The organism is Altererythrobacter sp. KTW20L (assembly GCF_023501975.1).
GTDB lineage: Bacteria > Pseudomonadota > Alphaproteobacteria > Sphingomonadales > Sphingomonadaceae > Alteraurantiacibacter.
Map to the genome: position 1 here is coordinate 1 of NZ_JAMFLH010000008.1, position 189,695 is coordinate 189,695.

The 189,695-nt window shown below is 63.6% G+C and carries 176 protein-coding genes and 4 tRNA genes; 114 read left to right on the forward strand and 66 right to left on the reverse strand.

The features are described from left to right. Positions 1 to 363: 363 nt before the first annotated feature. The 10 genes from M3P36_RS09205 to M3P36_RS09250 all read left to right on the forward strand — a co-directional run bounded on the left by M3P36_RS09205 (position 364) and on the right by M3P36_RS09250 (position 8,745). On the forward strand, positions 364 to 852 hold the full coding sequence (locus M3P36_RS09205) for a hypothetical protein (protein ID WP_249702965.1): 489 nt from the start codon (positions 364 to 366) through the stop codon (positions 850 to 852). Next, a complete protein-coding gene (locus M3P36_RS09210; protein ID WP_249702966.1) occupies positions 849 to 1,454 on the forward strand; it encodes a FapB/FapC family functional amyloid domain-containing protein in 606 nt (201 codons plus the stop codon). The genes M3P36_RS09205 and M3P36_RS09210 overlap by 4 nt, the downstream gene beginning before the upstream one ends. A 21-nt stretch (positions 1,455 to 1,475) precedes the next feature. Then, complete coding sequence (locus tag M3P36_RS09215) at positions 1,476 to 2,501, forward strand: FapB/FapC family functional amyloid domain-containing protein (protein WP_249702967.1); 1,026 nt, start codon at positions 1,476 to 1,478, stop codon at positions 2,499 to 2,501. A 192-nt stretch (positions 2,502 to 2,693) separates the two neighbouring features. Then, positions 2,694 to 3,395, forward strand: coding sequence for a C39 family peptidase (locus M3P36_RS09220; RefSeq protein WP_249702968.1), 702 nt, complete (start codon positions 2,694 to 2,696; stop codon positions 3,393 to 3,395). Between the two features lie 11 nt (positions 3,396 to 3,406). Further along, positions 3,407 to 4,252: a hypothetical protein gene (locus M3P36_RS09225; protein ID WP_249702969.1), complete on the forward strand. Its 846-nt coding sequence runs from the start codon at positions 3,407 to 3,409 to the stop codon at positions 4,250 to 4,252. Positions 4,253 to 4,287: 35 nt separating this feature from the next. Then, a complete protein-coding gene (locus tag M3P36_RS09230) occupies positions 4,288 to 4,878 on the forward strand; it encodes a peptidoglycan-binding domain-containing protein (RefSeq protein WP_249702970.1) in 591 nt (196 codons plus the stop codon). An 11-nt stretch (positions 4,879 to 4,889) separates the two neighbouring features. Next, a complete protein-coding gene (locus tag M3P36_RS09235; RefSeq protein WP_249702971.1) occupies positions 4,890 to 6,284 on the forward strand; it encodes a transporter family protein in 1,395 nt (464 codons plus the stop codon). Between the two features lie 127 nt (positions 6,285 to 6,411). After that, positions 6,412 to 6,951, forward strand: a complete 540-nt coding sequence (locus M3P36_RS09240; protein WP_249702972.1) for a GNAT family N-acetyltransferase — start codon at positions 6,412 to 6,414, stop codon at positions 6,949 to 6,951. A gap of 268 nt (positions 6,952 to 7,219) precedes the next feature. Further along, complete coding sequence (locus tag M3P36_RS09245; protein WP_249702973.1) at positions 7,220 to 7,702, forward strand: Hsp20/alpha crystallin family protein; 483 nt, start codon at positions 7,220 to 7,222, stop codon at positions 7,700 to 7,702. 248 nt (positions 7,703 to 7,950) lie between these two features. Further along, positions 7,951 to 8,745, forward strand: a complete 795-nt coding sequence (locus M3P36_RS09250) for a universal stress protein (protein WP_249702974.1) — start codon at positions 7,951 to 7,953, stop codon at positions 8,743 to 8,745. Positions 8,746 to 8,823: 78 nt separating this feature from the next. Here M3P36_RS09250 and M3P36_RS09255 read toward each other — a convergent pair whose 3' ends face one another. From M3P36_RS09255 to M3P36_RS09265, 3 genes are all read right to left on the reverse strand, one after another. After that, on the reverse strand, positions 8,824 to 9,474 hold the full coding sequence (locus M3P36_RS09255; RefSeq protein WP_249702975.1) for a BON domain-containing protein: 651 nt from the start codon (positions 9,472 to 9,474) through the stop codon (positions 8,824 to 8,826). A gap of 127 nt (positions 9,475 to 9,601) precedes the next feature. Continuing rightward, positions 9,602 to 10,270 (reverse strand): response regulator transcription factor, encoded by a 669-nt coding sequence (locus tag M3P36_RS09260; RefSeq protein ID WP_249702976.1) that lies wholly within the window; start codon positions 10,268 to 10,270, stop codon positions 9,602 to 9,604. Beyond that, a complete protein-coding gene (locus tag M3P36_RS09265) occupies positions 10,260 to 12,161 on the reverse strand; it encodes a PAS domain-containing sensor histidine kinase (protein WP_249702977.1) in 1,902 nt (633 codons plus the stop codon). Before M3P36_RS09265 ends, M3P36_RS09260 begins: the two co-directional genes overlap by 11 nt. A gap of 194 nt (positions 12,162 to 12,355) precedes the next feature. Between M3P36_RS09265 and M3P36_RS09270 the strand changes: the two genes are divergently transcribed. Continuing rightward, the gene (locus M3P36_RS09270) at positions 12,356 to 12,937 is read left to right on the forward strand and encodes a CC0125/CC1285 family lipoprotein (RefSeq protein ID WP_502798374.1); all 582 of its coding nucleotides are present in this window, start codon (positions 12,356 to 12,358) and stop codon (positions 12,935 to 12,937) included. A gap of 45 nt (positions 12,938 to 12,982) precedes the next feature. Here M3P36_RS09270 and M3P36_RS09275 read toward each other — a convergent pair whose 3' ends face one another. The 3 genes from M3P36_RS09275 to M3P36_RS09280 all read right to left on the reverse strand — a co-directional run bounded on the left by M3P36_RS09275 (position 12,983) and on the right by M3P36_RS09280 (position 14,401). After that, complete coding sequence (locus M3P36_RS09275; protein WP_249702979.1) at positions 12,983 to 13,654, reverse strand: phosphoribosyltransferase; 672 nt, start codon at positions 13,652 to 13,654, stop codon at positions 12,983 to 12,985. Beyond that, complete coding sequence (locus M3P36_RS15330) at positions 13,651 to 13,980, reverse strand: erythromycin esterase family protein (protein WP_502798375.1); 330 nt, start codon at positions 13,978 to 13,980, stop codon at positions 13,651 to 13,653. Before M3P36_RS15330 ends, M3P36_RS09275 begins: the two co-directional genes overlap by 4 nt. 274 nt (positions 13,981 to 14,254) lie before the next feature. After that, positions 14,255 to 14,401 carry a hypothetical protein gene (locus tag M3P36_RS09280; RefSeq protein ID WP_249702980.1) on the reverse strand — a complete coding sequence of 49 codons (147 nt, stop codon included), beginning with the start codon at positions 14,399 to 14,401 and terminating at the stop codon, positions 14,255 to 14,257. Positions 14,402 to 14,605: 204 nt separating this feature from the next. Between M3P36_RS09280 and M3P36_RS15260 the strand changes: the two genes are divergently transcribed. The 3 genes from M3P36_RS15260 to M3P36_RS09295 all read left to right on the forward strand — a co-directional run bounded on the left by M3P36_RS15260 (position 14,606) and on the right by M3P36_RS09295 (position 16,617). Continuing rightward, positions 14,606 to 15,391 (forward strand): Crp/Fnr family transcriptional regulator, encoded by a 786-nt coding sequence (locus M3P36_RS15260; RefSeq protein ID WP_249702981.1) that lies wholly within the window; start codon positions 14,606 to 14,608, stop codon positions 15,389 to 15,391. Continuing rightward, entirely contained in the window at positions 15,375 to 15,932 is a 558-nt protein-coding gene (locus M3P36_RS09290; RefSeq protein ID WP_249702982.1) for a hypothetical protein, read from the forward strand. The genes M3P36_RS15260 and M3P36_RS09290 overlap by 17 nt, the downstream gene beginning before the upstream one ends. 307 nt (positions 15,933 to 16,239) lie before the next feature. Next, the gene (locus M3P36_RS09295) at positions 16,240 to 16,617 is read left to right on the forward strand and encodes a response regulator (RefSeq protein WP_249702983.1); all 378 of its coding nucleotides are present in this window, start codon (positions 16,240 to 16,242) and stop codon (positions 16,615 to 16,617) included. Between the two features lie 150 nt (positions 16,618 to 16,767). On the opposite strand, the gene M3P36_RS09300 is transcribed toward M3P36_RS09295, so the two are convergent. The 4 genes from M3P36_RS09300 to M3P36_RS09315 form a co-directional block, all read right to left on the reverse strand. Continuing rightward, entirely contained in the window at positions 16,768 to 17,205 is a 438-nt protein-coding gene (locus tag M3P36_RS09300) for a baeRF12 domain-containing protein (protein ID WP_249702984.1), read from the reverse strand. A gap of 76 nt (positions 17,206 to 17,281) precedes the next feature. Next, positions 17,282 to 17,743, reverse strand: a complete 462-nt coding sequence (locus tag M3P36_RS09305; RefSeq protein WP_249702985.1) for a CBS domain-containing protein — start codon at positions 17,741 to 17,743, stop codon at positions 17,282 to 17,284. 40 nt (positions 17,744 to 17,783) lie between these two features. Beyond that, on the reverse strand, positions 17,784 to 25,994 hold the full coding sequence (locus tag M3P36_RS09310; RefSeq protein WP_249703122.1) for a GH36-type glycosyl hydrolase domain-containing protein: 8,211 nt from the start codon (positions 25,992 to 25,994) through the stop codon (positions 17,784 to 17,786). Further along, positions 25,994 to 27,001: a universal stress protein gene (locus M3P36_RS09315; protein ID WP_249702986.1), complete on the reverse strand. Its 1,008-nt coding sequence runs from the start codon at positions 26,999 to 27,001 to the stop codon at positions 25,994 to 25,996. Before M3P36_RS09315 ends, M3P36_RS09310 begins: the two co-directional genes overlap by 1 nt. A gap of 262 nt (positions 27,002 to 27,263) precedes the next feature. Here M3P36_RS09315 and M3P36_RS09320 point away from each other — a divergent pair, with 262 nt between their 5' ends. Further along, complete coding sequence (locus tag M3P36_RS09320; RefSeq protein ID WP_249702987.1) at positions 27,264 to 28,796, forward strand: bifunctional aminoglycoside phosphotransferase/ATP-binding protein; 1,533 nt, start codon at positions 27,264 to 27,266, stop codon at positions 28,794 to 28,796. Here the strand turns inward: M3P36_RS09320 and M3P36_RS09325 are convergent. Further along, a complete protein-coding gene (locus M3P36_RS09325) occupies positions 28,788 to 29,213 on the reverse strand; it encodes a BLUF domain-containing protein (RefSeq protein WP_249702988.1) in 426 nt (141 codons plus the stop codon). The two genes, M3P36_RS09320 and M3P36_RS09325, sit on opposite strands and share 9 nt — an antisense overlap. A gap of 157 nt (positions 29,214 to 29,370) precedes the next feature. Further along, positions 29,371 to 29,919, reverse strand: coding sequence for a hypothetical protein (locus M3P36_RS09330; RefSeq protein WP_249702989.1), 549 nt, complete (start codon positions 29,917 to 29,919; stop codon positions 29,371 to 29,373). 1,454 nt (positions 29,920 to 31,373) lie between these two features. On the opposite strand from M3P36_RS09330, the gene M3P36_RS09340 reads away from it, so the two are divergent. Both M3P36_RS09340 and M3P36_RS09345 read left to right on the forward strand, forming a co-directional pair. After that, positions 31,374 to 32,123, forward strand: coding sequence for a phosphatidylserine decarboxylase (locus M3P36_RS09340; protein WP_249703123.1), 750 nt, complete (start codon positions 31,374 to 31,376; stop codon positions 32,121 to 32,123). A gap of 35 nt (positions 32,124 to 32,158) precedes the next feature. Further along, positions 32,159 to 33,013, forward strand: a complete 855-nt coding sequence (locus tag M3P36_RS09345) for a CDP-alcohol phosphatidyltransferase family protein (protein WP_249703124.1) — start codon at positions 32,159 to 32,161, stop codon at positions 33,011 to 33,013. On the opposite strand, the gene M3P36_RS09350 is transcribed toward M3P36_RS09345, so the two are convergent. Then, positions 32,955 to 33,209, reverse strand: coding sequence for a hypothetical protein (locus tag M3P36_RS09350; protein ID WP_249702990.1), 255 nt, complete (start codon positions 33,207 to 33,209; stop codon positions 32,955 to 32,957). The two genes, M3P36_RS09345 and M3P36_RS09350, sit on opposite strands and share 59 nt — an antisense overlap. A 339-nt stretch (positions 33,210 to 33,548) precedes the next feature. On the opposite strand from M3P36_RS09350, the gene rpsB reads away from it, so the two are divergent. From rpsB to rpmE, 12 genes are all read left to right on the forward strand, one after another. Beyond that, the gene (gene rpsB, locus M3P36_RS09355) at positions 33,549 to 34,388 is read left to right on the forward strand and encodes a 30S ribosomal protein S2 (RefSeq protein ID WP_249702991.1); all 840 of its coding nucleotides are present in this window, start codon (positions 33,549 to 33,551) and stop codon (positions 34,386 to 34,388) included. 82 nt (positions 34,389 to 34,470) lie between these two features. After that, complete coding sequence (gene tsf / locus M3P36_RS09360; RefSeq protein ID WP_249702992.1) at positions 34,471 to 35,397, forward strand: translation elongation factor Ts; 927 nt, start codon at positions 34,471 to 34,473, stop codon at positions 35,395 to 35,397. 339 nt (positions 35,398 to 35,736) lie between these two features. Further along, entirely contained in the window at positions 35,737 to 36,450 is a 714-nt protein-coding gene (pyrH, locus tag M3P36_RS09365; protein WP_249702993.1) for a UMP kinase, read from the forward strand. A gap of 11 nt (positions 36,451 to 36,461) precedes the next feature. After that, positions 36,462 to 37,019: a ribosome recycling factor gene (frr, locus tag M3P36_RS09370; RefSeq protein ID WP_249702994.1), complete on the forward strand. Its 558-nt coding sequence runs from the start codon at positions 36,462 to 36,464 to the stop codon at positions 37,017 to 37,019. A 124-nt stretch (positions 37,020 to 37,143) separates the two neighbouring features. Next, positions 37,144 to 37,827 (forward strand): polyprenyl diphosphate synthase, encoded by a 684-nt coding sequence (gene uppS, locus M3P36_RS09375; protein WP_349630562.1) that lies wholly within the window; start codon positions 37,144 to 37,146, stop codon positions 37,825 to 37,827. A gap of 132 nt (positions 37,828 to 37,959) precedes the next feature. Next, positions 37,960 to 38,733 carry a phosphatidate cytidylyltransferase gene (locus tag M3P36_RS09380; protein ID WP_249702995.1) on the forward strand — a complete coding sequence of 258 codons (774 nt, stop codon included), beginning with the start codon at positions 37,960 to 37,962 and terminating at the stop codon, positions 38,731 to 38,733. Next, complete coding sequence (dxr, locus tag M3P36_RS09385; protein WP_249702996.1) at positions 38,730 to 39,884, forward strand: 1-deoxy-D-xylulose-5-phosphate reductoisomerase; 1,155 nt, start codon at positions 38,730 to 38,732, stop codon at positions 39,882 to 39,884. The genes M3P36_RS09380 and dxr overlap by 4 nt, the downstream gene beginning before the upstream one ends. A gap of 1 nt (position 39,885) precedes the next feature. After that, complete coding sequence (gene rseP, locus M3P36_RS09390; protein ID WP_349630563.1) at positions 39,886 to 41,016, forward strand: RIP metalloprotease RseP; 1,131 nt, start codon at positions 39,886 to 39,888, stop codon at positions 41,014 to 41,016. Positions 41,017 to 41,246: 230 nt separating this feature from the next. Continuing rightward, the gene (gene bamA, locus M3P36_RS09395; RefSeq protein ID WP_502798376.1) at positions 41,247 to 43,937 is read left to right on the forward strand and encodes an outer membrane protein assembly factor BamA; all 2,691 of its coding nucleotides are present in this window, start codon (positions 41,247 to 41,249) and stop codon (positions 43,935 to 43,937) included. Then, entirely contained in the window at positions 43,937 to 44,617 is a 681-nt protein-coding gene (locus M3P36_RS09400; RefSeq protein ID WP_249702997.1) for an OmpH family outer membrane protein, read from the forward strand. The genes bamA and M3P36_RS09400 overlap by 1 nt, the downstream gene beginning before the upstream one ends. Next, entirely contained in the window at positions 44,617 to 45,081 is a 465-nt protein-coding gene (gene fabZ / locus M3P36_RS09405) for a 3-hydroxyacyl-ACP dehydratase FabZ (protein ID WP_249702998.1), read from the forward strand. Before M3P36_RS09400 ends, fabZ begins: the two co-directional genes overlap by 1 nt. Positions 45,082 to 45,336: 255 nt before the next feature. Beyond that, positions 45,337 to 45,564, forward strand: a complete 228-nt coding sequence (gene rpmE, locus M3P36_RS09410) for a 50S ribosomal protein L31 (RefSeq protein WP_249702999.1) — start codon at positions 45,337 to 45,339, stop codon at positions 45,562 to 45,564. A gap of 63 nt (positions 45,565 to 45,627) precedes the next feature. On the opposite strand, the gene M3P36_RS09415 is transcribed toward rpmE, so the two are convergent. Then, the gene (locus M3P36_RS09415) at positions 45,628 to 46,068 is read right to left on the reverse strand and encodes a GFA family protein (protein WP_249703000.1); all 441 of its coding nucleotides are present in this window, start codon (positions 46,066 to 46,068) and stop codon (positions 45,628 to 45,630) included. Beyond that, entirely contained in the window at positions 46,065 to 46,697 is a 633-nt protein-coding gene (locus M3P36_RS09420) for a prolyl hydroxylase family protein (protein WP_249703001.1), read from the reverse strand. The genes M3P36_RS09415 and M3P36_RS09420 overlap by 4 nt, the downstream gene beginning before the upstream one ends. A gap of 191 nt (positions 46,698 to 46,888) precedes the next feature. Between M3P36_RS09420 and M3P36_RS09425 the strand changes: the two genes are divergently transcribed. The 10 genes from M3P36_RS09425 to M3P36_RS09470 all read left to right on the forward strand — a co-directional run bounded on the left by M3P36_RS09425 (position 46,889) and on the right by M3P36_RS09470 (position 55,133). Next, positions 46,889 to 46,965 (forward strand) — tRNA-His (locus M3P36_RS09425). Positions 46,966 to 47,030: 65 nt separating this feature from the next. Further along, positions 47,031 to 48,095, forward strand: a complete 1,065-nt coding sequence (locus tag M3P36_RS09430) for a Glu/Leu/Phe/Val family dehydrogenase (RefSeq protein ID WP_249703002.1) — start codon at positions 47,031 to 47,033, stop codon at positions 48,093 to 48,095. A gap of 95 nt (positions 48,096 to 48,190) precedes the next feature. Further along, entirely contained in the window at positions 48,191 to 48,922 is a 732-nt protein-coding gene (gene ccmC, locus M3P36_RS09435; RefSeq protein WP_249703003.1) for a heme ABC transporter permease CcmC, read from the forward strand. 4 nt (positions 48,923 to 48,926) lie between these two features. Next, positions 48,927 to 49,067 (forward strand): hypothetical protein, encoded by a 141-nt coding sequence (locus tag M3P36_RS09440; RefSeq protein ID WP_249703004.1) that lies wholly within the window; start codon positions 48,927 to 48,929, stop codon positions 49,065 to 49,067. Then, positions 49,064 to 49,525, forward strand: a complete 462-nt coding sequence (gene ccmE / locus M3P36_RS09445; RefSeq protein WP_249703005.1) for a cytochrome c maturation protein CcmE — start codon at positions 49,064 to 49,066, stop codon at positions 49,523 to 49,525. The genes M3P36_RS09440 and ccmE overlap by 4 nt, the downstream gene beginning before the upstream one ends. Further along, complete coding sequence (locus tag M3P36_RS09450; protein ID WP_249703006.1) at positions 49,522 to 51,486, forward strand: heme lyase CcmF/NrfE family subunit; 1,965 nt, start codon at positions 49,522 to 49,524, stop codon at positions 51,484 to 51,486. The genes ccmE and M3P36_RS09450 overlap by 4 nt, the downstream gene beginning before the upstream one ends. After that, a complete protein-coding gene (locus M3P36_RS09455) occupies positions 51,483 to 52,019 on the forward strand; it encodes a DsbE family thiol:disulfide interchange protein (protein WP_249703007.1) in 537 nt (178 codons plus the stop codon). The genes M3P36_RS09450 and M3P36_RS09455 overlap by 4 nt, the downstream gene beginning before the upstream one ends. Next, positions 52,016 to 52,438, forward strand: a complete 423-nt coding sequence (locus M3P36_RS09460; RefSeq protein ID WP_249703008.1) for a cytochrome c-type biogenesis protein — start codon at positions 52,016 to 52,018, stop codon at positions 52,436 to 52,438. The genes M3P36_RS09455 and M3P36_RS09460 overlap by 4 nt, the downstream gene beginning before the upstream one ends. Beyond that, on the forward strand, positions 52,435 to 53,130 hold the full coding sequence (locus M3P36_RS09465; protein ID WP_249703009.1) for a tetratricopeptide repeat protein: 696 nt from the start codon (positions 52,435 to 52,437) through the stop codon (positions 53,128 to 53,130). Before M3P36_RS09460 ends, M3P36_RS09465 begins: the two co-directional genes overlap by 4 nt. A gap of 104 nt (positions 53,131 to 53,234) precedes the next feature. Then, positions 53,235 to 55,133: a potassium transporter Kup gene (locus M3P36_RS09470; protein ID WP_249703010.1), complete on the forward strand. Its 1,899-nt coding sequence runs from the start codon at positions 53,235 to 53,237 to the stop codon at positions 55,131 to 55,133. Positions 55,134 to 55,199: 66 nt separating this feature from the next. Here M3P36_RS09470 and M3P36_RS09475 read toward each other — a convergent pair whose 3' ends face one another. The 6 genes from M3P36_RS09475 to M3P36_RS09500 form a co-directional block, all read right to left on the reverse strand. Continuing rightward, positions 55,200 to 55,784 (reverse strand): urate hydroxylase PuuD, encoded by a 585-nt coding sequence (locus tag M3P36_RS09475; RefSeq protein ID WP_249703011.1) that lies wholly within the window; start codon positions 55,782 to 55,784, stop codon positions 55,200 to 55,202. 84 nt (positions 55,785 to 55,868) lie between these two features. Continuing rightward, a complete protein-coding gene (gene ispZ / locus M3P36_RS09480) occupies positions 55,869 to 56,525 on the reverse strand; it encodes a septation protein IspZ (protein WP_249703012.1) in 657 nt (218 codons plus the stop codon). Further along, positions 56,525 to 57,448 (reverse strand): signal recognition particle-docking protein FtsY, encoded by a 924-nt coding sequence (gene ftsY, locus M3P36_RS09485; protein WP_249703013.1) that lies wholly within the window; start codon positions 57,446 to 57,448, stop codon positions 56,525 to 56,527. The genes ispZ and ftsY overlap by 1 nt, the downstream gene beginning before the upstream one ends. Further along, positions 57,445 to 58,617 carry a MiaB/RimO family radical SAM methylthiotransferase gene (locus M3P36_RS09490; protein WP_249703014.1) on the reverse strand — a complete coding sequence of 391 codons (1,173 nt, stop codon included), beginning with the start codon at positions 58,615 to 58,617 and terminating at the stop codon, positions 57,445 to 57,447. The genes ftsY and M3P36_RS09490 overlap by 4 nt, the downstream gene beginning before the upstream one ends. Beyond that, positions 58,614 to 59,438: a diaminopimelate epimerase gene (gene dapF, locus M3P36_RS09495; RefSeq protein WP_249703015.1), complete on the reverse strand. Its 825-nt coding sequence runs from the start codon at positions 59,436 to 59,438 to the stop codon at positions 58,614 to 58,616. The genes M3P36_RS09490 and dapF overlap by 4 nt, the downstream gene beginning before the upstream one ends. A 72-nt stretch (positions 59,439 to 59,510) precedes the next feature. Next, positions 59,511 to 61,187, reverse strand: a complete 1,677-nt coding sequence (locus tag M3P36_RS09500) for a putative bifunctional diguanylate cyclase/phosphodiesterase (protein WP_249703016.1) — start codon at positions 61,185 to 61,187, stop codon at positions 59,511 to 59,513. Positions 61,188 to 61,296: 109 nt separating this feature from the next. Here M3P36_RS09500 and M3P36_RS09505 point away from each other — a divergent pair, with 109 nt between their 5' ends. Continuing rightward, positions 61,297 to 61,707, forward strand: coding sequence for an EVE domain-containing protein (locus M3P36_RS09505; RefSeq protein WP_249703017.1), 411 nt, complete (start codon positions 61,297 to 61,299; stop codon positions 61,705 to 61,707). Between the two features lie 89 nt (positions 61,708 to 61,796). Then, positions 61,797 to 61,967 (forward strand): CsbD family protein, encoded by a 171-nt coding sequence (locus M3P36_RS09510; protein ID WP_249703018.1) that lies wholly within the window; start codon positions 61,797 to 61,799, stop codon positions 61,965 to 61,967. A 63-nt stretch (positions 61,968 to 62,030) separates the two neighbouring features. Here M3P36_RS09510 and M3P36_RS09515 read toward each other — a convergent pair whose 3' ends face one another. After that, on the reverse strand, positions 62,031 to 63,683 hold the full coding sequence (locus tag M3P36_RS09515) for a thiamine pyrophosphate-binding protein (RefSeq protein ID WP_249703019.1): 1,653 nt from the start codon (positions 63,681 to 63,683) through the stop codon (positions 62,031 to 62,033). A gap of 126 nt (positions 63,684 to 63,809) precedes the next feature. Here M3P36_RS09515 and M3P36_RS09520 point away from each other — a divergent pair, with 126 nt between their 5' ends. After that, positions 63,810 to 64,010: a hypothetical protein gene (locus tag M3P36_RS09520; RefSeq protein WP_249703020.1), complete on the forward strand. Its 201-nt coding sequence runs from the start codon at positions 63,810 to 63,812 to the stop codon at positions 64,008 to 64,010. Here M3P36_RS09520 and M3P36_RS09525 read toward each other — a convergent pair. After that, positions 64,000 to 65,325 (reverse strand): MFS transporter, encoded by a 1,326-nt coding sequence (locus M3P36_RS09525; RefSeq protein ID WP_249703021.1) that lies wholly within the window; start codon positions 65,323 to 65,325, stop codon positions 64,000 to 64,002. The two genes, M3P36_RS09520 and M3P36_RS09525, sit on opposite strands and share 11 nt — an antisense overlap. A gap of 119 nt (positions 65,326 to 65,444) precedes the next feature. On the opposite strand from M3P36_RS09525, the gene pgsA reads away from it, so the two are divergent. Beyond that, the gene (gene pgsA, locus M3P36_RS09530; protein WP_249703022.1) at positions 65,445 to 66,038 is read left to right on the forward strand and encodes a CDP-diacylglycerol--glycerol-3-phosphate 3-phosphatidyltransferase; all 594 of its coding nucleotides are present in this window, start codon (positions 65,445 to 65,447) and stop codon (positions 66,036 to 66,038) included. Between the two features lie 53 nt (positions 66,039 to 66,091). Here the strand turns inward: pgsA and M3P36_RS09535 are convergent, their stop codons facing one another. From M3P36_RS09535 to M3P36_RS09545, 3 genes are all read right to left on the reverse strand, one after another. Continuing rightward, a complete protein-coding gene (locus M3P36_RS09535; protein WP_249703128.1) occupies positions 66,092 to 66,685 on the reverse strand; it encodes a DUF2306 domain-containing protein in 594 nt (197 codons plus the stop codon). Between the two features lie 67 nt (positions 66,686 to 66,752). Beyond that, positions 66,753 to 67,199, reverse strand: a complete 447-nt coding sequence (locus tag M3P36_RS09540) for a MipA/OmpV family protein (protein WP_249703129.1) — start codon at positions 67,197 to 67,199, stop codon at positions 66,753 to 66,755. Continuing rightward, complete coding sequence (locus M3P36_RS09545) at positions 67,099 to 67,557, reverse strand: hypothetical protein (protein WP_249703138.1); 459 nt, start codon at positions 67,555 to 67,557, stop codon at positions 67,099 to 67,101. Before M3P36_RS09545 ends, M3P36_RS09540 begins: the two co-directional genes overlap by 101 nt. 264 nt (positions 67,558 to 67,821) lie before the next feature. Here M3P36_RS09545 and M3P36_RS09550 point away from each other — a divergent pair, with 264 nt between their 5' ends. Next, positions 67,822 to 68,622 (forward strand): LytTR family DNA-binding domain-containing protein, encoded by an 801-nt coding sequence (locus M3P36_RS09550; RefSeq protein ID WP_249703023.1) that lies wholly within the window; start codon positions 67,822 to 67,824, stop codon positions 68,620 to 68,622. On the opposite strand, the gene M3P36_RS09555 is transcribed toward M3P36_RS09550, so the two are convergent. Together M3P36_RS09555 and rnd are read right to left on the reverse strand one after the other, a co-directional pair. Further along, positions 68,619 to 69,515, reverse strand: coding sequence for a hydrogen peroxide-inducible genes activator (locus M3P36_RS09555; RefSeq protein WP_249703024.1), 897 nt, complete (start codon positions 69,513 to 69,515; stop codon positions 68,619 to 68,621). The two genes, M3P36_RS09550 and M3P36_RS09555, sit on opposite strands and share 4 nt — an antisense overlap. Beyond that, entirely contained in the window at positions 69,512 to 70,810 is a 1,299-nt protein-coding gene (gene rnd / locus M3P36_RS09560; RefSeq protein ID WP_249703025.1) for a ribonuclease D, read from the reverse strand. The genes M3P36_RS09555 and rnd overlap by 4 nt, the downstream gene beginning before the upstream one ends. Before the next feature lie 272 nt (positions 70,811 to 71,082). Between rnd and aspS the strand changes: the two genes are divergently transcribed. The 8 genes from aspS (at position 71,083) to M3P36_RS09600 (ending at position 77,462) form a co-directional block, all read left to right on the forward strand. Beyond that, positions 71,083 to 72,885, forward strand: a complete 1,803-nt coding sequence (gene aspS, locus M3P36_RS09565; protein ID WP_249703130.1) for an aspartate--tRNA ligase — start codon at positions 71,083 to 71,085, stop codon at positions 72,883 to 72,885. A 96-nt stretch (positions 72,886 to 72,981) separates the two neighbouring features. Next, the gene (locus M3P36_RS09570) at positions 72,982 to 73,218 is read left to right on the forward strand and encodes an acyl carrier protein (protein ID WP_249703026.1); all 237 of its coding nucleotides are present in this window, start codon (positions 72,982 to 72,984) and stop codon (positions 73,216 to 73,218) included. 117 nt (positions 73,219 to 73,335) lie between these two features. Continuing rightward, positions 73,336 to 74,595 (forward strand): beta-ketoacyl-ACP synthase II, encoded by a 1,260-nt coding sequence (gene fabF / locus M3P36_RS09575; RefSeq protein WP_249703027.1) that lies wholly within the window; start codon positions 73,336 to 73,338, stop codon positions 74,593 to 74,595. 2 nt (positions 74,596 to 74,597) lie between these two features. After that, positions 74,598 to 75,569 carry an endolytic transglycosylase MltG gene (gene mltG / locus M3P36_RS09580; RefSeq protein WP_249703131.1) on the forward strand — a complete coding sequence of 324 codons (972 nt, stop codon included), beginning with the start codon at positions 74,598 to 74,600 and terminating at the stop codon, positions 75,567 to 75,569. After that, entirely contained in the window at positions 75,566 to 76,084 is a 519-nt protein-coding gene (locus M3P36_RS09585; protein WP_349630564.1) for a 2'-5' RNA ligase family protein, read from the forward strand. Before mltG ends, M3P36_RS09585 begins: the two co-directional genes overlap by 4 nt. A gap of 31 nt (positions 76,085 to 76,115) precedes the next feature. Next, on the forward strand, positions 76,116 to 76,901 hold the full coding sequence (locus M3P36_RS09590) for a Crp/Fnr family transcriptional regulator (protein WP_249703028.1): 786 nt from the start codon (positions 76,116 to 76,118) through the stop codon (positions 76,899 to 76,901). A 66-nt stretch (positions 76,902 to 76,967) separates the two neighbouring features. Beyond that, positions 76,968 to 77,044, forward strand: a tRNA-Met gene (locus M3P36_RS09595). Positions 77,045 to 77,285: 241 nt separating this feature from the next. Further along, positions 77,286 to 77,462 carry a hypothetical protein gene (locus M3P36_RS09600; protein ID WP_249703029.1) on the forward strand — a complete coding sequence of 59 codons (177 nt, stop codon included), beginning with the start codon at positions 77,286 to 77,288 and terminating at the stop codon, positions 77,460 to 77,462. Between the two features lie 113 nt (positions 77,463 to 77,575). Here the strand turns inward: M3P36_RS09600 and M3P36_RS09605 are convergent, their stop codons facing one another. Beyond that, entirely contained in the window at positions 77,576 to 78,127 is a 552-nt protein-coding gene (locus M3P36_RS09605) for a hypothetical protein (RefSeq protein ID WP_249703030.1), read from the reverse strand. A gap of 3 nt (positions 78,128 to 78,130) precedes the next feature. On the opposite strand from M3P36_RS09605, the gene M3P36_RS09610 reads away from it, so the two are divergent. The 3 genes from M3P36_RS09610 to M3P36_RS09620 all read left to right on the forward strand — a co-directional run bounded on the left by M3P36_RS09610 (position 78,131) and on the right by M3P36_RS09620 (position 82,112). Next, positions 78,131 to 80,050 carry a terminase large subunit domain-containing protein gene (locus M3P36_RS09610; protein WP_249703031.1) on the forward strand — a complete coding sequence of 640 codons (1,920 nt, stop codon included), beginning with the start codon at positions 78,131 to 78,133 and terminating at the stop codon, positions 80,048 to 80,050. Between the two features lie 28 nt (positions 80,051 to 80,078). Beyond that, complete coding sequence (locus M3P36_RS09615; protein WP_249703032.1) at positions 80,079 to 81,152, forward strand: phage portal protein; 1,074 nt, start codon at positions 80,079 to 80,081, stop codon at positions 81,150 to 81,152. A gap of 144 nt (positions 81,153 to 81,296) precedes the next feature. Further along, positions 81,297 to 82,112 (forward strand): DNA adenine methylase, encoded by an 816-nt coding sequence (locus tag M3P36_RS09620; protein ID WP_249703033.1) that lies wholly within the window; start codon positions 81,297 to 81,299, stop codon positions 82,110 to 82,112. Between the two features lie 1,055 nt (positions 82,113 to 83,167). On the opposite strand, the gene M3P36_RS09625 is transcribed toward M3P36_RS09620, so the two are convergent. The 3 genes from M3P36_RS09625 to M3P36_RS09635 form a co-directional block, all read right to left on the reverse strand. Then, positions 83,168 to 83,779, reverse strand: a complete 612-nt coding sequence (locus M3P36_RS09625; RefSeq protein WP_249703034.1) for a hypothetical protein — start codon at positions 83,777 to 83,779, stop codon at positions 83,168 to 83,170. 186 nt (positions 83,780 to 83,965) lie between these two features. Next, positions 83,966 to 84,448: a GNAT family N-acetyltransferase gene (locus M3P36_RS09630; RefSeq protein ID WP_249703035.1), complete on the reverse strand. Its 483-nt coding sequence runs from the start codon at positions 84,446 to 84,448 to the stop codon at positions 83,966 to 83,968. 287 nt (positions 84,449 to 84,735) lie between these two features. Beyond that, the gene (locus M3P36_RS09635; RefSeq protein WP_249703036.1) at positions 84,736 to 85,668 is read right to left on the reverse strand and encodes a LysR family transcriptional regulator; all 933 of its coding nucleotides are present in this window, start codon (positions 85,666 to 85,668) and stop codon (positions 84,736 to 84,738) included. A 127-nt stretch (positions 85,669 to 85,795) separates the two neighbouring features. On the opposite strand from M3P36_RS09635, the gene M3P36_RS09640 reads away from it, so the two are divergent. The 3 genes from M3P36_RS09640 to M3P36_RS09650 all read left to right on the forward strand — a co-directional run bounded on the left by M3P36_RS09640 (position 85,796) and on the right by M3P36_RS09650 (position 91,271). Further along, positions 85,796 to 88,912, forward strand: coding sequence for a TonB-dependent receptor plug domain-containing protein (locus tag M3P36_RS09640; RefSeq protein ID WP_249703037.1), 3,117 nt, complete (start codon positions 85,796 to 85,798; stop codon positions 88,910 to 88,912). Between the two features lie 101 nt (positions 88,913 to 89,013). After that, a complete protein-coding gene (locus M3P36_RS09645; protein ID WP_249703038.1) occupies positions 89,014 to 90,444 on the forward strand; it encodes a sulfatase family protein in 1,431 nt (476 codons plus the stop codon). A gap of 128 nt (positions 90,445 to 90,572) precedes the next feature. Beyond that, the gene (locus M3P36_RS09650) at positions 90,573 to 91,271 is read left to right on the forward strand and encodes a Crp/Fnr family transcriptional regulator (RefSeq protein WP_249703039.1); all 699 of its coding nucleotides are present in this window, start codon (positions 90,573 to 90,575) and stop codon (positions 91,269 to 91,271) included. Positions 91,272 to 91,334: 63 nt separating this feature from the next. Here M3P36_RS09650 and M3P36_RS09655 read toward each other — a convergent pair whose 3' ends face one another. Further along, entirely contained in the window at positions 91,335 to 92,030 is a 696-nt protein-coding gene (locus M3P36_RS09655) for an OmpW/AlkL family protein (RefSeq protein WP_249703040.1), read from the reverse strand. Positions 92,031 to 92,269: 239 nt separating this feature from the next. On the opposite strand from M3P36_RS09655, the gene ccoN reads away from it, so the two are divergent. From ccoN to M3P36_RS09705, 10 genes are read left to right on the forward strand one after another with little or no spacing between them, the layout of a single operon-like run. Then, positions 92,270 to 93,934 (forward strand): cytochrome-c oxidase, cbb3-type subunit I, encoded by a 1,665-nt coding sequence (ccoN, locus tag M3P36_RS09660; RefSeq protein ID WP_249703041.1) that lies wholly within the window; start codon positions 92,270 to 92,272, stop codon positions 93,932 to 93,934. Between the two features lie 13 nt (positions 93,935 to 93,947). After that, positions 93,948 to 94,709, forward strand: a complete 762-nt coding sequence (ccoO, locus tag M3P36_RS09665; protein WP_249703042.1) for a cytochrome-c oxidase, cbb3-type subunit II — start codon at positions 93,948 to 93,950, stop codon at positions 94,707 to 94,709. Continuing rightward, a complete protein-coding gene (locus tag M3P36_RS09670) occupies positions 94,706 to 94,879 on the forward strand; it encodes a cbb3-type cytochrome c oxidase subunit 3 (protein ID WP_249703043.1) in 174 nt (57 codons plus the stop codon). Before ccoO ends, M3P36_RS09670 begins: the two co-directional genes overlap by 4 nt. Then, on the forward strand, positions 94,869 to 95,831 hold the full coding sequence (gene ccoP, locus M3P36_RS09675; protein WP_249703044.1) for a cytochrome-c oxidase, cbb3-type subunit III: 963 nt from the start codon (positions 94,869 to 94,871) through the stop codon (positions 95,829 to 95,831). The genes M3P36_RS09670 and ccoP overlap by 11 nt, the downstream gene beginning before the upstream one ends. Continuing rightward, positions 95,818 to 97,275 (forward strand): cytochrome c oxidase accessory protein CcoG, encoded by a 1,458-nt coding sequence (gene ccoG, locus M3P36_RS09680; RefSeq protein ID WP_249703045.1) that lies wholly within the window; start codon positions 95,818 to 95,820, stop codon positions 97,273 to 97,275. The genes ccoP and ccoG overlap by 14 nt, the downstream gene beginning before the upstream one ends. Then, positions 97,272 to 97,721, forward strand: a complete 450-nt coding sequence (locus M3P36_RS09685) for a FixH family protein (protein WP_249703046.1) — start codon at positions 97,272 to 97,274, stop codon at positions 97,719 to 97,721. The genes ccoG and M3P36_RS09685 overlap by 4 nt, the downstream gene beginning before the upstream one ends. Continuing rightward, positions 97,718 to 99,835, forward strand: a complete 2,118-nt coding sequence (locus M3P36_RS09690; protein WP_349630565.1) for a heavy metal translocating P-type ATPase — start codon at positions 97,718 to 97,720, stop codon at positions 99,833 to 99,835. The genes M3P36_RS09685 and M3P36_RS09690 overlap by 4 nt, the downstream gene beginning before the upstream one ends. Then, positions 99,832 to 99,984 carry a cbb3-type cytochrome oxidase assembly protein CcoS gene (gene ccoS / locus M3P36_RS09695; RefSeq protein WP_249703047.1) on the forward strand — a complete coding sequence of 51 codons (153 nt, stop codon included), beginning with the start codon at positions 99,832 to 99,834 and terminating at the stop codon, positions 99,982 to 99,984. Before M3P36_RS09690 ends, ccoS begins: the two co-directional genes overlap by 4 nt. Further along, positions 99,981 to 100,211 (forward strand): hypothetical protein, encoded by a 231-nt coding sequence (locus M3P36_RS09700; protein ID WP_249703048.1) that lies wholly within the window; start codon positions 99,981 to 99,983, stop codon positions 100,209 to 100,211. The genes ccoS and M3P36_RS09700 overlap by 4 nt, the downstream gene beginning before the upstream one ends. A 45-nt stretch (positions 100,212 to 100,256) precedes the next feature. After that, a complete protein-coding gene (locus M3P36_RS09705) occupies positions 100,257 to 101,573 on the forward strand; it encodes a radical SAM protein (RefSeq protein ID WP_249703049.1) in 1,317 nt (438 codons plus the stop codon). A 183-nt stretch (positions 101,574 to 101,756) separates the two neighbouring features. Here the strand turns inward: M3P36_RS09705 and M3P36_RS09710 are convergent, their stop codons facing one another. The 6 genes from M3P36_RS09710 to M3P36_RS09735 all read right to left on the reverse strand — a co-directional run bounded on the left by M3P36_RS09710 (position 101,757) and on the right by M3P36_RS09735 (position 106,675). Beyond that, positions 101,757 to 103,217: a lignostilbene-alpha,beta-dioxygenase gene (locus tag M3P36_RS09710; protein ID WP_249703050.1), complete on the reverse strand. Its 1,461-nt coding sequence runs from the start codon at positions 103,215 to 103,217 to the stop codon at positions 101,757 to 101,759. Between the two features lie 142 nt (positions 103,218 to 103,359). Beyond that, on the reverse strand, positions 103,360 to 104,214 hold the full coding sequence (locus M3P36_RS09715; RefSeq protein WP_249703051.1) for a class III extradiol dioxygenase family protein: 855 nt from the start codon (positions 104,212 to 104,214) through the stop codon (positions 103,360 to 103,362). Further along, on the reverse strand, positions 104,211 to 104,618 hold the full coding sequence (locus M3P36_RS09720; RefSeq protein ID WP_249703052.1) for a protocatechuate 4,5-dioxygenase subunit alpha: 408 nt from the start codon (positions 104,616 to 104,618) through the stop codon (positions 104,211 to 104,213). Before M3P36_RS09720 ends, M3P36_RS09715 begins: the two co-directional genes overlap by 4 nt. A gap of 74 nt (positions 104,619 to 104,692) precedes the next feature. Next, positions 104,693 to 105,151 carry a response regulator gene (locus M3P36_RS09725; protein WP_249703053.1) on the reverse strand — a complete coding sequence of 153 codons (459 nt, stop codon included), beginning with the start codon at positions 105,149 to 105,151 and terminating at the stop codon, positions 104,693 to 104,695. Positions 105,152 to 105,230: 79 nt separating this feature from the next. Next, positions 105,231 to 105,656 (reverse strand): MAPEG family protein, encoded by a 426-nt coding sequence (locus M3P36_RS09730; RefSeq protein WP_249703054.1) that lies wholly within the window; start codon positions 105,654 to 105,656, stop codon positions 105,231 to 105,233. A 71-nt stretch (positions 105,657 to 105,727) separates the two neighbouring features. Further along, on the reverse strand, positions 105,728 to 106,675 hold the full coding sequence (locus tag M3P36_RS09735; RefSeq protein ID WP_249703055.1) for a threonine ammonia-lyase: 948 nt from the start codon (positions 106,673 to 106,675) through the stop codon (positions 105,728 to 105,730). A 129-nt stretch (positions 106,676 to 106,804) separates the two neighbouring features. On the opposite strand from M3P36_RS09735, the gene M3P36_RS09740 reads away from it, so the two are divergent. Continuing rightward, the gene (locus tag M3P36_RS09740) at positions 106,805 to 107,857 is read left to right on the forward strand and encodes a 1,9-bis(guanidino)-5-aza-nonane synthase (RefSeq protein WP_249703056.1); all 1,053 of its coding nucleotides are present in this window, start codon (positions 106,805 to 106,807) and stop codon (positions 107,855 to 107,857) included. A 147-nt stretch (positions 107,858 to 108,004) separates the two neighbouring features. Here the strand turns inward: M3P36_RS09740 and M3P36_RS09745 are convergent, their stop codons facing one another. From M3P36_RS09745 to M3P36_RS09755, 3 genes are all read right to left on the reverse strand, one after another. Then, positions 108,005 to 109,114 carry a helix-turn-helix transcriptional regulator gene (locus M3P36_RS09745; protein ID WP_249703057.1) on the reverse strand — a complete coding sequence of 370 codons (1,110 nt, stop codon included), beginning with the start codon at positions 109,112 to 109,114 and terminating at the stop codon, positions 108,005 to 108,007. A gap of 194 nt (positions 109,115 to 109,308) precedes the next feature. Then, complete coding sequence (locus tag M3P36_RS09750) at positions 109,309 to 109,695, reverse strand: response regulator (protein WP_249703058.1); 387 nt, start codon at positions 109,693 to 109,695, stop codon at positions 109,309 to 109,311. A gap of 133 nt (positions 109,696 to 109,828) precedes the next feature. Beyond that, on the reverse strand, positions 109,829 to 110,851 hold the full coding sequence (locus M3P36_RS09755) for a sensor histidine kinase (RefSeq protein WP_249703059.1): 1,023 nt from the start codon (positions 110,849 to 110,851) through the stop codon (positions 109,829 to 109,831). 405 nt (positions 110,852 to 111,256) lie between these two features. Between M3P36_RS09755 and M3P36_RS09760 the strand changes: the two genes are divergently transcribed. After that, a complete protein-coding gene (locus M3P36_RS09760; protein WP_249703060.1) occupies positions 111,257 to 112,183 on the forward strand; it encodes an OmpA family protein in 927 nt (308 codons plus the stop codon). 71 nt (positions 112,184 to 112,254) lie between these two features. Here the strand turns inward: M3P36_RS09760 and M3P36_RS09765 are convergent, their stop codons facing one another. After that, positions 112,255 to 113,196 carry a DUF3137 domain-containing protein gene (locus tag M3P36_RS09765; protein WP_249703061.1) on the reverse strand — a complete coding sequence of 314 codons (942 nt, stop codon included), beginning with the start codon at positions 113,194 to 113,196 and terminating at the stop codon, positions 112,255 to 112,257. Between the two features lie 77 nt (positions 113,197 to 113,273). Between M3P36_RS09765 and M3P36_RS09770 the strand changes: the two genes are divergently transcribed. Continuing rightward, positions 113,274 to 113,825, forward strand: a complete 552-nt coding sequence (locus M3P36_RS09770) for a LemA family protein (RefSeq protein WP_249703062.1) — start codon at positions 113,274 to 113,276, stop codon at positions 113,823 to 113,825. 171 nt (positions 113,826 to 113,996) lie between these two features. Then, positions 113,997 to 115,199, forward strand: coding sequence for a type III PLP-dependent enzyme (locus M3P36_RS09775; protein WP_249703063.1), 1,203 nt, complete (start codon positions 113,997 to 113,999; stop codon positions 115,197 to 115,199). 76 nt (positions 115,200 to 115,275) lie between these two features. Here M3P36_RS09775 and M3P36_RS09780 read toward each other — a convergent pair whose 3' ends face one another. From M3P36_RS09780 to murI, 5 genes are all read right to left on the reverse strand, one after another. Beyond that, positions 115,276 to 115,806, reverse strand: coding sequence for a hypothetical protein (locus M3P36_RS09780; protein WP_249703064.1), 531 nt, complete (start codon positions 115,804 to 115,806; stop codon positions 115,276 to 115,278). Positions 115,807 to 115,961: 155 nt separating this feature from the next. Continuing rightward, positions 115,962 to 116,570 (reverse strand): NAD(P)-dependent oxidoreductase, encoded by a 609-nt coding sequence (locus tag M3P36_RS09785; protein ID WP_249703065.1) that lies wholly within the window; start codon positions 116,568 to 116,570, stop codon positions 115,962 to 115,964. A 105-nt stretch (positions 116,571 to 116,675) separates the two neighbouring features. Beyond that, the gene (locus M3P36_RS09790) at positions 116,676 to 117,785 is read right to left on the reverse strand and encodes a hypothetical protein (RefSeq protein WP_249703066.1); all 1,110 of its coding nucleotides are present in this window, start codon (positions 117,783 to 117,785) and stop codon (positions 116,676 to 116,678) included. Positions 117,786 to 117,915: 130 nt separating this feature from the next. Continuing rightward, on the reverse strand, positions 117,916 to 119,136 hold the full coding sequence (hemA, locus tag M3P36_RS09795) for a 5-aminolevulinate synthase (protein ID WP_249703134.1): 1,221 nt from the start codon (positions 119,134 to 119,136) through the stop codon (positions 117,916 to 117,918). A 106-nt stretch (positions 119,137 to 119,242) separates the two neighbouring features. After that, the gene (gene murI, locus M3P36_RS09800; protein ID WP_249703135.1) at positions 119,243 to 120,052 is read right to left on the reverse strand and encodes a glutamate racemase; all 810 of its coding nucleotides are present in this window, start codon (positions 120,050 to 120,052) and stop codon (positions 119,243 to 119,245) included. Positions 120,053 to 120,141: 89 nt separating this feature from the next. Between murI and plsY the strand changes: the two genes are divergently transcribed. From plsY to M3P36_RS09825, 5 genes are all read left to right on the forward strand, one after another. Continuing rightward, positions 120,142 to 120,741, forward strand: coding sequence for a glycerol-3-phosphate 1-O-acyltransferase PlsY (gene plsY, locus M3P36_RS09805; RefSeq protein WP_249703067.1), 600 nt, complete (start codon positions 120,142 to 120,144; stop codon positions 120,739 to 120,741). Beyond that, positions 120,738 to 121,874 carry a DNA-processing protein DprA gene (gene dprA / locus M3P36_RS09810; protein WP_249703068.1) on the forward strand — a complete coding sequence of 379 codons (1,137 nt, stop codon included), beginning with the start codon at positions 120,738 to 120,740 and terminating at the stop codon, positions 121,872 to 121,874. Before plsY ends, dprA begins: the two co-directional genes overlap by 4 nt. Before the next feature lie 65 nt (positions 121,875 to 121,939). Beyond that, positions 121,940 to 124,519 carry a type I DNA topoisomerase gene (topA, locus tag M3P36_RS09815; RefSeq protein ID WP_249703069.1) on the forward strand — a complete coding sequence of 860 codons (2,580 nt, stop codon included), beginning with the start codon at positions 121,940 to 121,942 and terminating at the stop codon, positions 124,517 to 124,519. Continuing rightward, positions 124,519 to 124,701: a hypothetical protein gene (locus tag M3P36_RS09820; RefSeq protein WP_249703070.1), complete on the forward strand. Its 183-nt coding sequence runs from the start codon at positions 124,519 to 124,521 to the stop codon at positions 124,699 to 124,701. Before topA ends, M3P36_RS09820 begins: the two co-directional genes overlap by 1 nt. Positions 124,702 to 124,749: 48 nt before the next feature. Further along, the gene (locus tag M3P36_RS09825; RefSeq protein ID WP_249703071.1) at positions 124,750 to 126,147 is read left to right on the forward strand and encodes an MFS transporter; all 1,398 of its coding nucleotides are present in this window, start codon (positions 124,750 to 124,752) and stop codon (positions 126,145 to 126,147) included. Here M3P36_RS09825 and M3P36_RS09830 read toward each other — a convergent pair. Genes M3P36_RS09830 through lepB form a run of 4 tightly spaced genes read right to left on the reverse strand, consistent with a single transcriptional unit; the run spans position 126,144 to position 129,461 of the window. Continuing rightward, positions 126,144 to 126,992, reverse strand: coding sequence for an SGNH/GDSL hydrolase family protein (locus M3P36_RS09830; RefSeq protein WP_249703072.1), 849 nt, complete (start codon positions 126,990 to 126,992; stop codon positions 126,144 to 126,146). The two genes, M3P36_RS09825 and M3P36_RS09830, sit on opposite strands and share 4 nt — an antisense overlap. Then, positions 126,989 to 127,906 carry a GTPase Era gene (era, locus tag M3P36_RS09835; protein WP_249703073.1) on the reverse strand — a complete coding sequence of 306 codons (918 nt, stop codon included), beginning with the start codon at positions 127,904 to 127,906 and terminating at the stop codon, positions 126,989 to 126,991. The genes M3P36_RS09830 and era overlap by 4 nt, the downstream gene beginning before the upstream one ends. Next, positions 127,903 to 128,574, reverse strand: a complete 672-nt coding sequence (rnc, locus tag M3P36_RS09840) for a ribonuclease III (RefSeq protein ID WP_249703136.1) — start codon at positions 128,572 to 128,574, stop codon at positions 127,903 to 127,905. Before rnc ends, era begins: the two co-directional genes overlap by 4 nt. 11 nt (positions 128,575 to 128,585) lie before the next feature. Further along, positions 128,586 to 129,461, reverse strand: coding sequence for a signal peptidase I (gene lepB, locus M3P36_RS09845; protein ID WP_249703074.1), 876 nt, complete (start codon positions 129,459 to 129,461; stop codon positions 128,586 to 128,588). 118 nt (positions 129,462 to 129,579) lie between these two features. Between lepB and pgi the strand changes: the two genes are divergently transcribed. From pgi to M3P36_RS09875, 6 genes are all read left to right on the forward strand, one after another. Further along, positions 129,580 to 131,112, forward strand: a complete 1,533-nt coding sequence (pgi, locus tag M3P36_RS09850; RefSeq protein ID WP_249703075.1) for a glucose-6-phosphate isomerase — start codon at positions 129,580 to 129,582, stop codon at positions 131,110 to 131,112. Positions 131,113 to 131,759: 647 nt separating this feature from the next. Beyond that, positions 131,760 to 132,788: a hypothetical protein gene (locus M3P36_RS09855; RefSeq protein WP_249703076.1), complete on the forward strand. Its 1,029-nt coding sequence runs from the start codon at positions 131,760 to 131,762 to the stop codon at positions 132,786 to 132,788. Between the two features lie 73 nt (positions 132,789 to 132,861). Continuing rightward, a complete protein-coding gene (gorA, locus tag M3P36_RS09860; RefSeq protein WP_249703077.1) occupies positions 132,862 to 134,208 on the forward strand; it encodes a glutathione-disulfide reductase in 1,347 nt (448 codons plus the stop codon). Positions 134,209 to 134,344: 136 nt separating this feature from the next. Further along, positions 134,345 to 135,877, forward strand: coding sequence for an acyl-CoA carboxylase subunit beta (locus M3P36_RS09865; RefSeq protein WP_249703078.1), 1,533 nt, complete (start codon positions 134,345 to 134,347; stop codon positions 135,875 to 135,877). A 148-nt stretch (positions 135,878 to 136,025) separates the two neighbouring features. Next, positions 136,026 to 136,475 carry a DUF488 domain-containing protein gene (locus tag M3P36_RS09870; protein WP_249703079.1) on the forward strand — a complete coding sequence of 150 codons (450 nt, stop codon included), beginning with the start codon at positions 136,026 to 136,028 and terminating at the stop codon, positions 136,473 to 136,475. Between the two features lie 33 nt (positions 136,476 to 136,508). Further along, complete coding sequence (locus M3P36_RS09875; RefSeq protein ID WP_249703080.1) at positions 136,509 to 137,027, forward strand: DUF421 domain-containing protein; 519 nt, start codon at positions 136,509 to 136,511, stop codon at positions 137,025 to 137,027. Positions 137,028 to 137,040: 13 nt separating this feature from the next. On the opposite strand, the gene aroB is transcribed toward M3P36_RS09875, so the two are convergent. Beyond that, complete coding sequence (gene aroB, locus M3P36_RS09880) at positions 137,041 to 138,147, reverse strand: 3-dehydroquinate synthase (protein WP_249703081.1); 1,107 nt, start codon at positions 138,145 to 138,147, stop codon at positions 137,041 to 137,043. Beyond that, entirely contained in the window at positions 138,138 to 138,743 is a 606-nt protein-coding gene (locus tag M3P36_RS09885) for a shikimate kinase (RefSeq protein WP_249703082.1), read from the reverse strand. Before M3P36_RS09885 ends, aroB begins: the two co-directional genes overlap by 10 nt. Positions 138,744 to 138,840: 97 nt before the next feature. On the opposite strand from M3P36_RS09885, the gene M3P36_RS15175 reads away from it, so the two are divergent. The 5 genes from M3P36_RS15175 (at position 138,841) to M3P36_RS09905 (ending at position 144,422) form a co-directional block, all read left to right on the forward strand. Continuing rightward, on the forward strand, positions 138,841 to 138,966 hold the full coding sequence (locus M3P36_RS15175) for a hypothetical protein (protein ID WP_283773415.1): 126 nt from the start codon (positions 138,841 to 138,843) through the stop codon (positions 138,964 to 138,966). A gap of 8 nt (positions 138,967 to 138,974) precedes the next feature. After that, complete coding sequence (locus M3P36_RS09890) at positions 138,975 to 140,828, forward strand: hypothetical protein (RefSeq protein ID WP_249703083.1); 1,854 nt, start codon at positions 138,975 to 138,977, stop codon at positions 140,826 to 140,828. Between the two features lie 125 nt (positions 140,829 to 140,953). Then, positions 140,954 to 141,844, forward strand: coding sequence for a tyrosine recombinase (locus M3P36_RS09895; protein ID WP_349630566.1), 891 nt, complete (start codon positions 140,954 to 140,956; stop codon positions 141,842 to 141,844). A 10-nt stretch (positions 141,845 to 141,854) separates the two neighbouring features. Then, the gene (locus tag M3P36_RS09900) at positions 141,855 to 142,814 is read left to right on the forward strand and encodes an acetyl-CoA carboxylase carboxyltransferase subunit alpha (RefSeq protein WP_249703084.1); all 960 of its coding nucleotides are present in this window, start codon (positions 141,855 to 141,857) and stop codon (positions 142,812 to 142,814) included. 105 nt (positions 142,815 to 142,919) lie between these two features. Next, on the forward strand, positions 142,920 to 144,422 hold the full coding sequence (locus M3P36_RS09905; protein WP_249703085.1) for a M48 family metalloprotease: 1,503 nt from the start codon (positions 142,920 to 142,922) through the stop codon (positions 144,420 to 144,422). A gap of 100 nt (positions 144,423 to 144,522) precedes the next feature. Here the strand turns inward: M3P36_RS09905 and M3P36_RS09910 are convergent, their stop codons facing one another. Continuing rightward, on the reverse strand, positions 144,523 to 144,699 hold the full coding sequence (locus tag M3P36_RS09910) for a Flp family type IVb pilin (protein ID WP_249703086.1): 177 nt from the start codon (positions 144,697 to 144,699) through the stop codon (positions 144,523 to 144,525). Positions 144,700 to 144,792: 93 nt separating this feature from the next. After that, complete coding sequence (locus tag M3P36_RS09915; RefSeq protein ID WP_249703087.1) at positions 144,793 to 144,978, reverse strand: Flp family type IVb pilin; 186 nt, start codon at positions 144,976 to 144,978, stop codon at positions 144,793 to 144,795. 100 nt (positions 144,979 to 145,078) lie between these two features. Here M3P36_RS09915 and M3P36_RS09920 point away from each other — a divergent pair, with 100 nt between their 5' ends. The 6 genes from M3P36_RS09920 (at position 145,079) to M3P36_RS09945 (ending at position 149,802) form a co-directional block, all read left to right on the forward strand. Next, positions 145,079 to 145,468: a (deoxy)nucleoside triphosphate pyrophosphohydrolase gene (locus tag M3P36_RS09920; protein WP_249703088.1), complete on the forward strand. Its 390-nt coding sequence runs from the start codon at positions 145,079 to 145,081 to the stop codon at positions 145,466 to 145,468. Between the two features lie 47 nt (positions 145,469 to 145,515). After that, positions 145,516 to 145,592: transfer RNA gene (locus M3P36_RS09925), tRNA-Arg, on the forward strand. Between the two features lie 215 nt (positions 145,593 to 145,807). After that, entirely contained in the window at positions 145,808 to 146,296 is a 489-nt protein-coding gene (locus M3P36_RS09930) for a hemerythrin domain-containing protein (protein ID WP_249703089.1), read from the forward strand. Positions 146,297 to 146,320: 24 nt separating this feature from the next. After that, complete coding sequence (locus M3P36_RS09935; protein WP_249703090.1) at positions 146,321 to 147,859, forward strand: phospholipase D-like domain-containing protein; 1,539 nt, start codon at positions 146,321 to 146,323, stop codon at positions 147,857 to 147,859. Then, complete coding sequence (gene folE, locus M3P36_RS09940; protein ID WP_249703091.1) at positions 147,856 to 148,464, forward strand: GTP cyclohydrolase I FolE; 609 nt, start codon at positions 147,856 to 147,858, stop codon at positions 148,462 to 148,464. Before M3P36_RS09935 ends, folE begins: the two co-directional genes overlap by 4 nt. Positions 148,465 to 148,509: 45 nt before the next feature. Further along, a complete protein-coding gene (locus tag M3P36_RS09945; protein ID WP_249703092.1) occupies positions 148,510 to 149,802 on the forward strand; it encodes a UDP-N-acetylglucosamine 1-carboxyvinyltransferase in 1,293 nt (430 codons plus the stop codon). 63 nt (positions 149,803 to 149,865) lie between these two features. Here the strand turns inward: M3P36_RS09945 and M3P36_RS09950 are convergent, their stop codons facing one another. Beyond that, on the reverse strand, positions 149,866 to 150,348 hold the full coding sequence (locus M3P36_RS09950) for a peroxiredoxin (RefSeq protein WP_249703093.1): 483 nt from the start codon (positions 150,346 to 150,348) through the stop codon (positions 149,866 to 149,868). Positions 150,349 to 150,617: 269 nt separating this feature from the next. Here M3P36_RS09950 and ahcY point away from each other — a divergent pair, with 269 nt between their 5' ends. The 8 genes from ahcY to trxA all read left to right on the forward strand — a co-directional run bounded on the left by ahcY (position 150,618) and on the right by trxA (position 163,475). Then, positions 150,618 to 152,024: an adenosylhomocysteinase gene (ahcY, locus tag M3P36_RS09955; RefSeq protein ID WP_249703094.1), complete on the forward strand. Its 1,407-nt coding sequence runs from the start codon at positions 150,618 to 150,620 to the stop codon at positions 152,022 to 152,024. Between the two features lie 109 nt (positions 152,025 to 152,133). Beyond that, on the forward strand, positions 152,134 to 154,476 hold the full coding sequence (locus tag M3P36_RS09960; RefSeq protein ID WP_249703095.1) for a sensor histidine kinase: 2,343 nt from the start codon (positions 152,134 to 152,136) through the stop codon (positions 154,474 to 154,476). After that, on the forward strand, positions 154,473 to 154,916 hold the full coding sequence (gene tsaE, locus M3P36_RS09965; RefSeq protein ID WP_249703096.1) for a tRNA (adenosine(37)-N6)-threonylcarbamoyltransferase complex ATPase subunit type 1 TsaE: 444 nt from the start codon (positions 154,473 to 154,475) through the stop codon (positions 154,914 to 154,916). Before M3P36_RS09960 ends, tsaE begins: the two co-directional genes overlap by 4 nt. Then, complete coding sequence (locus tag M3P36_RS09970) at positions 154,913 to 155,905, forward strand: aminoglycoside phosphotransferase family protein (RefSeq protein ID WP_249703097.1); 993 nt, start codon at positions 154,913 to 154,915, stop codon at positions 155,903 to 155,905. The genes tsaE and M3P36_RS09970 overlap by 4 nt, the downstream gene beginning before the upstream one ends. After that, positions 155,902 to 156,621 carry a nucleotidyltransferase family protein gene (locus tag M3P36_RS09975; protein ID WP_249703098.1) on the forward strand — a complete coding sequence of 240 codons (720 nt, stop codon included), beginning with the start codon at positions 155,902 to 155,904 and terminating at the stop codon, positions 156,619 to 156,621. The genes M3P36_RS09970 and M3P36_RS09975 overlap by 4 nt, the downstream gene beginning before the upstream one ends. Before the next feature lie 15 nt (positions 156,622 to 156,636). Beyond that, positions 156,637 to 159,615 carry a PD-(D/E)XK nuclease family protein gene (locus M3P36_RS09980; protein ID WP_249703099.1) on the forward strand — a complete coding sequence of 993 codons (2,979 nt, stop codon included), beginning with the start codon at positions 156,637 to 156,639 and terminating at the stop codon, positions 159,613 to 159,615. Beyond that, positions 159,612 to 163,079, forward strand: a complete 3,468-nt coding sequence (gene addA, locus M3P36_RS09985) for a double-strand break repair helicase AddA (protein ID WP_249703100.1) — start codon at positions 159,612 to 159,614, stop codon at positions 163,077 to 163,079. Before M3P36_RS09980 ends, addA begins: the two co-directional genes overlap by 4 nt. A gap of 75 nt (positions 163,080 to 163,154) precedes the next feature. Then, complete coding sequence (gene trxA, locus M3P36_RS09990; protein ID WP_249703101.1) at positions 163,155 to 163,475, forward strand: thioredoxin; 321 nt, start codon at positions 163,155 to 163,157, stop codon at positions 163,473 to 163,475. A 112-nt stretch (positions 163,476 to 163,587) separates the two neighbouring features. On the opposite strand, the gene M3P36_RS09995 is transcribed toward trxA, so the two are convergent. Together M3P36_RS09995 and argJ are read right to left on the reverse strand one after the other, a co-directional pair. Further along, complete coding sequence (locus M3P36_RS09995) at positions 163,588 to 164,382, reverse strand: inositol monophosphatase family protein (RefSeq protein ID WP_249703102.1); 795 nt, start codon at positions 164,380 to 164,382, stop codon at positions 163,588 to 163,590. A gap of 2 nt (positions 164,383 to 164,384) precedes the next feature. Continuing rightward, positions 164,385 to 165,611 (reverse strand): bifunctional glutamate N-acetyltransferase/amino-acid acetyltransferase ArgJ, encoded by a 1,227-nt coding sequence (argJ, locus tag M3P36_RS10000; RefSeq protein ID WP_249703103.1) that lies wholly within the window; start codon positions 165,609 to 165,611, stop codon positions 164,385 to 164,387. Between the two features lie 108 nt (positions 165,612 to 165,719). On the opposite strand from argJ, the gene M3P36_RS10005 reads away from it, so the two are divergent. The 5 genes from M3P36_RS10005 (at position 165,720) to M3P36_RS10025 (ending at position 171,766) form a co-directional block, all read left to right on the forward strand. Then, positions 165,720 to 165,986 (forward strand): hypothetical protein, encoded by a 267-nt coding sequence (locus tag M3P36_RS10005; protein WP_249703104.1) that lies wholly within the window; start codon positions 165,720 to 165,722, stop codon positions 165,984 to 165,986. Between the two features lie 88 nt (positions 165,987 to 166,074). Further along, positions 166,075 to 168,822: a preprotein translocase subunit SecA gene (secA, locus tag M3P36_RS10010; protein WP_249703105.1), complete on the forward strand. Its 2,748-nt coding sequence runs from the start codon at positions 166,075 to 166,077 to the stop codon at positions 168,820 to 168,822. Positions 168,823 to 168,904: 82 nt separating this feature from the next. Beyond that, positions 168,905 to 169,768, forward strand: coding sequence for an SMP-30/gluconolactonase/LRE family protein (locus M3P36_RS10015; RefSeq protein WP_249703106.1), 864 nt, complete (start codon positions 168,905 to 168,907; stop codon positions 169,766 to 169,768). Further along, positions 169,761 to 170,972 (forward strand): MFS transporter, encoded by a 1,212-nt coding sequence (locus M3P36_RS10020; RefSeq protein WP_249703107.1) that lies wholly within the window; start codon positions 169,761 to 169,763, stop codon positions 170,970 to 170,972. The genes M3P36_RS10015 and M3P36_RS10020 overlap by 8 nt, the downstream gene beginning before the upstream one ends. A 56-nt stretch (positions 170,973 to 171,028) precedes the next feature. Continuing rightward, positions 171,029 to 171,766: a class I SAM-dependent methyltransferase gene (locus M3P36_RS10025; protein ID WP_249703108.1), complete on the forward strand. Its 738-nt coding sequence runs from the start codon at positions 171,029 to 171,031 to the stop codon at positions 171,764 to 171,766. A 2-nt stretch (positions 171,767 to 171,768) separates the two neighbouring features. On the opposite strand, the gene M3P36_RS10030 is transcribed toward M3P36_RS10025, so the two are convergent. The 3 genes from M3P36_RS10030 to M3P36_RS10040 form a co-directional block, all read right to left on the reverse strand. Then, positions 171,769 to 172,305, reverse strand: a complete 537-nt coding sequence (locus tag M3P36_RS10030; RefSeq protein ID WP_349630567.1) for a YkgJ family cysteine cluster protein — start codon at positions 172,303 to 172,305, stop codon at positions 171,769 to 171,771. Positions 172,306 to 172,309: 4 nt separating this feature from the next. After that, positions 172,310 to 172,384: transfer RNA gene (locus M3P36_RS10035), tRNA-Asn, on the reverse strand. A 64-nt stretch (positions 172,385 to 172,448) separates the two neighbouring features. Beyond that, the gene (locus tag M3P36_RS10040; RefSeq protein WP_249703110.1) at positions 172,449 to 173,246 is read right to left on the reverse strand and encodes an NAD kinase; all 798 of its coding nucleotides are present in this window, start codon (positions 173,244 to 173,246) and stop codon (positions 172,449 to 172,451) included. Positions 173,247 to 173,336: 90 nt separating this feature from the next. On the opposite strand from M3P36_RS10040, the gene M3P36_RS10045 reads away from it, so the two are divergent. Beyond that, positions 173,337 to 174,158: an EAL domain-containing protein gene (locus tag M3P36_RS10045; protein ID WP_249703111.1), complete on the forward strand. Its 822-nt coding sequence runs from the start codon at positions 173,337 to 173,339 to the stop codon at positions 174,156 to 174,158. Here the strand turns inward: M3P36_RS10045 and mfd are convergent. Both mfd and M3P36_RS10055 read right to left on the reverse strand, forming a co-directional pair. Beyond that, complete coding sequence (gene mfd, locus M3P36_RS10050) at positions 174,155 to 177,661, reverse strand: transcription-repair coupling factor (protein WP_249703112.1); 3,507 nt, start codon at positions 177,659 to 177,661, stop codon at positions 174,155 to 174,157. The two genes, M3P36_RS10045 and mfd, sit on opposite strands and share 4 nt — an antisense overlap. 118 nt (positions 177,662 to 177,779) lie before the next feature. Then, positions 177,780 to 178,013, reverse strand: coding sequence for an FAD assembly factor SdhE (locus M3P36_RS10055; protein ID WP_249703113.1), 234 nt, complete (start codon positions 178,011 to 178,013; stop codon positions 177,780 to 177,782). Between the two features lie 102 nt (positions 178,014 to 178,115). Between M3P36_RS10055 and recG the strand changes: the two genes are divergently transcribed. From recG to M3P36_RS10080, 5 genes are all read left to right on the forward strand, one after another. After that, the gene (gene recG, locus M3P36_RS10060; RefSeq protein WP_249703114.1) at positions 178,116 to 180,176 is read left to right on the forward strand and encodes an ATP-dependent DNA helicase RecG; all 2,061 of its coding nucleotides are present in this window, start codon (positions 178,116 to 178,118) and stop codon (positions 180,174 to 180,176) included. Positions 180,177 to 180,285: 109 nt separating this feature from the next. Then, complete coding sequence (locus M3P36_RS10065; RefSeq protein ID WP_249703115.1) at positions 180,286 to 181,872, forward strand: amino acid permease; 1,587 nt, start codon at positions 180,286 to 180,288, stop codon at positions 181,870 to 181,872. Between the two features lie 86 nt (positions 181,873 to 181,958). After that, positions 181,959 to 183,305, forward strand: coding sequence for an aldehyde dehydrogenase family protein (locus M3P36_RS10070; RefSeq protein ID WP_249703116.1), 1,347 nt, complete (start codon positions 181,959 to 181,961; stop codon positions 183,303 to 183,305). An 11-nt stretch (positions 183,306 to 183,316) separates the two neighbouring features. Continuing rightward, entirely contained in the window at positions 183,317 to 184,558 is a 1,242-nt protein-coding gene (locus tag M3P36_RS10075; RefSeq protein ID WP_249703117.1) for a lipoprotein-releasing ABC transporter permease subunit, read from the forward strand. Further along, positions 184,551 to 185,234: an ABC transporter ATP-binding protein gene (locus M3P36_RS10080; protein ID WP_249703118.1), complete on the forward strand. Its 684-nt coding sequence runs from the start codon at positions 184,551 to 184,553 to the stop codon at positions 185,232 to 185,234. The genes M3P36_RS10075 and M3P36_RS10080 overlap by 8 nt, the downstream gene beginning before the upstream one ends. A 13-nt stretch (positions 185,235 to 185,247) precedes the next feature. Here M3P36_RS10080 and M3P36_RS10085 read toward each other — a convergent pair whose 3' ends face one another. Both M3P36_RS10085 and M3P36_RS10090 read right to left on the reverse strand, forming a co-directional pair. Then, a complete protein-coding gene (locus M3P36_RS10085; RefSeq protein ID WP_249703119.1) occupies positions 185,248 to 185,727 on the reverse strand; it encodes a YIP1 family protein in 480 nt (159 codons plus the stop codon). Continuing rightward, on the reverse strand, positions 185,724 to 186,002 hold the full coding sequence (locus tag M3P36_RS10090; protein WP_249703120.1) for a hypothetical protein: 279 nt from the start codon (positions 186,000 to 186,002) through the stop codon (positions 185,724 to 185,726). Before M3P36_RS10090 ends, M3P36_RS10085 begins: the two co-directional genes overlap by 4 nt. A gap of 135 nt (positions 186,003 to 186,137) precedes the next feature. On the opposite strand from M3P36_RS10090, the gene dnaE reads away from it, so the two are divergent. Beyond that, positions 186,138 to 189,605 carry a DNA polymerase III subunit alpha gene (dnaE, locus tag M3P36_RS10095; RefSeq protein ID WP_249703121.1) on the forward strand — a complete coding sequence of 1,156 codons (3,468 nt, stop codon included), beginning with the start codon at positions 186,138 to 186,140 and terminating at the stop codon, positions 189,603 to 189,605. Positions 189,606 to 189,695: the final 90 nt, after the last annotated feature.

Consider the following 189,695-nt stretch of genomic DNA (forward strand, 5'->3'; position numbering starts at 1 on the left):
ACGGTTCTCTTCGGGCGGTCGCCCACGCCCTCGGTTTGCCGCATCGATCGGCAACAAACCCTTCAAAACTCGCCATTCCGCTTCGCTCAGATCACCCCGGCTCAAGCCCGCCTCCAAAAGGAAGCCTTGATTCAATCGCCGAGTCTCGCGTCAACAAATTTGTCCACGCCGCCTAGTCAGAAATGACTAGTGATAACAAACTACTGATAGCAGTTATCGACAGAGTTATCTACGGACATTCCACAATAGTTAAAAATTCGTGAACACGCGAATTTCCTGACTGCAGCTGAGATCGAATGCAACTGTAAGCGACTGTCGCGGCCGTTTCGCTTTCGTCATCCCAGCCCGTCAGGGAGATTTGCCATGCAATTGCGGAAATCAGCGTCATTCCAGGCCTATCTGCTGCTTACCTGCCTGGTCCTGGCGGCGATTGTGCCGACAGTCGCACTCGCCAACGGCGATCCTTCGGCCAGCGATGCTCTGCCCGAGGACGGGGTGATCATCTACTCGCGCGATGTTCGCCACTATATAGGGGATCGCTATTTCCTCAGAGACAGCCAGTCGGCGGTTACTGCCCCGGTCCATCTTATCGTCAACACAATCGCCCTTGGGCTTGAACCGCTGACAGATTCCGAAAGTTCGGCCATCCTGGCGCCCCTCTCCGCGCAAAGCATGATTGATCCTTCGTTTGCGGTGGCTTCCGAAATGCCTGACGCGAGTGGCGGTTCGGCCAACCTGATTGCGACTACCAGCTCGGTTTCCTCTACGGCCATCTCCACGATAAGCGGCGCGATGCAGTCGCTTTCGGGCGCGCTGGAAAGCCTGTCGGTCCTGTCGGGAGGCGGACAATGAACCGGCGGATATCCTTCGTTGCAGCAGCGACGGTGCTTGTTGCCGGAGGCGTGATCGCCCAGGCGCAGGACACGTCAGAAGCGGACGACCTTGTGACGGTCGGATCGGGAGACGGATCAGGCAATGTCGGCAGGCTTGCCATCAACCTCGCAGCAGGGGACCAGAATCAGCAGCTGTCGAGTGCCACCCTGGCGATCGGGGATGTTGCGGCAGTCGGCGAAGGAGCCATCCAGCGCGCTTCGTCGGATCGCGGTGACCGTGCGGCCCACATTCACATCGCCGACGATGCCTTTTCCGACAACTCGGGAATTATCAGCCTTAACATTACTGCCGGTCGGCAGAACCAGTCAGCCAACCTGGCTGCATTCGCAATCGGACAATCGGGCGCTTTGACGGACCAGTTCCTGGAGCAATCGCGCGCGCCCGTCGAACCGCCAGGGGGCATGGAGACAAATGCCGCTGCACCGAATGACACCGTTGAAATCAGTGACGATGCCTTCGGCCAGAGCAGCGGCCTGTTCCAGGCCAACCTGATCGGTGGCGAGAGGAATTCCTCTGCCAACACCTTCTCGCTGACGGTTTCAGCGGGTGGACAACCCTGAGTGAAAACAAGGAGAATTGAGATGAAAAAGCTTCTGCTTTCGACCGCTGCTGCTTCGGCGTTGCTGACCAACCCGGCTTTCGCCCAAGGAAACGGTCCCGTCGATGTCGATGTCGACCTCGAATACAACAACACGATCGATACGAGCATCGAGACTGATGTCACGTACTGGAAGCAGGTCGGTCTCTTCGGTGGCGCCTTTTTGAGGGGTGTCATTGACGTGGACAGTTCGGCGGTGGCCATCACCGATGCCAAGCAACTCCAGCAGGGTGTCTCGGTTACCTATCGTGAGGAAAACGAACTGAATGGCGAGAACGGCTATGTCGATGCGGTGTTCGGCCCCGGCTGGAGTGAGGCAGGCAACGATCCGAACGACGACCTGATCGACGGCACGCTCGAAGGTCAGATTCGTGTCGGCTACTTCGCTCCGATCGTGAACACCGTGGACACCTTCGATCTCGATTCTTCGGGCAACACCGGAATCAACCTGGCCGCCGGCTATTTCAATATGCAGATGAATTCGGCAGCGCTGGCGACCTCCAGCAACGCCGACGACGAAGCACTGGGTGGCTGGGCTGAAGCATCGACCACTTCGTTCCAGTCGCTTCTGGGTGTGTCGCAACTCGGCGCTCCGGGAGACGTGCTCGACCAGGATGAACCAGGCCAGGGTGGTGGATCGAACAACTTCCGCGACCGCAACTCGGTTCTCGGCGGAACGGTCAGCGGATCGGGCAACATTGGTGTCAATGCGGCGGCGGGCAGCCTGAACCAGCAGTCCAACCTGATGACGCTGGCCGTGGCCAACGACTCTACGCTGGCCGAGGCCAATGCCGGGCTGATCCAGGCATCGACGCTCAGCTTCGTGGAACAGCAGGACAGCCAGAATCTGGTGACCGGGCTTGTGATCGACGGCGCCTCGGGCAACGTCGGCGTCAACTTCGCCGCAGGTACTGGCAATCAGCAGCTCAACTCCCTGACGATCGCTTCGTCTGCCGGAACCGCTCCCAGCAATGGCGGCGGCAATGGCGGAGGCGGCGACCCGAGCTGATCGGTATCGGTCCGTCAGCTTCCGCCGCCACGACCCGGCGGCCGGAACCCGGCGGCAGATCGGCGTCCCAACCGACGGTCGGCCAACCGGGAGGAGGGAGAGCAAACCAGCTCTCCCTCCGACCGGCAGGTGCCACCGCAAAATCACGAGAGACGAATGATCACACGGTTCCCCTGTCCAGCGAAAAACGCAATGGCGCTGAAGGCTGCCATGGTGGCAGCTATGCTGGTGACGGGATGCACCACGAGCCCGGCGGGGCAGCCTGTTCCCTTGTGGCTCGGCGCGGTTTCTACCAACGGGCCGATCGTGCCGGTAGCGGTGACCAGCTGGAAGGACCGCAAGTTCGAGAATCTGGTGCGACAGCAGACCGATTTCAGCTGCGGTGCCGCGGTCATGGCCACCATCTTCAATTTCGCTTTCGGTCGGGACACGACCGAGCAGCAAGTGCTGGTCAACATGCTGCGGATCGCGGATCCCGATATCGTGCGGCAGAGGGGCTTCTCCCTGCTCGACATGAAGACCTATGCCCAGTCCGTCGGCTACCAGGCAGATGGCTACCGGGTCGATTATGCCACGCTCGAAGCGCTGGAAGTGCCATCAATCGCGCTGCTCGACATCCGTGGATACAAGCACTTCGTCATCGTCCGGCGCGCCTGGGCCGGTCACATCGCCATCGGTGATCCCGCTTTGGGCAACCGCACCATGAGCCGCAGCGAATTCGAAGCGGCCTGGAACCAGATCATCTTCGTCGTAGCAGGCGAGGGCTACGCGCCCGACAACGTTCTGCTGCAACCACCGGAGCCGCTTTCCGCCGGTCGCCTGCTCGACCTGCACGCATCGATGCCAGGAGCGGAAGTCGTCGAATTCGGCTTCGGGCCCCGCTTCTCGTTTTGAAGGAGATTGTCATGAACAATAGTCACCTCTCGACCGCCTCGGCTCGGCGCGGTGCGTTGACCGGCAAGACGATGGCTGTTGTCCTGTTGGCCGGTTCTGCCATCCCTGCATCCGCGCACATGCCCGACCTTTCTGCCCTTTCGGGCGCGGCCCGGGTAGCCGACGATGAACTGTCCGAAATGCACGGCAAGTTCATCACGCCCAAGTCGGTCTCCTATTTCGGGATCACCATGCTTTCCAGTTGGCAGGATGCAAGCGGCGTAACCACGTTGGCCAACCTGGTTTTCAGTGTCGATTTCCTGCCCGGCGGCAACGGCAATCCGGTTCCGCAATTGATGATCGCGTGGTCTCGCGAAGGCGATCCGGCGATGGACGTGACTGACACCCACGAAGGCTATTTCCCCTATATTCCGGCGCAGGACGTTCTCGGGGTGGGAGCTCTGGAGACCTTTGCCGGTGCCGCACAGGCGAACGTCATTGCAGGTGCCGACAATCGCACCCTCAATGGCATGCAGGTGATGATCGTCCCATCCTCGGTCGTGCCTGCCATGACGCAGCGGGGCATGACCTCCGCTACCGGTCCGGTTGACCTGGTGTTTGCCGACGGAGATGAGCTGCACTTCCGGATGGCCGACAACCAGATCGGTATCGTGATGATCGGTAATGGCGGGCTCGACAGCAGCAGCCAGCTTGCGGGCGGAGACATCGGCCAGTTGCTGCAGCAGTCGATCCTGAACAGCGACAACAATGCCATCGAGAACCGCGCCTCGGTGATCTTCGGCGTGGATGCGCTGCAGAACGTGCAGATCGTCCGGGCCCAGGAAGCGCTCAGCGCGATGAAGGGGCACGGCTTCTGAATTGCGGCAAATTTCCTGGTTGGGAGGAAAGTCGAATGAACAAGTTATTGCCCGTTTTCGCCTGCTTTGCCGTGTTCGGCATGTCGCCAGCTATCGCGCAGGAAGAGACGCAGCAGTTTGCAGTTGAAGGGGCTGGCATGCTGACTTGCGAGCGCTTCATCGCTGCCCGCAGCGATAGCGCCTCGCTCGATTATCAACGGATGATCGGTTTTGTCGAAGGCTATCTCACCGCAGCGAACCTGTATGAGCCGAACACCTTTGATCTGACGCCGTGGCACAATGCCGTGGCATTCGACATGATCCTTGAACATCATTGCGTGCAGCATCCGGCAGACCGGCTGGTCAGCGTGACCCAGCGTCTGGTGGTAGGCTTCAGGCCGCTGCGCGTGGCGCAATTTTCGCCATTGCTCGAGGTGGGCGACGGGCAGAACCGCGCCTTTGTGTACGAGACGATCCTGCGCCGGGCGCAGGCTGCGCTCCAAATCCGCGGGCTCTATTCCGGGCCCGAGGATGGCCAGTTCACCGCAGCGCTCCGCCAGGCATTTGTGGCCTTCCAGAGCGAAAAGGGCCTGTCCCAGACCGGCGTGCCCGATCCCGCGACTTTGTGGAATCTGCTCAACCCCTGACAACAAGGATCATGGCCATGCGTCACATTTTTCATTCCAATTGCGCCCTTGTTGCCGTTACGGCGACTGCCCTGTTTCTTTCTGGCGAAGCCGTTGCAAAGGATGGCATCCAAGAATTCTCCGCTGAAGATGAGCAGGTTGAACTCGACCATCTGCGGCAGGAAGTGGGTACCCTACATCAACGCGAGATGGTGTATTTGCTTCGGCTGGAACAGCTCGAAGAGCGCCTGGCAGCCCTGGAGCAGGGAATCTCTGCGCAGATAGCTCCGATCAATCCCGACGAGGCTGGAGGTTTGCGGGGCGCCTATATCGCTCCGCAGACGCTGGCGGTTCCGGACGATCTTTCGCTGGCCCTCTTCCGACGGGAGGATATTGCCCAGGAATTCGGTCGATTGGCCCAAAGTGATCCCCTTGCGACCACGGATCCAGGCGAGGGCGAGCGCCGGACGCCTGCCCCGACCGAAGCCGTTGTCGCAGTTTCCGAGGAGCAGCAGGGGCGGTTTGGAAGCCGTTTCGGTCTCGATCTAGGCCTGGGCTATTCGCACTTCGACAATGCCCGGATTTCGCTCAACGGCTTCCTGGCGCTCGACGCGATCTTCCTGGGAACGATCAGCATCGATCAGATCAGGTCCGATATCTTCACTTTCGACCCGACCCTGCGCTTTGGCTTCTCCGACCGCCTGTTTATCGACGCGAACCTGCCTCTCCTCTACCGTTCGTCGAATTTCCTGTCGGGCGGGGCGGGTGGCTCTGCCTCGGCGCTGGTCGAACAGACGGTCCGCGATCAAGGTATAGGGGACCTCAGTTTGGGGGCGAGTTACCGCCTAGCAGCGGAAACGTCGAGTTGGCCGGATACGGTGATCAATGCTCGCGTGAAATTCCCTACGGGGAGGCATCCCTTCGGCGTGGAATTTGTCGAAGTGGCCAACAGCGAAGGCAACCTGCAGGTGCCGGAAAGCCTGGCCACAGGCAGCGGGGTCTACGGTGCATCGCTCGGCGTATCCATGCTCAAGACCCTCGATCCGATGGTCGTGTTTGGCAACGTCACCTATTTCCACAATTTCGCGGACCACTTTGACGACATCGACGAGAACCAGGGCGATATCCCTGGCCGGGTTGAGATCGGCAATGCATGGCAATTCGGCGCCGGGCTGGCCTTTGCGCTCAACGACAGGTCGAGCATCTCGATGTCCTACAGTCAGCGCATCGTCGAGCGCACACGTCTTACGCCGGACGGACAGGACGAGCGCCCGGTTGTGGGCAGCCAGGCCAATGTCGGTATCGTAAATCTCGGCGCGACCTTCTCGCTGGGTGAACGGCTGGCGCTGGTGACAAATGTCGGCATCGGCCTGACGGACGATAGCCCTGATATGTCTGTCGGGTTCCGTATCCCGTACCGGTTCTAATTGAACCTCTCTCCAGGTGGGCGGTCAGTTCCTAGAACTTGCTGCCATCAGGTTATCTACGGATGGCCCGCCGCTGGGGCGCGGGCCAGTCTTGCCAAAATTGCTTCGGGCAGGATGGGGCAGGCGCATGCAATTGGTGATTGATCGGACTATGGCAGAACCCAATCCACCACAACTGCAAACGCGGAATGGTCTGGTCCTGCGACTTCGCGCCGTGACGATGCCCGATCGGCCATTTGTCGACGAGTTTTACGCCCAGCTCACTATCAGGGATTTCCGCTTCCGCCTTGTCGCCGGATTGAAGGCGGTCAATCCACATCAGATTATTGGCAGGATCGAAATGGATCACCGTCACGCGGAACATCTGCTGGCTTTCGATCCGGCCGTTGGCAAACTCGTCGGGAGCGTCATCATCCTGGCGGACCACGGGCTTGCAAATGCCGAGGCAGCTGTCGTGGTAGTTCCACAATTCAGGGGGGAGGGCATTGGCTGGAGCCTGCTTCGCCATGCCGCAGACCTGGCGCGCGAACGCGGGCTGAGCAGCCTGCGTTCGATTGAAACTCTGGAGGATCACGAACCGTTGGAAATTGCTCGCACTTCGGGTTTCCAGGCGATGCCCTATGACGCCGACCCGACACTCATGATGTTAGAGGCAACGCTCGCCTGAATGGCGGCGACGGCCCTTCGTTTCTGTCCTGGCAAGGATATCAAGGGTGCAGGCGATCCCGGGGGGTCTGGGTGGGGGGACTAAGTCCGTTCGAGATCGCCTGCAGTTCAACAATGGCGGCACGGCGGCATCGAAATAACCCGTAAATCTCCGGATCAATCGCTTCCGTAACTTTCCCAATCCCGGACCTCCGGGATGCGGCCTACTTCGATTGACACGCCGGGCTGCCGCAGGTTTCGGCGTGTCCAGATTTGAGGAGAACATTGCGATGAACGAGCAAGCAACACTGCCGGTACAAAGCGCGCGTGAGCATGGCTTGCCGGCCGTATTCGGACGGCTGCGCGAGGAGATCGACCAGCTGTTCGACGATTTCAGCTTTTCCCGCCCCGTCCGGAATATTTTCCAGATGTCTGGCGCCCTGGATTTCAGCCCTGTGGCAGAGATGAAGGACCGCAAGGACCACTATGAACTCGCGGTCGAACTTCCGGGGATGGAAGAAAAGGATATCGATATCGAATTCGGCGACGGTGTCCTGGCGATTTCCGGGGAGAAGCGGGCTGAGAGCGAAGAGAAGTCCGGCGACTACCTCGTCAGCGAGCGCAGCTATGGCGCTTTCCGGCGCAGGTTAACCTTGCCGGCGGATGCCGATCCGGATGCAATCGAAGCCAAGTATCGGCACGGGGTGTTGCAGATCAGGGTCAAGAAGGACCAGCAGGCGGTCAACCGGGTGCGCAAGATCGCGGTCGGCTGAGCCACGATCCGGCGGATTTCCGGCATGGCCAGCGTCCCTCCTTCCGAACCGGACCGGATCGAACCCCAGGAGCCCCCGGGAGTCGATCCGGTGCCGGTCGAACCGCAGCCGGAATCCCCGCCGGAAGAATTGCCGCCACGGCCCGAAGAGCCTTATCGGGCGCCGGATGAATATCCCCAGCCTGAAGAAAATCTATTGGCATTCCCGCAGGCGGAATTGTCACGCGACGAACCAAACAGGAGCGCCTTATGAAGAACATTTTGTTGCTCATCCATGACGACCGAGGCCAAGAGTCCCGTTTGCAGGTCGCTCTGGACGTGACCCGTGCGCTTGGCGGACATCTCGAGTGCCTCGACGTCTTGACCTTGCCACTGATTGTTTCCGGATATTATTCCGCAGGATCTGAGGCAGTGATGATCGCGGCAGAGCGTGAACGGGAGTCCGCCATTCGCGCAAGCCTGGAAAACCGTCTCGCGAAAGAGGATGTCACCTGGTCGATGGGAGAGACTTACGGCACCTTTGTAGAGGCCCTCACCCGCGCGTCGGACTTTGCAGACTTGATCGTCGTCTCTGCCCGTACTGAGGCACGAGAGGAAGACCGGCCGCGCCTTGAAAGCTTGCCTCTCAGAGCCGTTCGACCGATCCTCGCGGTCCCGCCGGGATGCCTCGGACTAGATATCGATGGTTGCGCACTCGTTGCTTGGGATGGGTCTCGGCCGTGCAGTGAAGCCGTGCGGGCTGCGGTTCCCTTGCTTCAACGCGCCAGGCAGGTGGTTCTGCTGGAAGTCAACCAACCGCGAGGTGCATTGGCGATGGCCGAAGTTGCTACATACCTTTCGCGCCACGGCATTTCCACGGAACTGGTCGAACGGACCACTACCGGAATGGTTGCCGACACCATCCTCGATCAGGCGAGACATTGCAGCGCCGAATTCATCGTGATGGGTGCGTATGGCAAGCCGCGTGCTGCCGAAGCGGTGTTTGGCGGTGTTACCCGCACGATGTTGCTCGAAGCGCAAGTGCCCCTGCTGCTGGCGCACTGACACTTTTGGAAGCCAACCGGATGAAAAGGGGCCCGCCGGAAAGACCAGTCCGGCGGGGCTTTTGTGTCTTCCTGCCAGTCAGCTGACGAGGATGCGGTCTTCCACTTGGGTCACGCCAGGCGCAGACCAGGCAGCATCTTCGGCCAGCTTACGCTCGTGCCAGGCCTTTACCTTGCCACCCAGCGTCACCTTATTGCCGCTGGTGGTGATGGTCACAGTGGCCGCGTCGAGCCCGGCTTGCCGTTCGAACGCATCCTTGATGCGCTTGCGAATGTCGATGGCACTGGCCCGGTTCCGGATGGTCAAGTTGTTCGACACGCCGACCACGCCCGAAACCTTGCCGGCAGCCTTGGTTGCCTCATCGCTCTGGAAATTCCACTCGACGTCGCCGGTAAGGCTGACCCAGCCCTTTTCCACCTTCACCACGATGTGCTCTTCGGGAATGAGGATATTGTATTTGAACAGGTCGAGGATGCGCTTGGCGATTTCGTGGTCGGCAGTCTTCGCGTCGGACGCGTAGCGGACGTTGAGTTCTTCGGCGATCGCCTTGACACCCGCTACCCGCTTCGCCGCACGTTCGGCGGCAATTTTCTCGGCGTAGCTTTTCACATAGCCGTTGAGCGCCACCACGCCATCGACCACCGATACGCCGATGTCAGCGTGGTCGACGCTGGGATCCCATTCGAGTTCATCGAGCACATCGCGCTGCAGTTCACTGTCGGTTTTCATTGCCTGTCTCCGATGCAAGAGTAAACGGCAGGCATCTCGTCCGAATGCGGTCGAATCCACCTGCGCAAGTCTTTTTGCGCGCCGCCGTGCCTGGGCGGGATGCGGTATTGTCCGGAGTTGTAGGGGACTATGTCCTGATCTGGGGGCGCAGGAGGGTATGCTCTTCCAGCCATCGCTGTTCTGAACCAAGTCCGGCCGCAAAAGCAATCCGCAATGCGTCGGCAAAATTACTGACCTGGAGTTTTTCCATCGCGTTGGCGCGATAGACTTCCACAGTCCGAGCGCTGATGCCAAGGTCATAGGCAATCGTTTTGTTTGGATAGCCGCAAGCCAGCCCGTCCAGCACCTCGCGCTCGCGTTCTGTGAGGTGGGCGATTTGCCCCTTCGCCCATTGCTCGCGACTGCGCCGTCCCTCACAGTCGGCAAGACTGTCGAAAGCGGCTTGTACCGCATCGAGGACATTTTGGCGGTCGGCCGGCTTTTCCAGAAAGTCGATCGCGCCCCCCTGAATCGCTTTCACCGCCATGGAAATATCGCCGTGACCCGAAAGCACGATGACCGGGAAGTTGTATCCCAGCCGATGCATTTCGCGCTGGAGTTCAAGCCCGTCCATTCCTGGCATGCGAACGTCGATCAGGGCGCAGGAAGGTTCTAACCTGTCCGCCCCTTTGAGGAATGCGGTCGCATCTTCCCAGCGGCTGACCTTGTAGCCCGCAGTTGACAGCATAAAGTCGAGCGATCGCCGGATCGCCTCTTCGTCGTCGACCACATGCACAAGCTTGGGCTCAGTCTCCATCGTCGAACTCCTCGCCAGGTTCGGGCAGGATGAAATGGAAGGTGGCACCCCCGGCAGAGCCATTTTCGTGCCAAAGCTTGCCGCCATGTGCCTCGACAATGTTGCGGCATATAGCGAGACCCAGGCCCATTCCATCGGACTTGGTCGTCGAGAACGGATCGAACAGGCGGGCAATCCTGGTTTCAGGGACTCCTGGTCCGTTGTCGATGATTGAAAAGCGCACCGACTTCTCTTGCTGAATAACCGCTACTTCGACCGCGCCGCCGCTACCAATCGCATCAATCGCGTTGCGCACGAGGTTCACGATGACTTGCTGGATCTGGATCCTGTCGACCAGGATGTTCTCCAACGCCTCGGCTTGACTCACAAAGCACATGACGTTGCGGTATTTGGCTCCGGTTGCCGCCAGTGCGACGGCTTCGCGCGCCAGGTCCCCGGGGTGCTCGAAAGTCCTGTCCAGTTCTCCGCGGGACACAAAGATGCGCAGTCGCTTGACGATTGCACCGGCCCTCAGCGCTTCCCGCCCAGCTTCCTCCAGCGCCAGGCTGGCACGTTCAAGCGCTTCCCTGCTGCCCTCTTTGATCAACTCGGCAGAAGTCTGGACGATATTGCCCACCGCCATCAGGGGCTGGTTCAGTTCATGAGCAATCGCAGTGGCCAGTGTTCCCATTTCGTTGATGCGGGCGAAATGTGCCAACTCCCGCTGGAGATCCTCTAAGTGCGCCTCTGCCTTTTCCGTTTCGGACAGGTCGTGAAGGAATCCGGTGAACATACGTCGGCCGCCGCCATAGGCCTCGCCTATGCGCAAAGTGTGAGGAAAAACTGTCCCGTCCTTACGTAATCCCAAGACGCGCCGGTTGCCGCCCATTATCCTGGCCACGCCCGACTGCAGATACCTGGCAAGATAGGCATTGTGCTGCTCGCGATCGGGGGAGGGCATCAGCATAGACACGTTGCGGCCAATAACCTCGTTGCGGGAATAGCCGAACATTGCCTCGGCAGTGCTGCTAAACGACAGGATAATGCCGCATTCGTCGATGACGATCATGGCATCCGGAACGGTTTCCAGGATGGACCGCAGCAGGACTGTGCTGGCTTCGAGCGAGCGGGTCTGGGTATCTTCTTTTGTCATATCGCGGACGATCTTACCGAAGCCGCCAGGAAGCTGGCCATCGCGGACAAGACGGGTGATTGTTACGTCGGCGAAAAAGCGGCTTCCATCCTTGCGTGCTTTCCAGCTCCGGCCTCGATAGAAACCGTTCCTGCGGGCGATTTCCAGCTGCATCGCGGGTAAACCGTGCACACGTTCGGCGTTGTCGATCATGAAGTCGAACGGCTGGCCAAGCACTTCGGCGTCGCTCCAGCCGAAAAGCCGCTCCGCTCCGCTATTCCAGATCGTCACCTTGCCATCGTCATCCAGCATGCACAGTGCGAAATTCTCGGCAATGTCGATGAAGAGGGATAACTCCTCCTCAATTATGAGAGAGGTCATCCTGCGTTCGAGATCGGAGGTGAGAACCTCGGTTACGAATAGCAGACCTTGCACTTCGCCCGCCTTGTCGTGCCAGGGGACCATGCTCCAGCGCACCCAGTCGACCGAGCCGTCGATGCGTTCGAGCCTGTCGAGGTCCTTGGAAAGGGATTCCCCCTCCAAAGCCCGGCGGTGAAGTGCCTTTGCCTCTTCGTCCAGTTCGGGAAATATGTCGTAGTGCGAACGGCCAACGAGATTGTCTTCGCCGAGCCTGTAGTCCGACATCCACCGGCGGCTACAGGCTATGTAGTGCATTTCGCGATCGAACAGAGCGATTGCTGCCGGAACCTGGTCGAGCAGGGACCAGAGCAGTTCGTTGTCCGGTAAACCGGCCAACAAGGTCTGTCCGCGATTGGTCATGGCAACGCTTGGATGTCCCCCTCCGCAGCAGTTAAATCACGGGATTAAAAGAGATCTGGTATTCGTAGATTCACGGAGACATTGCAAAAGGTCGCGCCCGCCATGCCTTTGACCTGGGAGATTTACCGATATCCCCCCGCAATCCTCGATTGCACTAGATCGATTAAGTTCGGTAATGCATTGGGCTGGGTCAAATGTCACACATTCAATCAAAATTCCTTGCCGCCGTCCTCGTGTTGGCAGTCGTCGGCTGCGCGCATCCCACGCCCTATCAGCCGCTGGGATCCAGATCGGAGGGCAGCGGTGGTTATTCCGATGAGCGGGTGGCGCAGGGACACTACCGCGTGGCATTCCGGGGAAATTCGCTAACCTCACGCGAAACGGTCGAAGCTTACCTGCTCTACCGGGCGGCCGAACTGATGGTCAGCGAAGGTTATGACTGGTTCGTCGTAATCGATCGCGAGGTTGAACACACGGTCACGCGGGAAGTACGACGCGATCCGCTTTACCGCCCGTGGTTCGGACCTGCATACAGCACGTGGCAGCCTTACTGGCGGTATTACCTGCGAGGGCAAGGATGGGTCGTATGGGACCCCTACCACGCCGATCCGTTCTGGGCGGACCGCGTCGACGAACGTCGGGTCGAGCAATTTGAGTCCAGCGCGGAGATCAGGGCAGGCCGCGGAGTGGCGCCAGCCGGCAACGGTCAGGTCTTCGTCGCTCGTGACGTTCTGGAGGAAATCGGACCACGAGTCGTCCGGCCCTCGCATGGCTGAAGAATTGGCATGAGGTCGCCAAACCGGCGTGTAAAACGCGGATTCTCAGTCGTTGGCTGCTTCGCGCTTTTCCGCCGCCGCAAGCAGGTCGATGACTTCCCGGTCGTTCACCTGGCGGAAATCACGGTAATGATGCCCCACGGTGTAGAATGGCTGGGGTATGGCCAACACGACTAAGTCGTCACACAGGGGGCGAAGTTTTTCGAGAGTGTCAGGAGGCGCGACAGGGACGGCGAGGATGAGCCGCCCGGGGTCGTGCCGCCGTATTGCGCGCAAAGCGGCCGTTACCGTGGACCCGGTTGCAACCCCGTCGTCGACCAAAATGACCGTCCGTTCGCCAAGCTGCGGAATCCTCTTTTCGCCGATATAGGCATGTCGGCGGCGCTCCAGTTCGATCAGCTGCCGGCCGGCCTCTTCTTTGACGTAATCCGGAGCGGGGGCGACAATCCGCATGGCGTCTTCGTTGAACACAACCTGCGGATCGTCTCCGTCGATCACGGCGCCGATGGCGAATTTCGGATGGCCGGGCGCGCCCAGCTTGCGCACCATTACCAATCCCAGTTCGGCATCAAGTGCCCGGGCGATCTCGTAGCCGACCGGGACGCCGCCACGGGGTAGGGCAAGCACTATCGGGTCGCTGTCTCGCAGATGGCCAAGGCGCGTGGCCAGCTGGCATCCGGCGCTTCTGCGATCGGCAAGGGGTGACAAGGTATTCATACGACCGTTTCCTGTTTCGCGGGCAGATGGGCTCCGAACCATCTTGTGGCATGCCAGATGACCTGCATCATCGCGCCAGGCGCCTCAAACAGATGTCGGCACCCGGAACGATGACGATTTCGTGCGGACCGTGCAGCTGGCTTGCGAACGCTCGATTGAATTCGATCACACGCAGATCGTTTGCTCCTTCGATCAACTGGGTGGGAGACGCGATTGTCTTCCGCCAGCCCTTCGTTGTGATGACGGAGCCAGTCGACGAATTCTAGTACTTCGCTGTTCCACCACATCCCGGTCGAAGCATGCCCAAGCTCTGCAGTGCGCGACATTGGGCGAACTCCTTGTCCCTCAGACTACGTCCGGGGTGGAGCAACGCATTCGGTAATCTTACGGATGAAGGTCCGATACTCGCCAACGGGCGCCGGTCTGCAACCATCCGGGATGTGCGGGTTAAGGAAGCCCTGCGCAGCCTTCATGGACGCATGGTGAAGCGCATTGCATCAGGAATGCAAAACGCAAAATCCCCCCCCACGATAAATGACGAGCTCGCGGAAGTTCGCGCCATATAAAGCTCTAAGAAAAATCAACATATGGACATTAATTCTATCTTTCCTGAAACAGAGATACAATGCTTTTGTGCAAAATATCGGCAGCATCTAAAGATATTTTTCCATCGTCAACAAATAAATTCAACAAATTATCAAGCTTATCTAAAAATAATTCCATATCTATTTCATGTATCTTCGTCATGCTGATTCTTCTTTTGAAAACAAAATCGAGGTGCGCTCCATCTTTGATCAAGCAGTGATCTTCTCTGCTCCTAATTTTTCCCAAGGGCGACGGACTCTATCGTCATGCTAGATGATCGGAGGATAATGTCTGTTCGCGGGCGCACAGTGTTCTAGGCAAGGGAACAAGGTGCGTGCTATCAGGCTGTCTAGACCGCGCCATGAAGTGAACAGCGTATTGCCAGATCACGAGCCTGGATTACCGACCTGCGGCAACGCACTTCTCGACATAGTTGGTAGGAATCACCCATTCTCGCGCGATTTCGAAAAAAACAAAGTAAGAATGCGCAAGCATGAGCAGATCATTTTTGGTCCTGGCCGGGACAAAAACGTTTATTTCCCGATCGATTGCCTGTTTTCACTGAGGTGTACGATCAAGAGCGGGTATACGGCGGAGTTCAGCCAAATCGGCAAGGAAGGTATTGTCGGGATCAATTCGCTATTCGGCGATTGTTCGGCCGCAAGTGAGGCGATCGCTTTGACGTCCGGGAATGCCTACCGGATTGGTTCTTCGTTTGTCGAAGCGGCGTTCGAGGGTTCGACAGACTTTCGGCGCGCCATACTTACCTATATGGAAGGACAGATGCGCGAATCTGCGCAACGCATCATCTGCAACAAGCAACACTCGATTACCGAGCAGGTCTGCCGAACCTTGCTAATGGCATCAGATCGTTTGGGCAATCAGACACTGGATCTAACGCACGACCAGCTTGCGATTGCGATCGGTTGCCGAAGGGAGGCCGTGAGCATTTCTGCGGGCAAGCTGCAAAGTGACGGTGTGATCCGGTACGGGTATGGCAAGATCACGATTACCGATCGGGCCGCGCTCGAATATCGCAGTTGCGAGTGTTATCCGGTTATCCGCGAAGTATTCGCAAAATTCTTGGCGGCCGAGGAATCTGACAGGTTTCCTGAGATGAATGCGGGATTTGGATATGGCCGAAAAGCTTGACGAGATACTGAAGCAAATGGCTGGGATGGCGGTCGACATCGATCTGCTGAAGAAGAGCCATGTCGATCTCAATGCCACCTACATTAACACCCTCAAAGCTCTCACCGAGATGACCGCCCATTCCTCCGACGCGGCTCAGAAGGCGGCCAGGTCGGCGGAAAACGCGGCGATGGCGGCAAAAGGATGCGCCGATGCTGCACGAGAAGCGGCTAGCATCCCTTTAACAAGATCAGCGGAAGCCGCGGCAGAAGCTGCAAATGCCTCGGCCCGTGCGGCCATCGAAGCAGCCGCCGCCGCCGCTGCCGCCGCCGCCGCTGCCGCGCTGGCCGTGGCCACCCATGCCGAAGATGCTTCAATGCAAGCGGCAAGCGTGGCGTCCAATGCAACCCGTTTAGCTACGCAGGCGGCTGCAGAAGCCGTCGCGATGTCCAACCTTGCTGCAAAGTTTGCCCACAATGCGCGCCAGGATGATTCCAAATTATCAAAGAAGGACTTGCCGGCGCGGAAACCGGAAAAACCTGCGGGACCCTCTGGCCCGTGATCCTTCAGGGATCATGTTTTGGGGGTCACCGCAGGCCTCTGCCAATCTGTCATCGCGCAATCTCGGGCCGAGACCATGCCTTGTGAACAGGTCTAAAACGACAATGCCGCTCCTGACTGGCAACAAAAAATTACGCTCCGCAGCCCAACCAGAAAACCCGTAGATCTCCGGAGCTGTACCGCGCCGGGTAATCGTCGGTCGACGGTTTCCTGGATGTAGCCAACATTTCTCATCAGGACATTTGCGGAGCGCTCCGCATGCTGGTGCGCGTCATTCTGTGCATGCAAATGACACGGGGTAATGATTCATGCCGCATGCGCTCATCATCGACGACAACATTGCCATCAGCCGAGCGATCCGGAGTTATCTGGAGCCGCTGGGATTTGAGACCTGTGATCAAACCCGAAACAAGCAGCAGGCGCTTGATGCTGCCGCACGGCGCAAGCCTGACATAATTGTCATCGGCGATGACATTGAAACCGGCTCGGCAATCGATGCCGCACGCCGCATATCCTGTGGCGAGGCTATTCCGGTCCTTATGGTCAGCGGCGATCCGACCCGAGCATCGAAGGTCCTCCAGCAAGCCAGCAGTTATGATGGTCCGTTTCATCTCAATCAGATCGAGGAGGCGGTCGAAGTGGCCCTGTCGCACCGCTCAATCCTCCATCGACCACCTGTCGCCTGAGATAAATCTTTGCGCCGCGCCTTTCAGGATGTGCGGTTGCACGATGGATAGGACAAATCAGCCTCCACCAAGTCTGGACAGGTTTGCAGTGGCCCACCGCGAATTCCGGTGCAGGTCGCCAGACGACAAATCCTCGCGGATCTCCGAAATTCAGAGCATCATCAGGCGCTGCGCAATTTGCGGTACAGGCAGGTGGGTGAAGTCCTTGTCTACCTCGGCTATCACCTTGGCTCGGACCCGGTCCGAATATTCGCTGCGCAGGATACCCAGTGCCCGGGGCGCAGCGGCGATGATGATGTCACCCGCTTCGGCTTGGGTGAGGCTATCGAGGGCTTTGGCGACCGAGGCAACGAACCGTATCTCTTCGCTGACATGGGGATCGCCTTCATCATAACTGCTGCGTGCAGGCGAGCCGCTCGAGAACGTGGTTCCAGGTGCGTCCGAAGACAGTTCCCGGCTAGGCAGGCTTTCGTTTTGCCTGTGTTCGATGACCTGGAGGTCGGGGAGGACCGCGTCGGCAACGTTTCGCAGCAGAAGCATGCGTGCTCCATCCACGACCAGAATGATTGTATCATGGGGCAATTTCATGCTCGATCCCCTTTGGTGCTAATGAAAAGAGGGGCAATCGTTTGGTCGACATCGCATTGTAGCGCACACATGACCCTCAGGAATGATGCGCCGAAACCGCACGCAGGGTTTCTGCTGCGAGGGACGCAGGAGCCTTTGCGGCCACATCGCCGAGTGACAGCATCCCGACCATCCGCCGGTGTTCGTCCATGACAGGCAAGCGGCGGATTTGCTTGCGTTCCATCAGGCGCACGGCGTCATCCAGTTCTTCGTTCGTGGTACAGTAGGTGACAGGCTGGCTCATCACGTCGCGCGCAGTCAGGTGCAGCGGGTCGCTAAGGCAGCCGAAGCCGCGCACCACAATGTCGCGATCGGTGACCATGCCGATAATCCTGTCGTCTTCGCCTACAGGCAAGGCGCCGATATTTTCCCTGTCCATCCTCGCAGCGACATCGAAAAGCGGTGCGTCGGGATCAATCCAGATTGCTCCAACGTGCATGACTTCGCTAACTTTCACGACTGGTCTCCTGCTGATCAAGAATATGGGCGTTCCTGTCATTACAGTATGAAGCGACGCATGAGACTGATCGCTCCGTAATTCACACATCGGAAGCCTCTATCTCGATCTCAGGCGTGGTGACTGCTCCGCCACGTGGCTGGCCTGCGATTGTCAATTCGACTCTCGTTACCTTACCGGCTCCCGGAAAGGTAATGGAAGATGCTATGGATGGTTTGCCGTCGACCAGACATTGGGCCGCGTTGCCGCGGTTGACCTCGATCTCGATTGCCCCGTCACGTCTCAGCGTGGCCGAGAAGCCCGGCCAATCTGGTGGCAGGCATGGGGCAATGGCGACCCTGTCTCCCTCGAGCCGGATGCCCAGTATATGTTCAGTTGCCAGCCGCCAGGTCCAGCCGGCCGCTCCGGTATACCAGCTCCAGCCGCCACGTCCGAGATGATCCCCTGCCGCAATGTCGGCCGCCAGCGCATATGGCTCGGTGCGATAGGTTTCTACGTCCTTCTGCGTCGCGGCATGGCGTACCGGATTTAGCCGGTCGAACACCGCCTTGGCGCGGGCACCATCGCCCTGCATGGCACAGGCAATGCCAAGCCAGGCCGATCCATGGCTGTATTGCCCGCCATTCTCACGAATGCCGGGCGGATATGCCTTGATGTAGCCCGGATCGCGCGCAGTCTCGTCGAACGGCGGGTCCAGTAGACGAGCGATCTTATCGTCCGGCAATACAAGGTGCTTGAAGGCGTTGTCGATGGCCTGTGCCGAACGCGCCTTGTCGGCTCCCGCGATCACGGCCCAGGATTGTACGAGGGCGTCGATGCGGCATTCGTCATTGCTGCTCGATCCCCAGGGTCGGCCTTGATCGTCGAACGCCCGGACATACCATTCACCGTCCCAGCCGTGCCGTTCGACAGAGGCAAGCAGCTGTTCGCGACGTGGTAACCAGCGTAGCGCAAAGTCATGCTGTCCGGTCGCTTCGCACATGTCGGCAAAGTCGCGGATAGTAACGGCCAGGAACCAGGCGAGCCACACGCTTTCCCCGAGGCCGCCAGAGCCGACGCGGTTCATCCCGTCGTTCCAGTCGCCATCGCCGATCAAGGGAAGTCCCCGCTGACCAAGACGGAACGATCGGTCGAATGCGCGCAGGCAATGTTCGAACAGGCTGGCATCCGTTCCGCGCGGGAACTCGCTGAAGCGGTCATGCTCGCTTGCTGCGAGCTCCGGTGCGTGGAGAAACGGCACTCGTTCATCCAGGACTCCGGTATCCCCCGTCGCCGCGACATAGCGGGCTACTGCAAAGGGGAGCCAGGCAAGATCGTCGGAGCAACGTGTTCGGACGCCCTTGCTCGACGGTGGATGCCACCAGTGGAGGACGTCGCCCTCCTCGAACTGGTGCGCCGCCGCCCGCAGGATGTGTTCCCGCGCCAGATCGGGGCTGGACAGCAGTAGCGCGAGGACATCCTGCAATTGGTCGCGAAAGCCGTAGGCACCCGAAGCCTGATAGTAGCCGGCGCGTGCGAACAGCCGTGATGACATCGTCTGGTAGACAAGCCAGCGGTTGACCATCACGTCGAACGCGGGATCAGGGGTCTTTACTTCGATTGCGCCGCACCGCCGCTTCCATTCCATGGCAAGCTTGTGTCGTTCGGTCTCCGTTGTGCCGGGGGCGCGCCAATGCCTCAAAATCGTCGGGAGTCCCTCTTCGCTTTCGACCTCACCGATTAGGAAGGCGATCTCGCTTGTTTCTTCCGGCGCTATATCGAGATGAACTTGCAAGGCGGCTGTCGCGTCGGCTCCATGGTTCTCCATGCGCTCGCCAAGTCCCCAGGCATCGAGACCGGGAGGTCTGAGCCAGTCAGGTGCGTGGCCGAGGAAGTCGGCGCGTGAGCTCGTGAAGCTGTGCACAGCCCCTGTGCTGGCCAGGAAGGCAAGCTTGTGGCGGTATTCCCGCTGCCATGGATTCCGCCCAAGTATTGCAGCCAGGTCCGGCCGGTAGAAGCTTGAACGAAAAGGTGCTGGTTCTCCGGGAGTCGTGCCCAGCAGCCAATCGGCGTAGAAGGTCGCGGTTAGGCGCCGGGTGCTTTGCGAGCGGTTGCGCAAGCGCAGGGTAACCACCTTGATCGGGTCGCCGTTGGCCACGAAGCATTGCATTTGCTGCTCGAGCCCCTTCGACTGGCACGACCATTCGGTCTCGCCGAAGCCGTGTACGACTCGCCGCGCAGTGTCGTCGCCAGCGGGCAGGGAGGTTACCGACCAGACCTCTCCCGTTTCCTCGTCCCGCAGGTAAAGGGCTTCGGCAGGCGGATCGGAAACTGCGTCGTTGTGCCACGGGGTGAGACGGTTCTCCCCGCTGTTTTCGGCAAATGAGAAGCCGAGCCCTGCTTCGGTTACGATGCTGCCGAATGTATGGTTTGCCAACACATTCGCCCATGGGGCAGGTGTGCATGCCTTTGCGGGAATATCGATGCAATATCGGCCATCCGGAGTGAACCCGCCGAGGCCATTGTGCAGGGTCAAGTGTTCCGCTGGACTATCCGCCTGACTCGCCTCTGGAGATGTGCTCAGAGGAGCAGTCGCAACGAAGAGGGGTACCGGCATCCGTTCCGTTTCGGCTTCGCGCAACTGCTCTTCGATCGATCCGCGGCCATCCACGATCATGGCCGTGGCCGCGCAACGCAGCGCACGAATGGCTCGTGCGTCGTTTTGCTCGCGTCCTACCAGCATTATTCCGCCGCGCTCGCCGAGATGCTCGTCGGCGTTGCTGTCCCTCAGGAGATCGAGAACCCGTTCGCGCAAGGGTTCGACATAACCGGGCAGTCCCGGATGGAGGAGCACCAGGTCGATTTGAGAGCCGCGCCAGCGCCACGATCGGTGCGCGGCGAGTACGAAGCGGAGTTCTGCCGAGTCAAACTGCTCATCCAGCTCGACGAGCAGGATGGGCAGGTCTCCAGATATGCCAAGCGCCCACAGGTCTTCCCGGACCACTTTGTCACCTGGCGGCGCGGAAAGAGGCGTGGCCGGTCCCGAAGGACGGATGAGAGCCGACAGCAGCAGTTCGGCCTCGCGCAGCCGGGCCGCCGGAAGATCGATTGCGCGAAGGTTGTTCCTGGCCGCTTCGGCTGCATCCTGCTCTGCCCAATCCAGTGCCGCAAGCGAGGTATACCTGCCGGCTAGCTCCAAGGCTTCGCTTTCTCGGGGAGCAACGACCGTCACGATGGCGAATTCTGCTTCACCATGCGGAGGCAGTGCGAGCTCCCCCCCGAAAGCCGACACGGGATCGAGCGGATACTGCTCCGGCTGCTTGCACGTCTGGTCAAAATGCGGAAATCGCGTGCGGGTGCCCAAGCGTCCGCGCGATCGCACGCGGGATACTTCCACATCTTTCAGGCGAGCCAGTCCGGTTGTGCCAACAAAGCGCTGGGCCATGGCAAGCCCCGGCGTATCCGGATTCCGGCCCCGCCGGGTGAACGCCAGCACATCGATTTCGGGATAGCTTCGGCTGGCGACAAACAGTCGTGCGAAGGCTGGATGGCGCGACCACTCGCCTGCTTCGGCCAGCGCACAGTCGGCATGGCTGGCGAACTCCACAAGCGTGTGATCGGGGGAATCATTGACCAGTCTGATCCGCCTGACCTCCACATCCTGGGCGGCAGATATGAAGACTTCGAGAGAGGTCGATACGGTACCTGCACGACAGCGGAATTCGAGCTTGTGCGGATGGACGACCAAGTGCCGGTCGTCGGCCCCGTCGATCGGCGCGGATGTCGGAGACCAAGTGCAGCCGCTCGCGCGGTCTCGCAGGTAGATGAACTGGCCCTTGTCCCGGTTGATACCGGTGGGACAGGTAAGGGCATTGCCATTCCATAACAGGTCGCCGCATCCGTCTGACCCGATGCGGAGCGACATCCGCCCATTGCCCAGCAGGAATGTCATCGGACGCAGTCCCGGACTTGCTTCCCACGATTGAGGCCGGGGGAGTGCAGGCGCTTCGGCACTATCGGTGCGGATGTGGTCCACGCGCTTGAGTTCGGGCGGCAATTCCCAAGGAATGCGCTCGTTGAGCAGGAGATCGACAGATTCCATGCGTTCGTCGGCGTGGAACCAGCGAACCAGGACATCCTCGCACAGTACATTTGCGATAGCGGCAATACTCATTCCGTGATGGTGCGCCATATAGGATCGCACGAGCGCGGGATTGCCATCATCCGTTGCTCTCTCGGGTGTGAAGTCCAGAGCCTCATGGAATCCCAACCGGCCCATGGCACCGCGCGCGGCCAATCGCCGCATGTTTGCCACTGCCTCGCGAGGTGCTGCTGCCAAAGCAAGCGCGGTGGCATAGGGTGTGATCACCAGATCGTCCGCCAGCCCCCGGCGCAAGCCCAGTTCGGGAACTCCGAAAGCCCGGTAACGCCAAATGCCGTCAGTGCCGTGTGAGGCAAAGCCGGATTCGGAGATGCCCCAGGGCACTCCCTGTCGGTCCGCATAGCTCTTTTGCAGCGCGACGGCGGCGGTCTCAGTCTCACCCAGGAGGGTGGAGGGGTCGCTGCGCAGGAACAGCGACGGCATCAGGTATTCAAACATCGAGCCGTTCCACGACACGAGTGCCAACTGCCGCTTGCGCTTCACGATCGGGCGGCCAAGCTGGAACCAGTGATCGGGCGCGACGTCGCGCTTGGCTATGGCAAAGTAGCTCGCCAGTCGGGCCTCGCTCGCCAGGAGGTCATAGTAGTGCTGATCGATGCGCTGCGAGGAGACATCATAGCCGATGTGGAATAGCTTGCGGTGGCTGTCATAGAGCCCCCGAAAATCCATTCCTTCAGCCATTCTCCGTGCACGTCCGGCAATCCGGATCAGTTCCTTGATCGATCCGGGCTGCCCGGCAGCGGTTCTTTCCTGCAGTTCGTTACTGCACTCCTGCAGATGATGTTCGCTTCGCTCGAGCCAGTCGCGCAGGTCTTCCAGACTGGCCAGATCGACGGCTTCCCGCATTTCGAGCGCATCAGCTAGTTCCCCCCGAAGCAGCGTAAGCTGGTCTGTGGCGTCGCGGATCATAACCTGCCAGGCGCTTCGATCATCGGGATTGGTTGCAACGCGACCCTGGAGTTGCTTGATCCGCTCGCGAAGGTCAGCTCCCAGATCGCTTTGCTCCAGGGCTTCGCCAAGAAGATGAAGGCAATCCTTGAGCCCCTCCCACCGTTCGCTGCGAAAGTGCGCAGTTGCGATGATGTCTCGGCATCCGTTGGCAAGGACAATCAGGCTCACTGCCAGATTACCGCTGTCGACTGTGGACACGTAGCGCGGCTCGAGCGGAGCAAGGGTGCGCGTGTCATACCAGTTGAGGATATGGCCGTTCCACCGCTCCAGTTTGTCGAGAGTGTCGAGCATCGCCTGCATCCGCACGACGAATTCGGGTGTGCCGAGATGGCCAAGACGCCAGGCAGATAGTGCCGACAGCGCCAGCATTCCGATATTGGTGGGCGAAGTTCGATGGGCCGTGGCGCGGATTGGTGCTTCCTGATGGTTGTCTGGCGGAAGCCAATGGTCCTCGGGGCCGGCAAAGCACTCGAAATAGAGCCAGCTGCGCCGTGCGAGAACGCGCAGGTATTGACGGTCATCTGCAGAGAGCGGCTCGAGCTTCGGATTGCGCGGCTGAGCTGTCCATGCGGCGAACCCCGGCGCGGCAAACCACATGGCCAGCAACGCAGCTGCGGCGGCAAGTGCGTGATGATCAAGTACGAGAAACGGCACCATCGTCAGCGCCAGGATCGGCGATGTCCAGGTCGCACCCCATTGAGAGCCCAAAACTGAATTGCGCGCCAACAGGCCGCTGACATGGGCCGCACTGGTCCACTCCAGCAACATGGTCCCACGGCGCAGCCTGAAAAGTGTGATCCCGATCGCATGGATCGCGATCGCCATATCTGACAGAAGGAATACCACCTGCAGAAGCCAACGCTGAAGATGTTCTCCGGCTTGGCGCATCGTCCCGGCGATAACGCCTCTGCGGCGACCGCGAGCTAGGCCAGTGACAAGGTCGGTGAACAGCCATGCGCTGGGAACCAGGAGAGCAAGCGCTGTCCAGAACAGCGGCGAGCCGGGCAGGATAAACCATCCGCCTAGCAGAAGCAGGACCACGCTGGCCGGTACCAGGCTCCGTCGCATGTTGTCCCAGATGCGCAACCGGTCGAATAGTGTGAGTCGGTTAGGAAGGCGCGTTCCTCCAGGACCTGGCACGCGACCCAGCAACCAGGGCAGAAGCTGCCAGTCTCCCCTTATCCAGCGGTGCCAGCGGCGCACGTAAGCGGCATAGTTGTCCGGATAGCTTTCATAGACAATGATGTCGCTCGCCAGACCGGCCCGGCCATGCAGGCCTTCCCACAGATCGTGACTCAGGAGCTGGTTCTCCGGAATTCGTCCCTCAAGCGACCGGGCGAAAGCTGCTACGTCGTAAATTCCCTTGCCGACATAGTTTCCTGTGCCGGTCAGGTCCTGAAAGACATCGCTTACCGCACGCGAATAGATGTCGATCGCCGTATCGCCGCCAAACAAGCGGGCGAACAGCGTGTCGCGTCCGTGGGGCGCTATCTCAACTCGCGGCTGCAACACGGTGTAGCCGGAAACTACCCGTCCGCTCTCATTGAAGACGGGCCGGTTGAGAGGATGGGCCAAGGTGCTAGCCAGCCGCGCGACGCTGCCCGGAGGCAAGCGCGTATCGGCATCGGCTGTCACGACGAACCTTGCGCCAACCAGCTTGTCCACTTCGCCGACAAAGACGGGGAAGCTGTCGCGGTTGCCGGTTAGCAGGAAAGTGTTGAATTCATCGATCTTGCCGCGCTTGCGCTCCCAGGCCATCCAGCATCCCTGAGTCGGGTTGTGGCGCCTGGTCCGATGTAGCAGGCAGAAGCCCCCTCCGAGCTTGCGATTGAGGCGCTGTATGCCTCGTCGCAGCGTTCGCTCAATCTCCTGGTCAGCCGGGGCTAGTTCATCCTGGGCATCTGCAGGATCGCTCAACAGGACATAGCCCCTAGCGCCGGGATTGGCGAGGCGATGTGCTTCGAGGCGAGACAGGACGTCCCGCGCTTCGGCGACGTTTCCGATGATGACTGGTACAGCGACAATTGTCGGCCACTCCGGATCTATTGCTTCTGAAAAATCGAGCTTGGGCAATTGCCGTGGACCGACGGTCAAAGTCACCAGCCAGTTCACGATGGTAATGGCGAGCACCGTGACCGGAAGGGCGGAAAGCGCCAGTCCAAAAATCCATCCAGTCAGGTCCGCGCGCTGGTATGAAAGATAGGCAGCCGGCAGCAACAGCCCCACGATGCCGCACAGGAATAGGGCAGCGGCATAGGTGCTACCAGGTCGCTGCAGCAGCCGGCGGCCTGCGCGCCGGGTCCATGGTTGGACAATACCCATAGACCTCTCAAGGTCGACAATCCCGCTTCCGATCAGCCAGTGACCGACATGATTGCGGGGCTGCGCGGTGTGCTGCGCACTGAGGGAAATTGCTTGTTCCGCAACAGCGAGTTCGTCCTTGCTTCCCAGCTCGGCCAATCGCTCGACTGACTGGCGGCAGGCGTCTCGCGTGTCGAAGTCCATCTGTGGATAGGTATCTGCCGGGTCACGAGCCAGGATTTTGTCAACGTGACTGGTGGCATCGAAAATCTCCTTCCATCTGAGGCTGGAGACTACGGCAAGGTTCGCGATGGCTCGAGCGACGCAATCGGCACCGCCGCCCGATTGCATGTTCAGCGCGCAACTCCGGCTTATGGCAAAGGGGGCGCGAACCGTGCGGAATGCCTCGGCAACTCCCGCTACAAGGCGTTCGATGCAGGCGATTCTGAGCATCGCGGGAAGGGCCCACAACTCCGCGATGTCGAGCGCGTGGTGCGATTGATAGCCTTCCAGATATGCCAGGACATTCTCGCGCGAGAGCTGGAAGTGGCTGGCGGCAAGAAGGTCATGCGCCAGCAGCAAGATCCGCGGCTCACCTGCGGCCGGACCAACACTCAGTGGGCGAAGCCGCAAATAGAAGCCGCTCGGCATGTCCTCGCGCAGCAACATCATGGCGCGCTGAACCTGATAGCCGTTGTCGAGCAACCATTCCGCAGCAGAGGACGAAGCCGGTTCCGATTTCGCCGCCGCCGCCATCGCCTGAGCCAGCCACGGGGCTATTCGGTCAATCGCCCGCCACGCAGGCACCGGCTGGGGACGCTCCCTCCGCCCCCCGAAACTGAGCGACTTTCCGGTTTCCCAACCGTGGACCGCAACAGGGTCGTAAAATGGTTCGGGCATCAAGCGGTCGCGGGCGAGCTGTTAAGTGGCCCGCGGGCATTATCCAGCAAGCGATAGTGCGCAATCGAGGGCTCGACTGCAGGCCTCACCGCGTCCTTACCGGAACCCACCAAGATCGTGGGAGCAGACAACCGGTCGAGCAGATAGCTCGCCGTGCTGCCCAGCGGAAGTTGCGCGCAGGAATTGAAACCTTGGCCGCGGGTCGACATGATAACCATGTCCGGCGTTTCTTGCGCGATGAATTCTTCCAAGCGGGTGCGCGGGTCTCCTTTCAGACATTGACTGCGAGCGGCTAGTCCGAGATTCTGCAGTCGGCGAAGGGTCGCCTCGAGAAAGGTGCAGGCGGCCTTTTCGTTGTGCTCCTCGACCTGCTTCTGAAGTGCGAGATCGCTACTGCCCGGCAGGCCGAACTTCTCGACGCCTCTCGAAGACATGACATGCACGAGAAGCAACTCCGCTGGCACGGTGCGCGCGATGTCAATCGCTTGGGCCAAGGCTGCTTCAGCGAAGTCGGAACCATCGACTGGTATAGCGATGCGGAGGCGAGGGGTGCCTAGTGTACGGTAACCACGCGGCACCACCAGGATGTGTTGCGCGCCGAGTTCCAGCAGACTGCGGGTGAGGACACCGCTGTCTTGTTGCCGGGAGGCTCCGACCACGATCATCGGGGCGGGCCTGGCAAGGTTGCGCTCGAAGAGGGCAGCTTGCCAGCTGCCCCCCTCGATTTGTATTTCCGGCTGCATCGCGGGGTTGGGCAGGCACGCCTGCAGGCTCTCGAGATTTTCCCTCATTGCATTCCGCTTGAAGTGCCACTCGAGCGGATCCGGCGGCGTAGCTCTGGACCGGTCGAATTCGATGGCGTGATAGAATACCAGCGGTCGCCCGAACCACTGGGCATATCCCGCTGCGGCCTCGGCAACTTCCCGCGAGCGGGCCGTGCCATCGAGGCATGCAATGACAGCAGGGGTCGTAGCCGAATCACGGAAGGAGAACGCCGAAACAGTCATTGGTTTTTCACCTCTCTGTTTGCAGAAGCACCCCTCGCGCTGCTGCGCGTCAGGCTGACAGGCCCGGACGGAACATGCTTCGGACATCGTGCTCGATGTGCAAGAGTTCAGCCCAGGCCGCTCGTCCTCGGTATCCGCAATGTTCCCAATGGGAGAGGTGAGGGCGGATGGTTATCGAATGCGCGCAGGCGTCGGTCTGTCAGTGTCGCGAGACGGAAAGGTAGCCGGGGGAGAAATGCCAGGACCGGGCGACCAGCACGAAGTGATCGAATTCCTGTCCGATCCGGCATCCTATGGATGTGACGAACCAATCGAGCGGATCGACACCCATGCAGCGATTATATTCCTCGCTGGAGATCGAGCCTACAAACTCAAGCGTGCGATCCGTTTGCCCTATTTGGACTTTTCGACGGTCGCAAAGCGCAGGAAGGTTTGCGAAAGCGAACTGACGCTCAACAGGCGCACCGCGCCTGATCTCTATCTCGAGGTGCGCTCGATCGGTCGGGTGAGCGAGGGAAGATACGCGTTTGGCAAGGGAAGGCCGGTCGACTGGCTTGTGGTGATGAAGCGTTTCCCGCCAGAATGCTTGCTGGAAACGATGGTGCGGTCAGGTCCTCTGGATAGCGCCCTCACCCGGCAACTGGCTCGCGCCATCGCGGACTTTCATGGCTCAGCCGAAGTTGCGCGAGGAGATGGCACCCGCAAGATTCAAGACGTGATCGAGGGCAACCGCGTCAGCATGGCTGCGCTGCCCGAAGGCCTGCTGTCAAAGGAGAAGTGCAACCGGCTTTTTTATGACAGTCTCGCCATGGCGGAGCCGCTGGCAGGGCTGCTCAATGAACGGTCGGCCCGCGGGTTCATGCGGCATTGCCATGGCGATCTGCACCTCGGCAACATCTGTGTGTGGCAAGGGCGGGCAACCCTGTTCGACTGCCTGGAGTTCGATGCTCATCTGGCTACGATCGATTTGCTCTATGACCTGGCGTTCCTGCTGATGGATATGTGGCATCGGGGCCATCACAGCGAAGCTTCGCTGCTCTTCAACCGCTACTGCGATCTCCGCGGCGAGAACGACGGGCTCGCCGTTTTGCCGTTGTTTCTCTCGATGCGTGCAGCAGTGCGCGCGCATGTCGAGGGCACTGCCGCGACCCGACTGGAACCTGCCACCGCGCGTGATGCGAAAATTCAAGTTGCCCGCGGCTATCTCGATGCGGCGTTGGCCCTGCTGGAAAGGCCGACGGCGCGCCTGATCGCAATTGGCGGCCTTAGCGGAAGCGGCAAATCGACCCTCGCGGCCTCACTCGCTCCGCTGACTGGTACTCCACCGGGGGCTCGCTGGCTCCGGACAGATGTGCTACGCAAGAAGCTTGCCGGTGTCGAACCCGAAGCCCATCTGCCGGAAAGTGCCTATACTTCCGCAACGCACGAAGCCGTCTATCGGGCGCTGCTGGACGAGGTGAGAACCACGCTCGCGGCTGGCTGGCCGGTAATTGTCGACGCAGTGTTCGACTTTCCTGACACGAGGAAGCGGATCAGATCGCTTGCGGATGACCTTGGCATACCTTTCAAAGGCTTGTGGCTCGAGGCCAGCCGTCATATTCTCCACGAGAGAGTCCGTCGCCGAAAGGGAGATGCCTCCGACGCCGGCCCTGCCGTTGTCGACAAGCAATTGCAGCGCGACATCGGATCGCTTGCTGGGTGGGCGAGAGTGGATGCCGACTGCGATGCTGGTCAGACCTTGTTGCACGCGTGCGCAGCCTTGGGATTTTCTAAGTCCGCGCCAGAGTCACGCTGAAGGCTCGCAACGGGAGCGTCTGATATCGTCCAGCAGTCGGTCAAAGCGTCGCAGTGCTGCTCCGCCCCGCTTGGTGTGCAGCTCTGCCAGCAAGGGGGATAGTGAGGCGTCTGCGAAAGTCTCGTGCTCGAACCGCGCCATCCGCCACAGGGGAAATCGCCGCCTATTCGCAATGTCGCGACGCACCACGACGATCTCATGGTGCCGTGGATCAGCCAAAATGCTCTTCATTACATCGTCGACGGCATCCTCAGGGCCTTCCAGCACCTGGGCAAAATACATCGCTGTGACAATAAGCAAGCCGGTTATGCCGAGTTGAGAATTGCGGGCAATCGACACTGCGCGAATATCATCCAGCACCCTTGTCCGGCGCAAAGACGGGATTGACGGTCGACTTACGTAGGAAATAGTCAGCATTTCAGCAACATACCTCAAGTGTGCTGCTCAACATTGGCGAAGGCATCTTGCGATGCCGTTAACCTTGTGCGCATGAAAGAGATGTGGAGATCGGTTCGCCCGGAGGAGAGCCGTGTTTGTGCAACACCAGTTAGCCAGCCAATCGATTTGCTTGGCGTCAATAGCCGAAGATACTGATCCCGCGTGACTGGCGCTCGGTCGAACCGCGCAAGATGCCGTCGCTCGGAATCTCGGGTTTGAACTGCTGATGGCAGGCCAGGCAGTTCTGAATCAACCGGTCGCCGACTGACCTCCAGGCTTCCACCTCAGTTGATTTGGCCTCCGCCAACCGAACGGCATCCTCCCCGATGCCTGTCAATTCTTGTGAAAGTCGGATCCACTCTGATTCTTCCACCCATTGTTGGTCGAACGTGCCGGTGCCGGGAATCTGGATCACGGCACCGCCGAGCACTATTTCGTAAGCTGAATTGCTGACGAGATGCCAATCGTTGGCATTGCGCGGCAGGTCACCATTGCCAAGCGCGAAGATGTAATCTGCCGAATGGTCGATCATGCCGACCATTGCCGCATTGAGACTCACTGGCAGTGTCAGATCGCCGGCATTTGCTGTTGTCGTTTCCGTCGTGGGAGCATCTGCAGGTTGCTGGCAGCCTTGCAAGGCGATCAGGACTGCAATGGTGTAAAAGGCGATGCGAGTTCTCTTCATAAAAGCTCCCTCACAGGATCAGGCTGATCGCCCAACGCGCAGCCTAGCCGGAAGCAGAAGAGCGCTGGTTTCCCGACTTGGCGAAGAGCCTTAAACGGCCCAGTGTGGAGCGCGGCATTCGTAATACTCCTAGGGGTGATCTATTCTCAAACCTGTCCGGCGACAGAACGTTTGGCACAACGCAACGCTCAGCCCGGGTGGCGAGTCCTATGATCGCGATTACTGGACAAATTTATTGTCTGGCGAACGAAACGCTAGAGTTACATCTCCATATATCCACGAAAAAATAAGTTCTTTCGCATCAGCCCCCAAGCGAAGCTCGATTCGCGCTCATACGGGATCCCCGAGAGCGAAGAATTCCGCCACTAATGGCGCACTTCGTATTTCATTCTCCCCAAATCGCGTCAACTGAGAAAACCTCGCAACTCATGCGGCATCGCCTGCCAGTCGGCTAATTATGCTCCAGCAAGGGGCCGCCAGTCCCGTAGTGAGAACCCCTATTTCCTATGCAGACCGCATAATCCGTTTGAAGACCGTGCTCGACCATCGCAGGTCAAGATCAGCACTCATGGGGCAGGCTGGTCTGAGGCAGCAATCAATCGCTGGGTCGCCGATCTGGCGCACTATCGCGGAGAGGATGCCGCGGAGCCGGTGTGAGTGCGCTGGAACTTGTCGAACTGCTTTGCGTCTGGATAAATGACGCCGCCCCGTATGATCGGTATCGGACGCACGAAGCTCTATGGGTTGATCTCCACCGACGAAATTGAGGCAGAGAAGATCGGCAGGGCGACGCGCATCATCATTGCCTTACGTAAGCCGATTAGTCGGTAAAGCACACCGAACTGACCTGGCACTATCCTAACTTGTGGCTAGCCAGAAACAAAAGCGGCCCGGTCACTGCCAGGAGCTGCCGAACGGTGGCAGTGCCACTACGACAACAGTCCGCCTGGCAGCGGGAGGCCCTGAATGACCTTACGGTTTGCGGCACGGCGAAGGGGCTTTCGCCAATGCCTAATTGCGGAATTAGCGGCAAAGATGACGAGACAGCGGGCATCACAGGGGTTAGGAAATCGCGAATGAGTGCACGTTCAAAACGCGATTTCGTTCATTTTTTCGTGGGATATGATTAATCGAACAGCTGTTATATTAACAAAAATGTGGGGGTGAATGTGGGGGTAAGGAATCAGTCGCTTCAAAAAATCAAGAGAGTACAATTCAGTATTTGAAAAGTTCGATACAAGCCCTGCCACCACCGGTGCCCTTCCTTCGACTGAGAGAATGAACAGGTGGAACATCGCCGCCGACGCGGCGTTGAGCGCTGACTGGGACAGGTCGCGCGCGGAGGATTGCGCAACCGACCGCCCGCCCATGCGTCAGAATCCGATCGGGGCAGTAGTCCACCGATTGTCCGTGCTACCCTTGTGCCGCTTGGCGCTAAGTCCTAGATGGAAGTGATGGCCGGAGAGTTGAAAGATAATCGCGGTCGCGGCGATGCGCAGTGGCGCTGGCCCGCGATCCACCCCGAGGGACGCAAGTTCGGACTGATTGGCGTGACGCTGTCATTGCTGGTCCTGCTCTGGCTTGACTGGGAACTGCTGGGTTGGCCGATGCTGGCACTGTCAGCCTTCGTCTTTGCCTTTTTCCGCGATCCGGAACGGGTGGTGCCGCAGGGGCACAATCTGATCGTTTCGCCCGCCGACGGGCTGGTGTCGCTGATCGTGATGACTCCTCCGCCGCCCGAACTGCAGCTCGACGACGAGACCGGTCGAGGCCTCGGGACCGAGCCGGTCATGCGTGTTTCGATCTTCATGTCGGTGTTCGATGTCCATATTAACCGCGCACCTGTGCCCGGCACGGTGAAGCGGATCGTCTATATCCCCGGACGTTTCATGAATGCCGACCTCGACAAGGCGAGCGAGGATAACGAGCGCCAGCACATCCTGATCGAAAAGGCCGATGGCCAGTCGATCGGCTTCACTCAGATCGCCGGTCTTGTGGCGCGGCGTATCGTGCCGTTCGTCAAGCCGGGTGACTTGGTGGCAGGCGGCCAGCGAATCGGTCTGATCCGTTTCGGCAGCCGGGTAGATGTTTACCTGCCGGCCGGTACCGACGCGAAGGTGCTGCTGGGTCAGAAGGTGATCGCGGGCGAGACCGTGCTGGCCGAAGTCGGGCGCCAGGCGCTGATCGAGGGCGTGAGCCTGTGACGATTCCGGTCCCGCCCTCCACGCCGGACGAGCCGATGGATCGGCCCGGCGGTGATGGCGAGGCATGGCTTGGTCCGCGGGCGAGCGAGGATGATCCGCCCGAACCAGCCTTGCGCAAGGGGCGGGGGCTGTCGCTCCGCGCGGTCATTCCCAATGCAATCACTGCCGCGGCCCTGTGTTCGGGCCTGACCGGCATTCGGTTTGCCATCGAGGGGCTGTGGGGACAGGCGTTGTTTGCCATCGTGCTGGCGGGCGTGCTCGATGCGTTGGATGGCCGCATGGCGCGGCTGCTGAAGGCGCAATCACGGTTCGGGGCGGAACTCGACAGCCTGGCCGATTCGCTGAGCTTCGGCATGGCCCCGGCACTGGTGCTGTTCCTGTGGTCGTTGCAGGATCTGCCGCGCCTCGGGTGGTTTGCCGCTCTCGGCTTTGCCATCTGCTGCGCGCTGCGACTTGCACGCTTCAATGCCCAGATCGATACCGAGGAGCAGCCGCACAAGTCTGCCGGCTTCCTCACCGGCGTTCCGGCCCCGGTGGGTGCAGGCCTCGCCTTCCTGCCGATGTTCCTGTGGCTGGCGAGCGGCGAAGGTGCATTCCGCGAGCCCTGGCTGGTCGGCATCTGGATGGTGCTGATCGCTTTCCTGATGATTTCCAACATTGCCACCCTTAGCTGGGCTTCGATCCGGCCCGGCAAGGAAATCCGCCTCGGGGCCATCGCCCTGGTGGGGCTGCTGTTTGCCGCGCTCCTGACAGAACCGTGGTGGACGTTGGCCCTGATCTGCGTGATCTACCTGGCGCTGATGCCGCTGGGGATAGCGCGCTATGCCCGGGTCAAGCGGCAGCGCAGTGCGGCGCGAAAATCTGCGGGCGGACCGGGCGTAACGGGCTGACTCTGTTGCCCGTCGGGTGGCGCACCTGCATCGTGCGGACTGGCGGAGCGGGCAGACGCCCAGCTTCCAACTCGCCAAGTTCGCGCAGGATCGACCGTGCCCCGGCGATCCCGCGGCGGACAGAAGCAATGGTGCTGAGCAAGGCAGCGGCGGCCAGGAGGCCGAGGAACAGCGAAATGGCAACAGTGGCAATCATGGTCTAAATCCTTGCCTCGTGCGCCGGACCTGCCGACGAGTGATCCAATGCGGGAAATCGGAACGCTGTTCCGCAGTTCCCTGTCTGTTCCATCTTGTTCCTTATCTGTTCCTGCATGTCAACCCCGTTCGCTTCGTCTTGAGCGAAGGATCGAATTCAACTGGCATTCTGCCGCGCTTGGGGCTAAGGCCCGCCCGTTGTCCAGGGTTCCGGCTATTCCAGTTGGGCCTGCGGGCGGCAAATTCGCATGGAAGGCACACATCGCCGGTGCCGTTCGCCAGCTTCTCGCTGCGTCCGGTTCCCCGCTTTCCAGAGGCATAACCGGAAAGGAATTTTGTTATGGCGGCTCCTACCGTCACGATGCAGCAATTGATCGAGGCTGGCGCCCACTTTGGCCACCAGACCCACCGCTGGAACCCGCGCATGAAGCCGTACATCTTCGGCGCGCGCAACGGAGTCCACATCATCGACCTGTCGCAGACCGTTCCCCTGTTCGCCCGCTCGCTCGACTTTGTCGCGCAGACCGTGCGTGCGGGTGGCAAGGTGCTGTTCGTCGGCACCAAGCGCCAGGCGCAGGAGCCGATCGCCCAGGCCGCGCGCGCTTGTGGCCAGCACTTCGTCAACCACCGCTGGCTTGGCGGCATGCTCACCAACTGGAAGACCATTTCGGGCTCCATCCGTCGTCTCAAGGCGCTGGAAGAGCAGCTTTCGAGCGGCGTTTCGGGCCTGACCAAGAAGGAAATCCTCCAGCTCACCCGTGAAAAGGACAAGCTGGAACTGTCGCTCGGCGGCATCCGCGATATGGGCGGCATCCCGGACGTGATGTTCGTGATCGACGCCAACAAGGAAGAGCTGGCGATCAAGGAAGCCAACGTCCTCGGCATTCCCGTGGTGGCGATCCTCGACACCAACGTGAACCCGCAGGGCATCGCCTTCCCGGTTCCGGGTAACGACGACGCCAGCCGCGCCGTGCGCCTCTACTGCGATGCCATTGCCCAGGCGGCGACCAAGGGTCGCACCGATGGCGTGGTCGATTCGGGCGCCGATGTCGGTTCGATGACCGCTCCGCCGGCCGAAGCTGCCGTGGTTGAGGAAGCTCCGGCTCCCGAAGCCGCTGCCGAAGCTCCGGCCGCCGCAGAAGCGCCTGTTGCCGAGGAAGCTGCCGCCGAACAGGCGTAAGCACTCCGTCACATTTGCATTCTAGCGCGCCGGGCCTCTCAAAAGGTCCGGCGTCGCCAATTCATTCAAGAGGAACAGACCGATGGCTGCTTTTACTGCCGCTGACGTGAAGAAGCTGCGCGACATGACCGGCGCGGGCATGATGGACGCCAAGAAGGCGCTCGACGAAACCAATGGCGACATCGAGGCCGCGGTTGACGCGCTGCGCGCCAAGGGCCTGGCCGCCGTGCAGAAGAAGTCCAGCCGCACCGCTGCCGAAGGACTGGTCGGCGTGGCCGTTGAAGGCACCCGCGGCGTGGCCGTGGAAGTGAACTCGGAAACCGATTTCGTCGCCAAGAACGAGCAGTTCCAGGACTTCGTGCGCAAGACGACCGAAGCTGCGCTCGCCCTGTCGGCTGACGATGTCGAGGCGCTGAAGGCCGCCCCGTATCCGGATGGCGGCACCGTGTCGGACAAGCTGACCAACAACGTGGCGACCATTGGCGAGAACCAGCAGGTCCGCCGGATGAAGACCGTGTCGGTCCAGAAGGGCGCTGTCGTGCCCTATATGCACACCGCCGCTGCTCCGAACCTCGGCAAGATCGGCGTGCTGGTCGCGCTGGAATCGGAAGCTTCGGCTGACGTTCTGGCGGATCTGGGCAAGAAGATCGCCATGCACATCGCCGCCGCCTTCCCGCTGGCGCTTGATGCCGATGGCCTCGATGCCGAAGTGATCGCGCGCGAACGCAAGATCGCCGCCGAAAAGGCCGCCGAAACCGGCAAGCCCGCCGACGTGCAGGCCAAGATGGTCGATGGCGCCGTGGCCAAATACGCCAAGGAAAATGCCCTGCTCAGCCAGGTCTTCGTGATGGACAACAAGACGCCCATCTCGGAAGTCGTGGCCCAGGCCGGCAAGGCCGCAGGCTCGGCCATCGTGCTGAAGGACTATGTCCGCTTCCAGCTCGGCGAAGGCATCGAGAAGGAAGTGACCGACTTCGCCGCCGAAGTGGCCGCCGCCGTAAAGGGCTGAGCGACACCTCCAGCGAAGCGTATTGCAGGCGGCCAAAGTGACACTGTCACTTTGGCCGTTTTGCTATGTGGCTGGCGCGTAAGGGAAATTTGCGCAAAACAAGGGTGACACTTCGCCGGAAATCCGGGGAGAGTTCGCGTCCGTCGCGGGCGCGTGGGGATCGACGGTGTGAAAGAGCCGCAGTGAGGCTAGGCGGGGCGGGGGGCTGTAGGAAAATGTAATCGCCACGCCCACCTGCTCACAACCCAGTCAACGCCCTTGGCAGGCCTAGCGCGCTCTTTATAAGGGCCGCACCCGGAAATCCGTGAACTAACCTCGCAACAAAGGCCCGACCCTCCCATGCTGCTGCCGAACACCAAACGCATCCTGCTCAAGCTTTCGGGCGAGGTGTTGATGGGCGACCAGCAGTTCGGCATCGATCCGGCCTTCGTGGCGGAGCTGGCGAAGGAGGTGAAGGCGGCCAAGGAAACGGGCTTGCAGATCTGCCTCGTCATCGGTGGCGGCAACATCTTTCGCGGCATGGCGGGCGCGGCGCAGGGGATGGACCGGGCCCAGGCCGATTACATGGGCATGTTGGCCACCATCATGAACGCGCTGGCGATGCAGAACGCGCTCGAACAGCTTGGCGTCGATACCCGGGTGCAGAGCGCGATCCAGATGGATGCCGTGTGCGAGCCGGTGATCCGCCGCCGCGCCGAACGCCACCTCGAAAAGGGCCGCGTGGTGATCTTTGCCGCCGGCGTCGGCAGCCCCTATTTTACCACCGATTCCGGCGCGGCGCTGCGCGCTGCCGAAATGAAGTGCGATGCCCTATTCAAGGGCACCAGCGTCGATGGCGTCTATGACAGCGATCCCAAGAAGAACGCCAGTGCAACCCGTTTCGAAACCGTCAGTTACGATAAGGTACTGGCAGATAATCTGAAGGTGATGGATGCCTCTGCCGTGGCCCTGTGCCGCGACAACCAGATCCCCATCGTGGTCTTCTCGATCCGCGAAAAGGGCAATCTGGCGCGCGTGCTGGCGGGCGATGGCGTGCAGACCCTGGTAAAGTAAGGACTGAGAATATGGCAAAGTATGACAAGGCCGATGTGGAGCGCCGCATGGCGGGCGCCGTGGAAAGCCTGAAGGGCGATCTTTCGGGCCTGCGCACGGGCCGCGCCAATGTGGCGCTGCTCGATCCGGTGGTGGTCGAGGTCTATGGCAGCATGATGCCGCTGAACCAGGTGGCCACGGTTTCCGCCCCCGAACCGCGCATGTTGAGCGTGCAGGTGTGGGACCGGTCGAACGTGATCCCGGTGGAGAAGGGCATTTCCCACGCCAACCTCGGCCTCAACCCGATCATCGACGGCCAGACGCTGCGCCTGCCGCTGCCTGATCTGACGCAGGATCGCCGCAAGGAACTGGCCAAGCTGGCCGGCAAATATGCCGAGAACGCCAAGATCGCCATCCGCAACGTCCGCCGCGATGCGATGGAAGCGCTGAAGGAAGACGAGAAGAAGAAGGAAATCTCCGAGGACGAGCGCAAGCGGCTGGAGGAAGAAGTCCAGAAGCTGACCGACAAGCACGTCGCCGATACCGACGCCACCGCCGCGGCGAAGGAAAAGGAAATCCTCACCCAGTGATGTCGCTGGAAACCTTCCTCCCCTCCTTTTCAAAGGTGGGGATCGAGGGGTGGTTGCGACGCGCCAGCGTCGTTCGGCCCCGCCACCACCCCCAACCCCCTCCTCTGAAGAGGAGGGGGCTTAAGTGAACACGCCTACGACCCCACGCCACGTCGCCATCATCATGGATGGCAACGGGCGCTGGGCCGCAAAACGCCGCCTGCCGCGCGCGATGGGCCACCGCGAGGGCGGGGAGGCCGTGCGCCGCGCGGTGAAGGCCTGCGAGGTGCTGGGGATCGAATGCCTCACGCTTTACGCCTTCTCTTCGGAGAACTGGAAGCGCGGCGAGGAGGAAGTGGGCGACCTGATGAAGCTGATGCGCCGCTTCATCGAGGCGAACCTCGATGACATGGTGGCACAGGGCGTGAAGCTGAAGCTGATCGGCGACCACACCGCGTTCGAGCCAGATATCGTTGCAAAGCTGGACCACGCGCTGGAGCGGACCAGGGGCGGCACACGCACGCTGGCCGTGGCGCTGAACTATGGCAGCCAGCAGGAGATCGCGCGCGCGGCGGCGAAGGCGGCTGCGGCTGCTGGCGAGGTGACGGTGGAAAGCATCGAGGCAAACCTCGACACTGCCGACCTGCCGCCATTGGACCTGCTGATCCGCACCAGCGGCGAGGTGCGCCTGAGCAATTTCCTGCTGTGGCAGGCCGCCTATGCCGAGATGGTATTCATGGACGTGCTGTGGCCGGACTTCGAGGAGAAGCACCTGCGCGAGGCGCTGGACGAATTCGCCAGGCGGGAGCGACGCTATGGCGGCCGGTAACATCCTCCCCATTCATGGGGAGGGGGACCACGATGTGGTGGAGGGGGCTCGCCGGTTACTCAGCGCCTGCTCGCCAACCCCTTCCACCCCCCTGCGGGCGGTCCCCCTCCCCGTGCGGGGGAGGATTTTTGCATGACCGACGAAAGCGTTCCTGTTCCGCTGACGGTGAAGACCTCGGACCTGAAGGTGCGGACGTTGTCGGCCGTGGTGATGCTGCTTGTGGCGGGCGGGGCGCTGTGGCTTGGGGGTATTTTCCTGCAAGCCTTTATTGCCTTGGTCGCCATTGCGACCCTTGGCGAGTTTGTCAGGCTGGTTTGGAAAGCATCGGCCAAGACGCTCAACCGTGCGCTCAGTGTACTGGCAGGGCTTCTTTACATCTCCGTCGCGGCAGTCGCACTCGCAAGTGGCGGACCTTCGATGGTCGTCATTCTCGTAGGAAGCGTCATCGCGGTCGATACATTCGCCTATTTTTCCGGGCGGACTTTTGGCGGCCCCAAAATTGCTCCTCGTATAAGTCCGTCCAAGACCTGGGCGGGATTGATCGGCGGAGCTTTCGGCGCCTCCCTGTTTTTCGTTGCGATGTTCCAGGGGGTGCCCGCCTATCAGTGCTGGCGCTATCTTCAGCTTCCGGAAGATCAGACGCAGTTCGCGTTCGACGGCCCGTGTTCATACATGCCTTGGGCGTTCAATCTGACTAACGTAGTACAAGTCCTGTTGGTCGGCCTTGTGGTTGCGGTAGTCGCTCAATGCGGAGATTTTTTCGAAAGCTGGCTCAAACGCAAAGCGGGTGTGAAAGACAGCTCCAACCTCATTCCCGGACATGGCGGCGTATTCGACAGGACTGACGGAGTGCTGGCTGTCAGTTTTGTCGTGGGGATCGTGATGCTGACAGATCGTTTGATATGACCCGCACCCTCACCATCCTCGGCGCAACCGGCTCCATCGGGGCCTCCACGCTTGACCTGATCCGGCAGAGCCGCGACCAGTGGCGGGTCAAGGCGCTGACCGCCAATTGCCAGTCCGCCGAACTGGCGCGGTTGGCGATTGAATTCGGGGCTGAGCTGGCGGTGGTGGGCGATGAAAGCTGCCTACCCGAACTGCGCGAGGCGCTCTCCGGCACCGGCATTGCAGCTGCAGGCGGGGCGCAGGCGCTGTGCGATGCGGCGGCGACGGGCGCGGATGTGACCGTGGCGGCCATTGTCGGCTGCGCGGGGCTGGCTCCCGTCATGGCGGCGGTGGAGCAGGGCGGCACCCTGGCGCTCGCCAACAAGGAAGCGCTGGTTTCGGCGGGCGATATCCTGATGGATGCGGTGCAGCGCCACGGGGCGACGCTGCTGCCCACGGACTCCGAGCACAATGCGATCTTCCAGTGCCTCCAGGGCAATGCCATCGAGGACGTGCGCTGGATCACGCTGACGGCCAGCGGCGGGCCGTTCCGCGAATGGAGCCACGAGCAACTCAGCAAGGCGACCCGCGAACAGGCGCTCAAGCATCCCAACTGGGACATGGGCGCCAAGATCACGGTCGACAGCGCGACCATGTTCAACAAGGGGCTGGAGCTGATCGAAGCCTGGCACCTGTTCCCCGTCGGTCTCGATAGGTTGCGCATCGTGGTCCATCCGCAAAGCGTGATCCATTCGATGGTCGAATACCGCGATGGCTCTACCCTGGCGCAGCTTGGCCCGAGCGACATGCGCGTGCCCATCGCCTCCTGCCTCGCCTGGCCGCAGCGGATGGACACGGCGTGCAAGCCGCTCGACCTCGCCACCATCGGCACGCTCAGCTTCTTCGCGCCCGATGAGGAGCGTTTTCCCGCCACAAAACTGGCGCGCGAGGCGGCAGAGGCGGGCGGGGCGGCACCTGCCGTACTCAATGCCGCGAACGAAGTGGCCGTCGCCGCTTTCCTCGCCGGTCAGATCACGTTCACGCAAATTTCGGCAATTGTCGCCAGAACCCTCGATTGTGCGCTGCCGCCTGCACCCACCAGCCTTGCAGAAGTGCTTGCGGTGGACGGCGAAGCGCGCCAGCGTGCCAGAATGATGTTGGAGCCTGCCTGACTTGCCCGAAACTCTGCAATCCGTTCCGCTGTGGATGATGGCGCTCGGCTTCCTGCTGATGCTGGGGCCGCTCATTACCCTGCATGAGCTGGGCCATTACCTTGTGGGGCGCTGGTTCGGGGTGAAGGCCAATGTCTTCTCGGTCGGCTTCGGCAAGGAAATTGCGGGCTATACCGACAAGCGCGGCACCCGCTGGCGGCTGTCAGCCCTGCCCATGGGCGGCTATGTCCAGTTTGCCGGCGACATGAGCCCGGCCAGCCAGCCGAGCGAGGAATATCTAGCCCTGCCGCAGGAAGAACGCGACAAGTGCTTCCAGGCCAAGCCGCTGTGGCAGAAGGCCCTGATCGTGGCCGCCGGTCCGGTCGCCAACGTGCTGATCGCCATCGGCATATTCGCCGCCTTCGCCATGATCTATGGCAAGCCGACCACGCCGCCGGTGATCGAGGGGTTCTCCGAAGATTCCGCCGCCATGGCCGCGGGGCTGGAGGAAGGCGACCGCATCGTGGCGATCGACAATGTGCAGATCACCGATTTCAACGATGTGCGGCAGTTTGTGGTGATCTATCCCGGCCGCACGGTGACAATCACCTATGAGCGCGACGGGCGGACGGACAGCGTGCCTGTCACCGTTGCTTCTGTCGATATGGTGGACCGCTTCGGCAACGAATCCCGCATCGGCGTTCTCGGCATTCTTACGACCACCACTGCCCGGGTTTTCGAGCCGACCGGTCCGATCGACGCCCTGGCCTTCGGCACCAGTTCGAGCTGGAGCGCGGCGAAGATGATGGTCGTCGGCATTGGCCAGATCATCACCGGCCAGCGCTCGGTGAAGGAGTTGGGTGGACCGATTTCGATGGCCAAGTTCAGCGGCGAACAGCTGAGCCTGGGGTGGCCGGAATTCATCAGTTTCGTGGCCTTCGTGTCGCTTAATTTGGCATTCATCAACCTGCTGCCAATCCCCGTCCTCGACGGTGGGCATCTGGCTTTCTACGCGGCCGAAGCGATCCGCCGGAAACCGGCCAGCCCGCGCAGTCAGGAATGGGCGTTCCGCACCGGGATGGCGCTTGTGCTATGCCTGATGCTGTTCGTGACGATTATCGACATTGCCAAGTTGCCCATATTCGGCAGCTAGGCGGCATAGGGGACCCAAGGCGGGAACAGCGGGGCGGGAACAGCGAGGCGGGGAAAATGATGGCTTCACCGGCGCCAAATGCGGCCTGATCGCTTGATCGAACAGGCCGCATCGGGCAAGGGGCGCCTTTCACCTTGCGGATGGTCACAATTACCGACTCCCCTTGCGGAGTCTCTTCGCTGCAAGGACGCAAGCGCAATGTCGTTGGGAATGGACGGATGATGAGCTTTATGGCGCAACACGCGCACGGCAAGACAGCTTCGAAATTCGCCGTGGCCCTGTTGGGCTGCACCGTGCTTGCCGGACTGCCTGTTGCTGCGTTGGCACAGGAACCGGCCGTGCAGCAGACTCCGGCACCGGCCGCGCCCGCCGAGCAGGGCGAGGTGATCCGCTCGATCACCGTGGTCGGATCGCAGCGGCTGGAGCCCGAAACGATCCGCAGCTATATCCAGTTGCGCGAAGGCCAAGTCTATACCGCTGCCCGCGCCGACCAGGCGCTGATCGACCTTGCGGCGACCGAGCTGTTTGCCGATTACCGCATTACCCACAGCAGCGGCAACGTAACCATCACGGTCGAGGAAAACCCGATCATCAACCGCGTCCTGCTGGAAGGCAACCGGCGCATCAAGGACGACAAGCTGCGCGAGGAAATCAACCTCTCGCCGCGCCAGATCTTCACCCGCAGCCGCGTGCGGGCAGACGTCGCCCGCATTATCGAGCTGTACAAGCGCCAGGGCCGCTATGCCGCCACGGTCGAACCGCAGATGGTCATGCTCGACCAGAACCGCGTGGACGTGATTTTCGAGATTACCGAAGGTCCCAAGTCCAAGGTCCGCCAGATCAACATCATCGGCAACGAGGCGTTCTCGGACGGCCGGCTGAGGGGCGAGATGGTCACCAAGGAATCGGGCCTGCTGAAGATCTTCAGCTCCAACACCAGCTACGATCCCGACCGTCTGCAGTATGACCAGCAGCTGCTGCGCCAGTTCTACCTGACCGAAGGCTATGCCGATTTCCGCGTCGTGTCCGCCGTGGCCGAACTCACGCCCGACAAGCGCGATTTCATCATCACCTATGTGCTGGAAGAAGGCGAACGCTACCGCTTCGGCAATGTCGAGGTGGTCAGCCAGCTGCGCGATTTCGACAGTGACCGCCTGACCCAGTCGATCCGCATCCAGGAAGGGGACTGGTACAACGCGGAGCTGGTCGATAACACGATCGAGCAGTTGACCGACACGGCCGGCACCTTCGGATATGCCTTCGCCCAGGTGCGCCCGCAGTTCGTGCCGAACCGCGAAAATCGCACGATGGACGTGCGTTTTACCCTGAGCGATGCGCCGCGCGTCTATGTCGAGTCCATCGAGATCAACGGCAATACGATCACCCAGGACAAGGTGGTGCGCCGTGAATTCCGCCTGGTGGAAGGCGATGCCTTCAGCTCGCTCCAGGTGGCCCGGACTACGGCCCGGATCAACTCGCTGGGTTACTTCCAGGAAAACTTCGAGGTCGAGCAGGTCGAGGGCAGCGCGCCCGATCGTATCGTGCTCCAGGCCAACCTGCAGGAGCGCCCGACCGGCGAACTGACCCTGTCGGCCGGCTTCTCCAGCCTTGAAAGCTTCATTTTCCAGGGATCGATCCGGCAGAACAACTTCCGCGGGCGCGGCCAGTCGGTCGGCCTGTCGCTGAACTACTCACGCTATTCGCGCTCGGGTTCGATCAGCTTTACCGAACCCTACCTGTTCGATCGCAACATCTCGGCCGGCGTGGATATCTACCGGCAGGATTACAACAACGGCTTCTTCAACAGGCAGAGTGCGACCTACGAACAGTCCACCACGGGTATTGCCTTCCGTGCCGGTGTGCCGCTGACGGAATATCTGTCGCTGATCGGGCGCTATACGCTCAACATCGAAGACGTGACGATCGACGAGAACCAGTTCTTCGCCGATTTCGACGGTGACGGGGTGCGTCAGTGCGAACCGCTGCTGGCCGGACGCTACCTGTGCGATGCCATCGGCAACCGGGTGAATTCGATCCTTGGCCTGTCGCTGGTCCACGATACGCTCAACAACCGCCGCCGCCCGACGAGCGGTTCGGTGCTTAGCGCCAGCGTCGATTTTGCCGGGCTGGGCGGCAGCACGCGCTATCTGCGGGCCCGGCTCAACGGTTCGAAGTTCTTCGATCTGGGGAGCAATTTCATTTTCTCGCTCCGGGCCGAGGGCGGCGCGATCAGTGGCATTGGCGACGAAGTGCGCCTGACCGACCGCTTCCAGCTGGGTGAGCCCGATATCCGCGGGTTCGACATCCGCGGCATCGGGCCGCGGGTTATTCGGCGCCTTTACGAAAGGGATGCCGATGGTGTTCAAGTCCTGCTTCCGATCGACGACGAGCGTAATCCCAATGACGCACTGGGCGGCCGCTTCTACTACTTCGGCCGGGCAGAGCTGGAAATCCCGCTCGGTTCGGGTGCGCGCGAGATGGGCCTTCGTCCTTCGCTCTTCGCCGATATCGGTTCGGTCTGGGGCGTCCGCCGTCCGCAATTGATCAACAGCCCGCTGCCCGATGGCCTGTTCGTGCCGCAGCTGAACGGCGAAGGGCAGCAGTTGTATAGCCAGCTGAACGACTCAACGTTAACGGGCACTCCTCCGACCTGTACCGGCACGGTTGTCCAGGTAACCAATCCGGTCAATCCCAATCCCGGATGTCTGGAAAGCGCGACCAACAACCCGCTAGGACTGCGGCTTCAGCCGTTCGTCGAGGAATTTTACGGCAACACCCCCAAGCCGCGTTTGACGGTGGGTGTTGGCGTCAACTGGAACTCGCCGTTCGGCCCGTTCCGCATCGATCTCGCCTATGACGTGCTCAGCCAGCCGGGCGATGAAACAAAGACCTTGTCCTTCAACGTAGGAACCTCTTTCTGATGATCAAATACTTCATCAAGCCGGCCCTTGCGGCCGCTATCATCCCCGCGCTCGCCATTGCCGTTCCGGCAGCGGCGCAGGTCAACGGCATGGCCGTGACCGAGCCTGCCGTGGCCGTGGCCAGCAGCCAGGCCCTGCAGACCGGCTTCCAGCAGATCGCCACCACCTATGCTGCACAGATCACCCAGCGCGACCAGCTGAGCGCCCAGCGCAACCAGCTGCTGCAGACGCTGGACACCAACAATGATGGCCAGGTTGACGAAGCCGAGCAGGCCGTCCTGACCCCTGACAATCCCACCGTGGTGCAGATCAACACGCTGGACGACCAGATCAACGCTGCCCAGGCGCCGATTCAACTGGCCCAGGCCTATGTCGTCAGCCAGGTTGGCCAGCAGTATGGCGCGGCCGTGCAGCAGGTCATTACCGATCGTTCGATCCAGGTGATGCTGTCGCCCGAAGCCGTCGTCTTTGCCACTGACGGCATGGATGTGACGCAGTTCGTGGTCACCGCGCTCAATGCCCGCGTGCCTTCGGTCACGGTTACTCCGCCGGCCGGCTGGCAGCCCAACCAGGCGATCGTGAACCTCTACCAGCAGGTCCAGCAGGTCTTCGCCATTGCCCGCCAGCAGCAGGCTGCCGGTGCAAACGGCGCGGCGGCTCCGGCGACCGAGGGGCGGTAATGGGAGCTGAGGCCGACAAGCCTTACGATATCGCGCGTATCCTGAAGGCCCTGCCGCATCGCTATCCGATGCTGCTGGTAGACCGGGTGGCCGAACTGAAAGTGGGCGAGGAGATCACCGCGATCAAGGCGGTGACCTTCAACGAACAGTTCTTCCAGGGCCACTTTCCCGGCCGCCCGATCATGCCCGGCGTCCTCCAGATCGAGGCGCTGGCACAGGCTGCCGGCATCCTCGCGGTGGAGACGCTGGAACTGGCGGGTTCGGGCAAGCTGGTCTATTTCATGGCCATCGACAACGCCAAGTTCCGCAGCCCGGTGGAACCCGGCGTGCTGCTGGAACTGAAAGCCGGCTTCCTCCAGCAGCGCAGCCGCGTCTGCAAGTTCTGGGGCAAGGCCAGTGTGGATGGCAAGGTGACCTGCGAAGTCGAATTCACCGCCATGATCGCGGACGCGCCTGCGTCCTGATTGCGAAGCCGCATCCGCGGCTTCGTCCTCGGTGCTGATCCTCCGCTACGCTGCGGGCACCTGCGGGCGGGCGGTCGCCCTTTGGGACCCCGCGGGTCCGGGACGGGCTTCTCCCCTCCCGCTTGCGGGAGGGGCCGGGGGTGGGCCTGTTTCAGTCTTGTCATTGTCGTCTCGTGACGCTAAGCGCCGCGCTTTCCGAATTCACACCCATCTGCAGGCCGGTCGGTACCGGCCACATGCAAAAGGAATACTGCCATGAAGGCCGATACGCATCCCGATTACCACATGATCACGGTCAAGATGACCGATGGCACCGTGTTCCAGACCCGCACCACCTGGGGCAAGGAAGGTGACACGATGAACCTGGAAATCGATCCGACCAGCCACCCGGCCTGGACCGGCGGCCCGCAGCGCCTGCAGGATGGCGGTCGCGTGGCCCAATTCAACAAGCGTTTCGGCGGGCTCAGCCTCAAGAAGTCGTAAGACTTCGCGCCAACGGCAACAGACAAGGGCGGTCCTGCGGGGCCGCCCTTTTCGTTTGAGGCCTTACCAGCCGTCCCTGGCCCACTTGCCATCGGGCGAGGGCGCGAATTTCAGAGTGCCTGCCAGGCTCCGGACGCCATCGTTGTCGAGGCTGTGGTGTTGCCCGTCATTGACCGGCATTTCGGCAAAGTCCTCATACACCGCTACGCCATCAATGGTCGCCGCACTAATTGCATAAAGATGCGGGTCTGATCGCGCCTGGTGGAAGCAGTGGATGCCGCAGTTGGAACAGAACCAATGCTGCGCCACCCCGGTGTTGAAGCGATAGGCCTTCAGCACGTCCTCGCCCGCAGTGATCGTCAGGGCGGCCAGCGGCACATAGACCATCGCCGCGCCCTTCTTCGCGCAGATCGAGCAGTTGCACCGCGAGGGCTTCAGCTCATCCGGCAGGTCGACCGCGAACCGCACCTGGCCACAGTGGCAGCCACCTTCACCCACGGTCATCCCCATTCCCTCTCGCGATACCACTTGGTCAGCACATATTTCATGCCCGACCGCACCTTCATCCCGTGGTGGAGGGTGTTCGGGTTGCACCGGCCATCGGGGCGGCGGTTGTTCCAGCACACCAGCTTGCCCACTTCCGGCTGGAACGTCTTGCCCAGCACCTTGAACCGCGTGCCGCCACCTGCGGCCACTTCGTTGAGATAGACCATGAAGGTCCAGGTGCGATTGCCCGATACGGAACAGAAGCGCGGGTAATCGACGCCATCGGGTTCGAAATAGTCGGTGTGCGCCTTGAATTCCTGCCCCACGGCATAGCGCTGGCCCTGTAGTGGCTCGCCATGCGCGGGGTCGATGTGGTTCAGTGCGAACAGCTTCGCCTCCAGTTCCTGCACTGCGGGTTCTGTCGGATCGAGATCGCAGGTCTCGCTGGTGCGGAAGGCATAGTCGCCGTTCATGTTGGCCAGTTTGGACGGGCGGCGATCCTTTTCCACCAATGTCACCAGTTCGGCGGCGAGGGCGGGGGAGAGGAAGCGGGGGAAATCGAACAGTTCCAGCCGCTCGCTCGGCACGCGGCGCAGGCCGGGGGTGGCCAGGAGGATGTCGGCGGAGGTTTCACCCGGATTCGGCATAGGTGTGTGATAGCCCCGCACGCTCTGCCGACAAGCGCGAAAGATTGTTGCGCGGGCGCCGATGCCACGCACTTTTCACTTTGCAAGCCGCCTGCCTTGTGCAACAGGCAGCCGCCCGTGCGGCAAGGGGGTTGACCCCCGGCCCGAGCGGCCTATCAGCCGCGCATCTTGGCATGCGTGCCTGGGACATGGCGATCGTAGCTCAGTTGGTTAGAGCGCCGGTTTGTGGTACCGGAGGTCGCGGGTTCAAACCCCGTCGATCGCCCCATTTCCCAGCATTTCCTGCCCGAACCGAAACCACGAACGGGCCACACCCTCAAACGAACTGGCACGATGACCGCATTCTGGACCAGCGCCGATTGGGACGAGCACGAGCGTGTCGAGCTGGTGCACGATCGCGCCAGCGGCCTGACCGCGATCATCGCCCTCCATTCCACCCACCTTGGCCCCGGCGCGGGCGGCACGCGGTTCTGGCACTATGCCGACCCGGCCGCCGCGATGAAGGATGCCCTGCGCCTGTCGCGCGGGATGAGTTACAAGAACGCCATGGCCGGCCTGCCGATGGGCGGGGGCAAGGCGGTGGTCCTGCTCGACCAGGATCGCACCCGCACGCCCGCCATGCTGGCCGCTTTCGGCGATGCGATCGAGGCATTCGGCGGGCGCTATGTGACGGCAGAGGATGTTGGCGCGAGCGAGGCCGATATGGTCGCCATCGCCGCGCGCACGGCGCACGTTTGCGGCTTGCCCGCCAGCGAAGGCTCGGCAGGCGGTGATCCCGGGCCGTTTACCGCGCGCGGCATCTACCTCGGCATCAAGGCTGCCGTGGCGCACCGGCTGGGCCGCGACAGCGTGGAAGGCGTCCATGTGGCCGTGCAGGGCTGCGGCAGCGTGGGCGGCGGCGTGGCGCGCCTGCTTGCGGCAGAGGGCGCGCGGCTGACGTTGGCCGATATCGATGCCGCCCGGGCAGAGGCACTGGCGGCAGAACTGGGCGCAACGGCGGTCGACGCCTCGGCGATCATGGAAGTTCCCTGCGACGTGTTTAGTCCCAATGCGCTCGGCGCGATCCTCGATGCGCAGAGCGTGGCGCGGCTAGCCTGCAGCATCGTGGCGGGCGGGGCGAACAACCAGATCGCTACGTCGGCCGATGGTGTTGCGCTGGCCAAGCGCGGGATCCTCTATGCGCCGGACTATGTCATCAACGCCGGCGGGATCATCAATGTCAGCCTGGAATATCTCGCGCGGCAAAAGGGCGTGCCGGGTGACCTGGCCGAAGTCGAACGGATGATCGGCGGCATCCCTGACCGGCTGCTGGCCGTGTGGCGCGAATGCGAGGCGACCCGCCTCGGCGCGGACCGGGTGGCAGACCGCATGGCGCAGGTGCTGATCGGGCGCGGCTGATACATTTGGGAATGCCGATTTTCTCCGACTTTGCTTGAGGTTCGGGTGCAGGAATGCCAAAGGGACAAACGCAATTTGCCCCCCAGAATGGTATCATGCACGGTTTCGCCAATCCCGCCCGCTTCCTCAGGATTGCCACATGGCTGACCCCGCTGCTGCTGGTGTCGGGGCTGGTGCTGGGCATGGGCGCGCTCGGCTGGGCCTGGTTTAACTATCCGCCAGACCGGCTGATGGGGGATTCGGTAAAGATCCTGCCGCTTCACGTGGCCACCGCATGGCTCGGCATGGGGGGCTGGATGTCCATCGCCATTGCCAGCCTGGTCGAACTGGTATGGCGCCATCCCTTGGCCGCCATCGCCGCGCGGGCCTCTGCCGTGCCCGGTGCAGTGTTCACCTTCGTGTGCCTTGCCACCGGCTCGATCTGGGGCCGTCCGACATGGGGTACATGGTGGGTATGGGACGGGCGGCTGACCTCCATGCTGGTGCTGCTGTTCCTTTATTTCGGCTATATCGCCCTCTCCGGAGCCTTGGCGCGGGAAGGCGCGAGCACCCGCATCGCCGCGATCTTCGGACTGGTCGGTGCAATCAACATCCCGATCATCAACCGCAGCGTGGTGTGGTGGAATTCGCTGCACCAGCCACCTTCCATCACCATGGGCAATTCGGCGATCGACCCGGCCTTCCTCTATCCGCTGCTGATCTGCACGCTCGGCTTCTCCCTGCTGTTCGGCGGGGTGGTGTTGGCGCGGATGCGCACCATATTGGCAGAAGTGCAGGCCGAAGCGCGATTGCGCCGCAAGGCAATGCAGGCGGCAGAGGGGTTCTAGGCCGATGCGCGAGACGTTCGACATGATGCTGTTCGTCAACGCGGCCTATGCCGTGGGCATTGCCAGCACCCTGGCGATGGTGGCGTGGAGCTGGATCGCCATGCGCCGCGCCGAGCGGCGCCGAGAGGAGACACGCAGCCAATGACCACAGGTATCAAGCCCAAGCACCAGCGGCTGGTGCTGCTGGTGATCGCGCTGGTCGCGCTGCTGGGCGCTGGCCTTCTGGCGGCATGGGCGCTGCGCAACCAGGCGAACTATTTCTATCTGCCGCAGGAAATCGTGGCCGATGCGCCCGCGCCGGACGAAGCCGTGCGCCTGGGTGGCATGGTGGAGACAGGATCGATCCGCACCGATGCCGATGGCATCACCGTGCACTTCATCGTCGGTGACGGAGCTGCGCGCGTCCCGGTGAGGTTTACCGGCATCGTCCCTGCGCTGTTCGTGGAAGATTCGGGCGTGGTGGCGGAAGGCAGCATGGGCACAGACGGCACCTTCATCGCCTCCAACCTCCTCGCCAAGCATGACGAGAACTACATGCCAAGCGAGCTCGAAGGCATGAGCCGCGAGGAAGTGCGCGAGCAGGTAGAGGCGACGGTGCTATGATCGCCGAACTTGGTCTGGTCGCCCTGTGGCTCTGTGCGGCCCTGGCTGGACTGCAGCTTGTCGCCGGTATTGCCGGGCTGCAGGGGAGTGCCGGGCTGGCCGGGCTCGCCATGCTGGCAAGACCCGCAGCGCTGGTGCAGGCGCTGCTCTGCGCCCTGTCGTTCGGCGTCCTGCTCTACCTGTTTGCCGTGACAGACCTGTCGGTGAACCTGGTCGCGATGAATTCCCATTCCGACAAGCCGATGATCTTCAAGCTTTCCGGCTCGTTCGGCAATCACGAAGGCTCGATGTTGCTGTGGGTCACTGTGATGGCGCTGGCAGGCGGGTTGATCGCGGCGCTGGAGCGGCGTCTGCCCGAACGGACCATGATGGCGACGCTGGGCGCGCAGGCCTTTGTGGCGCTGGGCTTCTATGCCTTCCTGCTGCTGAGCTCCAACCCGTTCGAGCGGCTTTCGCCCGCACCGGCACAGGGCAATGGCCTCAACCCACTGTTGCAGGACATCGGCCTGGCCTTCCATCCGCCGACCCTCTATTTCGGCTATGTCGGACTGTCGGTTGCGTTCAGCATTGTGGTCGGTGCCTTGCTCACACGGCAGGTTACGCCGGAATTCGCCCGCGTGATGCGGCCGTGGATACTGGGAGCCTGGGTGCTGCTCACGATCGGTATCGTCGCGGGCTCCTACTGGGCCTATTACGAACTGGGCTGGGGCGGCTGGTGGTTCTGGGATCCGGTGGAGAACGCCGCGCTGATGCCGTGGCTGGCGGCGACAGCGCTGCTCCATTCGGCCAGCGTGCTGGCTTCGCGCGATGCGCTGCGGGCCTGGACCGTGCTGCTGGGCGTGATCGCCTTTTCGATGTCGATGCTGGGTACTTTCCTCGTGCGCTCGGGCATCCTGACCAGCGTCCATGCCTTTGCTGTCGATCCCGAACGCGGCAGCTTCATCCTGGCGCTGTTGACGATCTATATCGGCGGTGCGCTGGTGCTGTTCGCCCTCCGCGCCGGCACCGTGGCCGAAGGCGAACGCTTCACCGTGATGAGCCGCGAAGGCGCACTGGTGGTGAACAACGTCGCCTTGTCGGCCATTCTCGGCATTGTCCTGCTCGGCACGCTCTATCCGCTGCTGACCGAGGCGTTCGATGTGCGGGTTTCGGTGGGGCCGCCCTATTTCAATCCGGTGAGCGCGATTTTCGTGCTGCCGATGCTGGTGGTGCTGGCCGTAGGGCCATTGCTCCACTGGCGGCGCGACAGCTTTGCCCGCATCCGGCCGATGTTCCTTGCGCTGGTCGGGCTTGGCGCGGTCGTGCTGCTCGGCGTGTGGCTGTGGTCGGGCATTGCCATCCTGCCGCTGCTGGGCATCACCCTGGCTGCAATGGTGGCCGTTGGCAGCCTCCTGCCGCTGCGAGGCCGCAACCTGCGCCGAATGCCGCTGGCGGTCTGGGGCATGGTGATCGCACACTTCGGCGTGGCCGTGGCCTTGTTCGGCATGGCGGCCGATACGGCTTACCAGCAGGAACGGCTGGTGGCGGCCAATGTGGGTGACATTATCGAGGTCGGTCCGTGGACCGGAACCCTGGCGGGCGTGGTCCCGGTGTCGGGCCCCAACTGGCAGTCGATCGAAGCCTCGCTGGCCGTCAGCTACAAGGGCGGGGAACCGATCATGACCCATCCGCAGGCGCGCGCCTTCTGGTCGCCGCCGACCGAGACGAGCGAAGTGGCGCTGGTTACCCGCTGGAACGGCCAGCTCTACGCCGCGCTGGGCAACCAGGCCGAGGACGGGCGCTGGCAGGTGCGGCTGTGGTGGAAGCCGTTCGTGACCTGGATCTGGTACGGCGGCTTGCTGATCGCGCTTGGCGGCGCAATTGCCCTCATGGGCCGGCTGTCGGTGGATCTGCGACGGCGCTGGGCGCAGCGCAAGATCGCCGATCGCAAGGTCGATCAGGCCGAAAGAGCAGCAGGATGAAGCGGCTGCGCATCTTCCTGTGGGTGCTGGTGGCGGTCGTCGGCGGCCTGTTCGTCCTGTTCGGTTACCAGCTTACCCAGCCGAAGGACGAATTCATCCAGAGCGCAATGGTCGGCGAACCACTGCCGGATTTTGACTTGCGCCCGGCAATCGACACCATGCCCGGCCTGTCCAAGGCCGATCTTGCCGACGGCAAGCCGAGGCTGGTCAACATCTTTGCCAGCTGGTGCCTGCCGTGCCGGGCCGAGGCACCGCAGCTTGAAACCCTGCGCGCCGCCGGGGCCGACATCGTTGGGATCGCCATCCGAGACCGGCCTGAAGACGTGGCCATGTTCCTCCAGCTCTATGGCAACCCGTTCACCGCCATCGGCGCGGACGACATCAGCCAGGTCCAGCTCGAACTGGGGTCCTCTGGTGTGCCCGAGACTTTCGTGATCGATGGCAACGGCGTGATCACCTACCAGCATATCGGCGATATCCGGCCCGAGCATGTGCAGACCATTCTGTACCAACTGCGTGAGGCGGGGGCATGAGGCGGCTCTTGCTTGTAACGGCCCTTGTGCTGTCATCTCCGATGCCGCTCGCCGCGCAGGACAGCCTGCCGCCGGCGCCCTATGCCTACCAGCAACTGGATGATCCGGAACTGGAGGCCAAGGCCACCGACCTGATGCACACGCTGCGCTGCCTCAAGTGCCAGAGCCAGTCGATCGCCGACAGCGATGCGCCGATGGCGGGCGACATGCGCCACCAGGTCCGCACGCGTATCGCTGCGGGGGAAAGCCCGGCCGAAGTGCGCCAGTGGCTGGTTGATCGCTATGGCGAATATGTCAGCTATCAGCCGCGCGTCACCGCCAGCACGTGGCCACTGTTCGTCGCCCCGCTGCTGGTGTTACTGCTGGCCGCGTTCATCCTGCGCGGTCGGCTCGTCAAGCGTAAGGAACCGGGCAAATGAGCTGGATCATGGCAATCGGCCTCGCCCTTGCAGCCTTTGTCGTGGCGGTGGCCGCGTTCCGCCTGCCGCGCATGACGTGGGCCAGCCTTGCGGCGGCGCTGGTGTTCGGCCTGGCGGGCTATACGCTGCAGGCCAGCCCCGATCTGCGCGGCGCGCCTGCTTCGCTGGCCCGCACTGCCTATTCCGACGAATGGCAGCTGACCGATGCCCGCCGCCTGCTGGTGGGCGATGAATACCGTTCGCGCAGCAACTGGCTGGTCACCGCCGATGCCTTTGCAAGCCGCGGACAGTTTACCGATGCGGCCGATTTTCTGCGCATCGCGGTGGAGCAGAACCCGGCCGATTTCGAAGCCTGGCTGGCGCTCGGCAATGTCCTCACCGAACAGGCCGATGGCGTGCTGACCCAGGCTTCGGTCTATGCCTATCGCGAGGCGAGCACGATTGCGCCGGACAACCCCGCACCCGGCTATTTCCTTGGCCTTGCGTTGATCCGGCAGGGCCGGATGATGGATGCCCGCGGGGTGTGGCGCAGCGCGCTCGACCAGATGGGCGAGGATGGCACCGAAGCCCAAGCCTTCATGGCCGAACGGACCGAGCGGCTTGAGACCATGCTGGCGCAGGCAGGGGCGATTCCGGCAGGTGAAACTGCCGTCGGGCAGGGCGTCGAACCTGCGGAAGTAGGTGCCGAGTAGCGCTGCGTTGCAGCATGTTGCCTAAGGCGGCAGGCGCTGCTAGAGGCCGCGCTTTCCCGCGCCAATGACGGGTCTGATGGCGGGAACAAGGGGCGTAAATCCCGATGAGTACACCGACAAGCGGCAGCAAGTCCCATACCGCCCAGGCCAAGCTGGCGGCAGGCGCCATCGGCGTGGTCTTCGGTGATATCGGCACCAGCCCGCTCTATGCCTTCCGCGAGACATTTCGCGGCGCGCACCACTTGCCGATCGACGATCTCCACATCCTCGGCGTGGTCAGCCTGATCTTCTGGTCAATGACGCTGGTGGTTTCGATCCAGTATGTCTCGATCCTGATGCAGGCAGACAACAAGGGGCAGGGCGGCAGCCTGGCGCTGGTGGCACTGCTGTCGCGCCACATCGGCAGTTCACCGCACGGATGGCTCGTGGTGCTGCTCGGCGTTTTTGCCACGGCGCTGTTCTATGGCGACAGCATGATCACGCCCGCCATCTCGGTGCTATCGGCGGTGGAAGGCCTGACCGTGGTGGACGAGGGGCTATCGCCCTATGTCATCCCCATTGCGCTAGGCCTGCTGGTGGGCCTGTTCGTGATCCAGAAGCGCGGCACGGCCAAGGTCGGCGCGCTGTTTGCGCCGGTGATGATGGTCTACTTCTGCGTCATCGCCACCCTGGGCCTGATCCATATCTTCGATGCGCCGGAGATCTTCCGCGCGCTCAACCCGTGGTACGCGATCAACTTCTTCATCACCGACAAGTGGCTCGCCTTCCTCGCGCTCGGCTCGGTGGTGCTGGCGGTAACCGGTTCCGAGGCGCTCTATTCCGACATGGGCCACTTTGGCCGCGGGCCGATGCGCTTTTCGTGGTTCGGCTTTGTCATGCCCTGCCTGCTGCTCAACTATTTCGGCCAGGGCGCGATGATCCTGGGCATGGAAAGCGTTGCGGCGGAAGAGGCGATCCGCAACCCGTTCTTCTTCCTCGCACCGGAATACCTGCGTCTGCCACTGGTGTTCCTGGCAACGGCGGCCACCTTCATCGCCAGCCAGGCGGTAATTTCGGGCGCTTTTTCCATCACCCACCAGGCGATCCAGCTCGGCTTTATCCCGCGCCTGTCGATCCGCCACACCAGCGATGCGCACTCGGGCCAGATCTACATCCCGTTCATCAACTGGGCGCTGCTGGTGGCAGTGATCGTGCTGGTGCTGACCTTCCAGAACTCGTCCAACCTGGCTGCCGCCTATGGCATCGCGGTGACCGGTGCGGTGACGCTCGATACCCTGCTGATGGCGGTATTGCTGCTGGGCGTGTGGAAGTGGAAGGCCTGGATCGCCATTCCGGTGGTGCTGCTGTTCCTGATCGTGGACGGCGCCTATTTCGCCGCCAACCTCACCAAGGTGCCGCAAGGCGGCTGGTTCCCGCTGCTGATCGGCGCCATCGCCTTCACCTTGCTGACCACCTGGGCCAAGGGCCGCAAGCTGATGCGCGAGCGGATGACCGAGATCGGCCTGCCGCTCGATATCTTCGCCAAGTCCGCCCACAGCTCGGCCAAGCGGGTAGCGGGCACGGCGATCTTCATGAATTCCGGCTCCACCGGCACGCCTTCTGCGCTGTTGCACAATATCAAGCACAACAAGGTGCTGCATGAACGGGTGGTGGTCCTGACGGTCCAGATCGCCGAGGTGCCCTTTGTCGAGGAAGCCCAGCGAATCGAAACGGCGGACCTGGGCGAAGGCTTCTACCGCGTGATCCTGCACTATGGCTTCATGGAAGAGACCGACGTGCCCAAGGCCCTCAAGCAGGTGGAAATCTGCGGCGGCAAGTTCGACATCATGCACACCAGCTTCTTCCTTAGCCGCCAGACGCTGCTGACGGCGGACAAGCCGGGCATGGCGATCTGGCGCGAGAAGCTGTTCAGCTGGATGATGCGCAACGCGGCCACCCCGATGGAATTCTTCCGCCTGCCCACCAACCGCGTGGTCGAACTGGGCAGCCAGGTGGAGATTTGAGGCGGCCATGAAAAAGGGGGCGCCCCGGATCAACCGGAGCGCCCCCTTTTTCTGGCGTCCAGCAAGTCAGCCCAGGTTGGCGCTGACCATCGCGTAGAGCATCGGCAGACTCAGCAGCACATTGGTGCGGCTGGCGATCAGGGCGCGGGTGGCGGCCTTAGCCTTATGCTCAGGCGAGGCTTCGACGAGGCCAAGGACCTTCTTCTGCGCGGGCCAGATCACGAACCATACGTTGAAGGCCATGATCAGCGCCAGCCACATGCCGATGCCGATCAGCAGCACGCCGCCGGTCCCCGACAGGCTGAGTGCGGCGCCGAGATACATGCCATGGCCGGCGACAATGATGCCGGTCACCACGGTCAGCAGTGCGGCGTAGCGGAAGAAAAACAGCACCTTGGGGGCAATGTGCCCGGTGATGGCGCCTTTCTGGTCTGCCGGGATGGCAGGCATGGTCGGCACCTGCACGAAGTTCAGGTAATAGAGCAGGCCGATCCACAGGATGCCGAAGAACACGTGCAGCCAGCGGAACACGTCATCGGTGATGGCTTTCGCGCCTTCGCCGGTCCAGCCGGTGAAAGATGCGATCAGCACGATCGCTGCCACCAGCCCCACGGCCAGAACGGCGTGCAGGTTGCCAAAGAATTTCGTCATGGTTGATCCCCCCTGATTGTTGTTCTGTCAGGGGGCACTTGTAAGGCCAAGCAAGCCGTGGCGGCAAGTGGCCTGTTCGTGTGCCTATTCGTGAGGGGGATTCTGCACCACCTTGTCCTCCTCGCCCAGCTTGAGGCCGTGCTTCAGAAGCATGGGAATCTGGGTGAAGGTGAACAGGAAAGACAGCGGCATGAACAGCCACAGCTTTGCTGCCAGCCAGGCTTCAAAGCTCATCGCATAGATCAGCACCACGTTGAGCACGGCCAGCGCCAGGAAGAACACGCCCCAGTTGAACGACAGCTTCAGCCAGCCGGTCTCGCTCAGACCCTCGAAGGCGGCTTCAAGCAGGTATTTGAGCAGCGGCTTGCGTTTCATCCAGCCGCCCAGCAGCAGCACGCCGAAGCCGACATAGATGATTGTAGGCTTCCACTGGATGAAGCGCTGGTCCTGGAAGTAGATCGTCAGCGCGCCGAAGCCCACGATCAGCACGGTGGACAGCCACAACATGGGTGAAACCTTGCCCAGCCGCAGTTTGGATACCGCCAGCGCGATCAGCGCCGCCACGATGAAAGCGCCGGTCCCGCGGATTACGGCGAAAATCTCGCCCGCCGCGTCGTCGCCATCGGGCGAGTAGTATTTGTACACCAGGAAGAACACCAGCAGCGGGCCATAATCGACCGCCACGTTGATCCAGCCCGATGCGGGCTTGGCGGGCGTGGCAGCTTGGGGGGTCTCACTCATCAGGCAACTCCGGCAATTACGCGCGCCACCAGGTCGGGATCGAACGGGCGCAGGTCGTCGATCTTCTCGCCTACGCCGATGGCATGGATCGGCAGGCCATATTGTTCTGCCGCCGCAACCAGCACGCCGCCGCGCGCCGTGCCGTCCAGCTTGGTCATGATGAGGCCGGTCACGCCCGCCACTTCCTTGAACACATCGATTTGCGACAGGGCATTCTGCCCGTTGGTGGCATCCAGCACCAGCACCACGTCATGCGGCGCCTCGGGATTGAGGCGGCCAAGGACGCGGCGGATCTTGGCCAGCTCGTCCATCAGCTCGCGCTTGTTCTGCAACCGGCCGGCGGTATCGACCACCAGCGCATCGATGCCGGTGTCGGTGGCAAGCTTTACAGCATCGAACACGACGCTGGCCGGATCGCCGCCTTCGGGCCCGGTCACGATGGGCACGCCGATGCGATCCGCCCAGACTTTCAACTGGCCGATGGCGGCGGCGCGGAAAGTGTCGCCGGCGGCCAGCATCACGCCATAATCGTCTTCCTGGAACAGGTGGGCCAGCTTGGCGATGGTGGTGGTCTTGCCGCTGCCATTGACGCCGATTACCAGGATCACCTGCGGTCGTGGGAAAGCGGTGATCTGCAAGGGCCTGGCGACGGGGCGCAGGATTTCGGCAATCTCGTCGGCTACGGCTTCCTTCAGCTCGCGCTCGGTAATGGCCAGGCCAAAGCGCTTTTCCGCCAGCTTGGTGCGGATGCGGCGCGCGGCGGCGGGGCCGAGGTCGGACACGATCAGCGCGTCTTCCACCTCATCCAGCGTGGTATCATCCAGCTTGGCCGTGCCGACGACAGCCGTCAGGTTCTCGCCCAGCCGCTCGGATGTCTTGCGGAAACCGCCAAACAGGCGCTCGGTCCAGCTCTTGTCGCTCATTGCAGCAGTCCCTGGCTGGCGGTGGTTGGCGTGACAGTCACGATGTCTCCTCTGCGGCTGCCGGCGGGCAGGGCGATACGGGCGAACTGCGGGGCATAGCCGTGGCCGTCGCCTTCGGTAAGCACTTCCAGCGGTTTGCCGACGAGTGATTGCAGCCAGTTGTCGCGGATGGCGACGGCATCGGCGCGCAGATCGGCGGCGCGGGCCTTGATGGTGGCCTTGTCCACCTGCGGCATCCGCGCGGCGGGCGTGCCGGGGCGGGGCGAATAGGGGAACACGTGGAGATGCACGATCTCCAGCTCCGCGATGATCGACCGGTTGGCCGCGTGATGTTCGGCGCTCTCGGTTGGGAACCCGGCGATCAGGTCGGCTCCCACCGCCACATCCGGGCGCAAGGCCTTGAGGCGCTGGACCAGCTCCACCGCCTGGCTGCGCGAATGGCGTCGCTTCATGCGCTTGAGGACCAGGTCGTGCCCGTGCTGCATGGAAAGGTGCAGGTGCGGCATCACGCGCGGTTCGTGGGCGAGGAGGTCGAACAGCAGCGGGTCGATCTCCACGCCATCGACCGATGATAGCCGCAGTCGGAGCAATCGCGGAAAGGCATCGAGAACGGTGTGCACAAGCTGGCCGAGGCGCGGGGCATCAGGCAGGTCGTGGCCCCACGATGTCACATCCACCCCGGTCAGCACCACTTCTGCCGCGCCGTGTTCGAGGTGACGTTCCACTTCGCGCAGCACCTGCGCCACGCTGAGCGAACGGCTTGGCCCGCGCCCTTGCGGAATGACGCAGAAGGTGCAGGCATGGTCGCACCCGTTCTGCACGGCGATAAAGGCGCGGGTGTGGGTGACTGAGGGGGCAGCGGGCCTTTCCGCCACGTTCCACGCCCGGGCATCCAGCTTGGTGGCATTGGCCACCAGCCCGTCCACTTCGGGCATTTGCGACAGGCTTGCGCGCTCCACCTCGGCAGCGCAGCCGGTGACCAGCAGGCGCGCATCGGGCCGCTCGCGGCGGGCGCGGCGGATCGCTTGGCGGGTCTGGCGGACGGCTTCGGCGGTGACAGCGCAGCTGTTGACCACCACCACATCCTCGCCCGCCAGCATGGAGCGAATATGCACGCTTTCGGCCAGGTTCAGGCGGCAGCCGAGGGAAATCACCTGCACGTCGTTCATGAAAAGGCGGACCAGTCGAATGTGCCGCGAAAGCTTTCGGTGGCCGGGCCGGTCATGGTCACGCGGCCATCCTCGGCCCAGTCTATGGCGAGGTCGCCGCCCGCCAGTCGCACGGTGACCGCCCGATCAACCAGCCCGCGGCGCATGGCGGCAACAGCCGTGGCGCAGGCGCCTGTCCCGCAGGCCCGCGTCTCGCCCACGCCGCGTTCCCACACCCGCAGGCGGATGGTGCTGCGATCGACCACGGTTGCCACATTGACGTTGATGCGGGCCGGAAACAGCTGATCATGCTCGATTTCCGGTCCCAGCTTGGCGAGCGGAACCGCAGCGCAATCGGCCACGAAGAACACGACGTGGGGATTCCCCACATTGACCGCAGCGGGATGTTCTAGCCCGTCCCAGCCGACCGGCAGGGCGAGGGTATCCATCGCATAGGCGAGCGGAATTGCGTCCCATTCAAAGCGCGGCACGCCCATGTCCACTGCAATGCCGTTTTCATCGGCGCGGGTCTGGAGTAGGCCGCCCGCCGTGGCGATCCGCGCCGCCCCGCCAGCCAGCAGGCCGACGGCACGCGTGGCATTGCCACAGGCTTCGACCTCGCCGCCATCCTGGTTGTAGATGCGCATGGTGAAATCGGCATCGGGACGTTCGGGGGGGGGCGGCTCCAGCACGATGAGCTGGTCGCAACCGATGCCCGTGTTGCGGTCGGCCAGGGCGGCCGCCACGCGCGGCGTGATCGCGCCGGGCAGCGGCCGCAGCCGCGCGTCGAGCACGACGAAATCGTTGCCCAGGCCATGCATCTTGATGAAATCGACGCGCATGGCGAGCCAGTTAGGGCGCGGCGCGCACTTGCGCAATGGGCGCGCAGGTGTCGGGCAGGCGAGGTTGAGGCGTCAGCCCGCCTTGATGCGGTCCTCAGGGATGACCTCGGGCACGCCTTCGAGCACTGGCGCGGGCCGGGCATGGCGGCTCGGAAGCAGGTCGAGCGCCGCGAGGCGGTGGCGGGTCGCATCGGCATCTTCAGGCATGCCGTAGAAATAGCCCTGGCCCTTCATACCGCCCATCGTGCGCAGGGTGCTCAGCACTTCGGAAGTCTCGATGCCCTCGGCCGTGACCGGCAATGCCAGCCCGCGGCCCAGCGAGATAATTGCTTCCACGAGGTCGGAATTGGCCCCTTCGCGGGTCATTTCGGCCACGAAGCTGCGGTCGATCTTGAGCCGGTCGAACGGCAGCGAGCGTAGCTGGCTGAGGCTGGAATAACCGGTGCCGAAATCGTCGAGGCAGACCTTGATGCCCTGGTTCTTCAGGCTGGAAACGATCGTGCGGACCGCGCCGATATTCTCGTGCAGGCAGCTTTCGGTGATCTCGATTTCCAGCCGACTAGGCGGAAAGCCGCTTTCGACCAGGATGTGCAGGAGCTTCTGGGCGAACCACGCATCGCGCAACTGCAGCGGCGAGATATTGACCGAAAGCGTGAGGTCCGGATCCCAGTCGCGTGCATCGACCAGCGCCTGGCGGATCAGGCATTCCGACAGGTCGGCTATCAGGTCGATCTCTTCGGCAATGGGGATGAACACTTCGGGGCTGACAAGGCCGTAACGCGGGGATTTCCACCGCGCGAGCATTTCGAAGCCGGTCAATTGGCCCGTAGCAAGGTCGATTTGCTGTTCGTAAAACGGCACGAACTCGCCTGCCGGAATTCCGCGCCGGATAGCGGATTCAAGATCGTTGCGCAGGCGCAGTTCATCTTCCAGCATGGGCTCGAACCAGAAGTAGCCGTTCCGGCCATTCTTCTTGGCGTGGTACATGGCGATGTCGGCCCGGTGGATCAGGATCGCGGCGTCGATATCCGGGGCGGTCAGCGGATCCTGTTCAGTGCTGACAAGACCGGCGGAAATCGTTGGCTGGACCATGACTCGGCCATCGTCGATCGGCGCGCCGACCTGTTCGATCATGCGTGCCGCGAACTGTTCGATGCCCTCGCGCCCGTTGGACTCGTGCCCGAAGGCGCAGACGAATTCATCGCCGCCCATGCGCGCCAGCACGCTCCCGGCGGGCATCTGTTCGCGCAAGCGCTGTGCCACAGCGGTCAACACACGGTCGCCGGTCTGGTGACCATTGAGGTCGTTGATCTGCTTGAAGTTGTCGAGGTCGATCATGAACACTGCCACGGACCGGCCGGCGGCACGCGCCTGGTCCAGGAGGCCGTTGATGGCCGGCGTCCCGCTGCGGCGGTTGAGGCATTGGGTGAGTGGATCGGTTTCGGCCAGCAGGCGGGCCTTTTCCTCTGCGCGGCGGCGTTCGGCCACTTCCTTGTGCAGCTCCTTGTAGCGTCGCCAGCCGAAGATCAGCAGGGCGATGTTGAGCAGGACTGCGTTGGTCAGCAGCATGTCCGGGCCGGTTCCATTGCCCATCCACGCGCGCAGGATCTGGGGCATCACGGTGCCGCCGGTTGCCACGAAAAGGATGATCGCGGCGACCGCAATTCCCAGGGCCACCACGTCGCGCTCTGCCTTTGCGAGCGGCGGTTTGGTTTCCCCGGCTTTATCTTCCACAGCTTTCGCCAACACGGCTTGCCCCTTCAAGTGACAGGGCCTTATGCAAAAGCATGATCAATATTCGGTTAATTAATGGCTCGAGCCCACTTGGCGGGCGTTTAGGGCAGCGGGAATTTGCAGCATGACACGCTTCTGGCTGATGAAGACCGAGCCGGAGAAATACGGCTGGGCCGATCTTGTGCGCGATGGCGAAACCGTGTGGGACGGGGTGCGCAACCACCGCGCCAGCAACAATATGCGGGCCATGCAGGTGGGCGACCTGGCTTTCCTCTACCATTCGGTCAGCGACAAGCAGATCGTCGGCATCATGGAGGTAAGCGCCACGGGCCTCACCGATCCGACCGATGCCGAGGGCAAGTGGGCAACTGTCAGGGTCAAACCCGTCAGGCCGCTTGAACGCCCGATCACGCTGGCCGAGGTCAAGGCGGACGCGACGCTCGACGGGATTGAGCTGGTGCGCTTGTCGCGCCTATCGGTGGCGGAAATCACTCCGGCTGAATGGGAACACATCCTGGCGCTGGCGGCAGGCTAAGGGCGCCTTTTTTACGGAACCCGGTCGCTGGCAAGGCATTGATATGGAAAGGGGCGGAAAGCACTTCCCCTCAACCAAGGAGATCCCCCATGGGCGAGTTCGTAGACAAGGTAAAAGGCAACACCAACGAAGCCATCGGCAAGGCCAAGCAGAAGTCCGACAACCCCGAGACGCGCGCCGACGGTGCTGCGCAGGAAGCCAAGGGCAAGGGCCAACAGCTCAAGGGTGAAGTCAAAGGCGCACTGGGCGACAATATCTGACCCCGTGCCGATCGATATTTTTGGAAGGGCCGCCATTGTGCGGCCCTTCTTCGTTTTGTGCGATCAGCGATCCCGCAATCCGCTCACTGTAGCTCCGCCAGCGCTCAGTTGCTCGATATCGGTAATGCAATGGAGCACACGAACACCCTTGCGGCCAAGCGCATCGGCAAGGCCTGAAGCAAACTCTGCCGTCGTCGCCACCCGCAGGCCCCAGCCGCCGAACGCGGTCGCCATGGCGGCGAAATCAGGGTTGGCGAGATCGGTGGCCGAGACACGTCCGGGGAACTCGCGCTCCTGGTGCATGCGGATCGTGCCGTAGGCCGAATTGTCGAACACGATCACCAGCATGTCCGCGCCATATTGCACGGCGGTTGCCAGCTCCTGCGCGTTCATCAGGAAGTCGCCATCACCCGCTGCAGCGATGACGCAGCGATCCGGGTACCGTAGCGCGGCAGCTACGGCGGCCGGGATGCCATAGCCCATTGCGCCGCAAGTGGGGGCAAGCTGTCCGGGAAAGCCGTGGTAATGCCAGAACCGGTGCCACCATCCGGCAAAATTGCCCGCTCCGTTGCAGATGATCGCGTCGGCCGGAACCTGTTCGCGCACTGTGGCCATGGCGCGGCCAAGGTCGAGGGCAAAGTCTGCTTCACCAGGTGTTGACCAGGCGAGCCATTCGGCATGGGCCTCGGCCCCGGCGTCGAACGGGATAACCGCGCCATCGTCCCACAGGGCGGCGCTCTCGGCGAATTCGTCGGGGTCGGCGCAGATGGCGAGGTCGGCGCGATAGACGCGGTTGAGTTCTGCCGGATCGGGGTGGACGTGGATCACCTGCTGGCCGGGATGATCGGGCGTTATCAGCGTATAGCCGTCGGTCGTCGCCTCGCCCAGCCGTGCGCCGACGACCAGCAGCAGGTCCGCCGCCTTCACCCGCTCGACCAGCTTCGGCCCAGGTCCGTACCCCAGGTTCCCGGCATAGACCGGGGAATCGGGCGCAATCGCGTCCTGTCGCCGGAAGGCGGTGGCAACGGGCAGGCCGATCCGTTCGGCAAAGGCGGTGAAGTGCAGATGCGCCTTCTCGTGCCAGCCAGCCCCGCCGATAATGGCCAGCGGTGCGGCGGCATCGCCAATAAGCGCCATCATGGCGGCGAGCGCATCTGGGCAGGGCGGCTGCGCGGGTTTGTGGACGAAGGGGCGCACCGTGGCCTCGACGCCTTCTTCGTGCAGCATGTCCTCGGGCAGGGCGAGGACCACGGGGCCAGGACGGCCGGAAATTGCCGTGGCATAGGCGCGGGCGATATACTCGGGGATGCGGTCCGCCCGGTCGATCCGTGCCGCCCATTTGCAGATGGGGCCGAAGAAGGCGGGGAAATCCACTTCCTGGAAGCCTTCACGATCGCGCATCTCGCGGCCCACATCGCCCACGAACAGGATCATCGGCTGCGAATCCTGCATCGCCACGTGCACGCCGATGCTGGCGTTGGTGGCGCCGGGGCCGCGGGTGACGAAGGCCACGCCGGGCCGCCCGGTCATAGTGCCATCGGCACAGGCCATGAAGGTGACACCGCCTTCCTGCCGGCAGGTGACGGTCTGGATCCCGCTCCGGTCCCTCAAGGCATCGAGCACCGGCAGGAAGCTTTCCCCCGGAACGGTGAAGACACGGTCACAGCCCTGCGCGGCAAGGCAATCGACCAGCAGTTCGGCAGCATGGTTACTCATGAAATCAGCCTCTAGTCCTGTGCGGCCCCGGCGGCAATCTCCGCGAAAAGTCGGAACCTGTCCTTAATGTGGACATTAACCCGCATACCCCTCGCAAATGGTTACCATCGGGTTAACATCGCCATCATGAGACGCGCACTTGTCCTGACCGACGAATCGGCCCGCCACCCGTTCCGGGCCATGTTGCCGATGGGCTGGAATGCCTTTGACGAGGTGGAGAACCGCCGGTCATGGCGCGTGCTGTTCGGGCTCGATGCAGGCGACCTTCGGCAGTTCGCCGCCAACTATGTCGCGTGTTTCCTGGCCGTTACCGTCTTTATCGCCTGACCAGATCCGCCGCAGCGAGTTTCTCTGCCGAGTAAAGCAGGTAGCCTAGCCAGGCCGATATCAGGCACATGCCGGCGCTCAGCAGCAGTTGCTCGACGAGCGGCACGCCCGCCGCACTCAAACCCAGCGCCAGCACCGATCCGCCCACCATCGCGCCCGAATTGACGATGTTGTTCGCCGCTACGGTGCGACTGGCCTGCGATGGATCGACCTTGGTGGTGAGGAAGGCATAGAGCGGCACCACGAACATGCCGCCCGCAATGGCGATCAGCAGCAGCGAGAACAGCACCAGCGGGGCAAGCGGCTGGGCAATGAATGTGCCGATATCCATCAGTTCGCTGCCATGCGCCTCGCCTGCCCACAGGTGACAGACGAAATAGAACACCGCCACGAACAGCCCCATGAACACCACCGAAATGGGCGAATAGCGGGCCGAGACCTTGCCTTTCAGTAGCGCATTGATTGCCACCGAACCCAGCGCCACGCCGACCGAGAAGATCACCAGGAACAGGCTGGCGACTTCCTTGCTGGCCATCAGCACGTTCTTTGCCAGCGGGGGAAACTGGATGAACAGCACCGCGCCGATGGTCCAGAAGAAGCTGATTGCAAGGATGGCGTAGAACACCTCGCGGTTGTGCATGGTGTTGCGCACCAGCGCGATGGAGGAGCGGATGATGTGCCAGTCCACCGGCTGGCCTTCGGTAAAGGGCGGGGCGGGGGGAACATGGCGGCTGGTAAGATAGCCGATCACCGCGATGGCGATGACCAGCCCGGCGGCCACCTGGGCTGATACGAAGCCTGCCACGATGGTCCCGCCCATGATGGCGATATAGGTGCCAGCCTCGACCAGGCCGGTACCCGCCAGCACTTCCTCGCGCTTCAGGTGCTGGGGCAGGATGGCGTATTTGATCGGGCCGAAGAAGGTCGAATGGACACCCATGGCAAGCAGCGCCAGCATCATCAGCGGGATCGCCACCAGTTCGGTCAGCATTCCCTGCCAGGCCAGCAGCAATCCGGCGGCCCCCACGGTCATGATGGCAATTTCCGCCGCCTTGACGATGCGGATGATCCGCGCCTTGTCCCGCATGTCGGCCAATTGGCCCGACATGGCCGACAGCAGGAAGAACGGCAGGATGAACACCGCCGAAGCCACGCCGCTGAAAATCGTTTCGGCCGCCGCGGAATTGTACACCGAGTACACCACGAACAGCACCATGGCGTTCTTGTAGAGGTTGTCGTTGAACGCATTGAGCAGCTGGGTGGCAAACAGCGGGGCGAACCGCCGCTGCTTGAGCAGGTGGGTGGAAGTCAGCATGAAACCCGTGCAAAACCCTTTGCCGTTGCGCCAATCGTCGCGTGTAGCCGCATTAGGATGACAAACAAGCAACGCGTGGCCCTTTTTTGCGCGCGCAATGCGAGGTAAGGCCGGTTTCGATGCTCAACCTGCCCAACATCCTCACCCTGTCGCGCATCGCCATGATCCCGCTGCTGGCGGCGCTGTTGTGGTGGCCCGGCTGGACAACGGGATACCTCGCCGCCTTCGTGCTCTACTGCCTGATGGGCATCACCGACTACTTCGACGGCTACCTTGCCCGCACCAGCGGTTCGGTGTCGAAGCTGGGCATTTTCCTCGATCCGATCGCCGACAAGATTATGGTGGTCAGCGTGATCCTGGTGCTGACCGCGATGGGCGTGCTGCGGGGGCCGTTCGTGGGCGACATGCACGTAGTGGCAGGCATGATCATCGTGATGCGCGAGATCGCGGTGTCCGGCCTGCGGGAATTTCTTGGCCCGCTGCAAGTGTCGATCCCGGTCAGCAAGCTGGCCAAGTGGAAGACCACGTTCCAGCTGGTCTCGCTTGGCGCGCTGATCCTGGGGCAGGGAATGCCATGGTGGAACGTGGACGTGGGCGACATGGTCATCAACCTGCCGCACACAGTGGGACTGATCACCCTATGGGCTGCGGCGATCCTGACGGTGATTACCGGGTGGGATTACTTGCGGGTGGGGTTGAAGCACATGGATTGAGGGGAAGATGGCCGCCCCCGCCAACGAGGGCGGCCATTCTCATTGGTCTCTGGTCAGTCTTTCGAAATAGGCTGCCTGGTTCCTCTCCGATGGATTATCCATTCGGCGAGGATCAAGTTCGGCAGCCAACTGGTCCACATGACCAGTCCGTAGAAATCCTCTACCCCGGTCGGGCTGACCACCTCCAGAAACACCATCTGCACCCGCAGGCTTATCGCCGCGCAAGTGAAAGCGAAGCTGCGCAGGATCCATGAGCGGTGCGCTTCGATTCTTCCGGCTCTGGCAGCAAGGGCAGCGAGGCAGGTTGCCGCCAGCCAGCAAGGCACCAGCAGCCCGATGCCGATCCTGCCACCCCAGTCCATGGTCACATGCGGGACCAGGAAGATCGCTCCAAAGCCGCTTGCCAGCACTGCCGCGGCATAGACCTGTCCGATTCGACGGTGGAACCAGGTGGAAGCTGCGAGCGACGGCAGAGAACCCGGCTTGCGCATGACGATATTGGCACACCCGCTGGCCAGTGCCACGACACCGCCGACAAGGTGCAGGAATAGCCAGCCAGCGAGGTGATTGCCGACGCCCCGCTCTGCGAGGAATTCGGCGGCCAGTTGAGGCATGGCCAGCATTCGCGAAACCAGCAGGATTGTCATCACGGCCCCGGCCACCAGCGCGGCGACAACAACCCTGCGTCCCCAACCGCAGTCTGGCGGGAGGCGATCAGAAGGCATATCCGATACCGATCAGGGCCTGAGCCTCGAACTCGTCTTCCAAACCCGGGTTCTCGCGGATCGACCGGCCAAGATAGGCGCCCGACATGTTGCCGATAAGCAGCAGGCGGTCAGTCAGTATGACCGTTGCAGTGATATCCCCGCCCAGGTTGGTGGCCGCGCGGCTGATAGTATAGGGCGCGATTGGCAGTCCTGCCTTGATGAACTTTTCGCTTTGGCGGTTGCTCACGCCATAGATGTGGTTGGCGGTCTGTCGATCGATGAAATTGGCGTGCAGGGCGGGGGTTACAGTAAGTGCGCCGAGGTTGAAATCGACGCTGTAACGCAGGGTAATGTCACTGCCGTTGAACGTGTCGGTCACGTCGTGGCGATAATCCGCACTGAGCGTGCCGACCGGCGTTTCCAGAGCCAGGCGAAGGCCGGCATCGGCGGTGATTTTTTTCTCGCGTGGTTCCCGCGACCGTTCGTGCAGCGATGAAGGGTTGCAGGGAGATGCTGACGGGGCCGTCGCCGGCAAGGCTCAGGTCCAGACCGGACTCCAGCCCATCCACATAGAACGGCCCTTGCCGGACCACGATGATGGGGATCGGCAGGACATTGCTTTCCTCGCCGCGGAACGGCGAACGGTAATAGAGAGCTCCGGCACCCAGCAGGACGAAATCTTCGGACTGCTGGTCTTCGACCACAAATTCCCGCTCGTCGGCAGCCTTGGCCGATACGGAAAGCAGCAGCGGAGCGAGCAAGGCCGGGGCCAGAAGGTATTGCAGGCGGCGGGTTAGAATGGCGATAGTCATTTGGTGAGATCCCTGATCCGATGGAGAATGGCCTGGCTTGGATGCCGGGCCGTTGCCGGTTGCGGACCCGACGCGGGACTGCCAAGTGCACCTTCGCGAACCTGTCCGGATTCTTCGTGAAACCTGGCGGAAGACAATTTCGTGCTGCGTGAAATTGCAGGGGGTGCTGGCACCAGGCGGGTTTGACGCGAGCAACGAAGCGGATAAACGCAGCGCATGGATCGCCTTTCCGGACACAGCAGCGACCGATTCACGATCAGCTGGATGCACAATAATCCGGCCGCTATCGGCTTGCGCATCGCGATGTTCTTTCCGGCAGCGCTGGTCCTGGCGATAATCCAGCCGTTTGAAACCGACGCTCTGCCGTTTGTCGTCCGCCTGGTTTACTGGGCAACGCTCACCACCGTGCTGGCTGCCCTGGGCGGCTTTGCCGTCAGTGCAGTCTGCAAGTCCGCAAGCCACATCCTTGTTTCTGCATGGCAGCGATGGCTGGCCTCATCGGTGATCATCGCTCTGCCGATGATGGTTCCCGTCAAGTTGATTGATCTGGCCCTGGCCGTCTGGGTTGCCCCGCTTGCCGGCGTAACTGTGCCCGCTCTGCCGACCGGGTCCGCCCTGCTGGACGAGATCGGCTGGCTCTACATTGCCGTCCTGACGATCACAGCCCTGTTGCTGGCGCTGCCGGCCCTTGCTGTGGGTGACCAGGGCGCAGGGCAGCAGCCTATGGATCGCACAGTCGGTGACGATAGGCACCTACCAGGCGCGCGCTTTTTCGAGCGACTGCCGCCGTCGCTCGGGCGCGAACTGGTCTGGGTGCGGAGTGAGGACCATTACCTGCGCGTGCAGACCCGGCTGGGGCAGGAACTACTGCTGCTGAGAATGGCCGACGCGATGGCCGAGTTGGAAGGATATCCCGGATGCCGGGTCCACCGGTCCTGGTGGATTGCGCGGGACCAGATTGCGCCGGTCACGCGAACTGGACGGCGCATGTCAGCCATTTTGCAGGATGGGCAAGCCGTGCCGGTATCGGCCAGCTATCGTGCCGCCCTGGAGCAAATGTCCTAACCCGCCTTCAACTCCTGCGCCAGCAACCTGAACTCTTCCGCGCGCGGTGAATTGGGTCGCCAGATCAGGGCGATTTCGCGGCTGACGTGGCGGCCTTTCAGCGGCCTTGCCACCACGTTGGTGTCTTTCAGAATCCCCGCATCGATGGCCATCTGCGGCAGCATCGTCAGGCCAAGGCCATTGTCCACCATCTGCACCAGCGTGTGCAGCGAGGTGCCGATCATCGTGGCGCTGGCGCGCATTTCGGGGCGGTTGCAGGCGGCAAGTGCGTGTTCCTTCAGGCAGTGCCCGTCTTCCAGCAGCATCAGGCGGCCTTCGTCGATCATGGAGGCCGGTATCTCGTCGGGCGGATCGCGCGGGTCGTTCTTGGGGAAAGCGACGAACAGGCGGTCCTCGGCGATGCTTTCCTTTTCCACCTCGCCGGTGGCGAAGGGCAAGGCCAGCAGCACGCAATCGGCACGGCCGTGGTGGAGCGATTCGACCGCGTGGTCGCTGGTTTCCTCGCGCAGGAACAGTTTGAGCTGCGGGCGCTCGCGGCGCAGGCGCGGCAGGATGCGGGGGAGCAGGAACGGCGCGATGGTGGGGATCACGCTCATCCGCAATTCGCCCGACAGCGGCTTTCCGGCGGCCTGCACCAGGTCGCTCAGTTCCTCGGCCTCGCGCAGCAGGCGGTGGGCCTTTTCGACCACCTGGTTGCCCAGCGGAGTGAACCGCACCACGCGACGGCTGCGCTCAACCAGCACCACGCCCAACAGCGATTCCAGCTCGCGGATACCGGCGGAAAGGGTGCTCTGCGAAACGAAGCTCGCTTCAGCCGCGCGCCCGAAATGCCCATGCTCATGCAGCGCGACGAGATATTGCAGCTGCTTGATGGTGGGCAGGTAGGTGCTCATTCGGCGGCGTCCGCCTTGTCCGGGGTCTCGCCTTCATCGTCGAACACCGGCGTGAAATCGTCGTCGTCGTCATCGAACAGGGCGTCATCCACCAGGGCTTCGGCGTGGACGCTGGCGCTGCCGTTGGCAACATCGTCGATGTGGGTCATCTTCAGCCGCCCGCGCTCCACCGCGAAGGCCAGCTTGCCTTCGACCAGTTCCAGCGCATCCTTGCCGAACACGCCATAGCGCCAGCCTTCCAGCATCGGCAGGTCGCGCAGGCCGGCGGCGAGGCCTTCCAGTTCTTCGGAACGGGCGAGCAGGCGTGCCGCCACGTCGATTTCGCGGCTGCGTATCTTGAGCAGCAGCTTGAGGAGGTCCGCCACCAGCGCGCCTTCCTTGCCCAGCGGCGCACCGCGCTTGGGCTTGTCGGGCATCTCGTCCTCGCTCAGCGGTTCGGCAGCGGCCAAGACACGCATCAGGCGCTTGCCGATGTCATTGTCCTTCCACGCCTGGCTAAGCCCGCGCACCTTGGCGAGATCGGCCTGCGACTTGGGCGGGTGGCTGGCCACATCGGACAGGGTTTCATCGCGGATGATCCGGCCGCGGGGGATGTCCTTGGCCTGGGCCTCGCTCTCGCGCCAGGCGGCCAGGGCTTTCATCCGCCCGAGCACGGCCGGATTGCGGCCGGGAGCGCGCAGGCGGTGCCAGGCCTCGTCATGCTCGTTGGCGTAGTTTTCGGGGTCCGCCAGCTTGTCCATCTCGGCATCGAGCCAGGCGCCGCGCCCGGTCTTGATCAGCTTCTTCAGGATGCGCGGGAAGATCTTGGCGAGGTAGGTGACATCACCGATCGCATATTCGATCTGCCGTTCGGTCAGCGGGCGGCGGCTCCAGTCGGTAAAGCGCGCGCCCTTGTCGATCGTCTTGCCCAGCCAGCTTTCCACCAGGTTGGCATAGCCGATCTGTTCCGACTGGCTGATCGCCATCATCGCCACCTGGGTGTCGAAGATGGGGTGCGGGGTCTTGCCGGTGAGGTTGTAGATGATTTCCACATCCTGCCCGCCCGCATGGAAGACTTTCAGCACGTCCTCGTTCTCGCACATCAGGTCGAGCAGGGGCTGCAAGTCGAGGCCGGAGGCCAGCGGATCGATTGCTGCGGCCTCTTCCTCGTTACCCACCTGGATCAGGCAGAGCAGCGGGTAGTAGGTGTTTTCGCGCATGAATTCGGTGTCGACACACACGAAATCGCTTTTCGCCAGTCGCTCGCACAGGTCGGTGAGTTCGGCGGTCTTGGTAATCAGGGGATGGATGATCATCGGGTACTTTTCGTTGGCTGTGGACGGTTCACCGCCCGGCGGCCGCAATTGGCCAAGGTGCGCGGCTGTTAGCGCGGGAATGGCTCTGCGCCAATCACCTGCGCCACGGCAATGCCCGATTGTTTGCGCAGTGTGGCACCGGCGCGTCGTCTGCGCGCCAACAAGGGGGTGACGCAAGCGAGATGAACCGCTAGAGCGCGCGGCCATGAACGGGGGTGGTGACGCCTTCCGCCCAGACCATTCCTGCATAGAAAAAGCCAAGCCAGATGACCATGCACGCCTATCGCACCCACACCTGCGCCGCCCTTGGGGCCGATGCCGTCGGGCAGACCGTCCGCCTGTCGGGCTGGATCCACCGCAAGCGCGACCACGGCGGCGTGCTGTTCGTGGACCTGCGCGATCATTACGGCATCACCCAGATTGTGGCCGACAGCGACAGCCCCGCGCTGCCGGTGTTCGAAGGCCTGCGGGTGGAAAGCGTCGTCACCATCGATGGAGAGGTGAAGGCGCGGGCCGAGGGTACGGTCAATCCCAACCTTCCGACGGGCGCAATCGAGGTCTTTGCACGCGGCGTGAAGGTGCTGAGCCGGGCCGAGGAACTGCCGCTGCCGGTGGCGGGCGAGCAGGAATATCCCGAAGATACGCGCCTGCGCTATCGCTTCATCGACCTGCGCCGCGAAACGCTGCACGCCAACATCGTCAAGCGCACAAAGATCATTTCCGACATGCGCCGCCGGATGGAAGGGGCAGGCTTCACCGAATATTCGACCCCGATCCTAACCGCCAGCAGCCCCGAAGGCGCGCGCGATTTCCTGGTGCCCAGCCGCATCCATCCGGGCAAGTTCTACGCCCTCCCGCAGGCGCCGCAGCAGTACAAGCAGCTGCTGATGGTGGCGGGTTTCGACCGCTACTTCCAGATTGCCCCCTGCTTCCGCGACGAAGACCCGCGCGCCGACCGGCTTCCCGGCGAATTCTACCAGCTCGACCTGGAAATGAGCTTCGTGACGCAGGAAGAAGTGTGGGACACGATGGAGCCGGTCATGGCCGGCGTGTTCGAAAGCTTCTCCGACGGCAAGAAGGTAACTCCCGCGGGCCAGTTCCCGCGCATTCCCTATGCCAAGTCGATGTTGGATTACGGCTCCGACAAGCCCGACCTGCGCAACCCGCTAATTATCCGTGATGTGACCGAGGAGTTCCGCCAATCGGGCTTCGGGCTGTTCGAGAAGATCGTTGGCGGCGGCGGCGTGGTTCGCCTGATCCCGGCCCCCAACACTGCGGAGAAGAGCCGCAAGTTCTTCGACGACACCAATGAGTGGGCACGCAAGGAAGGTTATGCGGGCCTCGGCTATGCCACCCGCAAGGCTGGCGTGTTCGGCGGCCCGATCGCCAAGAACCACGGCGAGGACAAGATGGCCGCGCTGTTCGATGCGCTGGGCCTTGGGCCGGATGATGGCGCGTTCTTTGCTGCTGGCAAGGAAGCCGATGCCGCCAAGCTGGCCGGTGCCGCGCGCACCCGCGTGGGCGAGGAGCTGGGCCTGATCGACCAAGACGCCTTTGCCCTTTGCTGGATCGTCGATTTCCCGTTCTACGAATGGGACGAGGACAACAAGAAGGTGGAATTCAGCCACAACCCGTTCTCGATGCCGCAGGGCGGGATGGAGGCGCTGCAGAACCAGGATCCGCTGACCATCAAGGCCTATCAGTATGACCTCGTGTGCAACGGCTATGAAATCGCCTCGGGCTCGATCCGGAACGAGAATCCCGAGACCATGGTCAAGGCCTTCGAGATCACCGGGCTGACCAAGGCCGACGTGGAGGAACGCTTCGGCGGGCTCTATCGCGCGTTCCAGTACGGCGCACCGCCGCACGGCGGGATGGCGGCAGGCGTGGACCGGGTGGTCATGCTGCTGTGCGGCGCACAGAACCTGCGCGAGATCACCCTGTTCCCGATGAACCAGAAGGCCGAAGACCTGCTGATGGGCGCGCCCTCGCTGGCCGAACCCCGGCAGTTGCGCGAACTTCACGTCCGGGTGATCGAGCAGCCGAAACCGGCACCGACAAAAACTGAGGATTGAGGCGGTCCTGACCTGCCTCTGCCACTTGCCAGCAACCCCGCACCTCATTAGGGCGGACATCATATCCAACCTGCGAGCGTTTCGAGAGGGAACATAATGAGCGATACTGCCGACCGCGTGAAGAAGATCGTCGTCGAGCATCTGGGCGTCGAAGAAGACAAGGTCACGCCCGATGCCAGCTTCATCGACGATCTGGGCGCTGACAGCCTCGACATCGTCGAGCTGGTGATGGCTTTCGAAGAGGAATTCGGTGTCGAAATCCCCGACGATGCGGCCGAGAAGATCAACACCGTCGGTGATGCGATCAAGTACATCGACGAGAACGCGGGCTAAGCGCCTGCACCCGTTCGCACGCGGTATCGCGTAACGTCGCGCATCGCCCGCGGACGGGGAAGGAAGGCTCAGCCATGAATGGCTGGGCCTTTCCTGCTTTTGGAAGAGAGAGTACATATGCGGCGAGTGGTCGTTACCGGACTTGGCCTTGTCACCCCGCTGGGCGGCAACGTGGAAACCACCTGGGCGAACCTGCTGGCAGGTAAGAGCGGCATCGGCACGATTACCCGCTTCGATGCCAGCAACCAGAAATGCCAGATTGCCGGCGAAGTGAAACCGGCGGACCATGAATACGGCTTCGATCCGGACATTCGTGTTGATCACAAGATCCAGCGGCAGGTCGATCCGTTCATCGTGTTCGGTATCGATGCGGCGGGCCAGGCGCTGGAAGACGCCGGCCTCACCGACATGGACGAGGAAACCCGCTGGCGTGCGGGTTGCTCGATCGGGTCGGGCATCGGAGGGCTGCCGGGGATCGAGCTGGAATCGGTCAACCTGCATGAACGCGGGCCGGGCCGGGTGTCGCCGCACTTCGTCCACGGCCGCCTGATCAACCTGATCAGCGGACAGGTGTCGATCAAGTATGGCCTGATGGGTCCGAACCACGCAGTCGTCACCGCCTGCTCCACCGGCGCGCACTCGATCGGCGATGCCGCGCGGATGATCCGCGACGACGACGCCGACATCATGCTGGCGGGCGGGGCGGAAGCCACCATCTGCCCCATCGGCATTGCCGGTTTCGCCCAGGCACGCGCGCTCAACTGCAGCTTCAACGACCGTCCGACAGAGGCCAGTCGTCCTTACGACAAGGACCGCGACGGCTTCGTGATGGGCGAGGGCGCTGGCGTTGTCGTGCTGGAGGAATACGAGCACGCCAAGGCGCGCGGCGCGAAGATATATGCCGAAGTGGTGGGCTATGGCCTGTCGGGCGATGCCTATCACGTTACGGCCCCGCATCCGGATGGCAAGGGTGCGGAAATGGCCATGCGCATGGCGCTGAAGAAGGCCGGACTGGCAGCAGGCGACATCGACTATGTCAACGCCCACGGCACCAGCACCATGGCCGACACGATCGAGCTCGCCTCGGTTAAGCGCGTGCTGGGCGATGATCTTTCCGGAGCTTCGATGAGCAGCACCAAGAGCGCCATCGGCCACTTGCTGGGCGGCGCAGGCGCGGTGGAATCGATCTTCTGCATCCTGTCGATCCGTGACCAGATCGTGCCGCCGACGCTGAACCTGCAAACGCCCGACGAAGGCACCGAAGGCGTGGACCTGGTGCCGCTGGTGGCCAAGAAACGCGAAGTGCGCGCCGCGCTCAACAACAGCTTCGGCTTTGGCGGCACCAATGCCAGCCTAGTGGTCAAGAAGGTAGATTGACCATGCGCCGGGCGGGTTGCGCCCTTGTCGGCATTGTCGTGGCGATTGGCCTGCTGGCTGCGGCGTGGCTGGCGTTCGGTTGGTTCTCGTCTGGCCCGGTGGAGGAGGAGACTGCCTTCATCGTGCCGTCGGGCTCCACATTGACGTCTGCTGCCCGCAAGCTGGAGGAAGAAGGCCTGATCGGCTCGGCCGATGCGTTTCTGCTGCGGGCCAAGGTGTTCGGCGGGTCCGAACCGATCCAGGCGGGCGAATTCCTGCTGCCCGAAGGCGCGTCGCCCAGCCAGATCCTGGCGATCTTCCAGAGCGGCCAGGTGTTGCGCCGCTTTGTAACCATTCCCGAAGGCATGCCCAGCGCCCTGGTATACGATCGCCTGATGGCCGAAGAGCTGCTGACCGGCGAGATCGAAATACCGGAAGAAGGCTCGATCCTGCCCGATACCTATGATTTCGAACGGGGCGAGAGCCGCGCCGCCGTGCTCGCCCGGATGCAGGAGGCGATGACCCGCACGATTGAGGAGCTGTGGCCCAAGAAGGGGCCGCGCAGTGTAGTGAATACGCCCGCGGAAGCCGTGATCCTCGCATCTATCGTAGAGAAGGAAACCGGCGTGGCAAGCGAGCGCGGCATGGTGGCGGGGCTCTATTCCAACCGCCTGCGCATCGGCATGCGATTGCAGGCAGATCCGACGATCATCTATCCGATCACACAAGGCCGCCCGCTTGGCCGCCGCATTCGCCGGTCGGAAATCGACGCGGTGAACGACTACAACACTTATTCAATGTCCGGCTTGCCGCGCGGCCCGATCACCAATCCGGGACGTGATTCGATTGCCGCCGTGCTCAATCCGGATGAAACCGACGCGCTGTATATGGTGGCAGACGGCAGTGGCGGCCACGCCTTCGGTCGCACGCTGGCCGAACACGAGGCAAACGTCGAGAAGTGGTACGCGCTGCGCCGCGAGCGCGGGGAAATGTGATCCAGGCATCTGCGCCGCTGATCCTCACGGCGGAATTACCGCTCGACCTCTTCAGCTGGGCCACCCAGCTGAGAACCGAGCATTTCCCACCCGAACGCAATTACTTGAAAGCCCACGTCACGCTGTTCCACGCCCTGCCGCATTTCGTGGATGGCGAGCTGCGCGAGCTGCTTGGCCGCATCACTGCCAGCACCCCGCCGGTTCCCGCCCGGCTGGAAGGTGTGATGGGGCTAGGCAGCGGCACCGCGCTCCGGTTGACCAGCCCCGCCATGCTGGGCCTGCGCGGGGAAATTGCCGAGCACTTCACCGGCATACTGACCGGACAGGACAGCCATCCCCCACGCCTCCACATCACGGTACAGAACAAGGTCACACCGGCGGCTGCCAAGGCCTTGCAGGCACGACTTGGCCTGATCGTGGAGCCGCGGGAGTTCGCATTCACCGGCCTTGCTCTCCATCGCTATCTCAGCGGGCCGTGGGAAGGGCTTGGCAAATGGCCCTTCCGCGGGCGATAGTGGCGGGCAGGGTCAGTTGGGGAATGCGGGCATGACGGGGGAGGCGATCATCACACCATTTCTGGCTGCTGCTGCTGCTTCGGCGGCGGACCAATTCATCCGATCGCCCAGCTTTGTCGAGCAGTTGATCGACGAGCTCTCTTCTCCGGGAATGTGGATTCTCAGCGCAATGGGCGTTTTGCTGGCGGCGTCGGCCTTGTGCGGGCCGGGCAAGGCGCGCTTCATCTTTGGGGCACTGGGCTGGGGATTACCGCTGGTTCTCTCTTTGGCGGCCGGGGTCATGCCCGCCAGCTTCGCATTCTGGATGACAATTCTGCTTACAATCAATCTGGTCCAGTTGCTCCGAACGACCATGAGGACACGACGTGGCCTTATGAGCGGCGAAGAGTACGCCCTGATCGCCGAGGTGCTCTCCATCGAGGAGCCCGCCAAGCAGCGCCGCCTGCGCGATGTCCTCACCTGGCGTGATGCGGAAACGGGCGAAATCCTGATCCGCCAGGGAGAGGTAGCACCTTCGCTGATCTATATCGCCACCGGCAAGATGGACATTGAGCACGACGGCCTGCCGGTCGGCACCTGCGGACCGGATGACTTCATTGGCGAGATGAGTCTGGTCTCGGGCGATGGGGCTTCGGCTACGGTCAAAGTATCCATGCCGGCACGGATCGCAGTGTTTGATCGCGAGGGGTTGCAGCGGCTGGTCCAGGCCATGCCCGAGCTCTCCCGCGCGCTGGATCGCACCTTGAATCGCGGGTTGTCGGCCAAGATCCAGCGAATGAACAAGGCAACACGAGAAAGTTGGAACTTTCGCGGTTGACCGCCGCCGGACCCCGCCCTAAATGCCGCGCCTTGCCGGGCGCCGATTGGCCCTTGTGCACTGTGTGGCGGAGTAGCTCAGCCGGTTAGAGCAGCGGAATCATAATCCGCGTGTCGGGGGTTCGAGTCCCTCCTCCGCTACCACCGATACAGTACCCTTTCGTGAGCGGGCGGGCTTTCCTTGGCCTAGATCCATGATCGCGGCGAGGCGGCCTTCTACGTCTATGTCCATGCCGCGCGCTTCGGAGCGGGGGGTGAGGATCACGCGGTCAACCAGGCTGCGCATTGCAGCGCTGGCCTTGCGGGCGTCTTCTGTGTCGCCATCCGCCCGGATCGTTCCTGTCAGGTCGGCGATTGCCCTGCGGTAGGCTTCTGCGATGCCAGGATGCATGGCGATTACCTTGCCGCTCTCGGCCTCCTCCAACTGTTCCGCGATGGCAGTGCGTTCGGTTCGGCACTGGCGGAGCCGGTCAACCAGTTCGGGCACGTCGGCCGCGCCATCGGCGATCGCGTTGACCAGCCTCTGGATCTGTCCATCGAGCTGGGCCGCGCGCTGATTTAGGTGTTTATCGGCTTTCTTGGCAGCTTGAGCCAGGTCGCGCATCGCGACCTGATATTCGCGAATGACCAGGGCAATCCTCTCGGGACGGAGAAGCTCGCCCTCGATGCCTGCCATCACGCGCCGTTCCAGACCCGGATTGTCCATCGTCCGGCGGTTGGTGCAGGTTCCTTCCCGGCGCGCGTTGGCACATCCTCGCGCCCGCTTTCGATCAGGCCGACCGGCAGGTTGGAGAATTTGACCATCTCGCGGGCGATGCCGACGGCGGTGGCCTTGTTGGGATCGATGCCTTCGTGTTCGGCCCGACCCAGCAGGTGCCAGCAGAACTCGATCAGGGTGGACTTGCCGGATCCCGGCAGGCCGGTGATTTCGAGGAAACCGAGCGAGCCATCGCGCTTGCGGATCTGCACCGCGAAGAGCGACATGCAGAAGAAGGCGAGAACCACCAGGCCCTTGGGGCCGTAGGCGGTCCACAGATCGTCCAGCCAGTCGGTGACCACTCGATCGGGATCATAGGTGATGTCGAGCGGGCGTTCGGGGCTGGCCAGCTTGGCGAACTTGCGCCCGAATTCGTAGTAATCCTCGCGATTGGGTTCGATCAGGTCCAGATCGGGCCGCTCGATGTTGCCCACCAAGCCAGTGGCCAGATTGCCCGTGCGGGGGTGCATGGCATGGCCATGCACTGCGCCGCGCCACCCGAACCCGACGAGAGTCAGCTGGCCGAGTTCCAGCTGCGCCGGATGGCGCGCAGCTTTTACTGGAAAGGCTGGCAGCTGCGGCAGATCGCGCAGGAGCTGGATCTCAATTACAACACCGTGGCCAGCTGGAAACGGCGCGAAAAATGGGATGCCGCCGCCCCGGTGGACATGATCGAGGACCGGCTTGAGGCGAAAATCGCCACCCTGCTGGACAAGGAGCCGTTTACTGAAGGCGACATGAAGCGGGTCGATTTCCTGACCCGCCAGATGGAGCGCACCGCGCGGATCCGCAAATATTCGAACAGCGGCAAGGAGGGCGACCTCAACCCGAAAATCGGCAAGCGCAACGATGATCAGGCCAAGGCCAAGCGGGCGGAGAAGCGCAAGAACTTCCTCACCATCGACCAGTGGCAGGCGCTGCTGGATGATTTCGAGAAGTGGCGGTTCGAATACCAGGATCTGTGGTGGGAGCAGCGCAACCAGCGCACCCGCAAGCTGCGCAAGGCCCGCCAGATCGGGGCGACGGTCTATTTCGCCCGCGAGGCCATGGCCAAGATCGCCGAGGCGGCGATTGCCGGATCAACCGACGAGGAGGAGCGGCCCCGCAACCAGATTTTCCTTTCCGCCAGCCAGCGGCAGGCGCTGAAGTTCCGGCGCGAGATCGCGGGCTGGGTCAAGCGCGTTACCGGGGTGGAGCTGAAGGGCAACCCGGTGATGATCGACTTCACCGGCCTGCATCCGGACCCCGATGGTGATGAGGGCGAGCAGCTGGTCAGCCTGGACCAGGTGGGCCTCTATTTCCTTTCCACCAATTCCGCCACGGCGCAGGGCGAGAGCGGCGATTTCTACTTTGACGAATATGCCTGGGTGCACGGCTTTGCCGAGCTGAAGCGGGTGGCCAGCGCCATGGCGACCCAGAAGATCTACAAGCGCACCTACTTTTCCACCCCCAGCACGAAGACCCATGACAGCCACGGCTTCTGGAGCGGCGAGGAGTGGAATAAGGGCCGCGCCAAGGATGGGCAGCGCGAATTCGACATCAGCCATCGCAACCTGCGCGACGGGGCGATCATGCCCGATGGCAGCTGGCAGCAGACCGTCACCGTCCACGATGCGGTTGCCCGCGGGCTGTCGAAGCTGGTCGATGTGGAGGAGCTGCGCACCGAGTATTCGGAGGAGGAATTCCGCAACCTCTTCGAATGCGAGGACGTGGACGATTCCGAGAGCAGCTTCCCCTGGGCGCGCCTCGCGCCCGCCCGGGTGGAGAGCTTCTACAAGTGGCGCGATTTCAGGCCTGCCCAGATCGACATCCTCGGTGGCCGGCCGTTCGGCGACAAGCCGGTGTGGCTGGGTTACGATCCGAACAAGCAGGGCCGCGACGATGCCGCCCTGGCGGTGATCGCGCCACCCGATCAGCCCGGCAAGGGCAAGTTCCGCGTGCTGGAGAAGTTCCGCCTCAACGGCCTCGACTATCAGGGGCAGGCGGACAAGATCGAGGAAGTGGCCAAGCGCTACAACGTGACCGATATCGCGATTGACACCACCGGCCACGGCGGCGCGGTGTGGGAGCTGGTGCGCAAGTGGTTCCCCGGCGCGCGCAAGATCGAGTACTCGGTGGCGACCAAGACGGCGCTGGTGATCAAGGGCCAGAACATCTTCCGTGCCCAGCGGATCGAGTTTGACGCCGGTTGGTCCGACGTGATGCAGGCCTTCATGGCGATCCGCCCGGCACTGACCGGCAGCCAGAAGGGCGTGACCTATGTGGCGCGGCGCGGCGGGCAGATCGGCCACGCCGACATCGCCTGGGCGATCCTACACGCCCTTTCAAACGAACCAATGGACGCCGGGACTGCCCACCAGGGCGGCGGCGGCCGCGTAGTTTTCTCCGATTGATGCGGGCCTTGCCCGGAAAGGAACCACGATGAGCGGACAGGAACTGATCGAGCACAAGGGCGAGGGCACCGTCGAGGGTGGCGGAAAGCCCATGATCTTCACCTTTGGCGATCCGGAGAGCGTGCTCGATCGGCGCGAGCTCTCATCCTATTTCGAGGTCTGGCACAACAACCGCTGGTTTGAGCCGCCGCTACCGATGGACACCCTGGCGCGCAGCTTCAACATGTCGCCCCATCACCGCAGTGCCATCGCCCTGAAGATCAACCTGCTGGTGGCGCGCCTTCAGCCGAGCCGGTGGCTGTCGCCCGATGATTTCGAGCGGTTCGCCATGGATTTCCTGCAAATGGGCAATGGCTACCTCGAATGGGTGCCGAACATGGCGGGGAGGCTGGCCAAAGCGAAGGTTGCGCTGGCGCGGCACGTGCGGCGCGGGACCAAGCCCGGCCAATACTGGTTTGTCACCGGGCCGATGGGTTCACTGGATCACGAGTTCGCCAGGGACAGCATCTTCCACCTGCAGCAGCCGGACGTTGCGCAGGAAATCTACGGCCTGCCCGAATGGTTGTCAGCGCTGCAGAGCGGGCTGCTCAACGAGAACGCCACCCTGTTTCGCCGCCGCTATTATCTCAACGGCGCCCACGCCGGGTTCATCCTCTATGTCAGCGAGCCGCTGGTGGACAATGAGACCGCCGAAGCGATCGAGCAGCGAATGAAATCGGCCAAGGGGCTGGGCAACTTCAAGAACATGTTCGTCCACGTGCCCAATGGCAAGAAGGACGGCATCCAGCTCATGCCGATCGCCGACGTGGCGGCGAAAGACGAGTTCTCCAACGTCAAGAACATCAGCCGTGATGATCTGCTGGCCGCGCACCGCACACCGCCCCAGCTGATCGGCATCATCCCGCAGAACAACGGCGGCTTCGGTAAGGTGAGCGAAGCGCTCGACAGCTACTTCGAGATCGAGATCGTGCCGATCATGAAGCGGATGCGCCGGATGAACGACTGGTTCGGCTTGGAGCTGCTGAATTTCAGCGATTACGTCTGCTCCAACGGTGATCGTATCACCCAGGAGGGCGAGCGGATGCCGGCGGGCGCGCGATAGTACTGCCCGCGCCGATAGGCGGGGGATGGGGCGCGGCAACGCCCCAGTCCGACGAAGTTACCTCGTCATGTCCCAACCGGTCCCGCCTTGGGGCCATCCCGCCTGCCGAGTCGGCGCGGGAACATTAGTGGAACATGATCAACTATGTCGAATCCTGAATTGCTTCTTCAGCCGGTCGATCCCGTGCGACCGGCAGCTGGCTACATCGGCGGCAAACGAATGCTCGCCAAGCGCCTGGTGGCACTGATCGGGCAGGTGCCGCACGAGGCCTACTGCGAGGTGTTCGTGGGGATGGGCGGAGTGTTCTTCCGCCGCACCTCCCGTCCGAAGAGCGAGACGATCAACGACTGGTCGGAGGATGTGGCCACGTTCTTTCGTGTGCTGCAGCACCACTATGTGGCCTTCCTCGACATGCTGCGCTTCCAGATCACGAGCCGGGCAAACTTCGAGCTGCTGGTGCGGCAGGACCCATCGACGCTGACCGATCTGCAGCGATCGGCGCGGTTCCTCTATCTCCAGCGGCTGTCGTTCGGCGGGAAGGTGGCTGGGCGCGGTTATGGCGTGGACTATGGCAATGCCGCGCGGTTCGATGTCACCAAGCTCGGGCCGATGCTGGAGGCGATCCACGAGCGGCTCGCCAGCGTGAAGATCGAGCGTTTGCCGTGGAGCCAGTTCGTGGGGCGCTATGACCGCCCGGGCACGCTGTTCTACCTCGATCCGCCATATTTCGGCTGCGAAGGCGACTATGGCGCCGATCTGTTCGATCGTGGTCAGTTTGAGTTGATGGCCGAGCAGCTGGCTGGCCTGAAGGGCCGCTTCATCCTGTCGATCAACGATCATCCCGAAGTGCGCCGGATATTCGCCCGCTTCGCCTTCCAGGAGGAGCAGGTGCGCTACACCCTGGGCGGCATGGACAAGAGCCGGGGCTTTGGCGAGCTGGTCATCACCGGAGGGGGGTGACAGGATTATTCCTGACTGCCACCTACCTTACTGAAGGCGCGCGGTGCCGTACGCCCCCGCATCACGCGCCTTCACCTCCTTTTGCCATTGCGTTGATGTTCTCTCCCTGTTCCTAGGGGGTATGAGTTCCAAGCGTCTCGATTCTCTGTCCGCCTATTGCCGGGAAGGGCTGAAGCTCCGCGTCCGGTGCAGGTGCGGACGCACAGTGCTGTTGGATCCGGCGAAGCTGCTGGAGAGGTGTCGCCAAAAGGGCCTGGGCCACCAGGTCAACCAGATCGTCCCCCGCTTGCGCTGTGGCGACTGCGGAGCGCGACCGGTTGACTACGGCCCGGCCTGACAGCCGCACGCGGGCACGCAGAGCCACCTCCACCCCCGCCGAGGCCCACCAGCCCCAATCCCTTTGCCCAGACCCCCAGCGCCGCGCTTGCCCCCACGCCACGCCCTCGGCTTTTTCAGACAACATTGTGCATGATTGGCCTGGCTCGTTCCCGCTTGCGGAGAGGGGTGGGGGCGGCAAAGGAGTTACATAGGTGACATGGGTCGGAGAAGGTAGGTTAAACCATTGTTTTAGCGTTAGAAACCATGTCACCTTTGAGAGGTAATATCTTGTGATTTTTTGAAGTCTTGGAAGTTACATCATTGATAATATTAGATAATTGATTCTAGAATTATTACCTTTGTGTGAGGTTACCAGATCACTTCAATATCACTCAAATGTCACTCGCTAACCGATTGATAAATATGGAATGTCACAAATATTACCTGTTTGCCGCGCATACCCATGACTTTCAGCAGGCCAACGGGAAACTGCGAAGAATGACGGAGCGCGCAAAGGTGACGCCCCGGCGAAGACCAGGGCGGACGGATGATGCGGAAATGTGCGGAAGCTAGGCGGCGATGGAGATTGTTCCCCAGTACCAATCCAACCTTCGCAACCAGAATTTCTTATTTATTACAAGGTGACTGTTTGCTGGTCGCCGACGTGGGGATGACCGCTATCTGGGCAGTGCGAAAGAAAGCTGCCTTTCCGCAAACGACCCATTGCGGTCATTTTCTCAATCTTCGACTTCTTCGTAGTCGCGCCGCAGAGCCGGGGGCACCTGCTTCTTCTCGAAAAACTCCACCCCAAAGCGGCCTCCAATGAAGATCACCAGCCAAGGCCAGAGTGCAAGTGAGAATGACAACAAGCCGCCAAAGAGATCAGCGTAGCCATTTTGGCGCGACCAAGCATCGACTGAACGAGAAATGTCTCCGTAGGGCGTGTTCCATTGAAGGTAGAGGTCAACGGGCCAAATGATGAGAGCGCTCAAGAAACTCATCCACAATAAGGTGATGATATCAGGCTCCAGCCGAAACCAGCGACGGATAAGCCTTTTGATGAGAAGGCAAAGGCCGTAGGCACCAAAGAGGATCACCGCCAGCAAGGGCAAAGCAAAAACGAGTATCGAGAGTTTTTCTCCAACTCGACTTAGCTTTGACGACACTTCGGGCATTGCGGAGCCGAGCGCATCAAGGAGATCGACGGCTGCAGTTATCAGCACGGTAATTGCAACCAGGCCAAGTACGAGCTTCAGCGCAAAGATCGCCCAGTTTCCAAGCCGCGCCCGATGTTCAATGAGCAGGTATCCCAGAAAAATGCCGAGCGCGATTTGGATGATTAGCGTCAACTGTGCTTCCTCTAGCTGCAGTTATCAGCACCATAACACACTGTCGTCTCAAGCCAATGCCCGCTTCCCACCCCAATATCGGACATTCCGCGCGACTCATGGGCTCACCATTAGCGGACTGGCGGCTTCCGCTTGGGTCTGGAAAAAAGCTGCTGGTCAGCAAGCGACCCCGTTGCGGACATCGACTTAGAGTGAAGAGCCACCCGCCACAGCCATTCCTACCCTCCGGTAAAGTGAGATCGCACCCAAGTTATCGGCCTCTACCTTCAACTCGACTGTGGACGCACCTCGATCGTGGAATGTGGAGAATGTGTGCTGCAATAGGCTCGTTGCTAGACCAATCTGGCGGTGCCTTCCCGCGACCACGAGGTCCTTCACATACGCCGTCGTCCAGCAGACCGCCACTCCAGCAAGCTCGCCGCCCGGGCCGAACACGGTGAACACAAGCTTTGGATCATATTCATCGTCAGACGAAAGCGAACTCCACCACGTCTGCAGATCCGGTACCGAGCCCCCTCCTGTCGCGTACCCTTCCTCGAGCAACCGATGTACCGATTCTGCATTGGTCTCAGGAATGAACGGACGCAGCGCAAATCCGCTCGGCCAGTTTGGCGGGGTCTGAGTTCCATCCAGCATGCGGCAGAAGCGGTAATACTGCGCGGGTGACATGGACGCTCGAATACAACAAGCTAGGTCAGTAAACCACAATTCTCAGACACTCGGCCGAATGTCGTCTTTCCACCCCATTCCAGACATTCCGCGCGACTCCTCGAGTGACCATTAGCAGACTGTCGGCTTTCCCTTTGCGATCGCTCGTCGGCGGACAAAACCCCTATCTGCGTGAATCTAGACTCTGATCTTTCGCAGGGTACTGCCTAGATCGAAGCGCTCCTCCGCTACCACTTTTCAGACACTTACCGGTTTGGCACTGGGGCATTTTGCCCAGAGCCTTAAAATCAGCGCCCCAGTGCGGGGTAGTCCGGATCGTCCACCAAACCCTCGAGCAGGAACCTGGCCACGTCCTCGTCGTGGAGATGGCGAGGTTCGTGCCGCTGGTACCACATAAGCCGCCAGTCCTGCATGGGATGGAGCAGGACCACCTGCTCGCGCACAGCGGGCGAAAGCAGTGCTTCGGAGAACGACGCGATGCCCAGGCCGCGCTCGAGCATGGCAGCAATCACATCGTAGTACTGGGTGTAGCCGGCAATATGGCGCGGGATGATCCCGGAGGCGGCATAGTTCTTCATCACTTCGCGTTCGAGATTGGGTGAAGACGTAGGAATGATGAATGGTAACTGGTTGATTTCCGGAACTGTCAGCGGCAGATTGCGACCATTGGCAAAATTGATGTGGCCATAAATGCCGCCGCGGACGATCGCCACCTCGCGGAAATCGCGATGCAGGGCGCGGTCTGACCGCTGGTTGATCAGCGCGAAATCGTACTGGCCGCTTTCCACTGCGCGCATCAACTGGCCAAACGGCAGTTGCGCCTCGAAGTCCAGTTCCACATTCGGGTGGTCGGCATAGAACTGGTCGAGCTTGCGGCGGAGATACGTGTCGAACATGCCCTGGCCGACCAGCACCTTGTAGCGGCGGACAGAATGCAGCTGCCCCGGCTCGGCCCGGCGATGGGCGGCGAGGCGGGCGGCAACCTGCTCGAATTCGTGCAGGTCTTCCAGGAAGGCCGCACCCTCGGGCAGGAGAATTGGCCGTCTTCCGGGGGAACGGTCGAGCAGTTTGACCCCCAGTTGCCGTTCTAACGACTTCAACTGGCTGCTCACCGAGGCCTGTGAGATGCCCAGCCTCTCGGCAGTCTGGCGGAAACTGCGGGTGTCGCTGAGGCTGGAGAAGACTTCCAGCTGGCGGAGGGTGAACGGCAGGGCAAGCATGATTGGTTGCTATCGATCCCATAACTGCCAGTCAATGTCATCATTACCTGTGCATCTGTTGCTTTGATAGGAGCCGGGGGCCAAATCCTCCAACAAAACAACAGCTCTGTGGGAGGGGAACACTAAAATGACTCTGTTGAACAAGGATGTGTGCGGATCACTCCGTTGGCTGGCCTGTGGGGCCAGTGTGCTGGCGCTGATGGCAGGAGCCACTAGCGCCGCCGCACAGGACAGCACGACAGCAGTGGCGGAACAAGGCGAGGCCACGATCCTTGTAACCGGCTCGCGCATTCGCACGGATGGCATGCAGGCGCCGGTACCAGTGACCGTGGTCCAGGCCGACGAGATCGAGGCGCTGTCACCCGGCGCGCTGATTACCGGCATCAGCCAGCTGCCGCAGTTCTATGGCAACCAGACACCCAATTCGGGCAACTTCTTCGTGCGGTCAGGCTATGGCTCGCTCAACCTGCGCGGTCTCGGGGTCAACCGCACGCTGACGCTGCTGAACGGCCGCCGCGTGCCATCGACTAGCGCTTTTGGCGGGGTGGACATCAACCTGTTCCCCGAAGCCATGATCCGCGCCGTCGAGACGACTACCGGCGGTGCATCTGCCGCCTATGGTTCGGACGCGGTGGCAGGCGTCGTCAATTTCACCCTGGATACCGATTATTCAGGTCTCGAACTCGGCCTGCAGGGGGGGATCACCGATCGTAGCGACGGCGAAAACTACGAGGTGTCGCTGGCCTATGGCACTTCCTGGGGCGGGGGACGCGGGCACTTCCTGGTGTCGGGCGAGTACTACGATCAGAAAGGCATCCACAACTACGATGGACGTGACTGGTACCGGGGCTGGGGCACTTTTGGCTCCGGAACCCAGGCGGATCCCTATCGCTTCGTGGCCAACACCCGTTCGGCCACATCAAGCTTCGACGGCATCATCAATGCGCCGGGCACGGCGATCCACGGCCTGCAGTTTGATCGCAACGGCGGCTTTGCGCCCTTCGTCCCCGGCACCGTCAACCAGGGTGCGATTGGAGCGCCCGGCGCGCGCACTGCAGGCGGCAGCGCGGACGACCTCGGGGCAGAAGTCCAAAGTCTGTATCCCGATCTCGAACGCTATTCGGTATTCACCTATGCCGATTACGATCTGACCGACGATTTCAAGGTATTCGGCCAGTACTTGCACGGTAAGACCAGCACCTTCCTGTGGAATACCCCGCGCGGCAGCCTCCAGGGTGCGCCCACGGCGATCACGATCTTCCAGGACAATGCTTTCCTGCCCGATGAAATCCGCCAGACGATGATCGACAATAGCATCGATAGCTTCGGACTGCGCCGCATGGGCAGCATCGAGGATATCGGCCAGATGTACCTCGATGACAGCACCACCCAGCATATCGGGGTAGTCGGCTTCGAGTACGAAGTGGCATCGGACGGGTTCATGTCCGGCTGGAACGTGGACGGCTTCTACCAGTACGGTCGGTCGCGCCGGAACTGGAAGCAGAACGGCTTGCGGGTAGACCGCATTTTTGCCGCAGTGGATGCGGTGGACGACGGCAGCGGCAATATCGTCTGCCGGGTTTCGACCAGTGCCCAGGGCGCGGCAGCATTCCCCGGGTGCGTCCCGCTGAACCTGTTCGGGCGCGGCAATGCTTCAGACGCGGCAGTGGACTATGTGGTCGGGTTCGAGCCGGGCCAAGCGGTCACTACGCCGATCTACTTCGCCGAGGACGGCTTCGCTTCGGGTCGCCAGTACAGCTACGAGACTTCGGCAGAGAAGGTGAACATCACCACTTTCGAGCAGCATTTTGCAGAAGTGTCGGGCGCGGGCGACATCATCAACCTGTGGGCCGGAGCCCTGGCCGGTGCATTCGGCGGTTCCTATCGGCGCGATGAAATCCTGCAGCTGGTGCAGGATGTGACCAACCTGTCCTCGCACCATGACCTGCCGTTTGATACGCGCGTCGACCCCGCCGGTAACGTGCTCCCCAGGCCGGTGCTGTGCAACGATGCGACCCTCGGCCTGCGCGGCGTAAGTGGTCCGGATTGCAACAATACCGTGGGCAACCAGTTTTCCAAGGTGTCCAACATCCGTGGCACGTCCACCGTCTGGGAAGCTTTCGGCGAACTGCTGTTGCCACTGGTCGATACCGAGGACTTTTCGCTGGTCAGCAACGCCGCGGTACGCTGGGCGGACTATTCGGGCTCAGGCTCGGTCTGGGCCTACAAGGGCGGCCTCGAAATGGGCCTGGCCGACGATCAGATCCGCGTTCGCGGCACCTATTCGCGCGACGTGCGTGCCGCGAACCTGTCCGAACGGTTCGACAAGACCGGCGGTACGGCGGTGATCGACGATCCGCGCACGGCGGTGGTGGAAGCGCTAACGGTCACCCGGTTCTCTGGCGGCAATCCCGCCGTGCGGCCCGAACAGGCGGACACATGGACGGCCGGCGTGGTGCTGCAGCCCTATTTCATTCCCGGCCTGTCGATGAGCCTCGACTACTACAACATCGAAATCATCGACGCGATCAGCCAGGTCGGCAACCAGGCCGTGCTCAACCGCTGCTTCCTGGAAAACGCGCAGGAATTCTGCGATCTCATCACGGTCGATGGCGGGGCCACCACACCCACATCAACCGGCTCCATCATCCTGGTGGGCGACGTGTTCGTCAACGTGGCCGAATCGGCGGTGGAAGGCATCGACTTCGAGGCCAGCTACGTCAGTGACGTTACCCTGTTGGGCGGTGACGAATCGATCAGCACCCGGTTCTTTGCCTCGTGGCTGCTCGAACGGTCGGACACCAATGCCAACGGCCTGACCAGCAATTTCGCCGGGCAGGTCGGGGCAACGCAGGGCTCGCAGGTTTACCTGCCCTATGCCGACTTCAAAGCGACCGGCACCATCACCTATCGCAACAGCGGATTTTCCGCGCTGCTCCAGGCACGCCACACCGGCAGCGGGTTCCACGAAGCCTGCGCCGAGCCGGGGCGGTGCCCGACACAGACCTTCATCGTGGATAACAAGGTGGGTGCGGTCACCTACATCGACGTGCGGCTGGGGTATGAGTTCGAGCTCGGCAATACCGAGATGGAGGTATTTGGCAACATCACCAACCTGGGCGACACCAGCCCGCCGGTCACCCCGTCGTACAGCGCCTTCACGGGTTATGCCTCGCAGTACAACTCGTCGCTCTATGACGTGCTGGGCCGCCGCTACACACTGGGCTTGCGCGTGAAGATGTAACAGGCGAACGTCTTTCCTAGGAAGACGTAGCGTCTGGCAGGGCCGGTGTCCCACCAACCAGCACCGGCCCTGCTCCTCAATAATAGAAACGGGAGCCTGAATTGACTGTCGAGACCAAGGATTTCGCCCTTACCCGCCGCGAAGTGATGGCCGGGGCCATGGGAACCGCCGCACTGGCGGTATCCTTGCCCGGCCTGGCCCACACGCCCGGTCGCAAGCCCAACTTCCTGTTCATCATGGCGGACGACCTCGGCTATGCGGACCTGTCCTGTTATGGTCGGCGAGAATACCAGACGCCTGTCCTCGACAGCCTGGCGGCGCAGGGCATGATGTTCACCGACGGCTATGCCAACAGCGCAGTGTGCTCCGCCACGCGCGTGGGGCTGATCACCGGGCGCTATCAGTATCGCACGCCCGCCGGTCTCGAAGAGCCGCTGCAGAACCCCGATCTGGGCCTCGATCCGGCCCATCCGACCTTGCCTTCGCTGCTGAAAGCCCAAGGCTATCATACCGCGCTGGTCGGCAAATGGCACATGGGCCTGCTGCCCAATTATGGCCCGCTGAAAAGCGGTTATGACGAATTCTGGGGCAATCGCGGGGGCGGGGTAGACTATTTCACCCACCGGGTCGGCGGCAACAAGGACGTGTGGGACGGCGACGTGCTGGTGGATGAGGTCGGCTACTACACCGACATGCTGGCCGACCGCAGCCTCGAATTTCTCGATGCCCGGGCGGTCGAACCGGACAAGCCCTGGTTGCTGAGCCTTCATTTCACCGCTCCGCACTGGCCCTGGGAAGCCGATGACGAACTGGGCCGCAGAGAGAGCGAAAGGCTGGCGCAGATCCCGCCCAGCGGCGACCTCGACATCGTCCACTTCGATGGCGGCACGATGGAAACCTATGCCGGCATGGTCACCAACATGGATGCCAACATCGGCCGCGTGCTGGATCGGGTGCGTGTGTTGGGCATGGAACAGGACACCGTGGTCGTCTTCACCAGCGACAACGGCGGCGAGCGGTTCAGCTTTAACTGGCCATTCACCGGCATCAAGACGCAGTTGCTGGAAGGCGGGATACGTGTTCCGTTCATCGTCAAGTGGCCGGGGCTGACGGCGCCTGGCTCCACCAGCGATACGCCAGCGCTGTCGATGGATTTCCTCCCCACCTTCGTGGCCGCTGCAGGCGGTGCGCCCGATCCGGCCTATCCGCCAGACGGCATGGACCTGCAACCGGTGCTAGCGGGCATCGCCACACCGCAGCGCGACCTGTTCTGGCGTTATGGCAGCAAGGACCAGCGTGCGCTTCGTCGCGGGCAGTACAAGTATCTCAAGATCAACGAGAACGAATTCCTGTTCGACATCATCGCCGACCCGCTGGAGCGTGGCAACCTCAAGGACCGCATGCCTGAAAGGTTCGCCGCGATGAAGCAGGCCTGGGAGCAGTTGAACAGCCAGATGCTGCACGACCCCGAGGCCCGCAGCTATGGTTTCGAACCGCGCATGCTGGCCGATCAGTTCGATCCGATGCCCTGAAGGGAGTGGGGGAACACCGGGCGCCTGCCTCGAACCGCCGGCCAGGCGTGACGAGTTGGATAGCTCACCCTGGCGCATCCCTCCGCCGCCGATTGCCCACGACCGCAGGGCGTGTTAGGGCCCGTGCCATGAGCTATTGTGACACCTGCGTTGTGCGGAACCGGGCCATCTGCCAGGCGCTGGACGACAGCGAGATTCAGGTTCTAAGCACGATTGGCCGCCGCAAGGTGTTGTCCGCCGGCGATCCGCTGATCTGGGAAGGTGACGACAGCCTGCTGGTGGCCAATGTCATCGACGGCATGCTGAAGCTGACCAACTCGACCGAAGACGGGCGCGAGCAGATTGTCGGTGTGGTCTATCCGGCGGATTTCATCGGGCGGCCGTTCGGCAAGACCACCAACCATTCGGTCACGGCACTTACCGATGCGCGGGTCTGTGTATTTGCCCGTAGCGATTTTGACCGCTTCGCCGGGGACCATCCGAAGCTGGAGCACAAGCTGCTACAGCGCACGCTCGAGGAACTGGATCGGACGCGCAGCTGGATGCTACTGCTGGCCCGCAAGAGTGCCGAGGAAAAGGTGGCGACCTTCCTGCTGGAAATGTCCACCCGCCTGCGCGATGCCACCTGTTCCGGTCCGCATGACGAGCCGCTCGACGAATTCGACCTGCCGTTCTCGCGCCAGCAGATCGGCGATATCCTGGGGGTGACGATCGAGACTGTCAGCCGCCAGATGACCCGGCTGAAGCGGGAAGGCATTCTTGACCTTCCCAACCGCCGGTCGGTCAAGATTCTGGATCGCGACGCGCTCGAAGCGATGGCTGGCTGATCGCTCTGAAGCAAAACGGGCCGGCGTTTCCGCCAGCCCGTCCCGTTTCGTTCAAACTGCAGCTTAGAAGCGGAAGCCTACACCTGCGCTCAGCACCCAGGGGTCGAGCTTGTGGGTGGTTTCGATCACCTTGGTGTTGCCCGCAAACCAGCGCGCCGTGGTGTTCACGAAATAGCGTTTGGCATCGAGCGACACGAGCATGTTCTCGCCCACCGGCACATCGACACCGGCCTGCAGCGCAAAGCCCAGTTCGTTGCTGAGCGACTGGCGTGTGACGCCCAGCGGGATGGTGTCAGCACCCGGCGCATCGTTGATCCACAGGAAATAGGTGGGGCCAGCGCCGACATAGGGCGACACGCCGCCGGGATTGACGTGGTACTTCAGGGTGAAAGTGGCTGGGATGACCCGGGCGTTCGATACCGCCTCGGCGCCGGTAAGCGGACCTGCCACGATGTCCACGTCGTGCTGCGTGAAGCAGCAGATTGTCTCGAGCGAGATGTTGGACGAGAAGAAGTATTCGATCGCCACGGTCGGCACGATGTTGTCGTTCGCGGCGGTCTGGGTCGTTGCCGGCAGCGGGCCGAGCAATGCGACATCGGTGATCTTGCCATCCGGCATTACGGCCGTGGCCAGCACCTTGACCTGGATGTCACCGGCTTCCTGAGCGGCAGCGGGGGTTGCGCCAATGCCGCAGGCCAGGGCCAGCGCCAGCGCCAGTGTCGGGGTGGGAGCGAGGGTGTTGCGCAGATTGTGGCGCATGATCTTTTCTCCGTCTTGCCACCGTGGCTGCCCCTTGCAGCTTCACTCGGCGACATAGCGGCCCAATGCTCCTGCTGAAGCGAGCCCACATTGATTGAACGCAAAGATTGGGCCGCTTTTCGAATGCCCAGGCTGCCCGGCTAAAGGCTTCGCAAATGTGAAGTTTTCATTTTGACCGCAGTCAATGTTGCAGGGCAGCAATTGGCGCAGGGCGGGGCCATTCTAAGGGGAAATGGTCAATGGAAACTCTGACGACTCGCGCAGGAATGTGGTTCGTCCTGCTTGTCCTCGCGGTGCTCGCCTCCGCGCTGGCACGCGATACCGCCTTTGCCGTTCACATGGTTATCGTCGGCCTGGCGGCAGGTATCGCCCTATGGTGGACGCTGGCGAAATCGAAGATCGACCTGGTCGGCACCTGGCTGCGTCCGGACAACGACGAAACGAAATATGACGATGATCCGGTGCGCTGGGGCGTGCTCGCCACGATGTTCTGGGGCGTGGCGGGCTTTCTTGCCGGGCTTGTCATCGCGCTGCAGCTGGCCTTTCCTGCACTGAATTTCGAGCCTTGGCTGAACTTCGGGCGACTGCGTCCCTTGCATACCAGTGCGGTCATTTTTGCGTTCGGCGGCAATGCGCTGATCTGTACCAGCTTCTATATCGTCCAGCGTACCTGCCGCGCCCGCCTGGCAATGCCCGGCACGGCGCGCTTCGTGTTCTGGGGTTACCAGCTGTTTATCGTGCTGGCGGCTACCGGCTACCTGATGGGCGTGACCCAGTCGAAGGAGTATGCCGAACCCGAATGGTACGTCGACTGGTGGCTGACGATCGTGTGGGTGGCCTACCTGCTGGTCTTCGTGATGACCATCGTGAAGCGCCGCGAGCCGCATATCTATGTGGCCAACTGGTTCTTCCTCGCCTTCATCCTTACCGTGGCGATGCTGCATATCGTCAACAACCTCGACATGCCTGTCAGCCTGCTGGGATCGCGATCCTATCCGTTGTTCGCGGGCGTGCAAGGCGCGCTGGTGCAGTGGTGGTACGGGCACAACGCGGTCGGCTTCTTCCTGACCGCCGGCTTCCTGGCGATGATGTACTACTTCGTGCCCAAGCAGGCGGAGCGGCCGATCTATTCGTACCGCCTGTCGATCGTCCACTTCTGGAGCCTGATCTTCCTCTATATCTGGGCGGGTCCGCACCACCTGCACTATACCGCGCTGCCCGACTGGGCGCAGACGCTGGGCATGGTGTTCTCTGTCGTGCTGTGGATGCCGAGCTGGGGCGGGATGATCAACGGCCTGCTGACGCTGAACGGCGCATGGGACAAGATCCGCACCGATCCGATCATCCGCATGATGGTCTGGGCCTTGGCCTTCTACGGCATGAGCACGTTCGAAGGGCCGCTGCTGTCGATCAAGGCGGTCAATTCCATGTCGCATTATACCGACTGGACAATCGGCCACGTCCATTCGGGCGCCCTTGGCTGGAACGGTATGATCACCTTTGCCGCGATGTACTTCCTGGTGCCGCGCCTGTGGGGGCGCACCCGGCTCTACAGCCTGCGGATGGTCAACTGGCACTTCTGGCTGGCGACCCTGGGGATCGTTTTCTACGCCTCGTCGATGTGGGTGGCCGGCATGATGCAGGGCTACATGTGGCGCGAATACGGTGCCGACGGCTACCTGGTGAACAGCTTTGCCGAGACCGTCAGCGCAATGTGGCCGATGTACGTGGCCCGCGCTTTCGGCGGCCTGCTCTACATCGCCGGGTTCCTGATCATGGTCTACAATGTGTGGCAGACCATCGCGGGCAACCTGCGGGTGGAAAAGCCGCTCGACGACGCAAAATTCAATCCCGACGCCGACCGGCCGCTGCCACGCACGCCGCTCGCCCAAGCGGCCGAGTGAGGGGGACAATCCGATGACTGATACCAAGAAGGAAGCGCTGAGCGGCCACAAGCGGCTCGAACGCAATGTCACCCTGCTCGGCGCTGCGGCGCTGGTGACGGTGGCGATCGGCGGGATCGTGGAAATCGCTCCGCTGTTCTGGATCGACAACACGATCGAGCCGGTGGACGGCATGCGGCCCTACACCCCGCTGGAACAGGCCGGGCGCGACATCTATGTGCGCGAGGGCTGCTACAATTGCCACAGCCAGATGATCCGCCCCTTCCGCGACGAGGTGGAGCGTTATGGCCACTACAGCCTGGCCGCCGAGAGCATGTATGATCACCCGTTCCAGTGGGGTTCGAAACGCACCGGGCCGGACCTGGCGCGCGTCGGCGGTCGCTATTCGGATGCCTGGCATGTCCAGCACCTGATAAACCCGCAAAGCGTGGTGCCCGAAAGCGTGATGCCGACCTATGGCTTCCTCGCCGATACGCCGCTCGATTTCGAGTACATCGCCGACAACCTTGTAGCGCTGAGCCGCGTGGGTGTTCCCTATAGCGATGCCGATATCGAACAAGCACGGCAGGATGTGCTGGGCCAGGCCGATCCGGACGTTCCGGCAGGCGACCTGCTGGACCGGTATCCGGGAGCACAGGTGCGCGATTTCGACGGCGATCCCGAAACGATCACCGAGATGGATGCGCTGGTCGCCTATCTCCAGGTTCTGGGAACGATGGTCGATGTGAACGCTGCGGCGGCGCAGGAAGTCCTGGCCGGGGAGCGGGGCCGATGACCTGGCATTCCACCTACGACTTCCTCCGCCACCTCGCGGATAGCTGGGGGCTGGTAGCGATAGCGCTGATGTGGCTGGCCTTCGCGGCCTGGCCCTTCCGACCCTCTGCCCGCGCTAGCAACAAGCGCGCGGCCAACATGATATTCGAGGACCAGACCCATGGCGAATGACCAGCGTCCTGACCAGCAAGTGCCCCAAAAGCCTGCTCCCCATCCGGGCCGCCGGCTTGACGAGCCGACCGGTGTTCATACCGTCGGGCACGAATGGGACGGCATCGAAGAACTCGACAACCCCATGCCTCGCTGGTGGCTGTGGACGCTCTATGCGACGATCATCTGGGCCGTTGCCTATGTGATCGCCTATCCGGCCTGGCCCTTGCTCGAAAAGGGCACCGAAGGCGTGCTTGGCTGGTCCAGCCGTGGCCAACTGGCCGAAGAAATGGCGGCCGAAACGTCGCGCCGTTCGCCCATCCTGGAAGCTATCGCCATGACGCCGCTGGAGCGCCTGCCCGAGAACAGCGAGCTGATGGCCCAGGCCGTAGCTGGCGGCGCGGCGGCTTTCCGGGTGCACTGCGTGCAGTGCCACGGGGCCAATGCGGCCGGGTTCGAGGGCTTCCCCAACCTGACCGATGACGAATGGCTTTGGGGCGGCGACCTGCGGGCGATCGAATTCACGCTCGCCAAGGGCGTGCGCCATCCGGGTAATGACGAAACGCGGCAGAGCTTGATGCCGGCCTATGGTGCGAGCGGGATACTGGATCGCGGCCAGATCGACCAGGTGACAGCGCACGTCCTTTCGCTGACCGGTCGCGGGCCTGCCAATGCTGCCGGAGCAGAACTATACGCCAACAACTGCGCGGTATGCCACGGCGCCGATGGCGGCGGCCTGCGCCAGTTCGGTACGCCCAGCCTCAACGATGCGGTCTGGCTTTATGGCGATAGTCCTGCGGCTATCCGGCAGCAGATCTACCAGCCCAGGCACGGCGTGATGCCGGCGTGGGAAGACCGGCTGGACCAGGCGACGATCAGGATGCTGGCCGCCTACGTGCATTCGCTGGGAGGCGGGGAAGACTTCGTGGAGGTCGCTGCGGATCCGGCGGTACAGGTCGATGAGCAACCCTGAACCCAAGATCCATCACAGCCCGCTGGGTGACTACGAAGCCCGGCGGGCTGTCCATCCCAAGCGGATCGACGGGCCGTTCCGCCGCTTCAAGTGGCTGATCATGCTCGTCACCCTGGCGATCTATTACGGCACGCCGTGGATCCGCTGGGATCGCGGCCCCTATGCGCCGGACCAGGCTGTGCTGGTGGACGTGGCGAACCGCCGCTTCTTCATGTTCGACATCGAAATCTGGCCGCACGAATTCTATTTCGTGGCGGGCCTGCTGATCATGGCGGGCGTGGGGTTGTTCCTGGTGACCAGTGCAGTGGGCCGGGCGTGGTGCGGCTATTCCTGCCCGCAGACCGTGTGGACCGACCTGTTCCAACACGTCGATCGCTTCTTCGATGGCGACCGGAACGCCCGGATGCGGCTCGATGCCGCGCCGTGGACCTGGGGGAAAGTGGCGCGGCGGCTGTCGAAGTGGTCGATCTATCTTGTCATCGCCTTCTGGACCGGCGGTGCATGGATCATGTATTTCGCCGATGCGCCGACGCTGGTGCGCGATTTCTGGGCGGGCGAGGCGGCGATGGTGGCCTATGTCGCCGTGGCCGTGCTGACTGCCACCACCTTCGTCCTCGGTGGCTTCATGCGCGAGCAGGTGTGCATCTACATGTGCCCCTGGCCGCGCATCCAGAGCGCGCTGATGGACGAGCATTCGCTGCAAGTTACCTACAAGGACTGGCGCGGCGAACAGCGCGGCTCGGTGAAGAAAGCGGAAAAGAACCCCGAAGCCTATGGCGACTGCATCGACTGCAACCTGTGCGTGGCGGTGTGCCCCACCGGATGGGACATCCGCAAAGGCCCGGACATCTCCTGCATCACCTGCGGGCTGTGTATCGATGCCTGCGACCGGACGATGGAAAGCGTGGGCCGTCCGCGCGGCCTGATTGACTACATCACGCTGGACGATGCCAAGGCCGAAGCTGCCGGTGCAGCCCCGCAGCCCGCCTATCGCGCCCTGCTGCGGCCGCGGACGATCGCCTATTTCCTGGTCTGGGCTGCGCTTGGTGCGGGGCTGCTGTTCCTGCTGGGCACGCGCACCCATACGGATATCACTGCGGCGCCCGATCGCAATCCGGCTTTCACGGTGATGCGGGATGGCTCTGTGCGCAACAACTACACGGTCAAGCTGCGCAACATGGAGAACCGGCCGCGCGACATGCGGGTATCGCTCAGCGGTATCGAAGGCGCGAAGATGTGGACCGACACCATGAATGCTGAACGCGCCGCCCGCGAGCTTGAATTCGCCGTGCCTGCCGATGCCACGCAGAGCCTGCGTATCTACGTGGTCTCACCCGCCGGCACGGCAAGCCAGGACTTTGCCTTCAACCTCCTCGCGCTCGACGAGCAGGGGGAAAGCGACACTGCGGAAACACGGTTCGAAACACCCAACGGAGGATCATGATGAGCAAACCTTTTACCGGCTGGCACATGCTGGCCATGATGGTGGCGTTCTTCGGGACCATCATGGCGGTCAACTTCACCATGGCGCGCATTGCGGTGGGCAGTTTCGGCGGCGTGGTGGTGGAAAACTCCTATGTCGCCAGCCAGCACTTCAACGAATGGCTGGCCGAATCCCGCAGCCAGGAGGCACTTGGCTGGCAGGTGGAGAAGAGCCTGACGCCCGATCGTCACCTGGCGCTGGACATTTCGGGCGCGCCCGAGGGGCTGGAAGCCAGCGCCGTCCTGCGCCCGCCGCTGGGCAAGGTGGAATTCGTGCCGATGGCCTTCGCCCGCACTGGGCCGGGCCAGTATGTCTCGACCGAGCCCGTGGCCGCTGGCCGCTGGATCGTGCGGCTTGAACTTGTCGCCGGGGAAGCAACCTGGCGCAGCGAGGCAGAGGTCCAGTGACCGCTGCCGGCGCCTTGAGCACTGCGCTGGAAACCAGTGTTCTGGCTGTGCCGGGCGCGCATTGTGCCGGCTGCATGAGCAAGATCGAGCGGGGGCTGGCTGCCCTGCCGCAGGTCACTGCGGCGCGAGTCAATCTTACCTCGCGCATGGTCACCGTGGTTCACGATCCGGTGCTGGACGAAGGGCAGATCGTAACCGAACTGGCAAAGATCGGCTTTGAATCGCGCCGTCGCCCGCGCGATGTGGCCAAGCCGTTCTCCGCCGTGAAGCCGCTGCTCGGTCCGCTGGCCGTGGCAGGCTTTGCCGGCATGAACGTGATGCTGCTGTCGGTCAGCGTGTGGTCCGGGGCAGAGGGATCGACGCGCGACCTGTTCCACTGGATTTCCGCCGCGATTGCCCTGCCGGCGGTCGCTTATGCCGGGCAACCGTTCTTCAGGTCCGCCTGGGGCGCGCTGAAACGCGGGACGACCAACATGGACGTGCCGATTTCGATTGGCGTGATCATTGCCTGCTGCCTCAGCATCTACGAGGTGTTCACCCACGGCCGCCACGCCTGGTTCGATGGCGCGCTGATGCTGCTCACCTTCCTGCTGGCGGGACGCGTGCTCGATGCCATGATGCGCGACCGGGCGCGGGCCGGGGTCGATGCCCTGCTCGGTCAGGCAGCGCAGGGCGCGCTGGTGCTGGGTAAGGGCGGGGCGCTGGAATGGATCGCCGCCGAGGCGCTGGAACCGGGCATGGTCATGCGCGTGGCGGCGGGTGAGCGACTGGCTGCCGATGGCGCCATCGTGACGGGCGCGAGCCGGTTCGACCAGTCGCTGCTGACGGGAGAGACCAGGGCGATAGCGCGCGGGCTGGGCGAGCAGGTGCTGGCGGGCACGCTTAATCTCGATGCGCCGGTGGACGTGGCGGTCAGCCACGCCGGGCAGGATACCACCCTGGCTGAAATCGCGCGGCTGATGGAAGCCAGTTCGCAGAACCGCAGCCGCTATGTCCGCATCGCGGATCGCGCTTCGAGGCTCTATGCGCCTGCTGTCCATGCGCTGGCGGCACTGTCGGTGGCGGGCTGGCTGGTTGCGGGCGCTTCAGTTTACGAGGCGCTGGTGATCGGCGTGGCGGTGCTCATCATTACATGCCCTTGCGCGCTGGGCCTGGCCGTGCCGGTTGCGCAAGTGGTGGCCAGCGGATCGCTGCTGCGCGCCGGGATCATGGTCAAGGACGGGTCCGCCATCGAGCGCCTGGCCGGAGTGGACCGAGCCCTGCTCGACAAGACCGGTACGCTCACGCTGGGGCGGCCCGTGCCCGACATGGCAGCGCTTGATGCCTTGCCAGCGGATGCGGCGGCGGTGGCCCTGGCGCTTGCCTCGAACAGCCGCCATCCGCTCAGCCGTGCGCTGGCGGGCGAACTGATGCACCGCGGTGTTATCCCGGCCGATCTCGATGGCGTGATCGAGCTTCCCGGCACCGGCATGCGCGCCCTGTGGCAGGGTCGCCGGGTGGAACTGCGCCGCCCCGAGCGCTCGTCCAGCATGGGCGTGGCCCTGGCGATCGACAGTGAACCGGCCCGTCTCATCCCCTTTGCCGACCGGCTGCGCGACAATGCGTGCGAGGCGCTGCAAGACCTCACCAGGCTGGGCATCCCGGCCTCGATCATCTCGGGCGACAATGCCGATGCCGTGGCCCAGGTCGCGCGCGAGACCGGCCTGACCGGGCAGGCGGCGGCAAGTCCGGCAGACAAGCAGGAGGCGATCGCCCGGCTGCAGGGCGCGGGCCGCAAGGTGCTGATGGTGGGCGACGGGCTCAACGATGGACCCGCACTTGCCGCCGCCGATGCCAGCATTGCGCCGGGCAGCGCCAGCGACGTTGGAATGCAGGCGGCGGATTTCGTGTTCGTGCAGGATTCTCTCGCATCTGTCCCCCGCGCCATCCGCGCCTCGCGCCGGACAATGGCGGTGGTGAAGCAGAACTTCGTGCTCGCCATCGGCTACAACGTGTTGGCCGTTCCATTGGCCGTGGCCGGTTATGTGACGCCGCTGGTGGCTGCGCTGTGCATGTCGCTGAGCTCGCTCATCGTGGTCGCCAATTCGCTCAGGCTGGTGAGGGCGGCACGATGACCGGCCTGCTGTTCCTCATTCCCGTAGCGCTGGGGCTCGGCCTGCTGGGCCTGGCGGCGTTCTTTTGGGCCATGCGCAGCGGCCAGTTTGACGATCCCGACGGCTCTGCCAGTCGCATCCTGATCGACGAGGACAGTCCGGCAGAATGACTGGCGCATCACTCATGGCGCTTATGGCGCTGGTCCCGGCCATGGTCGGCCCGCTGCCGCTGGAGCAGGGGAGCGAGGCGCTGTTGCTGGCGATCTGCGGCGCCGGCACCATCGAGATCGCGGTCGATCGCGACGAGGGTTCCTTCCCCATGCCTGCCATGACCCCGTGCTGCGCCAAGGGCTGTCGCAGCTCGGAAAAACGCCGCGCTACAAACGGCGACAATTGATCCACGGCAATGAATCGCGCTGACAGGCGCGGCACACAGGCTCGCATGTGGCCTTATCATCCTGACCTGCTCGCAACGCCCGTGCCGCGTTACACCAGCTTCCCCACCGCGGCGGAGTTTGCCCTTGGCATCAGCGCCGCGCGCCACCAGGAGGCGATCGGCACGGCGACGGGCGATATCTCGCTCTACGTGCACATCCCCTTTTGCGAGAAGATCTGCTGGTATTGCGGTTGCAACACGGCTGCGGCCAACCGGTCGGCCCGCCTTTCAAGCTATCTCGAGGCCTTGCACCACGAGATCCAGTCGGTTGGACAATTGCTGCCTGCGGGGACGCGGGTGCGGCGCATCGCCTTTGGCGGCGGCAGTCCCAATGCCATTTCGCCGATAGACTTCGTCCGGCTGTTCGATGCACTGGTTCTGAACTTCCCGCTGCACGAACCGCTGGTCTCGATCGAACTCGATCCGCGTGCTTTGGGCCGCGAATGGAGCACGGTGTTCGGCGCCATCGGCGCGACCCACGCCAGCCTGGGCGTGCAGACCTTCGCCCCCCACCTGCAGGAAGCCATCGGCCGGGTGCAGCCGCAATCGATGATTGCGGACGCAGTGGAGCTGCTACGCGGCGCGGGGATCACCTCGATGAACTTCGACCTGATGTATGGCCTGCCGGGCCAGACCATGGAGGACGTGGCCGATTCACTCGATCTTACTGCATCCTATGGCGCGAACCGCGTAGCTCTGTTCGGCTATGCCCATGTCCCGCACCTGCTGCCGCGCCAGCGCCGGATCGACGATACAGCCCTGCCGGGCCCGGAAGCACGCTTTGCCATGGCGCAGGGCGGCCACGCGCAGCTGGTCGATGCAGGCTATGTCGCGGTTGGCTTCGATCACTTCGCCTTGCCTGGCGATCCGCTGGCCCAGGCGATGGAGGCGGGCACGCTGAAGCGCAATTTCCAGGGCTTCACCGATGACCAGGCGCCGGTGCTGATCGGGCTGGGTGCGTCTGCTATCTCGCAATTCCCAGACTTGCTGGTGCAGAACGAGAAGAACGCCGGCCGCTATCGGATGTTGCTGAGCCAGGGGCTGCTGCCGACCGGCCCGGGCAAGGAACGCAGCGCGGACGACCGACGGCGCGGGGCAATCATTGAGGAGCTGCTGTGCCGCGGCCGCGCACGCGTTGCAGCCGATATCATGGCAACGGCGCTCGACCGGCTTAAGCCCTATCTCGAACCGGGCCTCGCACGGATCGAAAGCGGCAATATGCTGGTGATTGCCCACAACGGCCTGCCATATGCCCGCAGCATTGCGGCCGCCTTCGATCCATACCGCCAGCAGAGCGCGCGGCGGTTCAGTTCGGCGATCTAGCTTTCCACCCAACGCCAAGTTCCGTTCGTGTCGAGCGAAGTCGAGACACCTGGGCGCTGCATCTCGACTTCGCTCGATGCGAACGGCTTAGGCTTATGCAGCCTGTGCCTGTCTGTAAAAAATGGGCGGCCTGCCGAAGCGGGCCGCCCTTTTGAAGGTTGGGATGGGAACTGGACAGCGCCGTCAGGCGGCTTCCAGCAGATCCGCTGCGGCCCAGTTGCCGTGAAGCCCCTGGCGCAGACGAATGGGGAGTTTGGCGCGCGCGATCGGGCCGTTGGCCACATCGAGCGCGTCGAAAATACACAGGTCGGAATAGTTGCGGACATGGTCGTCCACCAGGGCAACCAGCCAGCCGTCACCCTCGGGCGCGTCCTTTGAGCGCGGGATGAAGCAGGGCTCCTGGATCGAACCGTCGGGTCCGCACCACCAGCTCTGCTCCTCGCCCGATACCACGTCGAAATGGGTCAGGGTGTTGATCACGCCGGCAAAGGGTCCAGGGGGGCCGTTATAGGGTTTGGCAAGGTCATAGGTGATCATCCACCCGTGGCGGTAGGGCTTGCCGGCCATCCGGTCATCGATGCGGGGGAATTCGCCCGGTGCCTTGCCCAGAGGGGTCACGCTTTCGACCTTGTCCTCGTTCGATGTGACATCCACGGTAAAGCGTGCCAGTTCGGTCATCGCCAGCTCGGGATCGAACGGTGCGCCGTCCTTGTCAGGGAAGAAGGGCAGGCTGCCGATCTTGGACATCGGGGTGTCGAGGTGGACCTTGGTGCCTTCCTGGTATGCATTCATCACGTGGCATGAACACAAGGCCTCGCGCTGTTCGAACCAGCGCATGTCGCTGCCATCGCCATCGCGCCGCATCACGCCCATCCAGGCCGACAGGCTGCGGTCGTAGTAGAAATGCGGCCGGTCCTGTTCGAGCACCGTGGGGTCCGAACTGTAGGGCGAGACGGGGATGACGATGTAGTCCCCGGCAATGCCGAAGTCGTGCAGCATGGTGTAGTAGGGCACCTCGAAACGGACGAACCGCACCACCTCGCCGTCGGGCGTGATCTCGAAATAGGTCGCATCCCGGGAAAGGTCGCCATCGGCGGCATAGCTGATGTTGCACAGATTGCCCGTTTCCGGGTCGATCTTGGGGTGAGCACCGAATGTGCGCAGGGTCAGCTGGCCGCTCCAGTCGGTATAGCCATCTGTCTCCAGCGTCAGCTTGTCCATGGTCAGGCAGGGGCTGTCTTCCTTCATGGCAATGAGGTCATCGCCGAACACCAGGACATTGGTATTGGCCGTGCCGCGATGCTGGCCGATGACGGAAGGATCGTCTGTGCGCGGATTGCGATAGGAACCGAACAGGGCGCGACCCGCTTCGTTCTCCAGCTTCCACTTGTCGGTCTTGGCATAGCGCTGCTTCATCGACACACGGCCGTCCTTGAAGCGGAACATGGTGACCATGCCATCGCCGTTGAAAAACTGGTCGCCGGGCTTGCGCGGAGCGAACTGTGGGTCGGGGTGCACGCGGTAGAACGCGCCGTCCATTTCGGCCGGAATCTCGCCGTCGATTTCGATATCGGCGATGTCGCCTTCCATCCGGACCAGTCGCAGCACGTCCTGGTAGAGCCCTTCCTGCGGAAAATGGACCATGTCACCTCTCCTCCCGATTCTTCGTAACGCTCGTTAGGATAGAGTGCCGGGGGCGTTGTGCTTTGATGCCGGTCAACAACGAAAAAGGCCGGGCAGGAATTGCTTCCTCCCCGGCCCTTGACGCGAACCCTTACGGGCTGTTTCAGGCGGGCACCTTCTCGCTGTTCTGCAGCAGAACGGTGGCTGCCGCGGTATTCGAGATGGGCACGTGGTAATTGCTCGCCAACTCCCGCACCGAGCCACGCAGGGCACCGCGGGCGGCAATCCAGTTGAGGATTTCCACGCCCTGGCTACCGGCCAGTTCGACGATGTCGAGCGTGTCGTGCTGCAACAGGGCTTCGGGATCGTGCGCCAGGTTGCGCAGGCAGAACTTGTCGTAATCGACATTGATATGGCCAGCGCGCTCGCCTTCCAGCTGGTGCGACAGGCCGCCGGTGCCGAAAATTACGACCTTTTCGTCGCCGGCCCAGCTTTCGATTGCGCGTCCTACGGCCTTGCCCAGGTCATGGCAGCGCTTGGGGCTGGGGAGGGGATGCTGCACGGTGTTTATGGCGATGGGGATCAACCTGGTGGGGAAGGCATTGGTGCCCGGCCAGCACAGTTCGAACGGCACGGCGACGGCGTGATCCACCGCCATCGACTGGCAGGTTACGGGGTCGAACTCGCTCGCCACGACCTGCTCGATGATGTGCCACGACAGGTCCGGGTGCCCTTCATAGGGGCGGTCGAATGCAATGCCCCATCCTTCGTCCTCGTGCCGGTACTGCGGTGCCGCGCCGATGGCGAAGGTGGGCATCTTGTCGAGGAAGAAGTTGAGACCGTGGTCGTTGTAGAACACCACCGCCACATCGGGTTGCTCGACTGCCAGCCACTCGTGGATCGGATCGAACCCGTCGAAGAACGGCTTCCAGTAGGGATCCTGCTGGAGATTCTGGGCAATGGCCTTGCCGATGCCGGGAACGTGACTGGTGAAAATGCCGCCGCAAACCTGGCTCATGCCGCCATCCTTCCGTTGCTGGCGACGCGGGTTTCGGTGACCGCGTGGCTGAGGAGGTTGGCCTTGAACTCGTCGATCGAAACGCCGGTCTGCAGCGCGCCGAGGTCCTGCACGTTGAGGCCGAAGATGCCGGCCAGCTTGGCGAGGTAATAGACGTTGCCGCCTGCCGCCAGCATGCCGAGCACATCACGGTCCCGGACAGACTGGCGTTGTGCCGGGGTGAGGGCGAAGCGGTCCATATAGGCCTCCTCGTCAGCCTCGAAGGCCTCGCGGTTTTCGGCGCTGTTGAACGAATAGCACATGGCGTTGATGGCATAGCCGTGCTGGGCTGCATCACCATCGAACACCAGGGTGCCGGGAATGGCGCGTTTGCCTTCGGCAGTTTGCCGGGAAAGCGAGGTCATCGGTCGAACTCCACCTGTTGATGGTGGTCTGATGCCGTCAGTCCGGACTAGAGTCCTTGCGCCAAATCAAAGGATCAGAGGAACACCTGGCGCGGTCCATCGTCCTTGTTGTTGCGCAACTGGAACTCCGCCCATTCCTCCAGCTTGCGGTGCTGTGGACGGCTGGAGCGGGCTTCGAGGAGCTTGTTGACCCGCCAGACCAGCGCCTTGGGATCGACCGGCTTGCGGATATAGTCCTGCGCGCCGTTATAGAAGGCGTGGCGCTCGTCCTGCAGACCGTCGATTGAGGTGAACATGATCACCGGCAGGTCGTAGAACCTGGGCGAATTGCGCAGCCGCCGCAGGAAGCCCGAGCCGCGTTCGCCGGGCAAGAGCTCGTCGAGCAACAACAGGTCGGGCCGCCGCCATTGCAGCAGCTTCATCGCTTCCGCCGCGGTCGAGACCCAGCCGCAGGCATGACCGGCGCCGAGCAGGATCTCGCTCGCCAGTTCGGCAACGATGTCATCGTCATCCACGACAAGGATATGGGCCACGGCTCACCTTTCCAATCAGGTGGCGGGCATAGACCAGGAGGCAGCGACAGGGTCTCAACCGGCCCCTCGGGATTAGTCCCTAGACAAGTGTGACCATCAGCGCCCGCACCGCCATGGCCATCAGGACGAGGCTGGACAGGGTGAACAGGGTGATCCTGACAGGGAGGGTGTTGACCACGGCCTGCCACAGCGAGTGGACAATCCGCAGGGCGACATAGGCCCAGGCTAACCACACATCGACCTGCGCGTAGCCGGCGAGGGCAAGGATCACCACCAGCGCATAAAAGATGGTAGGTTGTTCCATCAAGTGATTGTAATTATGCGCCTTCCACTGGATTTCGGCGGGCAGGACACCGTCAAGGTCAGCACCCCTGCCGCCGCGCGATTTTTCGGGAGGCATCTTCAGCTTGGCCAGGGCGGGCAGGCGGGTGGCCGCCATCCACACGAGTATCACGAGCGACCAGGTGACGAGCACGGCTGCGGGTGCGAGCATTGACGAATACATGGGCGATCCTCCCTCTCTCCAAGGACAGGGAGGCTGGGCGGCAGGAACTAGATTGTCAATTGAAACCCAATTTACGGTCGGATCACCCGCGCAAAGGCGAGCGGATCGACATTGCCGCCGCTGGCAATCACCACCGTGCCCTCATCCACCGCCACCTTGCCCGCCAACACCGCCGCCAGCGCCACCGCGCCGCCGGGTTCCAGCACCAGCCGCAATCGCGAGAAGGCATAGCGCTGCGCCGTGCACACCTCTTCCTCGGTCACAGACAGGCCGAAGGCACACCGCGCCTGCAACACGGCGAAGTTGAGCGGCGAGGTGGCGAAGGTCTGCAAGGCATCACAGGCCGTCGGCGGTGGATTGGCCCCGACGGTCTGGATCGATCCGCTGGCGAGCGAGCGCGCCACGTCATCCCATCCGGCCGGTTCAACCGGCACGACCTCGGCCCCCGGACAGGCGAGCGCCAGGCCCGCTGTCAGCCCGCCTCCGCCGCAGCAGGCCACGATCCGCGCAGGTTCGCGCCCCAGTTGCGCCGCCGCCTCGATCCCCGCGCTGCCCTGGCCTTCGATCACCCATGGATCGGCAAAGGCATGGACATAGGCCGCGCCGCGCTCTGCCGACAAAGCCCGCCCAATCGCCTCGCGGTCCTCGGTCATGCGGTCGTACAGCACGACCTCGGCCCCCAGTTCGCGGGTCCGCTCCAACTTGATCGGCGGGGCATCGCGCGGCATCACGATGGTGGCCGCCATGCCCAGCTTGCGCGCCGCCCAGGCCACGCCCTGCGCATGGTTGCCGCTTGATACCGCCACCACGCCGCGCGCACGCTCATCGTCGGAAAGGTCGGTCAGCCGGTGCCACGCGCCCCTGATCTTGAATGCGCCGACCGGCTGCAAACATTCGGCCTTGAGCCAGAACATTCGCCCGTCATGCTCCACCGGCAAAAGCGGGGTGGGGGCCAGGATTTGCGCCACTTTTTCCGCCGCGCGCAGCACGCCTGTGCGATCAGGACTTCGACTTGTCATGCGATCCGTCATAAGGGTTATCGAATTACATGTTTACCTCAGGGCCGCCACCCACTATCGGGCGCGCCCTTCGCATCGGGAACCCCTGCATCCAGGGGCGATTGCCCGTTAAGGAAGCTGGAGACCGTGATGACCGAACAGAAGATCAACGACACCCGCAAGGCAGAGCTGCTGTCCACCACTGTCGAGCACATCGACATCACCAGTTTCGATGCCCGGCCGATCATCGACCAGATGGGCAAGATGAGCTTCACCAGCCGTGATCTGGCCCGAGCCACCCGCATCTACAACCAGATGCTGGAAGACAAGGACTGCACCATCTTCCTCGTCATCGCCGGTTCCACCAGCGCGGGCGGCTGCATGGACCTCTATGCCGAACTGATCCGTTCGAACATGGTCGATTGCGTGGTCGCCACCGGCGCCACCATCGTGGACATGGATTTCTTCGAAGGCCTTGGCCACAAGCATTACCAGGCGCTGGAAATCCCCGACGACGACACGCTGCGCTCGCTCTACATCGACCGCATCTACGATACCTATATCGATGAAGAACAGCTTCAGGACTGCGACTTCACGATCAACAAGATCGCCAACGAGCTGGAGCCGAAGGCCTATTCCAGCCGCGCATTCATCCGCGAGATGGGCAAGTACCTGTGCGAACATGGCAAAAAGGAAAACAGCCTCGTCAAGCTGGCCTACGAGCATGACGTGCCGATCTTCTGCCCCGCTTTCGTGGACAGCAGCGCCGGGTTCGGCCTCGTCAAGCACCAGGTGGACCGCATGAAGGAGGGCAAGCCCTACATGATGCTCGATGCCATCGCCGATTTTCGCGAACTGACCGACATCAAGATCCAGGCGGGCGAGAGTGGCCTGCTGATGGTGGGCGGCGGCGTGCCGAAGAACTTCATCCAGGACACGGTCGTCTGTGCCGAAATCCTGGGTCATGAGGACGTGGCGGTGCACAAGTATGCCGTACAGATCACCGTGGCCGACGTGCGCGACGGCGCCTGCTCATCCTCCACGCTGCAGGAAGCGGCGAGCTGGGGCAAGGTCAACACCGGCATCGAACAGATGGTCTTCGCCGAAGCAGGCTCGGTCATGCCGCTGCTGGCATCGGATGCCTACCACCGCGAACACTGGAAGACCCGCGACAAGCGCCGCTGGGCCAAGCTGTTCGAATAAGGCTGCTTCGCTAACCTAACCGGGATTAGTCACCCCGGCCTTGTGCCGGGGTCCAGCTTGTCGCCAAGTGGCGAAAAGTCGGACCCCGGCACAGGTCGGGTGGAGAGCGGCCGACCTTGCTTTAAGCTGGCAGCCGCCCCTTCGCAGTCAGCGTCCAGCGGGGCCCACCGGCTGGAGCAAGCCGCCTGCCATCCTGCCCTCGGCGTCGAGTGTGGCCGACATTATCACCGCGCCGTTCGCAAACTCGAGGTTGTAGGCATCGTCGCCCCTCGGGCCGCGTTCGCGGAAAGTCACCGACTTCAGTTCGCCTAACCCTCTGAACATGGAATGGGTCATGGGCAAATCGCGGCGGACGATTTCGGCAAACTGCGGAGAGAGCTTGTCGTATTCGGGCGAGCCACTCGCCAGCCCGGCGACAAGGATCCGCAAGGCAGCCTCGGTGCCTGGTGCGGCTGGAGCCACGGAGGGTCCCACAGGTTGGAGCATGCCGCCCGCCATCCTGCCCTCGGCGTCAAGTGCGACTGACATGATCACTTCACCATTAGCAAAGGACAGGTTGTAGGTGTCGTCGTCTCTCGGGCCGCGCCCACGGAAAATCACTGACTGCAATTCGCCCATTCCCCTGAACAGCGGATGTGTCATGGCCAGATCCCGGCGCACGACTTCGGCGAACTGCGGAGAAAGCGTTTCGTATTCGGGCGCGCCACTCGCCAGTCCGGCGACAAGGCTTCGCACGGCGGCCTCGGTGCCGGGATTGGGCTCGGAAGCAGGTGCGGCGGTTTGTTCTTTCCCGACCGCAGTCGGCGGGTTTGTCGGCCCCTCAATGGCACCGGATGACTGAAGCCCGATTATCAGGGCGAATGCTGCAAAAGCGCTCATGAGTATTGCTCCCGAGACCAGATAAGCTCGGTGGCGCGTGGTCCACGCGGTCTCGCTTCGTGGGGCGGCCACTGAGCCCTGTTCATCGGACTTGGCATTGCCTGAGGGTAGGGCCGATGAGTTGGGTCCCAGCCGACCGTACCGATCCGACAGTTCCACAAGTTTCGCAGCTTCAAGCGATGAGGAGAGGCCGAGCTTGGCGCGAGCCATCTTCAACCGCTTCTCGACAGCGTGAGGAGATATAGCCAGATCAAGCGCCATTTGCTTGGCCGTCTGGTGCAGCAGGCAGCGCTTGAGGCATTCCCGTTCAGCTTCGGTCAGACGCAGGATGGCTGCCTGAGTGCTATCATCGATCTCTTCCACCCTCATGTCGGCCATCGTAGCACCTTGAGAGCCGTTACCAACCCCGCCTGGCTGGTACCCCATCGGTCGAACCCTCCTCGCGTGAAGGCAATGCCAGATTGGGTTGCGCTTCGACCAAGGGTGCCTTGGTTGCAGGTTCGCTCGGCAACGATCGGGTCCAGAGCTTTGAAAAATGCGACGACAGTGAGCCACCGCAGCGCCGCAATGGCCTAGTCCGAAACTGCCAACAGCGATGAAATCGCAACAACGACCTGTGCCGGCACGAAAGGCTTGGCGATCATGATGCTGGAGGGAACGCCTTTCGAAGTCCATTCGTGTTCGCTGGCGGCGCTTACGTAAACGACCGGGAGTCCGGCAACCAGTTCGCGGGCGGTGCGCGCCACGTCCCATCCATCCGGCCCGTCGCCCAGGTTGACGTCGGTGATGACGCCGTGGAGCTGGTCGGACTGCTCGTTCAGCACGGCCAGGGCATCGGGCCCTGAATTGGCCACGATGACGTTGAAACCGGCCTCTTCCAGCTCTCCCAGAAGCATTTCCTGGATCAGGATTTCGTCTTCGGCGTAGAGCAGGGTTGGCGCCGCGGAATCGGGATTCATGTGGCGTCCTGTGGTTGCTGCGGGGGAATATCCTGACTGGTTAACGCCAGTGCGGGGCTTTCGTGCCCGAATAGTTCAGAACGGCGAGACCGCCATCAAGGCGTCGCGCTCGCCCAGCGCCGCCGATGGCCGATCAGCTTTCGTGATGGACGATGGATACCCGCACGCCCGGCTTTGCATCGGTCGTCTCGACCACCGCCCCAAGGCTGGAAGCCAGTGCGGCCACGATATTGGTGCCCAGTCCGGCCTCAGCCGTATAGTCGCCGGTCGGCAGGCCCACGCCGTTATCGGTGACCGACATGGTCCAGTCTGACCCGTCGGCACGGTAGCCGACATCGATCTGCCCGATCCGCCCGCCTGGGAAGGCATGCTTGAGAGCGTTGATGACCAGTTCGGTCACGATCAGTCCAAGGCTGATCGATACGTCGGCGCTGGTCGTGCTGTCATCCGCTGTCACGTCGAGCGAGATTTGCTCGTGATCGCGGATCATCGAGGCGCCGATGCTGCGGCACAGGTCGGTGAAATAGGAACGCAGTTCGACATCGCCCAGCTGCGATACGGCCAGCTTCTGCTGCAGGGTTGCGACCGACATGATCCGCTGGTGCGCATCGTGCAGGTTGGCGCGCGTTTCTTCCGACTGGGTGCGCCGCGCGCTCTGCATCAGGACGCTGGCGATGATCTGGAGGCTGTTGGCCACCCGGTGCTGCAATTCCTGCAGCAGGATCGCCTTTTCGCGCACCAGGTCGTCCTTGAGCTTGTCGGCCAGGCGCGCATCGGTCACGTCCATCACGGTGACGAGCAGGCGCGTTTCGGCCCCGCTGGCATAGGCCAGCTTGCGGGCAGTGACGACGAGCCGCCGGACGGGAACCTTGTTTCGCTTCAGGTCCATCTCGTAGGTATCGATTGCCGCATTGCTGCGCGCGGTGGCGTTGAGCAGCGATTCCAGCTGCGGGACATTCCACTCGCCCGCGCCGATGGAGCCGACCTTGTGCCCCGCCAGTTCCGCTGCATCGAGATCGAATACCCGGCTGAAGGACTGGCTCGCGGCCAGGATGGTCAGGGTGTCGTCGAGCAGGAGGAGCGGAGCGTTGGAGCTGTGAATGACCGCAAGCAGCAGGCTGTCATCGACTGCGGTCGCGGGGGTGTAGGAAGTCATTGATTGCGGCCTTTCTGGCTGCCTAAGCGTCAAAGCTCATGCGGGGGAGCAAACGCGGTCCTGCGAGTCATTGCTGCGGCAGGCGTAGGGGTGGCGCGCTGCGACCATAGCAGATTATCCCGTGCACCGTGCCATCAATTCGACCGGGCCATTTGAATGTCCGATCCGTGCCTGCCGCCCGGCACATTGCGACCATAATGGGGCCACCCCGGCGCCGCATTTGTAACGGTTCGTCGCAGCAAATGCTCCAATGCCCGCATCCGCAGTCCTCCAGCCGGAACGTTCATCTTCACCCAAGGTTGGCCCGAGCAGTCAGGGTCCCGAGGTGTTCAAGGGGCGCTTGCACGTCGCTCAGGCAGCCCTGCGGTTCACGCTGCGCTGTCACGGGTTGAAGGAGAAACACGAATGCGAAACAATTCCACCAGGATTTTCACCGGCTCGGTCACGCTTGCGGCCATTGCCATGCTGGCCATGCCGGCATCTGCCCAGCAGGCCTTTGCAGACGCGCGCTATGCCGACAGCGAAAGCGTGATCACCGTGCAGGGCCAGGTTCCCGCCGACCTGGCGGGTCTGCCTGCCGGTCCCGAGATCGAAGGCTTCATTTCGGCCCGTCGCGGCAACGAGATGGAAGTGACCAGCGCCGATGGCGGCAACACGCTGACCTATCTGAGCGATGCGACCGAAATCCGCGGGCGGGGTGGTTTCCTCGGCCTCAGCCGTGACCAGCTCGCCTCGGATGCGCTGCTCAACGGCCTTCCGGTAACGGTGCAGACGGTCGAATATGGCGGCGGCCTGATCGCCAGCCGCGTGCGCCTGCGCAATTCCGACCTTGAGACCGCTTCGATGATCCAGCGCGCCACCAACCAGCGCTTTGGCGAAAACGAGACGGCGATCGCGGAAAATGCCGCCGCCACCGAAGCTCTGCGCGGCCGCGTTGCCAATATCGACCAGTACAACATCAAGGGTACGACCAACGCTTATTTCGACACCGGCAAGTGGCAGCTTTCCGCCGCGGCCCAGCGCGAGCTGTGCGAAGCGGCGGCCCAGGCCGAGCAGATGGACAATGCCCTGCTGCTGGTGGTTGGCTATACCGACAACGTGGGCGACCAGGAGTTCAACCAGACCCTGAGCGAGCGGCGAGCGGGCCGGGTGGTCAACCACCTGCAGCAGCAGTGCGGCTGGGCACCGTGGCGCATGCTGACACCCACCGGCATGGCCGAAGCCGATCCGCTGGCCGACAACCATACGCCGCAGGGCCGGGCGCAGAACCGCCGCGTGTCGGTCAACGTGCTGGTCAGCAAGGCGGTTGACGATACCGGCATGGGCGGCTGATCTGTCGCACTGAAGTAACTGCGGGAATGGCGGCGGGATGGGCGATGGCCTGTCCCGCCGTTTTCCTTTGCTCAGCTCGGGGTGTCGTTCAGCGTGGCGGCCAAGTCTGCCATCGACATGAACTGGGCGACGCATGTCTCCACCATCTCGCGGTCGCGCCGCGCATCGAGCGATCCGCTTTCGAACATGTTGCTGGTTTCCAGCAGCACGGTCACTTCGCGATCATGGAACAGGGTGCGGATCTTCTTGCCGGAAAAAGCCCGTTCCAGCGCGATCAGCCGTTCGACATAGGTCGGATGGACAAGGTATCGCGCCTCTACCTGGTCGGTCGAATAGATGGTGAACTCGTCCTCGAAGCCGGGATGGACCATGTCCACTTTCGCCAGATCGAGGCCAGCGATGGCAAGGCTGTCCTTCTCACCGAAGAACCCGAATTTCTTGTGCTTGTTTGCCCGTTCCACCAGCGTGGTGCCGTGGAACCTGCGGTCGCAGGCGATGGTCATCACCGGGCCGCGGAACACGGTGACGTAATGGGTGTTCTTGCCGCTCTGGCGCTTCTGCTTGAGGTCAGCCTCGTGCAGGGTGAAGGCCCGCCCGCCAAGGTCTCCGCTCCACAGGTCCTCGAAACTTGAACGGTGGAAGTGGGGGACCATTTTGAACGTTGTGGCTCGCTGGAAGCCCGCGCCGGGCTCGAGATCGTGCGTGTATTCCAGCCCCAGCGCGCGGGCGAGGGCGGAGTTGATCCCTTCCTTGGTCTGGCGGATCGCCTTGGCGCGCGGGGCATAGATCCACACGCCCCCGGCGATCCCCATGGCGCCGATCAGCCAGGCGGTGAAACCCCCCAGGTCGAAACCGAACAGCAGCAGGGCCGAGGCGGGCAGCACCACGAAGGCAGATTTGACCAGCCGCCCGTTGCTCTTATCCTTCGCCTCCTCGCGCACCGCCGCCTGGCCTTGCAGCCAAACTCCAAGCTCGCCCGCCATCAGCGCATCGATATCGGGCCGTTCGATCATGCGATAGGTTCCCCTTCCCGTATGCCCCCATTGATGGCACAAAAGCGGGGCGACAGGGATAGCTTCAGGGGGATCAGATGGAAATTATCGTAGTCGGCGCAGTGCTGTTGGTGCTCGCGCTGGTGGTTGTAGGGATCTACAACCGGCTGGTGGCCCTGAGGCAGAACGTCAACCAGGGCGTGGCCGACATCGATGCGCAACTGCGCCAGCGGCATGACCTCATCCCCAACCTCGTCAACACGGTGAAAGGCTATGCCGCGCACGAGGCAGGCACGCTGGAATCGGTCATTGCTGCGCGCAATGCGGCGGCCAGCGGCTCGCCCGATTCGGCCAATGAGGCGCAACTGCGTGTAGCGCTCGACAAGCTTCTGGCCCTGGGCGAGGCCTATCCCGACCTCAAGGCCAGCGCCAACTTCCAGGAACTTCAGCGCGAGCTGGGCGACGTGGAAGACAAGCTGGCCGCCGCCCGCCGCGCGCTCAATGCCGCCGTTTCGCGGTATAATACGGGAATCGAAAGCTTTCCCGCTATCCTGTTCGCCGGGATGCTCGGCTTCCGCGAAGCGGATTTTAACAAGCTGGATGACAGCGAACGCGGCGTGGTCGATGCCGTGCCCGACGTGAAGTTCTGACCCCTCGCGCCAATCGCGTCAGCGCAAAACCGGAACAATCGGCGCACTTGTCCCTTGCATCAGTGAGCGGCGGCTTTATATGCGCTGCTCCTGCTGCCCCATGGGGACTTCCAAACCGCAAGGCAGCTTTGTTGTTGTAATGGCCGAAAGGCCTATTGGGGGTCCCTTGAGTTGGTCAATTTTCCAGATGCACAGGCTGTAGTTCGCGCTCTTTCGCCGGACGATGCCGTAATTTTGAACCGCCCGCACGCCGCGGCCCGGGCAGCGCGTTTCTTTGCCGAGAAGTTCCCCGGCACCGCGATGTATGCGGTGAAGGCGAATCCCTCGCCCGAACTGATTCGCATCCTGTGGGACAACGGCATCAACCACTATGACGTCGCCTCGATCGGCGAAGTACGCATGGTGCGCGAGACCCTGCCCACGGCGAAGCTGTGCTTCATGCACCCGGTGAAGACCGCCGGCGCCATCCGCGAGGCCTATTTCCAGCACGGCGTGAAGACCTTCAGCCTCGATACGCTGGAAGAGCTGGCCAAGATCGTGGCGGCCACCACCACCCCTGAGGGCGTTGCGGCGGAAGACCTGCAACTGCTGGTGCGCCTGCGCGTATCGTCCGAACATTCGGAGCTGTCGCTCGCCGCCAAGTTCGGCGTGGACCTGGCCGATGCCGCCCCGCTGCTGCAGGCCACCCGCCAGCATTGCGATGCGCTGGGCATCTGCTTCCACGTTGGCAGCCAGGCGATGACGCCCTTTGCCTATGTCCAGGCGCTTGAGCGCGTGCGCGCGGCCATTGCCGAGGCGGCGGTGACGGTGGACATCATCGATGTGGGCGGCGGGTTCCCCTCGTCCTACCCCGGCATGGAGCCTCCGCCGCTGGAGGACTATTTCGCCCAGATCCACCGCTATTTCGAGATGCTGCCGATCTCCTATTCGGCCGAACTGTGGGCCGAACCCGGCCGCGCGCTCAGCGCCGAATATTCCTCCATCGTGGTGAAGGTGGAAAAGCGCCGCGATGACGAGCTGTACATCAACGACGGCGCCTATGGCGCGCTGTTCGATGCGGCGCACGTGGAATGGCGCTTCCCGGTGCGCGCGCTGGAGGATGACCTGACCCAGCCCGAGGCCGAATTCGCCTTCTATGGCCCCACCTGCGACGATGCCGACTATATGAAGGGCCCGTTCCTCCTGCCGGCCGACATCCAGGCGAACGATTACATCGAAGTCGGGATGCTGGGGGCATACGGCGCGGCCATGCAGACGCGGTTCAACGGCTTTGGCGCCACCCGCGCCTTTGTGGTGGAGGACGAGCCGATGGCCAGCCTCTATCGCGGCGACCGCGTGCGGCCGGTCAGCGACAATGTGGTGAGCCTGCGCTAAATGCGAGGGCTGCGGACCGGCGCACTAAACGCCGGCCCGCAGCCACGCCGCCAGCTAAGGCCAGCAATAGCCAGCCTTAATCGAAAATGCTGATCCCGCGCGATTCGCGTTCGGTGGATTCGTGCAGCACGCCCTGGCTCGGCACTTCGGGCTTGAAGGCTTCGTGGCATTGCAGGCAGTTGTCGACCAGACGGTCGCCAATGGCGCGCCACGCTGCGATGTCGGTGGACCTGGATTCGGCCAGCGGCAAGGCGTCCTGGCCGATCTGGGTCAGTTCATCCGACCACTGCTGCCAGTTGTCTTCGGCCGTCCACTGCGCATCAAATTCACCCGTACCGGGCACCTTCATCACTGCGCCGCCCAGGATCATGTCGTAAAAGGCGCCGCGCACCAGATGCCAGTCATGATCGTCCTTCGGCAAATCACCATTGCCCATGGCCCAGATATAATCTGCCGATTGGTCAATCAGGCCGACCATCGCGGCGTTCGTGCTGACGGGTAACTGGCTGAGTGTGTTCCGGCTTGCCTGCTCGGCGGCGGGAGCCGGTGCTTCCTGTTGGCAACCGGCAAGGGCCAGGGTCGCCAACGGTATGGCGATGATGGTCATATACTTGTGCATAGCATTCTCCCAGAAATGGGCCGCGATGCCGGCATGGCACTGTGGCCACCCATCACTTCTGGGCCTGTCCGGCGAGGCTGGCTTTGATCTGGGACATAATTGGGCCGGGCATGATCTGCGCCCGGTCTGCGCCGTACCCGCCGCTAATAGCCGATAGTGAACCGCTCGCGGCTGTGGGCGTGACCTTCCACCTCGTCCACCATGGCGATGGCATAGTCGGCAAAGCTGATCTTGCTCTCACCCGCCGCATCCTTGATCAGGTGTTCCTTGCCCAGCCGGAACGTGCCCAAGCGCGGGCCTTCGAAGATGTTGAAGGCGGGGCTGAAGAACACCCAGTCCACGTCCTTGTCCTCCTTCAGCGCATAGAAGAAATCGATCCCCATCTGCGCGCCGTTGCGCCAGATCGGCGGAAAGTCCGGCCCGTCGATCAGGCGCTGGTCGTTCTCGTCCTTCAGGCTCGCCGCCCCGCCGGTGACGAGCAGGCGGTTGACGCCCGACTGGTGCATGATGGCGAGGACCTTGTCCGCCTTAACATCGAAGGTGAGGGCAGAGACCACCGCATCGCACCCGGCCACCAGCGGCGCGACCTCGGCAGGGTCCTGCGCATCGCTCTGGTGGGTGGTAACGCCGGGGAGGGCCGCAATCTTCTCCGGATGCCGCGCCACGGCCACAACCTCATGCCCGCGAGCCGACAGCTCCTTGACGATTTCCGACCCGGCCCGGCCGCTTGCGCCGAGGACTGCTACTTTCATGATGCGCTCTCCCTATGGTTTGGGGGGAGGTGTAGCGCGCGGGGTGGGGGGAGGGAAGGTTGGGGGTGTCGGCGATCTATTGGCTCCCTTTTCGCCGCACAGAGTTCAAGGCCCACCGGATCGGTGGATCGTTATCTCTCCGACAAGGTCTTTGTCAGTGATCGTCGCCATTTCGCCACGCAATCCAGTTTCAATCCTGACCCGTGTCAAGAGTTCGGCTAGTCGCTGAATTGTTTGCCATGCGTATTGCAGTCCGTCGATGCTACTATCGACATACGCTTGGTACTCCGCCAGTGCGACCTTGATCGCTGCTTCATTCTCCTGCGTAAAAAGCAAATCATGCGTGGAATTTTCCCACACTGTCTCATTGGCCGCAAGAAGTGGGTAATGTAAAATCGAAATACGGAAATTGCCGGCAAATCTAACCTCCCGCACCTGACAATAGTGGAAACTCGCCGCTCGTCCAACTGGTGCGACGTGAACTATGTCATTTCTAAGATTGGAAAGGTTGTGTATCCAACCGCCGGACCCTCCCGCCTCAATCAGTTCCTTGGCGCTTGCTGAGGAAGCTCCCTCGGCTCTCTTTAAGAAAGAACTAAAGCGGGTAACTTTTCCGTCACCCTTAATGATGATCCTCCAAACGATTTCTGCGATCAAATCTCGGAACGAACCAGCATCTGCCACGAAGGCGTGAACTGCTGCGTCGATTTCGCGCATGTAAGCATTGCTCGTCAGCTGGCCGGGAGAAGCGTTTCCTGCAATCGAAGATCTCAACATCCTGTTGTAGGAAGCACTAAGCTGCATCAACCGAAAGTTCAGTAGGTCAAGATAGGTCACGCAGCGGGAGGCGATGTCATAAGCTGAATGATCTCCTGAACGTCCTGCTGTGTGGCGAATGTTCGACCACTCTTGGCGTTCGTCCATAACTCTGAAACCCAAAGTCGGGAAAAAGCAGTCCCAATCTGACGCCAGATCATCGCGGTCGGGAAACGAACGCGGAAATTCAACGCCAATAGGGGTCAACCCAAATGCCGTGAGAGTCTGGTAGAGGTGCTCGTACTTTGGGGTCCGAAAGCGCAATGATTGCATCTTTGGGCCGATCTGAAGGCGGACAACTTCAGCCTGAATATCGATAGCCCGCACACCCCCGAGAAGATGGACGATGCGCGCGGGTCTTCGGTCTGCTTGATTTTCAGGATTGTGGTTGACCGACATTCTTGCCTCGTCACTTCTGTGTGGGCAGGCAAGCTTATAGATTTGTCAGATTTACTACTACAATTCCATGCAGTGAGAGCCAAAATACAATCGTTGCGGATTATCCTAGCTCGTTAGCTGGGCTAACATATCAAGCCGCCTTCGCCAGCTCCAGCTCCAGCCGGTCCCAGATCTCCACCAGGGCTTCGGCCAGTTCGTCCATCATCGCTTCGGTGTGGGCGGGGCCGGGGGTGAAGCGCAGGCGTTCTGTCCCGCGCGGCACGGTGGGGAAGTTGATCGGCTGCACATAGACGCCGTATTCGGCCAGCAGGATATCGCTGATCTTCTTGGCGCGCACCGGGTCTCCCACCATCAGGGGGACGATGTGGGTGGTGCTGTCCATCACCGGCAGGCCGGCGTTGCGGAACTTGGCTTTCAGCGCGGCGGCGGCGGCCTGCTGGCCCTCGCGCTCTACGCTCGATCCCTTGAGGTGGCGCACCGATGCCAGCACACCTGCCACCAGCACGGGGCTGAGCGAGGTCGTGAAGATGAAGCCGGGGGCATAGGAGCGGATGCAGTCCACGATCTTGCGGCTGGCCGCGACATAGCCGCCCATCACGCCGAACGCCTTGCCCAGCGTGCCTTCGATCAGGTCGATCCGGTGGGCCGCTTCGTCCCGCTCCGAAATGCCGCCGCCACGCGCGCCGTACATGCCGACCGCGTGGACCTCGTCGATATAGGTCAGCGCGTTGTACTTGTCGGCCAGGTCGCACAGGGCGTGGATCGGGGCGACATCGCCGTCCATCGAATAGACGCTCTCGAAAGCGATCAGCTTGGGGCAATCGGGATCTTCGGCGGCGAGCAGTTCTTCCAGGTGCTCCACATCGTTGTGGCGGAAGATGCGCTTTTCGCAGCCCGAATTGCGGATGCCGGCGATCATGCTCGCGTGGTTCAGCTCGTCCGAGAAGATCACGCAGCCGGGCAGCAGCTTGGCGAGGGTGGACAGCGTCGCGTCGTTCGACACGTATCCGCTGGTGAACAGCAGCGCGGCTTCCTTGCCGTGGAGGTCCGCCAGCTCTTCCTCAAGCTGGATGTGGTAATGCGTGTTGCCGCCGATGTTACGGGTGCCGCCTGATCCTGCGCCCACGTCGTGCAGCGCCTGCTCCATCGCTTCCACCACCTTGGGGTGCTGGCCCATGGCGAGATAATCGTTGGAACACCACACGGTGATCGGCTTGGGCCCGTTGTGCCCGGCAAAGCAGCGCGCGTTGGGATAGGCGCCCTTGTTGCGCAGGATATCGATGAAGACGCGGTAGCGGCCTTCGGCGTGGAGCCGGTCGATCGCCTGGTCGAAGATGTGTTCGTAGTTCAGCGTCTGTGTCCGCTCTGCGCCGCATATGGAATCGCGGCCGGTGATGGGGCCGGACTTAGTCATTTCCTCGCGCAGATTAAAGCACTGTGTTTGCGAACGATTCGCATCAGAGTGGCAGAATTCTGCCGATTCCGAAGGGTGCGAGGGCGCTGAGAAGAGCGGGATTATCTGCCGGGTCGCCTGTGACAATTGCGAAGTCCTGATCCTGACTGCCTTGCGGACCATCCCAAGGCTGGCCTTGTGTCAGATAGGCCACGCGCCGGGCAATTCCTTGCGCTCCGTCAACAAAGGCGACTTGTCCCCCGAAAGCTGCGGAAAGTTCAGCCTCCAGCAGCGGAAAGTGCGTGCAGGCGAGGACCACGGTGTCGATCTGGTCGCCGCTCGGCTGGCTGCGCAGGCCCTCGGCAGCGCGGGCGAAAATGGCCGGATCGGGCGAGCCACCACGCAGTTTCAGCTCCGCCGCGCCGACCAGTTCAGGCGCGGCATGGCGCAGCAGGGTCTTGCCGCCCGCAAATTCACTCTCCAGCTGGTCCACATAACCCTGGCGGATCGTGGCCGCCGTGCCGAGCAGGCCAATCACGCCGGTCCTGGTCATGGCGGCGGCAGGCTTGATGGCAGGCACCGTGCCGACAATCGGCACCTCCAGCACCTCGCGCACCATGCCCAGCGCAATGGTGCTTGCGGTGTTGCAGGCAATGCAGATGAGGCGCGGGTGATATCGCTCCGCCAGCCGCCCCAGCAGCCCGCAGACCCGCGCCGCAATCTCGGCCTCCGACTTGTCGCCATAGGGCAGCGCGCCCCGGTCGGCCACGTAGATCACCGGCGCCTGGGGCAGCACCTTGCGCACTTCGGCCAGCACGGTGAGCCCGCCAACGCCGGAATCGAAGATCAGGATCGGGGCGGATGGGTCGGGAATGGATGAGCTCCTGCGTGGGCCGTCTTGCCGTGGTCACGCCTTTTACTTACCAATGGGCAAAAGGAAAGCAGGGCCCTAAGCTGTTGGACATGGAAACTATTTACGCCCTGCTGCTCGGCTATGCGCTCGGCTCGATTCCGTTCGGCCTGCTGCTTTCTCTGGCGGCGGGGCAGGGGGATATCCGCAATATCGGCAGCGGCAATATCGGCGCCACCAACGTGCTGCGGACGGGGAACAAGGGGCTGGCGGCGGCCACCCTGCTGCTCGACATGGGCAAGGGGCTGGCGGCGGTGCTGGTGGCCTGGCACCTGTTCGCTGCCAGTGGATCAGCAACCGGCCCTGTCCCGGCGGCGGCGCTGGGGGCGGTTCTGGGGCACTGCTTCCCGGTGTGGCTGAAGTTCAAGGGCGGCAAGGGCGTGGCGACCAATGCGGGCGTGGCCTTCGGGCTCGCCTGGCCGGTGGGCCTGGCCTATGCGGCGGTGTGGCTGGCGGTGCTGGCCCTGGGGCGCATCAGTTCGCTGGCGGGGATGAGCGCGGTTGTGGCGGCGGCGCTTGCTGCGGCGATCCTTGGCCCGGTGGAATTCGTGCCGGTGCTGGCAGTGATCGCCTTGCTGGTGGTCTGGCTCCACCGCGCCAATATCGCCCGGTTGCGGGCGGGGACGGAACCCAGGATCGGCCGCAAGGCATGAACGTGGAAGCGGCGGCAAGGCCTGCCCTGACGCAGGACGAGGCTTTCGCCCGCATCCGCCTGCTGCGCTCGCCCAACATCGGCCCCGTCAGCTATCGCCAGTTGCTGCGCCGCTTCGGCAATGCCGTGGCCGCGCTGGAGGCCCTTCCCGATCTCGCCGCGCGCGGCACCCGCACCTATCGCGCTGCCCCTGTTGACCGGATCGAGCGAGAGGTGGAAGCCGTGCGGCGGGCAGGGGCGCGCTATGTGTTCCACGACATGGCGGACTATCCGCCGATGCTGGGCGCGATGGACGATGCCCCGCCGATCCTCACCCTGCGCGGCAACCTGGCGCTGGCCGCGGCGCCCTGCGTGGCGCTGGTCGGCGCGCGCAATGCCAGCGCGGCGGCGGTCAAGCTGGCGCGCGATTTCGCCGCAGCGCTGGCGGGCGAGGGGTTCACCGTGGTGTCCGGCCTTGCCCGCGGGATCGACGGCGCGGCGCACCAGGGGGCGCTCTCGGCGCATCTGGGCGGTACGATCGGCGTGATCGCCAGCGGCATCGACATCGCCTATCCGCCGCAACACGCCGACCTGCAGGAACAGGTCGCCACAGAAGGCCTGCTGGTGGCCGAGGAACCGCCCGGTACCGAACCGCGCGGGCAACTGTTCCCCAAGCGCAACCGCATCATCGCGGGCCTGTCGCTCGGCACGCTGGTGGTGGAAGCCGCGCCCAAATCGGGCTCGCTCATCACCGCGCGGCTGGCGGGGGAAGCGGGGCGCGAGGTCATGGCCATCCCCGGCAGCCCGCTGGAACCGCGCAGCGAAGGCTGCAACCGCCTGATCCGCGAAGGCGCGGTGCTGGTCCATTCGCCCGAGGACGTGGCCGAGCTCTTGTCCGGCTTCGACGGCACCCCGCGCTCCACCTTCCGCGAACCGGCGCAACGCTGGGATTATGCCGAGGATGACCTGGCCGACGAACCCGCCGACATAGCCCGCCTCCTCACCACCGCGCCCGTGCCGGTGGACGAACTGGTCCGCCAGACCGGTTCCAGCGCTGGCGCAGTGCAACTGGCGCTACTGGAGATAGAACTGGCGGGGATGCTGGTGCGCCATGCTGGCGGGCGGGTGAGTTTGGCAACACAATCCCCCGCTTGACGAACCTTCCGAAATCCCGCCACCCTCGTGCGTACGTACACGTGTAGGGATCCAGTTACCTCATCATGCAGCTTGTTATCGTCGAATCGCCCGCCAAGGCGAAGACCATCGAGAAATACCTGGGCGCCGACTTCAAGGTCCTGGCGTCATATGGCCACGTCCGCGACCTGCCGCCGAAGGATGGCAGCGTGCGGCCGGATGATGGTTTCGCGATGGACTGGGAAATCTACGCCGAAAAGCGCAACCGCGACCAGGTCAAGGCGATTGCCGATGCCTCGAAGAAGGCCGACCGCCTGATCCTCGCCACCGACCCTGACCGCGAGGGCGAGGCGATTTCGTGGCATCTTTACCAGTTGCTCGAACAGAAGAAGGCGCTGCCCAAGGAAGTCGAGCGGGTCACTTTCAACGCCATCACCAAGCAGGCGGTGACAGAAGCGATGAAGTCGCCTCGCCAGCTCGATACCGACCTGATCGACGCCTACCTCGCCCGCCGTGCGCTGGATTACCTGTTCGGCTTTACGCTCAGCCCCGTCCTGTGGCGCAAGCTGCCGGGCGCGAAATCGGCTGGCCGCGTGCAGTCTGTCGCCCTGCGCCTGATTGTCGAGCGGGAGCGCGAGATCGAGGCTTTCCGGCCGCAGGAATACTGGTCTGTCACTGCCCAGATGGAGCATGACGGCACCGGTTTCGAAGCGCGCCTCGTCAAGTTCGACGGCAACAAGATCGAGCGCCTGACCATCGGCGAACAGGGCACGGCCATGGCCGCCAAACAGGCGGTGGAGCAGGGCCGCTTTACCGTGGAGGAGGTCGAGACCAAGCCGCTGAAGCGCAATCCCGCGCCGCCGTTCACCACCAGCACCTTGCAGCAGGAAGCTGCGCGCAAGCTGGGCTTTTCCGCCAGCCACACCATGCGCTGCGCCCAGAGCCTGTATGAGGCAGGCGCGATCACCTATATGCGGACCGACGGCGTGCAGATGGATGGCACCGCCATTTCCGCCTGCCGCAAGGCTGTGGCCGACCGGTTCGACGGGCACTACCTGCCCGAAAAGCCGCGCTTCTATGCCACCAAGGCGAAGAACGCGCAGGAAGCCCATGAAGCGATCCGCCCGACCGAATTCACCCGCGACCGCGCCGGATCAGGCGACGAGGCCAAGCTCTATGACCTGATTTTCAAGCGCGCCATGGCGAGCCAGATGGCGACCGCCCTGCTCGAACGCACTACCGTCACCATGCGCGATGCCACCGGCCGCCACGAATTGCGCGCCACCGGGCAGGTTGTGAAGTTCGCCGGGTTCCTCGCGGTCTACGAGGAAGGGCGCGACGCCAAGGCCGATGATGACGAGGACGGCGCGCTGCTGCCGATTATGCGCCAGGGCGACCTGCCGGCCAAGAAGGCGGTCGATGCGATCCAGCACTTCACCCAGCCGCCAGCCCGCTTTTCCGAAGCGAGCCTGGTGAAGCGGCTGGAGGAACTGGGTATCGGGCGGCCGTCCACCTATGCCAGCACGATCCAGACCCTGCGCGACCGGACCTATGTCCGCATGGAGAAAAACCGTTTCTTTGCAGAGGATTCGGGTCGATTATTGACGGCATTTCTCGAGCGCTTCTTCCCGCGCTATGTCGCTTTCGATTTCACCGCCGGGCTGGAGGACGAGCTGGACGAGGTGTCGGGTGGGCGGGCCGAATGGAAGAAAGTGCTCGAAGCCTTCTGGCGCGATTTCAAGCCTGCCAGCGACGAGGTGATGGACTTCAAGCCCTCTGAAGTGACCGAGCAGCTCGACGAGTTTTTGTCCGATTACCTGTTCCCGCCGCAGGCCGATGGCACCGATCCGCGCGCCTGCCCGAAATGCCTGGCCGAAGGGCGCGACGGGGGCCGGTTGTCCATGCGCGGTGGCAAGTTCGGCGCCTTCATTGCCTGCTCGAACTATCCGGAATGCGCCTTCCGCCGCAAGTTCGGCCAGCCGGGCGAGGGCGATGGTTCGGAAGATACCTCCATGGGCACGGACCCTGAAACAGGCCTGCCGGTGGAACGCCGCACCGGGCGCTACGGCCCCTATATCCAGTTGGGCGAGGGCAAGGAGGCCAAGCGCGCCTCGATCCCCAAGGACATCGACGATTTCGACCTCGAATGGGCGCTGCGCCTGCTGGCCCTGCCGCGTGTGATCGGGATGCATCCCGAAACGGGCGAGCCGATCGAGGCCAACATCGGCCGCTATGGCCCTTACCTCAAGCACGAAGGCAAATATGCCAAGCTCACGGGCACGCGCGACGTGTTCGACACCGGCATGAACACGGCGGTTACCCTGCTGGCCGAAGCCGCCAACCGCGGCCCCGGCACCCGCGCCAAGGCCGAACCGGTCAAGACTTTCGGCCCGCACCCAACGTCGGGCGGCGAGATGAAGGTGATGCCGGGCCGCTATGGCCCCTATGTCACCGATGGCACGACCAACGCCACGATCCCCAAGGACATGAAGCCCGAGGACCTTACCGAGGACCAGGCGGTGGACCTCATCACCGCCCGCGCGCTCGCTGCCCCTGCCAAGAAGAAGGGCGGACGCAAGGCGGCCAAGAAACCGGCGGCCAAGAAGAAGGCTCCGGCCAAGAAGGCTGCGGCGAAGAAACCCGCCGCCAAGTCAGGAGCCGAATAATGGCCGCCGAACGCTTCGAACGCCACAAGCAGCCGTGGAACGGCGAGGAAGCGGGCAAGCTGCGCACCCTTGCGGGCAAGGGCAAGGGCCTGAAGGAAATCGCCAAGGCGCTGGGCCGCAGCGAGGAATCGACCAAGGATTTCGCCAAGGCCAACGCCATCGCGATTGCGAAGAAGCGGTAGTGCAACCTCAGCCTTGAACCCTTTCCCATTCCCGCGCATTGCGCTGCCATGAGCGAAGCGGATCCCGCCCCACCTGCACCAACCACCGAATCCCGTCCCGGCCTGCCCACCCCGCGCCGGACCTGGGCGATTGTCGCGATCAGCTTTGGCACGGCCCTGCTGGTGATCGACGGGGCGATCCCGACGGTCGCCTTGCCCACCATCGCGCGCGATCTGGGGGTGTCCAATTCGGTCGTGACCAATGTGGTGACGGTGTACCAGCTGGTGCTGGTCATGCTGCTGCTGCCGTTCTCCAGCCTGGGTGACCGGATCGGCCACCGGCGGCTGTACCAGTACGGGCAGGGCCTGTTCATGGTGGCATCGGGCCTGTGCATATTTGCCGATAGCCTGTGGGTGCTGCTGGGGCTGCGCGCCCTGCAGGCAATCGGCGCGGCCATGGCGCTGAGCGTTTCGGCGGCCATGTTGCGGCAAACCTATCCATCGGCGCGGCTGGGGACGGGCCTTGGCATCAACAGCGTAATCGTGGCGAGTTCCGCTGCGCTCGCTCCCACGCTGGGCGGGTGGATCGTGGCCCATTTCCACTGGCACTGGGTTTTCGTGGCCGCTGCCCCGCTGGCGGTGATCTCGCTGCTGATGGGCCGGTTCCTGCCCGATCCCCAGCCGCAGGACCGCCGCTCCGAATGGGTGAGCTCGATCTGGAGCGCAGTGACCATGCTCCTGGTGATCGGCGGCATCCAGATCGGCACACATGGCGATGTGCCGCTGGGCGCGGTGGTGGGGGCGCTTGGCGTGGCGAGCGTGGTCCTGCTGGTAAGGCGCGAGCGCAAGAACGCCAACCCAGTGCTGCCGGTCGACCTGATGGCAAAGCCCGCGATCGGCCTGTCGGCGCTGGGCGGCATGGCCAGCTTCATTGCGGCGGGCACCCTGATGCTCAGCCTTCCGTTCCGCCTGCAGGAAGGCATGGGCTATGATCCGCAGACCGTGGGCATGTTGCTCCTGCCATTCCCGCTGACCATGTTGGTGGTGGCGCCGCTGGCTGGCTGGATGAGCGATCGTATTGCCGCCACCAAGCTGGGTGTTACCGGCATGGTGATTGCGATCATCGGCCTGCTGCTGCTCGCCTTCATGCCGGACAATCCGGGCGAATGGGGCATTGCCATGCGCCTCGCCCTTACGGCGCTGGGCTTTGGCCTGTTCTTCGCCCCCAACACCCGCCTCCTCATCAGCCGCGCCCCGCAGGACCGCGCGGCAGCGGCGGGCGGATTGCTCAGCACGGCGCGGCTGCTGGGCCAGACGCTGGCGGCTGTGGCCGTGGGCATCCTGCTGGCGGGCGACCTTGGCATGGGCCCCGCGCCCATGCTGTTCGCCTGCGTGCTGGCGGTTGTGGCGGCGCTGTGCAGTTTGACACGCTATCGGCTGAGGGAGCCGGTTGCGGGCCAGGTCTAGGCCCCGAGCAGGGCTGCCAGCTCATCGGCGATCGCCGCATGGCCCGCTGCCGTGGGATGCCACGGAGCGCCTTGCGTGCCATCGTATTCCGCATGGTGGCCGCGCGACCACGGATCGGGCGAGCAGGGCGTGTGATCCCGCGACAGGACGTCCACCGGCAGCACTTCTGCGCCACCACGCTGTGCCGCCCGACTGCTCGCCAAGGCCAGCCTGCGGGCGACTTCGCGGGTGATGGTTGCCTGTTCGGGCAGCAAGGGCGCGGCATCGCAGGCGGTTTCGTCCGCCAGCGCGACATATTGCACCAGCACCACGCGGGCCGAGGGCGCACGGCGGCGGATTGCCGCGAACAGGAGAGCAAGCCTGTCTTCCACGGCGGCATAGTCTGCCTCCGCCGGTACGGGCAGGGGTGGGCACTGCTCTGCCGATCCTTCGGGAGTGCGCGGATTTCCCACGCCCGCGTGGCAACTGGCAGTGAACATGAGGCCCATATAGTTGAGGTCATTCCCGCCGACGGTGACCGTGACCAGCCGGGTATCGGCGCGCAAGGCATCGATCTGGGCGGGCAATTCGTCCCATGCGGCGAGCAGGTGCTCGGTCGTCGCGCCGCCGCACGACGCGTCGGTCAGGTCCAGCGCCAGCCGGGCCGCCAGCAGCCGCGCATAGCTGACCTGCGAAGCACCGCAGCGTTGCGGCCTGTCATTGGCGAGTGGTGGAATGTTGGCACCTGCAGCATAGGAGCTGCCCAGCGCGACATAGTGCGATCCGGGCGTCAGCGCGGCCGTTTGCGGCAGAGTGGCGCAGCTTGCGCACAGCAACGCCCCGAAGCTGGCAAGCCAGCCCCTCACTTCACCCAGTCCAGCCCCATTTCCTCGTAGATCTCGCGGTTTTCGATCCACTTTTCGTCCACCTTTACATGGAGGTAGAGGTGGACCTTTACACCCAGTATGTTTGCCAGCTCGGCCCGTGCGGCTTCGCCGATGGCCTTGATGCGGCTGCCCTGCTTGCCCAGCACGATGCTTTTCTGGCTGTCGCGCGCGATCACGATCTGCTGGTGGATTTCCACGCTGCCATCCTGCCGCTGCAGGTACTGTTCGTGCCGCACGGCGCTGTCATAGGGCAGTTCCTCGTGCAGCTGGCGATATAATTGTTCGCGCGTCACTTCGGCAGCGAGCAGGCGTTCGCTGGCGTCGGACACCTGATCTTCGGGATAGTGCCAGGCGCTTTGCGGCATCAGGCTGGCGAGGTGCGCCTTCAGTTCGGGCACGCCATCGCCCGTCAGGGCGGACACGAAGTACACGTCCGAAAAATCGACCAGCGCGGCAAATTCCTGCGCCAGTTCAAGCAGCTTTTCCTTCGGCGCGGCGTCCACCTTGTTGAGCACGAGCATCTTGCGCTCGGGGCGGCCCTTCAGCGCGTCGATCAGCGGCATCAGCTCGTGGCGGCGCTTCTTGATGGGGTCCACCACCAGCAGCACCACGTCGGCGGCATGGGTGCCTTCCCAGGCGGCGTTGACCATGGCGCGGTCCAGCCTGCGCCGGGGCTCGAAGATGCCGGGGGTGTCGACCAGGATGAGCTGGGTCTCGCCTTCCAGCGCAATGCCCATCAGCCGGGCGCGGGTGGTCTGCGCCTTGGAACTGGTGATGGCGACCTTCTGGCCGACCAACTGGTTCACCAGCGTGGACTTGCCCGCATTGGGCGCGCCGATCACGGCGACCACGCCGCATTTCGTCTCCGCATTCCCAATCACGCTGTCAGTCACCCGTATGTCTCCATGAATAGCTTGGCGGCTTCCGCCTCTGCGTCGCGCTTGCTGGATGCCGTGGCCTCCACCGCGCCGACCTTGTGTACACTGACCCGCACGGTAAAGCGCATGGCGTGATCGGGGCCGGATCGTTCGACCACTTCGTAATGCGGGGGCTTGCGCTGGTTGCCTGCGGCCCATTCCTGCAGCGCGCTCTTGGGATGTTTGGAGCGGCCTGCATGGCCATCGACCGCTTCTGCCCACAGGCTGCGGACCACGTCGCGGGTGGCATCGAAGCCGTTCTCGATGAAGCCTGCGCCCAGCAGGGCTTCCATGATGTCGCCCAGCACGTTGTCGCTGTCAGCAGCGCCATCGTCGCGCGCCTGCTTGCCGAGGCGGACGTGCTCGCGCGCACCGATTGCGCGGGCCACTTCGGCGCAGGACTGGCGGCTGACCAGCGCGTTCAGCCGCTGGGCCAGGGTGCCTTCGGCGCTGGCCTTGCTGGCGCCATAGAGCCATTCGGCAATCGACAGGCCCAGCACCCGGTCGCCCAGGAATTCCAGCCGGTCGTAATCGCGCGCGTCGCCCGTGCTGCCGTGGGTCAGCGCCTCGAACCACAGGGGTTCATGCACCACGGTGAAGCCCAGCCCTTCGAGCCAGGTCCGCGTGGCGGGATCGAGCCGCATCCTGTCCTGCATCAGATCCCCCGGAACAGCCTGTTCCAGCGCGCCGCGGTGAACCAGGTCCACGGCTTGCCCCATTCGGCATTGCCATCGGTCGACCAGTACATGAAGCTGGCCTTGGCGACCACGTTCTCCACCGGCACCAGCCCGATGCCGCGCCCGATCTCTGCCGGGAAACGGCTGTCGAGCGAGTTGTCGCGGTTGTCGCCCATCATGAACAGGCGGCCTTCGGGAATGACGACCGGCGCGGTCACGTCCTGCGGTTCCAGCCCGAAATCGAGGATGGTGTAGGACACGCCATTGGGCAGCGTTTCGCGGAACTGGGGGTAGCTACAGGCGAATGAGCCATCGGCCTGCTGCACGGTGAAGCGGACATACCGGCAGCGGCCATCGGGGCGGATCGGCAGGACGAAATCGTCCACCTGCTCGAAGCCCACCGGCGTGCCGTTCAAATGGACCACGCCGTTGACCATCTGCACCGTATCGCCCGGCAGGCCGATCACCCGCTTGATATAGTCGGTGTTGTCCAGCGGATGCTGGAAAATCACGATATCGCCGCGATCGGGGGTGGAGCCGAACACGCGGCCCGGGATCAGTGGGGCGTTGAAGGGGAGCGAGCGGCTGGAATAGCCATAGGGCCACTTGGCGGCGAACAGGTAATCGCCCACCAGCAGGCGCGGCATCATGCTCTCGCTGGGGATGTTGAAACTGGTGAACACGAAGCTGCGGAACACCAGCACGATGATGATCAGCTTGATGCAGAACCACGCAAAGCTGCCCGCATCCTCGGGCTTGTCCTTCTTGGCGGCCTTGGCGGGCGCGGCGGAAGCGGCAGGCTCCTCGATCTCGCGGATGTTGGCAGTGTCGATCTGGCTGTCGTTTTCGCTCATGGGCGGGTCTTGTTGGCAGGGCGGGGCAAGGTCAAGAAAAATGGCGACATACCTCTAGCTTTGATCGACGGACGGCCTATCCATGTTGCACTTGCACACTGTTTTACGGGAATCAGCCTTGTCCACTCCGCGTAACGCCGCCTGGAACGCCCTTTCCACCCTGCCGCAGCAGACCCTGGCACAGCTGTTCGCCGCCGATGCCGACCGCGTCGCCAAGCTGACCGGCACGCTGGAAGTGGGCGAGGGGTCGATGCTGTTCGACTGGTCGAAAACCCACCTGTCCGACGCGCTGCTCGATGGCTTCGAGGCCCTGGCCGAAGCGAGCGACTTTGCCGAGATGCGCCGCCGCCTGTTCGCCGGCGAAGTGGTAAATCCCACCGAGAACCGCGCCGCCGAACACTCGGCCCTGCGCGGCGTGGGCAAGGACGCCAGCGTGGAGGAAGCCGCCGCCCTGCGCGCGCGCATGGCCCTGCTGGTCGATGCCATCCACGATGGCGCGCTGGGCGAGGTAAAGCACCTGATCCACATCGGCATCGGCGGATCGGCGCTGGGCCCGGCGCTGGCGGTCGATGCCCTGGCGCGCGAGTTTGCCAAGGTCGATGTCCACGTGGTGTCCAACATCGATGGCGTGGCGCTGGAAGATGCGTTTCGCGCCTGTGATCCCGCCACCACGCTGGTCGCCGTTGCCTCCAAAACCTTCACCACGATCGAGACCATGACCAACGCCGCCAGCGCGCTCGCGTGGCTGGAGGACAATGGCGTGCCCGATCCGCTGGGCCGTGTGATCGCGCTGACGGCTTATCCCGAAAAGGCGGTGGAGTGGGGCGTGGACGAGACCCGCGTGCTGCCTTTCGCGGAGTCTGTCGGCGGGCGCTATTCGCTGTGGTCCTCCATCGGCTTTCCCGTCGCGGTCGCCATCGGCTCGGCCGAGTTCGAGGAAATGCTGGCGGGCGCGGCGATCATGGACCTGCATTTCCGCGATACCGATGGCCGCGCCAACCTGGCCCTACGCGCGGCCTTTGCCGACCAGTACTACACGCGGCTCAAGGGCTGCCAGACGCGGGCGGTGTTCTGTTATGACCAGCGGCTGGCCCTGCTGCCCGACTACCTCCAGCAACTGGAAATGGAATCGAACGGCAAGAGCGTGACGGCGGATGGCGAGGCGGTGGATTTTTCGACTTCGCCGATCACCTGGGGCGGGGTGGGCACCGATGCCCAGCACGCGGTGTTCCAGCTGCTCCACCAGGGCACCAACCTCGTGCCGGTCGATTTCATCGCCTGCATCGCGCCGGGGGATGACCTCGACCCCGCACACCACCGCATCCTGTTGACCAACTGCTTTGCGCAAGGCGCGGCCCTGATGGCGGGCGGCAACATGAGCGCCGATGGGCAAGACCCGGCCCGCGCCTTCCCGGGCGACCGCCCCTCGGCCACGATCCTGCTCGACGATCTCGACCCTACCACGCTGGGCGCCCTGATCGCCTTCCACGAACACCGCACCTTCGCCAACGCCGTGCTGATGGGCATCAACCCGTTCGACCAGTTCGGCGTGGAACTGGGCAAGGTGATGGCGAACCGGATCGAAAAGGGCGGCGAGAGCTTCGACGCCAGCACCGAGGCGTTGCTCAAGGCGGCGGGGCTGGCGGGGTAGGGTGGCTTCTGGCTGCAGGTTTTCGAAAGGCAGCTATTGGTCGAGCAAATTATGGCGCGGAATGTCGGTCTTTGGGTGGATAGCGGAATGGCCGGTTTGCGCAGTCAGCCTTGCTCGTTCACGAAACGCGTCCCGCATTTCGAACATTCAGATCGAAGCGGTAAATGCACACCGCCGTACTCCTTGCCCCAAAAGCGGGTCCAGAATCGGTTATCGAGCCTCAAGCGCTCGTCGGCCTTATATTCTTGGAATGCTGGGTAGCCGCAGGTATCACACTTGACGTTGAATAGCGCGGCTGCGGGAATGAAAAGAACTAGCCCAATAGCCGATGGCCAAAAATAGCCCAATGGCCAACCAATGAAGCAGCTCAGAAAGAAGGCGGCAGAGGCAACGACGGCCGGCCATTGCCAACGGCGAGCTATCTCGAAGCGCTTAGGAACTTCAGATCGATCGGCTGTCATACCTTTTATGTATCAGCCCCAACGGATGACCGGAATGGGGTCGTTTACCGAAAGTCAGCTTTCAGAATGTTGAGCGCCATTCCGGACGTCACAACATTCCCGCCAAACCCACCCCAACCCAAAATATTAACCATCATCCCCTAACGCCATCCGCATGAAAACCATGCGGGCGGGGCGCTTTCGTTAATGATCAGGACCAAGACTACACTGGTCATCGGCCCAGGCGCTGGGCTGGAAATCGAATTGCCGGACAAGCGCGAATTGCTGGGCAAGATCGCCGCCGGGTTCGATTTTGCGCGGCTTGGGTCCGAATTGCAGACGCGCGACATGGTCATGCTGGCCAGGCATTTCGACAAGTTCGCCCGCCAGATGGGCGCCACCCGCGACAAGCTGATGGAGGCCGGGCAAAAAATCCGCGTCTCGGCCAAGGTCGGCACCGCGATCGACGCCGTGCTCGAGCAGCACAATACCGATCCACTGGTGATGGCCGCAGGCAAGCTCGCCATCGTCTATCTCACCCTGCAGGCAGAAGCGCGCTCGCCGCTGATGGTCGAGCCGCGCGATGCGGGTGACCTGCCGTTGCGAGGGCAGGAAAACTGGCTGTTCCAGCTTGGCCGGCTGATTACTTCGGGCGTGCCGCGCAACCAGGCGGACAAGGCGTTCGAGAACCTGTCGATCATCAATTTCGGCTATGACCGGTCGATCCAACATTACCTGCCCTTCGTGGTGTCGATGGCCTTCGGCATGACGCTGGGCGAGGCGCGGGCCATGGTCGGGGCCAGGCTCAACGTGATCCACCCCTTCGGCAGAGTCGGCCGCCTGCCGTGGGAACCGGGCGAAGGGCCCGATGTCGAATGGGGCAACGAGGAGCCGTGGAACCTCCACAACCTGGTGAAGGAAATTGTCACCGCGTCAGAGCGGCTGCGCAACCGGCAGTATGTCACCGCCATGCACGGGGCCATCGCCGGATCGAAGAAGATCGTCTTCCTCGGCTTCGATTTCGATCCGCAGACGATCGACTTCCTGTTCGACTATTCGCTCAGCCACGATCCCGATATCCTGGCCGCGGTGCAGGGCATGAACGAGCCGACCCAGCTCGCCGCTACCCGCATGCTGAAGCGGCGGGCAGGCATCGAGGACGATGACCTGGTCTCGGTGCTGGACATGCGCTGCTACCAGCTGATGCGCGACTACAGCCTGTTCCTCGAAAGTTGAGGCGGCCCAAGCGAGTTGGCTTTTCCCGGCTGAACGGCCATATGCGCGGGCTCAAACGGGAGACAACACGCAGATGTCCGGCTTCGACTATGACCTTTTCGTTATCGGCGCGGGCTCGGGCGGGGTGCGCGCGGCGCGCATTTCCGCCAGCCACGGGGCCAGGGTGGCGATTGCCGAGGAACACCGCGTGGGCGGCACCTGCGTGATCCGCGGCTGCGTGCCCAAGAAGATGCTGGTCTATGGCTCGATGTTTGCCGAGGAGCTTTCGCACGCCGAAAACTACGGCTGGACCATCGAAGGCAAGAGCTTCGACTGGGCGAAATTGCGCGATTTCGTCAATGCCGATGTGGACCGGCTGGAAGGCCTCTATGGCAAGACACTGGCCAGCCACGAGGTGGAACTGTTTGCCGAACGGGCCACGATCACCGGGCCCAACAGCGTCAAGCTGGCATCGGGGCGCGAGATCACTGCCGCGCATATCCTCATCGCCGTGGGCGGCTGGCCTGCCATGCCTGCCTTTAGCGGCGTGGAGCACTGCATATCGTCCAATGAGGTATTCCACCTCGAAACCCAGCCGAAAAGCCTGATGGTGGTCGGCGGCGGCTATATCGCGATGGAATTTGCCGGCGTGTTCAATGCGCTGGGCAGCGAGGTGACCGTCATCAACCGCTCCGACTGCGTGCTGCGCGGCTATGACGAGCAGGTGGTCGAACGGATGCTGCACATCGCCATGGGGCGCGGCATTGTGTTCCGCATGAACAGCGAAGTGGCATCGGTCGAAAAACAGGACGATGGCAGCCTGCTGGTCGATCTGGGCGGGACTGAGAAGGTGAAGGTCGACCAGGTGCTGGTCGCCACCGGCCGCTCGGCCAAGACCGCGGGCCTCGGCCTCGAATGCGTCGGCATCGAGCTGGGCAAGGGCGGCGCGATCCCGGTTGACGAGTACAGCCGCACAAACTGCCCCTCGATCTATGCCGTGGGCGACGTGACCGACCGGGTGCAGCTGACCCCCGTGGCGATCCGCGAGGGGCATGCCTTTGCCGACACGGTGTTCGGCAAAAACCCGCGCACGGTGGATTACGAGAACATCCCCAGCGCGGTGTTCTGTCAGCCGCCGCTGGCGGGCGTGGGCCTGACCGAACAGGAGGCCAAGGAAACCCACGGCAAGGTGAAGACCTATGTCGCCGAATTCCGGCCGATGAAGAACCTCTATTCCCCCCATGCCGAGCGCGGCCTCTACAAGATGGTGGTGGACGAGGTGACCGAGAAGATCCTCGGCATCCACATGATCGGGCCCGAAGCGCCGGAAATCCTGCAGATCGCCGCCGTGGCGCTGAAGGCGGGCCTGACCAAGCAAGCGTTCGACGAAACCGTGGCGCTGCATCCGAGCATGGCGGAAGAGCTGGTCCTGCTGAAGTAGTTTCCTCCCCGCTCGCGGGGAGGGGGACCGGGTGCAGCCCGGTGGAGGGGCGTGGGTCGAGAGCCCCCTCCGTCAGGGCATCCTCCCATGCCACCTCCCCTTGCAGGGGAGGGAGTGTCACTCTAACCCTCATCGCATGTCGGCCAATATGCCTGAACTGGAACGCCGCCGCGCTGCTGCCCTGCTGGGCGGGGGGCAGGCGCGGATCGATGCGCAGCACGCCAAGGGCAAGCTGACCGCGCGCGAGCGGCTGGATGTGCTGCTTGATGCGGGTTCTTTCGTGGAGCAGGACATGTTCGTCGAACACAACTGCACCGATTTCGGCATGGCGGAGCAGCGCGTGCCGGGCGACGGGGTGGTCACCGGCAGCGGCACGATCAACGGGCGGCTGGTTTTCGTCTATGCGCAGGATTTCACCGTGTTCGGCGGGGCGTTGTCCGAACGCCACGCGCAGAAGATCTGCAAGGTGATGGACATGGCGCTGAAAGTCGGCGCGCCGATCATCGGGCTGAATGACAGCGGCGGGGCGCGCATCCAGGAAGGCGTGGCCAGCCTTGGCGGCTATGCCGAGGTGTTCCAGCGCAATGCCCTGGCGAGCGGCGTGGTGCCGCAATTGAGCCTCGTGATGGGGCCATGCGCGGGCGGGGCGGTCTATTCGCCCGCGATCACCGATTTCATCTTCATGGTAGAAGACAGCTCCTACATGTTCGTCACCGGGCCGGAGGTGGTGAAGACCGTCACCAACGAAAGTGTGACACAGGAGGAGCTTGGCGGCGCGCTGACCCATTCGACCCGCACCGGCGTGGCGGACCTGGCCTTTGCCAACGATATCGAGGCACTGCTGGCCGCGCGCGACTTCATCACCCTTCTGCCATCCAGCAACCGTGCAGGCGTACCGGAACTGCCGTGCGACGATCCGTTCGATCGGATGGAGCCGGGCCTCGACACGCTGGTCCCGGCCAATGCCAACCAGCCCTATGACATGCACGAACTGGTGCGCAAGATCCTCGACCACGGCGATTTCTTCGAGATCGCGCCCGCGCACGGGGCCAACATCATCTGCGGTTTCGGCCGGGTGGAGGGCCGCACCGTGGGCGTGGTGGCGAACCAGCCGATGGTGCTGGCGGGCGTGCTCGATATCGACGCCAGCCGCAAGGCGGCACGCTTCGTGCGGTTCTGCGATGCCTTCGAGATACCGCTGGTCACGCTGGTGGACGTGCCCGGTTTCCTGCCCGGTACCGCGCAGGAACACGGCGGCATCATCAAGCACGGGGCCAAGCTGCTCTATGCCTATGCCGAGGCGACCGTGCCCAAGATCACCCTTATCACCCGCAAGGCCTATGGCGGGGCCTACGATGTCATGGCGTCAAAGCACCTGCGCGGCGATTTGAACCTCGCCTGGCCCACGGCGGAAATCGCGGTGATGGGCGCGCGCGGGGCGGTGGAGATCATCTTCCGCGCCGACCGCGGTGACGCCGAAAAGATCGCCGCCAAGACCGCCGAATACGAAACGCGCTTCGCCAACCCCTTCGTGGCGGCGAGCATGGGCTTCATCGACGACGTGATCATGCCGCGCGATACGCGGCGGCGGATCGCGCTGGGGCTGCGGATGCTGCGGGGCAAGCGGTTGGCTAACCCGTGGAAGAAGCATGACAATATGCCGTTGTGAGGGGGTGACCTCCCGACAGTTCGAATTCGTCATCCTGAACTTGTTTCAGGATCCATCATGCCGCAATCGCGGAGCATGGTAACGAGCCGCTGCGCCAACCGCGAAATGGATCCTGAAACAAGTTCAGGATGACGGGAGTTGTTGGGATATGCCCCACACCATCTTCACCATCGGCTATGAACAGGCCACCCAGGCCGCACTCGTCGCTGCGCTGACCGCCGCCCGCGTCCAAGTCCTCGCCGACATCCGCTATCTGCCCCTTTCGCGCCGCCCCGGCTTTTCCAAGAGCTCGCTCAAGGCGGCGGTGGAGGAGGCGGGGATTGGCTATCGCCATTTCCGCCATCTCGGCACCCCGGCAGAGGGGCGGGCGGCGGCGCGGCGGGGGGATCATGCCGTGTTGGAAGCGGTCTATGGCGGGCAGCTCGAACTGCCCGAGGCCATGGCGCAGATGGCCGAATTGCGCGACCTGGCGCTGGAGCAGCGGGTCTGCCTGCTGTGTTTTGAACGCAATGCCGCCGAGTGCCACCGCAGCCTTCTGATCGGCGCGCTGCTGGCGGATTTTGATGAGGTGGACCTTGAGCCGGTGCTGCAAGCCTGAGGCACTATCCCGGCCCCCGCGCGTATCAATGCCATGTGGTTCGATAACTGGTCCGACCTGTGGCGCATCCTCGTCATCACGCCGGCAACCTATGCCGCGCTGATCCTGATCCTGCGCAGTGCGGGCAAGCGCTCGCTCGCCAAGCTCAACATCTTCGATCTCGTGGTGACGGTGGCGCTCGGCTCAACCCTCGCCACCATCATGCTCAGCACCGATGTCAGCTATGCCGAGGGCGCGCTGGCTTTCGTGGTGCTGTGCGGGCTGCAGTGGCTGGTGGCTTGGCTTTCGGTGCGGCTGGGCTGGTTCAAGCAGGTGATCCGTTCCAACCCGCGGCTGGTGCTGCGCGATGGCGATTTTCTGCGCGATGCCATGCGTGACGAGCGTGTTACCGAAGGCGAAGTACTCGCCGCAGTCCGCAAGAAGGGCCACGGCGAGCTGGCCGGGATCGCCGCCGTAGTGCTGGAAACCGATGGCGAGTTCAGCGTGATTACTGGCGGGAAGGCCAGCGAATGCAGCACCCTGCGCGGCGTGGAAGGGACCGAACCGCGCTGAGCCGTTGATGCTGTCAGCCTTGCAGTTGCTCGTCAAGGAACGCCGCCACATCATCCAGCGCCACCTGCTTGTCGAGGAAGGCCTGGCCAATGCCTTTGAGCAGCACGAAGGGCAGGGTGCCCGCGTCCATCTTCTTGTCGTGCAGCATGTGATCGGCCAGCGCCCGGCCATCGCAGTTGAGCCCTAGCGTGGACACCTCGACCGGCAGCCCCGCGCCCCCGATTGCTGCGCCAATGCGTGCGGCATCCCCTTGCGAAACATAGCCTTTGCGTGCCGAATAGCGCGCTGCCAAGACCATGCCCAGCGCCACGCCTTCGCCATGCAGCAGGCGGTCGCAAAAGCCGGTCTGGGCTTCCAGCGCATGGCCGAAGGTATGCCCCAGGTTGAGCAGGGCGCGGGCGCCGGTGGTTTCGCGTTCGTCCTCGGCCACGATGCGGGCCTTGGCGGCCACGCTCATGTCCACGGCATATTCCTGCGCCGCCCGGTCGCCCGCGATCACCTGGGGTCCGTGCGCCTCGCACCAGTCGAAGAAGGCCGGATCGCCGAGGATGCCGTACTTGATCACCTCGGCATAGCCTGCGCCCAGTTCACGCTGGGGCAGGGTGGTGAGGGTATCGAGATCGGCCAGCACCAGCGAAGGCTGGTGGAATGCGCCGACGAGGTTCTTGCCCGCGCGGCTGTTGATCGCGGTTTTCCCGCCAACCGACGAATCGACCTGGGCGAGCAGCGTGGTGGGCAGCTGGATGAACCCGCAGCCGCGTTTCAGCACGGCGGCGGCAAAGCCGGTCAGGTCGCCGATTACTCCGCCGCCAAGCGCCAACACATGGTCGCCGCGCTCCACTTCCTCGGCCAGCAGCCAGTCGATGACCAGTTCCAGCACCGACCAGCTCTTGGTCGCCTCGCCCGCACCCAGCACCAGGAAACGCGGTTCGTGGCCCGCCGCGCGCAAGGACTGCGCCACGGTGTCCTGCCAGGCGGCCGCCACGTTGGCATCGGTGATGATCGGCACCACCTTCTTGCGCAACAGCGGCCCGCACTGGGCGGCAACATCGGCCAGCAGGCCGCCGCCGACGCGCACTTCATAGGATCGACCAGCCAGTTCAACGCGGGTTACAGACATTCTTCAAGCGCCTCCAGGATACGGTTGACGGTGGCATTGTGCGGCCCCGCATCGCTCATCACCTTGATCGTCGCGCGGGCATAGGCGGGTTCCCGTTCGGCTTTCATCCGCGTCACGATTTCGCGCACGTTGCCGCCGCGCAGCAGGGGCCGCTTGGTATTGCGCCCGACCCGTTCGACCAGCGTGTCGATATCGCTGTCGAGCCATACGGTGATGCCCTTGTCCGCGATCAGCGCGGCGGTTTCGGGATTGACGAAAGCGCCGCCGCCGGTGGCGATTACGCAAGGCCCGCCTTCCAGCAGCCGGGCGATAACCCGCCGCTCGCCATCGCGGAAATGGTCTTCGCCGAACTGGTCGAAGATGTCGGCAATCGGCATTTGCGCCGCTTCGATGATGGCATCGTCGGCATCGGCAAAGGGCAGCGCCAGCACCTGCGCCAGCTTGCGGCCGATGGTCGATTTGCCCACGCCCATCATGCCCACCAGCACGATCGGCCGGTCGATCTCAGCCCGGATGCGCGCGGCGAGCGCCGCGAGTCGCGAGTGGCTTCCAGCCCCCTGCGGGCCCTTGCCCCCGATGCCCCGCGTGTTGTTCATTGCCGCAGGGCCTATAATTGGGCTAACCCGCCTCTGCAAATCTGTAGCGCCCCTTCCTGTGGGGCCGGGAACCGAGGGATTGGTGGCGAAGCGCCCGATGAGTTTAGTAATCGTAGTGATCGTGCTGGCCCTGGGCCTTGTCGCGCTGGCCTGGATCGATGGCGGGCGCGAGGAACAGCGCCTGATTGTGGAGCCGGTTTCATTGCCGGATGTGGAAGCATGAGGCGGGCTGTGAAACAGAGCCTGTGGGCGGGCGCGGCTGCGCTGGCCTTCACCTCGTCGCTGGCGCTGGCCCAGCCGGAAGACCTGCTGCCCGACATCTTCAACAATCCGCCGCCCGAAGCGCCCGCGCCGCGCCCGCAGCAGACCCAGGTGCCGCGTCCGCAGCCGACCGTGCCTCCGCAGCAGCCCGGCACGCCCGCGCCGCGCAGCACGTCCGGGCCGGTGGTCCAGCCGCTGCCGGGCGCCGGATCGCCCTCTGCCCCCGGTCCGATACCCGGCCTGCCGGCAAACTTCCCCTCGCTCGCCGAACTGGAAGCGATGGAAGAGGACGAGATCAACGAGGTGCTCGGCCTGCGTCCCAAGTTCGACGTGCCGCCCGCCGCCCGCCGGTCGATGGAGCGGGTGGGCCTGCTCGCCAGCAGCGAAGGGGGCTTCCCCTACGCCTCGCTCGCTCGCCAGCCCGCCGCGCTGGTGCGCGCCGCGATGGAGGGCAACCGCGGGCCGATGGTGTCGCGCTGGGGCCATATCCTGCTGCGCCGCGCCCTTGCCAGCAGGCTCGACGCGCCCGCCGGGATGAGCCCGGTGGAATTCGCCGCCCTGCGTGCCAGCCTGTTGAACCGCATGGGCGAGGCCCGCGTGGCGGTGGACCTCGTGCAGGATGTCGATGGCAACTTCTATGACCGCGCCATGCTGGACGCGGCCTTCGATGCCTATCTGACCACCGGAGACCTGCTCGGCCTCTGTCCGCTCTCGCGCCTCCACCCGGACCTGCGCGACGATGGCGAGTGGGAACTGACCAGGGCGATCTGCGACGCCTACCTTGGCGACCAGCGCTCGGCCGAACGCCAGCTTGACCGGGCCCTGGGTACCGGCGTCGCACCCGAAATCGACGTGCGGCTGGCCCAGCGCTTTGCCGGGGCTGCGGGTGATGCAGGGCGCGCGGTGAATATCGAATGGGACGGGGTGGACCGGCTCAGCCCCTGGCGACTGTCGCTGTCGCGCGCACTGGGCGTGGACCTGCCCGAAGGCCTGCGCAGCGCTGCTCCTGCCCGCTTCGATTTTGCCGATGTGCTGATCCCCGCCGTGCCGCTGGCGCAACGTGTCAGCGCAGCCGACCGGGCGGCCACGCGCGGTGTGCTGTCCTCGCAGGCGATGGTCGATCTCTATTCCCAGATGTTCGGCAACGAGGCGATCGAGGGTGACAGCCGCAGCAGGGCCGCGCAATTGCGCCAGGCCTATGTCGCGGCAGAACCCGCCGACCGCGTGGCCGCCATGCGCAGCCTGTGGGGCACTGATGGCAACTATGGCCGCATGGTGTTGACCGCCTTTGCGGCCGCGCGGCTTCCGGCCAGTTCGGCCCTGGCCGACGACGCGGGCGATGCGATCGCCTCCATGCTGGCGGCGGGGCTTGATGCCAATGCCATGCGCTGGGCAGGCGCGGTCGAGGGCGGCTCGATGGGCTGGGCCTTGCTGGCGCTGGCCGATCCGCGTGGGCAGCAGGTGAGCGGCGGCGATTTCGGCAGTTTCTACGGTGACGATGGCTCGCCGGACGAGCGCAAGTCGGCCTTCCTCCTGGCGGGCCTGGCCGGGCTGGGTCGGATCGATAGCGGCGACCTGGCGAGGTACTCGAACGATCTGGGAGTGGACCTGCAGCGGCAGACCGTGTGGAGCCAGCGGATCGGGCAGGCAGCACAGGCCAACAACCCGGCACTGGTGGCGCTGCTCGCAGGCGTGGGCATGCAGGGCGACGGGTGGGACAAGATGACCGCGCGTCACCTCTATCACATCGTCGCCGCGCTCAATGCCGTGGGCCTTGGGGCCGAGGCGCGGATGATCGCGGCGGAGGCCGTGGCGCGGGGATAACGTTTTCCCGCCATTCCCCGTTCGTGTCGAGCGAAGTCGAGACACCACAGCGCCAGGTGTCTCGACTTCGCTCGACACGAACGGAGTTGGGCTTTTTCGCCAGTTGGAAGAGGGAGGATACGGTAATCGCCCAGCCTATCGACACCTTCCTCGCCATGCTGGCCGCCGAACGTGGGGCCGCGCCCAATACGCTGGCCGCCTATCGCCGCGACCTCGAAAGCGCCGACGCGCTGCTGGGTGATCTCGCCGCAGCCGACCGGGACCAGCTCGCCTCGCTGGCGGGCAAGTGGGCCGCGCTCGCGCCGTCCACCGTGGCGCGCAAAAGCTCGGCCCTGCGCCAGTTCTTCGGTTTCCTGGTGGACGAGGGCCTGCGCAAGGACGATCCATCGCCCGCCCTGCCACGCCCGATGGCCCGCCGTCCGCTGCCGAAAATTCTCAGCCATGCGCAGGTCGAAGCACTGTTCGAGCGGGCGGAACTGGAGGCCGGGGCGGGAACGCCCGAAGGTTTGCGCAACCTGGCCCTGCTCGAACTGCTCTATGGTTCGGGCCTGCGCGCGACCGAACTGGTGTCCCTGCCGCTGTCTGCCGTGCCCCGCGATGCGCCGTTCCTCACCGTCACCGGCAAGGGATCGCAGCAGCGGATGGTGCCGGTCTCGCGCCGGGCCCAGGCGGCGATTGCCCGGTGGATGGAGGTGCGCAGTGCAGATTCGCCCTTCCTCTTCCCCTCCCGCAGCCGGTCAGGTTCAGGGCATATCAGCCGCATCCGGCTCTATCAGCTGGTCAAGGAACTGGCGGCACGCGCCGGGATCGATCCGGCGCGGATCAGCCCGCATGTCCTGCGCCACGCCTTTGCCACCCACCTGCTGGAGGGCGGGGCGGACCTGCGCGTCTTGCAGACTCTGCTCGGCCATGCCGATATCGCCACGACCCAGATCTATACCCATGTCGATAGCGCGCGGCTGGTAGCTCTGGTAAACGAGCGGCATCCTCTTGCGGGCAAGGCGCGGGGAGGTTAGCGGGGCTGTCATGATTTCCTATCTCGAATTCGAAAAGCCCGTCGCCGCGATTGACGCCAAGATTGCCGAACTGCGCAGCGCCGCGGGCGAAGACGGCAGCGTGGACATCTCGAAAGAGCTGGTGCGGCTGGAAAAGAAGAGCGCGGACCTCCTTGCCGCGGCCTATTCCACGCTGTCGCCGTGGCAGAAAACGCAGGTCGCCCGCCATCCGGCACGCCCGCATTTTCGCGACTATGTGGAGCATTCGTTCTCCGAATTCATCCCGCTTGGCGGTGACCGCTGCTATGGCGAGGACGAGGCAATCCTGGGCGGGCTGGCCACTCTGGATGGCCGCAAGGTCATGCTGATCGGCCACGAAAAGGGCAACGATACGCAAAGCCGTATCCGCCACAACTTCGGCATGGGCAAGCCGGAAGGCTACCGGAAGGCGATCCGGCTGATGGAAATGGCCGACCGCTTCGGCCTGCCGGTGGTGACCCTGGTCGATACCTCGGGCGCCTTTCCCGGCATCGAGGCGGAAGAGCGCGGCCAGGCCGAAGCCATTGCCCGTTCGACGGAGGCCTGCCTCGCACTCGGCGTGCCGATGGTCGCGGCCATCGTGGGCGAGGGTGGTTCCGGCGGCGCTGTCGCGCTCGCCAGCGCCGAACGGGTGCTGATGTTCGAACACGCGGTCTATTCGGTGATCTCGCCCGAAGGCTGCGCATCCATCCTGTGGCGCACGGCGGAAAAGGCTCCGCAGGCCGCCGAAGCAATGAAGATGACCGCGCAGGACCTGGTGGGCCTGGGTGTGGTGGACCGCATCGTGCCCGAACCGATGGGCGGCGCACACCGCGATCCGGCAGCCGCCTCGGCCGCGCTGGCGGCAGCACTGGGCGAGGAACTCGATGCCCTGGCCGGGCACGATTCCGCTACGCTGAAACGGCTGCGCGAAGAACGCTTCCTGGCCATCGGCGAGGGGCTGGCGCGTTAGGCTTTGCACCCGGCGCGGAACGAAAGCGCGCTCTACCGGTTTGTTTTCCGATCCCGATCTGGCAAAGATGTCAGGCCATAAGGGATAAAAATTCGGGGAACAGCCATGCCTTCTGTCACACATAGCCACCTGTCGCGTTTCACCAAGCTGGCGCTGGCGGGGTCCGCTGCCTTGTCGCTTGCCGCCTGTGCCACTGTGCCGGGTGCTGGCATAGCACCGGGATCGCCGATTACCGCAGCCGAAGCGCAGCAGGGCGCGCAGTACCACCCCCAGTTTATTGCCGAATTCGGCGGCCAAATGACCGGCCCCTATGCGCAGTATGTCGAAAGCGTAGGCCAGGGTATTGCAGTACAGTCCGGACTGGCGACGACGCCCGGGGCGTTCAATGTCACGCTGCTTAATTCCTCGGTCAATAATGCCTTCGCGGTGCCGGGAGGCTATGTCTATGTGACCCGCCAGCTCGTCGGCCTGATGAACAACGAGGCGGAACTGGCCGCTGTGCTTGGCCACGAAGTCGGCCACGTTGCCGCGCGGCATTCGGCCCGGCGACAGGCGGCAGCGCAGCGTAACCAGCTTGGCGGGCTCGGCGTCGCCATCCTGTCGAGCGTCCTGTTGGGCGGTGACAATCCGCTCGGCCAGCAGATCGCCGAGACAGCGATGCAGGGATCGCAGCTGCTCACCCTGTCCTATTCGCGCGGGCAGGAGATCGAGGCCGACAACCTTGGCGTCCAGTACCTGACCCGGGCGGGCTACGATCCGCGCTCGATGGCCACCTTGCTGCAGAGCCTGGCGGCGCAGAACTCGCTCGATGCGCAGCTTCAGGGCCGCAACGATGCGACAATGCCGGCCTGGGCCTCGACCCACCCCGATCCCGCCAGCCGGGTGCAGAATGCCCTGGCACAGGCCCAGGCGACCGGCGCGGGCGGCGTAACCAACCGCGAGGTCTTCATGCGCCGGATCGACGGGTTGACCTATGGCGACGATCCGGCCCAGGGCGTGATCGAGGGCAGCCAGTTCATCCATCCCGACCTGCGGCTGAGCTTCACCGCGCCGCAGGGCTTCTACATGGTCAACGGCACCAGCGCAGTCTCGATCAACGGCGATGCGGGGCGGGCGCAGCTGACGACGGCAGCTTTTGACGGCAATCTGGAGAACTATGTCCGGACCGCGTTCCGCACACTGGGTGGACAGCAGCAGCAACTTGCGCCGCAGAACATGCAGCGCACCACTGTCAACGGCATCCAGGCAGTGTTCGGTGGTGCCCGGGTCAACAACGGACAGCAGGAAGTGGACGTGACGGTCTTCGCCTACGATTTTGGCGGCGGCAGGGCCTATCACTTCGCGGCCATTACCCCGGCGGGGCAGGCGGGCGTATTCAACTCGATGTACAATTCGATGTCGCGCATCACTGCCCAGCAGGCGGCGCAGGTGGTTCCCCGGGTGATCGACATTGTCACCGCCGCGCGCAGCGATACGGTGCAGACCCTGGCGCGGCGCATGGCCTATACCGATGCGCAGGAAGCGCGTTTCCGCGTGCTCAACGGAATGTCGGGCAGCGATGCGGTAGTGCCGGGTCAGCAGTACAAGATTGTGGTCCGGTCGAACTAGTTGGCGGAAGTTTGGCTTGTTCGAGATAGCGGACAAAGGAAGGGGCGGCAGGTTTCCCTGCCGCCCCTTGATTTTTTGGCTTTGAACTAGCCTTAGATCGTTATTCGGCAGTCGCGGCTTCGAGTTCGCCCGACACTTCATTGAAGGTGTTTTCGAGCTCGCCGCCCACGCCGTTCAGCGCGGTGATGGCAGCAACGGCGATCAGAGCAGCGATCAGGCCATATTCAATGGCGGTGGCGCCGGCTTCGTCGCGCAGCATGTTCTTGAAGAAGGTCATGATAGTCTCCTGGTTTTCAGTCTTCGGTACCCGATCCGACCCAGTTTCCCGTCCGGACGAATTGCGTTTTAAATACGATGTGTTGATAAATTACTAAAGGTCTCGGGCGTTCTGGACATTGGTCTCAATGTCGTCGAACATGTCATTGGCCTCATTGGCGAACGTTGAAAGCGCGCCCATCATGGCAATAACGATCAGGCTTGCGATCAGACCGTATTCAATAGCAGTTGCGCCACTTTCGTCGCGCAGCAAGCTCTTGATGATGGCAATTCCCGACATCAGGTGGATCCCTCGTACAATCTGCTACCTGCGATTTTCGCATTTAATTGCTAACGAATGGTTGAGAGGCATGCCGAGGGTGGAAAGTAATCCGACATGGATGGCAGTCGTGGCCCTGGCATTGCGGGACGATGCCGGCCGCCTGCTGCTGCAACGGCGCCCCTCGCACAAGCATCACGGCGGCCTGTGGGAATTCCCCGGTGGCAAGGTAGAAACCAAGGAAACTCCGCGACTTGCGCTGGTGCGGGAGATTGCCGAGGAGCTCGGGATCGCCATCGAAGCCAGTTCACTTTCGCCGCTCCTGGTGGCGGACGAAGGGGTCGGGGGGCGGGTTGTCCTGTTTCTTTACAGTGCCACTTGCTGGAGCGGTCCGATCGTGCCGCACGAAGGGCAGGAGTGGGGCTGGTTCGCAGCGAGAGAGGCCGCTGCGCTGGACCTCGCCCCGATGGATCGCGACCTGCTGGCGAGAATGTCCACTTCACCCCGATAGCCTATTGCCAAGCCCACCCAGCCCCCTTATGTGGCCCCCTCCAATGCGCGCCCGTAGCTCAGCTGGATAGAGCACCAGACTACGAATCTGGGGGCCGGAGGTTCGAATCCTTCCGGGCGCGCCAACACAAAAGCCCGTTCCCGCAAGGGAGCGGGCTTTTGTGTTGGTGGGTCACAGAAGGTTCGAGCTTCGGACTCGGAGGCGCGCAGCGCCGGAGAGGGGCGGGAGCGCAGCGACCGTCTCAATCCTTCCGGGCGCACCCCCTCCTTTTGGCCATGCGCGGAACCTTGCCCGCGGTCTCCGGTTCTAACCCAAGATAAGCAACCAGGGGACGCACCCGTGACCAACACAGACATTTTCGCCCGCCTCAAGGAAGATCATGATCGCCACCGCGCATTGCTGCGGTCGATTGAACGGGCGGAGGGCGACAACGACAAGCGCGTCGAACTGTTCGAGCAGTTTACCATCGAGGTGAAAGCCCATGCCGCCGCCGAGGAGCAGGCGCTTTATTCCACGATGATGCGCAAGCCCGCCACCACCGACGAAACACGCCATTCGGTGGCAGAGCACCACGAGATCGAGGAAATGCTCAACGACCTTGCGGCGACCGAACCCGGGACTGAAGACTGGGATGACAAGTTCGGCGATCTGCAGCACGATTATCTGCATCACATCGACGAGGAAGAAGAAGATCACTTCCCCGACTTCGACAAGCACCTGACTGCCGAGGACGAGGAGCACATGCGGGCGGTATTCGATCGCCGCAAGAAAGCCGAGAAGGCCGAGGCGAAGATTACGCCCGAAAAGCTCGAGGACGCCAAGGACTGATACAGCAGGGAAGGGGGCACAAACTTGCCATCAGATAATGCCGATGCCTCCGTGGACGAGGCCGGCTCGGTCGAACCCGGGGTGTGGCGCTATGCCCGCGCCACCCGGGCGACGCTGGTCATCGATGGCGAGGACTACTTTGCCCGCATCCAGCAAGCCATGCTCAAGGCGCGCCAGCGGATCCTGCTGATCGGGTGGGATTTCGACACCCGTATCCATCTCGCGCAAGGTCGGCGCTGGTGGCACAAGGGCACGAAGCGGGAATATCCACGCCGGCTCGGCAGTTTCATCCCGTGGCTGGCGCGGCACAATCCCGACCTCGAAATCCGCATCCTCAAGTGGAGCATCGGGGTATTCAAGTTCTTCTCGCGCGGGACGATGATGCTCGATCTGGTGCGCTGGGCACCGCACAGGCGGATCGATTTCAAGTTCGACACCGCCCATCCTGTCGGCTGCAGCCATCACCAGAAGATCGTGGTGATCGACGAGTGTTTCGCTGTCTGCGGCGGAATCGACATGACTGCGGGCCGCTGGGACACGCGCGAGCACCTTGAGCACGATCCCAACCGCCAGTCGCCCGGCGGCGGATACTGCGGACCGTGGCACGACGTGGCGATGATGATGGAAGGCGAGGTGGCCACTGCTCTTGCGGATCTGGGCCATTCCCGGTGGGAACACGCGGGCGGCAAGAAGCTGCATCGCTGCAGCATACCTCAGGACAGCGCCTGGCCCGATGGTCTGTCGGCGGACTTCGAGAACGTCGAGATCGGCATCGCCCGCAGCCGTGCCGAACATGGCGGCCTTGCTCGCATCGACGAGGTTGAGGAGCTGTTCTGCCGCCAGATCGCCGAAGCGCGGCATTTCATTTATGCCGAAAACCAGTACTTCGCCAGTCGCGCCATCGGCGAAGCCATCGTCAAACGGCTGGCAGAGCCCGATCCACCCGAAGTGGTGATCGTCCACCCCGCCAACGCCGATGGCTGGGTGGAGGAACTGGCGATGGACTCGGCCCGCGCCACCCTGCTCGAAGCCATCCGCGCCGCCGATGTGAAGCATCGATTCCACATCTACTCACCATATTCCGGCGACACGCCGATCTATGTCCATGCCAAGCTGATGGTGGTGGACGACAAGATCCTGCGGGTTGGTTCGGCCAACTTCAACAACCGTTCGATGGGCCTCGACAGCGAGTGCGACGTGTTCATCGATGCGCGGCGGCCGGGCAACGATCATGCCTCCGCCGATATCCGCCGCTTGCGCTTGTCGCTCCTTGCCGAACATTGCGGGGCGGAACTCGACGAGGTGGAGCGGCTGATCGACCAGGCAGGGTCGATGGCGGGGATGATCGCGGCGCTGGGGGACAAGCCCGGCTGCCGCCTGCGCCCGTTCCATCCCCCGCAGAACGGCGAGCTGGCCGCCTTGCTGGCCGAGAACGAAGTGCTCGACCCCGAGCATCCCGACCAGATGTTCGGATTATCTGACCGCAGGCGTGGCCTTTTGCGTCCGGGAAGCCTATTGGCGAGGGCCAGAGACAGACTGGCAAGGAAAAGACACAAGAAATGAGCAGCCTGGTCGGGCCGGACGAAGACGATCCGCGCGGCAAGCCGAAAGTCCCGGACGATGTGCAGGACGCAATCCGCACGCTTATCCGCTGGGCAGGGGACGATCCCGAGCGCGAGGGCCTGCTCGATACGCCGGCCCGCGTGGCGCGTGCCTGGCGCGAATACTGCCAGGGCTATGGCGAGGATCCCGCGCACCACCTGTCCCGCGTGTTCGAGGAAGTGGGCGGCTATGACGAGATCGTGCTGCTGAAGGACATCCCGTTCCAGAGCCATTGCGAACACCACATGGCGCCGATCATCGGCAAGGCGGCGATTGCCTACCTGCCGACCAACCGTGTCGTCGGCATCTCCAAGTTGGCCCGCGTGCTGCATGGCTATGCCCGGCGGCTGCAGATCCAGGAACGGCTGACCGCCGAAGTGGCGCAGTGCATCTGGGAGCATCTTTCGCCCAAGGGCGTGGCCGTGGTGATCGAGGCGAGCCATGCCTGCATGACCGCGCGCGGCGTACGTACGCCAGGTGTCAACATGGTCACCAGCCGGGTCATGGGCACTTTCCGGCGGGACGAGAAGAGCCGCCAGGAAGTCCTGAAGCTGATGGGCTATTGATGCTGCGCGGGTTCGCAACACGACAAGCATAGTGAAAGGCATGGAATGACAGCGCTGTATGTGCGCGGGGGCCAGCGGCTCCAGGGCAGGATCGAACCTTCGGCCAACAAGAACGCAGTGCTGCCGGTGCTGTGCGCAACCCTGCTCACCGATGCGCCGATTATCTTGCGCAACGTGCCCGAGATTACCGACGTGTCCCGCATCCATGATTTCTTCGCCGAACTGGGCACTACGGTGCACTGGGACAAGGCAGCCAAGACGCTGGAGATCGACCACTCGACGATTTCATCAGGTGCCCGCGCCACCCTGCCGCAGGCCATGCGTGCAAGCATCATGATGATCCCCGGCCTGCTCGCCCGGCTGGGCGAAGCGCGGCTGGAGAACGAGGTCAAGGGCTGCACGCTTGGCGCGCGCGAGATCGATCCGCACGTGGCCGTGTTCAAGGCCTTCGGAGCCGAAGTGTCCAATGAGGACCGCAACATCGTCTTCCGCAAGCGCGGGAAGGGCGAGGGGACACGGATGTGGCTGGAATATGCCAGCGTCACCACGACCGAAAACTTCATCATCAGCGCGCTGACCGCCAATGGCACCAGCCAGATCGTCAACGCCGCCTGCGAGCCGCACGTGCAGGAAATGTGCGCCTTCCTCGAAGCCATGGGCGCGCGCATCCGCGGCAAGGGGACATCCATGGTGTCGGTCGATGGCGGCGTGGAACTGCACGGGGCGGATTACACATTCGTGGAGGATTTCCATGAGGTGGCGACATTCCTCGCGCTCGCCGCAGTCACCGGCGGCGATGTGTCGGTGCGCAATTCGCAGCCTGAAAACTTCATGCTGATCGACCAGACCTTCGCCAAATTTGGCGCCCATGTGGAGCACAAGGACGGTTTTTCCCGGCTCCAGGCACCTGACGAGCTGGTGGTGCAGTCGAACTTCACCAGCCACCTCATCACCAAGGTGGAGGCCGCGCCCTGGCCCTATATTCCGGCTGACCTGCTGCCGATCTTCATTGCGCTGGGCGTCAAGGCCAAAGGCCAGACGATGTTCTGGAACAAGGTCTATGAAGGCGGCCTTACCTGGCACACCGAACTCGCCCTGTTCGGCGCGCACACCCTGCTGTGCGATCCGCACCGGCTGATTACTTTCGGCGGCAGCCGCCTGGTGCCCGCCACGGTGACCAGCCCCTATATCATCCGCGTGGCCATCGCGATGCTGATGGTGGCCGCCTCCATCGACGGGGAATCGACCATCCTCGACGCCGACCCGATCCGCCGCGCCCATCCCAACTTTGTGCCCAACATCGATTCGCTGGGCGTGAATGTGGAATGGGAAAGCTGAGCACCTGACACAAAAAAGGGCGCCTCGCCGGGCGCCCTTTTCCTTGGTCGCTTTCAGGCAGGCTTAGAGCTGGCCGAGCATATGCTCCGCGCTCGAGACCTTGAATTCGCCCGGGCCTTCGACATTCACTTCCTCGACCACGCCATCGTTGACGATCAGCGAGTAGCGCTGGCTGCGGTGCCCCATGCCGAAGCCGGTGAAATCGGCATCGAGGCCCAGCGCCTTGGCGAAATCGCCATTGCCGTCGGCCAGCATGGTGATGTCGTCAGAGCCGCCGCTCTTGTTCCAGGCGCCCAGCACGAAGGCATCGTTGACTGCGGTGCAGGCGATCTCGTCAACGCCCTTGGCCTTCAGGTCGGCAGCCTTTTCGACAAAGCCCGGCAGGTGCTTGGCCGAACAGGTGGGGGTGAAGGCTCCCGGCACGGCGAACAGGGCCACTTTGCGGCCGGCGAAGAAATCGCCGCTTTGCACCTTGTCGGGGCCGTCTGCGGTCACTTTGACCAGCGTTACGTCGGCGGGAAGCTTGTCGCCTTTGGAAATCGTCATGTGTCGGATCCTCCTGTTCTGGGATGGATTGGGAGATAGGCCATGCTGGTTCTGGCGCAAGAGGCAAGACCGCGCCGCCAGCATGGTGCGCGGGTTCGGAGACAACGGGAAGACAGGCGATCCGATCCCGCCCTTGCGGGAAGCAGGGGCAAAGGGCGGGGGTTGTCCGGATGCACCGCGCGCTCTATGTGCACTTGCGAACAACGCGTTGCATGGAGCCCCGGCGACGCTTCACCCCAAGACCATCGATTCTGACAGGAGAAGTGTACGTGGCTACTGTTGCTGCCGAAAAGGACTACATCGTCAAGGATATCGCGCTGGCCGAATATGGCCAGGACGAGATCAACATCGCCGAAACCGAGATGCCCGGCCTGATGGCCCTGCGCGACGAATTCGGCGCGGCCAAGCCGCTCCGCGGTGCTCGCATCACCGGTTCGCTGCACATGACCATCCAGACCGCCGTGCTGATCGAGACGCTGGTGGAACTGGGCGCCGAAGTGCGCTGGGCCACCTGCAACATCTTCTCCACCCAGGACCACGCCGCCTCGGCGATTGCCGCCAAGGGCATTCCGGTGTTCGCCGTGAAGGGCGAGAGCCTGGCCGAATACTGGGACTATGTCGGCAAGATCTTCGACTGGGGCGATGACGAAACCTGCAACATGATCCTCGACGATGGCGGCGATGCCACCATGTTCGCGCTGTGGGGCGCACGGGTCGAAGCTGGCGAAGACCTGTTCGAGCCGTCGAATGCCGAGGAAATCGAATTCGTCCGCGCTCTGAAGGACTTCCTCCAGAAGAAGCCGGGCTACCTCACCCAGACGGTCAAGAACATCAAGGGCGTGTCGGAAGAGACCACCACCGGCGTCCACCGCCTGTACCAGATCGCCAAGAGCGGCAAGCTGCCGTTCCCGGCAATCAATGTGAACGATAGCGTGACCAAGTCGAAGTTCGACAACCTCTATGGCTGCAAGGAATCGCTGGTCGATGCCATCCGCCGCGCGACCGACGTAATGCTGGCTGGCAAGGTCGCCTGCGTGGCGGGCTTCGGCGACGTGGGCAAGGGCTCGGCCGATTCGCTGCGCCAGGGCGGCGCACGCGTGATGGTGACCGAAATCGATCCGATCTGCGCTCTGCAGGCGGCGATGGAAGGTTATGAAGTTGTCACCATGGAAGAGGCGATCCAACGCTGCGACATATTCGTCACCGCCACCGGCAACGAAGACGTGATCACCGCCGAACACATGATGGCGATGAAGCCGATGAGCATCGTGTGCAACATCGGCCACTTCGATAGCGAAATCCAGATTTCGGCCCTGTCGAACTACACCTGGAAGGAAATCAAGCCGGGCACGGACCTGGTGACTTTCCCCGATGGCAAGTCGATCATCATCCTGGCGCAGGGCCGCCTGGTGAACCTGGGCTGCGCCACCGGCCACCCCAGCTTCGTGATGAGCTGTTCCTTCACCAATCAGGTGCTGGCGCAGATCGAACTGTGGCAGCGCGGGCATGACTATTCGAAGGAAGTCCACATCCTGCCCAAGCACCTTGATGAAAAGGTCGCCGCGCTCCACCTCGACAAGCTGGGTGTGAAGCTGACCCAGCTGTCGAAGAAGCAGGCCGACTATATCGGTGTGCCGCTGGCAGGCCCGTACAAGCCCGATCACTACCGCTATTGATCGCATTGGCGACGCAAGACGGCGGGCGTTCCCTACTAGTTGGGGAACGCCCGCCGTTTGCGTGTCTGGCCCATTGCATCCCTGACGCTGCGCTCATAGCTGTCAGGTCATGGAATTGTCCCCCGCCGCCCTTGCGCTGATCGGCCTGCTGCTGGCGGGCTGGACCTTTGGCGCGGTATGGGTGGTGGTGGCAGCGCAAAAGCGCGCGCGGCAGGCGCGGGCGGCTCGCTCCACCGCGCGGCGGCTGTCCCGGATGATCGACGATTCCCCGGCCATCCCGCTGCTGGTGCGCAGCGATGGCAGGTTGGAAGGGCCCGAGCGGCTGGCGGCCTGGCTTGGCCTGCCGAAAATGCCCGGTTTCCTGTCCGAACTCGACGGTGACACCATGGGCCTGCAGAGTGAAGACCTTGAACAGTTGCGCGAAGCGGTGCGCCGCACGCAGAAGACCGCTGCACCGTTCCGCATGGTCGTCACCCCGCGCGGTTCGCAGAAAAGCCTCGCCGTGCGCGGGCAGCAGGCCGATCCGGCAGTCGCTCCGCCCGGTTCGGCGCTGGTATGGTGGTTCGACTTTTCCGAAAGCCAGGGCGAACTGGCCCGCCTGCGTGCCGAGACCGCCCGCGCCCGCAACGATTTCGCCGCTCTGGTCGGCCTGATCGAGGCGGCGCCGATGCCGATGTGGTTCCGCGGCCCCGACATGACCCTGCGGCTGGTCAACAGTGCCTATGTCAGGGCGGTGGAGGCCGAGGATGCCGAGGCAGTGGTCCAGCAGCAGATCGAGCTGGTCGAAGAGGTCGACGGGCTGACTGCTGCGCAAATCGCCAGCCAGTCGCGTGACAAGGATCTGCCGATAGAGCGGATCGTCCAGGCAACCGTGGGCAACCAGCGCCGCGCCCTGCGGGTGTCGGACCTGCCCCTGGGCGCAGAGGGCGTGGCCGGATACGCCATCGACATCGAGGAAATGGAAGAGCAGGGCCGGGCCTTCAAGGCGTTCCGCGATGCGCAGATTTCCATGCTCGACCAGTTGTCGGTGGGCGTGGCGCAGTTCGACGCGGAGAGGCGGATGGTCTTCGCCAACCAGCCGTTCAAGCGCATTTTCGCCCTGCCGGCCGCAGTCCAGATCGACCTGCCCGATTTCGACCGCTTCCTTGATCTGGCCCGGGACAAGCAGCGCCTGCCCGAAGTGCGCGATTTCCCCGCATGGCGGCGCGAGCTGGCGGCGTGGTTCCGGCGCGATGCCCCGGTGGAGGACGCCTGGAGCCTGTCGGACAACACCCACCTGCGTATCGTGGCGCAGCCCTTGCCCGATGGCGGGCTGGTGCTGGTGGCGGAAGACCGGTCGGAACAGCTCGCCCTGTCGGCCACGCGCGATACCCTGCTGCGCACCCGCACCGCCACCTTCGACAGCCTGTTCGAATCGCTCGCCGTCTTCGCGCCCGATGGCCGGATGCAATTGTGGAACCGGCGCTTTCCCGAAGTCTGGGGTATCGAGCCCGAATTCGTTGACGAGCATCCGCATGTGGACCGCCTGCTTGACCGGATTACCGAGGTGCTCGCCCGCCCCGGCCAGCGCACGGCTATCGGTGATGTGGTGCGCTCGGCCACGCTTGACCGCAGGCAGCGAGGGGGCAGGGTGCTGCTGTCCGACGGGCGCACGCTGGAATTTGCCGGGGTTCCGCTGCCCGATGGCAATGGCCTGCTCACCGTGCTCGACGTCACCGACAGCACCAAGGCAGAGGCCGCCCTGCGCGATCGCAACACCGCGCTGGAGGAGGCCGACGCGGTCAAGACGCGGTTCCTCGCCAATATGAGCTACGAATTCCGCACGCCGCTCACATCCATCGGCGGCTTTGCCGAGCTGCTGCAATCGGGTGTGGCTGGCGAATTGAGCGCGCAGGGCAAGGACTATGTCGGCGCGATAATTTCGTCGGTCGAACGGCTGACGTCGCAGATCGAAAGCGTGCTCGACCTGACGCAGAGCGAGGCTGGACTGTTACCGATTGCGGCGGAGGAAGTGGACCTGCTGTCGTTCGTCACCAACGTGGTGCGCGAGCGCGAGGAGGCGATCGAGGCCAAGGACATCGCCGTGGACCTGCGCGGCGACAAGAGTGCGGGTTCGGTCATGGCCGACAAGCGCCAGTTGGGCCGGGCCATCGGCAACATCCTGGACAATGCCATCACTGCCGTTCCCACCACGACCGGTCGCATCCTGGTCATGCTGGCGCGCAGGAAATCGGGTGTGCGGATCGTGGTATCGGACAACGGACCCGGTCTGCGCCCGGGCGAGCTGGCGCGCGCTCTCGATGGGTATGGCCTGGCAACAGACGGCAGCGGCAAGGAGAAGCGCGGCCTCGGCCTGCCGCTGTCGCGCCAGTTGATCGAGGCGCATGGCGGCAAGCTTGATATCCAGTCGGAGAAGGGAGCGGGCACTACCGTGACCATTAGCCTGCCGTGATCGTGGACCTGCCCGATCTCGCCGCAATGGAGGCCTTCGGTGCGCGCATCGCGGCGCAGTTGCGGGCGGGTGACGTGGTGGCGCTGACGGGTGGCCTCGGCGCGGGCAAGACCACGCTGGGCCGCGCGGTACTCTCCGCGCTCGGTCACACTGGCGAAGTGCCGTCGCCCACTTTCACCATCATCGAGACCTACGATCCGCCTGCTGTCCGCCTGCCGGTGGTCCACGCCGATTTCTACCGGCTTAAAAGCCCGCGGGAAGTGGAGGAGATCGGGCTTGACGACTATCGCGACGGCGCAGCGCTGCTGGCGGAATGGCCTGATCATGCGGGCGGCTTCGCGCATGAGCCTTCCTGCCTGTCAATTGCCCTCGAAATCCACCATTCCGGCAGGCGGGCGATTGTGGAAGGTGGCCCGGATTGGCTAGGGCGCATGCCATGAGCGATAGTCTGCCCGCGGGCCTCGATTCCTTTGTTGCCGCAGCCGGATGGCCGGGCGCGGCGGTGGAGCCCCTGCCGGGCGATGCCAGCTTCCGCCGCTACTTCCGCCTGCGCCAGGGTGGCGGGGAGACCGCCATGCTGATGCACGCGCCGCCGCCGCACGAAGATCCCGGCCCCTTCCTCCATGTCGGTAAGTGGCTGCTCGATCATGGCATGCGGGCGCCTGCCATCCTGGCCGAGGATGCAGCGGCTGGGCTGGTGCTGATCGAAGACTTTGGCAATGACCGGATGCGCGACTGGCTGGATGTGAACCCGGCGGCGGAGGCGGATACCTACAGCGCGGCAATCGACGCGCTGGTGGACCTCCACCGCTGTCCGCCCGGGCCCTTCGCGCCTTACGACATGCCGACCTACCTGCGCGAAGTGCGGCTGTTCACCGAATGGTTCTGTCCCGCCGCCGGTATCGCGGTGCACGAAGCGGCGCACGATGCGGCGTGGGAACAGGCGCTCGCCCCGCTGCTTGACCGGCAGCAGCCCGGGGTGACAGTGCTGCGCGATTACCACGCGGAGAACATCATGCTGCTGCCCGATAGCGACCAGGGCCTGATCGACTTCCAGGATGCTCTGGTGGGCCATCCGGCGTACGATCTTGTGTCGCTGTTGCAGGATGCGCGGCGCGATGTGTCGCTCGAACTGGAAGCGGCCATGCTCGAACATTACCTGTCGCGGGTGGATGCCGGGCCGCAGTTCATCGCCGACTATGCGCTGCTGGGTGCCCAGCGGAATGCCAAGATCGTGGGCATCTTCACCCGCCTGTGGCAGCGTGATGGCAAGCCGCGCTATCTCTCGCTGATCCCGCGCGTGTGGGAAGCGATGGAGCGCGACCTGGCGCATCCGGCGCTGGCCCCGGTCGCGGCATGGTTCGATGCCAATGTACCGGCGGAATGGCGCGAGCGGCGCGGTGCCGGATTGAGTGGGGAGCCGAAGTGACCAAGCTGGCCTCCGATACCGCAATGGTCATGGCCGCAGGGCTGGGCAAGCGGATGCGGCCGCTCACCGCCAGCCAGCCCAAGCCGATGGTGCGGGTGGCGGGCAAGCCGATGATCGACCATGCGCTCGACCGCCTGACCGAAGCCGGAATCGCCCGCGCCGTGGTCAATGTGCACTACTTCCCCGATGTGCTCGAAGCCCACCTGGCGGAACGCAAGCGGCCCGCCGTGACCATTTCCGACGAGCGCGTGCAATTGCTCGAAACAGGCGGCGGGCTGGTGAAGGCGCAGGGCCTGCTGCCCGATCCGTTCTTCTGCCTCAACAGCGACAACCTTTGGCTTGATGGACCCAAGAACACTTTTGCCGACCTCTCGGCGCGGTGGGACCCGGACCAGATGGACGCGCTGCTGCTGCTGGTGCCGCACAAGGGCGCGCTCAATTTCACCGGCAAGGGCGATTTCCATATGGATTCGCGCGGGCGCCTGAAGCGGCGGCGTTCTGGCTATGTCGCGCCCCATATCTTTACCGGCATCCAGTTGGTATCCAAGCGCCTGCTGCGCGATGCGCCTGACGGGCCATTTTCAACCAATGTGCTGTGGGACCGCGCGATCGAGGAAGGGCGGCTCTATGGGCTGGCCTTTACCGGGCGCTGGTTCGAAGTCGGCACTCCCGCAGCGATCAAGCCGACCGAACTGGCGTTGACCGATGGCCTCTAGCGTCCGGCCTATCTGATGGCGGGCGCTGGCCCCAAGTTCTATTCGCCTAGCGTCTATTCCATCGCCGCGCATCGCGGCTTTGCCGATGCGTTGGTGGCGGGTCTCGTGCCGCGCTATTCCGATGGCCCCTTCGGCCTTGCCCGGCTGACCCTGATCCTGCCCAGTACCCGCGCCATGCGGACCATGCAGGAATCCTTCATCCGCCACTATGGCGCAGCGGGCCAGCAGGGCCTGCTGATGCCGCGCATGGCGGTGGTGGGCGACCTCGATCTTGACGAGACGCTGGGGCCGCTGCTCGACAGCCTGGGCGCGGGGCTCGACGTGCCGCCTGCCGCCGATCCCACCTGGCGCTGGCTGCGGCTGGCCGAACTGATCCGCGCCGAACGGGGCGAGGAAGCGCCCGGCGACAGCGCCCTGCTGCGGCTCGCGTTCCAGTTGGGGCAGGTGATGGACCGGCTGCTGGTTGAGGAAGTGCGGCCCGAGGCGCTGGTGGAACAGGCCGTGCTGGACCTGCTGCCCGAGGTGTCGGAACACTGGCTGCGCAGCCTGTCGCTGTTCGTAGCCGTGCAGGATGCCTGGCTGGCGGAACTGAAGGCGGCAGGGCAGGTCGATGCCGCCACCCGGCGCAACCGGCTTTTCCGTGAAGCAGCGCGGCGGTTGGCGGCGAACCCGCCAGCTACCCCCATCGTGGTGGCAGGCGTCACCAGCGCCGCGCCCGCACTCGCCGCCCTGTTGCGCACCATTGCCGACTTGCCCAATGGCGCGGTGATCCTGCCCGATCTGGACCTGTCGCTGGACGATGCCGTGTGGGACGAACTGGGCCAGGCGGGTTCGCCGGAAGGCGACACGCCGTTCGGGCGCGACGATGCGCTGACCCATCCGCAGTATCATCTCAAACTCCTGCTCAACCGCATGGGAGTGGCGCGGGGCGAGGTGCAGCAGTGGCACCGTGCAGGCCTCGGCAAGGGGCCGCCGGAACGCAGCCACGCGATCTCCAGCCTGTTCCTGCCGCCGCAAGCGAGCAAGGCCTGGGCCACGCTGCCGGGCGAGAAGCGGCGGTTGGCGGGCGTGCAGCTTGTCGAGAGCGCCAATCCCGAGGAAGAGGCCCAGGCCATCGCCCTTTTGGTGCGCGAGGCGCTGGAGGAACCCGAGAAGCGCGTCGCCCTGGTTACCCCCGACCGGGGCCTTGCCGCGCGGGTCGTGCAGCATCTGCGCCGGTGGCACATCACGGCGGACGATACCGCAGGCAGGCCGCTGGCGCAGACGGCGGCGGGGCGTGTGCTGCTGCTGCTCGCCGATGTCATGGCTCAACAGGCTGCGCCGGTGCCGCTGATGGCGCTGCTCGGCCATCCGCTGGTCATGCGCGAGGACGGGCGGGAGGACTGGCTGAAATCCGTCCGCGCGCTGGAACGCAAATTGCGCGGCCCGCGGCTGGAGCCCGGCCTTGGCCCGCTGCGCGAACCGGCGGAAAATGCCGGAGTGGCCGAGTGGTGGGCGCAGGCCGAAGCCATCCTCGCTCCGCTGATGGACCACCCCGACGACCTGCTGCTGGCCGACGCGCTGGACCTCCTCGCCACGGCGGGCGAGGCGCTGTGCGGGCAGGGCTTGTGGGCACAGGAAGACGGACGGATGCTGGCGCGCATGGTGGAGAACCTCCGCCTCCACGCCCGCGCTGCGGGAACGGTGGTCGCGCCCGATCACCTGCTCACTGTGCTGCGCGACGTGATGGACCGCGAGAGCGTGCGGCCGCCCTATGGCGGACATCCGCGCGTGGCGATCTACGGCCTGCTCGAAAGCCGGATGACCCGGGCGGACCTGGTGATCTGCGCGGGCCTGAACGAGGGCACCTGGCCCGCCAGCCCGGCAAGCGATCCGTTCCTGGCCCCGGCGGTATTGCGGGCGCTGGGCGCACCGGGGGCGGATTTCCGCATTGGCCTTGCCGCGCATGATCTGGCTGGTGCGCTGGGCGCGCGGCAGGTGGTGCTCAGCCGCGCGCGGCGCGATGCGGGCGGGCCGGTGCTGGCCTCGCGCTTCTGGCTGAGGATCTGTGCGCTCCTGGGCAACAACCTGCCCAAAGACCTCAAGGACAGCGGCATCGTGCAACTGGCCCGCGCCATCGACCGGGGCGAGACGGTGCCGCACCATCCGCGCCCGTCGCCCATGCCGACGGCAGAACAGCGGCGGCGCGGGACTTTCAGCGTTACCACGCTCGACCGGCTGCGCAGCGATCCCTACCAGTTCTATGCCCAGAAGGTGCTGTCGCTCAGCGAAATGGACCTGCTCGACGCCGAGCCGACAGCAGCCTGGCAGGGCACCCTAGCGCACCAGATCCTGGAAGACTGGCACGACGGCAAGGGCAGCCTGGCCGATCTTGCCGAGCAACACCTGGCCGACATGCGCGCCCACCCGCTGATGCGCGCGTTGTGGCGGCCGCGCCTGTTGAAGGCGCTGGAATGGGTGGAACTGACGGTCACCGCCGACCCTTCGCGCGTGCCCGTGGCGTGGGAGGAGGAAGGCGAGCTCGACTATCGTGGCGTCACCATCACCGGCAAGGCCGACCGGATCGACCGGCTGGCCGATGGCACGCTGGCCGTAGTCGATTACAAGACCGGCAAACCGCCCAGCAAGGCCCAGGTCGAACAGGGCTTTGCCATGCAGCTTGGCACACTGGGCCTGATGGCGCAGGAGGGTGCGTTCGATGACGTGCGCGGCACGCCGACGGCCTTCGAATACTGGTCGCTCGGCAAGAGCGAGGACAGCGAAACCGGCTTTGGCTATGTCGAGACCCCGCTCAAGCTGGGGCAGGCGCGCACCGGTGTGGAGCCGGACCAGTTCCTGCCCCAGGCGCGTCGCTTCCTCGACGATGCGCTCGACCGGTGGATTCTCGGCACCGAGGGCTTCACTGCCCGCCTCAATCCCGATGCCAAGGTCTATGCCAGTTACGACCACCTGATGCGGCTGGACGAATGGATGGGCCGGGAGGACGAGGGATGAGCGGGCAGAAGGTCTTCCCGCTCAGCGACGAGCAACTGGGCGCCGTCGATCCGCGTGACAGCGTGTGGCTCTCCGCTTCTGCCGGAACCGGCAAGACGCAGGTGCTGTCCGCCCGCGTGCTGCGGCTGCTGCTGCGGCCCGATGTGCGGCCAGAACAGATCCTCTGCCTCACCTTCACCAAGGCGGGGGCTGCCGAAATGGCTGCCCGTGTCAGCGAAGTGCTGGCAAGCTGGGTACGGATGGACGATGCCGTGCTGGGCGGCGACCTGCTGATGATCGGGGCCGACAACGATCCCGATACGCGCTCCCGCGCACGCACCCTGTTTGCCGCCGTGCTCGATTGTCCGGGCGGGGGCCTCAGGATCGATACGATCCACGCCTTTGCCCAGTGGCTGCTGGCAGCTTTTCCGGGGGAAGCCGGGCTGGAGCCGGGCTCGCGCCCGATGGAAGACCGCGACCGCGACCTGCTCGCCAGCCGCGTGCTGTCCGATCTCCTGGTCGAATGGCAGGAGACAGGCGATCGCGCGGCGATAGAGGCAATCGAACTGCTCTCGCTCCGCCTCGGCCCCGATGGCGCGCGCGGCTGGCTGGTGCGCTGCGCCGCTGCGCGCGAGGCATGGATGGGGCCGGGCGCCTTTGCCCCGCCGATGCGGCCGCTGATCGAGAACCTGCTGGGGATCGAGGAGGGGATGACCCGCGCCACCCTGGCCGAATGGTGCAGCGACGATGTGCTCGACCAGACTCCACTGCGCCAGATCGCCGATACCTATCACGCCTGGGGCACCAAGAGCGGCGCACCCTATCCGCAAGCGATTGCCCAGTGGCTGGCGCTGGCGGCAGAGGACCGGCTGGCCCGTTGTGTCGCCTTGCGCGATGCGCTGTTCAACAAGGGCGGCGTTCTCAAGTACCTGAAGAATATCGAGAAGATCGATCCCGGCATCGGTTCGGTCGGGGATGACCTGGCGGCATCCTTTGCCTCTCTCCTCGAACACAAGGCCAGGTTCGACATGGCCGACCTCATCACGCCCGCGCTGGAAGTGGGCCGCAAATATGCGCTGGCGTGGGACGAGGCGAAGCGGCGCGAGGGGCTACTCGATTTTGACGACCTGATCCGCTCGGCCGCGCAATTGCTGGCCGAGCCGGGGCAGGGCGACTGGATCCGCTACAAGCTCGACCGCCAGTTCGATCACGTGCTGGTGGACGAGGCGCAGGACACCAACCAGGCGCAATGGTCGATCATCGATGCGCTGACTGGCGATTTCTTTGCCGGTCTGGGCCAGCGGGACGAGAAGCTGCGCACGCTGTTCGTGGTCGGCGACTACAAGCAGGCGATCTTCCGCTTCCAGGGCACCAGCCCGGAAAACTTCGCCCGCGCGCGGGACCGCTATCGCCAGCTGATGCTGGACCGGGCGCGCAATGCCGCCATGGTGCAGGCCACTTTCGAAGCGCGCGAACTGGTCGAGTTGCCGCTGGGCCGGTCCTATCGCACCGCGCAGGACGTGCTCGATTTTGTCGATGACGCGGTGCGCTCCATCGGGCCGCAAATGCTCGGCTTGAGCGACGAGTACGAACAGCATGTCGGGGACAGCAAACGTCCTGGCCTGGTGCGGTTGTGGCAGCCAGTCAGCGCCACACCTGATGAGCCGGACGAGGATGCAGAGCTCGATCCCGCCGATGCCGAAACCTGGATCTCCGCCCCCGAACGCCGCATGGCCGACCGCATTGCCGCACAGGTCAAGCACTGGATGGAGCACGGCTTCCCGCTGGTTAAAGGCGGGGCGCGCAATGCCGGGCCGGGCGATGTGATGGTGCTGGTGCGCAAGCGGCGCGAGCTGGCGGGACTGATCGTGGCGCGGCTCCACGCAGCAGGTGTGCCGGTGGCGGGCGTGGACCGGCTGCGACTGGGCGCTCCCCTGGCGGTGAAGGACCTGATGGCGGCGCTGCGTTTCGCCGCGCAACCGGCCGACAGTCTCAACCTTGCCGCATTGCTGGTCTCGCCAGTATTCGGCTGGAGCCAGCAGGATCTGCTCGACCATGCATATCGCGAAAAGGTCACGCTGTGGGACCACTTGCGGTCGCACCGCAACCACCCGCTGGTGGGCGAGGCGGTGGACAAGCTCCTCGGGCTCCTCGCCATTGCCGATTTCGAGCCGCCGCAGGCGCTGCTCCACTGGATGCTGGTCGGGCCGTGGCAGGCGCGGCGCAAACTGACCGCTCGGCTGGGCAGCGATGCCAATGACCCGATCGACGAACTGCTCAATGCCGCGCTGGCCTTCTCCGCCGCGCACGTTCCCAGCCTGCAGGGCTTCATCCAGTGGTTCGATGCGGGGGACGGCGAGCTGAAGCGCGAGGCGGGTGAAGGCGGCGGGCAAGTGCGGGTGATGACTGTCCATGGATCGAAAGGCCTGCAGGCACCCATCGTGATCCTTGCCGACGCCACCGGCAATCCGCACCGGCCGCTGGTCAGCGCCAGCGAGCTTCCGCCGCCCGAATGGCGCGGCGGTCCCCCCATGCCGTTGCCCTCGCTGCGCAAGGCGGAGAAGAGCCCCGCGGTGATCGAAGCCGATGCCGCCGAGCAGGCGGCGCAACTGGCCGAGCACTGGCGGCTGCTCTACGTCGCCATGACCCGCGCGGAAGAGGCGCTATTCATCGGCGGTGCGCTGGGCAAGCGCGAGAAGGAATGCCACGCCGATAGCTGGTACGCCCGCCTTGCTCCGCTGTTTCCCGACCTGTCCGAGCATGACGATATCTGGGCCGCCCGCCGCGAGCGAGGCTCGCAGGCCGATCCGATCCTCAAGGTCAATGCCGAGCAGCAGGGCGCGCGGATGGAACTGCCGCGCTGGGCCATCACGCCCATCGGCCCCGAACCGCGCCCGCCGCGCCCGCTCGCGCCGTCTTCCGCAGCAGACGAGCAGGGGGCAGATCCACCCTTGCCGAGCGACGCGAGCGCGCTTGCCGCACGACGGGGCGTGCTTATGCACAGCCTGCTCGAACGGCTGCCCGATGTCGCGTCCGACCAGCGCGAGGAGCGCGGCGGGGCATGGCTGGTGCGGATGGCGGCGGACTTTTCCAATGGCGAGCGCGCCGACATGCTCGCCCGCGCCATGGCGGTGATTGCCGATCCGCAATGGGCCGAACTGTTCGGACCCGATGCCATGGCCGAAGTCCCGCTTGCCGCCACGGTGGCAGGCCAGGTGATCGCGGGCACGGCCGACCGTCTGCTGGTGGACGACACCCGCGTGCTGGTGGCCGATTTCAAGACCGCCCGCCGCCCGCCGTCATCGCTGGGCGAGCTTCCCGCCAGCACCCTGCGCCAGATGGGCGCCTATGCCGCCGCGCTGGAGGTGATCTTCCCCGGACGGCGGGTAGAGGCGGTCTTGCTCTACACCCAGACCCCGCTGCTGATTGCGATTCCGCCAGAACTGCTGGCCGCCAACAAACCGCGCTTGGCCCCGGTGGAGTAATCCTTTTCACAGGCCGTATTGCCGATTTCGGCATGGTCCCTAGATTGATGCCATACGAAAACAGGAGTTTGCCCGATGGCCACCAAGACAATCACCGACGCCAGCTTCCAGGCTGACGTGCTCGACAGCGACAAGCCCGTGCTGGTCGATTTCTGGGCCGAATGGTGCGGCCCCTGCAAGATGATCGCCCCCGCGCTGGAGGAAATCAGCGAGGAACTGGCCGGCCAGGTGACCATCGCCAAGATGGACATCATGGAAAACACCGAAGTTCCCGGCTCCATCGGCGTGCAGTCGATCCCGCTGCTGGTGCTGTTCAAGAACGGCGAGGCCGTGGCCCACAAGCTGGGCGCTGCACCCAAGAGCCAGCTCAAGGGCTGGATCGAAAGCGTTCTGTAACCTTCCTCCCCTCTTCTTCAGAGGAGGGGATCGAGGGGTGGTGGCGGTGCCGCCAGGATTGCGTCTGGCTGCAGCACCACCCCCAGCCCCCTCCTCTGAAGAAGAAGGGGCTCTAGGCCAGATTGCGCATCCGCTCCGCCAGTTCGTCCCACAGGGCCGGACTGGCGGCGCCGATCAGCCCGCCAAAGACATCGCCATCCACCCGGTAGGGCGATCCATCGGGCCGGGCCGCCACGCCGCCCGCCTCGTTCAGCCACAGCGCGCCCGCCGCATGGTCCCACGGCAGGGTCCGCTCGAACAGCGAGACATCGTTGGTGCCCAGCGCCAGCCGCGGATATTGTTCCGCCGCGCAATAGGGCACGTCCACCAGGCGATAGTGCGGGGCAATATGCTCCATCACCCTGTCGCGCTTGGCGAGATCCATGAACAATAGCGAGATCGCGGCGACAGGTGACGCCTCGCCGGTGGGGCGTGCGGTGAACCGCTGCCCGTCGATATATGCGCCCTGGCCGTGGTGGGCGGCACAGAACCGCTCGGTCAGGCAGTCGTAGATCCAGCCCGATTGCGCCAGACCATGTTCGGCCCGGGCGATCAGCACGCCGAAGGGCGGCTGGCCCTTGGCGAAATTGCGCGTGCCATCCAGCGGGTCGATGATCCAGCACGGCTGCGACAGGCGCTCCATCACCGCGGCGTCGGCATGGGTCGCTTCCTCGCCCACAATGGCCAGCGAGCCATCAATCCGCGCCAGCCCTTCGGCCAGCAGCAACTCTGCCTCGCGGTCGGCCACGGTGACGGGATCGTTGCCGCCCTTATCCTCCACTTCGCCATGCTGGAGATTGCGATAGCGTGGCAGGATGGCCGCCTCCGAAACGCTGCGCATCAGCGCCAGCAGTTCTCGGTCGAGCATGCTCAAGAGCGGTAATCCGCATTGATTGCGATATATCCGTGGGTCAGGTCGCAGGTCCACACCGTGGCCCGGCCCATGCCGAGGCCCAGATCCACGTCGATGTCGATTTCCTGTCCCTGCAGATGCTCGGCCACCGGCGCTTCGTCGTAATCGGCCAACGGGAGGCCATCCCGCGCGGCCCAGACGCCGCCGAAGGCGATGGACAGGCGATCGCGGTCGGCCGGTTGCCCGGCCTTGCCGACAGCCATGACCACGCGGCCCCAGTTGGCATCGCCCCCGGCAATCGCGGTCTTCACCAGCGGCGAGTTGGCAATGGCGAGGCCGATCACCCGCGCGCTGTCATCGCTCACTGCGCCGGCCACGTTGACCGTGATGAACTTCTGCGCCCCTTCGCCATCGCGCACCACCAGGTGGGCGAGCTGGCGACACATGTCCTCCATCGCCGCCATGAAGGCATCGGCGCCTGCGTCCTCGAAGGTGGCGATAGGCGCGTTGCCCGCCCTGCCGGTGGCAAAGGCCAGCACCGTGTCGCTGGTCGAGGTGTCGCTATCCACCGTGATGCAGGAAAAACTGCGCTGGTTGGCGCCCGACAGGCAGGCCTGGAGGAATTCCGCATCCACCGCCGCATCGGTGAAGATGTAACCCAGCATCGTCGCCATGTCGGGCGCGATCATGCCGCTGCCCTTGATGATGCCGTTCAGCGTCACGCGGGTATCGCCCAGCATGGCCGAGACCGTCACGCCCTTGGCAAAGGTATCGGTGGTGGAAATGGTCAGCGCCGTATCCTCCCACGAACATTCTGGCGCGGTGAGGGCCGCGGCCACACCGTCGCGCGCCTTGTCGAGCGGCAGTGGCACGCCGATCACGCCGGTGGAGGAGACGAACACCTCAGCGGGATCGCAGCCGAGGTGTTCGGCCACCTGCCCCATGATCTGCTCCACCGCCGCACGCCCGCGATAGCCGGTGAAGGCGTTCGAATTGCCCGCATTGACCACCAGCGCCCGCGCTGTCCCGCGCCCCACATTCTCGCGGCCAAGTTCCACCTCGGTCGAACAGCAGACATTGCGCGTGAACACGCCCGCCACCACAGTGCCCGGCGCCAGTTCGGCATAGGTCAGGTCGCACCGGTCCCAGGTCTTGTACCGCGCCCGCGCCACGCGCAGGGTCACGCCTGCGATGGCCGGCATATCGGGAAAGGGCAGGGCGAGGGGCGAGCGTTCGAGGTCCATGGGCCGCGCATAAGACCAAGCGTCCAAGCCTTCAATCGGTGAATGTTCAGCCCAAAGTAACGCCGCCAAAGTAGACAGGCCGAAATAGATCGCTATCTGAAGGCCACGATGCTTCGCCAACTGCTCACACTTCTGGCCGTTTTGACCGGGCTGACCACTGCGGTCGCTCCGGCGCACGCGCTCGATGTGCGCAGCCAGGCGGTGGCGATCACGCAGGAAATGGCTCCGGGCCAGGCCCAGGTTGCTGCCGTTGTGCGCGAAGAAGCCCAGGCGCTGCGCCGCGTTCCTGCCCCGCTGGCGGTCGTTGCGCCGCTAGAAGTGGCCCGGGTCATCGTTCGGGCCGTGATCATCAAGGTCGACCGCGCGCACGAATAGCTGCGCGCCCCATCCGACCTTGCACCCTATTTTCGGCCCCGCGCGTTGATGCCGTGGCCGCTTCCCCTATACCGACAGGATCGCTCCCATGTGGCAGACAATCGCCAAATCGTTCTTCGGATCGGCCAATGACCGTTACGTAAAATCGCTCGACAAGATCGTTGCGCGGATCAATGCGCTCGAACCGCAACTGGCGGACTTTTCGGATGACGAGCTGAAGGCCCAGACCGCCAAGTTCCGCCTCAAGCTGGCCGAGGGCCAGACGCTCGACGACATCATGCCCGAAGCCTTCGCCACCGTGCGCGAAGCATCGAAGCGCGTGCTCGGTATGCGGCACTTCGATGTGCAGATGGTCGGCGGCATCGTGCTCCACCGCGGCGAGATCGCCGAGATGAAGACCGGCGAAGGCAAGACGCTGGTCGCCACGCTGGCCACCTACCTCAACGCCATCGAAGGCAAGGGCGTCCACGTGGTGACGGTGAACGATTACCTTGCCACGCGCGATGCCGAATGGATGGGGCAGTTGCACAAGTGGCTGGGCCTGACGATCGGCGTGATCGTACCCAACATGCCCGAACACGCCCGGCGCGAGGCCTATGCCGCCGACATAACCTATTCGACCAACAACGAACTGGGCTTCGATTACCTGCGCGACAACATGAAGGACAGCCGCGCCAAGATGGTGCAGCGCCCCTTCAACTTCGCCATCGTGGACGAAGTCGACTCCATCCTGATCGACGAGGCCCGCACCCCGCTGATCATCTCCGGCCCGACCGAGGACAAGAGCGACCTTTACCTGACCATCGACGCCGTGGTGAAGGGCCTGGAGGAGGAATACTACGAGAAGGACGAGAAGAGCCGCACCGTCCAGTTGAACGAGGAAGGCACCGAGGAAATCGAGCGCCGCCTGATCGAAGCCGGTCTGCTCAACTCAGACAATCTCTACGATATCGAGAACACCCTGGTGGTCCACCACCTCGACCAGGCGATGCGTGCGGTGATCATGTTCAAGAAGGACATCGATTACATCGTCAAGGACGACAAGGTGATCATCATCGACGAGTTCACCGGCCGCATGATGGATGGCCGCCGCTGGTCGAACGGGTTGCACCAGGCGGTCGAGGCCAAGGAAGGCGTGGCGATCCAGCCCGAGAACCAGACGATGGCCTCGATCACCTTCCAGAACTATTTCCGCATGTATCCCAAGCTCTCCGGCATGACCGGCACGGCCAGCACCGAAGCGGCCGAATTCTGGGATATCTACAAGCTCAACGTGGTGGAAATCCCCACCAACCAGCCCGTCGGCCGGATCGACGAGCAGGACGAATTCTACAAGAACACCGCCGACAAGTTCCTCGCCATCGCCAAGGCGATCCGCGAGAAGAACGAGATCGGCCAGCCCGTTCTGGTGGGTACGGTCTCCATCGAGAAGTCCGAGCTGCTGAGCGAATATCTCACCAAGGAAGGCGTGGAGCACGCCATCCTGAACGCCCGCATGCACGAGCAGGAAGCCCGCATCGTGGCCCAGGCCGGACGCATCGGCGCGGTCACCATTGCCACCAACATGGCCGGGCGCGGGACCGACATCCAGCTTGGGGGCAACATCGAATTCCGTACCGAGGACGAGCTGGGCGATATTCCGGAAGGGCCGGAGCGCGATGCCGCGGCGGAACGGATCAAGGCCGAAGTGCTGGCCGAGCGCGAGCGGGTGAAGGAAGCGGGCGGACTGTTCGTGCTGGGCACCGAACGCCACGAAAGCCGCCGCATCGACAACCAGCTGCGCGGTCGTTCGGGCCGCCAGGGCGATCCCGGCCTGTCCCGTTTCTACCTGTGCCTGGAGGACGATCTCCTGCGCATCTTCGGGCCGGACACGCTGTTCTCCAAGATGATGAATTCCAACCTGGAAGATGGCGAGGCGATCGGCTCCAAGTGGCTGTCGAAAGCCATCGAGACCGCCCAGAAGAAGGTCGAGGCGCGCAACTATGAAATGCGCAAGCAGGTCGTGCAGTACGATGACGTGATGAACGACCAGCGCAAGGTGATCTACGAACAGCGCGCCGAGGTGATGGATGCCGACCATGTCGAGGACGTGGTGGTGGACATGCGTACCGATGCGATCAACGCCATGGTCGGCACCGCTTGCCCGCCCAATTCCTACCCCGAGCAATGGGACATCGTCGGCCTGAAGGCCAAGGTGGCCGACGTGATGGGCATGGACGTGCCGATCGAGGACTGGCTGCAGGAAGACCAGGTCGAGCCCGAGATCATCGAGGAACGCCTGCAGAAGCTGGCCGATGACAAGCTGCAGGAAAAGATCGCGGCGCTTGATCCCGACATGTGGCGGCGGCTGGAAAAGGGTATCCTGCTCCAGCAGCTCGACCATCACTGGAAGGAACACCTCGCCACGCTGGATGCCCTTCGCCAGGTGGTGGGCCTGCGCGCCTATGCCCAGAAGCAGCCCCTCAACGAATACAAGCAGGAAGCTTTCGGCCTGTTCGAGCTGATGCTGGAATCGATCCGCGAGGCGGTGACGAAGATCCTCCTGACCAGCGAATTCCGCATTTCGGCCCCGCCGCCCGAGCCGGCCCTGCCGACCCTGCCGCAGTTCATGACCGGCCACATCGACCCGCTGACCGGCGAGGACAATTCCAACGATGCCGATGGTTCGCGCTTCCAGGCGCCGCTGTTCGGCGCGCTGGCGGGCTCGGTCATGGCCCAGGTCGGGCCGGGCGGATCGGAACGGACCGATCCCTATGCCGGGATGAACATCAACCGCAACGCGCCGTGCCCCTGCGGTTCGGGCAACAAGTATAAGCACTGCCACGGGGCGGTGTAGCCCGCGCAACCATCGCATGACCCTTCCCGGCTTGCCAGAACAGTAACGTTCGTTATTGTCTGGCACGGGAAGGGGATGCGCGATGGAAATAACCCGGCTTGAACTGCCCCGCCGTTCGGTGGGCGAAGGTCCGGTGTGGGACGTGGCCGAACAGGCGATGTACTACATCGACATCCTCGATCAGAAGGTCTTGCGCTGGCATCCGGAAAGCGGCGCGCAGGCCGAATGGGCCGTGCCGCAGATGATCGGCTCCATGGCCTTGTGCGAGCAGGGCGGGGCGATTGTCGCTTTGGTCGATGGCATCCACGCTCTCGACTTCGATAGTGGCGCGGTTACTCCGCTGGCCCTGATAGAGCCCGCCGATCCGGCGATCCAGCTGGCCGATGGCAAGGTGGACCGCGCAGGCCGCTTCGTGTTCGGCACCAGCCACCGCAAGGCTGCCGAGCCGCTGGGCGGGCTCTATTCACTCGATGGGGGAGCGCTACGACAACTCGACAGCGGCCTGACCCTCGGCAACGGCCCCTGCTGGTCGGCCGACAACGCCACGCTCTACCACGCGGACAGCATGGCCCATGTCATCTATGCCTATGACTATGACCTAGCCACCGGCAGTGCCACCAACCGCCGCCCGTTCTTCGACAGCAGCGCCTGGGGTCCGATCCCTGATGGCGCGACGGTGGATGCCCAGGGCAACCTGTGGGTGGCAATCTGCGAGGGCGGGGTGGTGCTGTGTATCTCGCCAGCAGGAGAGGTCGTGCGCGAGATCGCCATGCCCACGCGGCTACCGGCCAGCTGCATGTTCTTCGGCCCTAATCTCGACCGGCTGTTCGTGCCTTCGATCGATCCGTCTTTCCTCGGGCGGGAACCGGCGGATGGTGACGGGTGGAACTATGTGATCGACGGCCTCGGTGTTACCGGCTTGCCGGAGCCGCGATACCGTGGATAGGAAACAATGGGCGATACTCGCCCCGCTGCTGGTGGCAGTGTTCATCAACATCGCCGGGTTCAGCCTGATCCTGCCGCTGCTGCCGTTCTATGGCCAGGTGTTCGATGCCCGCCCGCACGAGATCGGCCTGCTGTTCGCCGCCTATTCCTTCGGCAACGTGTTCGGCGAGATATACTGGGGCCGCAAGTCCGACATCTGGGGCCGCAGCCGGGTGCTGGCGCTGACCACGCTGGTGGCAGGCCTCAGCTATTTCGCCTTCGCCTATGCCCCGGGCCTGTGGGCGGCAGTGCTGATCCGCATATTCAGCGGCTTCTTCTCGGGCACGCTGGGCGTCTGCACGGGCTTTATTGCCGACGTGTCCGCACCGGAAAAGCGCGCCAAGACATTGGGCTATTTCGGCGCGGCCTTCAGCCTGGGCTTTGCCTTCGGGCCGGTGCTGGGCGGGCTGCTGGCGGGCGAGGAAGTTGTCGCCGCCAGCTTCCGCCTGCCCATATTCGTCGCGGGCGTGCTGTCGATCATGGCGAGCCTGTGGTGCGCCCTGGTGCTGCGCGATGCGGCCCAACCGGCGGGCGAGGGCCGTCCCCTGCCGAAATATTCCGATGCCTTTCGCTTCGTTGCCGCCGATGGCCTGTTGTCGCGGCTGTTCGTGATCGGCTTCTTCGGCATTGCTGCCTTTGCCTCCATGGAGGCAATCTATGGCCTGTGGAGCGAGGAGAACTTCGGCTGGTCCGCCCGCGACCTAGGCCTCGCCTTCCTCGCCATCGGCAGCGGCGGACTGTTCGCCCAGCTGGTCCTGATCGGCCCGCTGGTGGCGCGTTATGGCGAGGCGCGGGTGATCGTGATGGGGCTGGCGCTGCTGGCGCTGTCGATGCTGCTGCAGCCGATCCTGCGCACGCCGGTTTCGGGCGTGCTGCTGATGGGCCTCTTGATGACCGGCCACAGCCTGGCCTTTCCCGGCGTCGGCGCGCTGCTCAGCCGCAATACGCCGGGTGAGCGGCAGGGCAGCGTCATGGGCCTGCTGATGGCGTCGAACGCCGTGGGGCGGATCGTCGCACCGCCGCTGTTCGGCCTGATCTACAGCGCCGTGGGACACGATGCGCCGTGGTATGCGGGTGCGGTGATGATCGGACTGGTGGCCATCGTGGCCATGCAGGCGGTGCGCCTGCTCGACCGGCAGCGCGCGGGCACGCCGGTTACAAATTGAGGCTTGCTATCGCGCGGCCAACAGATAGCCTCTGACCCACTTTAGGAGGATCAGCCATGAAACGCGCCATTACCTCTGCCATTGCTGTTGCGCTGCTGGCTTCCAGCGGCGTGGCCTATGCCAACAACCATGCAGGCGCTGCCGCCGCCATCGCCGCCGCCGTGGCGGACGACCGCCGCCCCGAAGCCGACGTGGCGCGCGACCCCTTGCGCAAACCGGCCGAAATCACCCATTTCGCCGGGGTCGAACCCGGCATGACCATCGCCGAGATCGCCCCCGGCGGCGGCTATTACACCCGCGTTCTGGCCGCAAGCGTGGGGCCGCAAGGCAAGGTCTATGCCCTGATGCCCAGCTTCTTCGCCAGCCGCCTCGGCGGGCTTGATGCCATCAACGCGCTGGCCGCTGAATATGGAAATGTCGAGGTGATCGTGGTCGAAGGCTATGACGCGCTGAGCCTGCCCGAGCAGGTGGACCTCGTCTGGACGACCGAGAACTACCACGATCTCGCCAACGGCGACATCGGCGTGGTCAATGCCGGCATTGACCGCGTGCTGAAGCCCGGCGGGATCTACTTCGTGGAGGATCACTCTGCACCGGGCACCGGCCTGTCCGCCACCTCGACCATCCACCGGATCGACCCGATGGCGGTGATCGGCCAGGTGACCAGCGCCGGCTTCGTGCTGGAAGCGACCAGCGACCTGCTGCTCAATCCCGATGACCCGCGCGACGTAAACCCACGCGAGGCGCAGCCGACCAGCGAGAAGTTCGCGCTGCGGTTCAGGAAGCCGGAATAGGCTCAGTCCTCGTCAGGCACCCGCTTGGCGTAATCATCGGTGCGGAACCAGCGGTTGAGCAGGGTCTCCAGCCGCACCAGTTCGGGCGTGCAGGCGGGAATGGCGGAGGCCGGTTCGCCTTCCTCCAGTGCGTCGGTCACGCGGTTGCGGTATTCGAACAGGTCTTCATCGCCTGCCTGCGGGACCAGCGCGGCGCGGGCGGCGAGCGTCCGGTCGATCCGGTCCTGCGCGGCACCGGCGTCGATATGCCCGGCGCGCAGGGCGTTGATCGTTTCGCAGACATAGGAGCGGCAGGTGTGAGGGCGGCTTTTGTAGATGCCGCAGCCGTCGCCTGACAGACGCGGACAGGGTTGGGCGAAGCTGCGTTCGCCGTCGTCATAGGTGGTGACATCAATCCCGCGGGCGCGCAGCTTGACCGCTTCCCACTGGGTGACGATGACACGGCCGAACATGGTGTTGTCGCAGCACATGCCGCATGAACGGCACAGCGCGCTCTCTGCTGGATGAGGCTGAGGCCTGGAAGCGCCCGGGCTGGTCAGAAAATGGCTCCCCGAGTAGGATTCGAACCTACGGCCAAGTGATTAACAGTCACCTACTCTACCGCTGAGCTATCGGGGAGCAACCCGAAGGCAGGGCGAGCCTATATTGGCCGCGATTCCGATTTGCAACCCCGTGGTAGTGGTCAGACGACGAATTGTTCGGCCACGATCCGTTCGTCAAGCGCATGACCGGGGTCGAACAATAGCTGCATCTCCATGTCGCGGGCGATTTCGACGTGGACCTCGGCGATGTCGCGGTATTCCTTCTGATCTGCCACCACGGCCACCGGGCGCTTGGCGGGCTCGCGGATGCGGAAGCTTACCCTGCTGCGATCGGGCAGGATCGCCCCGCGCCAGCGACGCGGGCGGAACGGGCTGATCGGGGTGAGCGCCAGCATGGCCGAATCGAGCGGCAGGATCGGGCCGTGGGCGGACAGGTTGTAGGCGGTAGAGCCAACCGGCGTTGCCAGCAGCACGCCATCGCCCATCAGTTCGGGCACGCGCACCTTGCCGTTGACGCTGATCTCGATCTTGGCGGTCTGGCGGGTTTCGCGCAGCAGGCTGACTTCGTTGATGGCGCAGCTGGTGTGCCGCTCGCCATCCTGCGTCACCGCTTCCATCCGCAAGGGGCAGACGGTGAGCGGACGGGCCTTGGCGATGCGTTTGGCCAGCCCGTCGCACCCGCGGTGGCGGTTCATCAGGAAGCCCACCGTGCCAAGGTTGAGGCCATAGGCGGGCAATATGTGCCCATCGTCCAGCATGCCGTGCAAGGCGTCGAGCATGAACCCGTCGCCCCCCAGCACCACCATGGCGCTCGCCTGGTTCAGCGGCACCCATGGCATGCAGCCATGCAAGGCCTCGGCAGCCTCGCGCGCGCGGTCGGTCGGCGAGGCCAGCAGGGCCAGCCGGTCCATGTCAATGAAGGTGCTCGCATCGGTCATCAGGCGCGGACAGTAGTGCCGCCGTCCCGATTTGCAACGCGCCGCTTATCCGGGCGTGACGAATGGGCAGCGCTCGTCCATCTGCCGCCCATGTCTTCCACCCGAACATCTGCCGAAACCGCCGCCGAACGCAGGCTGCGCCATGACCGGCGCGCCGCTGTCGAGCACCCGCTGGCGGCAGACCTCGCCGCCGCCATTGCTGCGGGGACGGTGGAGGTATTGTTCCAGCCGCAATATGGCTGCGAGACCGGCGGGATAACGGGAGCGGAGGCACTTGCGCGCTGGCATCATCCCGATCGCGGGACAGTGGCGGGCGACGAGCTGTTCCGTATCGCTGCCCGTTCCGGCCTGGTGCGCGTGCTGTCCGACCACGTGATGGACCGCGCGCTGACTGTGGCCTGCGACTGGCCCAAGGACCTGCGCCTGTCGCTCAACATTACCGCAGGCGACCTCGCCACGCCGGGCTTTCCCGATGTGGTCGCCGCAGCCCTGTGCCGCACCGGCTTTGCGCCCGAACGGCTGACGCTGGAGATTACCGAACAGGCGCTGGTGCTGGAACTGGACCGTTCGGCGGAGCGGCTGGGGCAACTGGTGGACCTGGGGATCAAGGTGGCGCTGGATGATTTCGGCGCGGGGTTCTGCAACTTCCGCTACCTCAAGAAACTGCCGCTGCACTATCTCAAGCTAGACCGTTCGATGATCGAGGGCATTGCCGATGACCGGCGCGACCTCGAAGTGCTGCGCGGCATCGTGGCGCTGGCCTCTGCACTGGACCTGGCGGTCATTGCCGAGGGGGTGGAGACGAAGGCCCAGCGCGACGCCGTGGTGCGCGAAGGCTGCGCCAGTTGGCAGGGCTATCTGGGGGCGAGGGCGGTTCCGGCGGCAGACTTTGCCGCGCTGGTCGCAGCCTAACCCGCCTTAGCCGCCTTCTTCACGATTCCGCTCAACCCCTTGGTCAGCTGCAACAGCCCGTTCAAACGGGATTGCGGATCGCCCCAGGCACGTTCGATCACCAGCTTCATGTCGGGCCGCAGGCGGGCCGTGCCCTTGGCCTTGGCATTGAGCCGCTCGACATAGGCGATGAGGCCCATGGGATCGGGGAAATCGTCGTTGTGGAATGTCACCAGCGTACCGCGGGCGCCGACATCGATCTTGGCAATGCAGGCTTCGATGGCCTGGTGCTTGATCTCGATCAGGCGGACCAGGTTCTTCGTCGCTTCGGGCAGGGCGCCGAAACGGTCGATCATCTCTGCCGCCATGCCTTCGATCTCGGCCTTGTCGCGTGCGTCGTTGAGGCGGCGGTACAGCGCCATGCGCACGGCGAGGTCGGGTACATAGTCGTCCGGGATCATGATCGGGGCATCGACGGTGATCTGCGGGCTGAAGGCCTCGCGCGCCCGTTCCAGCCCCATGGCACCGGCCTTGGCCGCCAGGATCGCGTCTTCCAGCATCGACTGGTAGAGTTCAAAGCCCACTTCGCGGATGTGGCCCGATTGCTCGTCACCCAGGAGGTTGCCCGCGCCGCGAATGTCGAGGTCGTGGCTGGCAAGCTGGAAGCCCGCCCCCAGCGAATCGAGGTCGCCCAGCACCTTCAGCCGCTTCTGCGCCACTTCGCTCAAGCTGGTGTCGGCAGGCGTGGTGAGATAGGCATAGGCGCGGATCTTCGACCGGCCCACGCGGCCACGCAGCTGGTATAGCTGGGCCAGGCCGAAGCGGTCGGCGCGGTGGATGATAATGGTATTGGCGGACGGGATATCGAGGCCGCTCTCGACAATGGTCGTGCTCAACAGCACTTCGTATTTCTTCTCGTAGAAGGCGCTCATCCGCTCTTCCACTTCGCTGGGGCTCATCTGCCCGTGGGCGGCGACGAAGCGGATTTCGGGCACGTTCTCGTGCAGCCAGTCGCTCACCTGCTCCATGTCGGAAATGCGCGGCACCACGATGAAGCTCTGCCCGCCGCGGTGATGTTCGCGCAGCAGGGCTTCGCGCATCACCATGTCATCCCATTCCATCACATAGGTCCGCACCGCCAGGCGATCGACCGGCGGGGTCTGGATGGTGCTGAGCTCACGCAATCCGCTCATCGCCATCTGCAGCGTGCGGGGGATCGGCGTGGCGGTAAGGGTGAGGACGTGGACATCGGTGCGCAGCTGCTTCAGCCGCTCCTTGTGGTTCACCCCGAACCGCTGCTCCTCGTCCACGATGACGAGGCCCAGGTCCTTGAACTTGGTATTCTTCGACAGGATCGCGTGGGTGCCGATCACCACGTCCACCTGGCCCGCCTCCAGCCCTTCTCGCGTGGCCTTCATCTCGGCGGCGGGGACGAGGCGGGAGAGGCGGCCGATCTGTAGCGGGAAGCCGCTAAACCGCTCGACAAAGCCGTTGTAGTGCTGGCGGGCTAGCAGCGTGGTGGGGGCAACGACCGCCACCTGCTGCCCGGCCATGGCCGCCACGAATGCGGCGCGCAGGGCCACTTCGGTCTTGCCGAAGCCGACATCGCCGCAGACCAGCCGGTCCATCGGCTTGCCCTCGGCCAGGTCCATCAGCACGTCCGAAATGGCGGCTTCCTGGTCCTCGGTTTCGGCCCAGGGGAAGCGGTCGACGAACTGGTTGTAACCGTTTTCGTCCGGCTCCAGCACGGGGGCCTGCTTCAGCGCGCGTTCGGCGGCCACCAGCATCAGTTCGCCGGCAATCTCGCGGATGCGCTCCTTCAGGCGCGCGCGGCGGCGCTGCCAAGCCTCGCCGCCCAGCCGGTCGAGCGCGGCGCCTTCCTCACTGCTGCCATAGCGCGAGAGGACGTCGATATTCTCCACCGGGATGTAGAGTTTGTCGCCGCCGGCATATTCCAGCATCACGCAATCATGCAGGCTCTTGCCCGCCGCGATGGGTTCGAGACCGAGGTACTTGCCGATGCCGTGATCCATGTGGACCACCAGGTCGCCACTGCGCAGGGCCTGCAATTCGGCCAGGAAGGCGTCGGCATCCTTCTGCTTCTTGCGGCGGCGGACGAGGCGATCGCCCAGCAAGTCCTGTTCGGTGACCAGTTCCAGCTCGTCATTGGCAAAGCCGGTGTCGAGCGGCAGCACCATGGCCACCGCTTTCCCCTTGGCAGACTTGCCCAGCGCATCCTGCCAGTTGTCAGCCAGCAGCACATCGGTGCCCGCCTCGGCCATGATCGAGGCGATGCGGCTGCGTGAGCCCTCGGAGTAGGCCGCCAGCAGCGGCCGCTTGCCCACCCGGGCCAGCGCGGCAAAGTGCTTGGCTGCCGCCTCGTAGGCGTTCTTCCCGGCGGATCGTTCGGGCGCGAAATCGCGGGCCGAGCGGAACCCGAAGTCGATTACCTTGTCGCTTTCCGGCTCGGCAAAGATGCTGGAGCGGTGGATCGGCAGGGCAGCCGTGGCCGCCGCCAGTTCCTCGCGCCGCAGGTAGAGCGCCGCCGGATCGAGCGGGCGGTAGGAGCCCTTGGCCTGGCCGGCGATCTCGCGCCGCTGGCGGTGGTAATCGGCGATGTCGGTCAGGCGTTCTTCCGATGCTTGCATGGCTGTGCCTTCGATCACCACCTGGTCCTGCGGGGTGAGGTAGTCAAAAATGGTCGCCAGCTTGTCCTCGAACAGCGGCAACCAGTGCTCCATGCCCGCCAGCCGCCGCCCGTCGCTCACCGCTTCGTACAGCGGATCCTGCGTGGCCGTGGCACCGAAGGTCTCGCGGTAATGGCTGCGGAAGCGCTTGATCGTTGCTTCATCGAGCAGGGCCTCGCTGGCGGGCAGCAGCAGGTGGCCTTCGACCGTGCCGGTGGTGCGCTGGGTGGCGGGATCGAACAGGCGCAGGCTTTCCAGCTCGTCGCCGAAGAAATCGAGCCGCAGCCCGCCATCGAGGCCCGAAGGGTAGATATCGAAGATCGACCCGCGTACGGCGAACTCGCCTGCATCGACCACGGTATCGCTACGGGTATAGCCCTGCCGCTGGAGCAGCCCGGCCAGGCTCTCGTGCCCGATCACCACGCCGGGCTTCAGTTCGCGCACGCTTTCGCGGATACGGAACGGGGTGAGCACGCGCTGGAGCACGGCGTTGATCGTGGTGATGACCAGTTGCGGCCCGCGCTGCGGCGCCTGCAAGCGGTATAGGGCCGACAGCCGCCGGGCCGAGACCGACAGGGCGGGGCTGGCGCGGTCGAACGGCAGGCAGTCCCACGCGGGGAAGTCGATGACTTCGAGTTCGGGCGCAAAGAACTGCGCGGCATCGGCCACGGCGCGCATGGCCGCATCGTCAGGTGCGATGAACACGGCCCGCCCGCTCTTCGCCGCGGCCTGTGCCGCCCGCGCCAGGTCGGCCAGCACCAGCGGCTGCGCGCCGCGCGCGACCGAGGCCAGCGTCAGCGGCTGTTTGGCAGACAGGATGCGGGCGAAATCGGGCATGGGGAAGCTGTTCCGTGCAAAGGCAAATACCCCCTGCCCGGACGGGGAGGGGGTGTCGCTGCTGTTCGTCTGCGGGCCGATAGCGCAGGCCACCAACCAGCGCTACCCCGCCCGAAGGTCAGATCCTTACGTAGTCGATCCGCTGCAGCGCTTCGAGCATCGGGCCGTGGAACCGCTCGGGCGCGGGCGCGGTTCCCAGGGCCCAGGCCATGACATCGACATCGTCCTCGTCGATCAGCGCTTCGAACCAGAGCATCGCCGCTTCGTCCCACCCGGCGTGGTGGGCATCGAAGTAGCCGCCGATCATGTAGTCGGCCTCGCGCGTGCCGCGGTGCCAGGCGCGGAATTTCATGCGGGCCATTCGCCTTTCGAAATCTGGCCGGGTGGAGTGATCGGGGGAAAGGTTCATGCCTGCCTTCTACCGTCTCGCCAAACGATCCGCTAGGGTCTGCTCATGCGCCCCGATATCCTCAACCCGCTGTTCGCCGAAACCGACAGCCTCGATGGCGTGGGGCCCAAGCTGAAGAAGCCGCTGGAGAAGCTGCGGCTCACCCGGTTGCGCGATGTGGCCTATCACCTGCCCGAGCGCTTCGTCATGCGCCGCAGCGTCACCGACCTCGATGAAGCGAGCGAGGGCGAGCAGATCGTCATTGCGCTCACGCCCATCGAACATCGCAGCAGCGGCACGGGGCGCGGGCCCTATCGTGTGCTGGCGCAGGATGCCAAGGGCAACATCTGCGCGCTCACGTGGTTCGGCAAGGCGAGCTATACCGCCAAGAAGCAGCTGCCGGTGGGCGAGAAGCGCTGGGTGGCGGGGCGGCTGGATCGCTATGGCGACATGCTGCAGATGGTCCATCCGGACCATATTTCGCCCGACAGTGCCGGGCTGGCAGGCAACCTGATGGAGCCGGTTTTCCGTCTGGCAGAAGGCCTCACCCAGCCGCGCATGGCGGGCATGGTGGCCCAGGCGCTGGAACGCGCGCCCGACCTCGCCGAATGGATCGAGCCGGGACTGTTGGGCAAGATGAAGTTGCCGTCATGGCGCGATGCCCTGATGCTGGCCCACCGCAGCGACCATCCGCAGGCGCGTGATCGCCTCGCCTATGACGAGTTGTTCGCCAATGCGCTCGCGCTGATGCTGGTGCGGCAGGCCAACCGCAAGCGGCGGGGGCAGGCGCTGAAGGGGGATGGTTCGCGGCGCGACCTGCTGCAATTGCCGTTCCCGCTGACCGGCGCGCAGAAGCGGTCGCTGGCCGAAATCGAAGGCGACATGGCGCAAGACACGCCCATGCTGCGCCTGCTGCAGGGCGATGTGGGGGCGGGCAAGACCGTGGTGGCGCTGGAAGCCATGCTGATGGCAGTAGAGGCAGGCGCGCAAGCGGCCTTGCTGGCGCCGACCGAAATCCTCGCCCGCCAGCACTATGATACCCTGCGCAAGCTGGCCGCGCCGACCGGCGTCGAAATCGCCATCCTGACCGGGCGCGACAAGGGCAGGGCGCGCGAATCCGTGCTGATGGGACTGGTCGATGGCTCGATCGACATTGTCGTGGGCACCCATTCGATCTTCCAGGACACGGTGAGCTACCGCAACCTCGGGCTGGTGGTGATCGACGAGCAGCACCGTTTCGGGGTGAGCCAGCGCCTGCTGCTGACGCAGAAGGGCCGTGTCACTCCGCATACCCTCGCCATGACCGCCACCCCGATCCCGCGCACGCTGGTATTGGCGCAATATGGCGAGATGGACGTGAGCAGGCTGGACGAGATGCCGCCGGGCCGCCAGCCGATCGACACCCGCGTGGTCTCCGCCACCCGCATGGAGGATGTGGTGGCAGGGGTTGAGCGGCACCTGTCATCGGGCCAGCAGGCTTACTGGGTCTGCCCCATGGTGCGCGACAACGAGGTGGACGATACTGCTGCTGCCGAGGCGCGCTATGCGGCGCTGAAGCACCGCTTCGGCGATGCGGTGGAACTTCTTCACGGGCAATTGCCGCCGGAACGCAAGGACGCCGCCATGGCGCGCTTTGCCGCGGGCGAGGCACGGCTGCTGGTGGCGACGACAGTGATCGAGGTGGGCGTGGACGTGCCCACATCGACCCTGATGGTGATCGAGCAGGCCGAACGCTTCGGCCTTGCCCAGTTGCACCAGTTGCGCGGCCGCGTGGGTCGCGGCAGCGGCAAGAGCACCTGCCTGTTGCTGCGCGGCGACGAACTCAGCGAAACGGGCCGGGCACGCCTCGCCTTGATGCGCGAGACGCAGGATGGCTTCCGCCTGGCCGAGGAGGATCTGGCCCTGCGTGGCGGCGGCGAACTGCTCGGCACCCGGCAATCGGGCGACGAAGCGTTCAACATTGCCACGCTGGAGCAGGTCACGCGCCTGCTGGAGACCGCGAACGACGATGCCAGACTGCTGGTCGAGCGTGACGGCGGCCTGGAGAGCCCGCGCGGGCAGGCGGCGCGGACGCTGCTCTATCTGCTCGAACGCGACTGGGGCGTAACATTGCTGCGCGGCGGTTGAGGACAACAGCAACGAGGCAATTGCCGGGCCACGCATTTGCGTTACAAACCTGTGGTGTTCAGACCGATGCGCGGGGGAGGCCCGCAGCCATCCGACGGGGATCGTCCAAATGCTGTTCGACCGCATAAAGCCGCTATCCGCCATCCTTGCCGCCGCCGAGAAAAAGAGCCTGCACCGCTCGCTGGGCGCCTTCCAGTTGATGCTGTTCGGCATCGGCTGCATCATCGGCACGGGCATCTTTGTGCTGACATCCGCCGGGGCGCAGAAGGCCGGGCCGGGCCTGATGCTGGCCTTCGTGATCGCCGGACTGGTCTGCATCGTGGCCGCGCTGTGCTATGCCGAGATCGCCTCGATGATCCCGGTGGCGGGGTCTGCCTATACCTATTCCTATGCCACGATGGGCGAATTGCTGGCCTGGACCGTGGGATGGGCCCTGGTGCTGGAATTCGCCATTGCCGCTGCTGCCGTGTCGGTCGGCTGGTCGGGCTATTTTGCCGGGACGATCCTCAACGATACCTTCGACATCGCGCTTCCCGCCTGGCTTACGGCGGGGCCGCTTGCCCTGGGCGGCGCGCCGGGCGGGCTTATCAACCTGCCTGCCATGGTCATTGCCCTGCTGATCACCGGGCTGCTGATTATCGGCACCAGCGAGAGCGCCAAGGTCAATGCCGTGCTGGTGCTGATCAAGGTCAGCGCACTCACCGCGTTTATTGCCTTGACGCTGAGCAGCAGCGAATTCGACACCGATCGCTTCAATCCCTTCCTCCCGGCCGGCATTTTCGGCGGCTGGGGCACGGGCGTGGGTGCGGTCGGAGCGGCGGCGACGATCTTCTTTGCCTATGTCGGCTTCGATGCCGTGGCGACGGCGGCGGAAGAGACCAAGGACCCGCAGCGCAACGTGCCCATCGGGCTGGTGGGATCGCTGTTGTTCTGCACGCTGTTCTACATCCTGGTGGCGGGAGGGGCCATCGGGACAATCGGGGGGCAGCCGATCATGGGGCCGAACGGCGTACCTTTCCCCGCAGGTTCGGCCGAGCTGGCGCGCCAATGCGCCTTGCCGCAATATGCCGATGCGCTGGTCTGCTCGAACGAGGCGCTGGCCCATGTGCTGCGCCAGATCGGCTTTGGCACAGTGGGCAAGATGGTGGGCTATGCGGCGATCCTGGCCCTGCCTTCGGTGATCCTGGTGCTGCTTTACGCCCAGACCCGCATCTTCTTCGTGATGAGCCGCGACGGCCTGCTGCCCGATGGCCTGTCGAAAGTGCACCCGAAGTGGAAGACCCCCTATGTCGTAACCGCCATCACCGGCGCGGTTGTGGCTGTTGCCGCCGCCTTCTTCCCGGTGGGCGCGCTGGCCGATATTGCCAATGCGGGCACGCTCTATGCCTTTGGCATGGTGGCCATTGCGGTCATGGTCCTGCGCCGCACAGGCCCCGGCGTGAAGCGCAGTTTCCGCGTGCCGGGGTTGGTGGTGATCGGCCCGCTGACCGTGGCGGGCTGCCTGTTCCTGTTCCTCAACCTGCCGCGCGACGCCATGCTGGTCCTGCCGATCTGGACGCTGATCGGGCTGGTGATCTACTTTGGTTACAGCCGCAGCCGCAGCCACATGGCGCGCGGGATCGTCGAGGTGCCGGAAACCGAGATCGACACGATCGAGCCCGATATCCCCGGCATCGCCGATCGCGGACGCGACTAGCGCTCGTCGCAGCAACGCAAGAACTGGCATTCGTCCGGCGGGATGCCATATGGGGCGCATAACAACAGCATTCCACGGGAGCATCCATGTCCACCGCAATCGACCAGTCCGCCGATATCGCCCGCATTTTCGCCTTGCAGCAGGCGCACCAGTGGGATGTGAAGGCGAGCAGCGCCGATGTGCGCAAGGCCAAGCTGGTCAAGCTCAAGGCAGCGGTCGAGGCCCATGCCGACGATATCGTTGCCGCCGTCCTAGCCGATACCCGCAAGCCCGAAGGCGAGATCCGCGTCACCGAGGTGCTCAACATCCTCGGCAATATCCAGCTCATCATCGACAACCTCGAAGACTGGATGAAGCCCACCATGGTCACGCCCAGCAAGGTGGTGACCGACAAGGCGATGATTTCCTATGAGGCACGCGGTGTGTGCCTGATCCTGGGGCCGTGGAATTTCCCGCTCGGCCTGGTGTTCGGGCCACTTGCCGCTGCGGTGGCTGCGGGCAACTGTGCCATCCTGAAGCTGACCGACCTGTGCCCGAATGCCGCCCGCATCGCCAAGGTGATCGTGGACGAAGTGTTCGAGGAGAACGAGGTCGCCGTGTTCGAGGGCGAGGTCGATGTGGCCGAGGCGCTGCTGGAACTGCCGTTCAACCACATCTTCTTCACCGGCTCCACCCGCGTCGGCAAGGTGGTGATGGCTGCTGCTGCCAAGCATCTTGCCGGTGTCACGCTGGAGCTGGGCGGCAAGTCGCCAGTGATCGTGGACGAGGGCGCCGATGTGGGCGCCATTGCTGCCGCGCTTGCAGCAGCCAAGCAGTTCAACGGCGGCCAGGCCTGCATCTGCCCCGACTATGTCTTCGTGCGCGAGGACCAGAAGGCCGCACTTGTCGATGGCTTCCGCGCCAATGTGGAGAAGAACCTCGTGGGCGAGGGTGGTGAGATCAACAAGGCCGCCATCGCCCAGATCGTCAACCGCCGCAATTTCGACCGGGTGAAAGGCATGGTGGACGATGCCGTGGCCAAGGGCGCAAAGGTGGCCGTTGGCGGCACGATGGACGAGGCGGACCTCACCATTGCCCCCACCATGTTGACCGATGTCACCCCGCAGATGGCCATCCTGCAGGAAGAGATCTTCGCCCCCGTCCTGCCGGTGATGACCTATGACACGCTGGACCAGGCGATCGATTATGTCGCCTCGCGCGACAAGCCGCTGGCGCTCTATGTGTTCAGCCCCAACGAGGCCAATGTGCAGCGCGTGCTCGACCGCACCTCGTCGGGCGGGGTGACGGTGAACGGGGTGTTCTCGCATTACCTCGAAAACAACCTGCCGTTCGGCGGCGTGAACTCCAGCGGGACCGGCAGCTATCACGGCTATTTCGGGTTCAAGGCCTTCAGCCACGAACGCGCGGTTTACATGCACCAGCCTGCCGCCTAGGCACCCGGTCCATGCTACTCTCCCCCTTCGAATGGACCATAGCCAAGCGCTATATGCTGCCTGGCCGCAGCGAGGCGGTGATCACGCTGGTCGCGTCGATCTCCATCGGCGTGGTCATGCTGTCGGTTGCCATGCTGGTCATCGTGATGAGCGTGATGAACGGCTTCCGCGCCGAACTGATCGACCGCATCACCAGCCTGAATGGCCATGCCGTGGTCCAGGCCTATGGCGGGAGGCTGGAAGGGTGGGAGGACGTGCTGCGCCAGGTGCAGGAAACGCCCGGCGTTACGCGTGCCACGCCGATGGTCGAACAGCCGCTGCTCGCCAGTTTCAACGGCCGCGCCGATGCGGTCATCGTGCGTGGCAACCTGCCGGCGGATATCGGGCGGCTGACTCCCAGCGTGCTGATGGGCGATCTTGCCTCGCTTGAGCCGGGAGAGCGCAACATCGCCATCGGTTCGCGCCTCGCCACCAAGATGGGCGCGCGCGTGGGTGACGTGCTGACGATCATCAATCCGCAGGGGCGCACCACGCCGTTCGGCACCGTTCCGCGCCAGATCGGTTATACCATCACCGCCATATTCGAAGTTGGGATCTACGATTTCGACGAGCGCATGGTCGTCATGCCGATGGAAAGCGCGCAGACGCTGATGCTGATGGGCAATACGATCAGCGCCATCGAGGTGACTACCCGCGATCCCGACCAGACGCACCAGATCATGGAACCGGTGTCCGAAGCCCTGACCGGGCGCGCCATCGTGACCGTCTGGCAGGACATGAACGCCTCGCTGTTCGAAGCCTTGCAGGTGGAACGGGTGGCCATGGCCTTTGCGCTGGGCATCATCGTGCTGGTGGCGGCGTTCAATATCCTGTCGTCGCTGGTCATGCTGGTCCGCAGCAAGACCCGCGACATCGCCATCATGCGCACCATGGGCGCGCGGCGGCAGAGCCTGCTCAAGATCTTCGTCACCACCGGGTCGGTCGTTGGCGCCATCGGCACGCTGGCCGGCGTGGCGCTGGGCCTGCTGGTGCTGTTCTTCCGCCAGGCTATCGTCAACGGGATCGAATTCCTGCTCAACGTCCAGCTGTGGGATCCGCAGGTCCGCTTCCTGACCGAACTGCCCGCGCGGGTGAACGCAATCGAGGTGGTGGTTATAGCATGTTCGGCGATGGGCATGGCCTTCCTCGCCACGCTCTATCCCGCATGGCGTGCGGCCAATACCGATCCGGTCGAGGTGCTGCGTTATGAGTGAGCCGATTGTATCCTTGCGGAACGTCGCCCGCAATTTCGAGCAGGGCGGCGAGGTGATCGAAGTCCTGCGCGGGGTGAACCTCGATGTCATGCCGGGCGAGATCGTGGCGCTGCTGGGGCCGTCGGGCTCGGGCAAGTCCACCATGCTCCAGGCCGTGGGCCTGCTGGAAGGCGGCTTTTCGGGCATGATCTGCATGGCAGGGGTCGATGCCAGCAATGTCTCTTCAGCAGAGCGCACCACGCTGAGGCGCGATCACCTTGGCTTCATTTACCAGTTCCACCACCTGCTGCCCGATTTCACCGCGCTGGAAAACGTCGTGATCCCGCAACTGCTGATCGGCAAGACCCGCGCCGAGGCGGAACTGCGCGCGTCTGAACTGCTCACCTCGCTCGGCATGGGCCACCGCTTGACCCACCGGCCAAGCCAGCTTTCGGGCGGCGAGCAGCAGCGCGTGGCCGTGGGAAGGGCGCTGGCCAACAGCCCGAAGCTGGTGCTGGCCGACGAGCCGACCGGCAACCTTGACGAGAAGACATCCGAAAAGGTGTTCGAACAGTTCATCGAGCTGGTCCGCGGCCACGGCAGCGCGGCCCTCGTCGCCACCCACAACGAGCGGTTGGCTGCCCGGATGGACCGGGTAGTGCGGCTGCACGAAGGCCGGCTGGACGCAGCGGTTTAGGGTTCGAACCGGCCTATTCGGCCTCGTTGGTGTCGATGGTGATGGTCATCGTTTCACCGTCAGGTCCGGTGATCGTCATCGTGCCGTCGGCATTCGAATCGATGCGACCGCTTTCGCCCATGTCGATCGACATCCTGTCACCCATTCCGCTGCCCATCGTCCCTGCCATCATCGTAGGTGCGGTGAACAGGCCGATCACCAGGTTGACCAGGAACATCGCGACGATTGCCGCAATGATCGTCACGGCGGTGAAGCCCACCGCCTTGTCCTGCGGCACGCCCATCACCGGGGTCGCGCCCTTGTAGAGCAGGTAGAGGCTGTAGAGCCCCAGGATGCCAAGGATGGAGAGCATCGGGATCAGCCCGAAGATTCCCGCCAGCCATGCGGCTGTCCAGCTATAGGTTACCAGCCGGAAGGCGGCGGGATAGTCATCCCTGCCGCCGAACCTGGGGCTGAGATAGTTTGCGACATAGGCCACGACCCACAGGCTCACCAGTGACAGCACGAAGCTGACCACGGCGATGTCAGGCCGCTGGCGAGGCCGACGTTGATACTGATGCCCATTGCGCCAAGGCCAAACACCTGCCCGCCGATAAAGCTGGCCAGCGGGCTGATCACCGCCAGTGGCAGGGCATAGCTAAGGAAAAGATCCTTGGGCTTGTCGGTCTCTGTCGCGATTTTCGCCCATTCGGCGGTCGGCTCCAGCAGGATAGCCTTGGCCCGCGCAACGAGTTCGTTGCCCTGTGCTTTTTGCGGCATTTCAGCCATTGTTTCGTCCCCCAACGATTGTCTGGTGAAAGCAGCATACATGAAATTTCCGTGCTGCCTAATAGCCAGTCCTTTTTCCCCAAGCGATCGCCGTCAGCGCTTGATCGCATGCTCGGCAGGCCGCACATTCGGGCGATGGCCTTTGCACCCTTTGTCCCCTTGCGCGTGTTCTCCAGCTATTCGATGCTAGAAGGCGCGATCGATCCCAAGGCCATTGCCAAGCTGGCCAAGGAGCGCGGCTTTCCCGCCGTGGCGATTTGCGACCGCAACGGGCTCTATGGCGCCACCATGTTTGCCTCCGCAGCGAAGGATTATGGGATCCAGCCGATCATCGGCGCGCTGCTGGGCGTGGCGCGCGAAGAGGGCGGGCCGATCGACTACCTTCCGCTGTTTGCGCAGGACGAGGGGGGCTGGCTCAACCTGTGCCATCTCGTCAGCCGCGCGCACCTAGACCGGCCGCTGGAACTGGAACCGCATGTCGCGCTGGCTGACCTTGCAGGGCGGACCGATGGGCTGATAGCGCTGTCCGGCGGAGCAGAGGGCGGGGTGACGCGGCTGTGCGCTGCAGGCAAGGCTGACCGGGCCGATGGGCTGGCGCGCCACCTTGCCGCGCTGTTCCCCGGCCGGTTCTATATCGAAGTGGCCCGGCGCGGGAACGAGGTGGAGGATGCAGCGGAAGAAGCGCTGGTGGACCTTGCCTATGCCCTCGATCTGCCGCTGGTCGCCACCAACCCGGCCAATTTCGCCGATCCGCATATGCACCCGGCGCACGATGCCATGCTCTGCATCGCCAATTCGACCCAGCTCGACAGTTCCGACCGCCCGCGTTCCTCGCCCGAAGCATGGGTCAAGTCCGACCGGATGATGGGCGAACTGTTCGCCGACCTGCCCGAAGCGACGGCCAATACCCTGGTGGTGGCACAACGCTGCGCCTATGCGCCGGTCAAGCGCAAGCCGATCCTGCCAAGCCTTGCCGGCGATATCGAAGGCGAGGCGCGGCTGCTGGCAGAAGACGCGCAGGCGGGGCTGGCCGCGCGGCTGGAACACTATCCGCCGATGAGCGAGGAGGAACTGAAGGTCTATACCGACCGGCTCGCTTTCGAAGTGGACGTGATCAGCCGGATGGGTTTTCCCGGCTACTTCCTGATCGTGGCCGATTTCATCAAGTGGGCCAAGGCGCAGGGCATTCCGGTGGGGCCGGGTCGCGGTTCGGGTGCGGGTTCGCTGGTGGCATGGTCGCTGACCATCACCGATCTCGATCCGCTCAAACTGGGCCTGCTGTTCGAACGCTTTCTCAACCCGGAACGCGTGTCGATGCCCGACTTCGATATCGACTTCTGCGAAACCCGGCGGGGCGAGGTGATCCGCTATGTCCAGGATCGCTATGGGCATGACAAGGTCGCCCAGATCATCACCTTCGGCAAGATGAAGGCCCGCGCCGTGCTGCGCGATTGCGGGCGGATCCTGCAGATGCCCTATGGCCAGGTGGACCGGCTCACCAAGATGGTGCCCAACCATCCGACCGATCCGTGGACCCTCGCGCGCACCCTCAACGGCGCGGCCGACTTCCGGCGCGAGTACGAGAACGACAACGAGGTGAAGCGGCTGGTGGATCTGGCGCTGCAGCTCGAAGGCTTCCCGCGCAATAGCTCCACCCATGCCGCGGGCGTGGTGATCGGCGACCGGCCGCTGTCGCAACTGGTCCCGCTGTATCGCGATCCGCGGTCCGACATGCCGGTGACGCAGTTCGACATGAAGCATGTGGAGGACACCGGCCTCGTCAAGTTCGACTTCCTCGGGCTGAAAACCCTGTCGGTGCTGCGCAAGGCGATGGACCTGCTGGCGCGGCGCGGCATCACGGTCGATCCGGACAAGCTGCCGATGGACGATGCGGCGGTCTACACCCTGATGAAGCGCGGCGACACCGTGGGCGTGTTCCAGCTGGAATCCGAAGGTATGCGGCGCACCCTGGCGCAGGTGCGGCCGACCGTGTTCGAGGACATCATCGCGCTCGTCTCGCTATACCGCCCCGGCCCGATGGACAACATCCCGCTGTTCGGCAAGCGCAAGAACGGCGAGGCGCCGATCGAATATCCGCATCCCAAGCTGGAAGGCATCTTGGCCGAAACCTACGGCATTTTCGTGTACCAGGAACAGGTGATGCAGGCAGCGCAGATCCTGGCGGGATACTCGCTGGGCGATGCCGACCTGTTGCGCCGCGCCATGGGCAAGAAGGTCCAGGCCGAAATGGACGCCCAGCGCCAGCGGTTCGTCGATGGCTGTTTGGAAGTGTCGCAGATCGAGCAGCGCGAGGCGAACGTGCTGTTCGACTTGATCGACAAGTTTGCCGGCTACGGCTTCAACAAGAGCCACGCGGCCGCCTATGCCGTGCTGTCCTACCAGACCGCCTGGGTGAAAACGCACTATCCGGAGGAATTCTACGCCGCCTCGATGTGCTTCGACATGCACCAGTCCGAAAAGCTGAGCGTGTTCGTGGACGATGCGCGCCGCAATGGCGTGGTGCTGCTGGGGCCGGACATCAACCGCTCCGAAGCCGAATTCAGCGTCGAGCAGACCGACGAAGGCCACGCCGTGCGCTATGGCATGGCGGGCATCCGCAACGTCGGCGAAAAGGCGATGGACCAGATCGTGGCCGAGCGGGAGGCAAACGGGGCCTACGAGAGCCTGGAAGACCTGTTCCGCCGCACACCCGCCGGATCGATGAACCGGCGCCAGCTTGAAGGCCTGGCGGGCGCAGGCGCACTCGACAGCCTTGAGCCCAACCGCGCCGCCGTGATCGCCAATGCCGAGATGCTGCTCGCCGTGGCCGATGCCGCCTCCCGCGAGCGGACGAGCGGTCAGGCGGGCCTGTTCGGCGGCGAGGACCATGCCGAACCCGGCCTGCGCCTCGCCGCCGCCACGCCGTGGAGCCGTGCCGAGCAGATGGAGGCCGAGCGCGAGAGCTTCGGGTTCTATTTTGCCGCCCATCCCGTCACGGAATTCCGCATGGTCGCCTCCAGCCACGGCGCGCGGACCTATGCCTCGCTGATGCAGGGCGATGTGATGGGCGAGCGGACACAAGGGGTGATGGCGGCGCTGGTCGAAAGCGTCAGCAAGGGCCGGACCAAGCGCGGGGCGGATTTCGTGCGCGCCACTTTCTCCGACAGCACGGGCCAGTTCACCGCCGCCTGTTTCGAGGAAGGGCTGGTCGAGGCCTTCCAGCGCTGGGCCGCCGATGGTGCCTGCGTGCTGCTCAACGTCGAACTCGACAAGCCCAGTCCCGACGATCCGCCGCGCATCACCGTGCGCGGGGCCAAGCCGCTGGCCGAAGTGACCGGCGCATCGCGCATGGTGCTGGAATGCGAGATCGACAGCGAAGGCGCACTGGCGGCGCTGTGCGAGACACTCGCTCCCGGCAAGGAGGGACATGGCGAAGTGCTGGCGCGGCTGCGGATCGGCGAGGAAGTGGACCCGCTGGTGCGGCTGGGCGACGCGTTCGACCTGCATGGTGACCTGGTGGACCGGCTGGCCGCTGTGCCGGGCATCTTGAACGTCTCACTGAGGCCTAAGCGCGGCACTTCCTCGCTGCGGCTTGTGGCCTGACCCACGAAAAAGGGGCCGGAGGTTTCCCCCCGACCCCTGTTTTCGTTGCGACGTGAAGCCTTGCCTTAGCGGCCCGAACCGGGACCGTAA

What these genes read in the sequence shown, in the direction of transcription:
- M3P36_RS09205 (WP_249702965.1), top strand. Translation starts at nt 364, where the DNA reads ATGCAATTGCGGAAATCAGCGTCATTCCAGGCCTATCTGCTGCTTACC.
- M3P36_RS09210 (WP_249702966.1), top strand. Translation starts at nt 849, where the DNA reads ATGAACCGGCGGATATCCTTCGTTGCAGCAGCGACGGTGCTTGTTGCC.
- M3P36_RS09215 (WP_249702967.1), top strand. Translation starts at nt 1,476, where the DNA reads ATGAAAAAGCTTCTGCTTTCGACCGCTGCTGCTTCGGCGTTGCTGACC.
- M3P36_RS09220 (WP_249702968.1), top strand. Translation starts at nt 2,694, where the DNA reads ATGGCGCTGAAGGCTGCCATGGTGGCAGCTATGCTGGTGACGGGATGC.
- M3P36_RS09225 (WP_249702969.1), top strand. Translation starts at nt 3,407, where the DNA reads ATGAACAATAGTCACCTCTCGACCGCCTCGGCTCGGCGCGGTGCGTTG.
- M3P36_RS09230 (WP_249702970.1), top strand. Translation starts at nt 4,288, where the DNA reads ATGAACAAGTTATTGCCCGTTTTCGCCTGCTTTGCCGTGTTCGGCATG.
- M3P36_RS09235 (WP_249702971.1), top strand. Translation starts at nt 4,890, where the DNA reads ATGGCCATGCGTCACATTTTTCATTCCAATTGCGCCCTTGTTGCCGTT.
- M3P36_RS09240 (WP_249702972.1), top strand. Translation starts at nt 6,412, where the DNA reads ATGCAATTGGTGATTGATCGGACTATGGCAGAACCCAATCCACCACAA.
- M3P36_RS09245 (WP_249702973.1), top strand. Translation starts at nt 7,220, where the DNA reads ATGAACGAGCAAGCAACACTGCCGGTACAAAGCGCGCGTGAGCATGGC.
- M3P36_RS09250 (WP_249702974.1), top strand. Translation starts at nt 7,951, where the DNA reads ATGAAGAACATTTTGTTGCTCATCCATGACGACCGAGGCCAAGAGTCC.
- M3P36_RS09255 (WP_249702975.1), bottom strand. Translation starts at nt 9,474, where the DNA reads ATGAAAACCGACAGTGAACTGCAGCGCGATGTGCTCGATGAACTCGAA.
- M3P36_RS09260 (WP_249702976.1), bottom strand. Translation starts at nt 10,270, where the DNA reads ATGGAGACTGAGCCCAAGCTTGTGCATGTGGTCGACGACGAAGAGGCG.
- M3P36_RS09265 (WP_249702977.1), bottom strand. Translation starts at nt 12,161, where the DNA reads ATGACCAATCGCGGACAGACCTTGTTGGCCGGTTTACCGGACAACGAA.
- M3P36_RS09270 (WP_502798374.1), top strand. Translation starts at nt 12,356, where the DNA reads ATGTCACACATTCAATCAAAATTCCTTGCCGCCGTCCTCGTGTTGGCA.
- M3P36_RS09275 (WP_249702979.1), bottom strand. Translation starts at nt 13,654, where the DNA reads ATGAATACCTTGTCACCCCTTGCCGATCGCAGAAGCGCCGGATGCCAG.
- M3P36_RS15330 (WP_502798375.1), bottom strand. Translation starts at nt 13,980, where the DNA reads ATGTCGCGCACTGCAGAGCTTGGGCATGCTTCGACCGGGATGTGGTGG.
- M3P36_RS09280 (WP_249702980.1), bottom strand. Translation starts at nt 14,401, where the DNA reads ATGACGAAGATACATGAAATAGATATGGAATTATTTTTAGATAAGCTT.
- M3P36_RS09290 (WP_249702982.1), top strand. Translation starts at nt 15,375, where the DNA reads ATGGCCGAAAAGCTTGACGAGATACTGAAGCAAATGGCTGGGATGGCG.
- M3P36_RS09295 (WP_249702983.1), top strand. Translation starts at nt 16,240, where the DNA reads ATGCCGCATGCGCTCATCATCGACGACAACATTGCCATCAGCCGAGCG.
- M3P36_RS09300 (WP_249702984.1), bottom strand. Translation starts at nt 17,205, where the DNA reads ATGAAATTGCCCCATGATACAATCATTCTGGTCGTGGATGGAGCACGC.
- M3P36_RS09305 (WP_249702985.1), bottom strand. Translation starts at nt 17,743, where the DNA reads ATGACAGGAACGCCCATATTCTTGATCAGCAGGAGACCAGTCGTGAAA.
- M3P36_RS09310 (WP_249703122.1), bottom strand. Translation starts at nt 25,994, where the DNA reads ATGCCCGAACCATTTTACGACCCTGTTGCGGTCCACGGTTGGGAAACC.
- M3P36_RS09315 (WP_249702986.1), bottom strand. Translation starts at nt 27,001, where the DNA reads ATGACTGTTTCGGCGTTCTCCTTCCGTGATTCGGCTACGACCCCTGCT.
- M3P36_RS09325 (WP_249702988.1), bottom strand. Translation starts at nt 29,213, where the DNA reads ATGCTGACTATTTCCTACGTAAGTCGACCGTCAATCCCGTCTTTGCGC.
- M3P36_RS09330 (WP_249702989.1), bottom strand. Translation starts at nt 29,919, where the DNA reads ATGAAGAGAACTCGCATCGCCTTTTACACCATTGCAGTCCTGATCGCC.
- M3P36_RS09340 (WP_249703123.1), top strand. Translation starts at nt 31,374, where the DNA reads ATGGCCGGAGAGTTGAAAGATAATCGCGGTCGCGGCGATGCGCAGTGG.
- M3P36_RS09345 (WP_249703124.1), top strand. Translation starts at nt 32,159, where the DNA reads ATGGATCGGCCCGGCGGTGATGGCGAGGCATGGCTTGGTCCGCGGGCG.
- M3P36_RS09350 (WP_249702990.1), bottom strand. Translation starts at nt 33,209, where the DNA reads ATGATTGCCACTGTTGCCATTTCGCTGTTCCTCGGCCTCCTGGCCGCC.
- rpsB (WP_249702991.1), top strand. Translation starts at nt 33,549, where the DNA reads ATGGCGGCTCCTACCGTCACGATGCAGCAATTGATCGAGGCTGGCGCC.
- tsf (WP_249702992.1), top strand. Translation starts at nt 34,471, where the DNA reads ATGGCTGCTTTTACTGCCGCTGACGTGAAGAAGCTGCGCGACATGACC.
- pyrH (WP_249702993.1), top strand. Translation starts at nt 35,737, where the DNA reads ATGCTGCTGCCGAACACCAAACGCATCCTGCTCAAGCTTTCGGGCGAG.
- frr (WP_249702994.1), top strand. Translation starts at nt 36,462, where the DNA reads ATGGCAAAGTATGACAAGGCCGATGTGGAGCGCCGCATGGCGGGCGCC.
- M3P36_RS09380 (WP_249702995.1), top strand. Translation starts at nt 37,960, where the DNA reads ATGACCGACGAAAGCGTTCCTGTTCCGCTGACGGTGAAGACCTCGGAC.
- dxr (WP_249702996.1), top strand. Translation starts at nt 38,730, where the DNA reads ATGACCCGCACCCTCACCATCCTCGGCGCAACCGGCTCCATCGGGGCC.
- bamA (WP_502798376.1), top strand. Translation starts at nt 41,247, where the DNA reads ATGGCGCAACACGCGCACGGCAAGACAGCTTCGAAATTCGCCGTGGCC.
- M3P36_RS09400 (WP_249702997.1), top strand. Translation starts at nt 43,937, where the DNA reads ATGATCAAATACTTCATCAAGCCGGCCCTTGCGGCCGCTATCATCCCC.
- fabZ (WP_249702998.1), top strand. Translation starts at nt 44,617, where the DNA reads ATGGGAGCTGAGGCCGACAAGCCTTACGATATCGCGCGTATCCTGAAG.
- rpmE (WP_249702999.1), top strand. Translation starts at nt 45,337, where the DNA reads ATGAAGGCCGATACGCATCCCGATTACCACATGATCACGGTCAAGATG.
- M3P36_RS09415 (WP_249703000.1), bottom strand. Translation starts at nt 46,068, where the DNA reads ATGACCGTGGGTGAAGGTGGCTGCCACTGTGGCCAGGTGCGGTTCGCG.
- M3P36_RS09420 (WP_249703001.1), bottom strand. Translation starts at nt 46,697, where the DNA reads ATGCCGAATCCGGGTGAAACCTCCGCCGACATCCTCCTGGCCACCCCC.
- M3P36_RS09430 (WP_249703002.1), top strand. Translation starts at nt 47,031, where the DNA reads ATGACCGCATTCTGGACCAGCGCCGATTGGGACGAGCACGAGCGTGTC.
- ccmC (WP_249703003.1), top strand. Translation starts at nt 48,191, where the DNA reads ATGCACGGTTTCGCCAATCCCGCCCGCTTCCTCAGGATTGCCACATGG.
- M3P36_RS09440 (WP_249703004.1), top strand. Translation starts at nt 48,927, where the DNA reads ATGCGCGAGACGTTCGACATGATGCTGTTCGTCAACGCGGCCTATGCC.
- ccmE (WP_249703005.1), top strand. Translation starts at nt 49,064, where the DNA reads ATGACCACAGGTATCAAGCCCAAGCACCAGCGGCTGGTGCTGCTGGTG.
- M3P36_RS09450 (WP_249703006.1), top strand. Translation starts at nt 49,522, where the DNA reads ATGATCGCCGAACTTGGTCTGGTCGCCCTGTGGCTCTGTGCGGCCCTG.
- M3P36_RS09455 (WP_249703007.1), top strand. Translation starts at nt 51,483, where the DNA reads ATGAAGCGGCTGCGCATCTTCCTGTGGGTGCTGGTGGCGGTCGTCGGC.
- M3P36_RS09460 (WP_249703008.1), top strand. Translation starts at nt 52,016, where the DNA reads ATGAGGCGGCTCTTGCTTGTAACGGCCCTTGTGCTGTCATCTCCGATG.
- M3P36_RS09465 (WP_249703009.1), top strand. Translation starts at nt 52,435, where the DNA reads ATGAGCTGGATCATGGCAATCGGCCTCGCCCTTGCAGCCTTTGTCGTG.
- M3P36_RS09470 (WP_249703010.1), top strand. Translation starts at nt 53,235, where the DNA reads ATGAGTACACCGACAAGCGGCAGCAAGTCCCATACCGCCCAGGCCAAG.
- M3P36_RS09475 (WP_249703011.1), bottom strand. Translation starts at nt 55,784, where the DNA reads ATGACGAAATTCTTTGGCAACCTGCACGCCGTTCTGGCCGTGGGGCTG.
- ispZ (WP_249703012.1), bottom strand. Translation starts at nt 56,525, where the DNA reads ATGAGTGAGACCCCCCAAGCTGCCACGCCCGCCAAGCCCGCATCGGGC.
- ftsY (WP_249703013.1), bottom strand. Translation starts at nt 57,448, where the DNA reads ATGAGCGACAAGAGCTGGACCGAGCGCCTGTTTGGCGGTTTCCGCAAG.
- M3P36_RS09490 (WP_249703014.1), bottom strand. Translation starts at nt 58,617, where the DNA reads ATGAACGACGTGCAGGTGATTTCCCTCGGCTGCCGCCTGAACCTGGCC.
- dapF (WP_249703015.1), bottom strand. Translation starts at nt 59,438, where the DNA reads ATGCGCGTCGATTTCATCAAGATGCATGGCCTGGGCAACGATTTCGTC.
- M3P36_RS09505 (WP_249703017.1), top strand. Translation starts at nt 61,297, where the DNA reads ATGACACGCTTCTGGCTGATGAAGACCGAGCCGGAGAAATACGGCTGG.
- M3P36_RS09510 (WP_249703018.1), top strand. Translation starts at nt 61,797, where the DNA reads ATGGGCGAGTTCGTAGACAAGGTAAAAGGCAACACCAACGAAGCCATC.
- M3P36_RS09515 (WP_249703019.1), bottom strand. Translation starts at nt 63,683, where the DNA reads ATGAGTAACCATGCTGCCGAACTGCTGGTCGATTGCCTTGCCGCGCAG.
- M3P36_RS09520 (WP_249703020.1), top strand. Translation starts at nt 63,810, where the DNA reads ATGAGACGCGCACTTGTCCTGACCGACGAATCGGCCCGCCACCCGTTC.
- M3P36_RS09525 (WP_249703021.1), bottom strand. Translation starts at nt 65,325, where the DNA reads ATGCTGACTTCCACCCACCTGCTCAAGCAGCGGCGGTTCGCCCCGCTG.
- pgsA (WP_249703022.1), top strand. Translation starts at nt 65,445, where the DNA reads ATGCTCAACCTGCCCAACATCCTCACCCTGTCGCGCATCGCCATGATC.
- M3P36_RS09535 (WP_249703128.1), bottom strand. Translation starts at nt 66,685, where the DNA reads ATGACAATCCTGCTGGTTTCGCGAATGCTGGCCATGCCTCAACTGGCC.
- M3P36_RS09545 (WP_249703138.1), bottom strand. Translation starts at nt 67,557, where the DNA reads ATGACTATCGCCATTCTAACCCGCCGCCTGCAATACCTTCTGGCCCCG.
- M3P36_RS09550 (WP_249703023.1), top strand. Translation starts at nt 67,822, where the DNA reads ATGCACAATAATCCGGCCGCTATCGGCTTGCGCATCGCGATGTTCTTT.
- M3P36_RS09555 (WP_249703024.1), bottom strand. Translation starts at nt 69,515, where the DNA reads ATGAGCACCTACCTGCCCACCATCAAGCAGCTGCAATATCTCGTCGCG.
- rnd (WP_249703025.1), bottom strand. Translation starts at nt 70,810, where the DNA reads ATGATCATCCATCCCCTGATTACCAAGACCGCCGAACTCACCGACCTG.
- aspS (WP_249703130.1), top strand. Translation starts at nt 71,083, where the DNA reads ATGCACGCCTATCGCACCCACACCTGCGCCGCCCTTGGGGCCGATGCC.
- M3P36_RS09570 (WP_249703026.1), top strand. Translation starts at nt 72,982, where the DNA reads ATGAGCGATACTGCCGACCGCGTGAAGAAGATCGTCGTCGAGCATCTG.
- fabF (WP_249703027.1), top strand. Translation starts at nt 73,336, where the DNA reads ATGCGGCGAGTGGTCGTTACCGGACTTGGCCTTGTCACCCCGCTGGGC.
- mltG (WP_249703131.1), top strand. Translation starts at nt 74,598, where the DNA reads ATGCGCCGGGCGGGTTGCGCCCTTGTCGGCATTGTCGTGGCGATTGGC.
- M3P36_RS09590 (WP_249703028.1), top strand. Translation starts at nt 76,116, where the DNA reads ATGACGGGGGAGGCGATCATCACACCATTTCTGGCTGCTGCTGCTGCT.
- M3P36_RS09600 (WP_249703029.1), top strand. Translation starts at nt 77,286, where the DNA reads ATGCATGGCGATTACCTTGCCGCTCTCGGCCTCCTCCAACTGTTCCGC.
- M3P36_RS09605 (WP_249703030.1), bottom strand. Translation starts at nt 78,127, where the DNA reads ATGCACCCCCGCACGGGCAATCTGGCCACTGGCTTGGTGGGCAACATC.
- M3P36_RS09610 (WP_249703031.1), top strand. Translation starts at nt 78,131, where the DNA reads ATGGCCATGCACTGCGCCGCGCCACCCGAACCCGACGAGAGTCAGCTG.
- M3P36_RS09615 (WP_249703032.1), top strand. Translation starts at nt 80,079, where the DNA reads ATGAGCGGACAGGAACTGATCGAGCACAAGGGCGAGGGCACCGTCGAG.
- M3P36_RS09620 (WP_249703033.1), top strand. Translation starts at nt 81,297, where the DNA reads ATGTCGAATCCTGAATTGCTTCTTCAGCCGGTCGATCCCGTGCGACCG.
- M3P36_RS09630 (WP_249703035.1), bottom strand. Translation starts at nt 84,448, where the DNA reads ATGTCACCCGCGCAGTATTACCGCTTCTGCCGCATGCTGGATGGAACT.
- M3P36_RS09635 (WP_249703036.1), bottom strand. Translation starts at nt 85,668, where the DNA reads ATGCTTGCCCTGCCGTTCACCCTCCGCCAGCTGGAAGTCTTCTCCAGC.
- M3P36_RS09640 (WP_249703037.1), top strand. Translation starts at nt 85,796, where the DNA reads ATGACTCTGTTGAACAAGGATGTGTGCGGATCACTCCGTTGGCTGGCC.
- M3P36_RS09650 (WP_249703039.1), top strand. Translation starts at nt 90,573, where the DNA reads ATGAGCTATTGTGACACCTGCGTTGTGCGGAACCGGGCCATCTGCCAG.
- M3P36_RS09655 (WP_249703040.1), bottom strand. Translation starts at nt 92,030, where the DNA reads ATGCGCCACAATCTGCGCAACACCCTCGCTCCCACCCCGACACTGGCG.
- ccoN (WP_249703041.1), top strand. Translation starts at nt 92,270, where the DNA reads ATGGAAACTCTGACGACTCGCGCAGGAATGTGGTTCGTCCTGCTTGTC.
- ccoO (WP_249703042.1), top strand. Translation starts at nt 93,948, where the DNA reads ATGACTGATACCAAGAAGGAAGCGCTGAGCGGCCACAAGCGGCTCGAA.
- M3P36_RS09670 (WP_249703043.1), top strand. Translation starts at nt 94,706, where the DNA reads ATGACCTGGCATTCCACCTACGACTTCCTCCGCCACCTCGCGGATAGC.
- ccoP (WP_249703044.1), top strand. Translation starts at nt 94,869, where the DNA reads ATGGCGAATGACCAGCGTCCTGACCAGCAAGTGCCCCAAAAGCCTGCT.
- ccoG (WP_249703045.1), top strand. Translation starts at nt 95,818, where the DNA reads ATGAGCAACCCTGAACCCAAGATCCATCACAGCCCGCTGGGTGACTAC.
- M3P36_RS09685 (WP_249703046.1), top strand. Translation starts at nt 97,272, where the DNA reads ATGATGAGCAAACCTTTTACCGGCTGGCACATGCTGGCCATGATGGTG.
- ccoS (WP_249703047.1), top strand. Translation starts at nt 99,832, where the DNA reads ATGACCGGCCTGCTGTTCCTCATTCCCGTAGCGCTGGGGCTCGGCCTG.
- M3P36_RS09700 (WP_249703048.1), top strand. Translation starts at nt 99,981, where the DNA reads ATGACTGGCGCATCACTCATGGCGCTTATGGCGCTGGTCCCGGCCATG.
- M3P36_RS09705 (WP_249703049.1), top strand. Translation starts at nt 100,257, where the DNA reads ATGTGGCCTTATCATCCTGACCTGCTCGCAACGCCCGTGCCGCGTTAC.
- M3P36_RS09710 (WP_249703050.1), bottom strand. Translation starts at nt 103,217, where the DNA reads ATGGTCCATTTTCCGCAGGAAGGGCTCTACCAGGACGTGCTGCGACTG.
- M3P36_RS09715 (WP_249703051.1), bottom strand. Translation starts at nt 104,214, where the DNA reads ATGAGCCAGGTTTGCGGCGGCATTTTCACCAGTCACGTTCCCGGCATC.
- M3P36_RS09720 (WP_249703052.1), bottom strand. Translation starts at nt 104,618, where the DNA reads ATGACCTCGCTTTCCCGGCAAACTGCCGAAGGCAAACGCGCCATTCCC.
- M3P36_RS09730 (WP_249703054.1), bottom strand. Translation starts at nt 105,656, where the DNA reads ATGTATTCGTCAATGCTCGCACCCGCAGCCGTGCTCGTCACCTGGTCG.
- M3P36_RS09735 (WP_249703055.1), bottom strand. Translation starts at nt 106,675, where the DNA reads ATGACAAGTCGAAGTCCTGATCGCACAGGCGTGCTGCGCGCGGCGGAA.
- M3P36_RS09740 (WP_249703056.1), top strand. Translation starts at nt 106,805, where the DNA reads ATGACCGAACAGAAGATCAACGACACCCGCAAGGCAGAGCTGCTGTCC.
- M3P36_RS09745 (WP_249703057.1), bottom strand. Translation starts at nt 109,114, where the DNA reads ATGGCCGACATGAGGGTGGAAGAGATCGATGATAGCACTCAGGCAGCC.
- M3P36_RS09750 (WP_249703058.1), bottom strand. Translation starts at nt 109,695, where the DNA reads ATGAATCCCGATTCCGCGGCGCCAACCCTGCTCTACGCCGAAGACGAA.
- M3P36_RS09755 (WP_249703059.1), bottom strand. Translation starts at nt 110,851, where the DNA reads ATGACTTCCTACACCCCCGCGACCGCAGTCGATGACAGCCTGCTGCTT.
- M3P36_RS09760 (WP_249703060.1), top strand. Translation starts at nt 111,257, where the DNA reads ATGCGAAACAATTCCACCAGGATTTTCACCGGCTCGGTCACGCTTGCG.
- M3P36_RS09765 (WP_249703061.1), bottom strand. Translation starts at nt 113,196, where the DNA reads ATGATCGAACGGCCCGATATCGATGCGCTGATGGCGGGCGAGCTTGGA.
- M3P36_RS09770 (WP_249703062.1), top strand. Translation starts at nt 113,274, where the DNA reads ATGGAAATTATCGTAGTCGGCGCAGTGCTGTTGGTGCTCGCGCTGGTG.
- M3P36_RS09780 (WP_249703064.1), bottom strand. Translation starts at nt 115,806, where the DNA reads ATGACCATCATCGCCATACCGTTGGCGACCCTGGCCCTTGCCGGTTGC.
- M3P36_RS09785 (WP_249703065.1), bottom strand. Translation starts at nt 116,570, where the DNA reads ATGAAAGTAGCAGTCCTCGGCGCAAGCGGCCGGGCCGGGTCGGAAATC.
- M3P36_RS09790 (WP_249703066.1), bottom strand. Translation starts at nt 117,785, where the DNA reads ATGTCGGTCAACCACAATCCTGAAAATCAAGCAGACCGAAGACCCGCG.
- plsY (WP_249703067.1), top strand. Translation starts at nt 120,142, where the DNA reads ATGGAAACTATTTACGCCCTGCTGCTCGGCTATGCGCTCGGCTCGATT.
- dprA (WP_249703068.1), top strand. Translation starts at nt 120,738, where the DNA reads ATGAACGTGGAAGCGGCGGCAAGGCCTGCCCTGACGCAGGACGAGGCT.
- topA (WP_249703069.1), top strand. Translation starts at nt 121,940, where the DNA reads ATGCAGCTTGTTATCGTCGAATCGCCCGCCAAGGCGAAGACCATCGAG.
- M3P36_RS09820 (WP_249703070.1), top strand. Translation starts at nt 124,519, where the DNA reads ATGGCCGCCGAACGCTTCGAACGCCACAAGCAGCCGTGGAACGGCGAG.
- M3P36_RS09825 (WP_249703071.1), top strand. Translation starts at nt 124,750, where the DNA reads ATGAGCGAAGCGGATCCCGCCCCACCTGCACCAACCACCGAATCCCGT.
- rnc (WP_249703136.1), bottom strand. Translation starts at nt 128,574, where the DNA reads ATGCGGCTCGATCCCGCCACGCGGACCTGGCTCGAAGGGCTGGGCTTC.
- lepB (WP_249703074.1), bottom strand. Translation starts at nt 129,461, where the DNA reads ATGAGCGAAAACGACAGCCAGATCGACACTGCCAACATCCGCGAGATC.
- M3P36_RS09855 (WP_249703076.1), top strand. Translation starts at nt 131,760, where the DNA reads ATGATCAGGACCAAGACTACACTGGTCATCGGCCCAGGCGCTGGGCTG.
- gorA (WP_249703077.1), top strand. Translation starts at nt 132,862, where the DNA reads ATGTCCGGCTTCGACTATGACCTTTTCGTTATCGGCGCGGGCTCGGGC.
- M3P36_RS09865 (WP_249703078.1), top strand. Translation starts at nt 134,345, where the DNA reads ATGTCGGCCAATATGCCTGAACTGGAACGCCGCCGCGCTGCTGCCCTG.
- M3P36_RS09870 (WP_249703079.1), top strand. Translation starts at nt 136,026, where the DNA reads ATGCCCCACACCATCTTCACCATCGGCTATGAACAGGCCACCCAGGCC.
- M3P36_RS09875 (WP_249703080.1), top strand. Translation starts at nt 136,509, where the DNA reads ATGTGGTTCGATAACTGGTCCGACCTGTGGCGCATCCTCGTCATCACG.
- aroB (WP_249703081.1), bottom strand. Translation starts at nt 138,147, where the DNA reads ATGTCTGTAACCCGCGTTGAACTGGCTGGTCGATCCTATGAAGTGCGC.
- M3P36_RS09885 (WP_249703082.1), bottom strand. Translation starts at nt 138,743, where the DNA reads ATGAACAACACGCGGGGCATCGGGGGCAAGGGCCCGCAGGGGGCTGGA.
- M3P36_RS15175 (WP_283773415.1), top strand. Translation starts at nt 138,841, where the DNA reads ATGAGTTTAGTAATCGTAGTGATCGTGCTGGCCCTGGGCCTTGTCGCG.
- M3P36_RS09900 (WP_249703084.1), top strand. Translation starts at nt 141,855, where the DNA reads ATGATTTCCTATCTCGAATTCGAAAAGCCCGTCGCCGCGATTGACGCC.
- M3P36_RS09905 (WP_249703085.1), top strand. Translation starts at nt 142,920, where the DNA reads ATGCCTTCTGTCACACATAGCCACCTGTCGCGTTTCACCAAGCTGGCG.
- M3P36_RS09910 (WP_249703086.1), bottom strand. Translation starts at nt 144,699, where the DNA reads ATGACCTTCTTCAAGAACATGCTGCGCGACGAAGCCGGCGCCACCGCC.
- M3P36_RS09915 (WP_249703087.1), bottom strand. Translation starts at nt 144,978, where the DNA reads ATGTCGGGAATTGCCATCATCAAGAGCTTGCTGCGCGACGAAAGTGGC.
- M3P36_RS09920 (WP_249703088.1), top strand. Translation starts at nt 145,079, where the DNA reads ATGGCAGTCGTGGCCCTGGCATTGCGGGACGATGCCGGCCGCCTGCTG.
- folE (WP_249703091.1), top strand. Translation starts at nt 147,856, where the DNA reads ATGAGCAGCCTGGTCGGGCCGGACGAAGACGATCCGCGCGGCAAGCCG.
- M3P36_RS09945 (WP_249703092.1), top strand. Translation starts at nt 148,510, where the DNA reads ATGACAGCGCTGTATGTGCGCGGGGGCCAGCGGCTCCAGGGCAGGATC.
- M3P36_RS09950 (WP_249703093.1), bottom strand. Translation starts at nt 150,348, where the DNA reads ATGACGATTTCCAAAGGCGACAAGCTTCCCGCCGACGTAACGCTGGTC.
- M3P36_RS09960 (WP_249703095.1), top strand. Translation starts at nt 152,134, where the DNA reads ATGGAATTGTCCCCCGCCGCCCTTGCGCTGATCGGCCTGCTGCTGGCG.
- M3P36_RS09970 (WP_249703097.1), top strand. Translation starts at nt 154,913, where the DNA reads ATGAGCGATAGTCTGCCCGCGGGCCTCGATTCCTTTGTTGCCGCAGCC.
- M3P36_RS09980 (WP_249703099.1), top strand. Translation starts at nt 156,637, where the DNA reads ATGGCGGGCGCTGGCCCCAAGTTCTATTCGCCTAGCGTCTATTCCATC.
- addA (WP_249703100.1), top strand. Translation starts at nt 159,612, where the DNA reads ATGAGCGGGCAGAAGGTCTTCCCGCTCAGCGACGAGCAACTGGGCGCC.
- trxA (WP_249703101.1), top strand. Translation starts at nt 163,155, where the DNA reads ATGGCCACCAAGACAATCACCGACGCCAGCTTCCAGGCTGACGTGCTC.
- M3P36_RS09995 (WP_249703102.1), bottom strand. Translation starts at nt 164,382, where the DNA reads ATGCTCGACCGAGAACTGCTGGCGCTGATGCGCAGCGTTTCGGAGGCG.
- argJ (WP_249703103.1), bottom strand. Translation starts at nt 165,611, where the DNA reads ATGGACCTCGAACGCTCGCCCCTCGCCCTGCCCTTTCCCGATATGCCG.
- M3P36_RS10005 (WP_249703104.1), top strand. Translation starts at nt 165,720, where the DNA reads ATGCTTCGCCAACTGCTCACACTTCTGGCCGTTTTGACCGGGCTGACC.
- secA (WP_249703105.1), top strand. Translation starts at nt 166,075, where the DNA reads ATGTGGCAGACAATCGCCAAATCGTTCTTCGGATCGGCCAATGACCGT.
- M3P36_RS10015 (WP_249703106.1), top strand. Translation starts at nt 168,905, where the DNA reads ATGGAAATAACCCGGCTTGAACTGCCCCGCCGTTCGGTGGGCGAAGGT.
- M3P36_RS10025 (WP_249703108.1), top strand. Translation starts at nt 171,029, where the DNA reads ATGAAACGCGCCATTACCTCTGCCATTGCTGTTGCGCTGCTGGCTTCC.
- M3P36_RS10040 (WP_249703110.1), bottom strand. Translation starts at nt 173,246, where the DNA reads ATGACCGATGCGAGCACCTTCATTGACATGGACCGGCTGGCCCTGCTG.
- M3P36_RS10045 (WP_249703111.1), top strand. Translation starts at nt 173,337, where the DNA reads ATGTCTTCCACCCGAACATCTGCCGAAACCGCCGCCGAACGCAGGCTG.
- mfd (WP_249703112.1), bottom strand. Translation starts at nt 177,661, where the DNA reads ATGCCCGATTTCGCCCGCATCCTGTCTGCCAAACAGCCGCTGACGCTG.
- M3P36_RS10055 (WP_249703113.1), bottom strand. Translation starts at nt 178,013, where the DNA reads ATGAAATTCCGCGCCTGGCACCGCGGCACGCGCGAGGCCGACTACATG.
- recG (WP_249703114.1), top strand. Translation starts at nt 178,116, where the DNA reads ATGCGCCCCGATATCCTCAACCCGCTGTTCGCCGAAACCGACAGCCTC.
- M3P36_RS10065 (WP_249703115.1), top strand. Translation starts at nt 180,286, where the DNA reads ATGCTGTTCGACCGCATAAAGCCGCTATCCGCCATCCTTGCCGCCGCC.
- M3P36_RS10070 (WP_249703116.1), top strand. Translation starts at nt 181,959, where the DNA reads ATGTCCACCGCAATCGACCAGTCCGCCGATATCGCCCGCATTTTCGCC.
- M3P36_RS10075 (WP_249703117.1), top strand. Translation starts at nt 183,317, where the DNA reads ATGCTACTCTCCCCCTTCGAATGGACCATAGCCAAGCGCTATATGCTG.
- M3P36_RS10080 (WP_249703118.1), top strand. Translation starts at nt 184,551, where the DNA reads ATGAGTGAGCCGATTGTATCCTTGCGGAACGTCGCCCGCAATTTCGAG.
- M3P36_RS10090 (WP_249703120.1), bottom strand. Translation starts at nt 186,002, where the DNA reads ATGGCTGAAATGCCGCAAAAAGCACAGGGCAACGAACTCGTTGCGCGG.
- dnaE (WP_249703121.1), top strand. Translation starts at nt 186,138, where the DNA reads ATGGCCTTTGCACCCTTTGTCCCCTTGCGCGTGTTCTCCAGCTATTCG.